144 protein-coding genes and 1 pseudogene (1 of these 145 only partly in view) are annotated in these 163,551 nt (G+C 68.1%); 59 read left to right on the top strand and 86 right to left on the bottom strand.

Features of this window, described 5'->3' with window-relative positions:
- Positions 1–33 precede the first annotated feature (33 nt).
- Positions 34–519, bottom strand: a complete 486-nt coding sequence (locus NI1_RS30685) for a hypothetical protein (protein WP_067827633.1) — start codon at positions 517–519, stop codon at positions 34–36.
- Positions 516–1,256 carry a 4-hydroxy-tetrahydrodipicolinate reductase gene (gene dapB, locus NI1_RS30680; protein ID WP_439957324.1) on the bottom strand — a complete coding sequence of 247 codons (741 nt, stop codon included), beginning with the start codon at positions 1,254–1,256 and terminating at the stop codon, positions 516–518. Before dapB ends, NI1_RS30685 begins: the two co-directional genes overlap by 4 nt.
- 193 nt (positions 1,257–1,449) lie before the next feature.
- Here dapB and NI1_RS30675 point away from each other — a divergent pair, with 193 nt between their 5' ends.
- The gene (locus NI1_RS30675; RefSeq protein ID WP_084523967.1) at positions 1,450–3,012 is read left to right on the top strand and encodes an esterase-like activity of phytase family protein; all 1,563 of its coding nucleotides are present in this window, start codon (positions 1,450–1,452) and stop codon (positions 3,010–3,012) included.
- Here NI1_RS30675 and NI1_RS30670 read toward each other — a convergent pair whose 3' ends face one another.
- From NI1_RS30670 to NI1_RS30655, 4 genes are all read right to left on the bottom strand, one after another.
- Positions 3,013–4,140, bottom strand: coding sequence for an alcohol dehydrogenase catalytic domain-containing protein (locus NI1_RS30670; protein WP_067827631.1), 1,128 nt, complete (start codon positions 4,138–4,140; stop codon positions 3,013–3,015).
- Between the two features lie 45 nt (positions 4,141–4,185).
- The gene (locus NI1_RS30665) at positions 4,186–4,935 is read right to left on the bottom strand and encodes a hypothetical protein (protein WP_067827628.1); all 750 of its coding nucleotides are present in this window, start codon (positions 4,933–4,935) and stop codon (positions 4,186–4,188) included.
- An 88-nt stretch (positions 4,936–5,023) separates the two neighbouring features.
- Positions 5,024–6,361 carry a pentapeptide repeat-containing protein gene (locus NI1_RS30660; protein ID WP_067827625.1) on the bottom strand — a complete coding sequence of 446 codons (1,338 nt, stop codon included), beginning with the start codon at positions 6,359–6,361 and terminating at the stop codon, positions 5,024–5,026.
- A gap of 160 nt (positions 6,362–6,521) precedes the next feature.
- Positions 6,522–7,727 carry an MFS transporter gene (locus NI1_RS30655; protein ID WP_067827891.1) on the bottom strand — a complete coding sequence of 402 codons (1,206 nt, stop codon included), beginning with the start codon at positions 7,725–7,727 and terminating at the stop codon, positions 6,522–6,524.
- Between the two features lie 92 nt (positions 7,728–7,819).
- Between NI1_RS30655 and NI1_RS30650 the strand changes: the two genes are divergently transcribed.
- Together NI1_RS30650 and NI1_RS30645 are read left to right on the top strand one after the other, a co-directional pair.
- Positions 7,820–8,161 (top strand): ArsR/SmtB family transcription factor, encoded by a 342-nt coding sequence (locus NI1_RS30650; protein WP_084523965.1) that lies wholly within the window; start codon positions 7,820–7,822, stop codon positions 8,159–8,161.
- A gap of 59 nt (positions 8,162–8,220) precedes the next feature.
- Positions 8,221–8,727, top strand: coding sequence for a GNAT family N-acetyltransferase (locus NI1_RS30645; protein WP_067827622.1), 507 nt, complete (start codon positions 8,221–8,223; stop codon positions 8,725–8,727).
- Between the two features lies 1 nt (position 8,728).
- Here NI1_RS30645 and NI1_RS30640 read toward each other — a convergent pair whose 3' ends face one another.
- The 6 genes from NI1_RS30640 to NI1_RS30615 all read right to left on the bottom strand — a co-directional run bounded on the left by NI1_RS30640 (position 8,729) and on the right by NI1_RS30615 (position 17,621).
- Positions 8,729–10,183, bottom strand: coding sequence for a VWA domain-containing protein (locus NI1_RS30640; RefSeq protein WP_245663477.1), 1,455 nt, complete (start codon positions 10,181–10,183; stop codon positions 8,729–8,731).
- 50 nt (positions 10,184–10,233) lie between these two features.
- Positions 10,234–12,177 carry a serine/threonine protein kinase gene (locus tag NI1_RS39620; protein ID WP_067827618.1) on the bottom strand — a complete coding sequence of 648 codons (1,944 nt, stop codon included), beginning with the start codon at positions 12,175–12,177 and terminating at the stop codon, positions 10,234–10,236.
- 76 nt (positions 12,178–12,253) lie between these two features.
- The gene (locus tag NI1_RS30630) at positions 12,254–13,594 is read right to left on the bottom strand and encodes a M16 family metallopeptidase (RefSeq protein ID WP_067827615.1); all 1,341 of its coding nucleotides are present in this window, start codon (positions 13,592–13,594) and stop codon (positions 12,254–12,256) included.
- Positions 13,595–13,644: 50 nt separating this feature from the next.
- Positions 13,645–15,903 carry a polyribonucleotide nucleotidyltransferase gene (locus tag NI1_RS30625; RefSeq protein ID WP_067827613.1) on the bottom strand — a complete coding sequence of 753 codons (2,259 nt, stop codon included), beginning with the start codon at positions 15,901–15,903 and terminating at the stop codon, positions 13,645–13,647.
- A gap of 398 nt (positions 15,904–16,301) precedes the next feature.
- Positions 16,302–16,571, bottom strand: coding sequence for a 30S ribosomal protein S15 (gene rpsO / locus NI1_RS30620; protein WP_067827610.1), 270 nt, complete (start codon positions 16,569–16,571; stop codon positions 16,302–16,304).
- A gap of 93 nt (positions 16,572–16,664) precedes the next feature.
- A complete protein-coding gene (locus NI1_RS30615; protein ID WP_067827607.1) occupies positions 16,665–17,621 on the bottom strand; it encodes a bifunctional riboflavin kinase/FAD synthetase in 957 nt (318 codons plus the stop codon).
- Positions 17,622–17,869: 248 nt separating this feature from the next.
- Here NI1_RS30615 and NI1_RS30610 point away from each other — a divergent pair, with 248 nt between their 5' ends.
- The gene (locus NI1_RS30610) at positions 17,870–18,535 is read left to right on the top strand and encodes a metal-dependent transcriptional regulator (protein ID WP_067827882.1); all 666 of its coding nucleotides are present in this window, start codon (positions 17,870–17,872) and stop codon (positions 18,533–18,535) included.
- On the opposite strand, the gene NI1_RS30605 is transcribed toward NI1_RS30610, so the two are convergent.
- From NI1_RS30605 to npt, 4 genes are all read right to left on the bottom strand, one after another.
- Positions 18,532–19,266, bottom strand: a complete 735-nt coding sequence (locus NI1_RS30605) for an SDR family oxidoreductase (protein WP_067827605.1) — start codon at positions 19,264–19,266, stop codon at positions 18,532–18,534. The two genes, NI1_RS30610 and NI1_RS30605, sit on opposite strands and share 4 nt — an antisense overlap.
- Before the next feature lie 138 nt (positions 19,267–19,404).
- Positions 19,405–20,277 carry a LysR family transcriptional regulator gene (locus NI1_RS30600; protein WP_067827602.1) on the bottom strand — a complete coding sequence of 291 codons (873 nt, stop codon included), beginning with the start codon at positions 20,275–20,277 and terminating at the stop codon, positions 19,405–19,407.
- An 87-nt stretch (positions 20,278–20,364) separates the two neighbouring features.
- Complete coding sequence (truB, locus tag NI1_RS30595; protein ID WP_067827879.1) at positions 20,365–21,300, bottom strand: tRNA pseudouridine(55) synthase TruB; 936 nt, start codon at positions 21,298–21,300, stop codon at positions 20,365–20,367.
- Positions 21,300–21,977 carry a 4'-phosphopantetheinyl transferase Npt gene (gene npt / locus NI1_RS30590; protein ID WP_067827599.1) on the bottom strand — a complete coding sequence of 226 codons (678 nt, stop codon included), beginning with the start codon at positions 21,975–21,977 and terminating at the stop codon, positions 21,300–21,302. The genes truB and npt overlap by 1 nt, the downstream gene beginning before the upstream one ends.
- A 237-nt stretch (positions 21,978–22,214) precedes the next feature.
- Here npt and NI1_RS30585 point away from each other — a divergent pair, with 237 nt between their 5' ends.
- Genes NI1_RS30585 through NI1_RS30575 form a run of 3 tightly spaced genes read left to right on the top strand, consistent with a single transcriptional unit; the run spans position 22,215 to position 26,013 of the window.
- Entirely contained in the window at positions 22,215–22,763 is a 549-nt protein-coding gene (locus NI1_RS30585) for a (2Fe-2S)-binding protein (protein WP_439957320.1), read from the top strand.
- The gene (locus tag NI1_RS30580) at positions 22,760–23,770 is read left to right on the top strand and encodes an FAD binding domain-containing protein (protein WP_067827593.1); all 1,011 of its coding nucleotides are present in this window, start codon (positions 22,760–22,762) and stop codon (positions 23,768–23,770) included. Before NI1_RS30585 ends, NI1_RS30580 begins: the two co-directional genes overlap by 4 nt.
- A complete protein-coding gene (locus NI1_RS30575) occupies positions 23,767–26,013 on the top strand; it encodes a xanthine dehydrogenase family protein molybdopterin-binding subunit (protein WP_067827590.1) in 2,247 nt (748 codons plus the stop codon). Before NI1_RS30580 ends, NI1_RS30575 begins: the two co-directional genes overlap by 4 nt.
- A 5-nt stretch (positions 26,014–26,018) precedes the next feature.
- Here the strand turns inward: NI1_RS30575 and NI1_RS30570 are convergent, their stop codons facing one another.
- The 4 genes from NI1_RS30570 to NI1_RS30555 form a co-directional block, all read right to left on the bottom strand.
- Positions 26,019–27,107, bottom strand: coding sequence for an XdhC family protein (locus NI1_RS30570; protein WP_067827586.1), 1,089 nt, complete (start codon positions 27,105–27,107; stop codon positions 26,019–26,021).
- Positions 27,108–27,182: 75 nt separating this feature from the next.
- On the bottom strand, positions 27,183–28,139 hold the full coding sequence (locus tag NI1_RS30565; protein ID WP_067827584.1) for a metallophosphoesterase family protein: 957 nt from the start codon (positions 28,137–28,139) through the stop codon (positions 27,183–27,185).
- A gap of 300 nt (positions 28,140–28,439) precedes the next feature.
- Entirely contained in the window at positions 28,440–30,983 is a 2,544-nt protein-coding gene (locus NI1_RS30560; RefSeq protein WP_067827582.1) for a SaeA-related protein, read from the bottom strand.
- A gap of 16 nt (positions 30,984–30,999) precedes the next feature.
- Positions 31,000–32,682: an Hsp70 family protein gene (locus NI1_RS30555; protein WP_067827579.1), complete on the bottom strand. Its 1,683-nt coding sequence runs from the start codon at positions 32,680–32,682 to the stop codon at positions 31,000–31,002.
- Between the two features lie 50 nt (positions 32,683–32,732).
- Here NI1_RS30555 and grpE point away from each other — a divergent pair, with 50 nt between their 5' ends.
- Entirely contained in the window at positions 32,733–33,224 is a 492-nt protein-coding gene (gene grpE / locus NI1_RS30550; protein ID WP_067827576.1) for a nucleotide exchange factor GrpE, read from the top strand.
- Between the two features lie 100 nt (positions 33,225–33,324).
- Positions 33,325–34,467: a 3-ketosteroid-9-alpha-monooxygenase, oxygenase component gene (locus tag NI1_RS30545; protein WP_067827573.1), complete on the top strand. Its 1,143-nt coding sequence runs from the start codon at positions 33,325–33,327 to the stop codon at positions 34,465–34,467.
- An 8-nt stretch (positions 34,468–34,475) separates the two neighbouring features.
- On the opposite strand, the gene NI1_RS30540 is transcribed toward NI1_RS30545, so the two are convergent.
- Positions 34,476–35,837, bottom strand: coding sequence for an MATE family efflux transporter (locus tag NI1_RS30540; RefSeq protein ID WP_067827570.1), 1,362 nt, complete (start codon positions 35,835–35,837; stop codon positions 34,476–34,478).
- 314 nt (positions 35,838–36,151) lie between these two features.
- Here NI1_RS30540 and NI1_RS30535 point away from each other — a divergent pair, with 314 nt between their 5' ends.
- Positions 36,152–36,835, top strand: a complete 684-nt coding sequence (locus tag NI1_RS30535; protein ID WP_067827568.1) for a nucleotide exchange factor GrpE — start codon at positions 36,152–36,154, stop codon at positions 36,833–36,835.
- Positions 36,836–36,842: 7 nt separating this feature from the next.
- Here NI1_RS30535 and NI1_RS30530 read toward each other — a convergent pair whose 3' ends face one another.
- The 7 genes from NI1_RS30530 to rimP form a co-directional block, all read right to left on the bottom strand.
- The gene (locus NI1_RS30530; RefSeq protein WP_067827876.1) at positions 36,843–37,847 is read right to left on the bottom strand and encodes a DHH family phosphoesterase; all 1,005 of its coding nucleotides are present in this window, start codon (positions 37,845–37,847) and stop codon (positions 36,843–36,845) included.
- 54 nt (positions 37,848–37,901) lie between these two features.
- Positions 37,902–38,351 (bottom strand): 30S ribosome-binding factor RbfA, encoded by a 450-nt coding sequence (gene rbfA / locus NI1_RS30525; RefSeq protein ID WP_067827565.1) that lies wholly within the window; start codon positions 38,349–38,351, stop codon positions 37,902–37,904.
- 26 nt (positions 38,352–38,377) lie between these two features.
- Positions 38,378–38,668: a DUF503 domain-containing protein gene (locus NI1_RS30520; protein ID WP_067827873.1), complete on the bottom strand. Its 291-nt coding sequence runs from the start codon at positions 38,666–38,668 to the stop codon at positions 38,378–38,380.
- A gap of 124 nt (positions 38,669–38,792) precedes the next feature.
- Positions 38,793–41,897, bottom strand: coding sequence for a translation initiation factor IF-2 (gene infB, locus NI1_RS30515; RefSeq protein WP_067827562.1), 3,105 nt, complete (start codon positions 41,895–41,897; stop codon positions 38,793–38,795).
- 106 nt (positions 41,898–42,003) lie between these two features.
- On the bottom strand, positions 42,004–42,309 hold the full coding sequence (locus tag NI1_RS37540) for a YlxR family protein (protein WP_245663485.1): 306 nt from the start codon (positions 42,307–42,309) through the stop codon (positions 42,004–42,006).
- Between the two features lie 171 nt (positions 42,310–42,480).
- Positions 42,481–43,509: a transcription termination factor NusA gene (gene nusA / locus NI1_RS30510; RefSeq protein WP_067827559.1), complete on the bottom strand. Its 1,029-nt coding sequence runs from the start codon at positions 43,507–43,509 to the stop codon at positions 42,481–42,483.
- Positions 43,506–44,126, bottom strand: a complete 621-nt coding sequence (gene rimP / locus NI1_RS30505) for a ribosome maturation factor RimP (RefSeq protein ID WP_067827557.1) — start codon at positions 44,124–44,126, stop codon at positions 43,506–43,508. The genes nusA and rimP overlap by 4 nt, the downstream gene beginning before the upstream one ends.
- A 313-nt stretch (positions 44,127–44,439) precedes the next feature.
- Here rimP and NI1_RS30500 point away from each other — a divergent pair, with 313 nt between their 5' ends.
- The 3 genes from NI1_RS30500 (at position 44,440) to NI1_RS30490 (ending at position 47,073) form a co-directional block, all read left to right on the top strand.
- Complete coding sequence (locus NI1_RS30500) at positions 44,440–45,084, top strand: hypothetical protein (RefSeq protein ID WP_245663475.1); 645 nt, start codon at positions 44,440–44,442, stop codon at positions 45,082–45,084.
- A complete protein-coding gene (locus NI1_RS30495) occupies positions 45,081–45,515 on the top strand; it encodes a ferritin-like domain-containing protein (RefSeq protein WP_067827554.1) in 435 nt (144 codons plus the stop codon). The genes NI1_RS30500 and NI1_RS30495 overlap by 4 nt, the downstream gene beginning before the upstream one ends.
- A 106-nt stretch (positions 45,516–45,621) precedes the next feature.
- Entirely contained in the window at positions 45,622–47,073 is a 1,452-nt protein-coding gene (locus NI1_RS30490) for a three-helix bundle dimerization domain-containing protein (RefSeq protein WP_218026844.1), read from the top strand.
- Here the strand turns inward: NI1_RS30490 and NI1_RS30485 are convergent.
- A complete protein-coding gene (locus NI1_RS30485) occupies positions 47,066–48,613 on the bottom strand; it encodes an MFS transporter (protein ID WP_067827551.1) in 1,548 nt (515 codons plus the stop codon). The genes NI1_RS30490 and NI1_RS30485 overlap by 8 nt on opposite strands.
- A gap of 92 nt (positions 48,614–48,705) precedes the next feature.
- On the opposite strand from NI1_RS30485, the gene NI1_RS30480 reads away from it, so the two are divergent.
- Positions 48,706–49,155, top strand: coding sequence for a MarR family winged helix-turn-helix transcriptional regulator (locus tag NI1_RS30480; RefSeq protein ID WP_067827548.1), 450 nt, complete (start codon positions 48,706–48,708; stop codon positions 49,153–49,155).
- Here the strand turns inward: NI1_RS30480 and NI1_RS30475 are convergent.
- The 3 genes from NI1_RS30475 to NI1_RS30465 form a co-directional block, all read right to left on the bottom strand.
- Positions 49,138–50,103: a sigma-70 family RNA polymerase sigma factor gene (locus tag NI1_RS30475; protein ID WP_067827863.1), complete on the bottom strand. Its 966-nt coding sequence runs from the start codon at positions 50,101–50,103 to the stop codon at positions 49,138–49,140. The two genes, NI1_RS30480 and NI1_RS30475, sit on opposite strands and share 18 nt — an antisense overlap.
- 83 nt (positions 50,104–50,186) lie before the next feature.
- On the bottom strand, positions 50,187–51,611 hold the full coding sequence (locus NI1_RS30470; RefSeq protein ID WP_157535409.1) for a DHA2 family efflux MFS transporter permease subunit: 1,425 nt from the start codon (positions 51,609–51,611) through the stop codon (positions 50,187–50,189).
- Between the two features lie 272 nt (positions 51,612–51,883).
- On the bottom strand, positions 51,884–53,632 hold the full coding sequence (locus NI1_RS30465) for a proline--tRNA ligase (RefSeq protein ID WP_067827544.1): 1,749 nt from the start codon (positions 53,630–53,632) through the stop codon (positions 51,884–51,886).
- A gap of 58 nt (positions 53,633–53,690) precedes the next feature.
- Between NI1_RS30465 and yaaA the strand changes: the two genes are divergently transcribed.
- The 3 genes from yaaA to NI1_RS30450 all read left to right on the top strand — a co-directional run bounded on the left by yaaA (position 53,691) and on the right by NI1_RS30450 (position 55,837).
- On the top strand, positions 53,691–54,434 hold the full coding sequence (yaaA, locus tag NI1_RS30460; protein ID WP_067827543.1) for a peroxide stress protein YaaA: 744 nt from the start codon (positions 53,691–53,693) through the stop codon (positions 54,432–54,434).
- A 27-nt stretch (positions 54,435–54,461) separates the two neighbouring features.
- On the top strand, positions 54,462–54,839 hold the full coding sequence (locus NI1_RS30455) for an ankyrin repeat domain-containing protein (RefSeq protein ID WP_067827540.1): 378 nt from the start codon (positions 54,462–54,464) through the stop codon (positions 54,837–54,839).
- 92 nt (positions 54,840–54,931) lie between these two features.
- Positions 54,932–55,837 (top strand): hypothetical protein, encoded by a 906-nt coding sequence (locus NI1_RS30450; protein ID WP_067827536.1) that lies wholly within the window; start codon positions 54,932–54,934, stop codon positions 55,835–55,837.
- A 4-nt stretch (positions 55,838–55,841) separates the two neighbouring features.
- On the opposite strand, the gene NI1_RS30445 is transcribed toward NI1_RS30450, so the two are convergent.
- The 3 genes from NI1_RS30445 to NI1_RS30435 form a co-directional block, all read right to left on the bottom strand.
- Positions 55,842–56,333 (bottom strand): carboxymuconolactone decarboxylase family protein, encoded by a 492-nt coding sequence (locus NI1_RS30445; RefSeq protein ID WP_067827534.1) that lies wholly within the window; start codon positions 56,331–56,333, stop codon positions 55,842–55,844.
- Positions 56,334–56,341: 8 nt separating this feature from the next.
- On the bottom strand, positions 56,342–57,403 hold the full coding sequence (locus NI1_RS30440) for an NAD(P)H-dependent amine dehydrogenase family protein (RefSeq protein ID WP_067827531.1): 1,062 nt from the start codon (positions 57,401–57,403) through the stop codon (positions 56,342–56,344).
- A 71-nt stretch (positions 57,404–57,474) separates the two neighbouring features.
- Positions 57,475–58,227: a sporulation protein gene (locus tag NI1_RS30435; RefSeq protein WP_067827529.1), complete on the bottom strand. Its 753-nt coding sequence runs from the start codon at positions 58,225–58,227 to the stop codon at positions 57,475–57,477.
- 70 nt (positions 58,228–58,297) lie between these two features.
- Here NI1_RS30435 and NI1_RS30430 point away from each other — a divergent pair, with 70 nt between their 5' ends.
- Complete coding sequence (locus NI1_RS30430; RefSeq protein ID WP_067827860.1) at positions 58,298–58,783, top strand: nuclear transport factor 2 family protein; 486 nt, start codon at positions 58,298–58,300, stop codon at positions 58,781–58,783.
- Positions 58,784–58,786: 3 nt separating this feature from the next.
- Here the strand turns inward: NI1_RS30430 and NI1_RS30425 are convergent, their stop codons facing one another.
- Together NI1_RS30425 and NI1_RS30420 are read right to left on the bottom strand one after the other, a co-directional pair.
- Positions 58,787–59,464: an NADPH-dependent F420 reductase gene (locus NI1_RS30425; RefSeq protein ID WP_067827527.1), complete on the bottom strand. Its 678-nt coding sequence runs from the start codon at positions 59,462–59,464 to the stop codon at positions 58,787–58,789.
- Between the two features lie 20 nt (positions 59,465–59,484).
- Positions 59,485–59,802: an ArsR/SmtB family transcription factor gene (locus NI1_RS30420; RefSeq protein WP_067827524.1), complete on the bottom strand. Its 318-nt coding sequence runs from the start codon at positions 59,800–59,802 to the stop codon at positions 59,485–59,487.
- Between the two features lie 107 nt (positions 59,803–59,909).
- Between NI1_RS30420 and NI1_RS30415 the strand changes: the two genes are divergently transcribed.
- Entirely contained in the window at positions 59,910–61,085 is a 1,176-nt protein-coding gene (locus NI1_RS30415) for an MFS transporter (RefSeq protein ID WP_084523949.1), read from the top strand.
- 29 nt (positions 61,086–61,114) lie between these two features.
- On the opposite strand, the gene NI1_RS30410 is transcribed toward NI1_RS30415, so the two are convergent.
- From NI1_RS30410 to NI1_RS30400, 3 genes are all read right to left on the bottom strand, one after another.
- Positions 61,115–61,564, bottom strand: coding sequence for a nucleoside deaminase (locus NI1_RS30410; protein WP_245663474.1), 450 nt, complete (start codon positions 61,562–61,564; stop codon positions 61,115–61,117).
- A gap of 36 nt (positions 61,565–61,600) precedes the next feature.
- Positions 61,601–63,115 carry an APC family permease gene (locus tag NI1_RS30405; protein WP_067827507.1) on the bottom strand — a complete coding sequence of 505 codons (1,515 nt, stop codon included), beginning with the start codon at positions 63,113–63,115 and terminating at the stop codon, positions 61,601–61,603.
- Positions 63,116–63,262: 147 nt separating this feature from the next.
- The gene (locus NI1_RS30400; protein ID WP_218026843.1) at positions 63,263–63,853 is read right to left on the bottom strand and encodes a TetR/AcrR family transcriptional regulator; all 591 of its coding nucleotides are present in this window, start codon (positions 63,851–63,853) and stop codon (positions 63,263–63,265) included.
- Between the two features lie 73 nt (positions 63,854–63,926).
- Between NI1_RS30400 and NI1_RS30395 the strand changes: the two genes are divergently transcribed.
- On the top strand, positions 63,927–64,385 hold the full coding sequence (locus NI1_RS30395) for a cupin domain-containing protein (RefSeq protein WP_067827504.1): 459 nt from the start codon (positions 63,927–63,929) through the stop codon (positions 64,383–64,385).
- 6 nt (positions 64,386–64,391) lie between these two features.
- Here NI1_RS30395 and NI1_RS30390 read toward each other — a convergent pair whose 3' ends face one another.
- From NI1_RS30390 to NI1_RS30370, 5 genes are all read right to left on the bottom strand, one after another.
- Positions 64,392–64,589, bottom strand: a complete 198-nt coding sequence (locus tag NI1_RS30390; protein WP_067827501.1) for a hypothetical protein — start codon at positions 64,587–64,589, stop codon at positions 64,392–64,394.
- A gap of 127 nt (positions 64,590–64,716) precedes the next feature.
- Positions 64,717–65,949 (bottom strand): FAD-dependent monooxygenase, encoded by a 1,233-nt coding sequence (locus NI1_RS30385; RefSeq protein WP_067827855.1) that lies wholly within the window; start codon positions 65,947–65,949, stop codon positions 64,717–64,719.
- Between the two features lie 55 nt (positions 65,950–66,004).
- The gene (locus NI1_RS30380; protein WP_067827498.1) at positions 66,005–69,073 is read right to left on the bottom strand and encodes an AfsR/SARP family transcriptional regulator; all 3,069 of its coding nucleotides are present in this window, start codon (positions 69,071–69,073) and stop codon (positions 66,005–66,007) included.
- A 27-nt stretch (positions 69,074–69,100) separates the two neighbouring features.
- Positions 69,101–69,874 carry an SDR family oxidoreductase gene (locus NI1_RS30375; protein WP_067827495.1) on the bottom strand — a complete coding sequence of 258 codons (774 nt, stop codon included), beginning with the start codon at positions 69,872–69,874 and terminating at the stop codon, positions 69,101–69,103.
- 88 nt (positions 69,875–69,962) lie between these two features.
- Positions 69,963–71,561 carry a PucR family transcriptional regulator gene (locus tag NI1_RS30370; protein WP_067827491.1) on the bottom strand — a complete coding sequence of 533 codons (1,599 nt, stop codon included), beginning with the start codon at positions 71,559–71,561 and terminating at the stop codon, positions 69,963–69,965.
- Positions 71,562–71,908: 347 nt separating this feature from the next.
- Here NI1_RS30370 and NI1_RS30365 point away from each other — a divergent pair, with 347 nt between their 5' ends.
- The 8 genes from NI1_RS30365 to NI1_RS30330 all read left to right on the top strand — a co-directional run bounded on the left by NI1_RS30365 (position 71,909) and on the right by NI1_RS30330 (position 82,037).
- A complete protein-coding gene (locus tag NI1_RS30365; RefSeq protein ID WP_067827488.1) occupies positions 71,909–73,399 on the top strand; it encodes a CoA-acylating methylmalonate-semialdehyde dehydrogenase in 1,491 nt (496 codons plus the stop codon).
- An 11-nt stretch (positions 73,400–73,410) separates the two neighbouring features.
- Positions 73,411–74,772: an aspartate aminotransferase family protein gene (locus tag NI1_RS30360; RefSeq protein ID WP_067827485.1), complete on the top strand. Its 1,362-nt coding sequence runs from the start codon at positions 73,411–73,413 to the stop codon at positions 74,770–74,772.
- Complete coding sequence (locus NI1_RS30355; protein ID WP_067827481.1) at positions 74,769–76,256, top strand: gamma-aminobutyraldehyde dehydrogenase; 1,488 nt, start codon at positions 74,769–74,771, stop codon at positions 76,254–76,256. Before NI1_RS30360 ends, NI1_RS30355 begins: the two co-directional genes overlap by 4 nt.
- Before the next feature lie 154 nt (positions 76,257–76,410).
- Positions 76,411–77,598, top strand: coding sequence for an ABC transporter substrate-binding protein (locus tag NI1_RS30350; RefSeq protein WP_067827478.1), 1,188 nt, complete (start codon positions 76,411–76,413; stop codon positions 77,596–77,598).
- A gap of 1 nt (position 77,599) precedes the next feature.
- The gene (locus NI1_RS30345; RefSeq protein ID WP_067827475.1) at positions 77,600–78,685 is read left to right on the top strand and encodes an ABC transporter ATP-binding protein; all 1,086 of its coding nucleotides are present in this window, start codon (positions 77,600–77,602) and stop codon (positions 78,683–78,685) included.
- Positions 78,685–79,584, top strand: coding sequence for an ABC transporter permease (locus NI1_RS30340; RefSeq protein ID WP_067827472.1), 900 nt, complete (start codon positions 78,685–78,687; stop codon positions 79,582–79,584). Before NI1_RS30345 ends, NI1_RS30340 begins: the two co-directional genes overlap by 1 nt.
- Before the next feature lie 67 nt (positions 79,585–79,651).
- Complete coding sequence (locus NI1_RS30335) at positions 79,652–80,458, top strand: ABC transporter permease (protein ID WP_218026842.1); 807 nt, start codon at positions 79,652–79,654, stop codon at positions 80,456–80,458.
- Positions 80,459–80,621: 163 nt separating this feature from the next.
- The gene (locus NI1_RS30330) at positions 80,622–82,037 is read left to right on the top strand and encodes an NAD(P)/FAD-dependent oxidoreductase (protein WP_067827466.1); all 1,416 of its coding nucleotides are present in this window, start codon (positions 80,622–80,624) and stop codon (positions 82,035–82,037) included.
- 39 nt (positions 82,038–82,076) lie between these two features.
- Here NI1_RS30330 and NI1_RS30325 read toward each other — a convergent pair whose 3' ends face one another.
- Complete coding sequence (locus tag NI1_RS30325) at positions 82,077–82,490, bottom strand: winged helix-turn-helix transcriptional regulator (RefSeq protein ID WP_067827463.1); 414 nt, start codon at positions 82,488–82,490, stop codon at positions 82,077–82,079.
- Between the two features lie 270 nt (positions 82,491–82,760).
- On the opposite strand from NI1_RS30325, the gene NI1_RS30320 reads away from it, so the two are divergent.
- A complete protein-coding gene (locus tag NI1_RS30320; RefSeq protein WP_067827461.1) occupies positions 82,761–83,693 on the top strand; it encodes an NADP-dependent oxidoreductase in 933 nt (310 codons plus the stop codon).
- Positions 83,694–83,727: 34 nt separating this feature from the next.
- Here the strand turns inward: NI1_RS30320 and NI1_RS30315 are convergent, their stop codons facing one another.
- The gene (locus tag NI1_RS30315; protein WP_067827457.1) at positions 83,728–84,852 is read right to left on the bottom strand and encodes a metallophosphoesterase; all 1,125 of its coding nucleotides are present in this window, start codon (positions 84,850–84,852) and stop codon (positions 83,728–83,730) included.
- A gap of 251 nt (positions 84,853–85,103) precedes the next feature.
- Between NI1_RS30315 and NI1_RS30310 the strand changes: the two genes are divergently transcribed.
- Positions 85,104–85,580: an Lrp/AsnC family transcriptional regulator gene (locus NI1_RS30310; protein ID WP_067827454.1), complete on the top strand. Its 477-nt coding sequence runs from the start codon at positions 85,104–85,106 to the stop codon at positions 85,578–85,580.
- Positions 85,581–85,608: 28 nt separating this feature from the next.
- Here NI1_RS30310 and NI1_RS30305 read toward each other — a convergent pair whose 3' ends face one another.
- A complete protein-coding gene (locus NI1_RS30305; protein WP_067827852.1) occupies positions 85,609–86,244 on the bottom strand; it encodes an HD domain-containing protein in 636 nt (211 codons plus the stop codon).
- 22 nt (positions 86,245–86,266) lie between these two features.
- Between NI1_RS30305 and NI1_RS30300 the strand changes: the two genes are divergently transcribed.
- Positions 86,267–87,259, top strand: coding sequence for an SMP-30/gluconolactonase/LRE family protein (locus NI1_RS30300; RefSeq protein ID WP_245663472.1), 993 nt, complete (start codon positions 86,267–86,269; stop codon positions 87,257–87,259).
- Here NI1_RS30300 and NI1_RS30295 read toward each other — a convergent pair.
- Both NI1_RS30295 and cobA read right to left on the bottom strand, forming a co-directional pair.
- Positions 87,256–88,713, bottom strand: a complete 1,458-nt coding sequence (locus NI1_RS30295) for an MFS transporter (protein WP_067827849.1) — start codon at positions 88,711–88,713, stop codon at positions 87,256–87,258. The two genes, NI1_RS30300 and NI1_RS30295, sit on opposite strands and share 4 nt — an antisense overlap.
- Before the next feature lie 132 nt (positions 88,714–88,845).
- The gene (gene cobA / locus NI1_RS30290) at positions 88,846–90,102 is read right to left on the bottom strand and encodes a uroporphyrinogen-III C-methyltransferase (RefSeq protein ID WP_067827449.1); all 1,257 of its coding nucleotides are present in this window, start codon (positions 90,100–90,102) and stop codon (positions 88,846–88,848) included.
- 197 nt (positions 90,103–90,299) lie between these two features.
- On the opposite strand from cobA, the gene NI1_RS30285 reads away from it, so the two are divergent.
- A complete protein-coding gene (locus NI1_RS30285) occupies positions 90,300–91,265 on the top strand; it encodes a poly(ethylene terephthalate) hydrolase family protein (protein WP_067827446.1) in 966 nt (321 codons plus the stop codon).
- Between the two features lie 15 nt (positions 91,266–91,280).
- On the opposite strand, the gene NI1_RS30280 is transcribed toward NI1_RS30285, so the two are convergent.
- A complete protein-coding gene (locus NI1_RS30280) occupies positions 91,281–92,633 on the bottom strand; it encodes a DoxX family protein (protein ID WP_067827443.1) in 1,353 nt (450 codons plus the stop codon).
- 331 nt (positions 92,634–92,964) lie between these two features.
- Here NI1_RS30280 and NI1_RS30275 point away from each other — a divergent pair, with 331 nt between their 5' ends.
- Together NI1_RS30275 and NI1_RS30270 are read left to right on the top strand one after the other, a co-directional pair.
- Positions 92,965–94,092, top strand: a complete 1,128-nt coding sequence (locus NI1_RS30275) for a phosphotransferase family protein (RefSeq protein WP_067827440.1) — start codon at positions 92,965–92,967, stop codon at positions 94,090–94,092.
- 5 nt (positions 94,093–94,097) lie between these two features.
- Positions 94,098–95,207 (top strand): Rv3169 family protein, encoded by a 1,110-nt coding sequence (locus NI1_RS30270; protein WP_067827437.1) that lies wholly within the window; start codon positions 94,098–94,100, stop codon positions 95,205–95,207.
- A 98-nt stretch (positions 95,208–95,305) separates the two neighbouring features.
- Here NI1_RS30270 and NI1_RS30265 read toward each other — a convergent pair whose 3' ends face one another.
- The 7 genes from NI1_RS30265 to mqo all read right to left on the bottom strand — a co-directional run bounded on the left by NI1_RS30265 (position 95,306) and on the right by mqo (position 102,461).
- A complete protein-coding gene (locus tag NI1_RS30265; protein ID WP_067827435.1) occupies positions 95,306–95,701 on the bottom strand; it encodes a cobalamin biosynthesis protein in 396 nt (131 codons plus the stop codon).
- The gene (locus NI1_RS30260) at positions 95,698–97,170 is read right to left on the bottom strand and encodes a cobyrinic acid a,c-diamide synthase CobB (protein ID WP_067827432.1); all 1,473 of its coding nucleotides are present in this window, start codon (positions 97,168–97,170) and stop codon (positions 95,698–95,700) included. The genes NI1_RS30265 and NI1_RS30260 overlap by 4 nt, the downstream gene beginning before the upstream one ends.
- On the bottom strand, positions 97,164–97,784 hold the full coding sequence (gene cobO, locus NI1_RS30255) for a cob(I)yrinic acid a,c-diamide adenosyltransferase (RefSeq protein ID WP_067827429.1): 621 nt from the start codon (positions 97,782–97,784) through the stop codon (positions 97,164–97,166). The genes NI1_RS30260 and cobO overlap by 7 nt, the downstream gene beginning before the upstream one ends.
- 98 nt (positions 97,785–97,882) lie before the next feature.
- Positions 97,883–98,038, bottom strand: coding sequence for a hypothetical protein (locus tag NI1_RS38245; protein ID WP_157535408.1), 156 nt, complete (start codon positions 98,036–98,038; stop codon positions 97,883–97,885).
- 131 nt (positions 98,039–98,169) lie between these two features.
- Positions 98,170–100,332 (bottom strand): magnesium chelatase subunit D family protein, encoded by a 2,163-nt coding sequence (locus NI1_RS30250; protein ID WP_084523947.1) that lies wholly within the window; start codon positions 100,330–100,332, stop codon positions 98,170–98,172.
- Positions 100,333–100,469: 137 nt separating this feature from the next.
- The gene (locus NI1_RS30245) at positions 100,470–100,919 is read right to left on the bottom strand and encodes a GNAT family N-acetyltransferase (protein ID WP_067827426.1); all 450 of its coding nucleotides are present in this window, start codon (positions 100,917–100,919) and stop codon (positions 100,470–100,472) included.
- Positions 100,920–100,937: 18 nt separating this feature from the next.
- A complete protein-coding gene (mqo, locus tag NI1_RS30240) occupies positions 100,938–102,461 on the bottom strand; it encodes a malate dehydrogenase (quinone) (RefSeq protein WP_084523945.1) in 1,524 nt (507 codons plus the stop codon).
- A gap of 173 nt (positions 102,462–102,634) precedes the next feature.
- Between mqo and NI1_RS30235 the strand changes: the two genes are divergently transcribed.
- Positions 102,635–103,687, top strand: a complete 1,053-nt coding sequence (locus tag NI1_RS30235; RefSeq protein ID WP_067827423.1) for an alpha/beta hydrolase — start codon at positions 102,635–102,637, stop codon at positions 103,685–103,687.
- Here NI1_RS30235 and NI1_RS30230 read toward each other — a convergent pair.
- From NI1_RS30230 to map, 3 genes are all read right to left on the bottom strand, one after another.
- Positions 103,667–104,230: an alpha/beta fold hydrolase gene (locus tag NI1_RS30230; protein ID WP_067827421.1), complete on the bottom strand. Its 564-nt coding sequence runs from the start codon at positions 104,228–104,230 to the stop codon at positions 103,667–103,669. The two genes, NI1_RS30235 and NI1_RS30230, sit on opposite strands and share 21 nt — an antisense overlap.
- A gap of 91 nt (positions 104,231–104,321) precedes the next feature.
- Positions 104,322–105,839 (bottom strand): cobyric acid synthase, encoded by a 1,518-nt coding sequence (locus NI1_RS30225; RefSeq protein WP_067827841.1) that lies wholly within the window; start codon positions 105,837–105,839, stop codon positions 104,322–104,324.
- A 91-nt stretch (positions 105,840–105,930) separates the two neighbouring features.
- Positions 105,931–106,794 carry a type I methionyl aminopeptidase gene (gene map, locus NI1_RS30220; protein ID WP_067827418.1) on the bottom strand — a complete coding sequence of 288 codons (864 nt, stop codon included), beginning with the start codon at positions 106,792–106,794 and terminating at the stop codon, positions 105,931–105,933.
- Positions 106,795–106,992: 198 nt separating this feature from the next.
- Here map and NI1_RS30215 point away from each other — a divergent pair, with 198 nt between their 5' ends.
- Positions 106,993–108,006 carry an LLM class flavin-dependent oxidoreductase gene (locus NI1_RS30215; protein WP_067827839.1) on the top strand — a complete coding sequence of 338 codons (1,014 nt, stop codon included), beginning with the start codon at positions 106,993–106,995 and terminating at the stop codon, positions 108,004–108,006.
- A 92-nt stretch (positions 108,007–108,098) separates the two neighbouring features.
- On the opposite strand, the gene NI1_RS30210 is transcribed toward NI1_RS30215, so the two are convergent.
- Complete coding sequence (locus tag NI1_RS30210) at positions 108,099–108,818, bottom strand: GntR family transcriptional regulator (RefSeq protein ID WP_067827836.1); 720 nt, start codon at positions 108,816–108,818, stop codon at positions 108,099–108,101.
- A gap of 160 nt (positions 108,819–108,978) precedes the next feature.
- Here NI1_RS30210 and NI1_RS30205 point away from each other — a divergent pair, with 160 nt between their 5' ends.
- The 6 genes from NI1_RS30205 (at position 108,979) to NI1_RS30180 (ending at position 114,877) form a co-directional block, all read left to right on the top strand.
- Entirely contained in the window at positions 108,979–110,091 is a 1,113-nt protein-coding gene (locus NI1_RS30205; RefSeq protein WP_067827834.1) for a TIGR03364 family FAD-dependent oxidoreductase, read from the top strand.
- 25 nt (positions 110,092–110,116) lie between these two features.
- On the top strand, positions 110,117–110,806 hold the full coding sequence (locus NI1_RS30200) for a phosphonatase-like hydrolase (RefSeq protein ID WP_084523941.1): 690 nt from the start codon (positions 110,117–110,119) through the stop codon (positions 110,804–110,806).
- Positions 110,807–110,894: 88 nt separating this feature from the next.
- The gene (locus tag NI1_RS30195) at positions 110,895–111,962 is read left to right on the top strand and encodes a 2-aminoethylphosphonate ABC transporter substrate-binding protein (protein WP_067827415.1); all 1,068 of its coding nucleotides are present in this window, start codon (positions 110,895–110,897) and stop codon (positions 111,960–111,962) included.
- Between the two features lie 40 nt (positions 111,963–112,002).
- Positions 112,003–113,187 carry an ABC transporter ATP-binding protein gene (locus tag NI1_RS30190; protein ID WP_067827412.1) on the top strand — a complete coding sequence of 395 codons (1,185 nt, stop codon included), beginning with the start codon at positions 112,003–112,005 and terminating at the stop codon, positions 113,185–113,187.
- Complete coding sequence (locus NI1_RS30185) at positions 113,184–114,077, top strand: 2-aminoethylphosphonate ABC transporter permease subunit (protein WP_067827409.1); 894 nt, start codon at positions 113,184–113,186, stop codon at positions 114,075–114,077. Before NI1_RS30190 ends, NI1_RS30185 begins: the two co-directional genes overlap by 4 nt.
- A gap of 2 nt (positions 114,078–114,079) precedes the next feature.
- Positions 114,080–114,877: an ABC transporter permease gene (locus NI1_RS30180; RefSeq protein WP_067827406.1), complete on the top strand. Its 798-nt coding sequence runs from the start codon at positions 114,080–114,082 to the stop codon at positions 114,875–114,877.
- A gap of 75 nt (positions 114,878–114,952) precedes the next feature.
- Here NI1_RS30180 and NI1_RS30175 read toward each other — a convergent pair whose 3' ends face one another.
- Positions 114,953–115,312, bottom strand: a complete 360-nt coding sequence (locus tag NI1_RS30175; protein WP_067827403.1) for a hypothetical protein — start codon at positions 115,310–115,312, stop codon at positions 114,953–114,955.
- A 279-nt stretch (positions 115,313–115,591) separates the two neighbouring features.
- Positions 115,592–116,035: a DUF4254 domain-containing protein gene (locus tag NI1_RS30170; protein WP_067827400.1), complete on the bottom strand. Its 444-nt coding sequence runs from the start codon at positions 116,033–116,035 to the stop codon at positions 115,592–115,594.
- Positions 116,036–116,213: 178 nt separating this feature from the next.
- On the opposite strand from NI1_RS30170, the gene NI1_RS30165 reads away from it, so the two are divergent.
- The 8 genes from NI1_RS30165 (at position 116,214) to NI1_RS38240 (ending at position 135,666) form a co-directional block, all read left to right on the top strand.
- Positions 116,214–117,077, top strand: a complete 864-nt coding sequence (locus tag NI1_RS30165; protein WP_067827397.1) for a helix-turn-helix domain-containing protein — start codon at positions 116,214–116,216, stop codon at positions 117,075–117,077.
- Positions 117,078–117,226: 149 nt separating this feature from the next.
- Entirely contained in the window at positions 117,227–117,685 is a 459-nt protein-coding gene (locus NI1_RS30160; RefSeq protein ID WP_067827394.1) for an AMP-binding protein, read from the top strand.
- 33 nt (positions 117,686–117,718) lie between these two features.
- A complete protein-coding gene (locus NI1_RS30155) occupies positions 117,719–131,971 on the top strand; it encodes a non-ribosomal peptide synthetase (RefSeq protein ID WP_067827391.1) in 14,253 nt (4,750 codons plus the stop codon).
- Positions 131,968–132,957: an ATP-binding cassette domain-containing protein gene (locus NI1_RS30150; RefSeq protein ID WP_084523937.1), complete on the top strand. Its 990-nt coding sequence runs from the start codon at positions 131,968–131,970 to the stop codon at positions 132,955–132,957. Before NI1_RS30155 ends, NI1_RS30150 begins: the two co-directional genes overlap by 4 nt.
- A complete protein-coding gene (locus NI1_RS30145; protein WP_245663471.1) occupies positions 132,954–133,784 on the top strand; it encodes an ABC-2 transporter permease in 831 nt (276 codons plus the stop codon). Before NI1_RS30150 ends, NI1_RS30145 begins: the two co-directional genes overlap by 4 nt.
- A gap of 1 nt (position 133,785) precedes the next feature.
- Positions 133,786–134,607 (top strand): ABC transporter permease, encoded by an 822-nt coding sequence (locus NI1_RS30140; protein ID WP_067827388.1) that lies wholly within the window; start codon positions 133,786–133,788, stop codon positions 134,605–134,607.
- Positions 134,608–134,724: 117 nt separating this feature from the next.
- Entirely contained in the window at positions 134,725–135,237 is a 513-nt protein-coding gene (locus tag NI1_RS30135) for a peroxynitrite isomerase (protein WP_067827385.1), read from the top strand.
- A 213-nt stretch (positions 135,238–135,450) separates the two neighbouring features.
- Positions 135,451–135,666 (top strand): hypothetical protein, encoded by a 216-nt coding sequence (locus NI1_RS38240; RefSeq protein WP_157535407.1) that lies wholly within the window; start codon positions 135,451–135,453, stop codon positions 135,664–135,666.
- Between the two features lie 9 nt (positions 135,667–135,675).
- Here NI1_RS38240 and NI1_RS30130 read toward each other — a convergent pair whose 3' ends face one another.
- From NI1_RS30130 to ispG, 3 genes are all read right to left on the bottom strand, one after another.
- Positions 135,676–137,463, bottom strand: a complete 1,788-nt coding sequence (locus NI1_RS30130; protein ID WP_084523935.1) for a penicillin-binding transpeptidase domain-containing protein — start codon at positions 137,461–137,463, stop codon at positions 135,676–135,678.
- Positions 137,464–137,549: 86 nt separating this feature from the next.
- Complete coding sequence (locus NI1_RS30125) at positions 137,550–138,413, bottom strand: GNAT family N-acetyltransferase (protein ID WP_245663470.1); 864 nt, start codon at positions 138,411–138,413, stop codon at positions 137,550–137,552.
- Between the two features lie 70 nt (positions 138,414–138,483).
- Complete coding sequence (ispG, locus tag NI1_RS30120) at positions 138,484–139,617, bottom strand: flavodoxin-dependent (E)-4-hydroxy-3-methylbut-2-enyl-diphosphate synthase (RefSeq protein WP_439957323.1); 1,134 nt, start codon at positions 139,615–139,617, stop codon at positions 138,484–138,486.
- A gap of 205 nt (positions 139,618–139,822) precedes the next feature.
- On the opposite strand from ispG, the gene NI1_RS30115 reads away from it, so the two are divergent.
- Positions 139,823–140,500, top strand: a complete 678-nt coding sequence (locus NI1_RS30115; protein WP_245663469.1) for an endonuclease V — start codon at positions 139,823–139,825, stop codon at positions 140,498–140,500.
- A gap of 3 nt (positions 140,501–140,503) precedes the next feature.
- Here the strand turns inward: NI1_RS30115 and NI1_RS30110 are convergent, their stop codons facing one another.
- The 3 genes from NI1_RS30110 to dxr all read right to left on the bottom strand — a co-directional run bounded on the left by NI1_RS30110 (position 140,504) and on the right by dxr (position 144,789).
- Positions 140,504–142,222, bottom strand: coding sequence for a TerD family protein (locus NI1_RS30110; RefSeq protein WP_067827374.1), 1,719 nt, complete (start codon positions 142,220–142,222; stop codon positions 140,504–140,506).
- Between the two features lie 201 nt (positions 142,223–142,423).
- Positions 142,424–143,626, bottom strand: coding sequence for a M50 family metallopeptidase (locus tag NI1_RS30105; RefSeq protein ID WP_067827371.1), 1,203 nt, complete (start codon positions 143,624–143,626; stop codon positions 142,424–142,426).
- Positions 143,627–143,649: 23 nt separating this feature from the next.
- On the bottom strand, positions 143,650–144,789 hold the full coding sequence (gene dxr / locus NI1_RS30100; protein ID WP_067827369.1) for a 1-deoxy-D-xylulose-5-phosphate reductoisomerase: 1,140 nt from the start codon (positions 144,787–144,789) through the stop codon (positions 143,650–143,652).
- 198 nt (positions 144,790–144,987) lie between these two features.
- On the opposite strand from dxr, the gene NI1_RS30095 reads away from it, so the two are divergent.
- A complete protein-coding gene (locus tag NI1_RS30095) occupies positions 144,988–145,272 on the top strand; it encodes a DUF2631 domain-containing protein (RefSeq protein WP_067827366.1) in 285 nt (94 codons plus the stop codon).
- A gap of 75 nt (positions 145,273–145,347) precedes the next feature.
- On the opposite strand, the gene NI1_RS30090 is transcribed toward NI1_RS30095, so the two are convergent.
- The 4 genes from NI1_RS30090 to NI1_RS30075 all read right to left on the bottom strand — a co-directional run bounded on the left by NI1_RS30090 (position 145,348) and on the right by NI1_RS30075 (position 149,442).
- Positions 145,348–146,022, bottom strand: coding sequence for a DUF8020 domain-containing protein (locus NI1_RS30090; protein ID WP_084523933.1), 675 nt, complete (start codon positions 146,020–146,022; stop codon positions 145,348–145,350).
- Between the two features lie 268 nt (positions 146,023–146,290).
- Positions 146,291–147,025 (bottom strand): DUF8020 domain-containing protein, encoded by a 735-nt coding sequence (locus NI1_RS30085; RefSeq protein ID WP_067827364.1) that lies wholly within the window; start codon positions 147,023–147,025, stop codon positions 146,291–146,293.
- Between the two features lie 243 nt (positions 147,026–147,268).
- Entirely contained in the window at positions 147,269–148,231 is a 963-nt protein-coding gene (locus NI1_RS30080) for an SMP-30/gluconolactonase/LRE family protein (protein WP_218026841.1), read from the bottom strand.
- A gap of 47 nt (positions 148,232–148,278) precedes the next feature.
- Entirely contained in the window at positions 148,279–149,442 is a 1,164-nt protein-coding gene (locus tag NI1_RS30075) for a low temperature requirement protein A (RefSeq protein WP_067827358.1), read from the bottom strand.
- A 132-nt stretch (positions 149,443–149,574) separates the two neighbouring features.
- Here NI1_RS30075 and NI1_RS30070 point away from each other — a divergent pair, with 132 nt between their 5' ends.
- Positions 149,575–150,012 carry a DUF8021 domain-containing protein gene (locus NI1_RS30070; RefSeq protein ID WP_067827356.1) on the top strand — a complete coding sequence of 146 codons (438 nt, stop codon included), beginning with the start codon at positions 149,575–149,577 and terminating at the stop codon, positions 150,010–150,012.
- A 7-nt stretch (positions 150,013–150,019) separates the two neighbouring features.
- On the opposite strand, the gene NI1_RS30065 is transcribed toward NI1_RS30070, so the two are convergent.
- Both NI1_RS30065 and rlmN read right to left on the bottom strand, forming a co-directional pair.
- A complete protein-coding gene (locus NI1_RS30065; RefSeq protein WP_157535405.1) occupies positions 150,020–150,601 on the bottom strand; it encodes a DUF7691 family protein in 582 nt (193 codons plus the stop codon).
- 55 nt (positions 150,602–150,656) lie between these two features.
- Entirely contained in the window at positions 150,657–151,769 is a 1,113-nt protein-coding gene (gene rlmN, locus NI1_RS30060) for a dual-specificity RNA methyltransferase RlmN (RefSeq protein ID WP_067827350.1), read from the bottom strand.
- Between the two features lie 113 nt (positions 151,770–151,882).
- Here rlmN and NI1_RS30055 point away from each other — a divergent pair, with 113 nt between their 5' ends.
- Complete coding sequence (locus NI1_RS30055) at positions 151,883–152,248, top strand: LapA family protein (RefSeq protein WP_245663468.1); 366 nt, start codon at positions 151,883–151,885, stop codon at positions 152,246–152,248.
- A 66-nt stretch (positions 152,249–152,314) separates the two neighbouring features.
- On the opposite strand, the gene NI1_RS30050 is transcribed toward NI1_RS30055, so the two are convergent.
- From NI1_RS30050 to NI1_RS30035, 4 genes are all read right to left on the bottom strand, one after another.
- Positions 152,315–153,250 (bottom strand): phosphatidate cytidylyltransferase, encoded by a 936-nt coding sequence (locus NI1_RS30050; RefSeq protein ID WP_245663467.1) that lies wholly within the window; start codon positions 153,248–153,250, stop codon positions 152,315–152,317.
- Between the two features lie 44 nt (positions 153,251–153,294).
- The gene (gene frr / locus NI1_RS30045; protein WP_067827347.1) at positions 153,295–153,852 is read right to left on the bottom strand and encodes a ribosome recycling factor; all 558 of its coding nucleotides are present in this window, start codon (positions 153,850–153,852) and stop codon (positions 153,295–153,297) included.
- Between the two features lie 36 nt (positions 153,853–153,888).
- A complete protein-coding gene (pyrH, locus tag NI1_RS30040) occupies positions 153,889–154,623 on the bottom strand; it encodes a UMP kinase (RefSeq protein ID WP_067827345.1) in 735 nt (244 codons plus the stop codon).
- Between the two features lie 159 nt (positions 154,624–154,782).
- Positions 154,783–155,652: a helix-turn-helix transcriptional regulator gene (locus NI1_RS30035; RefSeq protein WP_067827342.1), complete on the bottom strand. Its 870-nt coding sequence runs from the start codon at positions 155,650–155,652 to the stop codon at positions 154,783–154,785.
- A gap of 107 nt (positions 155,653–155,759) precedes the next feature.
- On the opposite strand from NI1_RS30035, the gene NI1_RS30030 reads away from it, so the two are divergent.
- The 3 genes from NI1_RS30030 (at position 155,760) to NI1_RS30020 (ending at position 157,545) form a co-directional block, all read left to right on the top strand.
- On the top strand, positions 155,760–156,641 hold the full coding sequence (locus tag NI1_RS30030; RefSeq protein WP_067827339.1) for an NmrA/HSCARG family protein: 882 nt from the start codon (positions 155,760–155,762) through the stop codon (positions 156,639–156,641).
- Between the two features lie 10 nt (positions 156,642–156,651).
- A complete protein-coding gene (locus tag NI1_RS30025; protein ID WP_218026840.1) occupies positions 156,652–157,179 on the top strand; it encodes a cupin domain-containing protein in 528 nt (175 codons plus the stop codon).
- Between the two features lie 87 nt (positions 157,180–157,266).
- Positions 157,267–157,545 carry a hypothetical protein gene (locus tag NI1_RS30020; protein WP_157535404.1) on the top strand — a complete coding sequence of 93 codons (279 nt, stop codon included), beginning with the start codon at positions 157,267–157,269 and terminating at the stop codon, positions 157,543–157,545.
- Positions 157,546–157,616: 71 nt separating this feature from the next.
- On the opposite strand, the gene tsf is transcribed toward NI1_RS30020, so the two are convergent.
- Both tsf and rpsB read right to left on the bottom strand, forming a co-directional pair.
- Positions 157,617–158,444, bottom strand: a complete 828-nt coding sequence (tsf, locus tag NI1_RS30015; RefSeq protein ID WP_067827333.1) for a translation elongation factor Ts — start codon at positions 158,442–158,444, stop codon at positions 157,617–157,619.
- Positions 158,445–158,552: 108 nt separating this feature from the next.
- Complete coding sequence (gene rpsB / locus NI1_RS30010; protein WP_067827328.1) at positions 158,553–159,416, bottom strand: 30S ribosomal protein S2; 864 nt, start codon at positions 159,414–159,416, stop codon at positions 158,553–158,555.
- Between the two features lie 397 nt (positions 159,417–159,813).
- On the opposite strand from rpsB, the pseudogene NI1_RS39615 reads away from it, so the two are divergent.
- Positions 159,814–160,239 (top strand): annotated as a pseudogene (locus NI1_RS39615) (M23 family metallopeptidase); the annotation flags it as partial.
- Positions 160,240–160,372: 133 nt separating this feature from the next.
- Complete coding sequence (locus NI1_RS30000; RefSeq protein ID WP_067827326.1) at positions 160,373–160,891, top strand: DUF1990 domain-containing protein; 519 nt, start codon at positions 160,373–160,375, stop codon at positions 160,889–160,891.
- A 56-nt stretch (positions 160,892–160,947) separates the two neighbouring features.
- Here NI1_RS30000 and NI1_RS29995 read toward each other — a convergent pair whose 3' ends face one another.
- The 4 genes from NI1_RS29995 to NI1_RS29980 form a co-directional block, all read right to left on the bottom strand.
- Positions 160,948–161,322 (bottom strand): GatB/YqeY domain-containing protein, encoded by a 375-nt coding sequence (locus NI1_RS29995; protein WP_067827811.1) that lies wholly within the window; start codon positions 161,320–161,322, stop codon positions 160,948–160,950.
- A 125-nt stretch (positions 161,323–161,447) separates the two neighbouring features.
- Positions 161,448–162,227 carry a siderophore-interacting protein gene (locus NI1_RS29990; protein ID WP_067827316.1) on the bottom strand — a complete coding sequence of 260 codons (780 nt, stop codon included), beginning with the start codon at positions 162,225–162,227 and terminating at the stop codon, positions 161,448–161,450.
- 253 nt (positions 162,228–162,480) lie between these two features.
- Positions 162,481–163,266, bottom strand: a complete 786-nt coding sequence (locus NI1_RS29985; protein WP_067827314.1) for an N-formylglutamate amidohydrolase — start codon at positions 163,264–163,266, stop codon at positions 162,481–162,483.
- Positions 163,259–163,551, bottom strand: partial view of a tyrosine recombinase XerC gene (locus tag NI1_RS29980; RefSeq protein WP_067827808.1) — the final stretch only. It continues 631 nt past the right edge of the window; only the last 293 of its 924 coding nucleotides appear in the window; the start codon falls outside the window, past its right edge; the stop codon is at positions 163,259–163,261. The genes NI1_RS29985 and NI1_RS29980 overlap by 8 nt, the downstream gene beginning before the upstream one ends.

The raw sequence follows: 163,551 nt of genomic DNA, 5'->3' as shown, positions 1-163,551 counted from the left end.
TTTAATCTTTTGATCTTTGAAACCTCCAGAGCGTCACCCCCGCTCCCGACGCTCCAATTCCACTGCCCGCTTCATCATTTCGCGCGCACGGGTGCGATCACCCGCATAGTCGTACGCCCGAGCAGCCCGATACGAAGACCGCCAATTCTCCGGATCAGCCTCGAACTCCAGCTTCACCTTCTCGAAAAGCTCATCCGCAGCAGCCTTTTCGATCCGCCCGGAAGGACGCCGCGGCAAATCCGAGATGTCGAGCTCCAGCCCCTCCTCATGCATACGCCGAGCGAGATGCTGATGAGCGAACGCGGCGCGAAGGCTGCTGTACACCACCCAAACACCCACCAGCGGCAAAATCAGGATGCCGATGCCGAGGACAACGGCGGGGATGGAGCCGTCAGCGATGAGGCTGAAGGCCATGCGGCCGAGGATTACGAAATAGAAGCCCAGAACGACCACCAGGGCCGCGATGAAGGCTACTCGTTTCGCTACCTCGCGGCCGTTGTTCTCGGCGGGCGTGCTCACAGGTCCAGAAGCGCGTCGATGCCGACCGTGAGGCCGGGGCGATGGGGGGTCTTACGGACGCCGAGGACCACACCGGGGACGAACGAGGTGCGGTCGATGGAGTCATGGCGGATGGTGAGCGTTTCACCCTGGGTGCCGAACAGGACTTCCTGGTGGGCGACCAGACCGGCCAGGCGAACCGAGTGCACGCGGACGCCGTCGACGTCGGCACCGCGCGCGCCTTCGAGTTCGGTGGTGGTGGCGTCGGGGCTGCGGCCGACTCCGGCCTTGTCACGGGCGGCGGCGATGATCCCCGCGGTGCGGTAGGCGGTGCCGGAGGGGGCGTCGGCCTTGTTGGGGTGGTGCAGCTCGATGACCTCGACGGATTCGAACCAGCGGGCGGCCTGCTCGGCGAAGCGCATGGACAGCACCGCGCCGATGGCGAAGTTGGGGGCGATCAGGACGCCGGTCGAAGGCGACGCGGCGAGCCAGCCGCGGACTTGGTCCAGGCGTTCGGCGTCGAAGCCGGTGGTGCCGACGACGGCGTGAATGCCGTTCTCCACCAGCCACTTCAGGTTCGGCATGACGACATCGGGGTGGGTGAAGTCGACTACGACCTCGGCACCGGCCTCGGTGAAGGCGTCCAGCGCGTCACCCTTGTCGACCTGGGCCACCAGTTCGAGATCCGGCGCGGCTTCGACACCCGCGCAGATCGCCTGCCCGACCTTGCCGCGCGCTCCGAGCACACCCACCCGGATCCGGTTCGTGGTCACCTGGTCTCCTCACCTACTTCGTCACGGATACCAGCAGAGCCTATCCGGTCGGCCCGGAGCCCCGTTCGAGCCCGCTGACCTGGCCTCGGCAAACCCGGGTGAGCTGGTTCATAGTGTGGCGCGCGATTGTTCAGCTGCCGGACAACTGAGCGACGGATCGGGGCGGTAGGCATCGCTGGTGAGAATTCGTCGTACCACCACCTGCGCACTCGCCGTCGCCGCCGCGTGCGCTGCGGTCCTGTCCGCCTGCTCTTCCGACCCTGCCGCCGATTTCACCGCGACCAAGGACCAGCCGCTGGTGATCTCGCTGGACGAGCTGCTGGCCAAGACGGGCGGCAGTGCGGCGGTGGCCATCGCCGATCCGCGGCACGGCAGCATCACCCGGCGCACCGACGGCTCCGTGGTCTACACCCCGGCGGCCGGATACAGCGGCTCCGACAGCATCACCGTCACCACCACCGACGCGGTGCGGCTGGTCACCACCGATATCGAACCGCTGGGTGAGTTCGGTGGAGTCACCGTGCAGGGCAGTGCGTTCGGGTCGGCGTTCACGGCGGTGCCGGGTAGCAAGGACGAGTTCTACGGGACGACCGATCGCGGTCCGAACGTGGACGGCAAGGGCAAGAACGAGAAGCTCGCCGTCGTACCGGATTTCACGCCGGCCATCGCCAAGTTCAAGATCGTGGGCAATAAGGCGGTGGTGGAATCGACCATCACGCTGAAGAATCCGGCGGGGCAGCCGTTCAACGGTCTGGTCGACAGCTCCGCGCCGACCGGTGAGACCATCAAGGGTCTCGACGGCAAGGTGCTGCCGCCGACCGATCACGGCATCGACAGTGAAGGGCTGGTCGCGCTGGCGGACGGCTCGTTCTGGGTGTCGGACGAATACGGGCCGTTCCTGGTGCATTTCGATGCCAAGGGCACCGAACTGGAGCGGCTCGCGCCGGGGCGGGGACTGCCGAAGGAGCTCGGCGCTCGCACCCCGAACCAGGGCATGGAGGGGCTGACCGTCACGCCGGACGGGAGCACGCTGGTCGGGGTCGTGCAGAGCGGGCTGAATCTGCCGGGGGTCAGCTCGGCGCGCGAAGTGCCGATGACTCGCATCGTGACCGTGGATCTGAAGACCCGCGCGGTGCAGGAATTCGTTTACCCGCTCGAAAATCCGAAGGAGAAGCTTGCGGTCTCCGAGATCACGGCGTTGAGCAACACCACCTTCGTGGTCGATGAGCGCGACGGCAACAAGGCGCCGAAGGCGAACAAGAAGCTGTGGACCATCGATATCTCGGGCGCGACCGATATCGGGCCGCAGGCGCAGGTCCCGGGTGCCGCCTATGACGCGGACAAGGGTCTGCTGATCGACGGCAAGCCGGTCGAAGCGTTCGTGGGCACCGTGCCGACCGCCGACGGCATCGCCGCGTTGAAGAAGGCCGGGATCACGCCGGTCGCCAAGAAGTCCGATCTCGATCTGGGCGCACTGGTTACGAGCCTGAACCCGGACGGCAAGTTCTTCGGGCACGACAAGGTCGAGGGCGTGGCGACGGTGGACGGCGGCAAGACGCTGTACATCTCCAACGACTCCGACTTCGGGCTCGAGGGCGCGAACGGCGATCAGCCGCCGTTCACCCTCAAGGCCAAGACGCTGCCGAACGGCGTCCAGGACTCCGGGGAGATCCTGGTCGTCGACACCACCAAGCTGCCCGCGAAGACGGCCACCAAGACCGTCTCGTTGCAGGTGAAGTAGTCAGTCGAACATGATGACCTGCCGCAGGGCATGACCTGCGGCCAGTTCATCCATGGCGGTATTGATGTCCTCCAGGCGAATTCGCGAGGACACCAGCCGCTCCACGGGCAGGCGGCCCTCACGCCACATCTCCACGTACTGCGGAATATCGCGGGCGGGGACCGCCGAACCCAGGTAGCTGCCGACGATGGAACGGCCCTGCGCCACCAAGCCCAGCGGAGAGATGCTGGCGCGGGCGTCGGGGGCGGGCAGGCCGACGGTGACCGTGGTACCGCCGGGAGCGGTTGCGGCCACGGCGGTTTCGAAGGCGCGGACATTGCCGGCGGCTTCGATCACTACTTCGGCGAGAATGCCCTGTTCGGCGACTTCGGCGGGGGTGTAGGCGGAGGTCGCGCCCAGTTCGAGGGCGGCTTTGATCTTTTCGGGGACGGTGTCGACGGCGATCACCTCGCGGCCGGTGCCCGCGCGCAGCGCCGCCGCCACCAGGACGGCCGCCATGCCGACGCCGCCGAGACCGACCACCATGATGCGATCGGCGGGGCCGGGCTTCGCCGAATTCAGCAGTGCGCCACCGCCGGTCAGCACCGCGCAGCCCAGCACGGCGGCCACATCGGGCGGTACGTCGGAGTCCACCGGCACCACCGAACGACGGTCCACCACGGCGTGCGTGGCGAAGCCGGAGACGCCGAGATGATGGTGCACTTCCGAGCCGTCGCGCAGCAATCGCCTACCGCCGCTGAGCAATTCGCCCGCATTGTTGGCCAGGCTGCCGGGCAGGCAGGGGGTGCGGCCCTCGCTCATACAACCGGCGCATTCGCCGCAGCGCGGCAGGAACGTCATCACCACGCGCTGGCCGACGGCGATCTCGTTGTCGGCTTCGCTGTCGCTCTCCCCCACCGCTTCGACGATGCCGGCCGCCTCGTGACCGAGCAGCATGGGCACCGGGCGCACCCGATTGCCGTCCACCACGGACAGATCCGAATGGCAGAGTCCGGCGGCTTCGATCCGGACGAGCAGTTCGCCGGGGCCGGGATCACCCAGATCCAGTTCGCTCACCGTGATCGGCTTCGACGTCGCGAAGGGGGTTTCGGCCCCGATTCGTTCCAGGACAGCACCACGAATCCTCATGCGCCCGACGCTACTCCATCGACCCGGGGGCGGGCTCGGTACCGGTCAGCGGCCCGGATCGTCGCCGCCACGGAAACACACGGTCATACGGCGTTTATCCCAGACCACCCAGACCGCGCCGCGGCCGTCGCGCGGGCAGCGGCTGCCATCGACGGTGTCGAGCAGGACCGCGGTCGCCTGAACATGGTGGGCGCCGGGGGTGGCGCAGTCGACCTTGGAGGGTTCGTCCATGTGCGTGGTGTCGTAGCAGACGCCGACGCGCCAATCGAAGGCCATGCACAGGTGATAGACGAGCTTGCCGCTGCGGTCCTTGCGGCTGGATTCCAGTTTGTACAGGTTGCCGGTGCAGGCGGCGGGGCCGGTCTGTTCGATGCGGTAATTGGCTTCCAGGGCATCGCAATCGGCGGGTTCGGGGGTGCCGGCTTTCCAGGTGGGGGCACCGGTGGCGTCGGTGGTGCGCTCCATCGGGACCGATACGCAGTCACCCACCTGCAATAGCGACAGCGGGTCGGGCGGAGCGGGTTTGGCGCTGGTCGAAGTGACCGGCAGACCGGCTTTGACCAGGCCGGGTGCGGGCGGGACCGCGGTACCGGCAATGGTGTCGCCCGCGATGCCCTCCACCGCCGGCAGCAGCCCACCGGCCAATCCGAGCCAGCCCGGGACGGCGAGAACGGCCACCAGCACGGTCCAGATCCGCTGTTTGCGCAGCACGGCTCCGCCCGCCGCCAGCACGGCCGAGATGAGCAATGCGATCGCCACCCCGACGACGCCCCAGTGCACGTACTGCCACCCCACCGACGAACCCCTACCTCGTTACCTTCGCAAGCTATCGCACGCACATTAACCGCCGAAGACGACCACGGGGCGAATCCCAGCCGTCGATTCAGCCGGTCAGTTCGGGGGCGGATTCGGCGGGGGCGGGCGGCCAGGCGGTGGGCTCGATATTGGCGGGCTTGGTGGAAGGCGAACCGTCCCAGTCGAATTGGATGCCCACCCAGGAGCGCGGGCGTTCGAAGCTGACCGTGCGGGCGTCGAAGGACGCGCGGCGGAAGGAGATGTCGCCGAAGAAGTCGCTGCCGGTGAAGCTCACCGAACGGCCGCTGAAGACGACGTCGGCGAAGGAGACCCGGCCGTGGTATTCGGCGCGGGAGAAGTTGGCCTCCAGGGTGCGGCCCGCACGCCAGCGGGCGGGCGCGCCCAGGTGCGCGCAGTCGAAGGAGCTGGAGCCGGCGTGGAAGCGGGAACCGGTGAAGGTGATTCGGATGCCCAGGAATTCGGCGCCGGTGAAGGTGACGCGCGCACCGTCGAAGCACGCGCCTTCGAAGGAGGTCAGGTCGGCGGTGAGTCTGGCATTGGCGAAGGTGGTGCGTTCGCCGGTGAAGACGGTGCGCAGGAATTCGGTGCGGGCGCCCGCGAACTCGGCGGCCTCGAAGGTGACGGTATTGCGGAATATCGCGCCCTGGAAGCTGATCCGTTCGCCCAGGAAGCGGGTCCGTTCGAAACCGGTGCCGCGTGCGCCGATGAACTGGGCGTTGGTGAAGCGAGTGTCGTGGCCGGTGAAGACGGCTTCGCGGAAGTCGGCGTCTTCGAACAGCACGTCGGAGAAGTCGAAATCGCAATCGGACCACGGTATTTCGGCGGCGGGACGCAAGCGGCTCGCGATCACCCGCACGATGGTGTCGCGTACCTGCCGGTCGTTCTGCCGGTAGTGGTAGATGCGTTCGACGGCGGTGCCGGAGTCCTCCACCCGCTGCGATTTGGAGGCCAGGTGACTGGCGCCCTCCTCGGGTAGGTAGGGCAGGCGCAGGTAACCGCAGAGCACGTCCACGCACTGCTGGCGGCGCGCACGAACGGAGAACTCGTCCGCCACACCGGCCATGGCGTAGACCCCGGCCACGCGCACCGCCACATCCGGGTCGCCCAGCTGCCGGGCGGCCGCGCCGAACAGTTCGGCGAACCGCCCGCGCTCGGCATCGCGCTGCCGCCGATACGCCACCACCAGCGCCACCGCGCCGCCGATACCGGCGGTCACCCACAGCGCGATCTTGGTGAGGTCCAGTTGATTCGGCGTCTCCGCCCGCGCCCCCAGCAGCCGCCACAACCCCCACCAGGTGAGCGCCCCGACAACCAATCCACCGAGCACCGCCGCCACCACCGAAAGCAACAGCGCCGACCGCTCGAGCCTACGGTTCAGCGTCGAGCCGAACCTCCCCAACCGCATAGCGGAAGGATAGCGACAGTGCGGCCGCACCGCACCGCATGCGCGTACTTTCCCTGCGGACAAGGACTTTCACTGCAACTCGCCGGTCGGCACGCCGAAATGACGCCGGAAGATGAGAACGTCCGCCCGGTGTGATCACCGGGCGGCGTCGGCTCGCGCGCTACGCGGCGGCGTTGCGGCGCAGGCCCAGTCCGGCCGCGACGAGGCAGGCCAGGGCGACTGCGACCACGAACCAGGGGAAGACCGTGGTGAGGCCCCAGGTGGTCGCCGCCCAGCCCGCGACGACGGTGGGCAGGGCCAAGGCCGTGTAGGCGAGCAGGTAGTAGGCCGACATGGTTTCGCCGCGCTTGTGTTGCGGGACAACGTTGGACAGGTGGCGGATGGAGCCGCCGAAGCCGAGGCCGAAGGTCGCGCCCAGGAACAGGCCGGCGGCGAGCACCACGACCCAGTTGCCGGTGGCGAGGGCGGGCAGGGTCAGCACCAGGGCGGCGGCCATGCCGATATCGCCGATGATGGCGGCGCGGCGGGCCGGGATGCCGCCGGCGAAGGCTTGCGAGAGCGCACCGGCGGTCGCGGTCGAGGCCACCACGGCGCCGCCGAAGACCAGGTTGTGGATGCCGGTCTCCTGCTGGGCCAGCGACGGGTACAGCGACAGCAGCACGCCCAGTACCGACCAGGCCGCCATCACGCCCAGCGCCGCGAACCAGAAGTCGCTGCGGATCTCCTGCGGCACCGCCGGTTTGGCGATGGTGATGCGGCGCTCGACGCGGGCGGTGTGCGGTTCGCGCAGCAGCAGCACCCCGGCGGCGATGGCCAGGCAGGCGATGGTGATCACCAGGTACGGCGTGCGCAGCGGATGCGGCGCGTACTGCGCCAGCACCGCCGAGCCCAGAATCGCCACGGCCATACCGATATTGAAGGCCACGCCCGAGAGCTGGCCGGAGCGCGCGCCGTGCTGCGGGCGCAGGTCCAGCAGCGCGGCCGCACCGGAGACCACGATCGCGCCGACCGCCGCGCCGTGCAGTGCGCGAGCCAGCAGCAGCATGGCGACATTGTCGGCGAACAGGAAGACGATCAGCCCGGCGATCATGATCGCGAAAGCGCCGAGCAGCACCGGCTTTCGGCCCACCACATCGGAGATGCGGCCGGAGACCAGCACCGCGCCCAGCGCCGCCACCGCATAGACGGCGAAGACGAAAGTCGTGGTGAGCGGTGAGAAGTGCCACGCCTGCTGATAGAGCCCGTAGAGCGGAGCGGGCGCGCCCGAGACGCCCAGCGCCACGCCGCTGGCGACCAGGACCAGCGCGTACGCCCAGCTCTGGGTGCCCGGCTCGGATCGAGTCGCAACCGTCACGGTCGCTGCCATCCCATCCTCCATCAGGTAAGTTTGACTGTTGTCGAACCTGACCCTACGCCAGGTTCGATGGTCGTCAAACCACTATCCGAGTGAGGTAAGTCATGACCGATACGGCCGCCACCCAGGTCGCCACCGGGGATGCCCTACCCGAAGTCGCTCCCCTGCCCGCCGTCCTGGCCGCCTTGCAGGACCCCGTCCGGCTGGAAATGGTGCGCAGGCTCGGCGCCGCCGACGGACCGCAGCGCTGCTCGCTGCTCTACGACTCGGTGAGCAAGTCGACGGCCGCGCATCACTTCAAGATCCTGCGCGAGGCCGGGATCACCGCGCGCGACACCACCGACGGCAATACCTATGTGTCGCTGCGCGCCGACGATATGCGCCGGGCACTGCCGGGCCTGCTCGACGCCGTGCTCGAGGCCGCCAACCGCGCCCACACCGGCTGAGGCGAATCGCGCGGCAAAATAGGCAGCGACGACGGGCGGATGCGCGCTACCGTCACCACATGCGCATTCGTGCTGCCACCATCGACGATCTGCCCGTTCTGCAAGACATCGAGGATGCCGCCGGCGAACCGTTCCGGGCCATCGGCATGATCGAGATCGCCGACGACGAACCACCCACGCTGGAACGGCTCGAAGAGTACCGTCGCGCCGGCCGGGCGTGGGTCAGCGTCGACGAGAACGACACGCCCGTGGCGTATCTGGTGAGCGAACCGGCCGACGACACCGAACACATCGCACAGGTTTCGGTGCACCCCGCGGCCGCCCATCGCGGACTGGGCCGGGGACTGATCGAGCATCTCGCCGCCCAGGCCCGCGCGGCCGGAGTGCCCGCGCTCTCGCTCACCACGTTCCTCGAAGTGCCTTGGAACGCACCGTATTACACGCGCCTGGGCTTCCGGCGGCTGGCCGACGACGAACTCACCCCGGACCTGCACAAGATCCGCGTGCACGAGGGCGAACTCGGATTGGATCGCTGGCCGCGGATCGCCATGCGGCGCGAGCTGTGAGTCAGCGCAGGATGCCCGCCCGCGTGGCGGCGGTGACGTAGGACGGGAACTCCGAGAGCAAGCGGTCGTAGAGCTCGGCATCGCTGACCGTGTCCACATCGTCGACGGCGAAGAAGCCGACATTGTCGACACGGCGGCCCGCCATGGTGTCGAGCTGCTCCAGCACGCCGTACCCGTTGCGGCTGCCGAGGCCGATGAACTGCCAGAAGATGGGTTCCTCCACAGCGCCCCGCAACTGCTGTTCGATCTCGCGGTTCTTGTAAACGCCCCCATCGGAGAAGAACAGCACGAGCGTCGGCACCCGCTGCGGAGTCGCGTGCACATACCCGCGCACCTCCGCGATCACCTTCTGCTCCTCGTTCTGGATGCCCACCTTGCGCATATCCACCTGCCCCGGTTGCAGATTCCGCGCCCCGCGCCCCGGCAGCAGCTTCAACTGACCGCAGCGCACATGCAGCTGCATCCATTGCGGCAGTTCGGCAATGGTGAGATCCGGTAGCCGAGCCGGATTGCTGGCGAAGGTCCACGCCGGCATGGCACCGTTCTCGTCCAGCTGAGCGGCGACAGCGGCCATCCGCTCCACCACCCGATGGATGACGCCCTTCTCGTACAGCATCGTCATCGACCCGGATGCATCGAGCACCAGGATCACCCGAGCACTCAGCCCCTGCGCCCCGTGCTTGGCCAGACTGACCGCGACCTGTTCCTTGCGCAGCGACAACCGCTTTCGCATATCGATGGGCAGGCGCTCTTCACCCTTGGTGAGGCGGATATTGCCGCCGGGCGCGGAAGCCGGGGTGGATGGCGCCGAGGGCGGCGGTGCGTACTGCTGCGCAGGCTGTCCCAGAGGCGGCGGGCTGTACGCGGGAGACGGCGGGCTGTACGCCGGAGGCGGAGCGCTGTGGCTGGAGGGAGCGAACGGCTGCTGCGGTGTGACGGGCGGGGGCGCGTCGTCGACGGTGATGCCGAAATCTGTTGCCAGGCCCGCCAATCCGCTCGACCAGCCTTGGCCGACGGCACGGAACTTCCAGGCGCCGGCGCGGCGGTAGAGTTCGCCGCCCAGCATGGCGGTTTCCGGGCCGGCGGCGATATCGAAGCGGGCCAGTTGCGTCCCGGCCGCATCGAGCAGCAGCAGATGCAAGCCGGGGACCTGACCGAAGGTGCCGCCGTCGGCCGACGCACACAGGGCGACGCGGTCGATATCCGCTTCCAGGGCAGCCAGATTCACGTCCAGGGCATCGGCTGCGCCCTGTTTGCCCGCGTACCGAACCGCCCCGCTGGGATGCGCGGGCTGGTTGTAGAACACGAAGTCGGTATCCGATCGGACCTTGCCGGAGGCGGTCAGCAGCAGCGCGGAGGCATCGATCGCGGGTACGCCGGGACCCCCGGACCACGCGAGCACCGCCCGGACGGCGGAGGCGGCGACTGGCACATTGGCACCCTTGCTCAGGTTCACGGGTGCCAGTCTGCCGCACTTCGGGGCAACCCGGCGGACTACGGCGGGGCCTATCCGGTGGTGAGGGGCAAGGTTTTCCACCAGTCGATGACGCCGCTGGGGGTGGCCGGGTCGCCGCGGGTGAAGAGGAGGAACTTCTCGCGTTTGGGGTCGTCGAAGAAGGAGGTGACGAAGACGGTGGAGGGTTTGTCCTGGGAGCGGTCGAAGCGGCGGTTGGTGTAGGACTTGCCGCCGTTGATTTCGGTGAAGGTGGGCTCGTCGACGGTGGAGGAGGTGAGGCGGGCCTGGCTGGCGGCCCATTGGGCGGCGGCGACATTGCGGTAGGCGAACAGGGCGTACTCCTGGACGTCGTGCCCCGCGGTGTAGGTGCACTGCCAGGCGGAGATCCAGCCGTCGAAGGCGACGCGCGCTTGGAAATCGGTGGTTTCGGGGTCCACGACGCGGCAGGTGGCGCCCGAGAAGCCGGTGCCGGCGGTACCGTCGCGCGGCACCACGTTCTTGAAGGCGGCGCTGATCTCGGCTATCTCCGGGGGCGCGCTCTTCGTCTTGGCCGACTGGCTGGACGGCGAGGTCAGCAGGATGGTGAGCCCCAGCACCGCGGCCAGGCAGGCGACGGCGACACCGATGGCCCACATGCGGGCCCGCCGGGCCCGTTCCGGTTCCGCGACTGTCGTTTTCAGGTGCCGGCCGGTGCGCGGCGCGAACAGCTGCGCGATATTCACCATGCCGGGGCGGCCGGAGGACGATCGCCGCCGCGCACCGTTCGCCGCGCCGACGCGTTCGGCGGTCTCGGCCCGCCGCCGGTTGTCGGCGCCCGAGTCGCTGCCGTGCCGGCCCGGACCGGTGGCCCGGCCGGGTCTTCGCTGCGCCTGGCTGTCGGAGCCGGTGACGGTGCGGCCACTCGGCCCGCCGCCGTGCCGAGGCCCGGTGCCGGGATCGGTTCCGCGCCTTTCCCGCTGGGCCGGGAGACCGGCGGCCGCGGTCGCACCGCTGCGCAACGCACCGGTTCCGGCGGATCGGGGCCGGGCCGCGTCCGCACGCCGTTCCGCGCCCGTGCCGCCGGATCGCTGCCGAGCCGGTTCGGCCCGCCGTTCGCTCCCGGAACCGCCGGAGCGGGAAGCGGTTTCGGCGGGGCGTTGCGGCGGGCGGGCTACCCCGGCGGCCTCCTCCATGGCGCGCCACGCGGCGGCCGCGAACTCCGCGCAGGACCGATACCGCTCCTCGGGCTTTTTCGCCAGACCGCGCGCCAGCACCGGATCCAACCCCATGGGCAGCCCCGGGCGCAGGCTGGCTATCGGCAGCGGACTGTCGTACAGGTGCGCTTTGACGATCGCCGCCGGATCGGTGGCCGGGAAGGGCATATATCCGGTCAGCAACCGGAACAGCGTGCACGCCAAGGCGTATTGGTCGGATCGATGATCGACCGGCAGGTTCGACAGCTGTTCGGGTGAGGCGTAGGAGAGGGTCGCCATCACCGCGCCGGAGTCGGTCAGCTGGGCATTGTCCTCTTGCAGGCGGGCGATGCCGAAGTCGGTGAGCAGCACCCCGGGCTGTTGTTCCCGGGTCTCGCGGGCGAGCAGGATATTGGCGGGCTTCACATCTCGGTGCAGTACGCCCACCCGGTGCGCGTAATCGAGGGCTTCGGCGGTGGCGGTGACGATCTCCACGGCCCGCGCCGGCGGCAACTCCTCCACCGGAACCGATTCGGCCTCAACACCATCCACGTACTGCATGGCGATCCACAGGCGCCCGTTCTCGACGCCGCGGTCGTAGACGGTCACGATGCCGGGGTGGTTCAGGCGCGCGGCGAGATCCGCTTCGCGTTCGAAGCGCGCGTGAGTCTCGCTGTCTCCGTGGAATTCCGCGTTGAGCAGCTTCAATGCGATCCAACGCGGTAGTCGCGGGTGACGGGCGAGGTAGACCGCACCCATCCCGCCACGACCCAACTCGCGTTCGATCACATACCCGGCGAACTTCGCACCTGGTTCGAGCACATCCCCTCCAACAACCGGCCACGGCGATCATAGCCATGACCGGCCGGAGGGTGGCGGTCAGCACACGAGTGTGCGCTCAATCCACCAGATGTCGAACCGCTGCGGGCAGGTCACGCGTGCGCCGGTACGGTCCGGCGACCGCCACCCCGTAGGGGCGGGAAAGCAGCGAGGCCGCGATCTTCGAGACCTCCGCGGTGGTGACCTCGTCTATCCGGGCCAGGGTTTCGGAGACGCTGCGATGGTTGCCGTAGCTGAGTTCGCTGCGCCCGATCCGGTTCATCCGCGAACCGGAATCCTCGAGCCCGAGCACCAGCCCGCCACGCAACGAGCCCTTGGCACGTGCGCATTCGGCATCGGTGATGCCGTCGGCCGCCACCTCTTCCAGCACGCCGCGCGCCAAAGTCGCCACCCGCCCGAGGTTTTCGGGCTGGCAGCCGATGTAGACCGAGAACGCGCCGGTATCGGCGAAGGTGTCGACGCTGGAGTACACCGAGTACGCCAGGCCGCGTTCTTCCCGAATGCGCTGGAACAACCGTGAACTCAGCCCACCGCCGAGCACGGTGTTGAGCACCGACAGCGGCCAGCGCTTCTCGCCTTCGTGACGGCCGAAGGCACGGGTGCCGAACACCAGGTGCGCCTGTTCACTGTCGCGATGGATGCGCAGCAGTTCCGGATTGCCGCGCGGGCGGAACTTGCCCTCGCGCCGGGGCGCCGGTTCCTGCCCGGCCTCCAGGCGATCGGCGAAGGCCCGGTACACCAGCTCGACCACATGATCGTGTTCGATATTGCCCGCCACCGCGACCACCATCCGGTCGGGGCGGTAGCGGCGCAGATGGAACGAGCGCAGCTGGTGCGCCTGCATCGATTCGATGGTCTCGACGCTGCCGATCACCGGACGCCCGATCGGATGGTCACCGAAGAGCGCGGTCAGGAACGCGTCCCCGACCATGTCCTCGGCGTCGTCGTCGCGCATGGAGATCTCCTCCAGCACCACCTGACGCTCCACCGACACGTCCTCGGCCCGGCACAGCCCGCGCAGCACCACATCCGAGACCAGGTCCACCGCCAAGGGCAGGTCCTCGTCGATGACGTGGGCGTAGTAGCAGGTCTGTTCCTTGGCCGTGAAAGCGTTCAGTTCGCCGCCCACGGCATCCATGGCTTCGGCGATGTCGAGCGCGGATCGGGTCGGCGTCGCCTTGAACAACAGGTGTTCCAGGAAGTGCGCGGCCCCGGCCACGGTCGGGCCTTCGTCGCGCGAGCCGACGCCCACCCACACGCCGACGGAGGCCGAGCGCACGCCCGGCACATGTTCGGTCACTACCCGTAGTCCGCCGGGTAGCACGGTTTTCCGCACGCCGGTGTCGGCGGACGGGAGGTCGGCGGAATGCTGGACAAGAGAGGAACCCCCCTGCTCCACAGCGCGGAGCGAGGGGGATTCCGACTTCTTCTTCGTCACACAGACAGTTTCTACTCGGCAGCGGCCTCGACCGCAGCTGCGGCGTCGGAGTTGTCCGCATCGTCGTCGACGGGGACGAGGGAGATCTTGCCGCGGTTGTCGATATCGGCGATCTCGACGCGGAGCTTGTCACCCACGTTGACCACATCCTCGACCTTGGCGACGCGCTTGCCGTTGCCCAGCTTCGAGATGTGCACCAGGCCATCGCGTCCCGGCAGCAGGGACACGAACGCGCCGAAGGCGGTGGTCTTGACGACCGTGCCCAGGAAGCGCTCGCCGACCTTCGGCAGCTGCGGGTTGGCGATGGCGTTGATCAGATCGATGGCCGCCTGCGCGGACGGGCCGTCGGTCGCACCGACGAACACGGTGCCGTCATCTTCGATGGAGATGTTGGCGCCGGTGTCCTCGGTGATCTGGTTGATCACCTTGCCCTTGGGCCCGATCACCTCGCCGATCTTGTCGACCGGGATCTTGATGGCGGTGACGCGCGGAGCGTACGGGCTCATCTCGTCCGGGGTGTTGATGGCCTCGGCCATCACATCCAGGATGGTGTAGCGGGCATCCTTGGCCTGGTTCAGCGCACCTGCCAGGACCTGCGACGGGATGCCGTCGAGCTTGGTGTCGAGCTGGAGCGCGGTCACGAACTCGCGGGTGCCGGCGACCTTGAAGTCCATGTCGCCGAAGGCATCCTCGGCGCCCAGGATGTCGGTGAGGGCCACGTAGCGGACCTCGTCCTCACCCTTGTCGTTCTTCACGGTGTCGGACACCAGGCCCATGGCGATACCGGCGACGGGGGCCTTCAGCGGCACACCGGCGTTCAGCAGCGACAGGGTCGAGGCGCAGACCGAGCCCATCGAGGTGGAACCGTTGGAGGACAACGCTTCCGACACCTGACGGATGGCGTACGGGAACTCTTCCTGCGACGGCAGCACCGGCATCAGGGCGCGCTCGGCGAGGGCGCCGTGGCCGATCTCGCGACGCTTGGGCGAGCCCACGCGGCCGGTCTCACCGGTGGAGTAGGGCGGGAAGTTGTAGTGGTGCATGTAGCGCTTGGAGGTTTCCGGGCCGAGCGAGTCGACCTGCTGCGCCATCTTGACCATATCGAGGGTGGTGACGCCCAGGATCTGGGTCTCGCCACGCTCGAACAGCGCCGAACCGTGGGCGCGCGGGACGACCGCGACCTCGGCCGAGAGCGCGCGGATGTCCGCCAGGCCACGGCCGTCGATGCGGAAGCTGTCGGTCAGGATGCGCTGGCGCACAAGCTTCTTGGTGAGCGAACGGAAAGCCGCGCCCAGTTCCTTCTCGCGGCCTTCGAAGGACTCGGCGAGCGCGGACAGCACCGACAGCTTGATCTCGTCGATGCGCTCTTCGCGCTCGTGCTTGCCCGCGATGGACAGCGCCTCGTTCAGCTCCGCCTTCGCGGTGCCCTCGACGGCCTCGAACGCGTCGGGCTGGTAGGGCAGGAAGACCGGGAACTCCTCGGTCGGCTTGGACGCCAGGGCGGCCAGATCCGACTGCGCCTTGCACAGGCGGGCGATGAACGGCTTGGCGGCCTCGAGGCCCTCGGCCACAACGGCTTCCGTCGGCGCGGTGGCGCCGTCGGCGATCAGCGCCAGCACATTGTCGGTGGCCTCGGCCTCGACCATCATGATGGCGACGTCACCCTCGACCACGCGGCCGGCGACGACCATGTCGAACACGGCGCCTTCCAGCTGCTCGACGGTCGGGAAGGCGACCCACTGGCCCTCGATCAGGGCGACGCGCACGCCGCCGACCGGGCCGGAGAACGGCAGGCCCGCGATCTGGGTGGAGGCCGACGCCGCGTTGATGGCGACCACGTCGTACAGATCCTTCGGATCCAGCGACATGACGGTCACCACGACCTGGATCTCGTTGCGCAGGCCGTCGACGAAGGACGGGCGCAGCGGCCGGTCGATCAGGCGGCAGGTCAGGATCGCGTCGGTGGAGGGGCGGCCCTCACGACGGAAGAACGAGCCCGGGATGCGGCCCGCGGCGTACATGCGCTCTTCGACATCCACCGTCAGCGGGAAGAAATCGAACTGGTCCTTGGGGTGCTTGCCGGCGGTGGTCGCCGACAGCAGCATGGTCTCGTCGTCGAGGTAGGCGACCACGGAACCCGCGGCCTGCTTGGCCAGCCGGCCGGTCTCGAAACGGATGGTGCGGGTGCCGTAGCTGCCGTTGTCGATCAGGGCCACGGACTCGAAAACGCCGGGTTCGACCTCGATGGCCGACGTCACTGTGTCAGACATTTTTCTCTTCTCAACCTCTCGTCTTCGCCGGATGCGCACGTACCGTGCGCGCTTCCCGGCTCGTCAAGCCGTACCCGGCATGGGCGAACGGCGACCCTCGTGGTCGCTGTCAGCACACCCGGCCATATCCCCTTGGATACGGCGACGAGGAGGCGGTCATCGATCGAAGCCCTCCGGCAGCGCAAACATCCTCTTTACTGCGCGCTCGCCGAAAAGCCACTACCGAAGACCGACGCCACGCGGCGGGTGCATACGGCTTGTTCGTTGCCGCGTACCTGGCGAAACCCCCTCGATAGGGGCTTGCGGCCGGATACGCGAAAAAGCCAACGGGGAGATTCTAAGCCTCCTCGTTGGCTGGTTCGTCAACTACCTATGGCAGTCGGTGTGTGTCGCCGCGATCAGCGACGCAGGCCCAGACGCTCGATGAGCGAACGGTAACGCGCGATGTCGTTGGCCTGGAGGTACTTCGAGAGGCGCTTGCGACGACCGATCAGCGCCATCAGACCGTGGCGGGTGTGGTGGTCGTGCTTGTGCTTCTTGAGGTGCTCGGTGATGTCGGCGATCCGCTTCGACAGCATCGCGATCTGGGCCTCCGGGGAACCGGTGTCCGTCTCGTGCAGGCCGTACTCGGCGAGGATCGCCTTCTTCTGCTCAGTGGTGAGAGCCACAGATATCTCCTGTTTTTCAGTCCGCGCTCGAGGAACCGGGAGAATCCCGGAGGTGGGCGCCGCCGCGGACCGCAGCAAACCCGAGGAGCCAGCTTACACGTCGTCCGGCGCGAGAACTTTCCGGGCCTGATCGACGTCCCGGGCGATGGCTTGCACCAGCTCGTCGATGGATTCGAACTTGCGCATGCCGCGCAACTGGTCGACGAAGTCGACCGCCACCCGCTTGCCGTAGAGGTCGGCGTCGAAGTCGAGCAAATGCGGTTCGACGGTGCGGTTGCGGCCGTCGAAGGTGGGGTTGGTGCCGACCGAGATGGCGGCCATGAACTGCCGGCCGCGCAGCGGGTCGTCCGCGTCCAGGACGGTGAACCAGCCCGCGTAGACGCCGTCGGCCGGGATGGCCGCGTGCATGGTCGGGGCCACGTTCGCGGTGGGGAAGCCGAGGCCCTTGCCGCGCCCGTCGCCGTGCACGACCACGCCCTCCAGGCGATGCGGCCGCCCGAGCGCCTCGGCCGCGGCGGCGATATCCCCGTCGGCCAGGCAGCGGCGAATGTAGCTGGAGGAGAAGGTGACCGCGTGCTCGCCGAGCAGCTGCACGCCATCGACCTCGAAGCCGAACTCCTGGCCCAGCTCGCGCATGGTGTCCAGGGTGCCCGCGGCCTGCTTGCCGAAGGTGAAGTTGTCCCCCACCACGACCTCGGCCACATGCAGCCGGTTCACCAGCAGCTCTTCGACGTACTCCTGCGGCGTCAGCTTCATGAAGTCGCGGGTGAACGGCATCACCACGAACACGTCGATGCCGAGCTCTTCGACCAGTTCCGCGCGCCGGTCCAGGGTGGACAGCTGCGCCGGATGCGAGCCCGGCCGCACCACATCCAGGGGATGCGGATCGAATGTCATGAGCACCGACGGAACGCCCCGCACCGCAGCGGATTTCACCGCACGGCTGATGAGCTGCGCGTGACCGCGGTGTACGCCATCGAACACGCCGATGGTGAGCACACACCGGCCCCACTCCGCGGGCATCTCATCGAGACTTCGCCATCTCTGCACAGTGGGAAGCCTACGCAAAGCGCGTCACACACAATATTCGGCGGTGCGGATCTTGCGCAGAAGAAGCACACCCGACACCCCTTGTTCACCTGCCCCCACCAGCGAGCGCGCCGATGTGGGAAACCGGCTCGGGTGTGCCTAAGCTCGGGTATGTGCCCGGAAAACGAGACATCGCCACGCGCCGCGAGCTGGCCGATCCGTCCGCCGCTTCCGCACCCGGCGGAGACTCCGCGACCGACGGTGTGAGCATGGCGCCGGTGCTGTCCTCGGTGGCCCAGGACTACCTGAAGGTGATCTGGACCGCACAGGAATGGTCACCGGAGAAGGTGTCCACCAAGCTGCTCGCCGAGAAGATCGGCGTCTCGGCCTCCACGGTGTCCGAGGCGGTTCGCAAGCTCGCCGACCAGGGTCTGGTCGAGCACGCCCGGTACGGGTCCATCACGCTCACCGCGGACGGCCGCCGCGCCGCCGTCGCCATGGTGCGCCGGCATCGGCTCATCGAGACCTTCCTCGTCAACGAGCTCGGTTACGGCTGGGACGAGGTGCACGACGAAGCGGAAGTCCTCGAACACGCCGTCTCCGAGACGTTGATGGCGCGCATCGACGCCAAACTCGGCTACCCGGACCGGGATCCGCACGGCGATCCGATCCCGTCGGTGGACGGCGCGGTGCCCACTCCCCCGGCCAAGCAGCTCAGCGATTTCAACGACGGCCAGACCGGCCGGGTGGCACGGATCTCCGATTCGGATCCGGCCATGCTGCGGTACTTCGATTCGCTCGGCATCGCACTCGATACGCCGATCACGGTGGAGGAGCGGCGGGACTTCGCCGGCACCATCGCGATTCGGCTCGACGAGCGAACCGTGGACCTCGGCAGCATTGCCGCCGAGGCGATCTGGCTCACCGACGTCTAGACCAGGCGGTGCCCGCCGTCCACGTGCAGGACGGTGCCGGTGATGAAGGGATTGCGCACCAGCGAAAGCACCGCCGCGGCAATATCTTCCGGATTGCCGAGGCGGCCCGCCGGAAGCTTTTCACCCATCTGCCGCAACCGCTCGTCCTTGTCCGCCCAGGGCATCTGATCCCAGACGCCGGTGCGCACCCAGCCCGGTGAAACCGCATTGACCCGCTGCGGCGCGAGCTCGATCGCCAGCGCGCGAGCCAGGCCCTCCAGCGCGGCATTGATCGAGGCCACCATCGCGCCGCCCGCCGCGGGGCGGTACGCGGCGATGCCGGAGGTGAAGGTGAGCGATCCGTGTGCCGTGAGCCGGGCATGTTTGGCCAGCAGCATGGAGCCGACCAGCTTGGTCTCGAGAAACCCTCTCCCCGTGGTGAAGTCGAGGTCCCTGACCAGCCCGTAAGCGCCGTCGAGAGCAGCGGCGGTGGTGATCACGTGATCGACCTCCCCCACCGTCTCGAACAATCGAACCACCTGCTGCTCATCACTCACATCGGCGGCCATGGCGCTCAGCTTGCCGTCACCCAGCTCCCGCACCGCGTCCGCGAGCCGCTCCTGCGAGCGCCCCACGATCGTCACCTCCGCACCAGCCGCCAGCAGTGCATCGGCAATGGCCTGCCCCATCCCCGAGCCCCCGCCCACCACCACCGCGCGACCGATGCCGTCCTGAATTCCGTTGTCCGTCATGCCTTTCAGCCAACCGCCGGACCCGCGCCCCGTCCACGACGCGCCGCCTAACCCGCATGTGCCCACACCTAACACTCCTGGCCCCAAGCTTCCCCTCGTCGGGGTTTCAGGGGCTTGCCCCTGAGAGTCCGGGAGTCGCTATCCCTCCAGTACTTGAACGACCGCGCGCAGGATCGGGTTGCGGGCGGTGGCGCGCCAGGCGGCGATATAGGTGACAAGCAGTGGAGCGGGAAGCAGGGGCCGCCAAACCAGTCCTGGGGCGGTGGCGGTGCGGGCCGAGCCGAGGCCGATGGCGGCGGGGCGGAGCGGGAGGAGCGAGAGCATTTGGGCGTGGCTCATGGCGCTGTCGCTCAACGAGATCGCCGCGCCGCGGTCGCGCAGCTGGGTGAGCAGCGAGTCGTGGAGGTCGGGGGCGGCATCGCGGGCGAACATGATGAGTTCGCGGCCCTTCAGGTGCGCGGGGGTGATCGCTTCGAGGGCGGCGAGGTCGTGTTCGCGGGACATCACCACGCCGAGTTCCTCTTCCGCCACCGGCGCGTGGGTGAGGTGGTCGGGCAGGCGCACCGGCATGCGGAGCACGGCGAGGTCCACGTCCTCGCGGTCGAGCAGCCGCACCTGGTCGGCGCTCGGCCCGCCGGTGAGGATCACGCGCGCGCCGGGCTGCCGGGACTTCAGCAGGGCTTCGATGCGCGCGGGCAGCCAGGACGGCGCACCGTTCACCACGCCGAGCCGGAACACGGCCCGGCCCGGTTGCGCGATGGCGCGGGTCTCGCGCAGGGCGGTGTCCGCGGCGTCGAGCACCGTGCGCGCGTTCTTCAGCAGAACCTCACCGGCAGCGGTCAATTCGACCCCCTGGGTGCCGCGGATGAGCAGCGGCCCGCCCACTTCGCGTTCGACGGCCCGGATCTGCTGGCTCAGCGTCGGCGTCGAGATGAACAAGCGTTCCGCGGCGCGCCGGAAGTGCAACTCTTCCGCCACCGCCACGAAGTACCGCAACTGCCGCAATTCCACTCTCGAACTGTAGGCGGGTCGGCGGCCGCGGTCACTCGATCGTATTTGAAAGGCGCATATTTCGATCCGGAGTCGCGCGTCCGGGGTTCAGAGGTTGGCGGGGCGAACCACCATGACCGAAGCGGCGCGCTTGCCGCTCTCCTGAAGCAACGCGATGGTGTGCCCCTCGGAATCGATTGCGGCATAGACGCCCTTGATGCCGACGGGATCCAGCCAGCGGCCGTTGCGCAGATCCTCGGCCTGCTGATCGGTGATGTCGCGGGTCGGGAAAGCGGCCCGGGCGGCCTCGTCGATATCCAGGCTGAGCAGCGGGTCACCGGACTCGGCGGCCTTGCTCAGCTGCTCGAGGGTACGGGCATGCTCGAGGGTGAACGGGCCGACCGCGGTACGGCGCAACGCCGTGAGATGCCCGCCGACGCCGAGCTTTTCGCCGAGATCGCGAGCCAGCGCGCGGATGTAGGTGCCGGAGGAGCACTCCACCTCGACATCGAGATCGACGAAAGTGGTTGCGCCGGTGTCGATATCGCGCCGCGCCAGGATATCGAAGCGGCTCACGGTGACGGGCCGGGCGGCGAGTTCCACCTCTTCCCCGGCGCGGGCGCGGGCGTAGGCGCGTTCACCGTTGATCTTGATAGCGCTGACCGTGGCGGGCACCTGCATGATGTCGCCGGTCAATTCGGCTACCCGCGAAGCGATTTCGGCATCGGTCAGATGCCCGGCGGCCGTGGTCGCGGTGACCTCGCCCTCGGCGTCATCGGTGATGGTGGCCTGCCCGAGCCGGATGGTCGCCGAGTACGCCTTGGTGGTGAGGATCAGCTGCCCGAGCATCTTGGTGGCGCGCTCCACGCCCAGCACGAGCACGCCGGTCGCCATCGGGTCGAGGGTGCCCGCGTGGCCGATCTTCTTGGTGCGCACGATGCCCCGGCATTTGGCCACCACATCGTGGCTGGTCCAGCCGCCGTCCTTGTCGACGATCAGCAGACCGCCGAGCGCATCGACCAGCGGGGTTCGCTTCTCGCGCATCACGCCTCCACGATCGCGGTCAGGATGATGCCGTCGGTGATCACCCAGCGGCCGTCGAACGAGGTCAGCGCGGGGCCGCCGTCGGTGGTGTGGCCGGGCACCAGCAACCGGCTGTGGAAGGTGCCCGAGCCGTTCGCACCGGACTCCTCGTCCACGGTGAAGGTGATGTGCGCTTCCTCGAAACCCAGCCAGCGACCGGTCAGCGGGAACCAGGTCTTGTAGGTGGCCTCTTTGGCGCAGAACAGCAGTTTGTCCAGGTGCAGGCCGGTTTCGGGAAGGACCGCGGCCAGCCAGTCGCGCTCCTCCGGCAGGCTGGTCGCTTCCAGCACGCCCTCGTTGGGCAGCGCTTCGTGCGGTTCGGCATCGATGCCGATGGACCGGAACCGCAGCCGATGCCCGAGCACCGCGGCCTGATAGCCGGCGGTATGGGTGAGGCTGCCGACGATGCCGCGCGGGAACAACGGCTCCCCGGTGCCGCCCTTGCCGATGGCGACCGGCGGCTCCCCCAGCTGGGCCAGGGCCTGCCGGGCGCAATGCCGCGCGCCGATGAAATCGCGCCGCCGCTTCTCCACCGCGCGTTCGATCAGATGCGCTTCACCCGGGTGCGGCTTCAACTCCTCCGGGTAGGCGACCAGTTCGGCCGCGGCCACACCCTCGGGAAGAATTCTGCCGATCATGCGCGCCGACTCCGTCGCCGCGACTGCCCGCTCCTCGATGACCGCCTCCTGATCGCACCGCCACTTGCCGGAACGAGCCTACCGGCCGGGCGCGGGCCGGTTCGCCGGTGCGTTCGGGTCCGGCTCTCGCCGCGCGCACCCCCGCCATGGTTGCTAGTCTTTTGCTGGTTCATATCCGAACGCAGTCCAGCACACATATCGCGGCCCAGCGCGGGTCAGCGAGGCAGGAGGCGAGGTATGACAGTCGAACGCTCGACGGGACGCGGCAGTGCGCCACCCGCCGATTTCATCGGGCCGTCGAAGATCATGGCCACCCTGCGGGTCAACGGCCACGACCATTTCACGGTGCTGGAACCACGCACCAGCCTGCTGGACGCACTACGCGAACACCTGCACCTGACCGGCACCAAGAAGGGGTGCGATCAAGGCGGATGCGGGGCGTGCACGGTGTGGGTCGACAATCGGCGGGTGCTGTCCTGCCTCACCTTGGCGCTGTCCGCGGAGGGGCGCGAGGTCACCACCATCGAAGGCGTGGCGGACGGGGACGAACTGCATCCGGTGCAGCGAGAGTTCTTGGCGGCGGACGGATTCCAGTGCGGGTACTGCACGCCCGGGCAGATCATGTCGGCCATCAAATGCGTCGAGGAGGGGCACGCGGGGTCGGAGGCGGAGATCGCGGAGTGGATGAGCGGCAATATCTGCCGGTGCGCGGCGTATCAGAACATTCGCGACGCGGTCCGCAACGGCCGGGATGCCATGGCGCGCAAGGACGGTGAGCGGTCGTGAAACCCATCTCCTATGCCCGGCCGCACACCGTCGAACAGGCCGTACGCACCGTGACCGCCAGGCCGCGAACGGTTTTCCTGGCCGGCGGGACGACGCTGGTGGACATGCTGCGGACCGGGGCGATGGAACCGGACAATGTCGTGGACATCACCTGGCTGCCGCTGGGCGGGCTGGAACATACGCCCGGTGGCGGATTGCGGATCGGCGCGCTGGCCACCATGAGCGAGGTGGCGGCGGAAGCCGGTGTGCGGGAACGGTATCCGTTCCTGGCGGTCGCGCTCGAGAAGGGCGCATCCCCGCAATTGCGGAATATGGCGACCATGGGCGGCAACCTCATGCAGCGGGTGCGGTGCGCGTACTTCCGGGAACCCGGAAACGCTTGCAACAAGCGCGATCCGGGATCCGGGTGCGCGGCGGTGGACGGAATGCACCGGGGGCACGCGATTCTCGGCACCGGTCCGGACTGCTTCGCCACCCACCCCTCCGATGTGGCGATTCCACTGGTGGCGCTGGACGCCACGGTAACCGTCTGGGGGCCGCGCGGGGAACGGACCATTCCCTTCGACGAGTTCTTCCTGCTGCCGGGGAACACTCCGCAGCTCGAGCATCCGATCGCCGAGGACGAGCTGATCACGCGAATCGATGTGCCCGCCTTGCCGTTCGCCAAGAATTCGCACTACCTGAAGGTGCGGGATCGTGAATCGTACGAGTTCGCGTTGACTTCGGCGGCGGTGGCATTGAATGTCGCCGACGGCACGGTGGTGGATGTGCGAATCGGGCTCGGCGGGGTCGGCACCAAGCCGTGGCGGGCACGGACCGCCGAGGGTCAGCTCATCGGCAAGGCCGCCACCGCGGCGAACTTCGCCGCGGCCGCGGCGGCCGAAATGGCGGCTGCCGACGCATCGCATCCGATGAACGCCTTCAAGGTGGTGCTGGCCCAGCGCACGCTGGTGCGGGCCTTGGAAAGCGTTCGGCCGCAGGTGAATCCGCTCGGAGGTGCGCAATGACCGCCACCGCTTCCGGACCGCTGGTCGGGCGGGGATTCGATCGGGTCGACGGACGAGCGAAGATCACCGGGGCGGCGCGGTACACGGCGGAGGTGCCATTGCAGGGCATCGCGCACGCGGTACTGGTCGGCGCCCGGATCGGCAGCGGGACAGTGCGTTCCATCGATGCCGATGCGGCACTGGCAGCCGGGGCGGTCGCGGTGTACACCCACGAGAACCTGCCCCGGCTCGCGAACCTGCCGCCGACGCTGCCCTCCGCGTACGGCGGACCGGCGCCGGGCCAGACCTTCTTCCCCATGCAGGACAACGTCGTTCACTACTACGGGCAGCCGATCGCGGTGGTCCTCGCCGACACCTTCGAAGCGGCTCAGCAGGCGGCCGAGCTGGTCACCGCACAATACGATCGGAAGGACGCGCTGATTCGGCTGGACGACGGCCGGGACGCGCAATACCAGCCCGAAACGGTGTTCTGCGGCCTGGTTCCGGCGGTGCAATCGCGTGGCGATTTCGAGGCGGCGGCGCGGGCGGCGGCCCACACCGTCGACGCCACTTTCCATTTCGCGGCCAACCACCACAATCCGATCGAATGCTCGGCCACGGCGGCCGAGTGGAACGGGGACACCGTCGCCGTGTACGACGCCACCCAGGGCGTCACCGCCACCCAGGCCACCGTGGCCGCCTGCCTGGGCATGTCGCCCAGCCAGGTGCGGGTGGTAGCGAATTTCGTGGGCGGCGGGTTCGGCGGCAAGGCCATGATGTGGCCGCACGTCACCCTCGCACCCATGCTGGCGCGGGAGCTCGGACGGCCGGTGAAGGTGGTGCTGAATCGGGAACAGATGTTCTACGGCACCGGATTACGCGAGGAACAGGAGCAGCGGGTCACCCTCGTCGCGGACAGCGCCGGGACGTTCACCGGGCTGCGGCACCACAAGCTCTCGGTCACTTCACCTTTCGACGATTGGGCGGAGCTGTCGCTGAGCGTCGCCGGGCAGGCGTACGCGATTCCCAGCTGGGACGGTCGGTATCGGCTGATCCGGGGTAACACCATGACGCCGACCTTCATGCGCGGGCCGGGCGAGGCATCCGGCATGGTGGCGATGGAGTGCGCGGTCGAGGAGATGGCCGACGAACTCGGCATCGATCCGGTCGAGTTGCGGCTGCGCAATCATGCTGCCATCGATCCGGAGAGCGGGCATCCGTGGAGTTCGGACGGGTACGCCGAATGTGTGCGGCAGGCGGCGCAGCGGTTCGGATGGTCGGCCGAACAGCGGCGGGCCGGGCCCGGGCGCTCCGGGAACTGGCTGATCGGGTGGGGTATGGGGACGGCCGGATATCCGGTGTACCAGCCCGGGCAGCCGCAGCGGGCGCATGTGCGGCTACTGGCCGACGGGTCGCTGATCGTGCAGGCGGGCACCCAGGATTTCGGGACCGGGGTGGCGACCACCATGGCGCAGGTGGCCGGGGATGCGCTGGGGATACCGTTCGATCGGATCCGGGTGGATATCGGGGACACCGATTACCCGAATATCGCTGCGGCCGTCGGGTCCATGGGAGCGGGCATCATCAGTGCCGCGGTACAGATCGCCTGCACTGATCTGCGCGATCAGCTGATCGGGCTGGCGGTCACCGACTCCGGGTCGCCGCTGCACAATCGCCCCGCCGGCCGGATCGAAGCGGTGAACGGGGCGTTGCGGTCGCGGGTCGAACCCTTTGTGAGCGAGGAGTATTCGGAGCTGTTGCGCCGGAATCACCTCACCGATCTGGAGGCCATCGGGGCCTGGCAGCCGCCGGCGCAGGATATACCGTACGGGCGCATGAGTTTCGGAGCGCAGTTCGCGGAGGTCGCGGTCGACGCCGATCTCGGGATCGTGCGGGTGCGGCGGATGGTCGGCGCGTTCGCGCCGGGACGGGTGCTCAATGCCAAGCTGGCGCGCAGTCAGGTGCTGGGCGGGTTGAATTGGGGCCTGTCGCAGGCATTGATGGAAGGGACCATTGCCGATCCGCGGGACGGGCGGTGGTCGAATGCCTCACTGCTGGAGTACCTGCTGCCGGTCAACGCGGATGCGCCCGCCGTGGACATCTCCTTCGTCGAAGTCGACGATCCGGTGGTCAATCCCTTGGGCGTCAAGGGACTCGGCGAACTCGGGATGGTGGGTGCGGCGGCGGCGATCATCAATGCCATCCGCCATGCCACCGGTAAGACGCTGCGGGAGATTCCGGTGCGGATCGAACACCTGCTCTGAGCGTTTCAGCGATGGATCGGGCCGTCCGTGGCGTCGAGTGGGCGGCCCGAAGCCTGCCCGGACTCCGCGATGATCTGTGCCGCAATGGAAACCGCGGTCTCGTCCGGCGTCGAAGCGTTCAGGTCCAAACCCACCGGGCTGCGCAGTCGCCGCAGCTGCTCCGGACCGATTCCGCTCGCGCGCAACCGTTCTCGGCGATCGGCATCGGTGCGGCGGGAGCCCATCGCACCGACGAAGCCGATCTCCTCGATACTCAGCGCCACCGCCAGGGTGGGCACATCGAACTTGGTGTCGTGGGTGAGCACGCACACCACCGTGCGAGCATCGACCCGGCCCGCCTCGTGTTCGTTGCGCAGATAGCGGTCCGGCCAATCCACCACCACCTGGTCGGCGGCTGGGAAACGCGCTGCGGTGGTGAAGGTTTCGCGGGCATCGACCACCGTGACGTGGTAGCCGAGCTGCGCGCCCAGACGGCTCAGCGCCCGCACGAAGTCGTTCGCACCCGCGAGGATCATCCGAGCGGGCGGTCCGAAACTCTGCACGAACGCCCGTGCCGGGAAGGCGGTGGCCTCGCACTCGTCGGAGCCGATGAGGCCGCTGCGGCCGGCGCGAGCCATATGCTCCGCGTCCCTGCTGACAGCCGGAACCTGTTTCGCTACAAGGGATTCGGACTGCGTCCGGTCGACCAACCGCCATTCCGGCGCGGCGGCCAGCGTCGTGATCAGGGCGGTCGGGCGCGCGGCGGCGATATCGTGTGCGAGCGCTTCGAGCTCGGGCAGCCGCGCGTGATCCACCCGCTCGATGAAGACCTCCAGCTCACCGCCGCAGGTCAAGCCGATCGCCAGGCCGTCCGGGTCGGCGATGCCGTAATGCTCGAGCACGGCCTCGCCGGTGGTCAGCACGGTCGTCGCGGCATCGACCACGGCCGATTCGACGCATCCGCCGGACAGCGATCCGATGACCTCGTGTGCCGCGGTGACCACCATGGCCGCGCCCACCTCGCGAGGTCCGGCCCCGCTCACCGCGACAATGCGCGCCAGCGCGACCGGGCCCCGCCGGACCCGATCGATCAGCTGCGGCAGCACATCACGCACGACCCCATGATCACAGGTCGGTGCCCGATATGCACGTTTCGCGCCAGTTTGGCAATCTGGCAGCAATCAGCCGCGTTACTCGACCCCGCGCCGCTTCTGAATCTGCGCCTTCATCTGCGCGGCCGCCTCCGCCATCTCCGGCGTGATCTTGAAGTGCCCGCCCCACTCGTTCAGCTCATCACCGTAATCCGGCACCGGGAGGATCTGCCGCAGCAACTGCTCCGGCAGCCCGCGCCGCTGCCACTCGCGCGGATAGCCGAGCGACACCTCCTCGAACCGCACCCCGTCATACCAGGTGGTGCGCGGGATATGCAGGTGCCCGTAAACCATGCAGACCACGTTGTAGCTGGTGTGCCAATCCGAAGTCAGATCGGTCCCGCACCACAGCGAGAATTCCGGATACCACATCATGTCGACCGGCTTGCGTACCAGCGGCCAATGATTGATCAGCACCACCGGCGTCTCCGGGGCGAGCGCATCCAACCGGCGCTGCGTGTACTGCACCCGCGCGTGACACCAGGCATCCCGGGTCGCATAGGGGTCCGCCGACAGCAGGAATTCGTCGGTAGCGACCACATTGCGATCCTTCGCGATCGCCAGGCCTTCGGCCTTGGTCCGCGCTCCCTCGGGCAGCCACGAGTAGTCGTACAGCGTGAACATCGGCACCAAGGTCACCGCCCCGCCGAACGCCTCGGATCCAGCGCCCGTCCACACCGGAAACGGGTCCTCCGGCGTCAGCACATCCAGGTCTCGGCAGATCGACACCAGGTAGTCGTACCGGGCGGCCCCGAACATCTGCACGGGATCCTTTGCGGTAGTCCACAACTCGTGGTTTCCCGGTACCCAGATGACCTTCGCGAACCGTCCGCGCAAGGTCTCCAGCGCCCAGCGGAAGTCGTCGGTCTTCTCCCCGACGTCTCCGGCCAGAATCAGCCAGTCCTCCGGCGAATCCGCACGAATGGCCTCCACCACCGGTTTATTGCCCTGATGCCCGACATGAATGTCGCTCACCGCCACCAGTTTCGCTACCACCCAGCTCCGCCTTCCTACTCGAGCCCCGGACTACGCACCAACAGGCCCGGCCGCTCCCAGATTCCCACGCCGGATTCCCGGTGTTCCCACCACCCCGTTCTTCCTCTTCCCCACCAGCAGCTTTTCAGCCTCCTTCCGGAGGACGAGATTCCTAGGGCAAAGCGAAAAATCGAACCAATTCGCCGAGTCTTCGAACAGACCCAGTGGTCAGTGGCACATGGCGGAGGGGACTATCGGCGGGTCGCCTCCACCATGTGCCACTGATCATGAAAATTGGGCGGCAGCGGCCGGGGTGGGGCGTCAGCCGAGGCAGCGGATGCGGGCGGAGGGGGCGAAACCGGCTGCGACGGTGAGGGTTCCGGAGGGGTCGCGGCGGCAGGAGGCGATCGCCACGTGGCAGGGGTGGGGGAGGTCGGCGGGGAGTTTTACGCCGCCGTCGATTTGGTAGCGGGTGTTGGTGACTTTCCAGCTGCGGGCCTGGGAGTCTTTCGGATCGATGGGAGGGGCGTCGGGGCGGGCTACGACCATGACTTCGGTTATGCCGGTGGGCCATTCGAAGGTAAGGAGGCCGGCGCGTTCGACCAGGTTGCGGATTGTCGGCATGCCGCTGGGTTCGGAGGTGTCGGTGGGGTGGCCGGCAGCGGGTCCGGATCGGTCTGCGCCGGCCGGGGCGTATGCGCTGGTAGGTGAGGTGGGTGCGCTGTGCGCCCCGGTCGGGGCCGGGCCGGACGTGCGCGGTGAAGGGCTCGTGGCGCTGTCGCTGGGCGGGCGGCCGGAGCCGGTGGTCGTGCGGCCGGGATGCGTGTAGCCGGAGGGGTTCGGGGCGGGCGCGTCCGAGCGGCTGACTTCCGAGGCGCGGCCGGAGACCGAGGCGACTACGCCGTAGACGGGGAGGGGGCCGGTGGTGGCGCCACCGTCTTCGAGGGCGGTGCCTCTGGTGCGGCCTACGACTCGCCAGGAGCCGTCGGGTTGGAGGCGGGTTACCCGGTATTCGGGGGCTTCGGTGGCGGACGGGGTCCAGGTGATCACGACTGTGCCGTCGGGTTTGCGGCTGGCGGTGACGCGGCCCGGCGGGTCTACCGCGAGGGTGGACAGGGCAGCTGCGGTACCGGCGTGGTCGGCGCAGATTTCGAGGACCGCGAGCAGCGCGCGCATGCGGACAGCCGGTGGGGTGGGCGGGGCGGCGGCCAGTTGGCGGTCGGCTTCGGTGAGGGCGGCGCGGGCCTCGGCCAGGAGCTGGTCCAGGGTCGGGCCGTGGGTGGCGGGGTTGGGGACGTCGGAGGCGGTGCGCTGGAGATGTTCCAGGGCTTCGATGGCCTCCATGTAGCGCTTGCCCGCGCAGGCCGCGGTGGCGGTGCGCCAGCGGAGGGCGGCATCCTTCAGGACCTGGTCGACTTGGTCGGAGACCGAGCGGACCGAGGTCAGGCCGGCGCTGTCGCCGTAGAGGTTTCGCTGGGCGCGATCCACGTGCTGGGCGGCCTCGTTGGGGCGGCCGCGACGCAACGCCGCGCGCGCGGCTTTCAGGGGTTCTTCCCATTCGCGGGCCGAGCCGCCGGACCCCGGACCGCCGTGGGTACTCGGACCACCGTGACCCGATGACCCACCACTGGACGCGCCGGGGCCCCGACTCGATCCACCGGATGGTCCGCGACCACCCTGCGAAGTGTTCGCACCCCATCCTGATTCACCTGCGGCGCCGGCTCTCGAACCACCGCCGGTTCGGCCCGGTGCGCCGCCGGTCGATCCGCCGGCGGCCCGATTCGTTCCGCTGGACGGTCCGAAGCCGCCCGGCGAAGTGCCTGCGCCCCAACCGGATCCGCCCGTCGCGCGCACGGGAACCGGTGGGCCCGCCAGGTGTTCGCGGCCTTCGACGGTGGTGCCGAGTTCGTTGGCGAGGTTGATGATGATCGCTTCGACGGTGGTGCGGTCCAGGCCGGCGGCAATGCCTTCGCCGATCAGGAAGTCGAAATCTGGTGCTACCAGGCGGTCTTCGACGAGGACGGCGGCGCGGAGCTGGGGTCGGAGCAGGTCGGTGGCGTCGTCGATGACGGCTTGCCGGTAGTCGTCGACGGTTGCGCCGCCGGATTCGAGGAGGTCGCTGATGTGGACGAGCAGTTCGTCGAGGACCACTCGGATGCGGCCGGGTGGGAGTTCGCGGGTGCGGGCGCGCAGAGCGTCGGCGCGGAGGCGGATTTCGCTGGTCTGGTGGGCCTTGGTGTAGTCGAGGCCGAGCAGGACCAGGAGGGTGGGGACCGGGTCGCCGGGGATCAGGCGCTCGTATTCGGCCAGGAGTTTGCGGATCTGCTGGCGGCGTTGCGGACTCACGCCCTCGGGGACGGGAGCGGCCTCGGACGCCGCGGGCTCGTCGAGGATGCGGTGGCGGCGGACGCGGGCGGCGATATCGGCGGGGCTCAGGCCGCTCATCTTGCCGATGTCCTCGAGGCCGGGAAGCTTGCCGGCCGGTACCCCGCCGTAGCGGGCGACGAGGCGCTCGATGGCGGTGTCCAGCATTTCGAAGCGTTCCGAATCACGCCGGGCGCGTAGCTGTTTCACGCGTTCGGCCTCGATACGCCGCGACGAGGCGTGCAGCAGCGGCGCGGACAGGTCGTCGTGTTCGTCTACCAGCAGGCCGACCAGTACCCGGTATTTGGGGTGGTCGCGCTGCTTCTGCCAGAACGCCCACACCTCGTCCACGCGAGTGCGGACCTCACCATCGGCGACCCGTTCGGCCTCTTCCAGGGGAATGTCGTACAGCTCGAACGCATCCGAATGTTCGATACCGCCCCGCTTCTCGACGGCGGCGAGCACCCGCTTGCGATAGTCGTTGGGGTCGAAGGCGCGCATGGGTTCTCGCGGCGACTCAGGCGGACCGGCGGCGCGTGCGCTGCAATTGATCCAGCTCCCGCGCCACATCGGCCTGAGACAGGGTGGCCCCGGTCTGCACCGACAAGGTCAGCGGAATATCGGCGTCCACGTGGTAGGCGGTCACGTGCAGCACGCCGTCGAATCCCATTTCGAAGGTCACCCGCACTTCACTGCCCGCCGCATAGCCTGGCGGAATATCCCGAATCTTCCCTTCCACCAGGACTTTCGTATCCTCGGGCCGGGTCGAGGCGGCCTGCCCCTGCTGTTCGACGATGGTCAGCTCGATCTGATCCTGATCGGCGCGCACCGTCCCGTAGGACCGTCGCACCTTGATCGGCAGCGTCTGATTGCGATGCACCAGCCAGCTCGCCGCCAGCCCGTTGTACGGATCCAGCGCCAGCACCCCGAACCCGCGCGACACCACGGTGTCCACCTGGATCTCCAGCATCCGCCGCACCAGGCCGACCGGCTGCCCGAACGAGGCCGCCACCCGCGCCAGGGACTGTTCCAGTTCCCGCGGATCGGCTTCCTTCAGGTCGGCGCCGTCGCGCAGGCGACCGCGGGTCACCAGGTCGGCGACGACCAGGCGCTCCATTTCCAGCTTCTCGCCGTAGAGCGCGGCCCCGCGCGCCACCGACAGGTCCGGGTCGCGCAGCTCCCCGGTGAGGCCCAGTTCCCGATGCAGTTCCCGCGCCACCATCGGCATCCGGGAGGACCCGCCGACCAGCAGTACCCGATCCACCTGATGCACGCCGCGCTCCCCCGCCGCGGCCAGGCACGACTTGGTCAGGTCGATGGTGCGGCGCATGAGCGAGGCCGTCATGGCCTCCAGTTCGGCCCGGGTGAGCGTGACGACGGCGCGCGCACCGTCGTGCGCGACAACCACTTCGGCGCTCTCGGCCTCGCTGAGTTCCCGCTTGGCGCGTTCGGCGGCGAGCACCAGCATCTGCGAGCCGGCGGAGTCGTCCAGGGGGTCTTCGGCGTCCGGGTTGGCCGCGCAGAACTGCTGCGAGAGATGCAGTGCGATGCGCTCGTCCCAGTCCGCGCCGCCCAGCTGATGGTCGCCTTCGACCGAGAGCACCGCGATGCGCCGATCCGAGAGTTCGATGACGGTGGCGTCGAAGGTGCCGCCGCCGAGGTCGTAGACGAGCACGGTCTCCCGCGCGCCGCCCTTACCGATCTCGATGCTGCCGTCGAGCCGCCCGAACCCGTAGGACAGCGCCGCCGCGATGGGTTCGGACAGCACGCCCGCCACATCGAACCCGGCATAGGTTCCGGCTTGGATGGTGGCCCGGCGTTCCTCGTCGCCGAAGTACGCGGGCACGGTGATGACGACCCGCCGCACCGTCCCGCCGCCGCCGAACTCCGCGTCGGCGGCCAAGCTCTTCAAGATCAAGGACGAGACCGCGGGCGCCGACCAGCGCTGTCCGTGCGCGCCGAAGCGCCACTCCGCGTCACCCATCCGGCGTTTCACCAGCGCACACACGTGTTCCGGGTCGAGCCGGGCCTGCCGCCGCGCACCCTCCCCGACCACATGATCATCAGCGGAGGCGAACAGCACCACCGACGGCACCGTCGGTTCACCGTTCATACCGACCAATACTTCCGGGCGGCCGTCCGCGTCGATCCGCGCGATAGCCGAATTCGTTGTGCCCAGGTCGATTCCGTAGACCCCCATGGCGGCGATCGTAGCAGCCGGAACCGACACCCGGGACTATGGTTCGGAGCATGACCGAACCAGCCGCGGCCACCGGGAATTTCGACCCCATCACCGAGCGTATCGACGATCTGGCGCGGGTGATCGCCCGCCAGGCCGCCACCATCGAGCGCCTCGCCGACGATGCCAAGGCCCGCGCGCAACGCGAACGCGCCGGAGCGGATGTGCCCCTGGTCGTGGAACTGTTCGCACTCTTCGACGAGGCCCGCACGCTGGCCGCGACCGCCGGATCCGATACCGAGCGCGCGGCTTTCGAGACCTTCGCGAACCGGCTGGAACGCCTCCTGGTCGGCCGGGGCGGACAGCTGGTCGAGCCGAAGCCGGGCAGCGCCTTCGACGCGATCACCATGGAGGCCGCCGACGTCCTGCCCACCGGCGATCCGGCGGCGGACCGCACCGTGCACAGCGTCGTTCAGTCCGGCCTCACCATTGCCGACCGGTCGGTGCGCCCCGCCAAGGTCGTGGTGCACCGCCACAAACCGGCCCCGAAATCCGACGAATAAGAACAAACGCTTGTCGACTTAAGCGTCAATGCTTAATCTCGGGCATGACGGTCATCGTGCCGAATGGGATGGCTCCGATCAGCAATCGTGGAGGACGCAAATGAGTCAGCAGATCCGGACCATCGATGTCGGCGAACCGATGACGCGGTTCGCGCGGGGCTGGCACTGCCTCGGTCTCGCGGAATCGTTCCGGGACGGGGAGCCGCACTCCATCCAGGCCTTCGGCACCAAGCTGGTGATCTGGTCCGACAGCGCGGGCGAACTGCACGCCCTGGACGGGTATTGCCGGCACATGGGCGCGGACCTGTCCTACGGCAGCGTCAAGGACGACAATATCGCCTGCCCCTTCCACGATTGGCGCTGGCGCGGCGACGGGCGTTGCGCGGCAATCCCTTACGCCAAACGGGTACCGCCGCTGGCGCGGACCCGGTCCTGGATCACCTGCGAGGAGAACGGTCAGTTCTTCGTCTGGAACGATCCGGAGGGCAATCCGCCGCCGCCGGAGGTCGCCATCCCGCACATCGAGGGCATCGAGACCGACGAGTGGAGCGAGTGGAACTGGAACTCGCTGCTCATCGAGGGCGCGCACTGCCGCGAGATCATCGACAACAACGTCGATATGGCGCACTTCTTCTACATTCACTTCGCGTACCCGGTGTACTTCAAGAACGTCTTCGAAGGGCATGTGGCGACCCAGTTCCTGCACTCCAAGGGGCGGCCGGACGTGCACACCAAGTCCAACTACTCGACCGAGATGCAGCTGTTGCGTTCGGAGGCTTCGTATTTCGGGCCGTCCTACATGATCAACTACCTGCACAACGACTTCGGTGAGCACACGGTCGAGGTGGCGCTGATCAACTGCCACTACCCGGTCACACACAACTCGTTCATGTTGCAGTGGGGCGTGAGCGTGCAGCGCATTCCCGGGCTCCCGCCGGAGAAGTCGGCCAAGCTGGCGGCGGCGTTCGGCAAGAGCTTCGGGGTCGGGTTCCTGCAAGACGTGGAGATCTGGAAGCACAAGACGCGCATCGACAATCCGCTGCTCACCCAGGAAGACGGGCCGGTGTATCAGCACCGGCGGTGGTACGAGCAGTTCTATGTGGACGTCGCCGACATCACCCCGGATATGACGCGGCGCTTCGAATTCGAGGTCGATACCACGCACGCCAACGAGAACTGGCAGGCGGAGGTGGCGGCCAACCTCGAAAAGCAGGCGGCGGCACGGGATTCCGAGACGGCCTGAGCGCCGGGTCAGGCGGCGCGGCGGGGCACCTCCGCGCCGACCGTGGCCCACCGCCCGGACAGGGCGCGCCAGCAGACGGCGATCAGGCGCAGCACCAGGAAGGCGACCAAGCCGGTCCAGATGCCGCCGATACCCCAGTCGTTGGCCAGCGACAGCCAGATCATCGGCAGGAAGCCGAGCAGGGCCGAACCGAGCGTGGCATTGCGCAGGAATGCGGCATCGCCCGCGCCGAGCAGCACTCCGTCGAGCGCGAACACCACACCGCCGATGGGAATGATGGCGATGAAGAACCACCACACCACGTGGGTGCGATCCAGCACCGCCGGGTCATCGGTGAACAGGCGCGGAATCACCGAGTAGCCGGCCGCGAAGACCGCCGCCAAGACCACCGAGAACGCGGTCGACCAGGCGGTGATGCGCCGCGCCAGTCCCGCTGCGCCCCGGGCGTTCCCGGCTCCGAGTGCCGCGCCCACCAGGGTCTGCGCGGCGATCGCGAGGGCATCCAGCGCCAGGGTGAGGAAATTCCACAGCTGGAGCACCAGCTGATGCGCCGCCACCGACGCGGCCCCGAACCGGGCGGCTACCGCGGCCGCCGATACGAAGCACGCCTGGAAAGCGAAGCTGCGCACGATCAAGTCCCGGCCCAGCACCAACTGCGCCTTCATGATCTCCACGTGCGGCGCCAGCGGCACCCGCGCGCGCACCAGTGCACCGAGAAACAACATGCCCGTCAGCGACTGCCCCACCAGGTTGGCGATCGCCGAGCCCTCCAGCTCCAAGCGCGGCGCACCCAGCAGCCCATGAACCAGAACCGGGCAGATCGCGCCCGAAACCAGCAGCCCCGCAACCACATACAGCAGCGGTCGCCGAGTCTGCTGCACCCCGCGCATCCACCCGTTGCCGGCCATCGACAACAGGATCAACGGCACCCCGAACAGCGCGATCCGCACCCACGACTCCGCCGCATCCGCGATATCGGCTCCGCCGGAAATGGCTCGCACGATCGGCCCCGCACAGGCTTGCACCACCGCCACGATGGCCAGCCCGATCCCGATCGCGATCCAACTCGCCTGCACCCCTTCCCCGATGGCCCCGCGCTCATCCCCCGCGCCGTGCCGCCGGGCCGCCCGCGCCGTCGTCCCGTAACTCAAGAACGTCAACTGCGTACTCACCTGCGCCAGCATCAATCCGCCCACCGCGAGCCCGGCCAGCGCCAGCGCCCCCAACCGCCCCACGACGGCCATATCGAACAGCAGATAGATCGGCTCCGCGACCAGCACCCCCAACGTCGGCACCGCGATCCCCAGAATCCGCCGCGGCCCCGCCGCCGCCGGATCCTCGACCGTTCCCACCGCCGAACCGTTGACCATCCGCCCACGATCGCACACGCGCCCGACATTCCCGGTAATGCTCAACGAGACATGGCGGCGGTAGGGCCAACGCACCGTGTGGCTTCCGGCCGAAAGCACGCCGGAATGACGGCGGCTGGGGCGAAGCCGCACAGTTCGAGTTCGGCAATCCCGACTGGGCAGACTGTTCGGACATTCAGTCCCGACCAGTCGGGTTGTGAGGTGTGGTCCGGCGAACAGAACGTTCCCAGGTCCGCGGCATTGCGCGGCGATCCAGCAATCGCGAGCGGCGATAGCGGCGACTCGGGTGCCGACCGGGATCTATGGTTTCATCCATGACCGAATCTCCCACCGTCGAGCAACCCGCTGAGCGCGCACCCGACGATCCCGCGGTGCTCAGTGCGGCAGTGGACCGGATGAGCGAGCGCATCGACGATCTCACGCGTCTGCTATCCCGCCAGGCCGCCACCGTCGAACGCCTCGCCGAGGCTTACCTCACCAGGGCGGAAGCCGCCGCACCCGGTGAAAACGCCACGCCCGCAACGCTGCTCGAACCGCGAACGGCGACCGCCACCGCCGGGCTGTCATCGGCCACCGAAGGCACGCCGAGCGTGACACCCCTCGGGTCGGCCGCGGCGGCCGCGAACCTCGCCGCCGCACCCACCGACGATCCGGACGAACCACTCATCCGGGACCTGTTCGCGCTGCACGCGCTGGCCCAGACCTTCGTCACCACAACCGAATCCGATGCCGACCGGCCGGGTTTCGAGGCCATCACGCGGCGGGTGGAGCGCATGCTGACCGATCGCGGCGGGCAGCTGGTCACGCCGTTCCGCGGCGCGCCTTTCGATCCGGAGACCATGCAGGCCGTCGAGCTCTCCGACACCGACGATCCGGAGGCCGATCGCACCGTGGGTTCGGTCATTCAGCCGGGGCTCACCGTGGGGGCGCTGTCGCTGCGCCCGGCGAAGGTCGTCATCCGGCGCTACCGCCGGCCGATGACCCGCTACTCCGCGTAGCGACGGCTCAAGAGCGGGCGAGCTCGGCGGTCAGGGCGGCGACGAGTTGTTCGGGGGTGCCGGTGGTGGAATAGCCTGCGGCATAACGGTGTCCGCCGCCGCCCAGCGCCATCGCCACCCGCGCCACATCCACGCCGGGCGTGCCGTCGGCATTGTCGTGCGAGCGCAGTGAGACCGTCCAGTGGCCGGGCTGGTAGCGGGATTCCTTGAAGACGGCCGCCACCTGCGCCTCGGCGGTGGTGCGGATCAGATCGATCACGCTCTCGACCTCCTCCGAACGCACCCGGGCCAGATCCTCCTGCCGCACGAAGACGTGCACCAGGCCCGCGCCGCCGGCCGCCGCCGGATCCAGTCGCGCCGAACCCAATACCCGCGAAAGCATGGGCAGCCAGGCGAACGGGTGGGTGTCCATCAGCATGCGGGTGATGCCCGCGCCGTCGATCCCGGTGGCCAGCAGCCGCTCGGCCAGCGCGTGCGAACCGGGCCGGGCCCATTTGAACGAACCGGTATCGGTCACCAGCCCGGCGTAAAGACAGTGCGCCACACCGCGATCCAGCGGCTCACCCCAGGCGTCCAGCACCCGGGCGACCAAGGCCGCGGTGGAGTCGGAGTTCTCGTCGACCACGTTCACCACCCCGAACCGGGTATTGGAGCGATGATGGTCGAGCACCAAACTGATTCGCGCACCGGCCAATCGGCCGCGCAGCCCGCCGAGCCGCCCGGCGCTGCCGCAGTCCACGGCCACCAGTACATCCACTTCGGCGGGCACCCGATCCGCGGGCACCAGGAATTCGGTCCCCGGCAGCGCGCGCATCGAAACCGGCAGTTCGGCCGGTTCGGCGAAGGACACCGTCACCGGCACCCCGCGCCGGTGCAGCACCTGAGCCAAAGCCAGCCCGCTGCCGATGGTGTCGGCGTCGGGCTGGACATGGCAGAGAATCGTCACCGACCGCGCGGCGTCGAGAATCTCGACCGCGGGGGTGACGTCGACCTGAGTCCCGGCAGGCGTCACCGAGCCCCCTTCGTGCTCGGGTTCCGCCCGCCGGTGCTCGGTGGTCACGGTATTTCAGTCGTCTTCGTCTTCGTCTTCGTCCGACTTGTACGGATCGGCGTCGCCGGCGTAGTTGGCGCCGACCGACACCTGCGCCACCCGGGCGTCGGAGGCGCGGGCCTTGGCCAGCAGCTCCTCCATCTCCTTCGCGGCGGTCGGAACGGTATCGAGCACGAAGGCCAGGGTCGGGGTGAACTTCACCCCGGTGCCCGCGCCGACCTTGGAGCGCAGAATGCCGGCGGCCTTCTTCAGTCCGGCCGCGGCCTCCGCGTAATCGGGTTCGGCGTCGATGGTTTCACCCATGACGGTGTAATAGACGGTCGCCTCGCGTAGGTCGCCGGTCACCTTGGCATCGGTGATGGTGACGAACCGCAGTCGCGGATCCTTGATCTCGTATTCGATGGCGGTTGCCACGATCGACGAGATGCGCTTGGCGAGTCGGCGTGCTCGGGCTTGATCGACCATTGCCCTGCCCTCCTCACTTATCGAATTCAGTCTTCCGGTCCGAAGACGCGACGGCGTACCGCCAGCAACTCTAACTCCGGACGTGCCGCGACGTGCCGTTCACACTTGTCGAGCACCTGTGTCAAATGCCCCATACCGGAACTGACCGCTGCCACACCGAGCAACGTACGCCGGTAACGGTCCTGTTCCCCGCCTTCTACAGCACACACGCCGAACCGCTGGAGTTCGGCGATGACGGGACGGATGACGGAGCGCTTCTCCTTGAGCGAATGAACGTCGCCCAGCAAGATATCGAATTCGAGCGCTCCGAAGAACATCTTTTCAGTCATATGAACGCGCCCCGGGAAATGCGCGTCTGTTACCCGGATGGGATTGGGCCACACGACCATTGCCGGGTCCGAGTCACCCCGGACCCGGCAGGTCGTGCGTACTACGGGACTACTAGTCGCGCGGCTTCTCGCGCAGCTCGTAGGCCTCGACGATGTCGCCTTCCTTGATGTCGTTGAAGGTGACGGTCATACCGCACTCGTACCCTTCACGCACCTCGGTGGCGTCATCCTTCTCGCGCCGCAGCGACGCGATGGTCATGGTCTCGGCGATCACGACATTGTCGCGGATCAAGCGCGCCTTGGCGTTGCGCTTGACCGAGCCCGAGAGCACCCAGCAACCCGCGATATTGCCGAACTTGGACGAACGGAAGATCTGACGGATCTCCGCGCGGCCCAGCTCGTGCTCTTCGTAGATCGGCTTGAGCAGACCCTTGAGGGCCTTCTCGATCTCGTCGATCGCCTGGTAGATGACCGAGTAGTACCGGATGTCGACGCCCTCGCGGTTGGCCAGCTCGGTGGCCTTGCCCTCCGCACGGACGTTGAAGCCGATGATGATCGCGTTGGAGGCCGACGCCAGGTTGACGTTGGTCTCGGTGACGCCACCGACACCTCGGTCGATGACGCGCAGACGCACCTCGTCGCCGACATCGATACCGAGCAGCGCCTCTTCGAGGGCCTCGACGGTACCGGAGTTGTCGCCCTTGAGGATCAGGTTCAGCTCCGAAGTCTCCTTCAGGGCGGCATCCAGATCTTCCAGGGAGATCCGCTTGCGGCTGCGCGCGGCCAGGGCGTTGCGCTTGCGAGCGTTACGACGGTCCGCGATCTGACGCGCGATCCGGTCTTCCTCGACCACGAGCAGGTTGTCGCCTGCACCCGGCACCGAGGTGAAACCGATGACCTGGACGGGCCGCGACGGCAGCGCCGCCTCGACGTCGTCGCCGTGCTCGTCGACCATGCGGCGGACGCGGCCGTAGGCGTCACCCGCCACGATCGAGTCGCCGACCCGCAGGGTGCCGCGCTGGATGAGCACGGTGGCGACCGGACCACGACCGCGGTCGAGGTGGGCTTCGATGGCCACACCCTGCGCGTCCATGTCCGGGTTCGCCCGCAGATCCAGCGAGGCGTCCGCGGTCAGGACGACAGCCTCGAGCAGCGACTCGATGTTGGTGCCCTGCTTCGCGGAGATGTCGACGAACATGGTGTCGCCACCGTATTCCTCGGCCACCAGACCGTATTCGGTCAGCTGCTGGCGAATCTTCTGCGGATTCGCGCCTTCCTTATCGATCTTGTTGACCGCCACCACGATCGGCACGTCAGCGGCCTGCGCGTGGTTGATGGCCTCCACCGTCTGCGGCATGACGCCGTCGTCGGCCGCGACCACGAGGATCGCGATATCGGTGGCCTTGGCACCACGGGCACGCATGGCGGTGAACGCCTCGTGACCCGGGGTGTCGATGAAGGTGATGAGGCGGTCTTCCTCGTTCACGTGCGAGAGCACCTGGTAGGCGCCGATGTGCTGGGTGATGCCGCCGGCCTCGCCCTCACGGACGTTCGCCTTACGGATGGTGTCCAGCAGTCGGGTCTTACCGTGGTCGACGTGACCCATGACGGTCACGACCGGCGGACGGATCTGGAGATCGTCCTCGCCGCCCTCGTCCTCGCCGTAGGTGAGGTCGAAGTTGGCCAGCAGCTCGCGGTCCTCGTCCTCCGGAGAGACCACGTTCACGACGTAGTTCATCTCCTGGCCCAGCAGCTCGAGGGTCTCCTCGTTCACCGACTGGGTGGCGGTGACCATCTCACCGAGGTTGAACAGCGCCTGGACCAGCGAGGCCGGGTTGGCGCCGATCTTCTCGGCGAAGTCGGACAGCGAGGCGCCACGGGCGAGGCGAACGACCTCGCCGTTACCGCGCGGCAGGCGGATGCCACCGGCGATCGGAGCCTGCTGGTTCTCGTACTCGGCGCGCTTCGCCCGCTTCGACTTACGACCCTTACGGGGAGCGCCACCCGGACGTCCGAAGGCACCCGCGGCACCGCCGCGACCGCCACCCGAACCCGGACGACCGCCACCGCCGCCACCGGGACGACCGCGGAAACCACCGGGAGCACCGGCACCGGCGCCTGCACCCGCACCGGCGCCGGGAGCGCCACCGGGAGCACCGCCACCGCGGTAGCCACCGCCACCGCCGCCGGGACGACCGCCGCCACCGGCGCCCGGACCACCCGGACGCGCCGGACGGCCTGCGCCACCCGGACCGGCCGGACGCTGAGCGCGCGCGGGCATGGCACCCGGGTTGGGACGAGGCGGCATGGAGCCGGGGCTGGGACGCGGGCCACCGGGACGGGGACCGCCCTGACCGGCGGCTGCCGGACGCGGACCACCCTGGCCCGGGCCGGGACGCGGACCGCCCTGGCCGGGAGCCGGACGCGGACCACGGTCACCGCCGGGACGGGGACCGCCCTGCGGACCCGGACGCGGACCACCCTGGCCGGGAGCCGGACGGGGACCGCCCTGCTGCTGGCCGGGACGGGGAGCCGGACGCGGAGCGGGGCGCTCCGGAGCCGACGAGAAGGGGTTGTTGCCGACACGCGGCGGCTTCGGACCCGGCTTCGGGCCACCCGGACGCGCAGCGCCCTGAGCGGGAGCGCCGCCCTGGGCCGGAGCGCCACCCTGTGCAGCCGCCGGACGCGGGGCCTGCGAACCCGGACGCGGAGCGTCGGGACGCGGGGCCGGAGCCGGGGTGGACGGGGCCGCCGGAGCGGAAGCCGCTGCGGGAGCGGCGGTTTCGCGAGCGACAGCGGGCTTCGGCGCGGGGCCGGGGCGAGCTGCGGACGCGGGGCTGGAAGGGACTTCGGTGCGAGCGGCCGGAGCCGCCTGCGGGGCCGGAGCCGGGGTAGCCGCGGCCGGAGCCTGCGGCGCGGGGGCCGGGGCCGGAGCCGCCGGACGGGGGCCCGGACGCGGACCGGCACCCGGGGTCGCCGGCTTGGCGGCCGGACGGGGGGTGCTGTCACCGCTGGGCTTGGGGGTTGCCGGCTTGCCGGCACCACTCGGGGCGCTCTTGGGTGCGAGCGACTCCCGCAGACGACGCGCGACGGGTGCTTCCACCGTCGAGCTCGCCGACTTCACGAACTCGCCCTGCTCCTTGAGCCTTGCGAGTAGTTCCTTGCTCGTAACACCGAGTTCTTTTGCCAACTCGTGCACGCGGGCCTTGCCTGCCACTGCTCTCCTCACTCAGAGGTCGAGCGTGGCAGCCCCTGAGGAAGGGTTACCCGCACGACCTCGACTAATTCCGATGGCCGATCATCGCTTGGACTTCACGGTTTGCTCATGAGTGCTCGTGCCTGTTCTCTACGTAATGCTCCAGGGCTGAGATATCCAGATGTCCGGACACTCGTAGTGCTCTGCCGAATGCTCGGCGCCGAACTGCTTGGCTCAGACAAGACGAAGTGGGGTGCAACCAGGCACCCCTTCCGGGAAGTCTGTGCCGCGGATCCGGAACGACCGCAATGCTCTGCCCTTCGGCTTCACCTTGCGCCACGACCCGCATCAGATCGGCGGTCAGCTCGCGTTTCCGACATCCTATGCAGGTCCGGACGGGTTCTGATCTTGTTTTCACCCGTTCGGAGCGCAGAGAATCCGGAGACTCGCGCTGAGCCTGCGTCCACTCTACCGCTCTCACGTCCCGATCTCCGCATCCGTACCCATTGGAAGTTACCAAGCTGTCATCCGAAGGGTCTGTTTCACAAATTTCGGGACCGACCGGGGCGGACCTTTTCGGCAGGTTCAGCCCCGGATCGCGGTATCAGCTGCGATGCGCTTCGGTACGCACCGAACCCGCCACATCGGGGGCCGCATCACTGCGAATGTCGATTCGCCAGCCCGTGAGCCGGGCCGCCAGCCGGGCGTTCTGCCCTTCCTTGCCGATCGCCAGCGAGAGCTGGAAGTCCGGCACCACGACGCGCGCGGCGCGCGCCTCGGGGTCGACGATCGTGACCGATACAACTTTCGACGGGGACAGCGCATTCCCGACGAAGGCGGCCGGATCCTCGGCGTAATCGATGATGTCGATCTTCTCGCCGGCGAGTTCGCTCATCACGTTGCGCACGCGCTGCCCCATCGGGCCGATGCAGGCGCCCTTGGCGTTCACGCCCGGCACCGTGGAGCGCACCGCGATCTTGGAGCGGTGCCCGGCCTCGCGCGCCACCGCCACGATCTCGACCGAACCGTCGGCGATCTCGGGGACCTCCAGCGCGAACAGCCGGCGCACCAGGTTGGGGTGCGTGCGCGAGAGGGTGATCTGCGGGCCGCGCGGACCGCGACTGACCCCGACGACGTAGCACTTGATGCGATCGCCGTGCTCGTAGGTCTCACCCGGCACCTGTTCGGCGGGCGGGATGACGCCTTCGGTGCCGTTGGCCTCCGAGCCGATGCGGACCACGATGGTGCCGCGGGCGTTCATCCGGGCATCGCGCTGGATGACGCCGCCGACGATATCGCCCTCGTGGGTGGCGAATTCGCCGAAGCTCTTCTCGTTCTCCGCGTCCCGCAGCCGCTGGAGCACGACCTGGCGGGCGGTGGTGGCGGCGATGCGGCCGAAACCCTCAGGGGTGTCGTCCCATTCGGAGATGACATTGCCGTCGGCGTCGACCTCGCGGGCCATCACGCGCACGGTGCCGGTCTTCTGGTTGATGTCGATGCGCGCGTTGGGCTGATGCCCCTCGGTGTGCCGGTACGCGGTCAACAGGGCGGACTCGATCGCGGAGATCACGGTCTCCATCGAGATCCCCTTGTCGGCGACGATCGCGCGCAGGGCTTCGATTTCGATGTTCATTCCACGATCCCTTCGGTCGGTGAATCGGACGCTTCTTCTTCTTCTGCGGAAACCTCCTGAGCACCCGGCTGGGGCCGGCCCGGTGCTACTCCCCCCGCCAGTTCCAGTTCGGCGGCGCCGGCGGGATTGAACTCCACCTGCACCACCGCGGACTGGATATCGGCCAGCGGCACCGTCACCCGGTGTGGCTTCCGCTTGCCGCCCAGGACCAGCGCCACCTCCGTCTCGGAGAGGACGCCCACCCGGGCCTCGAAGGTGGATTTGCCCTTCTCCTCCGGTGATTCGGCGCCGGGGCGTAGGACGATCTTCACCTTGCGGCCCTGGGCGCGTAGCCAGTGCCGGGGCAGGGTGAGGGGTCGATCGATGCCGGGGGTGGTGACCTCCAGGAGGTAGGCGGTCTCACCGAAATCACCGGCCTCGTCGAGGGCTTCGGAGATGTCCGAACTCAGATCGGCGACGGCGTCCAGACTCGAGGAGCCATCGCTGTCGACCGTCACCTTCACCTTGGCATGCTCGGTCCCCGCAGCCGAAATCGCGACGCCTTCGAGGTCGAATCCTCGGCGTTCGACGAGCTCAGCAACTAGCTGGCTCACCCTTTCCTCGGTCGGCATCGGCATGTGGGGCGGCTCCTGGTTCAGTTGTGACGGGTTGAGTTGTCGGTGTCGCGTTCCTGGTGGGGCACGGTCGGCGGGCCGGCGGGCACTCGCTGTCGAGTGCCATCGGCGAAATACCGTCCCGAAGGTCTAGCGTAACGCGCTGAAAGAGTGTAAAGGACCAGCCAACCCGCTCGAGTTCGGCATGGTCGGCCCGGTGGCCCCGGCGGCGTGTCCGGTGGCGACGCGCCCAGAGCCGGGTGCATCGACCGAGATCACAGCGTATCGGACGGCCCTGACGCGGCGAACCGGTCGCGGCGGCTGGCACGATGTAGCCGTGTCCAGCGTTCAGAGCGGCCGTCGCGCCGGAATCGGGGTCCCCGGGGACCGAACAGGGGTGGGCGGGACGCTCACCGTGGATCGTGGCGTAACCCGGGTCGGCGGGCGGGCCGCCGATCATGCCCGCGGCGGTGCGCGGATGGCCGAAATCACTTCTCGCACGGTCGATCGCCGCGGCATGTTCCGGCTGGCGGGCACCGGCGCGCTCGCGGTGGCGGCGGCCGGAACGCTCGCCGCCTGCTCCGAGGACCACACGCCCAGCACGCCGGATCCGCTGCTCGCGCAAGAGGAGTCGGCCCGTTACGACGCCGCCGCAGCAGCCGCCGCCATCGCCGCCACCCCGGACCGGGCGGGCGCGTTGCAGACCATCGCGACTCAGCGCACCGCGCACGCCGATGCGCTGCGCACCGAAATCGACCGCGCCATCGGCGTTTACGGTGACGGCACCACGCCCAGCTATCGCGTGGCCCCCACCACCCCGGTGATCTCCGCGCCCCCGTCGGTCCCCGATCTGCGCACCCGCCTGACCAACGCCCAGCGCTCGGCCGCCGACCTGTCCACCCAGCTCTCCGGCTACCGCGCCGGCCTGCTCGGTTCGATCAGCGCCGCGTGCGCCACCCACGCGGGGGTCCTGCTCGCATGACCGATACCGATCAGCAGGCGCTCACCGACGCGTTGAGCGCCGAGTACTCCGCGGTCTACGCCTACGGCGTGATCGCCGCCTACGCCAACCACAGCCGCGACCAACTGGTAGCCGAATACACCGCGGCTCACCGCGCCCGCCGCGACGCCACCATCGACGCCCTCAAAGCCCTCGGCGCCCCCGTCCCGGCTCCGGCCGCCGCCTACACCACCCCGTTCGTCATCGACGAGTCCATCCCCGCCGCCAAACTCGCCGCCGTCGTCGAATCCGATACCGCCGTCGCCTGGCATTCGGTCCTCGAGCGCGCCGGCTCCTCCGACCTTCGCCGCACCGCCGTCGAAGCCCTCACCGAATGCGCTGTCCGCCTGGCTACTTGGCAATCCGCCCTCGGCACGAATCCGGCTACGGTCACATTTCCCGGCAAGGCATAGTTCGCCGAAGTCACATCTCCCGATCACTTGAATACCGGTAGGGTTGTCGAAATGTCGGCAGCCCTATTCTGCTGTCGGGCAATCAATTCCGGTGTGAGTCGAGGAGATGCTGGTGGCTGTCGATGCGGCCCGGGAGGAAAAAGCGCTGTCACAGGCGAAGGAACGCCTGGTGGGGGCCTATGCGGAGGAACATACGGCGGAGCAGGTGGAGGCCGTTTTCGGGGCGGCTCGGAAGCAGTTCGAGGGACACAAGATTCGGGAATTCATTCCGATTCTGGTGGAGCGGATCGTGCGCCGGGAACTCGAACCGAGCGGTACGGATAACGATGTGACGGTGGCGAATTCCGGTAATTCGGCGACAGTTTCATCGGGAGATAATAAGAATTCGGATTCCGGTCACCTGGGCGCAACCTTCGGGCGGGTGGGGTTGGCTGCGCGGCAGTATCTTCCGGAGGCGCTGACCGGGCGGAAGTGGGCGTTACCGGCACTGGCGGCGGGGGTCGTGGTGCTGGTGGTGGCGGGCGTGGTGATCGCGAGCGGCGGGTCGGATTCGACACCGGTTCCGGTTGCCGGGCCGGCGGCGCTGACCACTGTCAAGGGGGTGGTGGGGTCGGAGAAGATGGCCTTCTTCAGCGATCCGAAGGTGAGCGAGGCGCTGGCCGAGCACGGGGTGAAGGTGGAGGTGGAGCCGGCGGGATCGCGGCAGATCGCCACCACCGTGGATCTGGGCAAGTACGACTTCGCGTTTCCGTCGAGTGCGTCGGCCGCGGAGCGGATTCAGCGGCAGCGCAATGTGAGCGGCAAGTACACGCCGTTCTCCTCACCGATGGCCATCGCCACCTTCAAGCCGATCGTGGAGCTGCTGACGGCGGCGGGTGTGGTGAAGCCCGGCGCGACACCGACTCTGGACGTCGAGAAGTATCTGGCGCTGGCGGAGAAGGGCGTGCAGTGGGATCAGCTGGAGGGCAATGCCAGCTATCCGGTGAAGAAGAACGTGCTGGTCTCCACCACCGATCCGCGCACTTCCAACTCGGCCGCCATGTATCTGGCGGTGGCGGCGTATGTCGCCAATGACAATGCCATGGTGCGTGGTACGGCCGCGGAAGACCATGCGATAGCCCGCGTTTCGCGGCTGTTCACCCGCCAGGGCTACACCGAGAACAGCACCGACGGCCCGTTCAAGGAGTACCTGGCCAACGGCATGGGCCCGACGCCGATGGTGTGGATCTACGAGGCGCAGTACGTGGATGCCGCGGCGCACGGTCAGCTGAAGCCGGACATGGTGCTCATGTATCCGTCGCCGACCGTGCTGTCGCAGCACACGGTGGTGCCGTTGAACGACAAGGGTGATCGCATCGGCAAGCTGCTGGCCACCGATGCGGATCTGCAACGGCTGGCCGCCGAGCACGGGTTCCGCCCGAACGACGCGAGCCTGTTCACCAAGGTCGCCACCCAGGCGCAGGTGCCGGTGGTGCCGAATCTGATCGACGTGGTGGACGCGCCGAACTACGACACCCTCGAGCATCTCCTGGACGGGGTGGCGAAGGCGTTCAACTGACCGGTTGCAGTTCGGATTCCGGTGCGGCGGTGACTCGTTCGGGGCGCAGCGCCACGGCGAGCACGGCCGCACCGGCGAGTGCGAAGGACATGGTCCAGATCGCGCCGACGTGCATGGCGTGGATGAAGGCGGTGTTGGCGGTGTCGATCAGGTCGGGCCGGTTGCCGGTCGCGGCCGCGTGCCGGGCCAGTTCCGCGGAGGTCGCGGCCTGATCGCGGATGGCGGGCGGCAGTTCGGGCAGCGCCGGTTCGATGGCGCGGCGGTAGACGATCGACATGACGGTGCCGCCGATCGCGATGCCGAGCACGCTGCCGGTCTGCCGCACGGTGTTGGTGACCGCCGAGCCCGCACCCGCGCGTTCGAGCGGGAGGGTGCCCATCAGCGCGGCCATGAGCGAGCCGATCACCATGCCGACCGCCGAACCCTGCACCGACATGGTGATCTCGATCCAGACCAGCGGGGTGTGCAGGCCGAAGAGGCTGAAGCTGCCCATGGCCAGCGCCGCCACGGTGAGCGCGGTCGCGGTGACCGAGCGGAGCGAGTAGCGGCGCACCAGCCGGATGCCGAGCGGCCCGGCCACCAGCACGCCGAGAGCGGCCGGGGAGCTGGCGAGTCCGGCTTGCAGGGCCGAGAATCCGCGTGCGCCCTGGAAATAGAACGCGCCGTAGAACCCGACGGCGGTCATCGCCAGGAACAGCAGCCCGAGGGCCGCGCTGCCGCCGCCGAAGATCCGCCCGGCGAGCAGGCGCGGGTCGAAACTCGGCTGGGCGCTGCGCAGTTCGACGATCACGAACGCACCCAGCAGGATCAGTCCGGCGAAAATCGGCGCCCAGACATCGGTACGCCCCCAGGCCGCCACCTGTCCGGCCCGGATCAGACCGTAGGCCAGCGCGCCGAGGCCGGTGATGGACAGCGCCAGTCCGGCCGGATCCAGGGGTCGCCGGATCGGGCTGCGGAAGTTCGGCACCAGTGCGGCGATACCGGCCAGCGCGACCGCGACCACCGGGATGTTCACCAGAAACACCGAGCCCCACCAGAAATGGTCGAGCAGCACACCGGCCAGCAGCGGCCCGGCGGCCAGCCCGACACCGGCGGAAGTGGAGAAGAGCCCGATGGCGGTGGCCCGCGCCGGACCGGTGAAGGTCCAGGTGAGGATGGCCATGGTGGGCGGCATGATGAGCGCGCTGCCCGCGCCCATCACCGCGCGGGCGGCGATCAATTGCCCCGGATCAGCCGAGTAGGCGGCCCATACCGAGGCCACGGCGAAGACGATCAGACCGGTGACGAGCACGGTGCGATGGCCGAAGCGGTCGCCCAGTGCGCCCGCCGTGAACATGAGCGCGGCGAAGACCAGCGTGTATGAGCCTGTCGCCCATTGCAATTGGGCGGGATCGGCGCCGAGTCCGCGGGCCGGGTCGGCGAGGGTTTCCAGGGCGGTGCCGAGGATGGTGTTGTCGAGCCAGATGAGCAGCGAGGAGAGCAGGAGCACGGCGAGAATGAGCTGCTGCCGGGACTTGGGCAGCGTCGCGGGCGAAGTCATGAACAACCTTCGACTAAGATTGGTAAGAACCTGACAATCAACAGAATGGGTGATTGTCAGGAACCTGTCAATCTCGGAGAGGGGTGTGCGCGTTGGGGTCCTACGGCGGCGAGATCGGTTCGCTGACCTTCCTGGTCCGCAGTGTCTGGTTGGGGATGCGCGCGTCGATCGCGGAGTCGCTCACCGAATTCGGGCTCTCCACCTCACAATTCGCCACCCTGATGATGGTGACCAAGCACCCGGGCATGTCGGTCTCGGAGATCGCGCGCGAGGTGGGCAGCACCCGGCAGGCGGCCAACGAGATGCTCGGCGGCCTGGAGGCGGAGGGGCTGATCGAGCGGCGGCCCAACCCCACCGACAAGCGCAGCCATCAGATCCATCTCACCGATGCGGGCCGCCAGCGCTTCGCGGCGGCGCAGGTGTCGGTGGCGCGCCGCGAAGCCGAACTGGAGGCCGATCTGACGCCCGAGCAGCAGGCCGCCGTCCGCTCCTGGATGACCGGTATCGCGGCGGCCTGCGCGGGGTCAGAAGACCGGCGGTAAACCGAAGGGGCGGAACAGGTCCGGGCCGCCGAGGAACACCGTGACCTTGTCGATGGCGGAGCCGTCGAGCGTCAGCACGTGGATGGAGTGCGGGCGATGCACGCCGTCCTCACCCCGCAGGTAGAAGGCCACGGCCGGTTGGGTATTCGCGGCCGTCGGCACACTGCGCCAGCGGTCGGGATCGAAGCAGATCTTGGCGGCGAAGAAGGCCAGCACATCGTCGCGGCCCGCGAACCAGATCAGGGCGGGCGGCATTTCGAGCACGGCGTCATCGCGGAGCAGGGCGGCGAGCTCGTCCATATCGGCCTTGCCGAAGACGTCCATGTAGCGGTCGACGACCGTCCGCTCGGCCGGGCTCAGGGTTTCGGTCATGCGGTCGAGCATCGGCGCCGCCTTGTCGAGTTGCGCGTGCGCGCGTTGCAGGGCGCTGTTCACGGCGGCGGGTGTGGTTTCCAGGAGGTCGGCGACCTCGGCGGCCGACCAGGCGAGCACATCGCGCAGGATGAGCACCGCGCGCTGGCGGGCCGGGAGCAGTTGCAGCGCGGCCACGAAGGCGAGCCGCACGCCGCTGCGCGCCGCCACCACCGCCGCCGGATCGGCCGAATTGCCCAGCAGCGCATCGGGAATCGGTTGCAGCCAGGAGATCTCCGGATGCTTCTGCGGGCTCTCCACCATGGTTTCGCTCGGTCCCACCAATCCGGTGGGCAGTGCCCGCCTGCCGCGCTGTTCGAGCGCGGTCAGGCAGGCATTGGTGGCGATGCGGTAGAGCCAGGTGCGCAGCGACGCGCGGCTCTCGTCGTAGCGGTCGGCGGCGCGCCAGGCGCGCACCATGGTCTCCTGGACCAGATCCTCGGCATCGTGAATCGACCCGAGCATGCGATAGCAGTGCGCGAGCAGCTCGGGGCGATAGTCCGCTGTGCGGGCCGCGAACTCGGTACCAGCGGTCATGGTTCGCCAATTTACCGACTGCTCGGTGCGATGGGCATCGTGATCGGGGCGGGCGGGGCGGTCCGAGGCGTATTCGCCGGCGGTCATGCGATCGTCTCCTGCGGAACGAAGGCGGTCGCGGACGGCTCCGGTGCCGCCGAAACCGGTGCGCCGGCGGGAATCAGTGCGCCGATCAGCGCGCCCGCGAGTGCGAGCAGGGCGGCTGTGGTGACGGCCGCGGTGAATCCGTCGGTGAATTCCGCGGGGGTGGTCATTCCGCCGACGGCCGCGAAAACCGCTGCGGGGACCGCGATTCCGAAGGCGCCGCCGAGCTGGCGGAGGGCATTGTAGGTACCGGACGCGGCTCCCACGGCGGGCATGGGGACCGCGCGCAGGACCGCGCTCTGGGCCGCCGGGATAGCCATGGAGACACCGATGCCGGAGACCACGAAGGGGGCGATGAGCGCCGGATAGGGCAGGTCGGGCCGGGCGATGAGCGCGATCCAGCCGTAACCGATCGCGTGCATGAGCAGGCCGGTCACCACGACCGGGCGTTCGCCGAAACGGTTGAGCTGCTTGCCCGCGATGGGGGCGACCAGGAACAGCGTCACTGTCCACGGGGCCAGGCAGAGGCCGGTGCCGAGTGGGCCGTAGCCCAGCACCGTCTGGAGGTACTGGGCGAAGAAGAACGCGCCCGCGAAAATGGATGCGGCGAGCAGGAATCCGGCCGCATTGCCCGCCGAGAAGGCGCGGGAGGCGAAGAATCGCATGGGGATCAGCGGTGTGCGAGTGCGCAGTTCCCAGCGCACGAAGCCGAGCAACGCCACCGCGCCGAGGGCGAAGGCGAGTACGACTTCCGCACTCCCCCAGCCGGATTCGTTCCCGCGAATCAGCCCCCACACCACGCCGAACGCCGCGAGGCTGACCAGACCGATCCCGGCATAGTCCAATCGCCTTGCCTCACCGAAGCTTTCCCCGAGCCGCGTCAGCACCAACGGCACCAGCACCGCCCCGATCGGCACGTTCAACCAGAAGATCCACTGCCAAGCCAGCCCCTGCGTGATCGCCCCGCCCACCAACGGCCCACCCAGGGTGGCCAATCCGGTGATGGCCGCGAAGATGCCGAGCGCCCGCGCCCGCTGCTCCGGCGGGAACGCCGCCGAAAGCACGGCCACGGCCACCGGCATCACCGCGGCCGCACCCACGCCCTGCACTGCCCGCGCGGTAATCAGCCAGCCCAAGCTCGGCGCCAGCGCACAACCCGCCGAAGCGAGCGCGAACAAGGTCAATCCGGCAGCCAGTGTTCGCCTGCGCCCATACCGATCCCCGAGCGCGGCGCCCGCCATCAGCAGCACCGCGAAACTCAGGTTGTAGGCGTTGACGGTCCATTCCAGCGCGCCGAGCGAGGCGTGCAGATCGACTTGAATAGCGTGCGTAGCCGTGGTGACGACCAGTGCGTCGAGCACGATCATCAATCCGGCGACTGAAGTCAGCGCCAATACCCAGCGCTGCATAGCGGTCATGGTCATGTCGGAAGTCCTCCTCCGAAGTGGTGTCGCGAGTACTTACCGGCGACCCCACCGCGATTCATCGGAGGCAGCGAAACTTCCTTCCCCGTCATCCCGGCACACTCCGCACCCGGTCATCCCGGCATGCCACATACCCCGTCATCCCGGCATGCTTTTGGCCGGGATCTCACCTATAGGAGTGAGATTCCGGCCAAAAGCGCGCCGGAATGACGAGAGCAGGACGCGGACGGGCCGGTCACCCAATGGTGACCGGCCCGTCCGGGGTTCGATGCCTAGCCGCGGATCTTGGCTACCACGTCGGCTACGGCGGTTTCGGCGGGAAGTTCCTCGGCGGTGCCGGCGAAGCGGTCGCGGAGTTCGATCTTGCCGTCGGCCCAGCCGCGGCCGACGACCACGACGTAGGGCATGCCGAGCAGTTCGGCGTCCTTGAACTTGACGCCCGGGGAGGCGGTGCGGTCGTCGAGGAGGACCTCGAGGCCCATCGCATCCAGTTCGGCGGCAACCTGTTCGGCGCCGGCGCGCGCGCCCTCGTCCTTGTTGGCGATGACGACGTGCACGTCGAAGGGGGCGACCTCGCGGGGCCAGCGCAGGCCCTTCTCGTCGTGCATCTGCTCGGCGAGGACGGCGACCATACGGGAGACGCCGACGCCGTAGGAGCCCATGGTGAGGCGGACCGGCTTGCCGTTCTCGCCGAGCACGTCCACCTCGAAGGCGTCGGTGTACTTCTGGCCGAGCTGGAAGATGTGCCCGATCTCGATGCCGCGGGCGGCTTCCAGGACGCCGCGGCCGTCGGGCGAGGGATCGCCGTCGCGGACCTCGGCGGCTTCGATGGTGCCGTCGGGGGTGAAGTCGCGGCCGGCGACCAGGCCGACGTAATGCTTGCCGGGCTCGTCGGCGCCGGTGATCCAGGCGGAGCCGGTGACCACGCGCGGGTCGACCAGGTAGCGGATGCCGTTGGCCTGCAATGCCTTCGGGCCGATGTAGCCCTTCACCAGGAACGGGTTGGCCTTGAAGTCGGCTTCGTCGAGGAGTTCGACCTCGGCGGGTTCGACGGAGGCGCCGAGGCGCTTGTCGTCGACCTCGCGGTCACCGGGGATGCCGACGCCGAGGATCTCGGTCTTGCCGTCGGGGTGGCGCAGCTTGACCATCACGTTCTTGAGGGTGTCGGCGGCGGTGACCTCGCGGCCCAGTACGCCCGCGCCATTGGCCCATTCGACGAGGGTGGCGATGGTGGGGGTGTTCGGGGTGTCGTGGGCGACGGCGTCGGCCTGACCCTCGATGGGGATCTCCGGCGGCGCGGCGGTGACCACGGCCTCCACGTTCGCGGCGTAACCGGATTCGCGGCAGATCACGTAGGTGTCCTCGCCGACGGGGCTGTCGGCCAGGAACTCCTCGGAAGCCGAACCGCCCATGGCGCCGGAGGTGGCGGCCACGATCACGTACTTGACGCCCAGGCGATCGAAGATCTTCTGGTACGCCTCGCGGTGCGCGTTGTAGCTCTTCTTCAGGCCGTCTTCGTCGAGATCGAAGGAGTAGGAGTCCTTCATGACGAATTCGCGCCCGCGCAGGATGCCCGCGCGCGGACGGCCTTCGTCGCGGTACTTGGTCTGGATCTGGTACAGGGTGACCGGCAGGTCCTTGTACGAGTTGTATTCACCCTTCACGGTGAGCGCGAACAGCTCCTCGTGGGTGGGGCCGAGCAGGTAGTCCTGGCCCTTGCGGTCCTTGAGGCGGAACAGCGCGTCGCCGTATTCGGTCCAGCGGTTGGTGGACTCGTACGGTTCGCGCGGCAGCAGCGCCGGCAGCGAGATCTCCTGCGCGCCGATGGCGTTCATCTCGGCGCGAACGACGTCCTCGACCTTGCGCAGCGTGCGCAGGCCGAGCGGCAGCCACGAGTACACACCCGGGGCGATACGGCGGACATAACCGGCGCGAACGAGCAGCTTGTGGCTGGGCACCTCGGCGTCTGCGGGGTCGTCACGCAGGGTGCGCAGGAACAGGTGCGAGAGACGGGTGATCACGGCTGAACAGCGTAGCCGCTGTTCGCGGCATATCCGAAAGGCATTACTGTTTCGCCTCGTGCTGGTGCTGCTGCCTCCTTCCGAAACCAAGTCCGACGGTGGCTCGGGCGGTCCCCTGGATCTGGATTCCCTCGCGATGCCGCAGCTCACGGCGGTGCGCGAGAGACTCGTCACGCAGTTGACGAAACTCGCCGCCGATCCGGATGCCTCGCGCGCCGCGCTGGGTCTGGGCAAGGGGGCTGACGCGGAGATCGCGCGCAATGCCGCGCTGCGCTCCTCCCCCACCCGGCCCGCACTGGACCGATATACCGGCGTCCTCTACGACGCCCTCGACGCGGCATCGTTCACGAAGGCGCAGCGCGCCAAGGCCGAAGCCCGCCTCGGCATCGGCTCGGCCCTGTTCGGTGTGGTCCGCGCCGGTGACCCGATCCCGGCCTACCGCCTGTCCGGCGGATCCAAACTGCCGGGTCTGCCCACCCTGCAAGCGGTCTGGAAGGAAGTCCTCCCCGACGCGCTGAAAGTCGAATCCGGCGACGAGTTGACCGTCGACCTGCGCTCCGGCACCTACCAGAATCTGGGCCGCATCCCCGGCGCGGTCACCGCGACCGTCCTCACCGAACGTCCCGACGGTTCACGAACCGTGGTGAGCCACTTCAACAAACACCACAAGGGCCTGCTGGCCCGCGCCCTGGTCCTCTCCCGCTCCGAGCCCTCCGACATCAAGGGCCTGGCCAAGCTCGCCGAAAAATCCGGCCTCCGCACCGAGATCGCTTCCCCCACCGAGCTCCTCATCCTCACCTGAGCCTGGTAGAAGTGAACCGTGGAACCCATGGATCCTGAACTGATCGAGCTGGCGAGCAAGATCTTCGACCTGGCCCGCAGCGGTGACGCCGTCACCCTGGCCCAGTACCTCGACGCCGGCGTCCCGGTGAACCTGACCAACGAAAACGGCGACACCCTCCTCATGCTCGCCGCCTACTACGCCCACCCCGCAGCCGTAACCGTGCTCCTCGAGCACCAAGCCGACCCCAACTTCGGCAACGACAAGGGCCAAACCCCCTTGTCCGGCGCCGTCTTCAAGGGCGAAGACGACATCGTCAACGCCCTCCTCGCCGCAGGCGCCGACCCCGACGCCGGCAGCCCCTCCGCCCGCGACGCCGCCGAAATGTTCGGCCAAACCAAGTACCTGAAACTCTTCCAGAAGTAGCGCAGCAACAAAGCCAACCGGACGCCTTGGGACACGCAGCTTTTCAGTGATTATCTGCGTGTCGCAAAAATCGCGGTCCTAGCCTGACCGCCGTGGCCAACACCCTCAAACACGAATTCCTGATCCACCTATTCCGGTGCAATCCGGATCTGGCGGCCACCGTACTGCGCCGGTATCTGAACGTAGCGGTACCGGAATACGCTGTGGCACTTGCCGCTTCGGAGGACGCCACCGAAGTCGCACGCCAACCGCAGGTGTGCAAGAGCGATGTGGTGATCATCTACCTGCACGCGCAGGTAGATCGGCCGCCGGTTTGGGCGGTCATCGTGGAAGTGCAACGGGGCCGAGATCCTGACAAGCCGTGGGTGTGGCCGCTCTATCACGCACGGATACGGCATCGGCATCGGTGCCCGACCACGCTGTTGGTTGTCTGTCCGGATGATGCGATGGCACGGTGGTGCCGGACGCCGATAAACACCGGGCAGCCCAACTGCACTTGGCTCCCATTGGTCACAACTCCACGAGAACTGGCTGTCAATTATCACGACGCCGAAGGCATTCCTGAATTGCTCGCACTCGCTACACTCGGCGACATCAAAGACCACGACCACAGCTCTGATGAGACAATGGAAGCGCTGCTGGCAGCGCTCGCGGCCATGGAAGACCAGCATCGGGCCCGCGAGTACGCGGACGGGGTGCTCGATGCATTGACCGGCCCCGCCAAAGAACTTTGGAGGACGAAGTTGACAACGAGTGTGTACCGCTACCAAACCGACTTCGCCAAGGGTTACTACGCCGAAGGCGAAGCCGTGGGCAGGGCCGAAGGCGAAGCCGTCGGTGAGACCAAGGCCATCTTCATCATCCTGCGGCAACGGGGCATTGCGGTACCGGACGCCGTGCGCGATCGAATCGCAGCCTGTACCGACCTCGAACTGATCGAAGGATGGGTTGCGCGGGCGCTGACCGTGACCAGCGCCGAGGAGCTGTTCGGCGAGTAGCTGGTTACTTTCCGGCGGCGTGGCTGGGTAGGACGCAGACGGCGTCCAGGCCGAGGACGTGGTTGAGGCGGCCGAAGGCCAGCCAGGAGCCTAGGCACATGGAGAGTTCTACTACTTCAGCCTGCGAGTAGTGCGCGAACATGCGCTCGAAGAAGACGTCGTCGAGGGAATGGTGGTCGGTGGCGTAGAGCTCGGCGTATTCGGCGGCCAGGCGGGTGCGGGCGTCGAAGTTTTCGGTTGTGCGCCAGTTGGTTACGTCTTGTTCGAAGGATTCTTCTACCTTTTCGCCGTTGCGGTCGGTGCGCCAGTCGAGGCAGAAGAGGCAGCCGTTTATTTGGGCTATGCGGAGGCGGGCGGCTTCGAATTCGCGGAGGCCGAGGGTGGTGTGTTCGTAGACGGCCAGGGAGAAGCCGGCTGCTGCGGTGCCTATGCCGGGGACCATTTCGGCCCAGACGTAGCCGATGGGGTCTTTGCCTTCGGGGATGTCGATGATCATGGGGACTCCTAGTCGAGGGTGCCGAAGGGCAAGGGGATGTCCAGGGCGTCGTAGAGGCCCGGGGTGGCGGTGGTGAGCCAGGGGATCGCGCCGACCAATCTGCCTACGGCGGTGGCGTTTCCACCCGCGGAGTGGTTGCCGTCCTCCGCGGTGGCTTGGATGGTGACCTCGATGCGCGGGGAGCCTTCGATGATGACGCGGTGTGCCCCGGCGCCGGAGTGCGGGAGGGGCCAGTCGGTGGCGCAGGAGGCGTGGATGCGGGTGACGTGTTCGATGACAATGCGGGGGCGGCCGCCGATGATGCCCTGCACTTCGAAGCGGATCGCGCCTTGGCCACCGGCTTCGAATTTGCCCATGAGCTCGGTTTCGACGGTGGATTCCAGGGGGCGGCGTTCCACCACTTCGCGAATCTCGTCGACCTCGACGCCGAGGCCGCGCGCGATGAGCCGAATCTGCCCGCCCCACACCATGGTTGGGATGCCGGGTGCGAGCATGGGCGGCTCGTAGTCCATGGGCTGGCCCATGCCGACCAGCCAGCGCACCGAATCGGGCTGATCGTAGGTGGTGTAGTCGAAGATCTCCTGGCAGCGCACCACGTCGACGGTGCTGCCCAGCCCGGTCAGCAGCAGCGGCAGCACATCATTGCCCCAGCCCGGGTCGACGCCGGACACGAAGAGCGAACCCTGGCCCGCCGCAATGGCTTTCAGCACCGGATCACGCATTTCGGCGGGGGCGTTGCGCTGGTCGTAGAGCGGGTAGAGCGCGGGCGTCACCACGACCGCGCCCGCACCGACGGCGCGCACGATATCGGCGAGCGCGTCGTCGGGCCGGATGTCACCGGAGGCCGCGTACATCACGGCGCCGGGTCCGGCGGCGAGGACGGCGTCGATATCGCTGGTCGCCGCCACCCCGAGCGCGGTGTCGAGCCCGGCCAGTTCACCGGCGTCGCGGCCGACCTTGGCGGGATTGCTGACCAGGACGCCGGTGAGTTCGAGCCCGGGATGAGCCGCGACGGCACGGATGGCGGCCCGGCCGACATTGCCGGTACCCCACACCACGGTGGAAATCATGGCCGGAGGGTAGCAAGTGCTTGGTAGGTTTCGGGCGAGATTCGGATACTCGCCCAGACACCGTTCCAGCGTCAGTGCGGGAGCAAACCCAGCAGCGTTCGATGCAGCACGTCGACCCAGTCGACCTGATCCACGTCGCCGTGTCCGACGGTCAGCACCTGGTAGGCGTCGCTCCCCCGCTTCTTGTCGATCTCGAGCAGCACCTCCACGCCCTGCGCGTGCGCGACAAAAGTGATCTCGACGGAATCGAATTGCGGATAGATGCGGGAACGCCCGAACTCGATCTCCTGATAGAACGGCAGCTCGTGCTCGATGCCGCGCAACTTGCCCCATTCGCAATCCGCGGCGTGCAGCGGGAAACCGAGCTCCTCCATGGCCGCCAGGATCACGTGCTGGGCCGGCAGCGCGCCGATGCCGAGCGGATCGCTGTCCCCGGCGTCGACCGCGCCCGCGATCTCGACCACCGTGCGAATGGCGACATGCATGCCGGGCAGCTGCCGCCCATTGTAGAAAGTGATCGGCGCTTCCAGCGGCGTGTACAGCGCGAACGGAATGTCGTACCGGGCCTGCGCGGGCAATTGGAACGGTCCGTGAAGCTCGGTGAAGTAGAAGCCGCGGTCGCGCTGATACTCGTCCTCGGTGTGCTCGAACTCGACCCGGGTCACGAACTCGAGGGCCACGCGGGAGATGTCCTGCGGCACGTCGCCGCCGCGCAGCCGGATCACACCGTGCACCGTGCCGCCGGGCTGCACGCCCGGCGTGTGAAGTTCGGTGTCGACCTCGGCCCCGCCCACCCCGACGGCTGCCAGCAATTTTCTGAACATCCCCACAGTGTGGCCGCTGAGCGGTGGATGTGATTCCGGATTATTCCGGGCTGTGGTCCAATTCATCGGTATGGACGTCGTTGCATCAGAACAGATCCGCGCACTCAAGCACCGCTACCTGCGCTCCCTCGATTTGAAGCGGTGGGAGGAGTTCGCGGACACGCTGACCGCGGATGTGGTCGCGGAGTACGGATCGCCCTCGGGTGATCTGCCCGCCCGATTCGAGGGCCGCGAGGCGGTCGCCGAGTACATGCGAAACGCCTTGAGCGGCAACATCATCACCGTGCACGTCGCCAACCATCCCGAGATCGAGGTGGACGGCGATACCGCGACCGGCAGCTGGCTGCTGGAGGACACGGTGATGATTCCCGACTACCACCGGGTGATCCGCGGGGCGGCCTACTACAACGACACCTATCGCCGCGAGAACGGTGTCTGGCGCATCGCGAGCACCGGTTACGAGCGCATTTTCGAGGCCGTGATGGGCACCGATGCCCTCCCCGGCTTCACCCTGACCGCGAACCGCTGGGCCGAGCGCGCGGTGCAGCAGAGCTGACCGTCACCGCTCGGCGGAATCGACTGCCTTGCGGATGGTTTCGCTGTCGGCCGGCGTCGCCGGATGGTCCCAGAAGGGCTGTTCGGCGGCGTATGGCGTGCCGTAGACGGGGGTGCCGGGCTGGGTGCGCCAGCTCTCGGCGAGCGGCCCGATATCGACGATGTCGTAGCCGAGCTGATCGAGCAATTGCGCCACAGCGGTTTTCGCGTCGGTGTCGTCACCGGCGATGGGCAGCGCGGTCCGATCCGTAGCTCCCGCAGGGCGATTCAGCACCCCGAGGTGTTTGAACAGAATGTTGTTGAACGCCTTGACCACTCGCGAGCGCGGCAGATGGCGTTGCAGCAGTTCACTGCTGGTCGCCACCCCGGCATCGAGATCGGCGAACGCGCCATCGCGTTCCGGATAGTAGTTGTTGGTGTCGATGACGACCTTGCCGACCAGCGCATCCCCGGGCACCTGCTGATACGCCTTCATCGGCACCGTCACCACCACGAGGTCCCCGGCGGCAGCCGCCTCTTCCGGCGTGCCCGCCCGCGCCTTGTCGCCCAGTTCTTTCACCAGCTCTGCCAGGGTTTCCGGACCGCGCGAGTTGCTGACCACCACATCCAGCCCGGCGGCCACCGCGAGACGAGCCAGCGTGCCGCCGATGTTTCCGGCACCGATCAATCCGAGCGTTGTCATGCGAGAGTCGAACAGCGGTTTCAGCGCGAATGTTCCCCGGCGGCCAGCGCCGCGTCCAGCACCCCCGGGAAGCGCTGGTCCAGCTCCGCGCGCCGCAGCCTGACGAACCGGTGCCGGCCGTCCTGCCGAGTGGAGATCAACCCCGCTTCGCGCAGCACCCGAAAGTGGTGCGACATGGTCGATTTGTGCACCTCGATGCCTTCGGCCGCCGCACTGCACGAATGTTCGCCGTCATCCGCCAGCGCCGCGAGCAGGCGCAGGCGCGCTTGATCGGAGAGCGCGTGCATGACGGATACGAATTCGATGTCGTCCACGGCGGGCTGGGGCAGGTTCCGCATGAGCCGAGCCTACAACAGTTCGATTGTTTGACATCTATCAAACCATCTTCATAGTATGACGAACGTCCAACCATTGCGGAATCCCGCACTCTCCCTAGGAGCATCGCGTGAATACACGCCTCCTCACTTTGGCGCTGGGGACGTTCGCCATCGGCATCGACGCGTTCGTCACCGCGGGTCTGGTCGCTCCGATAGCTACCGACCTGCACGTCTCGACCGCGGCGGCCGGGCAGCTGGTCACCGTCTTCGCGTTCTCGTACGCAGTGCTCTCACCACTGCTGGCGACGGTGACCGCACGTTTCTCCCGCCGGACGGTGCTGCTCGCGGCGCTGACGTTGTTCGTGCTCGGCAATGCGGTGACCGCGCTGGCCGGAACCTTCGCACTGGTGCTGGCCTCGCGGGTGATCGCGGCGGCCGGCGCCTCCATGTACACCCCGAACGCCACGGCGGTCGCGGCCGCCCTCTCCGCGCCCGAACGACGAGGCCGGGCGATCGCGGTGGTGATCGGCGGGCTCACCGCCGCAACGGCTTTGGGTGTGCCGATCGGGTCGTGGATCGGTGGGGCGCTGAGCTGGCGGGCCACGCTGTGGCTGGTGGTGGCGCTCGGACTGACGGCGCTCGCGGGCGTCGCCGCGATGATCCCCGAAGTGCGCCTGCCCGCGCCGTCGGGTTTGCGGGAACGCCTACTGCCACTGCGTGATCCGGTGGTGGCGACCACTCTGCTGCACGCGGTGGCCCTGTTCGCCGGCACTTTCACCGTCTACACCTACCTGGCCTCGGTGCTCGAACCGGCGACCGGCGGCAGTTCCGGGCGGCTGGCGGTGCTGCTGTGGGTGTACGGCTTGATTGCGTTGGTGGCGAGCACGACGGGCGGGCAGCTGGTGGACCGGCTGGGCTCGCGGCGCATCATTCCCGCGACGCTGGTCGCGGTGATCGCGATCCTGGCGCTGGTACAGCTCGCGGGCCAGTCGTTCGGGACCGCACTGGTGTGGGCGGCCGCGTTCGGCTTCCCGGGCTGGGTTTGGGCTGTGGCGCAACAACATCGGTTGATGGAGCTGGCGCCGCAGGGGTCTCCGCTGCTCCTGGGGCTCAATGCCTCGGCGCAGTACCTGGGCATCGGATTGGGCGGTGCGATCGGCGGAATCGGGTTGCGGCAGTGGGGATCCGGCGCTCTGGGCTGGATCGGTGCGGGCGCGGCGGCCTTGTCGCTGGCGCTGCTGACGATCAGCTACCGGACCGGGCGGAACCCGAGTCGTGAGTTCGTCCCCGCGACCGCCGGTTGATCGACGGCCGCGGGAACCCGCCAGTTGGTCTACTCCGGCACCCCGATGTCCTCGTTCCACAGCTCCGGGCGTTCGGCGATGAACTTCGTCATCATCGCCACGCACTTTTGGTTGTCGAGCACGGTGATCGAAACACCGTGCGCGGCAAGCCATTCGTGGCCACCTTGGAAGGTGCGCGCCTCGCCCACCAGGACCGTGCCGATCCCGAACTGGCGCACCAGCCCGCTGCAATACCAGCACGGGGACAGGGTGGTCACCATGATGGTGTCGCGATAGTCGCGGCGGCGGCCGGCATTGCGGAAGGCGTCGGTCTCCGCGTGCAGGCTGGGGTCACCGGCCTGCACGCGGCGGTTGTGCCCGCGGCCGAGCAGGTTGCCGTCGCTGTCGAACAGGGCCGCGCCGATGGGGATGCCGCCTTCGGCGAGGCCCAGCTGGGCCTCCTCGTAGGCGATGGTCAGCATGTCCTCCGCAGTGATCATGGTGATCATGCTGGCACCGCCTCTCGGATATTCGCCTCAGCGCTCGTGGGTTTCTTCCAGGACCGTGCGGCCGAGCAAGGCGTAACGAGACGGGTCAGTCTTCTTCAGATATGTCGCATACCCCAATCCGGCCAAGGCAACCGCGGCCACCAGCCACGGGGTGGCCTTGAGGACCAGCGATCCGGCTTCGGTTCCGGCCGCGGTATCCATGTTCACGACCAGCAGCAGCACCACGCCCAGCATGGCGACGCCGCCGATCAGCGGCGCCAGGAAGGTTTTGAACCAGTGCCGGGATTCGGGGTGGTTATGGCGGAAGTAGTTCATCACCGCGAACGAGGTGACGGCCTGCACCACCAGGATCGCCATGGTGCCGAGCACCGCCAGCAGCGTGTACAGCCCGGCGTAGGGGTCCTTGCCCGCGAGCGCGAAGGCCAGCACCAGCACCGCCGCCACACCGGTCTGCACCAGGCCCGCGATGTGCGGGGAGCCGTTCTTGGGGTGCGTCCGGCCGATGGTGCGTTGCAGCGCCGGCACCACGCCTTCCCGTCCGAGCGCGTACAGGTAGCGGGCGGCGCAGTTGTGGAAGGCCATGCCGCAGGCGAGGGATCCGGTGATCATCAGCCACTGCATGGTGCTGACCGCCCAGTGCCCGACATAGGTTTCGGTGGGCGCGAAGAACACGTCCATCGGATTGGCCGAGCCGGCGTATTCGAGGGCCTTGTCCTCCCCGCTGCCGGAGATGGCCATCCACGAGACGAACAGGTAGAACACACCCACGCCGAGTACCGCGATCATGGTGGCGCGCGGGATGATTCGCTTGGGATCCTTGGATTCCTCGCCGTACATGGCGGTCGATTCGAAGCCGACCCAGGACCAGAAGGCGAAGAACAGCCCGAGCCCGGCGGAGGCGCCGTGGAAGGCGTTGACCGGGTTGATCGGCGCGAGCGAGATGCCCTCGGGTCCGCCGCCGTGGAACAGCACCGACACCGCCATGATGAACAGCACGGTGACCTCGGTGGCCAGCAGCGCCACCAGCAGTCGTTCGGCGACGGCCACGCCGAACCAGGTGCCCAGTCCGTTGATCACCAGCATCAGAATGGCGAAAAGCCACCAGGGCACGTCGATTCCGAGCTGATCGGAGATCGTATTGTGCGCGAAGCTGGAGAAGATGCCGATCAGCGACGGCTCGAACACCATGTACGCGAAGGCCGCCAGCAGTCCGGCCGCCAGGCCCGCGGTGCGGCCGAGCCCGAACGAGATGAACCCGTAGAACGCGCCGGTGGCGGTGATGTGCTTGGACATGGTGGTGAAGCCGACCGAGAAGATGGCCAGTACCACCATGGCGATCAAAAACGCCGCGGGCGTGCCGATTCCGCTGCCCGAGGACATCATGAACGGCACGTTCCCGGTCATGGCGGTGATCGGGGCGGCCGTGGCGACGGCCATGAAAACCACACCGAGCAAGCCGATGACATTGGGTTTGAGTCGCGAGACTTCGTGCCCCGCAGGCTGGGATCCCCCTGAAACTACCGTCGACGTACCCGGTTCCATATGCAACTCCTCATCTCGGTCCAATGACCTGTGAGGGATTGTGCGGTTCGATTTGTTGCCTGGATATGAAACGGGGTTACCAGCGGAAGTTTGAATTGTGACTCAAGTCACTATTCTTACAATCGCCATCGAACCGGCTGTCCACCTTTACGATTCGTCGCCCCGCTGCGGGCCGCTCACACCGGTACGGACGAGCTCGAGCAGCCGCCGCCAGTCCCCGCTGCCGGTGCGGACGGTTGCCGAGATGGCGCCGACCAGCATGTAGACATCACCCGGTGTGAGATCGGGACGGAGAGCCCCTGCGGCACGGTCGGATTCGATCAGCTCGGCGATGGCATCGGTGAGCCGGGACAGGGATGCGCCACGCGGCGCGCTGGAGGTCGAATCGCGGACGGCTTCGATGGCGGCGGAGAGTCCGCGATCGGCGGACAGGAGTTCACCGACATGGGCGAGATAGGTGAGCACCGCCTGGCCGGGCGCGGCCCGCAGGCAGTCGCCGCGCGCGAAGCTCTCGATCTCGGCGAACCGCTGTTCGGCGGCGGCCTCGATGAGATCGGACTGTGCCGGAAAGTGCCGGTACACGGTGCCGATGCCGACCCCGGCGGCCCGGGCCACCTCCGGCAACTGCACCTGACTTCCCCTCTCCGCGAAGAGAATTCGCGCCGCCTCGAGAATGCGGTCCCGGTTACGGGAGGCGTCGGCGCGCGCCCTGCGGGGCGCCGGATCCGGGCTTGACACTGCGATCACCTTTCGTCCTACACTCTAAACGGAGTCGGATTCCGGTTCCGTTTCTTTCGAAAGGATATCAGCGATGACCCACGATCGCTTCCTGTTCCTCTCCCCCGGCGAAGTCCGCCCCGGCCGCATCCCGCTGCCGCCCGCTTTCGCCGTCAAAGCCACCACCGCCGATACCGACGGCCGCTTCTCCGTGCTCGAGGTGACCCTCGCCCGCGACATCCCGCGCCACACCCACCAGGTGGCCGACGAATGCGTCTACGTGCTCGACGGCACCCTCGAGGTCGAGTTCGACGATCGGATCGAGCAGGCCACGGCGGGCATGTTCGTCCTACTCCCCCAAGGCATTCCGCACGCCCTGCGCTGCGCCTCCACCCCGCCGCCCCGGGTCTTGCAGATCTCCTCGCCGGGCGGCTGGGAGTGCTATCTGGAGGATCTGTTCGAGGCCGGGCCGACCGTGCTCACCGGCGGCGCACTGGATCCGGCCAAGATCAACCCGATCGCGGCGAAGTACGACATCCGCTACGAGGAGTAAGGCCGGTCAGGCGGTCTGCGGCTGTCCGGCGAACAAGCCCTCGCGAATCCGGTCGATGAGCCCGTTCACCGCTCCGAGCGAAGACCAATGATCGTGGTGCACGACGCCGGGATATTGCTCGGAGCGCGCGACGAAGGCGCCATCCAGATCGGACCAGTGCACATGCACGGCGGACAGCCGGACCTCGCGTTCGAAGTCGTTCATCGCCAGCCTCTTCTCGACGGGAATCGGCGGTGAGCCGATCGCTCGCCGCCGAACTGATTACTACATAGAGTAGTTTCCCTACCCCGCCGGTCGGGAGTGACTTTGGACAAGGTCCGTGTGAAATTCGTCAAGATCGGGCGGGGACTTCGTACTCCGGCAGTTCGATCGCATTGGCGGCCTGCGCCAGCGGCTTGATGATCGGACGCAGCGCCAGGCCCCGCCACGGCAGATACCGCAGCAGCTTCAGCATGGTGGTCTGCATGCGGATGGCGCGGTTGCCGGTGGCCACCATCCGGGTGGCATTGGACCAGCCGAGGCTGAGGTTCAGCTCGACGTACTCGCGCAGGCGGGCCTGGTAATTCGGGAAGGCGACGGTGTGATCGCCCGCGGCGGCGAGCAGTTCACCGGCGAGCAGATACGCACCGACCAGCGCCATGCTGGTGCCCTGGCCGGAGAGCGGTGACGGGCAGTACGCGGCATCGCCGACCAGGGCGACCCGGCCCGAGGACCAGTGGTCGAGGTGGATCTGGCTGACGGTGTCGAAGTAGAAGTCCGGAGACTGCGGCATGGCGCGCAACAGGTTCGCGGTCTCCCAGCCGCCGCCGGCGAAGGCCGCCGCGACCAGGCGCTGCTGGGCGGCGCGGTCACGGCGATCGGGCAGCTCCGCCGGGACCGGGAAGATGAACTGGGCTTTGGCGGCGGAGCTTTCGGTGCTGTACAGCTGCACCACCTTGCCCGGGGTGGGGTGCACGAGCTCCCAGTGATCCAGGCCCAGATCGTTCGGGACGGTGATCACGCAGGCCGCCATGCCGGTGTGCCGGGCGAACTGCTCCTCCGGTCCGAAGACGGTGCGGCGCACGGTGGAATGCATGCCGTCGGCTCCGATCACCAGGTCGAAGATGCGCGGCGCGGCATGCTGGAAGTGCACCTCGACGCCGTCCGGGTGCCGGCGGGCCTCGGTGATCGAATCACCGAACCGGTACTCCACCCCGGATTTGGTGGCGTCGAACAGGATTCGCGCCAGATCACCGCGCAATACCTCGTCGTCGCCGGGGGAACGCAAGCCGATCAGGTCCGGGCCGAGGGTGGCGAGCGCCTTGCCCGATTCGTCGACCCACGCGCCGCCGCGCATAGCGGTGGAGGCTTCCCGGATCCGCGGCAGCAGACCCATGCGCTCGACGACTTCCATTGCCACGCCGCGAATATCGACCTTGTAGCCGCCTTCGCGCAGCGCCGGGGCCTGCTCCACGACGGTGACGGAGAAGCCGTACCGGTGCAGCCAATAGGCGAGGGCCGGACCGGCCACGCTCGCGCCGGAGATCAGGACGGTCTTGTTGGTGAACTGCTGTGCCGAAGTCATGGGAAGAGCATCGGCGGAGGGGCTCACCAAGCCCTCACCGCCAGCTCACCGCCGCTCACCGATCAGGTTGGGCCTGGGCACCATCAGCCTCTTCCGCCCGGTTCAGACCCTCTTCGGCCTGCGCCGCGACGGGCTGCAATCCGCTGCTCCGGGCCACTCCCAGGGCCGACCGGTACCACGAAACCGCCGCTGCCGGATTGCCTTCCGAGAGGGCGAGACGGCCGAGGCCGAGCAACACCCGGCTGCGCGCTTCGACCGCACCGATCGCCGCGTCCGATGCCAGCTCGAGGGCCTCCGCGTAATGCGCTCGCGCGGTGCCGGTGTCGGCCGCTACCGCGAGATCACCCAGCCCGCGTAATGCGTTGGCGCACAGATCCTTCAAACCGAGCGAGCGTGATATCTCGGCGGCACGCCGGTAATCCGCTCGCGCGGCCTCGAGGTCGGGTTCCGCTCCGCCGGAGCGGATATCACCGCGCCGGATGAGCAGATCCGCGATATCGGGCAGCGCGCCCAGCGCGGTATCGAGTTCGATCGCCTCGTCGATGAGGGTGGCCCCCGCCGCGCGATCACCCCGCCGCTCCGCGAGCGCCGCGAGCTTGTCCAGGGTTGTCGCGATCGCCCAGCGATCGCCGATGCGCCGGAAGTCACCGAGTGCCGCAGTGAGTTCCGGCTCGGCATCGCCGGGTTCGCCGGTCATGAACAGCCGCAATCCCTCCCCCAGCCGTGCGAATGCCCGCGACCACGCGTCCCCCTCGAACAGCACCCGCAGCGCCGCCGGCTCACCCGGCAACAGCCCGCCCGCCAACGCCAGCAGGAACACCAATTGCGGTCTTGCCAGCGGCCTGCCCAGCCCGGCCACCGCCGCCCCGGCGCGCGCCTCCTCGGCCGCGAACTCGGGACGCCCGCGACCGGCCACCGCCACGCACAGCGCGTAATCCTCGACCACGTTCCGGTTCGGGCCGCTCCGGTCCGCAAGCGGCGGGTCTCCGGGGCGAACGAGCTGTGCCGCGCTGCCCGATTCCTCGCATTTCCATTGGGCGACAATATGTTTCGCGAGCTCGGCGGCGTCGCCTGGACGACCGCTGAGCCACCAGTACCAGGCTTGGGCGGCAATCAGTCGGATTGCCACGGCCGGGTCGTTGCGGGTCGCCCAATGCAGGGCGGCCTGGAGGTTGTCGTGGTGGGCGGCGAGGCGGGCCAGCCAGTCGAGTTGATTCCGGCCGCGGAGTTCGGGGTCGGCTCGTTCGGCCAGGGCGGTGAAGTATTCGGCGTGGGCGCGGGCCAGCTCGTCGTATTCCCCGGCTTCGATGGCGCGGTGGCGGGCGAACTCGCGGATGGTTTCGAGCATCCGGTAGCGGCCGCCGGCTACTTCCACCAGGGATTTGTCGGCCAGCTCGGCGAGCAGGTCGTCGGCGTCGGGGATATCGCAGACCTGGCGGACGTCGTCCTCGGTGGCGCCGCCCGCGAAGACGGTGAAGCGTTGTGCCAGTCGCTGTTCGGCGTGGTCGAGGAGGTCCCAGCTCCAGGCGACGACGGCTTCCAGGGTGCGGTGGCGGGGTTCGGCGGTGCGGTCGCCGCGCGCGAGCAGGCGGAAGCGGTCGCCGAGACGGTGGTCGATCTGGTCGGGGTTCAGGGTGCGCAGGCGGGCCGCGGCGAGTTCGATGGCGAGGGGGAGACCGTCGAGGCGTTCGCAAATACGCTGGAGGACAGTGATATTCCCGGCGTCGACCGTGAATCCGGGCCGCACGGCGGCCGCCCGGTCACTGAAGAGGCGGATCGCGGGGGCGGAGAGTTGTTCGGGCAGCGGCGCTTCGGGTGCGGCGAGCGGTAGGCGGCCGACCGGGAACACGGTTTCTCCGGTGATGCGCAAGGCTTCCCGGCTGGTCGCGAGTACCCGCAATCCGGGACAGGCGACGAGCAGCCGATGGGTCAGGCGGGCCACGTCCAGGATCACCTGTTCGCAATTGTCCAGGACCAGCAGCATCGGCCGATCGCCGAGCATGGCCAGCACGCGGGCTTCGGTATCGCGGGATCCGTTGTGCGCGGCGGGCTCCCGGCCGCCGAGTGCGCTCGCGACCGCCGCCGCCACCTGCGTGCCGTCGACGAGCGGGGCAAGATCCACGAAACACACCGCGCCACGCGAACGCGCGGCCGCCTCCAGCGCCAGCCGCGTCTTCCCGGTCCCGCCCGGGCCCGCCAGGGTCACCAGCCGCGATTGCGCGAGCAGCGGCAGCAAGCCCGCCAACTCGTCTTCCCGCCCGACGAACGTGGTGAACGGTGTCGGCAATCGCCGGTCCGGCTGCCCCGCGACCTCGTCCGCGCGCAGGATCGCCAGGTGCGCGTCGAGCAACTCCGCCGACGGATCCGCTCCCAGCTCATCGGCAAGCAGTCGCCGCCCCTGCTCGAAGGTTTCCAATGCCTCGGCCTGCCGCCCCACCGCGTACAGCCCGCGCATCAGCAGGGCCCGTGCTCGCTCCCGAAGCGGGTGCGCCGCAACAATTTCCGTCAAACGGGTGACCACGGCGTGCTGCTCCCCCAGCGCCAGCGCCGCCTCGGCCCGATCCTCCTCGACCGCGAGCCGGGCCGCGTCGAGCCGATCCGCCTGCGCCCCCGCGAACGGTGCGTCCAGCACATCGGCCAGGGCCGCCCCGCGCCACCACCCGATCGCCTGGTCCAGCAGCACGGCCGCCGCCCCGGGATCCCTGTCCCGCAACGCTTTGCGGCCCGACTCCGCCGCCGCCGCGAACTTGTGCACGTCCAACGATTCCGGGTCGACCAGCAGCCGGTATCCCGCGGCGGTCGATTCGATCAGCTCACCCGGGGCGGACACCGGTGGCCCGGAACGATCATCGACGGCCGACTTCGACTCTGCCGCAACGCCGTTCCCGTTCTGGGCGGCGCGGAGCGCACGACGCAGACGCGATACCTGCGATTGCAGCGCGTGGCCCGCGTCGGCGGGCGGCTCCGCACCCCAGAGCCCGTCGATCAAGCGATCCCGGCTGACGATCCGCCCGGCATCCAGCAGCAGCAAGGCGAGCAGGGCGCGCACCTGCGGGCCGCCGATCGGCACCGGGGTCCCGTCGGCGCGCTCCAGCTGGATTGGCCCGAGGATCCCGAATCGCACGTCGGCCAGTATGCCGGGCCGGACCGGTCACCCGCCGATCGCGGGGCTGATGGCGGTGCCGCCGCTGACATCGATCACGTTGGCGGTGATCCAGCGCGCGTCATCGGCCGCGAGGAACGCGACCACATCCGCGACGTCGGCGGGCTGCCCCACCCGCCCGAGCGCGCTCATGGCGCTCATGGCGGCACGCATCTGCGGATTGCTGTCGAGGAAAGCGGCCATGCCTTCGGTCTCGGTGGTGCCGGGCGCTACCGCATTGACGGTGATGGCGCGCGGACCGAGCTCCACCGCAAGGGTTTTGGTGAGGACATCGATCGCACCCTTGGTCATGGCGTACGCGATCTGCGAAGGAGCGGCGACCCGGGGCGCGCAGGAGGAGATATTGACGACGCGCCCGCCGTCGCGCAGCAGCGGGATGGCGCGCTGGGTGATGAACAGCGGCGCGGAGACGTTCACCGCGAACAGGCGATCCACGTCGGCGGGCAGCAAATCGCCGATCGCACCGCCGTTGCCGCCGCCGCCCGCATTGTTGACCAGGATGTCGAGCCGCCCGTCCGGCAGCTCCGCCGCGAGACCTTCGAAGAGAGCGTCGATTCCGGCGGCGGTGCCGAGTTCGGCGCCGACCGCGAAAGCCCGGCCGCCCCGGGCGCGGATCTCCGCGACGGTCCGGTCCGCGGCCTCCGCATTGCTGCCGTAATGCACGGCCACGGTCGCGCCGTCGGCGGCCAGCCGTTGCGCGATGGCCCGGCCGATGCCGCGGGAGGAGCCGGTGACGAGTGCGTTCTTGCCGGTGAGCGCCATGATGAATGCCTTTGCCGAGTGGGATCTTGCGAACGAGAACCACTCTGGCCCGGTGCGCTCACCGCGCACTCACCATGCGCTCACCGGGTCAGAGGTCGGCGGGGACGGTGAGGTCGCGGATGAGCAGGGCGGTGTGCAGGGAGGTGCGGGTTTCGCCGTCGTCGAGGTCCACATCGAGGATGCGTTCGATGCGGGCGAGGCGGTCGTAGAGCGTGGGGCGGCTGATGTTCAACCGTTTGGCGAGTTCGGTTTTGTTGCCCGCCAGGTCCAGGAATTGGCGCAGGGTGCGGGTCAGGTCGGCGGCCTGGCGGATGTCGTGGCGGAGCAGGGCGCTCAGTTCGGTTTCCGCGAAGCGCTGGACGCCGGGCTCGTCGCGGATCAGGGCGAGCAGCCCGCGCAGGCGGACGTCGCCGCTGCGGTAGAAGGGGCGGGGGTAGGAAGTGCCCAGCGCGAGAGCGACTTCCGCGACGTGGGCGGCTTGGGCGAGCTCACGGGCGGTGTCCAGCAGCGAGTCCGAGTCCGCGCCGACACCGATGACGGCGCGGTCCACGCCGGCGACGCGGCGGATTTCACCGAGCATGGCGGTGCAGACGACGGCCAGGGTCTCGTCCACCTCACCGGTGCGAGAGACGGCGAGGATGAGGTTGACGCGGTTGCCATGATCGGGGGCGGCCAGCGCGGTGACGCGGGCCAGGTTCACACCGTGCATGGCGGCGTCGAGGATGGCGGCGGTACGGCGTTGGTGGGCAACCGGATCGGATTCGATGGGGGCGCGCACATCGATCGCCAATGGGATGTAGCGGGAGCGGCGGGCCAGGCCGAGGGTGGCGGCGAGGGCGACCGCGTCGCGTTCGTCGGTGAGGCGGCCGGTGATCATGTCGTCGATGAGGCCGGTCTGGGCTTGGCGGTGCAGGCCGAAGCGGTCGCGTTCGATCATGCGGTGCAGGGTCAGGGTTTGGGCGGCGCGTTCGAGCACCATGCGGGCGCGCGCGTTCGGGACGCGGCTGGAGCGCAGGATGAGCCGGCCCCAGCGTTGCGTATGCGGGCCCACCGGAACGACATTCGCGTCGTGATCGGCGAGCAGGCGGGAGGTGTGCTCCCAGTGTTCGAGCAGGGTGGAGGTGGCGGTGTGCCGGGCGGTGGAGGCCAGTACGCGGTGGGTGAGGTCCTCCAGCACCACCGAGGCGTCGAGCATGCCCGCGGCGGTCTTCACGATTTCGGCGAGCGAGGCGCGGCGCACACTGAGCGCGGTGAAGGTTTCGTGCACGGTCCGCGCGAACTCGAGCTCGGCGTACTGGTCGGCCACGATGACCCGGTGCACGGCCTCGGTCACCTCGACGAACCGCACCACGCGATGCAGCGCGATCACCGGCAACCCGAGCCGGTCGGCGGTCTGGCCCACCACGGGCGGCAGTTCCCGGACATAGGTGCCCAATTCGACGACCAGCCCGGAGACCCCGGCGACGGCCAGCGATTCCAGATACTCGACGGTCGCGTCGGACTCGAAGGACAACGCCTGCCCGGTGGTGAGGATCAATTCCCTACCGACCAGCAGTTTCGCGACGTCCGCCAGCTCGCTCACGTGCACCCACCGCACCGGCCGATCCAAGGATCCGCCGCCGACGACTTCCGGCTGCCCGGCGCGCACCACGGGCATCGCCAGGATTTCGGCGACGGACAGGATCACCGACGAATCGTAATACGAAATCCGGAATCGCGTACAGATCGTCGGGATGCGAACAGACTTGAAGGGTGCAGAGTAGTAGCCGGGCCACCGCAGTCCCGCCCGCGACCCCGATAGCACCGGCCACCCCGGTCCCGACCGCCGCCCTCGTTGCCGCGATCGGTCCCGGCGCCGTGATCCGATGCCGCCGGACGGGTTCCGCACCACGCCCTCCAGGGTCCGTCCCCTTCGTGCCGGCGAAGGGGCGGACCCACTCGGCGTATGCGTGGAACCACCGGGCGGCTCGGCTACGAATCCGGTGCTGGACAAATGAATCCGCGGCACCCACCCATCCATCGAATCGAGGACAAATGCGGACAATTGCACACTGGCTCGACGGCAAGTCCTTCGCCGGTTCCAGCGCGGCCACCGCGCCCGTCACCAATCCGGCCACGGGTGAGGTGACCGGTCAGGTCGCGCTCGCGAACGTGGCCGACGTGCGAACGGTCGTCGAGGCGGCCGCCGCGGCCTTCCCGGCCTGGCGGGACGCCTCGCTCGCCAAGCGCACCCAGGTGCTGTTCAAGTTCCGCGAGCTGCTCAACGAGCGCAAACAGGAGCTGGCCGCGATCATCACCGCCGAGCACGGCAAGGTGCTCGCCGATGCCCTCGGCGAGGTGACGCGCGGGCTGGAGGTCGTCGAATTCGCGTGCGGCATACCGCATCTGCTCAAGGGCGGGTACACCGAGAACGCCTCCACCAAGGTGGACATCTTCTCGGTGCGACAGCCATTGGGACCGGTCGCGATCATCTCGCCGTTCAATTTCCCGGCCATGGTGCCCATGTGGTTCTTCCCGGTGGCCATCGCCTCGGGAAACACGGTGGTGCTCAAGCCGAGTGAGAAGGACCCGTCGGCGTCGCTGTGGATCGCCGAACTGTGGGCCGAGGCCGGACTGCCGGACGGCGTCTTCAATGTGGTGCAGGGCGACAAGGTCGCGGTCGACGAACTGCTGGAGAACCCGGCCATCAAGTCGGTCTCGTTCGTCGGGTCCACGCCGATCGCCAAGTACGTGTACGAGAACGGCACCAAGCACGGCAAGCGCGTGCAGGCCCTCGGCGGGGCCAAGAACCATATGGTGGTGCTCCCGGACGCCGACCTGGATCTGGCCGCCGACGCGGCGGTGAACGCGGGCTTCGGCTCGGCGGGCGAACGCTGCATGGCGATCAGCGCGCTGGTCGCGGTCGGCACCGTCGCCGACGACCTGGTGGCGCGAATCGCCGAGCGCGCCAAGACCATTCGCACCGGCGACGGCACCAAGGGCACCGATATGGGACCCCTGGTCACCAAGCAGCATCGCGACAAGGTGGCGTCCTACATCGACGCGGGCGAGGCGGCGGGCGCGAGCGTGGTGCTCGACGGGCGCACCGTGGACGCCGACGGGGCGGCGGACGGATTCTGGCTCGGCCCCACCATTCTCGATCACGTCACCACCGATATGACCGTCTACACCGACGAGATCTTCGGCCCGGTGCTCTCGGTGGTGCGCGTGGAGACCTACGACGACGCCCTCGCACTCATCAACTCCAACCAGTACGGCAACGGCACCGCGCTGTTCACCAATGACGGCGGCGCGGCCCGGCGCTTCCACAACGAGGTCGAGGTCGGCATGGTCGGCATCAATGTGCCGATCCCGGTACCCATGGCCTACTACAGTTTCGGCGGCTGGAAGAACTCGCTGTTCGGCGATTCACACGCGCACGGCATGGACGGCGTGCACTTCTTCACCCGCACCAAGGCCGTCACCACCCGCTGGCTCGACCCCAGCCACGGCGGCCTGAATCTCGGCTTCCCGCAGAACAACTGATCGGAGCGGTGATGACCCTGCCCAATGGTTTGACCCCCGAGGTGGCGCGCGACGAAGCGGCCCGCGCCTACGAACTGGATCGCAAACACGTCTTCCACTCCTGGTCCGCCCAGGCGGCATTGAAACCGATGGTGGTGACCGCCGCGCAGGGCTCGTACCTGTGGGACGGGGACGGCAACCGGCTGCTGGACTTCTCCTCGCAGATGGTGAACACCAATATCGGACACCAGCATCCGAAGGTGGTGGCCGCCATTCAGGCGCAGGCCGCCAAGTTGTGCACCGTCGCTCCCCCGCACGCCAATGACGCGCGGTCGGAGGCGGCGCGGCTGATCGCCGAGCGCACGCCCGGTGAGCTGGACAAGATCTTCTTCACCAATGGCGGCGCGGACGCCGTCGAGCACGCGGTGCGGATGGCGCGGCTGCACACCGGGCGGTACAAGGTGCTGTCGCGGTACCGGTCGTATCACGGCGGCACCGAGACCGCGGTCAATCTGACCGGTGATCCCCGGCGCTGGCCGAACGACCACGGCAATGCGGGGATCGTGCACTTCTTCGGGCCGTTCCTGTACCGGTCGCGGTTCTATGCCGAGAACGAAGAGCAGGAATCCCAGCGCGCCCTGGAGCATCTCGAGCAGACGATCCAGTTCGAGGGGCCGAGCACCATCGCGGCCGTCATCCTGGAATCGGTGCCGGGCACCGCCGGAATCATGGTGCCGCCGCCGGGATACCTGGCCGGGGTGCGGGAGCTGTGCGACAAGTACGGGATCGTGTTCATCGCCGACGAGGTGATGGCCGGGTTCGGGCGGACCGGAAAGTGGTTCGCCATCGACAATTTCGGGGTGGTGCCCGATCTCATCACCTTCGCCAAGGGCGTGAACTCCGGGTATGTGCCCCTGGGCGGCGTCGCCATCGCGCCCCATATCGCCGCCACTTTCGATGACCGCGCCTACCCGGGCGGGCTCACCTACTCCGGGCATCCCCTGGCCACGGCCGCCGCGGTCGCGACCATCAACGCGATGGCCGAGGAAGGCATCGTCGAGAACGCGGCCGAAATCGGCGCGAAGGTGATCGGTCCGGGCCTGCGGGAACTGGCCGACCACCATCCCAGCATCGGTGAGGTGCGCGGGCTGGGCGTCTTCTGGGCGGTGGAGCTGGTCAAGGATCGCGCCACCCGGGAACCCCTCGCCCCGTACGGCGGGACCAGTCCGGCGATGATCGAGACCGTGGCTGCCGCCAAGGCCGCCGGATTGCTACTGTTCGTCAATTTCAATCGGCTGCATGTCGTTCCACCGTGCACGATCAGCGAGGCCGAGGCGAAGGAGGGCCTGGCCATTCTGGATCAGGCGCTGACCGTGGCGGACGGAGCGTTGTGAGTTTCGAGGATCTGCAATTCATCGGGGGCGAACGGCGCGGCGGGTCCGGTGACCCGCTGGAGATCGTCGCCCCCGCGACCGGGGAGGTGATCGCCGCCGGAGCGGGGGCGAATGCCGCCGATGTGGCGACCGCCGTGGCCGCGGCCCGGGCGGCCTTCCCGGAGTGGGCGGGTATGACGCCGGGTGCGCGATCGGACATCATGCACCGCTGGGCGCAGCTGCTGCGGGAACGGGCCGAGGAGTTCGCGGCCGTCGAAAGCCTCAACGCGGGCAAGCCGATTCGGCTCGCCAGTGATTTCGACGTGCCGGGCACCATCGACAACACCGCGTTCTTCGCCGGCGCGGCCCGGAACCTGGAGGGCAAGGCGGCGGCGGAGTACTCCGGCGATCACACCTCCTCGATTCGCCGGGAGCCGCTCGGCGTCATCGGATCCATCGCGCCGTGGAACTATCCCTTGCAGATGGCGGCGTGGAAGATCCTGCCCGCCGTGGCGGCCGGAAACACCGTGGTAATCAAGCCTTCCGAGCTCACGCCGCTCAGCTCGCTGCTGTTCGCCGAGACCGCCACCGAAGCCGGGGTGCCGGCGGGGGTGATCAATGTGCTCACCGGAGTGGGCGCGGAGGCGGGTCAGGCGCTGGTCGAGCATCCGGATGTGGCGATGGTGTCGTTCACCGGGTCCACGGTGGTCGGCCGCCGAGTCGCCGCCACCGCAGCGGGTTCGGTGAAACGGGTGCACCTGGAGCTGGGCGGCAAAGCGCCGTTCGTGGTCTTCGACGACGCCGATCTCGAAGCCGCCGCGCGCGGTGCCGTGGCCGGTGCGCTGATCAATGCCGGACAGGATTGCACCGCCGCCACCCGCGCCTACGTGCAGCGCCCGCTCTTCGACGAATTCGTCGGCCGGGTGGCCGATCTCATGGATCAGGTCACGCTCGGCCCGGTGGAAGACCCGGAGACCGATATGGGCCCGCTGATCTCCCTGCACCATCGCGACAAGGTCGCCAATATGGTCGACCGGGCCCGCGATGGCGGCGCGAAAATCGTTCGCGGCGGCCGCGTTCCGGCGCACACCCACCCCGGCGGCGCGTACTTCGAGCCGACGCTCGTCATCGGCGCGGCCCAGGATTCGGAGATCGTGCAGCAGGAGGTCTTCGGACCCGTCCTGGTGGCGCTGCCCTTCGACACCGACGACGAGGCCATCATCCTGGCCAATGACACCGCGTACGGCCTGGCCGCCTCGGCCTGGTCCCGCGACGTGTACCGGACCGGCCGCGCCAGCCGCGAAATCCAGGCCGGTTGCGTGTGGATCAACGACCACATTCCGATCATCAGCGAAATGCCGCACGGCGGCTATAAAGCCTCCGGATTCGGAAAGGACATGTCCACCTACGCATTCGACGAGTACACCAACGTCAAGCACGTCATGTTCGATATCACCGCCGCCGCGCACAAGCCGTGGCACGACGTGATCTTCCGAGCGCAGTAGTCGATCGTCCCGTGCGGGCGGATGCCACCGGCATTCGCCCGCTTCGGCATGCCCATTTACCGATCCCGCTTGTGAAACAACTAAATCCGTCGCGTAACACGGATTTTTCAATGGAATCCCTTGCCCGAAAAGAAGTTTGTGGGAATATCGGTGCATGCCTCCCCCCGCTCTACCCACCCCGACTTCCAGCCGCCGCGGCTTCCTCAGAGCCGGCGCGGTGCTCGCCCTCGGCGGCGCGCTGGCCGCCTGCGGCACCAAAGGCTCCACCAAGTCCGGTGAGCCGGCTTGCAGTGTCCCGGCCGACATCTCGGCCACCGACAAGACGCTGAACTTCTCCAACTGGCCCGGCTATCTCGACGAAGCGCCCGGCAATGCCGAACTGCATCCGACCATGGCCGCATTCACCGCCAAGACCGGCATCAAGGTCGACTATGTCGCGGATATCAACGACAACAACGAATTCTGGGGCAAGGTCGGCGCGCAGCTGAGCTCCTGCAAGAGCATCGACCGCGATATCACCGTCTTCTCCGACTCCACCGCGGTGCGGATCTTCCGGCAGGGCTACTTCCAGAAATTGGATGTGGCCGAGATGCCGAACTTCGTGAAGAACCTGCATCCCATGTTGCGCGGCAGCGATATCGACCCCGCCAACGACCACATGGTGCCGTGGCAGTCGGGCCTGGTCGGCATCGGGGTGAATACCGAGGTCACCGGCGAGGTGCGCAGTATCGACGAATTGCTCACCCGCGCCGATCTGAAAGGCAAGGTCACCTGCCTGACCGAGATGCCCGACACCATGGGGCTGATGCTGCACGCCACCGGCAAGAGCGCCGCCAAGTTCACCGACGACGAATTCGACACCGCCATGGAGAAACTGCGGAAAGCGGTCTCCTCCGGGCATGTTCGCAAATTCACCGGCAACGACTACGTGCAGGATCTGGCCAAGGGCGATATCGCCGCCTGTATGGCGTGGTCCGGCGATGTCATCCAGTTGACCAACGAGAATCCGAAGATCAAGTTCATCAGCCCGGCCGAGGGCGCGGTGCTCTACTCCGACAATGCCATGATTCCGGTGACCTCCGCCAAAGCCACCAATGCCATGGCGCTGCTGGACTATTACTACGATCCCGCCGTCGCCGCCAAGCTGGCCGCCTTCGTCAACTATGTGTGCCCGGTCGCCGGCGCCCAGGAGGAAATGGCGAAGTTCGATCCGCGGCTCGCCCAGAACCCGCTCATCTTCCCGACCGCCGAGATGCAGAAGAAACTCGAGATCTTCATGTCGCTGACCGAGGCCCAGGAGAAGGATTACCAGAGCAAGTTCCAGGCCCTGACGGGGGCGTGATATGTCGGCACAGGACTTGCGCCTGGAAGGCGTGACCAAGAGTTTCGGTGCGTTCACCGCGGTCGACGACCTCGAATTGACCATTCCCGACGGATCCTTCTTCGCCGTGCTCGGCGCCTCCGGCTGCGGGAAGACCACCACCCTGCGCATGATCGCCGGATTGGACGAGCCGACCGGCGGGCGGATCATGCTCGGCGACAAGGACATCACGCATCTGCGGCCGTATCGGCGGCCGATCAATACGGTGTTCCAGAGTTACGCGCTGTTCCCGCATCTGACCGTCGCGGACAATGTGGGATACGGATTGCGGCGCAAGGGAATCGGCAAGAACGACGCCCGCGCGCAAGCCACGCACATGCTGAAGCTGGTGCAGCTGGAGGGGTTCGGCGAACGCAAGCCCGCACAGCTCTCCGGCGGCCAGCAGCAGCGGGTGGCGCTGGCCCGCGCGCTGGTGAACCATCCCGAGGTGCTGCTGCTCGACGAGCCTTTGGGCGCACTGGATCTCAAGCTGCGGCGGCAGATGCAGTTGGAGCTCAAGCGTTTGCAGACCGAGGTCGGCATCACCTTCGTGCACATCACCCACGATCAGGAGGAGGCCATGAGCATGGCCGACACCGTGGCGGTGATGAACGGGGGCAAGCTGGAGCAATCCGGTGCGCCACAGGACATCTACGACTTTCCGGCCAGTGCGTTCGTGGCGAACTTCCTCGGGCAGACGAACCTGATCGAAGCCACCGTCACCGGCGGCGGGGAATTGGTGAGCATCGAGGCGCAGGGACACCGGCTGGCGCTGCCCGCGCACCGGTGCCGGGTCACCGAGGGTGCGGCGCTGCTCGGCATCCGGCCCGAAAAACTGGGCATCGCAAGCGATTCCGAACAGGTGCCGGACGGGCGGCCGAGTGTGAGCGGGGTGGTCACCGACGCCATCTTCCTGGGCGTCTCCACCCAGTACCTGGTGCAGGCCGCCTGGGGCCAGGAGTTGACGGCGCACGTACCCAATGCCGGGCACAGCGAAATCATCAGCCCGGGTTCGCAGGTCGCGCTGCACTGGAATCCCGACCACGCCTTCCTGCTCGGGAGGTCGTGATGCCCGCGCTCCTACCGGCCGCCGCCACCGGCGCGCCGGCCGCCGAACCGGGCCGCGCACGCGGCCTCGCCCCGTACCTGCTGCTCGCGCCCGGCATGCTGTTCCTGCTGGTGTTCTTCGCGGTGCCGACCGTGCAATTGCTGGCGGCCAGCATGTACGACCGCGGCGGATCCATCGAAAGCGGGTATTCCCAGGCCTTTTCGCTGGACAACTTCGGCTACGCGTGGGAGACCTATCATCCGCAGATTCTGCGGTCGCTGGGGTATTCGCTGATCTGCACCGTGCTGTGCGTGCTGATCGGGTATCCGCTCGCCTACGCCATCGCATTGAAGGGCGGGCGGTGGAAGAACCTGATGCTGGTGGCGGTGATCGCGCCGTTCTTCACCAGTTTCCTGGTGCGGACCTTCGCGTGGAAAGCGATTCTGGCCGATTCCGGTGAGCTGGTGGGGTTCTTGCGCGCCATCCATCTGCTCGGACCGGACGGGCGTTTGCTGGCTACGCCGTTCGCGGTGATCGCGGGATTGGTCTACAACTTCCTGCCGTTCATGGTGCTGCCGTTGTTCACCAGCCTGGACAAGTTGGATCCGCGGTTGCTGGAGGCTTCGGCGGATCTGGCGCACGGGCCGGTGCGCACGTTCCTGCGAGTGACATTGCCGCTCACCCTGCCCGGCATCGTGGCCGGAACACTGCTCACTTTCGTGCCCGCGACCGGCGATTACGTCAACGCACAACTCTTGGGCAACACCAATACGACCATGATCGGCAATGTGATTCAGTCCCGGCTGCTGGTCGTGAAGGACATCCCCACCGGGTCGGCGCTTTCCGTGGTGCTGATGGCGGCCATCCTGATTCTGGTCCTGCTTTACCTGCGCAAGACCGATACGGACGAGGTGGTCTGAGATGGACCGACTCTCGGGACGCTCGGGGGCCTCGCCCCGGAAACCCCAACCGCGGATTGTTCGGTGGTTGCGCACCAATTGGGTGCTGCTGCTGGGCTACCTCGTGCTGGCCTACATGCTCGCGCCGATCGCCGTGGTACTGCTGCTGTCCTTCAACCAACCCGGCAGCCGCAACACCACCTACGTCCTGGATTTCGACGACTTCCACTTCACCTGGCACAACTGGACCGATATGTTCGGCCCGGCCGGTCTGCGCGACGCCCTCGGCATGAGCCTGCTCATCGGCGCGCTCGCCGCCCTGATCGCCACCGTCCTCGGCACCGGAATCGCCTTCGCGCTGGCACGTTATCGCTTCCGCGGCCGCTCCACCGTGCAGGCGCTGATCTTCCTGCCCATGGCCACCCCCGAGATCGTGATGGGTTCGTCCCTGCTGACACTCTTCATCGGATTCGGTATCCCGCTCGGTTTCTGGGCTATCCTCATCGCACACGTGATGTTCTGCCTCTCGTTCGTGGTCGTGACCGTCAAGGCCCGGCTGGCAGGACTCGACCCCCGGCTCCAGGAGGCCGCGATGGACCTCTACGCCACGCCGTTCCAGGCGTTCCGGTCCGTTGTGCTCCCCCTGGTCCGGCCCGGCATCATGGCCGCGGCGCTGCTCGCGTTCTCGCTGTCCTTCGATGATTTCGTGGTCACCAATTTCACCGCCGGCCAGGCGCAGACCTTCCCCATGTACGTCTGGGGCATCAATCTGCGCGGTATCCCGCCGCAGGTGAACGCGGTCGCCGCCGCGACCTTCCTCATCTCGCTGGTCTTCGTCATCGCCGGACAGCTGCGCATGCGCCGCCGCTCCGACGACCGCGCCGCCACCAGCTGACTCTGCCCGTAACCGCCGGTCGTCGCCCCATGCGCGGATCGACCGGCGGTTTTTCGGCATTCCCATTCGGGGCTTTCGCGTATCCGCGCACCCATATACCAACGCATCAGTAGTTGGGCCGTCCGGCGGGACCGGGCGGCAAGAGAGAAGGAGGAGATCGGCCATGCAGGCTAAAGGAAGCAAACTGTGGGCGTCGGCCCTGAATGACGCAGCGCCGACGCCTTTCTGGACCGACCGGCCGGAGCGGCCGGCCCCCACCGACCCCTTGACCACCGCCACCCAGGCCGACCTCGCCGTCATCGGCGGCGGCTACAGCGGACTCTGGACGGCGCTGCTGGCCAAGGAACGCAATCCCGGAACCGATGTGGTGCTGGTCGAATCGGCCCTGTGCGGGCACGCGGCCTCGGGGCGCAACGGCGGTTTCTGCGCCGCCAGCCTCACCCACGGCCTGTCCAACGGCATGGAACGGTTCCCGGACGAGATCGCCCAGCTCGAACGCATGGGCCGGGACAACCTCGACGCCATCGAGGCCGCGATCCGCCGCTACGGCATCGACTGCGATTTCGAGCTGACCGGTGAGATGGAGGTCGCCACCGCGCCGCACGAGCTCGAATGGTTGCGGGAGAGCCATGATGAGGCGGCCGAACTCGGCTATCGCAGTGAGCTGTTCGATGCCGCGCAGGTGCAGAACCTGGTGCACTCGCCCACCTATCTGGGCGGCTGGTGGGATCGCGACGGCGTGGCGATGCTCGACCCCGCCCGGCTGGCCTGGGGATTACGGCGGGCCTGCCTGGAGCTGGGGGTGCGGATCTTCGAAGGCACTCCGGTGCAGCGCATCTCGAAGTCGGGCGGTGGGCTCACCCTGCACACCCCGCACGGTGAGGTCCGCGCGCCCCGGGTCGCCCTGTGCACCAGCGCTTTCCAAGGTCCCCTCGCCAAAGTGGCCCGGCACGTGGTCCCCGTCTACGACTACGCGCTGATGACCGAACCGCTCACCCCCGAGCAGCTCGACTCGATCGGCTGGGGTCGCCATCGCATGGGCTTGGGCGACGCCTCGTACCGCTTCCACTACTACCGGCTGACCGGCGACAACCGCATCCTCTTCGGCGGGTACGACGCGATCTACCACTTCGGCGGCCGGGTCTCTCCGAGTCTGGAGTACAACGAAGCCACCTTCGAAACCCTGTGCCAGCACTTCTTCCAGACCTTCCCGCAATTGGACGGCCTGCGCTTCACCCACCGCTGGGGCGGCATCATCGACACCTGCGGCCGATTCTGCGCCTTCTTCGGCTCCGCCTACAAAGGCCGCCTGGTCTACGCCGCCGGCTATACCGGATTAGGTGTCGGCGCAACACGTTTCGGCGCCGAGGTGATGCTGGACCAGCTCTTCGGCCTGGACACCGAGCGCACCCGCCTGCGCCTGGTCCGCTCCCGCCCGCTGCCGCTGCCCCCGGAGCCGCTGCGCTCGGCCGGCATCCAGCTGACCCGATGGTCCCTGGCCCGCGCCGACAGCCACCAGGGCCGCCGCAACCTCTGGCTGAAGGCAATGGACGCAACAGGTCTCGGCTTCGACAGCTGACCGCGACCGCCCGCGCGTGCTCCGGCACGCGCGGGCGAGTCAGTTACCGGCCTGCGCCTCGTCATACGCCCGGCGGGCGACCGCGATGTACTCCCGATGCCCCTCGGCCCAGTCGATGAGCGCATTGACCTGGCCGGAAAGCGTTGCGCCGACGGCGGTCAGGCGATAGTCGACGCGCGGCGGCGAGGTCGGGGTGACGGTGCGCTCGATCAATCCGTCGCGTTCCAGGCTGCGCAGGGTGAGGGTCAGCATGCGCTGTGAGATCCCGTCGATGGCGCGCTGCAATTCCGAATAGCGCTTGGAGCCGTCGGTCAGCAGGGACATGACGAGCACGCTCCATTTGTCCCCCACCCGGTCGAGCACATCTCGCAATTGGCAGACCGCGTGACCCGCCCCCACCTGGTAACGCACATCGGTGTTCGGTACGCGGGTCGAAGTGCCTTCTTCCGTCATGCCCCCATCCTGTTCGAAACTCGGTACACGCACAAGAAGTACCCAACGAACAGAAAGTGCGGTGCAGCAATGGAAGTCGATGCGATCGTGCTGCCGGTGCGGACCGGCGCCCCGATCAGCCGGCGGCCGGAGTGGCCGGACGGGGCATCGTCATGTTCTACGCACCGCGCGATACGGCCGACTGGCGGTGGCGCAGACCGTGCTGCGGGCTTCGTGGGCGCAGGCCGCCGGTAACTGAAATCCCTTCCGACAGAAAGAAGTACATCTCTCATGCGTGCAATCGCGTTCGATGCGTTCGGCGCCGAGCCGGCAGCCCTCGACCTGCCCGTGCCCGAGGCCGGTCCGGGTGAGGTGCTGGTGCGGGTGCGGAACTCCTCGGTCAACGGGTTCGATCTGGGGGCGCTCGGCGGGTATCTGCGGGGCGTCTACGAATACGAGTTCCCGGTGGTGCCGGGCAAGGATTTCGCGGGCACCATCGCCGCGATCGGGCCCGGGGCCGAGGGGTTCGGCGTCGGTGACGAGGTGTTCGGCGTGGTGATGCGGCCGACGCTCGGGCAGGGCGGATGGTCCGAATACGTGGCGGTACCGGCCGGATACGGGGTGGCGGCACTGCCGGTCGGCGTGGATCACGCCACCGCGGGAGCGCTGGGGCTGGCGGGTACGGCCGCGCTGAACTCCGTCGACGCGGTCGCGGTGCTGCCCGGTGAGACGGTGCTGATCTCGGGGGCGACCGGCGGCGTGGGCGCCATCGCCGTGCAACTGGCCGCGGCCCGGGGTGCGACGGTCCTCGCCACCGCGCGGCCCGGAGCGGAGGCCGAATTCGTGACCCGGTTGGGCGCGACACATGTGGTCGATCGCACGGCGGGATTGGACGCGCAGGTTCGCGCGATCGCCCCGGACGGCGTGCACGCCGCACTGCACTTCGCCGGTGACGGTGCGGCGGTGGCCGAAACGGTCCGGGCCGGAGGCAGATTCGCCTCGACCGTGCATTTCGCCCCGGACGATGCGGCGGAACGCGATATCAAGGCGACCGTGATCATGTCGGATCCGAGCCGCGACACGCTGACCCGGCTCGCGGGCCAGGTGGCCGAAGGTCTGCTCGTCGTTCCGATCGCGGCCCGCTACCCGCTCGCCGAAACGCCCCGGGCGGTGGCCGATTTCACCGCCGGGACCTTGGGCAAACTGGGCATCGACATCGACTGAGAGACTCGCCGCCCTTCGTCAGGACTGCTTCCTCCTACGGCGTGCGGAGGATCAGGACGGTGATCTCGCTGGGTGCGAAGAGGCGCAGTTGCGGGCCCCAGAAGCCGGTGCCGCGGCTGGCGTAGAGCTGGGTGCGGTCGCCGTGGCGGCTCAGGCCCGCGACCACCGGTTGTTCCAGGCGGACCAGGTAGTGGAAGGGCCAGATCTGGCCGCCGTGGGTGTGGCCCGAGATCTGAAGGGCCACACCGGCTTTCACGGCGTCTTCGACCTGGCGGGGCTGGTGGGCCAGCAGCACGATGGGGTGGGCGGGGTCGGCGCCGGTGAGGGCGGCGGGCAAGTCGGGGCCGTGGCCGGGGAGGGCGATGCCGGTGGGGTCGTCGATGCCGGCGATGACGAGGCTGTCGCCGTTGCGGGTGACGACCTCGTGCTGATTGCGCAGCGTCTGCCAGCCCAGGCCGGACATGTGGCCGATCCAGCCGGGTGCGTCGCCGAAGTATTCGTGGTTGCCGGTGATGTAGAAGCGGCCGAGCGGGGCGTCCACCTTGCCCAGCGGATCGACCTGGGCGGAGCGGGCGGCGACCGAGCCGTCGGCGAGATCGCCCGCGTGACAGGCGATATCGGGCTGCTGGGCGTTCACCAGGTCCACCACGCGCTCCGACCAGCGCTGCCGGTCCAGGGCCGCGAAGTGGGTGTCGGTGACCACCACCAGGCGTAGTCCGTCCAAGCCGCGGCCCAGACCGGGGATGGTCACCTCGCGCGTGCGGACTCGCGGCAGGCGGCGGGCTTCGAAGACCGCCCACGCCACCAGGACGGCGGTGACGGCCAGCACGCTCGCGGCCACGATGCGCGAACGCGCCGGATCATCGACGCCCGCGATACCCAGCGCCGCACGCGCCACGGTGCCGATGGCAGACCAGGTGAACAGCACCCACAGCACGCCCAGCAGGGTGTCACCGACGATCGACGCCGCATCCGACTGCCGGGGGCCGTGACCCAGCAGCATCCCCGCCGGGAGCGCGGCATAACCGATCAGGAACGCCGCCGTCCCGAGCCAGAACGCCGGGCCGTCGAGGGCGGTGTAGACCAGCAGCCACCAGGGCAGGCCGAACAGCAGGGCGGGGACGGCCAGGAAGAACACCAGGCGGGGTACACGATTCACGAATCGATCCTTCGGGGGTGCGCGACAGCGGTGACCGGCGCGGCGAAACGCACCCGAAGGCACGCGGACTACGGGTGCAACGCCGGGACGGGCCCGCTAGTTCCGGATGGTCCGGACAATCGCGACACAGCACGCGTCGCGGCGGCCCCCGGTCGATCGCATACCTCGGCCGATCCACTCGATGACGACACGCCTGCCCCGCCCGGCACGTCCGGTTGGCCGGAGCGCGACGGGTCGGGAAGGATGGCCGCGTGACCGACGTGACTTCCGGCCGGGGCGGCCCGGTGCTCGACGACATCTCCAAGCGGATCATCGCGCAGTTGCAGGAGGACGGGCGGCGGGCCTACGCGACCATCGGGAAGGCGGTGGGTTTGTCGGAGGCCGCGGTACGGCAGCGGGTGCAGAAGCTCTCCGATGCCGGGGTGATTCAGATTGTGGCCGTGACCGATCCGCTGCAAGTCGGCCTGTTCCGGCAGGCCATGATCGCGATCACGGTGGACGGGCCGGTGCAGCCGGTGGCCGATGCGCTCGCCGCCATCGAGGAGATCAATTACGTGGTGGTGGCGGCCGGGCGGTACGACGTGCTGTGCGAGGCCGTCTGCCCGGACGACGAAGCGCTGCTGGAGCTGGTCTCCACCCGGATCCGTGCGCTCGCGGGCGTGCGGCACGCGGAGATCATGGTGTATCTGAAGCTGCGCAAGCAGACCTACAGGTGGGGTACGCGCTGAGTGCTGTTCGGCGGGTGCGGGATTCGGATCAGTCGACCGGGTCCTGGAGATCGGCCAGTTCGGCGGCGAGATTGACGCGCGCCGCCGCTTCGTAGCGGGCGCGGGCGGCCGGGGTGCGGAACAGGTGCTCCTGTGCCGCGAGCCCCTCCAGCACCGCCGCGCGGCCGGGGCGGAAGAACTCGTCGGGCACGTGCGCGTATTCGGCCCGGACCGCCGCGGTGTAGGCGGCGTAGATCGGTTCGTCCGCGGCGAGAACAGCCAGATCCGCATCGCACAGCACCGCGCCGTTCGCGTCGGCCGGATCGGGATGATGCCCCGCGGTCAGCCGCACCAGCCGGGCCACCTCGGCCACCGTCTCCGCATCCACACCCAGCCCGGGCAGCACGGTTTCGGCCAATTGCGCACTGCGCTCCTCGTTCTCACCGCGATCCACCGCGTACACGGCATCGTGGAAGAACGCGGCGTAGCGCACCGCGGCCGGATCCTTCGCGTCGGCGGCCAGATCGTCGATGACGGTCAGCATGTACGCCAGATGGTCGACCGTGTGATAGCGACGATGCGGTTCCTGATACCGATGGATCAGGTCCTCCCCCACCTCGCGAGCGGACGGGCCGGCCAATTCGATCCAGCGGTCCAGCAGTTCCGCGGCGGTATTTCTCCCCATCCAGGCAGGATACTGTGCATCCATGTCGATGCAGCCTCGTCGGTGGAAGCCGCCACCCGCCACCCCGCGCGCACGCCGAAAGCGCAGTGCCCCGGTGATGCCGGAGTTGCGGCGGATCGAACTGCCCGGGCAGGGGCCCGAGGATGTGGTGGTGGCGGCCGACGGACGCGTGCTGACCGGCATCGACGACGGTGTGATCCTGGCGATCGACCCGCGACTGGGCACCATGGAAACGATCGCGCGCACGCCCGGACGCCCCTTGGGCCTGCACGCGAATCCCGATGGCTCCGTACTGATCTGCGACACCGTCGGCGGGCTGCTGCGCCTCGAACGGCCCGGCGGGCAGTTGGAAACGCTGGTGCACAAGGTGGACGGGGAGCCGCTGAACTTCCCGAGCAATGTGGTGCGAGCCGCCGACGGGACGATCTACTTCACCGAATCGTCACGCCGCTGGCCGCTGGAAGCGTGGATGGGCGACATCCTCGAACATTCGGGTACCGGCCGGCTGATGCGGGTGACCACCGGCGGTGAGGTCGAAATCCTCTTGGACGGACTGGATTTCGCGAACGGTGTGGTGCTCGCGCCCGACGGGTCGAGTGTGCTGGTCGCCGAGACCGGCGGCTATCGCATCACCAGATACCGGCTGACCGGCGACGGGGCGGGCACTCACGACCGCCTCACCGAGAACCTTCCCGGCTTCCCCGACAATATGTATCTCGGCAGTGACGGGCTGATCTGGGTCTCCCTCACCTCGCCGCGAAACCCGTTGCTGGACAGCCTGCTTCCGCTCCCCGGCCTGCTGCGCAAACTCGTCTGGTCGATTCCCGAAGCGCTGCAACCGAAACCGGAGCGCACCGTCTGGGCCATGGCCTTCGATTTCGACGGCAACCTCGTCCACGACCTGCAACGCGAGGGCACCGACTACGCCATGGTGACCGCGGCCGCCGAACACGAAGGCGTCCTGTATCTGGGCAGCATCAGCGAATCCGCGATCGCGGTCACCCGCGTGCCCTAGGACTTCTGCGCCTCGTCCTGCGCATGCTGGGCCTGGGCCAGCTGTGCGGGCGTGTAGCGCAGGGTGAGCGCGATCAAGCCCATGACGGCGGTGCCGATCGCGCAGACGAACAGCACCAGGGTGTAGCCGTTGCTCAGGGCATCGATCTGGAGCGGCGACATATCGGTCACCTTGGTGCTGCCGCCGACCGCCAGCGTCCGCGAGGCCGCGACGGGGCTGAGCAGGCCGACCGCGAACGGCGTGCCCATGCTCATGAACATCTGGCCGACCGCCGACAGCGGACCGATATGCGCCATGTCCACCCCGACCAGCACGCACAGCGGCAAAATGCAGATGCCGACGCCCACCGCGAAGCCGACCAGCGACAGCAGGATGAGCAGGGTCGGGAAGTACTCGGCCGAACTGTCCAGCGTGGAGCCGAAGAACAGGCCGCCCGCCAGCAGCAGCGCCGCACCGAGCAGCAGCCAGCGCGCCTTCACGAACATGGCCAGCTTGGACGCCACCGCCGTGCCCACGCCCGCGCCGAGCGTGAACGGAATGCTGGCCAGACCCGCCGACAGCGGGCTGTAGCCGAGCACGTTCTGGAGGAACTGCGCGACGAAGAAGGTGGTCGCGCCCAGCACGCCCGATAGCAGGAAGATCGCCGCGAAGGTGATCACCCGGTCCCGGCTGTCGAACAGCGACCACGGCAGCAGCGGATTCTCCACATCGCGCTCGGCGAAGACGAACACCACCAGCAGCACCAGGCCGCCGATCACCGAACCGAGAATGATCGGGTTGTCCCAACCCATTTCGGGGCCCTCGGTGGCGCCGAACACGATGGCCACGCACGCGAGCGTGCCCAGTACCGCGCCGCGGATATCGAGGCTGATGCGGTGGTGTTCGGTATCGCGCAGCTGGTAGATCGCCCCGAGGACGATGAGAATGCCGATCGGCACATTGATCCAGAAGATCCAGCGCCAATCCACCTCGGTGAGCGCGCCGCCGAGCACCAGACCGCCGACCGATCCCACGCCGACCATCGACCCGAAGATCGCGACCGCCTGATTGCGGGCGGGCCCGGGCGCGTAAGTGCTTGCCACCAAAGCGAATGCGGTCGGTGCGGCGATCGCCGCCCCCGTCCCCTGCAACGCGCGCGCCGCGATCAGCCAGGCTTCGTTCTGCGCGGTCCCGCAGAACGCGGACGCGAGCGTGAACAGCCCGACACCGTAGATCAGCATCTTCTTACGGCCGAACGAGTCACCGAGCCGCCCACCCAGCAGCATGAGCCCCGCGAACGGCAGCCCGTAGGCCGTCACCGTCCACGCACTGCCCGCACTGGAGAGTCCCAGCTGCTCCTGCAATCGCGGCAGAGCCAGAATCATGACGGTGCCGTCCAGCACCACCATCAACTGCAACCCGCTCAAAACGAGAATCGCGAGCCCGAACGCCCGCTTGGTCACCGGATACTGCATCGTCGCAGCGGGGTTCTCGAGCACCCCGCCACTGTAATAGATCCCCCCGCCGAACCCCCTGTCGGCGAAAGCGGGAACCGGCTGCGGCACGCACTCACGCGATGCCGCAGCCGTTTCCCGGTTACCACTCGGTCAGGAGAGATCGGGGGCGCCGGCGGTGAATCCGGCGGTGGGGCCGATGACGATGATCGCGGGCGGGCGGATGCCTTCGGTGCGCACGCGCTCGGCGATGGTGGCCAGGTCGGCGCGCAGGATGCGCTGGGTGCGCAGGCTGCCCTCCTGGATGACGGTGGCGGGGGTATCGGCCGAGCGGCCGCCGGCCATCAGCGCGTCGGCGAACTTCTCGATCCGCTCGACCGCCATCAGCAGCACGATCGTGCCGCGCAGCTTGGCCAGGGCGGGCCAGTCGACGAGGGAGTCCGGGTGGTCGGGGGCCACATGGCCGCTGACCACCACGAATTCGTGGGTGACGCCGCGATGGGTGACCGGGATGCCCGCCAGGGCGGGCACCGAGATGGCGCTGGTGACGCCGGGGACGACGGTCACGGGGATGCCCGCGTCGACGCAGGCTTCCAGTTCTTCGTAGCCGCGGCCGAACACGTAGTTGTCGCCGCCCTTGAGGCGGACCACGAACTTGCCCGCCTTCGCGCCCTCGATGAGCGCGGCGTTGATGTGCTCCTGGGCCATGGCGCGGCCGTACGGGATCTTGGCGGCGTCGACGACCTCGACATCCGGGCCGAGTTCGGCGAGCAGCTCCGGCGGGGCGAGCCGGTCGGCGACAACGAGATTCGCCCGGGCCAGCAGGCGGCGGCCGCGCACGGTGATCAGATCCGGATCGCCGGGGCCGCCGCCGACCAGCGCCACGCCGGGGGTCACAGGGGCCGAATCATCGGTCACCACACCGGATTGCAGCGCCTCCAGCAGTGCGTTGCGCACCGCCGCGGACCGCCGGTGCTGGCCGCCCGCCAGCACGCCCAGGCTCATGCCGTCGTAGCGGGCGGTGGCGGGGGTGACGGCGGTGCCGAGGCGGGCGGTATCGGCGCGCACGCAGAACACGCGGCGACGGGTGGCCTCGGCGACCACGGCCTCGTTGGTGGCGGGTTCGTCGGTGCAGGCCATGGCGTACCAGGCGCCGTCCAGATCACCGTCGGCGTAGTCCCGCAATTCCAGGGTGAGCTGCCCGGAGGTGGCCATGCCCTCGACGGCGGGGGTGGCCTCGCGGGCGATCACATGGACATCAGCACCGGAGGAGATGAGCAGTCCGAGCCGCCGCTGGGCGACGGTACCGCCGCCTACCACGACGACGCGACGGCCGTTCAGATCCAGGCCGACCAGGTAGTTCGGGTCGCCGGCGGGCTGTTCCTCGGAGGGGACTGACGTGTGCTGCACAAGGTTCGACACTACGGCGTGCGCTCGCGTGCGCTGCAATCGACCGGCGTCCGTTCAGCAACCGATATCCAGCTCACGGTCGCGTGCGGGCCGCTGCGCACGGCCGGAAACACGGGAGTGGCGGTCGCGCGCGGGTTCTCGCCGTGCGGGCGCGGGTTACCGGACATACCGGCCGCGACTTCTTATGCTTCTCGGCTATGGCCCGCCGTGTCGCCGTCCTGCTCGCCGTTGTCTTCGCGATGCTGCTCTCGATCACCGTGACACCGGCGGCGCACGCCGAGTCCTATCTCGCGGCGGCCGGGGTGGAGTCGAAGTATGCGCGGCCGGGACCGTGGACCGTCACCGCGCAGCACGCCTTCACCTGCTGCGATTCGACGGGCGCGGCCTTCGACATCTGGTATCCGGCGGAGCTGGGCGCGGGCGGGTTCCGGCATCCGATCATCAGCTGGGGTGACGGGACCAACGCGCATCCGGAGCAGTACGACTATCTGCTCCGGCAGCTGGCGTCGTGGGGATTCGTGGTGATCGCGACCGAGAGCAGCCAGACCGGATCCGGGGCGGACATCGTGGGGGCGGTGGAGAGGCTGGTGGCACTGGCCGCCGATCCGGGGAGCGTGTTCCACGGCAGGCTGGATGCGGAAAAGGTTGGCGCGGTGGGGCATTCGCAGGGTGCGAGCGGCGCGCTCAATGCCATGCTGCGGCCGGGCAGCCGGATCAGCACGGTGGTGCCGATCGAGTTGCCGATGCAGGTGTTGTGCGGGACCGGGTCGTGGTGCCCGGACACCGGCCGCCTCACCGCCGGATCGGTGTTCCTGATCAACGGTTCCGAGGATGTGTTCATCTCACCCTCCGAGCAGGGGTTGCCGGCGCAGGTCGTCGGATTGCAGTCGGTGCGGGCGTATTACGAGGCGATTCCGGCGGGGATACCGAAGGTGTGGGGCACGCTGGTCGGGCCGAATCACAATGACGTGCAAGGGCAGCCGGATTGTGCGCGAGCGTCGTTCCCGTGCACCACCGGGGTCTACGGATACCTCGGCTATCCCACCGCCTGGCTGGCGGCGCGGCTGCTGGATGCGGCCGACGCCCGGCAAGCCTTCGAACCGGGCGGGGAGTTCTATGCGCCGAATCCGCAGTGGGTCAACCAGATCGGTTCGCTCGGCTGACCCGCCGCGATTCGGCTAGCTCACTCCGCGCGGATAATCCTGGACGAGGTGCAGTCCGCCCTGCCGCACCGGCATCTTGCCGATATCGACCGCGGTCATGGTGATGGCCACCGGGTGCCCCTCCAGCTCACCGGTGAGGATCAGCCGATCCTCCGACGGCTGCTCGAAGGTGAACGCGCCCAAGGTTTCCCGGCCCTCCGGCGGCGATTTCAAGGTGATGCGGTGCGCACTGCCGTCGATTTCAGCGAGCACCGGCACCAGGGCGCCGTCCATCCGCTGATAGGTGGCGTACTTCGCATCGTCGAACACCAGCCGCTGCCAACGGGTCTCATCGGTGAGCAGCGGCGGCACCGGCTGGCCGTCGCGGGTGAATTCGCCGACCGCCCAGATCCCGTACAGCTCGGACTTCTCCCGGCCCGGGCCCCACTTGTGCCAGCCTTCCCAGCATTCGGCCGCCTGGGCGATCACGAACCACACCGCCAGGGCCACCCCGGCGATCGCCACCATCCGCTTCCCGCGCGGGGTGCGGCCCACCTCCGGCGCGGTGGACGGACCGGTCGCCCGCCCGGCGAGCATGGTGAACAGTCGCCGCGCATCCGGAGCCAGCAGCACCAGGCACAGCAGCAGCAGATGGAACGACAGCAGCTTCACCGGCACATCGAAGGTCATGTTCAGCACCCACACCTGCGCCATGCTCACCAAGCTCAGCAACACGCCCGCGAGCGCGGTACGCGGCAGCAACAACAGCAGGCCGCCCAGGACTTCGGCCGCGCCGAGCAGGATCTCGTACACCGGCGAGGTGCCGACCTGATTCCACAGCACCGCCATATGGGTCAAGTCGCCGTACGGGGTGAGCAGCGTGTTCAACGCCGGTTCCGGCATCTGCAACGGAATCAGTTTGGCGAAGCCGTAACCCAGCATTTGCCCGGCCAGGACGAACCGGATGAACAGCAGGAACCAGGCGGACAGTCGACGGTATTCGGTGCGCCGCCGATCGAGTGCGGTCCACACCACGGTGATGGATACGGCGGCGAGCAGAATGCAGAAGCACAGCACCCACAGGTAGGTCTGATCGCCACTGCCGGAATCCCAGCGCAGGGTGGCGTCGGCGTCGAATACGGTGCGGCCCACCCATTCCACCAGGGCGTGCGGCCAGCTCACCAACCTCAGTTTGAAATCGTCGGGCAGCCATTGGCCGAAGATGCCGAGGAAGGCGAAGATCGGCTGCGGGTAGATGACGCAGAACAAGGTCAGATAGGCGACGACGAAGCGGAACCCGATGCGTGCCAGCGGATTCCAGTCACGGGCCGGTTCGGCCTCCGGTACGCCGACGGCGCCGCCCGGATCAGTGATCACCTGTGTACTCATCCACATCCTCTCGCCAACCGATTCGCTGTTCCGAGGCTAGGGAGCGGGCCCGCGCGGCACATCAGGCCGTGGCCCTGGTTTTTCCGGCGCGATATACCTCCGCAGGACTACGTGGCAGCACTACCCCGGTGCTGTTCCTATTCGACATACCCCGGAAAAAACCACGTCTCGGTCACCGGTACTGAAAGTCCGATTCACTGCACATTCGAATTGCAACAAGTTACATTTCTGGAACCCGTGTAACCGGGGTCACAGTGGGCCGAGCCGGTCCGACGCGGCTGTGCCCTCGCCGCTACACGCTCGACTCATCAGCGCGCAGGAGGCAATCGAGATGTCGGCCGACGACCCCAACCAGAGATGGGAACTCACCGTCTCCGACGGCGACGACGACGAGCTGGCGACCAAACTCGCCGGATGGCTGGCGGGCCGGGTCGACGCCGATACCCCGCCGCGGGTCACCTCGCTGACCAAACCGCAGACCGGGGGCATGTCCAGCACCACCCTGCTCTTCGACGCCGAATGGACCGAGAACGGGGAGCCCGCGGGCGGCTCGTTCGTGGCGCGCATGCCACCGACCGAGAGCTCCTTCCCGGTCTTCGAAAAGTACGATCTGGCAACGCAATACGCGATCATGGCGGGCGTCGCCGAACACACCGATCTGCCGGTGCCGCCGCTGTGCTGGCTGGAGGAGGACGCGTCCGTGCTGGGCGCGCCGTTCATCGTCATGCGGCGGGTGAACGGCATCGTCTGCGAGGACAATCCGCCGTACGTGTTCTTCGGCTGGGTGTTCGACGCCACGCCCGAGCAGCGGCTGGAGATCACCCGGCACACCGTGGACGCCATCGCCAAGGTGCACGGGATCGACAAGCCGGCCGAGCGTTTCCCCATGCTGGACGGGGAAGGGCCGGGGCTGCGCCGGCATTTCCAGGCGCAGAAGGACTGGTACGACTGGGCACTGGCGCGCGACGGATTCCGGATTCCCCTGCTGGAGCGCACCTTCGAGTACCTGGAGCAGAACTGGCCCGCCGATTCCGGGCCCGACGTGCTCAACTGGGGTGACGCCCGCCCCGGCAACATCATGTTCGAGGACGGCAAGCCCGCGGCCGTACTGGACTGGGAGATGGCCGCGCTCGGCCCGCGCGAGATGGATGTGGCCTGGCCGATCCTGATCCACCGGTTCTTCCAGGACATCGCCACCACCTTCGACCAGGCCGGACTGCCGGACTTCCTGCGCCGCAGCGACGTCGAGAAGCTGTACGAGGAAGCCACCGGGCACGCCGTGCGCGACCTGGACTGGTATCTGATCTACGCGGCGCTGCGCCACGGCATCGTGATGGCCCGCATCCGCCGCCGCATGATCCACTTCGGCGAGGCCACCGACGCCGAGGACCGCGACGACTACGTGATGCACCGCAAGCTCCTCGAGGCCCTGCTCGACGGCACCTACGCTTGGGATTGAGAGATATGAACTCGCTTATCGGACCGCTGGACGAATACCCCATCCACCAGGCCCCGCTGCCGGTGAACCGGGTCGTGCACAGCGACAAGAACTTCTACGACCGCAGCTACTTCAATGCCATCGACACCACCGGTGAGCTGATGCTCATCACCGGCTTCGGCGTGTACCCGAACCTGGGCGTCACCGATGCCTTCGCCACCGTGCGCCGCGGCGATACCCAACGCGCCGTGCACTTCTCGGACGCCCTCGAACAGCGCACCCTGGACCTGGCGGTCGGCGGCTACCGCATCGAGGTCGTCGAACCGCTCCAGAAGCTGCGCGTGATCTGCGAGCACCCGGACCTGTCCTTCGACATGACCTGGGAGGGCTCCTTCCCCGTCGTCGAGGAGGAACCGCACACCATCATCACCGGCATGAAGAAGGCGCTCATCGACGCGCAGCGCTTCGCCCAGGTCGGAACCTGGTCGGGCACACTGCATGTCGACGGCACCGACTTCACCGTCGATCCCGCCACCTGGTGCGGCACCCGCGACCGCTCCTGGGGCATCCGGCCCGTCGGCGACGGCGACCCGGCCGGCCGCGTGGCCGACGAGCCCTCCGAAGGCTTCTGGTGGCTCTACCTCCCGCTGAAGTTCGACGACTACTCCATCATCGTCATCCTCCAGGAAGAGCCCAACGGCTACCGCACCCTGAACGACGCGACCCGCATCTGGAACGACGGCCGCATCGAACAATTGGGTTGGCCCCGAGCCCATTTCACCTACAAATCCGGCACCCGCATCCCCACCGCCGTGCGCGTGGAACTCACCACCCCCGACGGCAAGCCCCTGGAACTGGAAGTAGAAGCCGGCACCTGCATAGCCCTGAACGTAGGCTGCGGCTACGGCGGCGACCCCGACTGGCTGCACGGCCAATGGAAGGGCCGCAACTGGTCGGAGAGCAAACTCTACGACCTCACCGACCCCGCCATCGCCGGCCGCATCCCCTTCGGCGTAATCGACCACGTGGGCAAAGCCCGCTGCGGCGACGCCCTCGGCTGGGGCCTCTTCGAACACGGCTCCCTCGGCCGCCACGACCCCACCGGCTTCGCCGACTGGGGCTCGGTAGCCCCCTGATCCAGCGGATCTCCAACCCACGCACCGGAGACCCGCCTGCACCGCACCCGGCCACACCCCAACCAGTGGCCGGGTGCGGTGTCCTCGTTCGACCACCGTTACGACGGCGGGTGCGCGAATGATGCTGCGGCGATGGTTATTCCGCGCGCGATCTGCTTCGGGAGGGTGAGGTCGGCGCTTTCGGCGGCCAGGAGGGCCGCCGCTTCCGCGACGCTCGGGGTTCCCAGTGCCGTGGCGGTGCGCATCGAGGGGTTGGGCACCGCCACGTCCGCGAGTTGCTCGGCGGTGAAGACGCGCACGGGCACTCCGAGGCGCGCGGCAGCGGTCCGCAATCCGGGCTCGTCAGCACGGCGATCGACCGTTGCGAGGCAGCGGATCACGCTCTCGCCCACCAGCTCCCGGACGGCGGCCTCGATGGCGTCCGCGGGAGTCCCGGGGCGCAGGCCGACGCCGACAGCCAGTCCGGCTGTGCGGGCGCGCGGATCGGGGGTCATGCGGGGGCGTGGTCGCGGCTGAAATCTGCTGCGGCGGTGATGAAGCGAGCGATGGCGGCGGGGTTTCCGGCGGGGTGGGTGTGGAGGTAGGAAGCGTGGACGCGGCGGGTGATCGCGCCTTCGCGGACCGTTTCACCCGACGGGGAGCGCCAAGCCCAGGCGTGGGGGGAGGATCCCTGGACGGTGAGACGCGTCCGGTGGAATTCGTGGCCGCGTACCCGTTCGCCTGTCGACCACAGCGGGGAATCGGTGAGGGCCACCGCGTCTCGGTAGCCGAGGGTGAGGCGGGGGCCGAATTCGGCTTCCGCGTCGATCACTCCGGCCATACGGTGGCCGTCGAGGGAGCGGGTGAGGTAGAGCAAGCCCGCGCATTCGGCGTGGATGGGCAGACCTCGATCCGCGTGTTCTGCGATCGCACGCAGGAGGGCGGTGTTGGCGGCCAGGGCGGCGGCATGCTCCTCGGGGAATCCGCCGGGCAGCACCAGAGCGGCTGTGCCCGTGGGGAGTTCGTCACGGAGCGGGTCGAAGACGGCCACCTGAGCTCCGGCGGCTTCGAGGAGTTCGCGATGCTCGGCATAGCCGAAGGTGAAGGCAGCACCGCCCGCCATCGCGACTACCGGGCCGTCGCCCGCGAGGATGGTCGCGCCGGAATTGTCCGGCAGGCCGGAACCCCCTCCGGCAGCAGGCGATTGGCCACGACGGAGGTCCGTGACACCGGGTCGGGCGATCTCGGCGAGTGGGTCCCAGGGGGCGGCGGCGGTGCTCGGGGCGGCTAGGGCGGCGACGGCGGCCAGGTCGATGTGGGCGGCGGCCAGGTCGGTCATGGCGTCCACGGCGGCGTGGGCGGCGGAGCCGTGTTCGACCGCGGGGATGAGGCCGAGGTGACGGGAGGGGACCTCCAGTTCGGCCAGGCGGGGCAGGGCTCCCAGGACGGGCAGGCCCACTCGGGCGCAGGCGGCGCGGAGGACCTGCTCGTGGCGTTCGCTGCCGACTCGGTTGAGAATCACTCCGCCCAAACGGATTCCGGTGTCGAAGGTGGCGAAACCGTGCAGCAGGGCGGCCAGGGACTGGCTGTGGCCTCGGGCGTCCACGACGAGGATGACCGGTGCGCCCAGCATCGCGGCGATCTGGGCGGTGGAGCCTTCGGCCACGGGGGCGGTGTTGTGTTCGTCGATGCGGCCGTCGAACAGGCCCATTACGCCTTCGACCACGGCGAGGTCGCAGCCGCGGCTGCCGTGGTGGAAGAGCGGCACCACACGTTCGGCGCCGACCAGGACGGGGTCGAGGTTGCGGCCGGGGCGACCGGCGGCGAGACCGTGGTAGCCGGGGTCGATGTAGTCGGGGCCGACCTTGAAGGGGGCCACGCGGTGACCGGCGCGACGCAGCGCGCCGATCAAACCGGTTGCGACAGTGGTCTTTCCGCTGCCCGAGGCGGGAGCGGCGATCACCACGGCGGGGGTGGTCACCATTCGATGCCGCGCTGGCCCTTGCGGCCGGCGTCCATGGGATGCTTCAGCTTGGTCATTTCGGTGACCAGGTCGGCGGCGTCGATCAAAGCCTGCGGGGCGTCGCGGCCGGTGATCACCACGTGCTGGTTGCCGGGGCGGTTGCGCAGGGTGTCGACGACCTCGTCGACGTCGACCCAACCCCATTTCAGCGGGTAGGTGAATTCGTCCAGCACATAGAAGCGATGCTGTTCGGCGGCGAGCCGGCGCGAGATCTCCTGCCAGCCGGCGAGCGCAGCGGCGGCATGATCCTCATCGCTCCCCTGCTTACGGGTCCACGACCACCCTTCCCCCATCTTGTGCCATTCGACGGCACCCCCCAGCCCCTTCTCCTCGTGCAACGCACCGAGCGTACGGAAAGCGGCCTCCTCCCCCACCTTCCATTTGGCGCTCTTCACGAACTGGAACACCGCCACATCGAACCCCTGATTCCAGGCCCGCAAAGCCATCCCGAACGCCGCGGTCGACTTCCCTTTACCCGGCCCGGTGTGCACCGCCAGCACCGGCTGATTCCGCCGCTGCCGAGTAGTCAACCCGTCGTCCGGAATACTCTCCGGCAACGGAACACCCTGAGGCATCGATGAGCTCCTTTCACACCCGGCCGATCAGCCGTCCGCCCCACGGTGCCACACGCCCCCACCGGCCCCGAAGCCGGGCACGACTCAGCGAGGACCACTCACGTCAACGCGTGCGCCACCGCCGAGATCACCTTCCGCGCCCCACCGAAAATCAGCCACAGCACGCCCTCGGTGGCGGCTTCGGTACCGGCCTCCGCGGCGAGACTCGGATCACCGCCACGACGCCCGGACTTCTTACGACGAAATATCCCCATACGCCCTCAACGACCGTGCGGCACGCCCGGTTCCGCAGACATGCCGGCCGGCCACGTCATGAACACATCCGCCCGACCGCATCACGGACCGTGCTCGCTCGACCGACGGACTGGCTGGGCCGCGCGGCCGGCTAGGCGGCGCGAACTCCCGCGCGCACCACGCCCGCGACCGATTCCCCGGTGAGTTCGCCGAGTTGCAGGTAGCCGCCGCGTAATTCGCGGGCGATGTCGCGGGCGAGGCCGAGGCGGATCATGCCGCGTTCGCAGTCGACGACCATGGAGGTGACGGAGTCGCGGGCCAGGAGGCGGGCGGCGGCGCGGGCGCGCGGGACCGGATCGGTGCCGCCGGTGGCGCGGCCGTCGGTGAGCAGGACGACCATCGGGCGGCGGTGGGGGTCGCGCACGTGCTCACGCTGGATGATCTCGCGCGCCTTCAGAAGTCCTTGCGCCAGTGGGGTTTTGCCGCCGGTGCGCAGATCGGTGAGGCGGCGGACGGCGATGTCGATGGAGTTGGTGGGCGGGAGGGCCAGGGTGGCTTCCGCGCCTCGCATGGTGATGACGGCTACCTTGTCGCGGCGCTGGTAGGCGTCGCGGAGGAGGGCGGTGATCGCGCCGGTGACGGCGGAGAGCCGGTCTCGGGCGGCCATGGAGCCGGAGGCGTCGACGACGAAGACGATCAGATTGCCTTCGCGGCCTTCGCGATACGCGCCGCGCAGGTCGTCCGGTTCGAAGGCGAGTGGGCCGGTGAGGCGGCCGCGGGCGAACTGGTGCGGGGCGGCGGCGAAGATGGTGCCGAGCAGGTGCAGGCCGGTGCCGGTGTCGTCGGTCGCGCGGACCACGCGGCCCTGGCGGGTGCGGGCGCGCGAACGGCGGCCGGGTGCGCCCTCGCCGACGCCGGGAACTTCCCAGCGTGGGGGTTTGGGCAGGATGCCGGCCGGTGCCGCGGCTCGGCTTTCGCGGGCTGCGCCTCGGCCGTCCTCGGGGCCCGAGGACTCCCGCTGCGATCCACACAGCAGGTCCTGGTCTCGTTTCGGGTCGAGGGGATCCGCACCGGGATCGGAGGCCTCCGGTGCGGCCTCGAGATCGGGGAAATCCGGTCCCGTGGGGCCGTCCTGCCGGTCGGCCGTGCCCGCATCACCGGACTCCTGCGGCGCGGCGGAATCCTGGCCTCCGCCAGGCGAATCCGGCCCGCCGTCAGGATCGTCGTCGCCGTCCTCGGTCTCGTTCAGCGGTCCCGCAGTCTCGTCCTGCGGAACCGCATCACCTTTTCCCGAGTCGTCACCACCCTGGCGCGCCTGCTCGTCGGCCTGAGCCATGGCGTCGTCCAGCTGTTCCTGGCTGATGCCGGGTTCATCGAACGGATCACGTCGCCGCCGATGCGGCAGGGCGAGTTCCGCGGCGATCCGCACATCGTCCTCGGTCACCGCTGTCGCCCCACGCCAAGCGGCGTGCGCGGTCGCGGTGCGCGCCACCACCAGATCGGCGCGCATGCCGTCCACGTCGAAAGCCGCACAGAGAGCGGCGATCCGGCGCAACTCGACATTGTCGAGCGCGACGTCGGGCAGCCGGTCGCGCGCGGTGAGAATCCGTTCGGCGACTTCACGATCCGCCGCCGCGTACTCGGCGGCGAAGGCGGCGGGATCGGCTTCGTAGTCGAGCCGGCGCCGCACCACCGCCATCCGCACATCCACATTCCGCGAAGCCACCACATCCACGGTGAGCCCGAACCGGTCCAGCAACTGCGGCCGCAACTCCCCTTCCTCCGGATTCATGGTGCCCACGAGCACGAATCGCGCCGGATGCGAATGCGATACCCCGTCCCGCTCGATATGCACCCGGCCCATAGCGGCCGCATCGAGCAGCACATCCACCAAATGGTCGTGCAGCAAGTTCACTTCGTCGACGTAAAGCACCCCGTGATGCGCGGCGGCCAGCAGCCCCGGCTTGAACGCCTGCTCGCCATCGCGTAGCACCCGCTCCAAGTCCAGCGACCCGACTACCCGGTCTTCGGTGGCCCCCACCGGCAGCTCGACCAATCGGGCAGGCCGAGCCCCACTCTCATCGACCACGGGCGGCAGCAACTGAGCCAGTGCGCGCACCACGGTCGACTTGGCGGTCCCCTTCTCGCCGCGCACCAGCACCCCGCCGATCCCGGGATGCACCGCGCTCAGCACCAGGGCCAGCTGCAATCGCTCCTGCCCGACAACAGCCGAGAACGGAAACCCGGCCTCCTCCCCCGAGGAACCGGCCAGCTGTGCGGATTCGGAATACGCAGTCGCAGAGGAAACGGACACGCCCCAACTCTAGGCTCGCCCTCCCGGACCCCGGGATCGGCCCCCGGCGAGCACAGGCGGCCCCCGGCGGGGCAAACGAAGCCCGCGAACACAACGCAGCCCCCGCGAATCTCGCGGGGGCTGCGGGACAACAGTTTTCAGCCGCGGCGCATCGGGATGTGCGGAATCCCGTCCTCGATGTACTCGGGCCCATCCAACTTGAAGCCGTGCTTGGTGTACATATCGACCAGATACGTCTGAGCGTTCAAACGCACTGTGGCCGAACCGGCTTCGGCCAGCGCCGCCTGGAGCAAGCGGGTGGTGTAGCCATGCCCGCGCGCCTCCGGAGCCGTGCAGAGCCGACCGATACGGAAGGACTTCACGCCGTCGTTGTGCTCTTCCAGCAGACGCAGGGTGCAGATCACCTCACCCTCGTCGTCGAGCCAGAAGTGCCGGGTTTCCGGGAGCAGGTCGAGACCGTCGAGCTCGGGGTATGCGCACTTCTGTTCGACGACGAACACCTCGACACGAAGTTTCAACAGCTTGTACAGCGTCGCGGTATCGAGATCCTCGGCCCACGACCGTTTGAGAGCAACCGTTGACATCATCGAGTCTTGCTATCACACCTAGGCGTGAGAAGCGACCCCCGAATGCTTCGGCGTGTTGACGTCGTCGAGCCGGAGGGCCTGCTGCGACCAGTCCCAGACCTCCTTGAACAGGGCCTGGTTCTCGGAGAGCTTGACGCCGAGCGAGGGCACCATCTCCTTGAGTTTCGGCTCCCAGGAAGCGAATTCGCGCGGGAAGCAGCGCTGCATCACATCGACCATGGCGCTCACACAGGTCGAGGCGCCCGGGGAGGCGCCGAGCAGACCGGCGATCGAACCGTCCTCGGCCGCGATGACCGCGGTGCCCAGCTCGAGCACGCCACCCGCGCCCTTGCGGCGGATGATCTGCACGCGCTGGCCGGCGATGATCAGCTCCCAATCCTTGCCGTCGGCACGCGGAATGAACTCCTCCATGGAGTCCACGCGCCCGGCCTGCGACTTGAGCAGCTCCTCGACCAGGTACTTGACCAGGCCCATCTCGGTGACGCCCACGCCGAGCATGGAGAACACATTGTTCGGCTTCACCGACTTGAGCAGGTCGCTGTACTTGCCGTCCTTGAGGAACTTCGGCGTCCAGCCGGCGTACGGGCCGAACAGCAGGCCGCGCTCGCCGTCGATGACGCGAGTGTCCAAGTGCGGCACCGACATCGGCGGCGCGCCGACCGAAGCCTGGCCGTAGACCTTGGCCTCGTGCTGGGCGATCAGCTCCGGGTTGGTGGCGCGCAGGAACAGGCCCGACACCGGGAAGCCGCCGAATCCGGCGATCTCCTTGATGCCCGACTTCTGGAGCAGCGGCAGCGCCCCGCCGCCCGCGCCGACGAAGACGAACTTGGCGTTGATCACGCGAACCTTGCGGGTGCGCAGGTTGCGGACCTTCACCAGCCAGGAGCCGTCGGACTGCTTGGTCAGGTTCAGCACCTGGTGACCGAAGGCGATATCCGCACCGGTGGCGCCCAGGTAGGCCAGGAGTTCCTTGGTGAGCTCACCGAAGTCGATATCGGTGCCGTAGTCGGTCCAGTTCAGGGCGACCGGATCGGAGAAGTCGCGGCCCTTGGCCATCAGCGGTAGTCGCCGCTCGAACTCGGCCGGATCGTCGATGAACTCCATGCCCTCGAACAGCGGGTGCCGCGACAACGCCGCATGGCGCTTGCGCAGGTAGTCGACGCCGTTCGCACCGTGCGTGAAGCTCACGTGCGGGATCGGGTTGATGAAGTTCGAGGGCGCGGCCAGCACGCCGTTCTCGACCGCGTACGACCAGAACTGGCGCGACACCTGGAAGCGCTCGTTGATGTCGACGGCCTTGGTGATCTCCACCGAACCGTCGGCGTTCTGCGGCGTGTAGTTGAGCTCGCACAGCGCGGAATGGCCGGTACCGGCGTTGTTCCACGGGTCGGAGGATTCGGCGGCGGCGGCCTCGAGCCGCTCGAAGACAGTGATCGACCAATCCGGCTGCACCTGACGCAGCAGGGCACCGAGCGTGGCGCTCATGATGCCGGCTCCGATGAGGACTACATCGGTCTTTTCAATCGTGGCAGCATTCGACACGGCGTTGATCGACTTCCTTGTCTATGTATGGCAACCCAGCAGCGGTTAGGTTACCCGTCGTTCACCTAGATCCGATTGTGCCCCTGGACACGCCGATTCTCCGCAACGAAAAGCCCGAATGTGAGAGATGCCTCCCGGTTTCCAAGCACGGTGGCGGCGTTTAGATTGAGCATGTGACCTCTGATACGTCATCCGCAGCCGTCTCACCCACCTCGAATCCGGCCGTCGGGACCTGGCAGCCCGATGTGCTCGGGGCCGACTATCAGCAGTTGACCCTCCCGCTCGGCCCGGACCCGGACGGCGAAGGCGAGGTGGTGGGCACGCTGGTCCGCTACCAGCCGGCCGAGGCCCCCGCCGCGACGCACGCGGTGCTGTACGTGCACGGGTTCACCGACTACTTCTTCCAGGAGCACGTGGCCGAGCACATGGCCGCGCAGGGGTACGCCTTCTTCGCCTTGGACCTGCGCAAGTGCGGCCGTTCCACGCGGGCCGGGCAGACCCCGCACTACGTGAGCGATCTGGCGCTCTACGACGCGGAATTGAATCGCGCGCTGGAGATCATCCGGGAGGAGACCGGTCTTCCCGTTCTGGTGATGGCGCACTCCACCGGCGGTCTGGTCACCGCGCTGTGGCTGCATCGGGTCAATGCCGCGGGAGGCGCCGCCACCCAGGGCATTACCGGCCTGATCCTCAACAGCCCGTGGTTCGACCTGCAAGGCCCCGCCTACTACCGCTCGATCGGCACCCCGCTGCTGGAGGGCCTGGGCCGGCTGCGCGCCTTCGCGAAGCTCCCGATGGGTGTCTCCACCGCCTACGGAGACAGCCTGCACCGCACCGTTTCCGGCGAATGGGATTACAACCTGGATTGGAAGCCGCTGACCGGTTTCCCGGTGCACGCGGGTTGGATCCGGGCGGTCCGGCGCGGGCATTTCCAGCTGCACAAGGGCCTGGATATCGGTGTGCCCGCGCTCATCCTGCGCTCCAAGGTCACCAAGTTCATGCGCGAATACGGCCCGGCCGCCGACGTGGCGGATCTGGTGCTGGATGTGCGGCAGATTCAGAAGTGGGCGGGCTCCCTGGGCGATCGCACCAATATCGTGCCCATCTCAGGCGCCCGCCACGATGTCTTCCTGTCCTCGGAAACGCCTCGCGCACAGGCGTTCTCCGAGCTCGATTCCTGGTTGAAGTGGCTGGCGGCGGCCGGTTCACCAGAAGCTGGTGCGTAGCACTACTTCCGTGGCGAGTTCGTGGCCGGCTTCCCCGGCCACGTCCGCGACATCCACCGGGACCAGGCGGAATTCGCCGTAGACGAACCGGCCCGAACCCTCCGCGACGGCGCGCGGCAGGTTCTTGGTGGCCAGCAGGGTGGTGGGGATCTCCACCGGCGGGCAGCCCGCGTCCGCGACCTGGCCGTCGACGCCCGCGGCGGCCGGGTGGCCGTGGCCCGCGGCGATCAGGCTCATGAAGCGGCCGAACCCGCGCGCGGCCAGCTGCCAGGCCAGTTGCGCGCCGCTGCCGCAGCCGACCAGGTTGGCCCACGGCACTTTGAGTTCGTCGAGGATGGCCAGCACCGTCGCGCTGTCGAGCCCGTCGCCGGGTTCGATGACGATGGTGTGCAGGTCAGAGGTCTGCAAACGGGTGCAGACCTGGTCGTATACGTCGGCCGGATCGCCCGCGTCTGGGAGTAGGAGCACGTGGTGTCGCGATTCGGGTCCTCCGACTCGCACGGTCCACACGCGGTCACCGACCGTGATCCGCCGAGATTCCATAGCGATCACGCTACAGGGCGCTGGAAACTCCCGGCTGGGTCTCGGTCAGATTGCTGTGACAAGGGTCACTTGTTCACCGCGAGTTCACTGTTCATCGGGCGTTCACGGACAGGACCGGGAGATTTCCCGGAGCGCCGCCGTTGATTAGGCGCTCCAGGGCGTCTGTGTCGAGGTGCTTCTCCAGCAGGTCGGCGAGCAGATCCAGTTGGGCGGCGCGGACCTCGGCGACCGAAACATCCTCGGCGACATGGAATCCGGCGCGCCCGGCGCGAATCGCGACCTCCCGCAGCCAGGTCCGGCGGAATTCGTCGGATTCCAGCGCGCCGTGCAGATGCGTGCCCCAGATCGCGCCGCGCACACTGCCTTCCGGGACGCCGTCCAGCTCCAGCCAGGAGTGATCGGAATTACGGGTGACGCGGCCGTGATGAATCTCGTAGCCGTGCACGGGGACGGGGCCGGCGTGACCCGACGAGCGGCGCAGGACCTTCGGGTCGGCGAATTCGATATCGAGATCGAGCAGGCCGAGACCGGGGACGGTGCCCGCGGTGGATTCGATGCGATCGGTGATGGTGCGGGCGAGCATCTGGTAGCCGCCGCAGATGGCCAGGATGGGGCCGCCGTCGGCCGCGCGGGCGGTGAGGGCGTCGGCGATTCCGGTGCGGCGCAGCCATTCCAGATCGCTGACGGTGGATTTACTGCCCGGGACGACGACCAGGTCAGCGCCGGTGAGGCGGGACGGGTCGCGCACCCAGCGCACCGAAACACCGGGTTCGCAGGCGAGGGCTTCGACGTCGGTCGAGTTGGAGATGCGGGGCAGGCGGATGGCGGCGACGGTCAGCCATTCGGTGCCGCGCGGGGGTTGCGGGCGACCGACAGGGGCGTCGGCGACGGTGCCCAGGGAATCCTCGGCATCGATCCAGAGCTCCTCGGCGAAGGGGATCACGCCGAGGGTAGGGCGGCCGGTGAGCGCGGTCAGCTGGTCGAGGCCGGGCTTCAGCAGGTCCACATCGCCACGGAACTTGTTGATGATGAAGCCCGAGATCAGTTGCTGGTCTTCGGGTTCCAGAATGGCGACGGTGCCGAACAGGTGGGCCAGCACGCCGCCGCGATCGATGTCACCGACCACGACGACCGGCAGGTCGGCCTCCCGGGCCAAGCCCATATTCGCTAGATCGGTTGCGCGCAGGTTGATTTCGGCGGGTGATCCGGCACCTTCGCAGATCACCACATCGAATTCCGCACGCAGCGAGGCCAATTCCTCGGCGACGATGCCGCGCAGCTGCTGCCGGTGCCGGAAGTAGTCCTTGGCCCCGACCGTATCGATGGCTTTGCCGCGTACGACCAGCTGCGAGCGGCGGTCGCTGCCGGGCTTGAGCAAGATGGGATTGAATCGCACGCTGGGTTCGAGTCCCGCCGCCCGCGCTTGCAGTGCCTGCGCACGCCCGATCTCCCCGCCGTCGAGGGTGACCACGGAGTTGTTGGACATGTTCTGCGCCTTGAACGGCGCGACGCGGACCCCGCGTCGCGCCAGCAGCCGGCAGAGCCCGGCTACGACAACGCTTTTGCCCGCATCGGAGGTAGTTCCGGCGACGAGCAGCGCGCCCTTCATCGGGACCACCCCTCGTCATCCCGCCGTGCTTGTGGCCGGGATCCACCGGTAGATTCCGGCCACAAGCACGCCGGAATGACGGGGTGAGGTTTCACGGAAGCGTGAGGATTTCCGCGCCGTCTTCGGTAACCACCAGGGTGTGTTCGAACTGGGCGGTCCACTTCTTGTCCTTGGTGACAACCGTCCAGCCGTCGTCCCAGATCTCGTAGTCGATGCCGCCGAGGTTGATCATCGGCTCGATGGTGAAGGTCATGCCCGGCTCGATCACCGACTCCACGGCGGGGTTGTCGTAATGCAGGATGACCAAGCCGCTGTGGAAGGTCGGGCCGACACCGTGCCCGGTGAAGTCGCGCACCACGCCGTACCCGAAGCGGTTGGCGTAGGACTCGATCACGCGGCCGATGACATTCAGCGCCCGGCCCGGCTTCACGGCCTTGATGGACCGCATGGTCGCCTCGTGCGTGCGCTCGACCAGCAGCTTGACCTCTTCATCGACATCGCCCGCGAGATACGTCTTGTTCGTATCCCCGTGCACGCCATTGATGTACGCGGTCACGTCGATATTCACGATGTCCCCGTCCTCGATCACCGTCGAGTCCGGGATGCCGTGGCAGATGACCTCGTTCATCGAGGTGCAGCAGGATTTCGGGAACCCCTTGTAGCCCAGCGTCGACGGGTACGCGCCGTTGTCGATCAGGTACTCGTGCACGATCGCGTCGAGCTGATCGGTCGTATTGCCGGGCACGACCGCCTTGCCCGCCTCTTCCATCGCCTGCGCCGCGAGCTTGCTCGCCAACCGCATCTTCTCGATGGTCTCCGGGGTCTGCACCCACGGCTCGTGGCCCTCGTTGGCGGTCTTCTTCCACGCGTATTCGGGCCGCTCGATGGATTTCGGCACCTCACGGATGGGCGACTGCGTGCCGGGAACGAGGGGTTTGCGGGTGCGCACTGACATGCGAACAAGACTATCCGCCCGTGCGATGGGCTTCGCGCTCTCGGGGGCTTCGCCCCCGAACCATCGACAGAGAAGGGTGTAAGGACAGACCCCCGCAGCCCCCGGACAGGGGGCCGGATCGCAGGGAATGTTTCCGGACCACGGTCCGTTTAGCCGTGTAGTTGACTTGGAAACAACGTGGAAGAAGGGGCGCGAGCCGTGGAACTGGGACTGACGACATTCGCCGAGACGCATCCCGTCGGCGGCGACGGGCCGGTGCCGACGGCCGGTGAACGCCTGCGGCAGGTGGTCGAGGAAGCCGTGACGACCGAGCAGGCCGGGCTGGACGTGTACGGCGTGGGCGAGCATCACCGCAAGGACTTCGCGGCCTCCTCTCCCGCCGTGGTGCTGGCGGCCATCGCCTCGCGCACCGAGCGCATCCAGCTGACCAGCGCGGTCACCGTACTGAGCTCGGCCGATCCGGTGCGGGCGTACCAGGACTTCGCGACCCTCGACGGATTGTCCGGCGGCCGTGCCGAACTCATGGCCGGGCGCGGATCGTTCATCGAATCGTTCCCGCTGTTCGGGTACGACCTCGCCGATTACGACGAACTGTTCGAGGAGAAGCTGGCGCTGCTGCTGAAGCTGCGCGAGGACGAGCCGGTGACCTGGTCCGGGAAGTTCCGGGCGCCGCTTCAGGACGCGATCGTCTACCCGCGCACCGAGCACCGGCCGCTGCCGGTGTGGATCGCGGTGGGCGGATCGCCGGAGTCGGTGGTGCGCGCGGGGCTGCTCGGCCTGCCCCTGGCCATCGCGATCATCGGCGGGCAGCCGGCTCGGTTCAAGCCGCTGGTGGACCTGTACCACCGCGCGCTGGAACAGGGCGGGCACGACCCGCAGCCGGTGGCGGTGCACGCGCACGGCTATGTGGCCGAGACGGATTCACAGGCCGTGAACGACTTCTACCAGCCGTACGCGGCGGCCATGTCCGGCATCGGGCGTGAGCGCGGCTGGGGTCCGATGACGCGTGAGCAGTTCGACGCGTTGCGCTCGCAGAGCGGATCGCTGTTCGTCGGCACACCCGATTACGTGGCGGGCAAGATCGCCGATATTCGCGACACCCTCGGCCTGGACCGGTTCATGCTGCACACCAGCGTGGGCACGCTGCCGCACGAGAAGGTGCTGCGCAATATCGAACTGCTGGGTGAGAAGGTGGCCCCGCAGGTCCGCTGACCTCACCTTGTCATCCCGGCATGCTTTCAGCCGGGATCTATGGTGGGCGTGTGGATTCCGGCTAAGAACACGCCGGAATGACGAGTGGTGGATCAGTCGTGCAGCGTCGCCTGGAAAGCGATGCGATCGCCGCGGTAGAGGGATCGGACGCGTTCGATGGGAACGCCGTCCGGCCCGACACTGCGGCGATGCAACAGCAGCATCGGAAGGGCCGTGGTGCATTCCAGCAGTGCGGCCTCACGCGGCGAGGCGAGCACGGTTTCGACGCGTTCGGTGGCGTTCGCGTAGACCACACCCATGGCGCGGGTCGCCGCGTACAGCGAGGTCTCGGGATTGTAGGTCGCACGCAGGGCGGCGAAGCGCGGCAAGGGCATGAAAGTGCTTTCCAGGCCGATCCTTTCGCCGTCCGCCAGCAGGATGCGCTCCAGATGCATGACCGGCGTGCCCGGCTGGACACCGAGATCGCGTGCGGTGTCCGGGTCGGCCGACTCGTCGGGCCAGCGCACCAGCAGCCGCCCCGGCACCCGGCCGAACTTGAGCGCGCCCTCGGTGTAGGACCGTAAAGTCATGGGCTGCACCATCTTCGGGCGCGAGACCACCGTTCCGCGCCCCTGCCGCCGGATGCGGCCCTCCACCAACAGCTCGCGCATGGCTTGCCGCACGGTTTCGCGCGCCACCCCGCAGCGCAGCGCGAGGTCGCGCTCGGAGGGCAGCGGATCGCCCTCCGACAATTCGCCGAGCAGCGACTCCAGTTCCGTGCGCACCCGGTAAGACTTGGGCATCCGAGCGGGATCCGTTCCGGCGCCGGACATTTCGTCCAGCCCGGCATCCCCCTCGCGCCGGGTTCCCACCCCGGCAACGTCCGTTGTGTCCATGCCCCCAATGTACACAAGATTGGTCTATACCAATTGTTAACCTAGCGTTAGCGTACGAAACACTCGTAGGTCTAGACCATTGGCCACCATGTTGGACATGCGATTGGTCATCATTGGAGGCGGCATCCTGGGCACCGCCCACGCCCTGGCCGCCATCGGACGCGGACACGAAGTAGTCCACCTGGAACGCGAGGTGGAGGCGCGCGGCGCGACCGTCCGCAATTTCGGGCTGGTGTGGGTATCGGGCCGCAGCGCCAATGAACTCGACCTGACCCTGAAATCGCGGCAACTGTGGGAGGAGATCGGCGGCAAGGTGCCGGGCGTCGGCTTCCGGCCCGCCGGATCGATCACCCTGGTGCGCACCGAGAACGAGCTCGCCGTGGCTGAAGCCGCCGTCCGCGACGCCGATGCCGCGCGGGGCTTCGAACTGCTCGACGCCGACCGGGTACGGGAGGTCAACCCGGCGCTGCGCGGCAAATTCCTTGCCGGACTGCACTGTTCGACCGATGCGGCGGTGGAGTCGCGGCAGGCGCTGCCCGCGCTGCGGCGATACCTGGAGGCCAGCGGGCGCTACTCCTTCTTCGGCGGCACCGAGGCGCGCACCATCACCGGTTCCACCGTCGTCGATGATCGCGGCCGCCGCCACGAAGGCGATCTGGTGCTGTTCTGCCCGGGCGCCGCGCACAGCGGTCTGACTCGGGAACTCGTCGGCGATATTCCGGTGCGCCGGGTGCGGTTGCAGATGATGCAGACCGCCCCGCTGGGCGAGCCGCTCACCACCGCCATCGCCGACGGCGACAGCTTCCGCTACTACCCGAACTTCGCCGGACCCGAGCTGGACCGGCTGAATGCCGAAGAGGCGCAACCGTTCACGGCCGCCCAGCACAAGATGCAGCTGCTCGCGGTGCAGCGTCTGCACGGCGGGCTGACCATCGGCGACACCCACGAATACGACGAGCCGTTCAACTTCGACGTGGACGAGGCGCCGTACGAGCACCTGGTCGGGGTGATGGAGGAGCTGCTCGGGCGCAAGCTGCCGCCGGTGGTGCGGCGCTGGGCGGGCGTATACAGCCAGAGCATCGATCCGGGGACGATCGTGACCCGCGCACAGGCATCGGAGAACGTCTGGGTGATCACCGGGCCGGGTGGGCGCGGCATGACCCTGGGCCCCGCGATCGGCGCGGAGACCGCCGATCTGCTCAACCTCTGATCCGACCGACCGAGAAGGAAACGCAGTGTCCGACAAGCAGATCGACCTCGCCGTCCTCGATATGGCCGGTACCACCGTCGCCGACGACGGGCTCGTCCTGAAAGCCTTCGAGGTGGCCGCCACCGCCGCCGGGATGCCCGCCGAAGGGCCGGAGCGCGACGCGGCCCGGCAGTACGTCATCGACACCATGGGGCAGTCCAAGATCGTCGTCTTCCGCGCGTTGACCGGTGGGGACGAGGAGCGCGCCGTAGCCGGCAATGCCGCGTTCGAGGCCGCCTACGCCGAATTCGCCGATGCCGGGGTGACGCCGATTCCCGGTGCCGCCGAAGCCATTACGGCGCTGCGCGCGGCCGGCATCAAGGTGGCGCTGACCACCGGATTCAGCCGCGAGACCCAGGACAAGTTGCTGAACGCGCTGGGCTGGAACGAGATCGCCGATCTGACCCTGGCCCCGTCCGACGCCGGGCGCGGCCGGCCCTACCCGGACATGGTCCTGGCCGCCGTGCTGCGGCTGGGCATCGATGCCGTGGATCGCGTTGCCGTGCTGGGTGATACGGCCAGCGATATCGGCACCGGGCTCGCCGCGGGCGCACGCATCGTGGCCGGAACCCTGACCGGCGCGCACGACGAAGAACAGCTGCGCGCCGCCGGGGCCACCCACGTGGTGCCGACCGTCACCGAGTTCGCGCGACTGCTGCTGGCCGAGCGCGCCTAGAGAATTCCGCCGGACCGGCCCACTGCCGGGCCGGCGGATCCCCCATCCCTTCGACGACACGTCCTACGAACTGAAAGTTGCTTGCACCGTGCGTAATCCGAACAACCGCCTCGCACGCACCATCGCCCGCACCGCCTTGATCCTCACCTCCGCCACCGCGGTCGCGTTCAGCCTGACCGCGTGCGGCGGCACCGGCAGCGATTCCGCCGACGGCAAAACGGTCACCGTCTACTCCGCCGACGGGGTCGGCGAGTGGTACAAGACCCAGTTCGCGAAATTCAAGGACCAGACCGGGATTTCGGTCAACCTGGTCGAGGCCGGCTCCGCCGAGGTGGTCAACCGCGTCGACAAGGAACAGTCCAACGCGCAGGCCGACGTGATCGTCACGCTGCCGCCGTTCATGCAGAAGGCCGACAAGCAGGGCCTGTTGCAGTCCAGCGGAGTCGATTTCGGCGCCGTCGCCGCCGCGGACAAGGACGCGAAGGGCAACTGGGTGACCCTGGCCGGCAACTACCTGTGCTTCATCGCCAACCCGTCGGTCGATGCCACCAAGCTGACCTGGGACGACATGCTGAAGCCGGAGTACAAGAGCAAGCTTCAGTACTCGACCCCCGGCCAGGCCGGTGACGGCACCGCCGTGCTGATCCTGCTCCAGTCGCTGTACGGCAAGCAGGGTGCGCTCGACTACCTGACCAAGTTGCAGGCCAACAATGTCGGCCCGTCCTCCTCCACCGGCAAGCTCCAGGCCAAGGTCGACAAGGGCGAGATCGTCATCGCCAATGGCGATATCCAGATGAACCTGGCCAATATCAAGGAGAAGGGGTCCAAGTTCAGCGTCTTCTTCCCCGCCGGCAACGACGGCAAGCAGTCGACCGTGGCGCTGCCGTACCTGATGGGCCTGGCCAAGGGCGCGCCGCACTCCGACGCCGGTAAGAAGCTGATGACCTTCCTGCTCTCGGCCGAGGCGCAGAAGACGCTGCCCGAGTCCATGGCCGTGCCGGCTCGCACCGACCTCGCGGGTGCGCCCGCCGCGGCCGGGTCGGTGTCCCCGGCCGCGCTGATCAAGAACGTCGAGATCGTGCATCCCGACTGGAACAAGGTGCTCGACGAGCTGGACGCCGATGTGGCCGCCTACAACAAGGCCACCGGCAGCTAGTTCACGGCGTAATCCTTCACCGATCCCAGGAGCAGCAACCATGTCTTCCGCGTTGACGACGAACACGGTGGCGGAACCCGCCACCACCGAACCGGCCATCGTGTTCGACCGGGTCGGTGTCACCTACGGCCGCGGCCGTAAGACCACCGTGGCCCTGGCCGATTTCAATCTGCGGGTCGCCGCGGGGGAAACGGTCGCGCTCCTGGGACCCAGCGGGTCCGGCAAGTCCACCGCGCTCAAGGCTCTGGCCGGATTCGTGCAGCCGACCTCGGGGACGGTGCGGCTGGCCGGGAAGGATGTCACGCACCTGTCGCCCGCCAAGCGCGGGATCGGGGTGGTGGTGCAGTCCTATGCGCTCTTCCCGCACATGCGGGTGTTCGACAATGTGGCGTTCGGGTTGAAGGCGCATCGGGTGCCGCGCAACGAGATCGGGGATCGGGTCACCGAGGCGCTGGAGATGGTCGGCATGGGGGCATATGCCAAGCGGCTGCCCCGGGAATTGTCCGGCGGGCAGCAGCAGCGTGTCGCGATCGCGCGGGCGCTGGCCATCCGGCCCAAGGTGCTGTTGCTCGACGAGCCGCTGGCCGCGCTGGACGCGCAGTTGCGGCAGAACATGCTCGGGGAGTTGCAGCAGTTGCGGAAGGCGTTGCCGGACACGGCGATGCTGTATGTGACGCATGATCAGTCCGAGGCGCTGGCGCTGGCGGATCGGATCGCGGTGATGCGGGATGCGCGGCTGGTGGATATCGATACCGCCCGGCAGTTGTGGCAGCAGCCGTCCACCGATTTCACGGCGTCGTTCCTGGGTGGGGCGAACCTGTTGCCCTGCAAGGTGAATCGGGTTTCGGGGACCACCGCGCTGGTCAGCGTCGGCGAGCACACGCTGCGCGCGGAGGCGCCCCGGCCCGGGGTGGGGCGTCCCGAATGGGCCGTGAATGCCGAAGCGCAGCTGGTGGTTCGGCCGCACACCATTCAGATCGCGGCGCTCACCGACCGGGATGTGCTGCGCGGCAGCGTGGTTACCGCGGTGTGGAAGGGCGCTTCCACGCGCCTGCATCTCACCGTGGCCGGGATTCCCGGCGAATTCACCGCCGATGTGCCCGGTCACAGTGAGCTCGTCACCGGCGATAACATCGGGGTGCGATTCCCCGATCCGGCCGGCGTGCTGATTCCGCCCGCTCCCGGAACCGACTCCGCCGCAGATGATTCCGAGGTGCGCGCGTGACCGCTCTGCTCGAATCACCCGCCGAGGGGGCCGCCCCCGCGCCGCCCGCGCCCGGCCGCCGCCTGCGTCCCGTGCTCTGGACCTTGCCGCCGGTCCTGGTGGTCCTGCTCATCGCCGTCTATCCGATCGTGCGGGTGCTGCTGGAGTCCACCGAGACCAAATCCGGGCGCGGCGCCGGCACCTGGACCAAGGTGCTCGCCGAGGAATCGTTCCGAAATGCCCTGTGGCGCACCATCACCATCGCCGTCAGTTCCACCGTCGGCTGCCTGGTCCTGGGTACGTTCCTGGCGATCGTGCTGGCCTTCATCCCCTTCCCCGGATCCCAGCTGGTCGGCCGTCTCATCGACACCATTCTGACGCTGCCGTCCTTCCTGGTGACCCTCGCCTTCACCTTCCTCTACGGAACCGCGGGCGCGGTAAACGCTTTCATCACCCAGCTCACCGGCGACAAAGAGCCGGCCCTGAACTTCCTCTCCACCCCGTGGGGCGTGATCCTCGCCGAAATCACCTTCTTCACCCCCTTCGTCGTCCGCCCCCTCCTGGCCGCCTTCGCCCAACTCCCCCGCGAACAACTCGACGTGGCTTCGAGTCTCGGCGCGTCGCCCTGGCGTGTCCTGCGCCAGGTGGTCCTTCCCGAAGCCGGGCCGGCCTTGGCGGCGGGCGGCAGCCTCGTACTCCTGCTGACGCTCAACGAATTCGGCATCGTGCTGTTCACCGGCGCCAAGGGCGTGATCACCCTCCCCGCCCTCATCTACACCCGCGGCATCGTCACCTTCGACCTCCCCGGAGCCGCCGTCCTGGCCTCCATCCAGGTCCTGCTCTCCCTCACCCTCTACCTCGCCTACCGCCTGCTGTTCGCCCGCCTCACCAGCACCCGCGAGGAGTCCTGACCATGCTGATCTGGACCCGCCGCGGCCGCCTGGCCGTCCTCTCCGTCTTCGCCCTGGTAGTAGCGGTCGTCTTCATAGCTCCCCTCGCCACCGTGATCGCGGCGGCCCTGGCCGGCCGCTGGACCGGCCCCCTCCCCTCCGACCTGGGCTTCACCAACTTCGACCACGCCCTCTCCGGCGAACAATCCGCCAGCCTCTCGGTGAGCCTCCAAACCGCCCTGCTGGCCGGCCTGATCGCTCTCCTCCTGGGAACCTGGGCAGCCCTGGCCTCCCGAGAAACCCCCACCTGGCTCCGCCGCACCACCGACGCCCTCTTCCACATCCCGGTAGCCGTCCCCTCGGTAGCCATCGGCCTGGGCATCCTCATCACCTTCAACGAACGCCCCCTACTCCTGGGCGGCACCAAGTGGATAGTCATCCTGGCCCACACCGTCCTGGTCCTCGCCTACGCCTTCTCCGGCGTCTCCGCAGCCCTGGACCGCCTGGACCCCGGCTACCAGCAAGCCGCCGAATCCCTGGGTGCAAGCCCCCTCCGAGTCCTCACCCGCATAACCCTCCCCCTCCTACTCCCCGCCCTGGGCGCAGCCGCAGGCCTCGCAATCGCCCTCTCCATGGGCGAACTGGGCGCCACCATCATGGTCTACCCCGCCACCTGGAAAACCCTGCCCGTCAGCATCTTCGCCGCCACCGACCGCGGCGAAGTCTTCGACGCCGCCGCCAGCACCACCCTCCTCGTCCTGGTAACCCTCATAGCCCTGGTAATCCTCGGCCGCCTCCGAGGCAAAGCCGCCCTCCGCTGAGCTGCGGCATGACGAAATGACAGTTGGGCCGGTACCCGGGTGGGTAGCGGCCCAACTGGTTTCTCCGAGGAGGGATCAGCTCGGAGAGTCTTGGGTGGCGGCGGAGAGGATCAGGCGGGAGGTTGAGTCGTCGGTGGCTTCGATGAGGCCGGCGGCCAGGAGGTGGGCGGCGGCCAGGTCGAGGGCGGCGCGTTGGAGGGCGGTGAGGGTGGCGGTCAGGTGGTGGCCTTTGCGCTCGAAGCCGGTTCGGAGTTGGTGGGCCGAGTCGAAGCCGCCGAAGCCGGAGAGGGCGTGAGTTGTTGTGCTGTGGTGGATTTGGGGGGCTAGGGAGTCCGCGAATCGCAGGTAGGTTGCGGCGCACTTGCGGGCGGCCTCGGGGTCCATGCGGAAGGTGCCGGAACGGGCTTGGTCGTACAGGCCGGGGGCCGAGGTCATGGACAGCGCTCCATCGTCGGATTGTGAAATGCTGTTTTACGCGTGCAATTTCGCGAAAGGGTGATCGGGCGAACGCAGCGGGAGATCAGGGGCGGGCGTGCCGCGCCAGTCGACCACGCGGCACGCCGGGCGGGGCGCCCCGTTGCGCCCGCCGTCTTGTGGCGGGCGACGTCCTGCGGTTCGGGCGGGCTACTGGTCCGATAGCCGCGCTACGAATGACGTCACCGCTGGCGACAATGACACTGTAGCAATGCATCAATTGTGTCAATGCATTTCGAATCATTGTTCCGGTAAACGGCGGCGGCCTCCGGCCACGTCGATTACGAGATCAGTGTAGCCGTCAACTAGTTCGGCCAGATGGTACCAGTGTTTATGGGTATTATCGCTGGCCGCACCTTCATGATCTATCACCTGATTCGCTTCCACCCAGCTCCGGGCCATGCGGTCGACCACGGCCCCCAGACTTTCGGTGTGTAGCGCAGCGCCGTTGCGGTGTTGTGGCAGTTCCTGTTCCACCCAGTCGTTGATATCGTCAACGAGTTCGTCGCGGCGGCAATCGATCTCGGTGATCAACATCGGATCGCGGACCTGCCCCCGGCGTTCGTGCAACTCCGCCAGCGCATGTGCCGAGCGCAGTAAAACTCGATCTTGAAATCGACGTCCCTGGAAGGCGCAGAGCAATTGCGGAGCGGTCGGCAGCACGCCGGCGATCGACATGGTCATCGCGACTCCCCAAACGCACCCGACAGCATCACTAATCGCACCAACATGATTGGTCTCCGGATTCAGCTATACCGCTCTATGGATCGGTTCAACACGAATAGGCTAGCTGGATCATGCTCTTACAAATGCAAGAACGCAATACTGCGTTCTAGCAAGTGCGCCAAGCGAAAGGGTTGTCATGGCAGGCAAGCGCACCGTGCTCACCGTCCGTTTGCGCCGCCTCGCGGCGATGCTGCACGAGATGCGGGAAAGCGCCAACCTCAGCAAAGAGGTGGTCAGCGCGAAGACCGGCATCAACGTCACCACGCTGTACCGCATCGAGACGGCCCAGGCCAGGCCACAACGCCGAACCCTCACCGCCATGCTGGATCTCTACGGCATCGGCGAGCCGCAACGTTCAGATGCCTTGCAGTTGCTGGTGGATGCGCTCCGCCCCGGCATGGCGCGCTCCTTCGAGGACGCCGTGTCGGAGGTCTACGGCGCGTACATCAACTTCGAAGCCGAAGCGCTCTCGGCGCGATTCTTCCAGTCCACCTTCATCCCCGGCCTGCTACAGACCGAGGCGTACGCCAACGCGGTCTACGAGACCACCATGCCCAAAATCTCGGAACAGGTTCGCGAGCAACGGATTCAGGCCCGCGTGCAGCGCGCCAAGGTGCTCACCAAGGAGGACGCCCTGGAGCTGTGGGTGGTGCTCGACGAGGCCGTCATCCGAAGACTGGTGGGCGGCAGAGAGATCATGCGAGAACAGTTGCAGCGATTGCGCGACGAGACCGACAAGCGGAACGTGATCTTGCAGATCCTGCCCTTCGACGCCGGCGCGCACCCGGGCATGCTGGGCTCCTTCACTCTGCTCGACTTCCCCGACCCCGCCGACCCGGAACTGGTCTATGTCGAAGGCATCGCCAACGACGAACTCATCGAGGGCCACCCCGAGGTCCGCCGATACGGCGTCATGTTCGATCAACTCCGCGCCATGGCGCTCAGCCCCCGCGACTCGCTCAACATGATCGACGCGACCATGATCGATCTGGACAAATGATCAACCAGTCACCCTAGGTGGGCAAAACCTCACCCTCGGATCGGAGATCGGCAGCACTGAGGTTGCTGTCAGCGTGAACCGAATGCGGCGACAGTGGAATACATCCCGAACAGCACCACATAGCCGCAGTTCCGAGAGGATGATGTTCGATGTGCAAGCCGGTTACTTCCACCGTCGCCACCCTGGTTCCCATGCGGGGCGCGATGCCCGCCGCACAGACCGACCCGGCCGACGTGGCGGCGACCGCCGCGGGCTGCGAACTGACCTACGCCGAACTCGACCGCTGGAGCAACCGCCTGGCCCGCATGCTGCTGACGCTCGGAGCCCGCCCCGGCACCCGTGTCGCGATCGCCGAAACGCCCCAACTGGAGACCGTCGTCTCCCGGCTGGCGATCACCAAGACCGGCGCCACCCCCGTGCAGTTGCTGACCGAAACCATCTCCGCGCGAGTCGATTTCGGTATCACCACCAAAGCGGGCCGGGACCGGTTGGACGATGCGAGCCGCTGGCTGGTGCTGGACGAGCGCTCCACCCTGTTGCAGTACCTCACCGGCTCCGACGCACCGCTCACCGACGCGGAGCTCCATACGGCGCGGAAGGCCTCCTGACCCGCCCGAGATACTCAGCACGCAGGACGTTAAATGGCTTCCAGCTCCCCCACGTCGCCCTTCGCCCTGTCCGCGGCCCAGCGCGGCATCTGGTTCGCACAGCATCTGGCCGGTGACACCCCGATCTCCATCGCCCAATACGTCGAATTCGACGGGGCGGTGGATATCGAGCTGCTCGCCGACGCCGCCCGGCAGGCCGGACGCGAGTTCGGGACCGGATATCTGCGGCTGCTCGAAATCGACGAGCTGCCTTGGCAACTCGTCGACACCAGCCTCGACGATCGCATCGACACCGTGGACTTCCGGGACGAGGCGGATCCGGCGGCGGCCGCGCGGGCCTGGATGCGGGCCGAGTACACCGCGCCGCTGGATATGACGCGGGACCGGTTGTGCAAGGTCGCCATGCTGCGGCTGGCCGAGGACCGGTGGTGGTGGTATTCGCGGTTCCACCACATCCTGCTCGACGGGGTGGGCGCGCTGACCATGTTGCAGCGCACCGGGGAGATCTACAACGCGGCCGCCCGGGGTGAGCAGATCCCGGAAGGCAAGGCGCAGCCGCTTCAGCACATTGTGGAAGCCGATGCGGCATACCGGGATTCGGACAAGCTGGCGGCGGACCGGCAGTACTGGCGAGAGCATCTGACGGGGATGGCCGAGCCCGCCTTCCTGGGCCGGCGCACCGGCGCCGTGGACGCGCACCCCCGGCTGCTGTCGGGCGCGCTGCCCGACGCGACCGCCACCCTGCTGGACGCCGTCGCCGCCGAACTCTCCACCAGCGCCGCCCCGATCGTCGTGGCCGCGTTCGCCGCGTTCGTCGGCGCGATGACCGGCAGCGGCGAGATCGTGCTCAGCCTGCCGGTGTCCGGGCGCACCACCGCCCACCTGCGCCGCTCCGGCGGAATGGTGGCCAATGTGGTGCCGTTGCGGCTGCACCCCATGCCCACCGCCACCGTCGGCATGCTGATCCGGGCCACCCAGAACGAGCTGACCGCGGCGCTGCGCCGGCAGCGGTACCGGCAGGAAGACATCATCCGCGATCTCGGCTGGGCGATGGACGAGATGGCCGGCTTCGGGCCGACCGTCAACCTCATGCTGGCCGATACCCGCATCCGCCTGAGCGGGGTGACCGGGCGGCTGCATGTGCTGACCTCGGGGCTGATCGACGATCTGTTCGTCAATGTGTATCCCGGGACCGGCGGGGAACGCACGCACATCGACTTCCAGGCCAACCCGAACCGGTACGGGGACGCCGAGCTGACCGGACTGCACGCGCGATTCCTCGACTTCCTGCACCGCTTCCTCGCGGCCGGGCTCGACGGACCGCTGACCGGGGTCGCGGCGGTTTCGGAGCGCGAGCGGGCAGAGCTCGTCCCCGCCTACGGCCGAACGCCGGCGCAGCCTCGTACGCTGCCCGAAATCCTCACGGCCGGAGCGCATCACGCGCCCTCGGCCATCGCCATGCGGGTGGACGGGTCGGCTTACACGTACCAGGAATTGAGCGAGTACTGCGCGCGGCTCGCGCGAGTGCTGATCGCGGCGGGAGCGGGACCCGAACGGCCGGTGGCGATTTCGATCCCGCGTTCGGCGGAGTCGGTGCTGGCGACCTGGGCGGTGGCGCAGACCGGCGCGGCCTTCGTGCCGATCGATCCGGGGTATCCGAAGGACCGGATCGAGCACATGGTCACCGACAGCGGGGTGGTGGCGGGCGTGACGGTCGCGGCCGCGCGCACGGCGCTGCCGGACCGGGTGCGGTGGCTGGTACTCGACGATCCCGAAACCGAGCGGCAGCTCGAGTCGGCCAGCTCCGCGCCGATCACCGATGCCGACCGCAGCACCCCGGTCCACCTCGACCAGCTCGCCTATCTCATCTACACCTCCGGCTCCACCGGTCTGCCCAAGGGCGTCGGCGTCACCCATCGCGGCCTGGCGAACCTGGCGAGCGGATCCGGTGCGGCCTTCGGCGTCGCCGCCGATGCGGTCGTGGCGCACGCGGTCTCCCCGAGCTTCGACATCTCGGTGGAAGAACTGCTGATCGCCTTCGCGGTCGGCGCGACCGTCGCCGTGGTCCCGCCCGCCGCCTACGCGGGCGACGACCTGGCGCGCGTGCTCCGCGCCCTCGAAGTCACGCATTTGAACGTGACGCCTGCCGTAGCGGGTTCCCTCGACCCCGACACCCTGCCCCGCCTGCGCACCGTCGTGGTCGGCGGCGACGCCTGCCCACCCGAACTCCCCGTCCGCTGGGCCGGCCGCACCGTGCTCAACGGCTACGGCCCCACCGAAACCACGGTCACCGCCACCCTCAGCGCCCCGCTCGCCCCCGGTGACGCGATCACCATCGGCGGACCGTCACGCGGCGCGCGGGCGGTCGTCCTCGACCCCTGGCTCCGCCCGGTCCCGCACGGCGTCACCGGTGAGCTGTACCTCGGCGGCGACGGCCTGGCGCGCGGATACCACCAGCGCATCGGATTCACCGCCGAACGCTTCGTCGCGAACCCTTTCGCGGCAGGTGAACGGCTCTACCGCACCGGCGACCTGGTGCGCTGGGTACGTCGCAAAGGCCAATGGGAGCTGGAGTTCGGCGGCCGCAGCGACACCCAGGTCAAGGTGCGCGGCTTCCGCATCGAACTCGGCGAGATCGATGCGGCGGTCGCGCGGCATCCGGGGGTGCAGGTGGCGATCACCGTCGGCGCGACCACGCCGGGTGGCGCGACGGCCCTGGTGACTTACGTGCTGCCCGGACCGGCCCCGACCGGCGATGCCGATGTCATGCGGGTCTCGGCCGCTCCGGTTTCACCGGAACGCGCGGCGGACTCCGTCGAGCCTTCGGCGGCGGTCACCGTCGACCCCGAAGCAGTGAAAGCAACCGTGGCACAGCAGCTTCCGGCACATATGGTGCCCGCTGTCGTCATGGTGCTGGATGCGCTGCCGTTGACCCCTGCGGGAAAGGTCGACCGGCGGGCGCTGCCCGAGCCCGACTTCACCACCCGCGCTACGGCCGGGCGGGCGCCGGTGACGGAGCGGGAACAGGTGCTGGCGGGCGTGTTCGCCGCGGTGCTGGGCGTGGAGTCGGTCGGCGCGGATGACAACTTCTTCGCACTCGGCGGAGACAGCATCGTCGCGATTCAGCTGGTGGCGCGCGCCAAGTCGGCCGGGCTCGGCTTGCGGGCCCGGGATGTGTTCGAGCACAAGACTGTTGCGGCCCTGGCGGCAGTGGCGACGGATGCGACCGCACCGCAGGTGCACGAGCTGCCCGGGGGCGGGATCGGGCCGATTCCGCTGACACCGGTCGTGCACGCGATGCTGGAGCACGGGCCGACCTGGCGGCGGTACGCACAGGCCGCGTTGATCCCGCTGCCGCAGGAAGTGGATCGCGACCGGTTGGTTCCGGCGGTGCAGGCGCTGCTCGACCGGCACGATGTCTTGCGCAGCAAGCTGGTCCGAGCCTCGGGTACCGGAGATTCCAGCCGACGCCCGCGGTCCGAGAGCGCAGAGGCGGGTTTCGACTCGGACCGGGAATGGGAATGGACCGTCGGGGCGGTGGGGTCGGTGCGGGCCGAGGATCTGGTCGATGTCGTACGGGCGGGCGGTGATTCCGATGTGGAGGCGGAATTGCAGTGGGCCGCGGATCGGCTGGATCCGGCGGGGCGGGTGATGGCGCGGTTCGTATTGATCGAGCGGGGTGGGGCGGGGCCGCTGTTGTGGGTGGTGCTGCATCATCTGGTGACGGATGGGATCACCTGGCGGGTGCTGCTGCCGGATCTGGCGACCGCTTGGGCCGGGGGTGAGCTGCAACCGGTGGGGACTTCGTTCCGGCGGTGGGCGCACGGGCAGTTGGAGCAGGTGGAGCTGCGGCGAGGCGAAACAGCTTTGTGGCAGCGGGTTCTGGAGACGCCGGATCCGCCGCTGGATACGCACGCGTTCGATCCGCGCAGGGACACCGTCGCCACCATGGGGCAGACGCGGACCGTGGTCGACGCCGAGATCGCTTCGGCGGCATTGGAACTCGTTCCGGAGCGTTTCCACTGCGGCGTGGATGACGCGCTGCTGACCGCGCTCGCCATGGCAGCGGCGCGGGTACGGACCACCCCGCGCACCCTGCTCACGCTGGAAGGACATGGGCGTGAGGAAGCTTTGCTGCCCGGGGCCGATGTCTCGCGTACCGCCGGCTGGTTCACCAGTGTGTATCCGGTGGCCTTGGACCTCACCGGCATCGATCTCGAGGATGCGTTCCGGGGTGGAGCGGCGGCGGGGGCGGCGTTGAAGGCCGTCAAGGAACAGTTGCGCGCGATACCGGACAAGGGTGTCGGGTACGGGATGCTGCGGTATCTCGATGCTGATGCCGGACTGGGTCATGCGCCGGTTCCACAGCTGAGCTTCAACTATCTGGGCCGCACCGGTACCGGCGGCGAGGGCGTCGAAACACCTTGGCTGCCCGCACGATTCACCGCCACCAACGATGACCGCGCGCCACTCGCCGCGGCCGTCGACATCAATGCCTTCCTCACCGACGCCGGCCTCGAGGTCACCTGGGCGTACGCCTCGCGACTGTTCACCGAGGCGCGCGTGCGGGAGTTCGCCGCGCTGTGGGCGCAGGCGCTCACCGCGCTCACCACTCATGCCCGGCAGGTCGAGGCGGGCGGGCATACGCCCTCCGACTTCCCGCTGGTCGCGGTGCGTCAGTCGCAGATCGACGACTGGGAACAGGCTTACCCCGGGCTCACCGACGTCTGGCCGCTGTCGCCATTGCAGTACGGACTGCTGTTCCATGCCAAGTACGACAACGACACCGCCGACGGGTACACCGTGCAGACCCGCTTGTCGCTGGCCGGGCGGGTGGAAGCGCCGCGTTTGCGGGCCGCCGCCCAGGCATTGCTGGACCGGCACGAGGTGCTGCGGGTCGCGTTCACCGAGACCTCGGACGGGCCCCGGCAGCTGGTGGTCGACGCCGCCGAGATCCCTTGGCAGGAGGTGGATTTGAGCCATATCCCGGAGGCGGCCGAACGGCAACGGGAGCTGGAGCGACTGGTCGCGGTGGATGGCGGGACCAGGTTCGATCTGGCGCGGCCGCCGCTGCTGCGGTTCACCTTGATTCGCACGGGCGCCGAGACCTACACGCTGCTGATGACGAATCACCATCTGGTGCTTGATGGTTGGTCCACGCCGCTGGTGGTGCGGGAACTGCTGTCCGGGTATCTGTCCGCCGTCACCGGGCACGAGATCGGCGGCGCGCCCGCGCATTCGTATCGCGAATTCCTGGCCTGGCTGGACGAGCAGGACGATGCCGCATCGATCGCCGCGTGGCGCGAGGCCCTCGCCGGAGTCGATGCGCCAACCCGCGCGATTCCCACCCTCGCCGGGCTCACCTCCACCGAATCCGGCATGGTGACAGTCGATTTCAGCACCGCGCACCTGACGCGACTGGAGGCCGCCGTCCGCGCGGCGGGCGCCACGGTGAACACCGGCGTACAGGCCGCGTGGGCACTGCTGCTGACCATGCTCACCGGACGCACCGATGTCATCTTCGGCGGCACCGTCTCCGGCCGCCCGCCCCAGCTGACCGGCGTCGAGGAGATGGTCGGCCTGTTCATCAACACCCTGCCGGTGCGGGTGCGGCTGGATCCCGGTGAGCGGGTGGCCGCACTGCTGGCGCGGGTGCAGGGTGAGCAGGCGCGGCTGCTGGATCATCAGCATGTCGGGCTGGCCGCCATCCACCAGGCGGTGGGGTTGCCCGAACTGTTCGACACCCTGACCGTCTTCGAGTCGTATCCGATCGACCGCGAAACCCTCTCGCGGGCAATGGATATCGCGGGCATGCGGATCCTGGATGTGAGCGGCACCGATGCCACGCCGTACCCGCTGAACCTGATGGTGATCCCGCAACGCGACGCCGACGGGGCCGAGAGCCTCCAGATCACCGTCAAATTCATGGCCGACCAGCTGCCCGAAGCGGCGGCGCGGCGGCTGCTGGAACGGTTCGTCCTGCTGCTCGACCAGATCGCCGAACACCCGAATCGCCGGGTCGCGCAACTACAGCACTGCGAACCCTCCGAACGGCGCTCGCTGCTGCCGGTGCGCGGCGGCGAACCGATGCCGATGCGCACCCTGCCGCAGATCCTGGCCGCCGGCGCGAGCGTGAACCCGGATGCCATCGCGATCAGCTCCGGCGCGCACAGCATGAGCTATCGCGATCTCGACACCTGGTCCAACCGCTTCGCCCGGCTGCTGCTGAGCCGCGGGGTCGGCCGCGAGGTGTTCGTGGTGCTGGCGCTGACCCGGTCGGTGGAGTCGGTGGTGGCGGTGTGGGCGCTGGCCAAGACCGGTGCGGCGTTCCTGCCCCTGGACCCCAACTATCCGGTGGAGCGAATCGAGCACATTCTCACCGATTCGCAGGCCCCGATCGGGGTGACGGTGTGCGCGGTCGGCGAATCGCTGCCGGGCACCATCGACTGGCTGCTGCTGGACGACCTCAACACCATCCGGCGCGTGATGACCGTGTCGGACGCACCGATCACCGACGCCGAACGCGGCGGGCCGATCGATCTGAGCCAGACCGCGTATCTCATCTACACCTCCGGATCCACCGGCAAACCCAAGGCCGTCCTGCTCAGCCATCGCGGCATCGCCAATCTCATCGCCCAGCAGGAGACCGCGCTCGACCTGAACGAGACCTCCAGCCCCTTGCAGGTGGCCTCGCCCAGCTTCGACGCCTCCGTGCACGAGCTGCTGATGGCGCATGCCATGGGCGGGCGGCTGGTCATCTCGCCACCGGATGTGTACGGCGGCAGCGAACTCGAGGCGCTGCTGCGGGAGCAGCGGGTGACGCACGCGGTGATCACGCCGTCGGTGCTGGCCACCATGAACCCGGCCGGGCTCACGCATCTGCAAAACCTGGCGGTCGCGGGCGAGGCGGCCGGGCCGGAGCTGGTCGCGGCCTGGTCGCCCGGGCGGCGGATGGTGAACCTGTACGGGCCAACGGAATTCAGCATCTGGGCGACCGGTCCGGGTGAGCTGCGACCAGGTGAGCCGATCACCATCGGCGAACCGATTCGCGGCGCGCAGGCCATGGTGCTCGACACCTGGCTGCGGCCGGTGCCGGTGGGCATCACCGGTGAGCTGTACCTGGCCGGACCGGCCTTGGCGCGCGGGTACTTCAACCGGTTCGCGCTCACCGCAGCGCGTTTCGTGACGAACCCGTACGGCGCACCCGGCACCCGCATGTATCGCACCGGCGATATGGTGCGCTGGGTCGAGGCCAAGAGCGCCGACGAAACCCGGCTGGAACTGGAATACCAGGGGCGCAGCGACTTCCAGGTCAAGATCCGCGGCCTGCGCATCGAACTCGGGGAGATCGACGCGGTGCTGTCCGCCGACGATCAAGTCGAATACGCGGCAACGCTGGGCTGTCCGGGGCCGGGCGGGCAGACCGTGCTGGTGTCCTACGTGGTTCCCGTCGAAGGCGAACGCCTCGACACCGAACTCTTGCGCACCCGCGTGGCCGGTGCGCTGCCCGGCTACATGGTGCCCAGTTACATCATCGAACTCGACGACGTCCCTTTGACACCGGTCGGCAAACTCGATCGAAACGCCCTCACCCCACCGGACTTCACCAGTCTGCAAGAACGCTATCTCGCGCCCCGGAGCGCGGTGGAGACCGCTGTCTCGAAGGTCTTCGCCGAAATCCTCGGCACCGACCAGGTCAGCATCGACCGCTCTTTCTTCGAACTCGGCGGCAATTCACTCAGCGCCACCCGGGTCGTCGCTCGCGTGAACGCCGCTCTCGGTGCGACGATCGCGCTGCGCGACCTGTTCGACGCACCGACCGTCGCGCAGCTGTCCGCCCGCATCACTCCCGCGGGCGAGCTGCCCTTCGGCGGGTTCATCGGCCGTCCCGCCCTGGCCCCGCGCATCCGGCCGGATCGCGTCCCCCTCTCCCCCGCCCAGCAGCGCATGTGGGTGCTCAACCGCATGGATCCCAGCTCGGCGGCGTACAACATCACCGCGGCGCTACGGCTCACCGGCGCACTGGATCTCGATGCCCTCCGCCTCGCGATCGCCGATGTGGTGGCGCGGCACGAGACGCTGCGCACGATCTACCCTGCCGATACCGAGGGCCCGCGCCAGATCGTGGTGAACGCCGAAGCCGCCACCCCCGAACTGCTGGTCGTCGACACCGAAGACGGCGCGCCCCTGCGCGATCGCATCGACGAGCTCACCGGCGCCGGCTTCGACCTCACCCGCGAATCCCCCCTCCGCGTCGGCCTGCTCCGGATCGTCGAAGCGGCCGATGCTGCCGCGCCGGATGTTTCGACAGCGGACCCCGACGAAACCTTGCAGCCCGGGTACTTCCTGGACGCGGATTCGGCGGCGCGCGCGCAGGTCCCGCCGCCCCCGCCCGGCCCCGGCGAAAGCCCGGCCGCTCCGCAGGAGACACCGGGCGGCCAGGTCCGCCCGCTCACCGTGACCGAGTCGTCCACCGTGAAGCTGGCGCTCAGCGAGGCGGATCGCGCCGCCGCGACGGCGTCGTTCGCACGCACCGAACTGGAACGGGCGGGCGCGCCCCGGTCCGGCCGGCGAACCGATCCCGACGAGACGACGGCCGCGCCGGATCGAGCGAACGCCGGGCGATTCGGCAAGTCGGCACCGGCATCCGCGGAACACACCGCCGTGCCCGCCGACGCGGCCGACTTCGGCCGGTACCGGCAGCACGAGCAGCGTCCCGCAACTCCGGGGACGGCGGCGACAAGGCGACCGACGACAACCGAGTCGGCAGGGCCGGCCGCCGAAACCAGTAGCCGGGCAGCATCTGTGCCGGGCGATCCGGCCCGGCCAGGTGCGGGCGGCGCGACGACCGATCCGGTGATTTCCGCCGAGTCCGGGGAGCGCGGGCCGAGTCCCACGGCCGTGGGCGCGGATTCGCGAAGCGATGATGTGCACGTCGTGGTGCTGGTCGTGCATCACATCAGTGCGGACGGCGCGTCCATGGCCCCGTTGGCCGCGGATCTGGTGGGCGCGTATCTGGCGCGGTGCGCCGGGGCGGAGGACGTGCGACCGGAGTTGCGGGTGCAGTACTCCGATTACTCGTTGTGGCAACGGGAATTGCTGGGCGACGATCGGGATCCGGAATCCGTTGCGGCTCAGCAGGTTCGGTACTGGAGTGAGCGGCTGGCGGGGACTCCGGATGTACTGGAGTTGCCGACGGACCGGCCGCGGCCGGCGGTGCAGAGTATGCGGAGCGCGGATCTGGCGTTCGGCATCGAGAGCGAGATGCACGGGGCGCTGGGGGAATTGGCGGCACGGACCGAGAGCAGTTTGTTCATGGTCGTGCATGCCGCGCTGGCCGTGCTGCTGTCGCGGCTGGCGGGGACGCCGGATGTGCTGGTGGGCACCGCCATGTCCGGGCGGGGTGAGGCGGCGCTCGACGATATGGTCGGGATGTTCGTCAATACGCTCGCCTTGCGGACGCCGGTCGATCCGAGCCTGGGGTTCCGGGAGTTCCTGGCCCAGGTGCGGACGGCCGATCTGGATGCGTTCGCCAATGCGGACGTGCCGTTCGAGCGGCTGGTGCAGGTGCTGGATCCGGCGCGATCGACCGCGCATCATCCGTTGTTCCAGGTGTCGCTGTCCTTGCAGAACTTCACCGCCCCGGTGCTCGAATTCCCCGGTCTGCGAGTGGAAGTCGAGCCGATCGTCCGCGACGCCTCGCAGTTCGATCTCACCTTCGACCTGCGTGAACCCGCCCCCGGCGCGACGACCGGACTGGACGGCACGCTCACCTACGCCGTGGATCTGTTCGACGAGGCCACGGCCGCACTGCTGCTCACCCGCTGGCGGCGCGTGCTCGACGCGATCACCGCCGACCCGGATATCCGGATCTCCGATATCGACCTGCTCGACGACTCAGAACGCGCCGCGCTGGTGCCCCGCCGCGGACCGCGCACCACCGGCACCCGCACCCTCGCCGAGGTATTGCAGGACGCCGCCGCGACGCGTCCGGATCACACCGCCGTCATCGCCGCGGGCCGCAGCCTGTCCTACCGGCGTTTGGATGCCGACTCCGCACGGCTGGCCAGGCACCTCACCGCGGCCGGTGCGGGACCGGAAACGGTTGTCGCCCTGGCGCTCTCGCGCGGCGTGGAACTGCTCACCGCCATCTGGGCCACCGCCAAGGTCGGCGCGGCCTTCGTCCCCGTCGACCCCCGGTATCCGCTCGACCGCATCGAACACATGCTCTCCGATTCCGGCGCCCTGCTGGGCCTGACGATCTCCGCCCACCGCGAGGTGCTGCCGGACACCGTCACCTGGCTCGTCCTCGACGACAGGCAATCGCTCACCCCCGCGCCGGCGCTCCGGGCGCAGCAGCGGGAATCCACGGACCCCGAACCGCGGCCGATGCGGCCGCACCCGGGAGCGCCGCGCCCCGGACTCCGCCCCTCGGGGTCCGGTGCACGGCCACCGCATTTCGAACCGCGCGCCGGACAACGGGGATTCCGCTGGGCACAGCCCGAGCCGCGTTCGGCGCCGGGCGGACCGCGCGTACCGCAGTCGGGTCCGCGCCCGCCGCAGGCGGCGCCGCGGGCTCAGGGCGGCGCGCGGCCGCCGCAGTTCTTCGCGCGCACCGGGCAATCGGCGATCCGGCCCGGTGGTTCGCGACTGCGGCCACCGACGGCGTCGGCTGATCATCCGGCATGGCTGATCTACACCTCCGGATCCACCGGCATGCCGAAGGGCGTTTCGGTATCGCACGGCGGAATCGCGGATCTGGTTGCGGCGCAGCGGGAATTGCTGGGGCTGGACGAGAATTCGCGGGTATTGCAGGTCGCGTCGCCGAGTTTCGACGCCTCCGCGTTCGAGGCGCTGATGGCGTTCGGGGCCGGGGGCACGGCGGTGATCTCGCCGCCGGATGTGTTCGGTGGCGAGGCCCTGTCGGATCTCATTGCCGCGCATCAGGTCACACACTTGGTGATCACCCCGTCGGCGCTGGCGACCATGGATCCGGCGGTGGTCACCAGCGTGCGGGTGCTCGCGGTGGCCGGTGAGGCGATCGGGCCGGAGCTGGTGGAGAAGTGGGCTCCCGGCCGGATGCTGGTCAACCTGTACGGACCGACCGAATTCACCATCTGGGCAACGGCTTCCACGCCTTTGCGCCCTGGGCAGCCGGTCACCATCGGGCGGCCGATCCGGGGCGCCGAGACACTGGTGCTCGATGATCGGCTGCGTCCGGTGCCGATGGGGGTGGCCGGGGAGCTGTACCTCGCCGGTCCGGCCTTGGCACGCGGGTATCACGCACGGCCCGCGCTGACGGCGGGCCGCTTCGTCACCAATCCCTACGGCGGCCCCGGTGCGCGGATGTATCGCACCGGCGACCTGGTGCGCTGGACCGGCGATCTGCACCTGCCGACGCTGGAGTACCTGGGGCGCACCGACTTCCAGGTGAAGGTGCGTGGTCAGCGCATCGAACTCGGTGAGATCGACGCGGTGCTGGCGCGCGCCGAGGGCGTGGAATTCGCTGTCACCCTGGGCGTTTCCGGGCCCGGCGGGGCGACCGCGCTGGCGGCCTACCTGCTGCCGGAGGGCGGCCGCGAGCTGGATCTCACGGCGATCCGCGCGCATGCCGCCGACAGCCTGCCGGGGTATATGGTCCCGTCGGCGTTCGTCGTGCTCGATGCGGTCCCACTCAACGCGGTGGGCAAACTGGATCGGAAAGCCTTGCCGGAACCGGTTTTCGAAGCCGAAACCGAGTACCGGGCCCCGTCCACGGCGACCGAGAAGGCCCTGGCCGCCATTGTCGCCGAACTGCTCGGGCGCGATCGCGTCGGGGTGCACGATTCGTTCTTCGCGCTCGGCGGCGACAGCATCCTGGCCATCCAGCTGGTGTCGCGGGCACGGCTGCACGGCCTCGAACTGAGCCCCTTGCAGGTGTTCGAGCATCGCACCGTCGCCGCGCTGGCCGCCCTCGCCGAGGAGGCCGGCGAGGCCATCGTGCTGGAGGAGCTGCCGGGCGGCGGGGTCGGCGACATCCCGTTGACGCCCATCGTGTCCTGGATGCTGGAGCGCGGCGGCGACTTCGGCCGCTTCGCCCAGACCGCCGTACTGGAGATGCCGCGCGGCATCACCCGCGAGCAGATCGTCGCCACCGTCACCGCCGTGGTCGATCGGCACGACATGCTGCGGGCCCGGTTGCGGCAGCAGGACGGGCAGTGGCGGCTGAGCACCGGCGAACCCGGCACGGTCGAGGTGGACAAGGTGCTGCATCGCATCGAATTCAGCACCGCCAGCGCCGTGGAGCTGCGCGAATACGCCGCCACCGAATTGGATTCCGCGTTCGAGCGCCTCGATCCCGCCGAGGGCGTCATGCTGCAACTGGTGTGGCTGGATCCGGTCGACCCCCAGCACGCCGGCCGCCTCATTCTGGTGGCCCATCACCTGGTCATCGACGGCGTCTCCTGGCGCATCCTGGTGCCCGATCTGATCGCGGCCTGGGCGCAGCTCTCCGGCGGCGCCGATCCGGTGCTCGCCGAACCCGGGACCTCGGTGCGGCGCTGGGCGCACGCCCTGCACGAGGAGGCGCGGCGCCCGTCCCGCACCGCCGAACTCGAGTACTGGCGCGCTGTCGCCGCCACCGCCGACCCGGCCATCGGCCCGCGCGAACTCGATCCGGGCATCGACACCGCCGCGCGGGTGCGGGCCATCGACATCACGGTGCCCGAGGAGGTCACCACCGCGCTGCTCACCACCTTGCCGGGCCTGTTCGACGGCACCGTCGAGGATGCCCTGCTCGCGGCCCTGGCGCTGGCCGTGCAGCGCTGGCGCGGATCGAACGGAAACGAACCCGATTCGGTGCTGATCCGTATGGAAGGACATGGACGACAGCAGGAGATCGTTCCGGGCGCGGACCTGTCCCGCACCATCGGCTGGTTCACCACCGTGTACCCGGTCCGGCTGGACCTGCCGGGCATCGATCTCGAGGCGGCGCGCACCGGCGGCCCGGGAATGGGTGAGGTGATCCGCGCGGTCAAGCATCAGCTGCTCGATGTCCCGGACAAGGGCATCGGGTACGGGCTGCTGCGCTATCTGAACGACGAAACCGGATCGCAGCTGCCGCGGCGGGTACCCGGGCGGATCGGGTTCAACTATCTGGGCCGCTACGCCGCCGCCGATATCCCGGCCGGACTGGAAGGGCTGGGCTGGCTGCCGACCGACGAACTCGGCGACCTGCACGCCCCCGAGAGCCCGGACGTCCCGGTGACCGCCGAGGTCGAGATCAATGCCGTGGTGGTCGGTGACCGCATGCAGGCCACCTTCACCTATCCGGGCACGCTGCTGGGGCGCGGCGATGTGGCGGCGCTGGCCTGGCTGTGGGTGGAAACCCTGACTGCGGCAGCCGATTTCGCCGCCTCACCCGCCGCGCAGGAAGCCGCCGCCGCAGAAGTGCGGTTCATGACCGACCGGGCGCGAGCCGCGGCCGAAGCCGAACTCGCCGCCGCACAGGCGGATTCGTCGCCCGGCCTCGGCCTCGACGTGGTGCTGCCGATTCGCCTCGGCGGCGAACGCCCCGCCCTGTTCTGCATCCACCCCTCCTCCGGAATCGCCTGGACCTACCTCGGTTTCGCCGAGCAGCTGGCGCCCGGCCGTCCCATCTACGGCCTGCAAGCCCCCGACCTGTCCGGCGACGCCCACGCCGACAGCATCGAGGACTTCGCCGAGCGTTACGCCCGCGAAATCCGCCGCCTGCAACCCGAAGGCCCCTACCACGTGCTCGGCTGGTCCTTCGGCGGGCTGATCGCGCACGCGGTCGCGGTGCAGCTGAAGGAGCAGGGCGCCGAGATGGGCGCACTGGTGCTACTGGACGCCGACAGCACCGATATCGACGGCCACAGCATCGAAAAGCTCACCGCCGGTTCGTTCGTCGCCGCCTTCGGATCGGTCTTCGGCATCACCGATATGCCCGCCGACGCCACCGCGCAGGAGGCCGCGGACCTGATCCGCGATCGCATGGGCGGCGTATCCCTGGTGGACGCAACGACTTTGGAGCGCATGGCCGCCTCCTACAACGCGTCCGCCCGCACCCGTACCGGCTATCAGCGGCCGGTATATCACGGTGACGCACTGTATTTCAGCGCCACCGTGGACCGTCAGGAGATCTTCGGACCGCAGGGCTGGCATCCCTGGATCACGGGCGAGATCACCAGCCACGACATCGAGGCCACCCACGAGGAACTCACCGCGCCGGATGCGCTGGCGGCCATCGCCGCACTCCTCGACGAATATCTCGGAGGAACCCAGTGAAACCCGGCAGCGGCGTGGACGGCGTGGTCGTCGAAGGCGTCGAGAAATCCTTCGGTGCGGTGCGAGCGTTGCGCGGCATCACCTTCAAGGCCGCACCCGGCGAGGTGCTCGGCATTCTCGGACCCAACGGCGCGGGCAAGACCACCACCGTCAATATTCTGTCCACCCTCATCTCCCCCGATGCCGGGCGCGCACTGGTGGCCGGGCACGACGTCACCGGCGATGCGGCGGCGGTGCGGCGCAGCATCATGCTGACCGGTCAGTTCGCCGCGCTGGACGATGCTTTGAGCGGTTACGAGAACCTGGTCATGTTCGGGCGGCTGATGGGTCTGCGCAAGCGTGCCGCCAAGGTCCGCGCCGACGAACTGATCGCCGAATTCGATCTGGACGCGGCGGCCGGGCGACGGGTCGGCACCTACTCCGGCGGTATGCGGCGGCGCATCGATATCGCCTGCGGGCTGGTGGTGCGGCCGGAGGTGGTGTTCCTGGACGAACCCACCACCGGTTTGGATCCCCGTAGCCGCCAAGGGGTTTGGGATCTGGTGGGCGGATTCCGCAAGCACGGCATCACCACGCTGCTGACCACCCAGTACCTGGAGGAGGCAGACGCGTTGTGCGACCGGATCATCGTCATCGACCACGGCGTGGTGATCGCCGACGGCACCGCCGACGAACTCAAGGCGCGCACCGGCGGCAGCTATTGCGAGGTGGTGCCCTTGCGGCTGGAGGAGCTGCCGGAGATCGTCCGCGCACTCGGCGATCTGCTGCCCGCCGCCAACCGGGAAGCGCTGTCCGGGGATTCGGACCGGCTCGCCATCCCGGCGCCGGAGGGCGCGAAGACCCTCGCCGAGGCGCTGCGCCGACTCGACAGCGCCGGACTGGAACTGGTCGACATCGCGCTGCGCCGCCCCTCCCTCGACGACGTATTCCTCACGCTCACCGGCTATCCGACCGACAGAGATCCACTCGAGGGAGCGGACTCGTGACCGCCACCGCCGCCCCGAGCGCGTGGCTGACCGCCGCCCGCGCCACCCCGGGGACCTTGCAGCAGTGGTGGGTGCTGACGCTGCGGCTCATCGTCCCGGCCGTCACCACCGGCGAGATCCTCACCTCGATCCTCGCGCCCGCCTCCTTCACCGTGAGCTTCTACATTCCGCTCAATCGCGTGATGTCGTTCTCCGGCACCGGATTCAGCAGCTACGCCCAGTTCATGGCGCCCATCGTGATCCTGCAAGCCGCCGCCTTCACCGCCATCTCCGCGGCCTTCCGCGCGGCCACCGATATGGTCTCGGGCCTGGATCGCCGCTTCGACGCCATGCCCATGCATCCGCTGATCCCGACCGCGGCGCGGATGGCCGCCAACGTCTTCCGGCTCACCGTGGCCATGATCACCGCGCTGATCTGCGTGCACGTCATCGGCTTCCGGTTCTACGGACCCTGGTCGCACACCATCGGTTTCGTGGCGCTGGGCATGCTCATCGGCATCGCTTTCTGTCTGGGCGCGGATGTCATCGGCACCGTCACCAAGAGCCCCGAGGCCACCACCCAGATGCTGGTGCTGCCGCCACTCATCCTCGGTATGCTCTCCACCGGCCTGGCTCCCGCCACCCAATTCCCGCACTGGGTCCAGGCTTTCGTGCGCAATCAGCCGGTCTCGCAGTTCGCGTACGGGTTGCGAGCGCTCGGCGGCGACAAACCACCGCGCTTCACCGTGGTCACCGACGCGGTGCTGACCCCGCCGCTGCTGTGGTGCGCCGCCATCATCGCGCTGTCGCTGTACTTCACCGTCCGGCTGAACATGAAGAGGTCGTGACATGGCCACCCTCGACGCCACCGCACCCGACGACACCATCAGCGTTCCCGAAGCGTCCGCGCCGGCGCTGCTGCGGCACACCTGGATTCAGACCCAGCGGCTGCTGCTGCGCTGGGGCCGCGATCCCATCACGCTGCTGGAGACGCTGATCGTCCCGTGCCTGCTGCTGCTCATGCTGGACATCGTGGTGGGCAATCAGATCGAGAAGTTCTCCCATCACAGCGCCCTCTACGGTTCGGTCCCGATGGTCACCCTGGTCGGCGCGCTGTCGGGGACCGTCGCCAGCGGGGTCATGCTGGGCCGGGAACGGGATGCCGGATTGCTCGCCCGGTTCTGGGTGCTGCCGGTGCATCGCGGCTCCGGATTGGCCGCCCGCATCTTCGCCGAGGGTTGCCGGATATTCGCCGGAACGCTGATCATCGTCGCCTTCGGGACGGCGCTCGGCTTCCGCTTCCGGCAGGGGCCCCTCGCCGCGTTCGCCTTCCTCTGGCTGCCGGTGCTGTTCGGGCTGGCCTTCGCGACCATCGTCACCGCCATCGCCGTCTTCACCGCCAAATCCACGCTGGTCGAGGCGATCGCCATCCTGACCTCGCTGCTCATGTTCTTCAGCACCGGATTCGTGCCGCTGGGCGCGTATCCGGACTGGATTCAGCCGGTGGTCCGCAATCAGCCCATGTCGGTGGCGGTCGACACCATGCGCGCGCTCGCCGAGGGCGGACCATTGGCCGGGCCGCTATTGCAGACGGTGGCCTGGTCGGTCGGCGCGATCATTCTTTTCGCCCTGCCCGCCGCCTACGGCTACCGCCGGGCAAGCCGCCGCTGACCATCGGACCGCCGTTTTGCCCCCGACTTTCGATCACAAACCCCCGATCCAGCCCCCTTTCCGGAAATACCGGGACAAGGGCGCGTCGTCCGACCGCCGGAACTCGGGGGGCGAACTATGCTGGCCGCCGTGCTCGAACCCGAAACCGCTGTCGCACCCCATCCGGATATCGCCCATCTGGCCCCGCTGCTGGGCACCTGGAAGGGGCGCGGGCAGGGTGAATACCCGACCATCGATTCCTTCGAATACCTGGAGGAAGTGCACTTCGGTCATGTCGGCCGGCCCTTCCTGACCTACCGGCAGCGCACCCGCGCCGCCGACGGCAGCCGGCCCATGCACAGCGAGACCGGGTATCTGCGGGCCATCGGCGGGGACCGGATCGAACTGATCCTGGCGCATCCGACCGGCATCACCGAGATCTGCGAGGGCCGTCTGGTCTCCGATGACGACGGCTTGCGCCTGGAGCTGGACTCGACCTCGATCGGCCGCAGCTCCACCGCGAAATCGGTTACGGCACTGGGCCGCACCTTCGACCTGTCCGGCGACACGCTCGGGTACACGCTGCGCATGGCCGCGGTGGAGCAGCCTTTGCAGCATCACTTGGCCGCCACCCTGCATCGCTCAAACTGATCGGTTTCTTTTTTTCGGGCGCGAATTTCGCCGTGACCTGCACCACTCTCGTCGAGCGAGTGTGCAGGATCACACTCGGGTCTTGCCTGCGCATATGGGCCCGGATTACCGTTTGTTTCCGGCGGCAAACAGTCAGCCAACCCCAAGCGCACACGGTTCTCCGAAACAGACCTTTCGGGTCTCCTGAGTCATCCCCGAACAAGGGAGCAGGATATGAAGCGTTCGGCCCTACTGCTACTCACCACAGCCGGCATGATCCTCGCGGGTGCGGGAGTCACCGAGATCCTGGGAGACGCCTCCACCGCCGGACCGCCCGCCCGAACCCTGGCCCAGCAGCGATACGTCCCCGAAGCCCTCACCGGCGGTATCCATCCCGCGGCCTGCGTACGCGAATCGACCGGCGTCCCGCAGTTTCCCGCCGACCGCTGACCCAGGACTTCAGTACCCCGGCGGTAACGCCGTGACCATATCCCGCGTCACCGCCACCGCGTTGTCGGAACTCCCGCCGCGCACCACCAAAGTCGCCCAGGCCATATCGCCGCGGTAACCCACGAACCACGAGTGCGAGCCGCCGTCCACCTCGGCCTCCCCCGTCTTGCCGTACACCTCGCCCTGATCGGCGATGCGTTCGGCGGTGCCGCCCAGCACCACCTTGCGCATCATCAGACGCAGGCCGTTCACCACATCCGGGGCGAGCGCCGGATGATCGCCGTCGACCTTGGTGGGGTGGCCCGAGATCAGATACGGCACCGGCACAGCGCCATTGGCGACGGTCGCGGCCACCATCGCCAGCCCGAACGGGCTCACCAGCACCTTGCCCTGACCGATTCCGTCCTCGGCGCGCTGCACCAGATCGTCGTCCTCCGGCACCGATCCCGACACCGTCGGCAGGCCCACGATGGTGTAATCCGGGCCGATGCCCAGCGCCGCCGCGGTCTTGCGCAGATCCTCCCCGCCCAGTTCCGAGGCGATCTTGGCGAAGGCGGTATTGCAGGACCGCTCGTAGGCGGTCGCCATCGGCACATCGCCGACGGAGAAGAGGTTGTAGTTGGGAATCGTGCGCTCCCCCACCACGATCCGGCTGGGGCACGGCACCACGGTGTCGGGCGTGGCCACGCCATTGGCCATGGCGGCCGCGGCGGTGACGGTCTTGAAGGTCGAGCCTGGCGGGTACATGCCCGAGGCCGCCACCGGACCGTCCCTGTCCGCCTCCGAGTTCTGCGCGATGGCCAGGATGGCGCCGGTGGACGGCTGGATCACCACCATCATGGCCTGCTCCTGGCGCAGGTCCACGGCCCGCTGCGCGGCATTCTGCACGAAGCGGTCGATGCTCAGCGAGAACGACGGGGACGCCTGCGGCTCAACCTCTTTCAGCACGTCGGTATCGGCGCCGTTGGAGTTGACGGTGACCACGCTCCAGCCGGCCTTGCCGTCGACCTCGTCGATCACCGTCTTGCGAACCTGGGTGAGCAGGTCGGGCGCGAAGTGGCGATCGGTGGGGACCATGTCCCATTCCTTGTTGTAACTGACCCCGGCCAGCCCCACCAGGTCCGAGCCGACCTGTTCGAACTCCCATTCCGAGAGCTGGACGACGGTGACCGGGCCGTCGGCCTGGCGGACCGCGGACCAGATGGCATCCGCGGTGAGCTTCTCGTCGATGGGTTGCAGCGCCGCCGACAGCGCCCGCGCCACCGCGCCGGTATCGGCCCCTGCGACGCGTTTGAAGGTCACCCGGTACATGGGTCCCGGCACCAGCACATCACTGCCGGAGCGCTCGTTCACGCGGGCGCGCGGGGCGGGATTGGAGCGCAATTGCAGGGTCTGCGTATTACCCAGCTGCGGATGGATATTCGCCGAGTTCCAGCGCACCGTCCACTTGCCGTCAGTGCGGCCCATCTGCAATTGACCCTTGTAGTTCCACACCCGCTCCTTGGGCAGATGCCATTCGTAGCTGTAGTCGACGATGGCGGTGTCGCCGGTGACGCGGGCGTCGCCGGTGTGCGCGACGAGCTTCTCGGCTTGCAGGTTCTCCCAGGCGGAACTCAATGCGGGAGCGGCCTTTTCGGGCTGATTGGTGAAGTCGGCGGCGGCCTGCGCGTCATGGTCGGCGAAGGCGGTGACGAAGGCGTCGGCGGCCTGCGCCGGGCCCTGTGGGCCGGAGGCGCATCCGGCTGCGGCTATCGTGACCGCGACGGCGATCAGCAAGGTCATACCCCGTGTGGACATCGGCACACATGGTAGAGCCAACTATGGGCAAACCCCGGCGACACACTGTGCCGTAACGGATTTCACGGCGATCTCACAGACGAGCGTCAGTCCAGCAGCACGGTCGCGAAGGTCGCCACCTGCTGGAACCCGACTTTGTCGTAAGCGCGGCGGGCGACTTCGTTGTAGCAGTTCACATAGAGACTGGCCGTGCGGCCCGAGGCCACCACCACGTTCGCGACGGCCGCCGTGCCCGCCGTGCCGTAGCCCCGGCCGCGGAATTCCGGATGCACCCACACGCCCTGGATCTGGCCGGTCCGCCGCGACAGCGCGCCGACCTCGGCCTTGAACACCACTTCGCCGTCTTCGAAACGCGCCCAGGCCCGGCCGGATTCGATCAGGCTGGAGACGCGGCGACGGTAGCTGCGACCGCCGTCCCCCGCGCGCGGATCGACGCCGATCTCCTCGGTGAACATGGCGATGGCCGCCACCAGATAGCGGTCGATCTCCTCCGGCCGCACCCGGCGCACCTTCAGATCGGGTGCGATGGCCGCGGTCTTCTCCAACGCCAGCAGCGGTTGATCGTCGCGTAGCTCGCGCGGCTGACCCCAATGCTCGCTCAGCAATTCCCACAGCGGCAGCGCGAGTTCACGGCGGCCCACCACCGAGGAGCACACCCGGGCGCCGCGCACGGCCCGATCGGCGAAGGCGCGCAGATCTTCCGGACCGCCGCGCAGCGGCACCAGATTCGCGCCGGAGAAGCAGAGCGAATCCTCCGGACCACCCCGGCTCCACAGCTCACCGTAGACTCCGCGCGCGTCCAGCCCGTACTCCTGGAGGCGCGCGGACACCATGCAGCTCGCCACCGGATCGGTGTCGAGCACGCGCAAAACCTGTGTCAGATCGCGGTTCGCGAGCTGACGGGCTCCGGACTGCTTGGCCCGGCGAGTCGGCTCCAGCACACTCCGCACGTTCACAGCCTGCCAGAAAGTGTGAAAACGCGCCGCACTATTGCACCGGACCGCACGCCGATCCGGATTTCTAACTCGCGGTGACGACGGGAGCGCCGCTGCCGGCCTCCTCGCCCATCTCCTCGGCGAGGCGCATGGCCTCCTCGATCAGGGTCTCCACGATCAGGTGCTCGGGGACGGTCTTGATGACCTCGCCCTTGACGAAGATCTGGCCCTTGCCGTTGCCGGAAGCCACACCCAGATCGGCCTCGCGGGCCTCGCCGGGGCCGTTCACGACGCAGCCCATCACGGCCACCCGCAACGGCACTTCCATGCCTTCCAGACCGGCGGTGACCTCGTTGGCCAGGGTGTAGACGTCCACCTGGGCGCGACCGCAGGACGGGCAGGAGACGATCTCGAGCTTGCGCGGGCGCAGGTTCAGCGATTGCAGGATCTGACCGCCGACCTTGACCTCCTCGGCCGGAGGCGCGGAGAGCGAGACGCGAATGGTGTCGCCGATGCCCTGCGATAGCAGCGCGCCGAAGGCGGTCGCGGACTTGATGGTGCCCTGGAAGGCGGGACCGGCCTCGGTCACGCCCAGGTGCAGCGGGTAATCGCACTTCGCGGCCAGCTGCCGGTACGCCTCGACCATGATCACCGGGTCGTTGTGCTTGACCGAGATCTTGATATCGCCGAAGCCGTGCTCCTCGAACAGGCTCGCCTCCCACAGCGCCGACTCGACGAGGGCCTCCGGGGTGGCCTTGCCGTACTTCTCCATCATGCGCTTGTCGAGCGAACCCGCGTTCACGCCGATGCGGATCGGGATGCCCGCCGCGCCGGCCGCCTTGGCGACCTCTTTGACGCGGCCGTCGAATTCCTTGATATTGCCCGGATTCACCCGCACCGCAGCGCATCCCGCGTCGATGGCCGCGAAAATGTAGCGGGGCTGGAAGTGGATATCGGCGATGACCGGGATACCGGACTTCTTGGCAATGATCGGCAGCGCGTCCGCGTCCTCCTGCCGCGGGCAGGCCACCCGGACGATATCGCAGCCGGAGGCGGTCAGCTCGGCGATCTGCTGCAAGGTCGCGTTCACGTCATGGGTCTTGGTGGTCGTCATCGACTGCACCGACACCGGGAAATCACTACCCACGCCCACATTGCCCACCATCAGCTGACGGGTCTTACGACGCGGGGCGAGCACAGCCGCCGGTGCGGACGGCATGCCCAATGTGATGGCACTGCTCACGATCGGTTGCCTTCTTTCATCGAGTCCTCACCCATCCGGTCCCGAGCTTACCGACGCTCGTATCCCGGTCGCCCTGTGACGGCGGCGACAAGGGTACCCGTGCTGGGTGTTCAGCCCCGAACCGGCCGGGGCCTACAGTTCTTATTCGTTGCAGATGGCGCGAAGGTATACGGAGCGAAATGTGAAGGTAGCGAATCCCGATCCGTGGCCGGACAGCCCCGAGCAGGCTATCGCGCTACAGGATCGGCTCCGCTCGCAGGTGGTCACCGCGAACCCGCGGCCGCCGAGCTTCCGCACGGTAGCGGGGCTTGACTCCGCGTACGACGACGACGGCAATGTGGTGGCGGCCATCGTGGTGCTCGATACCGAGACCCTGGAGACCGTCGAGACCGCCACCGCGCGGGGGCATACCGATTTCCCTTACGTACCGGGCCTGCTGAGCTTCCGGGAACTGCCGACGACGATCAAGGCGCTCGAAAAGCTCACTGTCACACCCGATCTGTTCATCTGCGACAGCCAGGGGCTGGCGCATCCGCGGCGGTTCGGGTTCGCCTGTCACTTCGGGCTCGTCACCGAGACGCCGACGCTGGGGGTGGCGAAGAACGCGTGGGGGCGGTTCGAGATGCCGGGCGCGGAGCGCGGGTCGTATTCGGAGATCACCATCGACGGCGATCCGGTGGGGCGCGCACTGCGCACCCGCACCGGGGTCAAACCGGTGTTCGTGTCGGTGGGGCATCTCATCGATCTGGAAACCGCATGCGCCCAGGTGCTTTCGCTGACGCCGGAGTTCCGGCAGCCGGAGACCACGCGGCGGGCGGATCGGCTGTGCCGGCAACTGCTCGAGGAACTCGCGGTCTAGGTTTCAGATCCGCGCGCCCTTCTCCAGATTGCAACGGCGGCACAGGATCTGGAGATTGTCGACGCTGGTGGCGCCGCCGCGGCTCCAGGGGATGATGTGATCGAACTCCAGGTACTCCGCGGCCCCGCACTGGGTGCACTTGCCGCCGTCACGCTGCCACACCTGCGATTTCACATCCTGGGGAATCGCCCGGGAATCCCGTTGACCAGGGGCGAGGACCAGGCGTTTGGCCACTCGGAGCGCGCCTTCCAGTACGGCGGCGACGTATTCGGCGTCGGGCACCCGATAGGTGCCGCCGCCCCGGGCGGTGGTGGCGGAGATGACGACGGTGTCGTACTCGTGGCGGACCGAGACGATCTTCGTCCAGGTCAGTTCGGTGCCCGCGCCGGTGCCGACGAAGCGCAGCTTCTTGCTGCTGCCGATCAATCGGCCGCCGGTGTGCTTGGGGCCGCTGGCCAGATACCTGATCTGGGTCGAGTTGACGTCCACGTAGAGCAGTTCGTCCGCCTCCAGGTGCAGGTCCGGACGGTCGATCCGAGGTAGGTCGCCGACCTTCACCTGGGTCAGCGCGCGACCACGCAGCATGCGCCGGCGCAGACCGTCGATATGCCGGTCGGCCGCCGACAAGTCGGTCGCCGCACCCAAGGCCGCGACGGTGCGCTCGAAGTGATCCAGCTCCTGCTGTTCGATCTCGCCGTCGGCGAAGGCGAAGGCCACGACCCGTTCCAGGTGGGAAACGGCCAAGGACTGCAACGCTTCCCGCCCGGTGGATTCACTGATCATGTGGAACCGCAGCATGACCCACAGCTCGTCCCAGCGCGGGCCGTCCGGACCGGTGCTGCCCAGCACCTGCCAGGCTTGCTGCCGCCAGGTCTCCAGCAGTTCGGCGACTTCGTTCTCGCACCAGCGGCAGGCGTGCGCCGCGCCGAAACCCCCGAAACGAGGCACGCTCTTCGGGCGGCCGCAGCGCGCGCAGTGGGCGGGATCGTCGGCGGGGAACGCCTTTCGATAGTCGTCGGACCAGCCGGTCCCGCTCCACCACCGCAGGCGGGCCGGATCGGCCGGGGCGGGATACCACCCCGCGGGCTGGACCGGCGTGGCGGGCGGATCGAGATGCGAGCCGCGAGCGGGCGAGCTGACGGTGACATCCGGGGCCGGCACCGGCGAACCGACAGGCGGCGGAGTCCGGCCCGGTTCGGGCAGCGGGTGGGGCGCATCCGGCTCGTCATCCACTTCGACGCCGAATTCCTCTGCCAGGCCGCGCAATCCGCTGTCCCAGCCCTGTCCGACGGCGCGGAACTTCCACTCCACGCCGCGCCGGTAGAACTCGCCCAGCACCATGGCCGTCACGGCTTCGGAGCGCTGCACCACGTAGCGGAGCAATTCCCGGCTGCCGTCGCGCACCGAGACGGTCAGCCCAGGCACATCGCGGAAGGAGCCCGTCTCGACCGATCCGGCGATGACCACGCGGTCGACGCCGGTCTCGATTGCGTTGAGCCCCAGGCGAATCGTGGCCCGCCCGCTCCCGGCGTCCTCCAATTGCACCGCGCCCGAAGGATGCCGGGGCGCATTGAAGAACACGAAATCGTCGTTGGACCGGATCTTCCCCGTCTCAGCCAGCAGCAGCGCCTGCGGGTCGACCTCCCGCCCCGATTCCCACTCCACCACCAACGACACTGCCGAAGCCGCTACCGGCGCGTTCGCGCCCCGCGTCAATTCCACGACGCAAACACCGTTCCTTCTCACGCGAGTGATCGTGAGAGCGCCACCGCGCCAGGAACATTGGATCCGAAATCCCCACCCGCGCCGAGCAACGCCCCCGTGCGAGGCACATTACCCAGCGGCACCGACACTCAGCGAGCCCCGGTTCGATCGCGGCACGCATTGTCGGTCAACGCGGTTCGGTTTGTCGGATCCGGGATTTCAGGGGAAGAGTTTGACGGGGTTGACGATATCGGCGACGAGGGTCAGCACCATGTACGCGCCGCCGAGTACCACCACCACGTAGGTGGCGGGCAGCAGCTTGAGGTAGTCGACCGGTGCGCCCGGCGGCAGGCCCTTGCGCCCGCGCAGGGTGTTGCGGATCTTCTCGTACATCACCACCGCCATGTGCCCGCCGTCCAGGGGCAGCAGCGGCAGCAGGTTGAAGGCGCCGAGGAAGAAGTTCAGGCTGGCCAGGGTCAGGATGAAGATCGGCCAGGCGCCGTGCTCGGCGGTCTCGCCGCCGATGCGGCTGGCGCCGTAGACCGAGACGGGGGTCTCCGGGTCGCGCTCGCCGCCGGTGATGGCGTGCCACAGGTCGGCGACCTTGGCGGGCATCTGGGCCAGGGACTGCACGGTGCGGACCGCGATATCGCCGGTGAAGGCGGCCGAGGCCGGGATGGCGGCCAGTACGTTGTACTGCACCGGGCCGTAGACGTCATGTCCGACACCGACTTTGGAGACGGTCTTGGGGGTGCCGTTCTTCTCGGTGTAGACCGTCGCCTGCTGCGGGGTGACCGGAACGGTGAGGGTCTGGCCGTCGCGATCGACGGTGTAGGTGAAGGTGCCGGTCTGCTTCTCGGTCTGCTCACGGAACTGCGCCCAGGTGGTGATCTTGGTGCCGTTGACCGCGGTCACGATGTCACCGCGCTTCAGGCCCGCCTTGGCGGCGGGTCCCTCACCGGTGCACGGGATTCCCTTCAGGTCCGGACCCTGATCCGACACGCAGGTCGGCGCGCTCAGCTGGGTCTCCGGCGGCTGATCGAAACGCGGCAGCCCCCACGCCACCGCCAGAATCATGATGAGGATGAAGCCGAGCACGAAGTTCATCAGGATGCCGCCGGACATGACCAGCATGCGCTTCCAGGTGGCCTGCCGGTACATGGCGCGATCGATGTCCTCGGGGTCGAGTTCGTCGAGCGCGGTCATGCCCGCGATATCGCAGAAACCGCCCAGCGGCAGCGCCTTCAACCCGTATTCGGTCTCACCGCGCGTCCACGAGAACACCTTCGGGCCGAAGCCGATGAAGTAACGCCGCACCTTCATGCCGGTCGCCTGGGCCGTCCACATATGGCCGCATTCGTGCAGAGCCACCGAGAACGTGATGCCGAGGGCGAACAGGATGAAACCGATCGCGTACACCATGCCGGTTACGAACCCTCCTGGAATCAGCCGCGCACGATCGTGGCGGCGGTCTCGCGCGCCCACGCATCGGCCGCGAGCACCTCGTCCAAGCTACCGGGTTCGGCGGTCCAGCGGTCGGCTGACTCCACCACCCGGGTCACGGTGCGCACGATATCGGGGAACTTGATGATCCCGTCGAGAAACGCCTGCACCGCGATCTCATTCGCGGCGTTGTAGACCGCGGTCACGCAACCGCCCGCCTTACCGGCCCGGCGCGCCAGCTCCACCGCCGGGAACACCTTGTTGTCGACCGGTTCGAAGGTCCAGGTGGAGGCGGTCGAGAAATCGCAGGCCGCCGCCGCGCCCGGCACCCGGTCCGGCCAGCCCAGCGCGAGCGCGATCGGGAGCTTCATATCCGGCGGACTGGCTTGGGCCAGGGTGGAGCCGTCGGTGAAGGTGACCATGGAATGCACGATGGACTGCGGATGCACCGTCACGTCGATGCGGTCGTAGGGCACCCCGAACAGCAGATGCGTCTCGATCAACTCCAGGCCCTTGTTCACCAGCGAGGCCGAATTCAGGGTGTTCATCAAACCCATCGACCAGGTCGGATGTGCCTTGGCCTCAGCCGGATTCACCGATTCCAGCATCTCCGCGGTCCACCCCCGGAACGGTCCACCCGACGCGGTCAGCACCAGCTTGTCGACCTCCTCGGCGCGCCCACCCCGCAGGCACTGCGCCAGCGCCGAATGCTCGGAATCGACCGGGACGATCTGCCCCGGCTTGGCCGCCCGGGTGACCAGCGAGCCGCCCGCCACCAGAGATTCCTTGTTGGCCAGCGCAAGTCGCCGCCCCGATTCCAGCGTCGCGAGCGTCGGCTCCAATCCGAGACTGCCGACCAGCGCGTTCAACACCACATCCGCATCGGTCCGCCGCACCAATTCGGTAGCCGCATCCGGACCGGCAAGCGCCACACCCAGTTTCGCGGCCGCAGCCGGATCCGCGACAGCCACGTTGCTCGTCCCGGTCGCCGCGATCTGCTGCGCGAGTAGCTCGGTATTCCCGCCCCGCGCGGCCAGCCCGACCACCTCGAAACGATCCGGATTCGCGGCGATCACCTCGAGCGCCTGGGTGCCAATGGAACCGGTGCTGCCCAGCAGCAGAACTTTCACAACGTCGGACACGAATTCATTCTCTCCTGCGCGGCCGCCCGGGATTGCCAGCGGGGTTTAGCCAGTCGAGTTCGGGCTCCGTTCCGGTCGGGGTTTCAGGGGCTTGCCCCTGAGAGCACCCGAGAGTTGGGCGTGCCCCTGCTGGCTACGACAGGCAGTCGTATGCCACGATATGGTCCAGTAATCGAATCGAGCCATCAAGGAGCGAAAGTGGCCGCCACGGAACTGGAACCCGCACACCCCGCGGACGTCGTCACCAAGGTCGACACTGCCGAGGTTCCGTCCGCCGCTTGGGGGTGGAGCGGTGAATCCCGTCGTACCGCCCGTACCGCCGGCTGGGTCGTCGTCGTCATCCTGCTCGCCATGCTCTTCGAGAACCAGCAGGGCAGCTCGTCCGGTTCGGGCAATGTCGGCTACGTCTTCCTGATCCTCTTCGCGGCGGGCCTGGCGCTCATCCTGATCCGCGACTCCATCCTCCAGCGCAAGCCGCGCTAGTCCGGATGTAGCTCCGAGACAACGAGAATCGGGCCAGGTCACCTCCGCTGACCTGGCCCGATTTGTTGTTTCCGGCTACTGGTTCTCGGGCAGGTTGATGCGGTTGGCGAAGCCGATCGCGACCACGATCGCGGCCGGGACACCGGTCAGGATCAGACCCGCGGCAGCACCCAGCGGGATGCCGATACCCGCACCGGCCAAGCAACCCAAGATCGGGCCCAGACCGGCCGCCTCGAGCACCGGCAGGCTCAGCGTCGCACCGCCGATGATGCCGAGCACGCAGCCCGCACCCGCGCCGACGATGGTGCCGACCAGCGTGCCGATCGAAGTGATGATGCCGAACTGGGTGGCCGCGGCGGAGACCGCGTCATCGAAGGCGTCCTGGCGCACCACATCGTGCAGCAGCGCGGTGGGGCGCGCGGCGGCCGGATCCAGGTTCGGGGTCAGGGTCGCGGTATTGCCGTCGATCTGCGCCGCGACCGGCACCGCCATGCCATCGGACTTGACGAAATTCAGCGGGAACGCGGTGAGCACATTGCCCTGGCCGTCACGCACCTGGAACTGATCGCCCTCGGTGGTGAGCGAACCGGCATCGGTGTGCAGCACGACGGAATTGCCCGCCAGTTCGGTGTTCCAGTGGATGCCCGACGACTCGGCGGGGGCGGCCGGGGCCGCGTTGACCGTGGCGGTGGAGATGCCCAGCGCCGCGATGACCAGGGCCGAGGTGGCGGCGAACTTCTTGATACGCATGACTTCTCGTCGCTTTCTTCAGCGGATGCGTCCTCTGCGGGGATCGCAGGTCCTCATCGAGCACCCGAGACAAGAGTCGCCAGCGGATGTTGCCGAAGTGTTGCCAATTTATAGCCAAAACGAGTCATCAAGCATGATTTCGTTACAGTTCATGTTCTTGAAGTCTGTTTCAATCGATCAAAGCAAACTTTTGGTTCATGTCTATTGAACCGCAAGAGCCCGCTTCCGGCGACCGGAAGCGGGCACTGACCTTGCGAACGCGCGCGGCCTACTGGTTCTCGGGCGCGTTGATCCGCTGGGCGAAACCGATGCCGACGATGATCGCGGCCGGGATGCCGGTCAGGATCAGACCTGCGGCAGCACCCAGCGGGATGCCGATACCCGCACCGGCCAAGCAACCCAGAATCGGACCGAGACCGGCCGCCTCGAGCACCGGCAGGCTCAGCGTCGCACCGCCGATGATGCCGAGCACGCACCCCGCACCCGCGCCGACAATCGTGCCGACCAGCGTGCCGATGGCGGTGATGATGCCGAACTGGGTGGCCGCGGCGGAGACCGCGTCATCGAACGCGTCCTGGCGCACCACGTCGTGCCGGAAGGCATCGGTCGGGCGCGCATCGGCCTGATTGGTGCTCGGGGTCAGTACCGCGCGCAGACCCTGCACACCGGCCTGGATCGGGTACTCGAGATCCCCGAGCGAGTAGCTGAGCGGGAAGCCGACGAGCACATTGCCCGCATCGTCGCGCACCTGAAGCAGCCCGTCATCGGTGGTCATCGAACCATGGTCGGTGGTGACCACGACCGAGTCGCCTTCCTGGGCGACATTCCAGTGAATGCTCGGCAGCACCTGGCCGACACCCTGATTGACGCCGTCGAGCAGCGAGGGGATGACACCGGGAGCCGGAGCGGGCGCGGGGGCCGGCTGGGCGTGAGCGGTGCCGCTGGCGATTCCGAGAGCCGCGATGACCAAAGCCGAGGTCGCGGCAGCCTTCTTCAACTTCATAGCTACTTCTTTGCTGTTCCGTGAGGGCACTCCGGGGATCAGAGTGGGAGGCTTCTCAAGCGCCCTAGTCAAGTGTCCAGCAAAGGCGTTACTGAATGGTAGCTAAGAATGCCTATTCATAGCGCATCTCACTTACCGGCCGGTAAATGTCGCACAGCACACTGTGTATGCGTGGGACGTATGACTCTTGCGAAGTTACCCGCCGGGCAACTCGGAAGGAAGCCGGGCACCACCGGCAGCTGGTCAGCCCAGGTGCACGCGGCGCAGATCGCCCACCTCGGAGGTCAAATAGAGCTCATTCGGCGATCCCGGAGCAAATGTCACGCTGGTGATCGGTTCTCCGGTCAGCACCGTGCAACCGACACCGGTGCCGGGATCGACTCGAACCAGCTGGCCGGTGACGGTCCCGACGTACAACCGGCCGTCCGGGCCCACCGCCAGATCGTCGGGCAGTGCGGGCGCGGCGAACAGGGCGGGCGACAGATCCGCCGCCACCACCGGATGCGCCGGATCATTCAGCGGAATCCGCATGATCCGCCCGGTGAGACTCTGCAACAAGGTCACGTACACCGAATCCCCGTGCACGACAACGCCGTTCGCGCCGAGATTGTCGAAAGCCAAAGCGCCGCGCACCGCCGCCGTCCACGCGGTGTCGACGCTGCCATCCGGGCGCACCCGCATCGGCCCCGCATAGGTCACCCCGACGTAGAGGTTTCCTTCCGCATCGAAATCCGCCCCGTTGGCCATTCCCAGGCCGCCGACGAAGGTCTCCGGAATCGGTTGCGCGGCAGCGGGATCGAAGCGAACCACGCCACCGTTGCCCAGCAGCGCACTGGTCGGGAAATCACCGGTCGTGACATAGAGCAGACCGTCGGGCCCCAACCGGATCGCACCGGGCAGGGCGACCGGTACCGACGCGGTCGAAACGCCGGAACGGTCGTAGCGCTCCACCACACCCCGCGCGGTACGCGAGACCCACAGCGCGCCGGTGCCATCGAACGCGGCGTTCTCCGCCCAATCCAGCAGCGGCACGCGCGCTCCGGCCACCGTTTCGACCGTCGCCTGCGAACACCCGGCGGCTTCGGCTCCGGCACCGGCCGGTGCCAGTACGCCCAACATGGTCAGCGCCGCAACGGCTCCCAGCCGGCTCCACGACGAAACAGCCATCACAACCCCCGAAATCGACCACGCCCCGGTAGCGGGCACCGAACGTACAGTACGTACCTGATCACCGTTCGGGCCAGATCCGAATTTCAGGCGCGGGACGGCAGGCGGACCAGCAGCAGCGGCCGGCCCGTCGAGACCGACCAGTGTTCGTAGCCGTTCAGGGCGATGAGAATGGCGGCCACCAGCGTCAGCATCGCGATCGCTGGAATGTGCGGCGCGAAGAGAATCGAGACCGCCAGCACCGAGGCTCCCGTGAGACGGCCGACCGTGGGGGCGCCGAACATGCGCCAGCGCGTGAAGCAGAAGGCCGAGACGAACAGCGCGGCGCCCATCGGCAGGAGGTAGCCGTTGACGCCGTGCGGGACCTCGGCCGGATGCTCGACCAGGCTGCGCGCACCGACCGCGACCAGCACCAGCCCGACCACCAGCAGGAAATGGCCGTAGCTCAGCACATCCCGGACCACCGCGCCGCGAACCTGGTTGGTGCGCAACGAATGCTCGATGGCCGAGAAGCCGAAGGCGAAGTACAGCCACCACAACCCGCAGCCCAGCGTGAAGATCAGGGCGACAGCGATCCAGGACAGCACCCCCAGATGCGCCGCGGCAGCCTCGGATCCGACCGATGCCACCATCTCCCCCAGCGCGATGATCACGAACAACGCGAACCGCTCCGGCAGATGCGTCGCACCGAACTGCACGCTGCGCAGCCGCGGCGCCAGCAGAGCCGGACCACCGAAAGCCAAGAACACCGCGACCATCCAGAGCCCATGACGCACCACGCCCTCGGGCCCCAGCGCGGCGCCGACCAACAGCACCGCGGCCACCAGTGTCACCGTGAACGGGTTGACCCAGCTACCGAACGTCCCCGCCTCCGCGAACGCCCGCTTCCGCATCATCTCGCCCCACAGCAGGGTCCGTAAAACCAAATGCGCCACCGCGAAGATCAAAGGCTGCCCCAGCCCCGCGAAAGCATGCGCCGCCGTAATCGCCATAACGAACATGCACAATCCGCAAGCGAACAGAAATATCCGCTGCCGATTCGAATCCTCCACCCCGTGCACCGCCAGCGTGGTCCCCACCCACGACCACCACATGATGGCCAGCAACAACACCGTCTGCCCGACCGCACCCCACCCCTCGTGCGACACCGGCAGATGCGCCGCCTGCGTCACCGCGAAAACCAGCACCAGATCGAAGAACAACTCGGCCCAACTGGCCCGCTCATGCGCCTCGTGAAGAGGTTCCGTCACACCCGTAAATCCCTGCCTAGCCCGCCAACTGCGGCGTTCACTGTAACCGCAACCCCCGCCCCGCACCCGTCCAGCACCACCCGCTACCGGATTCCGCTGCGCGCCAGCCCCGTTCACGCGAATATTCACCCCATGAGAATCGAACAAGCCGTAATCGTCGCGGCAGCATCGGCCGCGGCGATCGGCCTCGGCTCGGCGACCGCCACGGCGGCCCCGACCCCGGCGGACACCCCGCGCACGGCCATCGCCCGCGCCTACATCGACGCCCTCGTCACCCACGACGCCTCCGCCGTCCCCTTCGCCCCCGATGCCACCCGCGTCGAAGCCGGCCTCAAAACCGGCCATTCCGGCCCCCAACTGGCCTCCGACCTCGAGCACGGAGTGCAGTACTCCGTCATCCAAAACATCCGCGACCTGCAAATGTCGGAATCCGGCGACCTGGTCAGCACCCGCTACCTACTCGACTCCGGTTTCGCGGGCGTCAAATTGATGACCGTCGAGATCACCGAAACCTTCGTCATCCGGGAGGGTTTGATCCAGACCATCGAAGCCACCATCATCCCGGTCTGACCCCCGGCTAGCCCGCCCAGAAGCCGATGAGATCCTTGTCGGCTTCTTTGGCGGCGCGGAACCACTCGGCGATCGGCCCCGCATAGCCGCCACGATCATCGGGCCCCGCGGCGATGGCCTCCCATTCGGCCAGCCCTCGCGCGCAGCTCTCCTTGTCGATATGACCCCACCCGTTCCATTCGGTGCACGGAAGCGGGCCCTCGCCGTTCATGCCGCCGGCCAGATCCAGGATCTCGTCCGGAAGTCCCTCGTAACCGAACCAGAAATTCACGTCGCCGATGGAGGGGCCCAGCTCGTCGCAGATTGATTCCAGTGCGTCCACATAAGCTTCGGCATTGTTTTCATCGAACGGCCCGCCTTCGAACACAGCGCGCAAAGCCTGCGGATAACGAGCATCCTCACAGAGCTCGCATTCCTCACACTCCGGATCCTGGCAATCGGGCACATCGCACCGCTCGCAGCAGCCGTCTTCCGGATCATGTTGGGACACTTCGGCAAGCAGCCGGTTCAGGAACTTCTCGTCTTTCGAGCCGATCACCGACTCGAGCTCGGCCAGATCGACGAGATACACGTGCAGGATATGAGACACAGCCGAAAGCCTATGGGACACATACGACATCGAGAATCGACGCCGGATGCGGGAATCAGCCTTCGGCGGCGAGCTGGCCGCAGGCGGCGGCGATTTCCTGGCCTCGGGTATCGCGGACGGTGCAGGGGACGCCTTGGGCCTCGACGCGGCGGACGAATTCGCGTTCGACGGGTTTCGGGGAGGCGTCCCATTTGCTGCCGGGGGTGGGGTTGAGGGGGATGAGGTTTACGTGGACTCGGGAACCGAGGGCTTTGTGGAGTTTCTTGCCGAGCATGTCGGCGCGCCAGGGCTGATCGTTGATGTCGCGGATCAGGGCGTATTCGATGGAGACTCGGCGGCCGGACTTGTCGGCGTAATACCTTGCGGCGTCGAGGACTTCGGCGACCGGCCAGCGGTTGTTGACCGGGACCAGGGTGTCGCGGAGTTCGTCGTCGGGGGTGTGGAGGGAGACGGCGAGGGTGACCGAGAGGTCTTCGTCGGCCAGTTTGCGAATGGCGGGGGCCAGGCCGACGGTCGAGACCACGACGTTGCGCTGGGAGATGCCGAGACCGTCGGGGGCGGGAGAGGTGATGCGGCGGACGGCGTTCACCACTCGCTTGTAGTTGGCGAGCGGCTCACCCATGCCCATGAAGACGATGTTGGAGAGGCGGCCGGGTCCACCGGAGACTTCGCCGTCGCGCAGGGACGCGGCTGCCGCGCGGACCTGGTCGACGATTTCGGCGGTGGAGAGGTTGCGGTTCAGGCCCGCTTGGCCGGTGGCGCAGAACGGGCAGGCCATGCCGCAGCCGGCCTGGCTGGAGATGCACAGGGTGTTGCGGTCGGTGTAGCGCATGAGGACGCTCTCGAGGAGCGTGCCGTCGTTGGCTTTCCAGAGGGTTTTGCGGGTGGTGCCGTCGTCGCAGACCACGTGGCGGACTTCGGTGAGCAGCTTCGGGAACAGCGCTTCGGCGACCTTCGAGCGCATCGCTTCGGGGAGGTCGGTCATCTGATCCGGGTCGGCGACCAGGCGGGCGTAGTACTGCCGGGCGATCTGGTCGGCGCGGAACTTGGGCAGGCCGAGCTCCTCGACCACCTTGCGTCGTTCGGCCGAATCGAGGTCGGCTAGATGCCGGGGCGGCAGACCACGGCGGGGGGCATCGAAAACGAGGGGCAAGGGGGTGGCAGTCATAACCCCTCCAGTTTTCCATCCGGAAGCGAGTCGCGGGGCGGCGGGGTGCGAGCCGCTCGTCACATTCGAGGCAAACGCGCAGCTGAAGCGACATACCGGAGATAAGGGGCGATATGCGTGCACCGGTCATAGCGATCAGCAATGATCAAGCCATGACCACCGCCGATATGCCCACCTCGGGCGCAGAGCCGACGCCGAGCAAGGGATCCTCGAAGCAAAAAGGCCAGGGCGTGCTGAAGACTCGCGCCGGTTACGCCTGGGTCGGGCTGGTACTCGCCGCGATCCTGGGCATCGTGGTACTGGTATTCATCCTCCAGAACCTGGAACAGGCCCGGGTCGAACTCTTCATGTGGACCTGGAACCTGCCCATCGGAGTGCTGGTGCTGCTCGCCGTCATCGTCGGTGCGCTCGGCACCGCGCTGGTCGGCGGCTACCGGATTCTCCAGCTACGCAGGGCTGCCAAGAAGGCCACGAAGTAGCGCGATCCCGTGAATCGAAAGGGGGCCCGGGGCGAAATCCCCGGGCCCCCTTTCGAAGAAAAGGCGCTAGAGCAGCGCGGTCAGCACCAGCCAGGCCACGAAGGCCGACGGCAGCATCGAATCCAGTCGATCCATGATGCCGCCGTGGCCGGGCAGCAGCGTGCCCATGTCCTTGATGCCCAGCTCCCGCTTGATCTGCGATTCGATCAGATCACCGCTGGTCGCCACCAGCACCAGCCCGACACCCAGCAGCACGCCGATCATCGAATTGGCTTGCAGCAGCAGCGTTACCGTCAGCAGCCCGCCGATGACGCTGAACACCAGCGACCCGGCGAAACCCTCCCAGGACTTTTTGGGGCTGATGTGCGGCACCATCGGATGCTTGCCGAACAGCACCCCCGCCACGTACCCGCCGACATCCGAGCACACCACCAGGATCATGAAGGTCAGCACCCGCAGATTGCCGTCGTGCTGATCCAGCAGCAGCACCGCGAACGACGCCAGAAGCGGCACCCAGGCCAGCACGAAAACACTGATCGCGGTGTCGCGCAGATAGTTTCGGGGCGTAGCGGTCAGCCCGTGGTCGAACAACCGCCACACCATCATCGTCAATGCCGTGGCCCCGAACGCGCCCAGCACGCCCTGCGGACCGGCCGGCCAGGCCAGCCAGATGATCGCCTGCCCGCCCAGCAACAGCGGAATCCGCGGCACCAGCACATCGGCCTCGCGCAGCCGCTTGGCGACCTCCCAGGTCGCCACCGCCATCGCCACCGCGATCACGCCGACGAGCACCTTGGGCGCCCACAGCAGGATCGCGATGAGAGACAACCCCAGTCCGAGCCCGACCGCCAGCGCCGCCGGCAGATTACGTCCGGCCTTGGACTTGGGCGCCGGAGTGGATTCGGCCGCGGGCGCCGGAGTCGCCTCGGCAGCCCCCTCGTCCCGCGGGGTCGCCGCGTCGGTGGCGGCAGTATCTTCGGCCACGATTGTCCCGTCGCTCACTTGTCGTCCGTTCGTCCCTACCCCCGGCCGGATCCTCCGGCCGTCTAGACCTCGAGCAGTTCGGCTTCCTTGTGCTTCACCAGCTCGTCGATGCTCGCGACGTACTTCTGAGTGGTCTTGTCGAGTTCCTTCTCGGCGCGCCCGACCTCGTCCTCGCCGGCCTCGCCGTCCTTCTGGATGCGACCCAGCTCGTCCATGGTCTTGCGGCGCACATTGCGGATCGCGACCTTGGCGTCCTCGCCCTTGGACTTGGCCTGCTTGACCATTTCGCGGCGGCGTTCCTCGGTCAGCTGCGGCACCTGCACGCGAATGATGTGGCCGTCGTTGGTCGGGTTCACCCCCAGATCCGAATTGCGGATGGCGGTCTCGATCTCACGCAGCTGCGCCTGCTCGTACGGCTTGATGACGAGCATGCGCGGCTCGGGCACGGTGATCGACGACATCTGGGTGATGGGGGTCGGCGAGCCGTAGTAGTCGATGACGATCCGGGAGAACATGCCCGGATTCGCCCGCCCGGTCCGGATGGAACCCAGATCGTCCCTCGCCACCGAGACGGCTTTCTCCATCTTTTCTTCGGCGTCGAAGAGCGCTTCTTCAATCACGGCGATTCCTCCACAGCGTCAACGTGTCTTTTGCGGTCACGAACGGACCAGCGTGCCGATTTTCTCACCGGCGACCGCACGGGCGATATTTCCCTTGGTCAGAAGATTGAACACCAGCATCGGCATCTGGTTGTCCATGCACAGGCTGAACGCGGTGGCGTCGGCCACCTTCAGACCCTGTTCCAGGACTTCCTTATGGGTGATCTCGGTGAACATGGTGGCGTCCGGGTCCTCGCGGGGGTCCGCGGAGAACACGCCGTCGACCGCCTTGGCCATCAACACCACTTCCGCGCCGATTTCCAGCGCGCGCTGGGCGGCGGTGGTGTCGGTGGAGAAGTAGGGCATGCCCATGCCGGCGCCGAAGATGACCACGCGGCCCTTCTCCAGGTGCCGCTTGGCCCGCAGCGGCAGGTACGGTTCGGCGACCTGGCCCATCGTGATGGCGGTCTGCACCCGGGTGTCGATGCCCTGCTTTTGCAGGAAGTCCTGCAACGCAAGGGAATTCATGACCGTGCCGAGCATGCCCATGTAGTCCGAGCGGGCGCGTTCCATGCCGCGCTCCTCGAGCTCGGCGCCGCGGAAGAAATTGCCGCCGCCGATCACGACCGCGACCTGTACACCGTCCTCGACAACTTCCGCGATCTGTTCGGCGACCGTCTGAACCACATCGGGATCGAGGCCGACCCCGCCACCGCCGAACATCTCTCCACCCAGCTTGAGGAGCACTCGGCGATAGCCCTTGCGGTCGGGCGCCGTATCCGGGTCCGTCATCGGTCTCCTTATCCTCGGCAGACGCGCGTGGTGCACGCACATGAAAAGACCATCCCGGCGCAAGCGAATCGCACGGGACGGCAACAAGCTTTGTCTATCCTGCCTCACGAGTGGGCGAGTTGGTGAGGCGACCCTCGTTCCAGGCGGGAATTCGCGCGATCACGGCCCGGTTTCGGGAGTCGCCAGCAGTGCGACGAGACGCTGCTCGGCTTCCGGCGTGGCGGGTATCTGGGTCACCAGCAGCAGATTGGGATCCTCGACCGGGCGCATTTGGAATACCTCCAGTTCGATTGTCCCGGCGCGCGGATGGTCGATGCGGATACCGGCCGGACGGAATCTGCGGACGCGGTAATCCGACCACCACTCCCGGAATTCCGGACTCGCCTCGCTCAGACCGGCGACCAGCGCGGCCAGCCGCGGATCCGCCGGGCGGCGGCCCAGCGTCTCACGCAGCTGCGCGATCACCGCCTGGGCCGCATGCTCCCAATGCGGCATCATGGCGCGATTCACGCTGTCGGTGAACATCATCCAGAGCAGATTGCGGCGGCCGGCGGGCATCTCAAGGGGGTCGCGGCGGGCCACGGCGTAGGCGCGGTTCCAGACCAGGAAATCGAAGACCGGATCGTAGATGGCGGCGATGCTCGGCAGCATCGAATCCACCAGCCATTGCAGCCGGGCCCGGTCGGCCGCCGAGTACTCCTCGTAGGGCGCGGCCAGCCCCGCCAGCAGCCGCAGATAGCGATGCTGATCCGGATCCAGGCGCAGGGTGCGGGCCAGCGCGTCGATGACCTGACGGCTGGCCTCCACCTCGCGACCCTGTTCCAGCCAGGTGTACCAGGTCAGTCCGACACCGGAGAGTTCGGCGACCTCCTCGCGGCGCAGTCCGGGGGTGCGGCGGCGGGCCGGGTCGCCGTACGGCGTGATCCCGACATCGGCGGGTTGCAGCCGTTCCCGCTGCGCGCGCAGGAACCGGCCGAGCTCGACGTGCCGTTCGGTGCCGGTGGCGGGATTGCCGTTGCCGCTTACCATTTCGACCTCCCCCGTACTGATCGTTTGGGTAGCAGTATCGCCACCAGGACAGGTCGGCGCGCGGGTTCCTACCGTGATCATCAGATCGGAAACGGCGGGAGCAAGACATGACGAACGACAAGGGACCGGTGCTGGTCATCGGCGCAACCGGGCGGCAAGGCGGGGCGACCGCGCGGGCACTGCTCGAAAAAGGCTGGGCGGTAAGAGCATTCGTACGCAACCCGGAATCGGATGCGGCGCGGGCACTGGCGGCGGCGGGGGCGGAGCTTTTCCGGGGCGATCTCGACGACGAGGATTCGCTGCGCGCCGCCATGGACGGGGCCTACGGAATCTTCCTGATGCTGACCATGATGCGCGGGCACAACATCAGCCTGGAGGCGGTCGCGGAGGAGGAACGGCACGGGAAGAGGGTCGCCGAGCTGGCGGCCAAAGCCGGGATCACGCACCTGGTGTACAGCTCGCTCAACGGGGTCGATTCCGGGTCCGGGATCGAGTACTACGACGCCAAGAAGCACATCGAGGAGCACATTCGCGCGCTCGGATTGCCCGCGACCATGCTGCGGCCGGTGTCGTTCATGGACAATTTCGCCACCTACAGCAAGCCCGCGCGGGTCGGCGACGAGCTGGTGCTGTCGCTGGCGGTCGGGCCGGATACACCCATGCCGCTCATCGCGATCGACGATATCGGGCGGTTCGCGGCGCTGGCGTTCGAGCGGCCGGCGCAGTACATCGGACAGGCCATCGGACTTGCCGGTGATGTGCTGACGCCCCGGCAGATCGCCGAAACCTTCGGCCACGCGGCTGGATTGCCATCCAAGACGGTGACGGTGCCGATCGCGGCGATCAGCGCCTTCGACCCGCAGGTGGGAAAGATGTTCGCCTACTTCAACGAACACCCCGAATCGATCGACGTGACGCCGCTGCGCGCGGCCCTGCCCGAACTGCAAACCCTCGAGGCGTGGATCAGCGCCACCGACTGGAAACTCTGAGGAGCCCGCCGTGACCGATGGATTGCTGGCCAGTAACGGCCTTCTCCTGCCGCCCGGCGCGGGCGAAAAAGTCCAGCCCACCATGACCCTCAAGGTCGGCGCCGAGAGCTCCGACGCCTGGTCCGCCTTCGAAGCCGAAGTCCCACCGGGTTTCGACGTCGGCGCGCACTGGCACGGGCATGCCGAGGAGATCTTCTACGTGGTCGAGGGTGAGCTGGAGTTGCTCGCCTTTCATCCCGCCGCCGAGGCGATCGGCGACTGGACCACCTGGGAGGCAGCGGATGGGACGACCGTGTTCCGCGGCGGCCCGGGCGCTTTCATGTATGTGCCCGCCGGGTGCCCGCACGCCTTCTACAACCCCGGAACCAGCACGGCCAAAATGCTTTTCATGGTCACGCCGTCCGGGCACGAGAAGTACCTGGCCGAACTGAGCGAACTCCTGCTCTCCGGCGAAGCCACCCCGGACTTGATCGGAGAACTGCGTTTGAAGCACGACATCCACCAGCTGACGGCCTTGCAGAATCGCCCGGTCGCCTGATCGACCGGGCGACACAGTTTGGGGTGCCGCGGCTCCCGGGGTGCCGAAACACTGTGAAACACTAATGCTTCGGATATTTTCCTCGGCATGAACCACCCACGTCACGCCGATCGGATGATCTCGATGAGCAAATCCCGCGGCACCTTGCGCGCCGGAATCGCCGGCATCGCCATCAGCGCCGCGCTCGTCGCCGCCACCGGAACGTCGGCAGCGGATACCACCGTGCCCTCGACCGGCAGCAGCTCCCAGAGCGCCCAACTCGCATGGTCGGCGGCCTACCCCTTCATGCGCATCCTCGCGGTCGTGTTCGACATCGGCTGCGCGCTCGGATCCAACGCCTGCGTCCAGACCTCAGCCCTAGGATAGGCCGACAAAGAAAAGGCCCTCCGGGCATCGGAAAACGATGCGCGGAGGGCCTTTTCGGGCTTGTCAGGCGATTACGCCTGGCCGACCTCGAAACGAGCGAAGCGGGTGATGGTCACGCCGGCCTCGTCGAGAAGAGCCTTGACGGTCTTCTTGGAGTCGGTGACGGACGCCTGCTCCAGCAGGACGACGTCCTTGTAGAAGCCGTTGACGCGACCCTCGGTGATCTTCGGCAGGGCGGCTTCGGGCTTGCCCTCTTCGCGGGCGGTCGCCTCGGCGATGGAGCGCTCCTTCTCGACCAGGTCGGCCGGAACCTCATCGCGGGTGACGTACTTGGCCTTGAGCGCGGCGACCTGCATCGCGGCGGCACGAGCGACCTCGGCGGCGGCATCGCCTTCGCCGGTGAACTCGACCAGCACACCCACGGCGGGGGGCAGGTCGGTGGCGCGCTTGTGCAGGTAGACGGTGGTGTTGCCGTCGAAGGTGGCGACGCGGCGCAGCTCGAGCTTCTCACCGATCTTGGCGGCCAGCTCCTGGAGGGCGGCGTCGGCGGTCTTGCCGTTGTCCAGCTCGACAGCCTTCAGGGCGTCCAGGTCAGCCGGGCGAGCCTTGGCGGCAGCCGCGACGATGGCGTTCGCCAGCTCCTGGAACTCCGCGTTCTTGGCGACGAAGTCGGTCTCGGAGTTGATCTCCACGAGGACGCCGTCCTGCGCGGTGACCAGGCCCTCGGCGGTGGAGCGCTCGGCACGCTTGCCAACGTCCTTGGCGCCCTTGATGCGCAGGAACTCGACGGCCTTGTCGAAGTCGCCGCCGTTCTCCTCGAGCGCCTTCTTGCAGTCCATCATGCCGGAGCCGGTGAGCTCGCGGAGCCGCTTCACATCGGCGGCGGTGTAGTTCGCCATCTCGGGCGAGCCTCCCTTTGTGAGTGAAAGTCTGTGGGTGTCACACCTTGCCGACCGCGACCTAACGTCAGCGGTCGGCAAGGTGAACAGATGCCTTGTAGGCGTGGATCAGAAGTCGGCCGGGGTCTTGGTGGCCGGATCTTCCTTCAGCTCCGCCTCGGCGGCGGTCTCGACGGCCGGGGCAGCGTCGGCGGCGGGGGCGGCCTGCGACAGCAGCTCCTGCTCCCACTCGGCGAGCGGCTCGCCGGCGCCGGCCTCGGGCTTCGAATCGCCACCGGCGCGCGAGGCACGAGCCTGCACACCCTCGGCGACCGCGGAAGCCACGACCTTGGTCAGCAGCGCGGCGGAACGGATCGCGTCGTCGTTACCCGGGATCGGGTAGTCGACCAGGTCGGGATCGCAGTTGGTGTCCAGGATCGCGATGACCGGGATGTTCAGCTTGCGAGCCTCACCGACGGCGATGTGCTCCTTGTTGGTGTCGACCACCCAGATGGCCGAAGGCACCTTGGCCATGTCCCGGATGCCGCCGAGGGTGCGCTCCAGCTTGGTCTTCTCACGCGTCAGCATGAGGATTTCCTTCTTGGTGCGACCTTCGAAGCCACCGGTCTGCTCCATGGCCTCGAGCTCCTTCAGGCGCTGCAAGCGCTTGTGGACGGTCGAGAAGTTGGTGAGCATGCCGCCCAGCCAGCGCTGGTTCACGTAGGGCATGCCGACGCGGGTCGCCTCAGCGGCGATCGACTCCTGGGCCTGCTTCTTGGTGCCGACGAAGAGGACGGTGCCGCCGTGGGCAACGGTCTCCTTGACGAACTCGTAGGCCTTGTCGATGTAGGTCAGCGTCTGCTGCAAATCGATGATGTAGATGCCGTTGCGGTCGGTGAAGATGAACCGCTTCATCTTCGGGTTCCAACGGCGGGTCTGATGCCCGAAGTGCGCGCCGCTGTCGAGCAGCTGCTTCATAGTTACGACAGCCATAGCTCCCGTTACTCCTTTTTTGCTGGTTGACACAGGAATCGGCGATCCCTGCCCTGGCGCCCACAGCCACCGGAACCCTCCGAAAGATTTCAGGGGACCAGCCGACGGCCTTCGATGTAGGCGCGCGAAGTCGGTCTGCACGCAACGCAAACCGCTGGACCAGTCTACGCAGGGGTTACGGAGAGGCGAAATCGGGCCCTCGGCCAGCGCGAACGTGCCGGTTGCGGGGTCGATGAGTCCGACCAGGCGGGTATTCACAAACGTACGTGTCGTCCACACTCGCCGAGGATCGTGTTCCCTTCGATGCCGTGGGGCGGAGCCTTGTCACATGCGCCCGAAATGGATTGCCTTCGGCCTCCTCCCGCTGTTGTGGCTGGTGTCGTCGCTCGCCGCGCCGATGTGTGCGGCAGCCCCGGGCGAACGGTTCGAATGGCCGCTACGGCCGAAGCCGGCGGTGGTGCGGGCGTTCGACAAACCCGCGCAGAACTGGCTGCCCGGCCATCGTGGCGTGGACTTGGCCGGCAGCCCGGGAGATCCGGTGCGCGCCGCGGGCGACGGCATCGTGGTGTTCGCGGGGACGGTTGCGGGCAAGCCGGTGGTCTCGGTCGATCACGCCGGTGGGCTGCGCACCACGTACGAACCGGTCACCGCATCGGTCGCGGTGGGGCGCCGGGTGCTTCACGGCGAAACGATCGGGACGCTGGCAGCCGGGCACGAAGGGTGCCCGGTCGTGGCCTGCCTGCATTGGGGATTACGACGCGACGACGACTACCTCGATCCCCTCGGCCTCCTGCGCGCGATCCCGATTCGCCTGAAACCGATTGCGGCGCAGCAATCGAGCCTGCACGTCCTCCATAGGGGCGAACGATTCGAAGCAGCGTCGCCACGCCGTAGCGAGACGCGGTTCACGAGCGACAGCCCTGTTCAGACTGTCTGCGCGAGTTCAGGATGGGGGTATGACGAAGCGGTCGGGCACGGTTGCGTTCACCTATCCGGATGTCGGCGCGACGGCAGGTGAGTTTCCGGCGGGGTACGACCATTTCCGGCTGCGGTTGCGAATCGGCTCGGGGCGGGAGTTGTTCGACAGCGCGGGTGAGCAGATCCTCGCGTATCGAATGCAGCGGGGCACCAATATCTTCCGAGAGGCAAGTACGCCCACCGCCGAGCCCGGTACCGAACTGACGGTTCGACTGGGCCTCGGGCCGATCGGGATCATCGCGCCGTGCCGGGTGGTGTACGTACTGGACGAACCCGACCGGCGAGGGTTCGCCTACGGCACCTTGCCCGGCCATCCGGAGAGCGGCGAGGAGGTGTTCACGGTCGAATACGACCCCGCCGACGGGTCGGTGTACGGAGTGGTCGCGGCATTCTCACGGCCCGCAACCTGGTATGTGCGGGCAGGCGGGCCGGTGGTGCGGCTCATCCAACGATGGTTCGCCGCACGCTACATCCGCACCCTCGCTCCCCCGCACTGATCCACCCGCGATCTCCAGACCACGCCGATGCGTGGTCCTCCCCGCCGTGTTCTTCGTCAGGCTTCGAGGAGAGATGTGAGGGCGGCGGCTTCGGCGCGCAAGGAGGCGGCGCGATCGACGCCGCCGTTCAGGCCCTCGTATTCGGTTGCGGCAGTGAGCCGGTCGGTGATCTCGGCGCGCACGATGGCTTCGATGTCGGCTTCGGTGAGGATACGGCGATCGCGTTCGGCGGTGCCGGGGCCGACCGCGCTGTCTTCGATCGCGCCCGCTTTCACGTCGGAACCGTCCACTGCCTCTGCATTGTCGATCGCGCCCAGGGCCGAACGGATGGCGGCCGTCGCGGTGCGGTCGCGGGCCTTCATCGCCACGGGGAGGGCGGCACGCAGGCGGTCACGCAGGGGCTGGGTCGCGGTGGAGCGGTCGGCGGTCATGAATCGCACGGTACGGTCGAAATCCGGTCGCGTCGAGCACATTCCGGGCTACCGCCGTGGTTCGCGATCCACCGCGAGCCGATGCGGCGGTTCGGTGACCACCACATCGCCCGGGGCACAACGGCTCAGACGCCGGCGGTGGCGGCCTTCTCCCGCTCCGCCAGTTCGGACTTCCAGGTGCGGAAGCCCTCTTCGGTGCGGCCGCGCCGCCAATACCCGGAAATGGAGGACGCCCACTCGGCGGACACCCCACGCTCCTTGCGGATGTAGGGACGCAGCTCGTGCATGACCGCCTGGGCTTCACCGTGGATGAAGACCTGGACCTGGCCGTCCCGCCACGGGGCGGCCTTGACCGCCGCCGCGAGCAGCGCACCGGGCTCGGCATCGCCGCGGTGAATCCAGGTGCGCTGCACGCCTTCCGGATAGGGGAAGAAGACTTCGTCGGCGGGACCGGCGATCTCCAGGAAGACCGAACCGACGGCGTCGGACGGCAGCGCGGCACAGGCGGCGGCGATCGCGGGCAGGGCGCTCTCGTCGCCCGCGAACAGGTGCCAGTCCGCGTCCGGGCGCGGAGCGTAGGCCCCGCCGGGACCCATCAGCTCGATGGTGTCGCCGGGTTCGGCGGTCGCCGCCCAGGGCCCGGCCACACCCTCGTCACCGTGGTAGACGAAGTCGATGACGATCTCCTCCGCGGCGGCGTCGACCTCGCGCACGGTGTAGGTCCGCACGGTCTCACCGTCGGCGCCCGGGAACACGAGCTTGACGTAGGCATCGGTGAAGGCGTTCGGCTGGAAGGCGGCGAACCCGGGGCCGCCGAGCCGGACACGAATCAGATGGTCGGAGAGCCGGACCGTGTTCTGCACTACGAAGGTCGTACGCGAGCGAGCCACAACCAATACCTCCATAAATTAGGATTACCTAAGTAAACCTAGCACGACTTCCGATAGCTCGTCGATACAGTCGCGATAGTGCGCCGGTGTGATAATGGTCGGCAGCCCACATGCACCCGTCAGACATAAAGCTCTGACCAGCACGTACCACCCGCCGGCGCTCCGATGAAGACCGCAATCTGCTTGGTCAACCGCATACCGCGCGGATTGATTCCGGCGTGCCCGCTGCCTCGCGGGTTTCGGTCGCATCCATGCGATCCAGGGCCGGTCAGGCGAGCTCATCTACCAATGCGGCCAGAGCTGCTGCGACCCGGGCGAACTCGGGAGTGGGTGGACCGCCGGGCTCGAGCATGTAGGTATCGCGGCGAATCTCGATCATGAGCGCGGCGACGCGGGCGTCGGTGCCGTAGTGGGCCAGGGGAACGTAGGTGCCCGCGAATGGAGTGTCGATGTCGGTCTTACCGATGACGCCGAAGATCTCGGTGGCGCGGGCAAGCACCGCGGATGGGGTGTGAAATACGTCGGTGCCCAGGCAGATCGGCGGTCGGGGGCCGTCGCCGTGCAGTTCGTACGGCAGCGGGTGGGTCGGATACGAGTGCACATCGAGGATCACGGCGCGCCCGGCGGCGGCCAGGCGATCGGCGACAAGGGCGGTCATGGCCTCGGCATAGGGATGGAAATAGCTGTCCAGCAAGGGTTTCGCGTCGAAATCGGCGGGGCGCAGTGGGGTGCCGGTGGTTGTTCGGGTGTAGACCGCGCCCATGCCTACCGCGAGCATCTCCTCGCGGTCGTCCGGGAAACGCTCGGGATCGACGACCAGGCGGGACATCCGGTTCACGAACTGCCAGGGACGGATTCGGGCGCGATCGGCGGCGGTGGCGGCGAGGTGTTCGGTGTGGGCATCGGTGAGGTGGTCGAGTTCGAGTTCCAGGGCGAGGTCGTCGAGCAGAGTGGCCGCGCGGACTTCGGATGGGATGACCCGGGACGAGTGGGGGACGTGGAGGATGATCGGCGAGTCCGGGTGTCCCGCAACGAGTTCGAACGAATCAGGCACGGGGGTGGGCCTGGTCGTGGACCTTCTTCAGGCGGTCGATGGAGACGTGGGTGTAGAGCTGGGTGGTGGCGAGGCTGGTGTGACCGAGGATCTCCTGCACCACCCGCAGGTCGGCGCCACCTTCCAACAGGTGGGTGGCGGCGGTGTGCCGGAAGCCGTGCGGGCCCATATCGGGTGCGCCCGGGATAGCGGAAATCACTTCGTGCACAACCGTTCTCGCCTGACGCGGATCGATGCGCTTACCCCGGCGGCCGAGCAACAGCGCCCGCCCCGAATCCGGCGTTG

Source organism: Nocardia inohanensis NBRC 100128 (genome assembly GCF_001612945.1).
GTDB classification, from domain to species: Bacteria; Actinomycetota; Actinomycetes; order Mycobacteriales; family Mycobacteriaceae; genus Nocardia; species Nocardia inohanensis.
This window is presented reverse-complemented; position numbering and strand designations above follow the sequence as displayed.

Bases quoted from the DNA above. Each gene is read 5' to 3' on its own strand.
- NI1_RS30670 (WP_067827631.1), bottom strand. From the start codon at position 4,140: ATGAGGATTCGTGGTGCTGTCCTGGAACGAATCGGGGCCGAAACCCCC.
- NI1_RS30660 (WP_067827625.1), bottom strand. From the start codon at position 6,361: ATGCGGTTGGGGAGGTTCGGCTCGACGCTGAACCGTAGGCTCGAGCGG.
- NI1_RS30655 (WP_067827891.1), bottom strand. From the start codon at position 7,727: ATGGCAGCGACCGTGACGGTTGCGACTCGATCCGAGCCGGGCACCCAG.
- NI1_RS30650 (WP_084523965.1), top strand. From the start codon at position 7,820: ATGACCGATACGGCCGCCACCCAGGTCGCCACCGGGGATGCCCTACCC.
- NI1_RS30645 (WP_067827622.1), top strand. From the start codon at position 8,221: ATGCGCATTCGTGCTGCCACCATCGACGATCTGCCCGTTCTGCAAGAC.
- NI1_RS30625 (WP_067827613.1), bottom strand. From the start codon at position 15,903: ATGTCTGACACAGTGACGTCGGCCATCGAGGTCGAACCCGGCGTTTTC.
- NI1_RS30610 (WP_067827882.1), top strand. From the start codon at position 17,870: ATGGCGCCGGTGCTGTCCTCGGTGGCCCAGGACTACCTGAAGGTGATC.
- NI1_RS30605 (WP_067827605.1), bottom strand. From the start codon at position 19,266: ATGACGGACAACGGAATTCAGGACGGCATCGGTCGCGCGGTGGTGGTG.
- truB (WP_067827879.1), bottom strand. From the start codon at position 21,300: ATGCGCGAGAAGCGAACCCCGCTGGTCGATGCGCTCGGCGGTCTGCTG.
- npt (WP_067827599.1), bottom strand. From the start codon at position 21,977: ATGATCGGCAGAATTCTTCCCGAGGGTGTGGCCGCGGCCGAACTGGTC.
- NI1_RS30585 (WP_439957320.1), top strand. From the start codon at position 22,215: ATGACAGTCGAACGCTCGACGGGACGCGGCAGTGCGCCACCCGCCGAT.
- NI1_RS30575 (WP_067827590.1), top strand. From the start codon at position 23,767: ATGACCGCCACCGCTTCCGGACCGCTGGTCGGGCGGGGATTCGATCGG.
- NI1_RS30560 (WP_067827582.1), bottom strand. From the start codon at position 30,983: ATGCGCGCCTTCGACCCCAACGACTATCGCAAGCGGGTGCTCGCCGCC.
- NI1_RS30555 (WP_067827579.1), bottom strand. From the start codon at position 32,682: ATGGGGGTCTACGGAATCGACCTGGGCACAACGAATTCGGCTATCGCG.
- grpE (WP_067827576.1), top strand. From the start codon at position 32,733: ATGACCGAACCAGCCGCGGCCACCGGGAATTTCGACCCCATCACCGAG.
- NI1_RS30545 (WP_067827573.1), top strand. From the start codon at position 33,325: ATGAGTCAGCAGATCCGGACCATCGATGTCGGCGAACCGATGACGCGG.
- NI1_RS30540 (WP_067827570.1), bottom strand. From the start codon at position 35,837: ATGGTCAACGGTTCGGCGGTGGGAACGGTCGAGGATCCGGCGGCGGCG.
- NI1_RS30535 (WP_067827568.1), top strand. From the start codon at position 36,152: ATGACCGAATCTCCCACCGTCGAGCAACCCGCTGAGCGCGCACCCGAC.
- rbfA (WP_067827565.1), bottom strand. From the start codon at position 38,351: ATGGTCGATCAAGCCCGAGCACGCCGACTCGCCAAGCGCATCTCGTCG.
- NI1_RS30520 (WP_067827873.1), bottom strand. From the start codon at position 38,668: ATGTTCTTCGGAGCGCTCGAATTCGATATCTTGCTGGGCGACGTTCAT.
- nusA (WP_067827559.1), bottom strand. From the start codon at position 43,509: ATGAACATCGAAATCGAAGCCCTGCGCGCGATCGTCGCCGACAAGGGG.
- rimP (WP_067827557.1), bottom strand. From the start codon at position 44,126: ATGCCGATGCCGACCGAGGAAAGGGTGAGCCAGCTAGTTGCTGAGCTC.
- NI1_RS30495 (WP_067827554.1), top strand. From the start codon at position 45,081: ATGACCGATACCGATCAGCAGGCGCTCACCGACGCGTTGAGCGCCGAG.
- NI1_RS30490 (WP_218026844.1), top strand. From the start codon at position 45,622: ATGCTGGTGGCTGTCGATGCGGCCCGGGAGGAAAAAGCGCTGTCACAG.
- NI1_RS30485 (WP_067827551.1), bottom strand. From the start codon at position 48,613: ATGACTTCGCCCGCGACGCTGCCCAAGTCCCGGCAGCAGCTCATTCTC.
- NI1_RS30475 (WP_067827863.1), bottom strand. From the start codon at position 50,103: ATGACCGCTGGTACCGAGTTCGCGGCCCGCACAGCGGACTATCGCCCC.
- NI1_RS30470 (WP_157535409.1), bottom strand. From the start codon at position 51,611: ATGACCATGACCGCTATGCAGCGCTGGGTATTGGCGCTGACTTCAGTC.
- NI1_RS30455 (WP_067827540.1), top strand. From the start codon at position 54,462: ATGGATCCTGAACTGATCGAGCTGGCGAGCAAGATCTTCGACCTGGCC.
- NI1_RS30445 (WP_067827534.1), bottom strand. From the start codon at position 56,333: ATGATCATCGACATCCCCGAAGGCAAAGACCCCATCGGCTACGTCTGG.
- NI1_RS30440 (WP_067827531.1), bottom strand. From the start codon at position 57,403: ATGATTTCCACCGTGGTGTGGGGTACCGGCAATGTCGGCCGGGCCGCC.
- NI1_RS30435 (WP_067827529.1), bottom strand. From the start codon at position 58,227: ATGTTCAGAAAATTGCTGGCAGCCGTCGGGGTGGGCGGGGCCGAGGTC.
- NI1_RS30430 (WP_067827860.1), top strand. From the start codon at position 58,298: ATGGACGTCGTTGCATCAGAACAGATCCGCGCACTCAAGCACCGCTAC.
- NI1_RS30425 (WP_067827527.1), bottom strand. From the start codon at position 59,464: ATGACAACGCTCGGATTGATCGGTGCCGGAAACATCGGCGGCACGCTG.
- NI1_RS30420 (WP_067827524.1), bottom strand. From the start codon at position 59,802: ATGCGGAACCTGCCCCAGCCCGCCGTGGACGACATCGAATTCGTATCC.
- NI1_RS30410 (WP_245663474.1), bottom strand. From the start codon at position 61,564: ATGATCACTGCGGAGGACATGCTGACCATCGCCTACGAGGAGGCCCAG.
- NI1_RS30405 (WP_067827507.1), bottom strand. From the start codon at position 63,115: ATGGAACCGGGTACGTCGACGGTAGTTTCAGGGGGATCCCAGCCTGCG.
- NI1_RS30395 (WP_067827504.1), top strand. From the start codon at position 63,927: ATGACCCACGATCGCTTCCTGTTCCTCTCCCCCGGCGAAGTCCGCCCC.
- NI1_RS30390 (WP_067827501.1), bottom strand. From the start codon at position 64,589: ATGAACGACTTCGAACGCGAGGTCCGGCTGTCCGCCGTGCATGTGCAC.
- NI1_RS30385 (WP_067827855.1), bottom strand. From the start codon at position 65,949: ATGACTTCGGCACAGCAGTTCACCAACAAGACCGTCCTGATCTCCGGC.
- NI1_RS30375 (WP_067827495.1), bottom strand. From the start codon at position 69,874: ATGGCGCTCACCGGCAAGAACGCACTCGTCACCGGCTCCTCCCGCGGC.
- NI1_RS30365 (WP_067827488.1), top strand. From the start codon at position 71,909: ATGCGGACAATTGCACACTGGCTCGACGGCAAGTCCTTCGCCGGTTCC.
- NI1_RS30360 (WP_067827485.1), top strand. From the start codon at position 73,411: ATGACCCTGCCCAATGGTTTGACCCCCGAGGTGGCGCGCGACGAAGCG.
- NI1_RS30350 (WP_067827478.1), top strand. From the start codon at position 76,411: ATGCCTCCCCCCGCTCTACCCACCCCGACTTCCAGCCGCCGCGGCTTC.
- NI1_RS30345 (WP_067827475.1), top strand. From the start codon at position 77,600: ATGTCGGCACAGGACTTGCGCCTGGAAGGCGTGACCAAGAGTTTCGGT.
- NI1_RS30340 (WP_067827472.1), top strand. From the start codon at position 78,685: ATGCCCGCGCTCCTACCGGCCGCCGCCACCGGCGCGCCGGCCGCCGAA.
- NI1_RS30330 (WP_067827466.1), top strand. From the start codon at position 80,622: ATGCAGGCTAAAGGAAGCAAACTGTGGGCGTCGGCCCTGAATGACGCA.
- NI1_RS30325 (WP_067827463.1), bottom strand. From the start codon at position 82,490: ATGACGGAAGAAGGCACTTCGACCCGCGTACCGAACACCGATGTGCGT.
- NI1_RS30320 (WP_067827461.1), top strand. From the start codon at position 82,761: ATGCGTGCAATCGCGTTCGATGCGTTCGGCGCCGAGCCGGCAGCCCTC.
- NI1_RS30305 (WP_067827852.1), bottom strand. From the start codon at position 86,244: ATGGGGAGAAATACCGCCGCGGAACTGCTGGACCGCTGGATCGAATTG.
- NI1_RS30300 (WP_245663472.1), top strand. From the start codon at position 86,267: ATGTCGATGCAGCCTCGTCGGTGGAAGCCGCCACCCGCCACCCCGCGC.
- NI1_RS30295 (WP_067827849.1), bottom strand. From the start codon at position 88,713: ATGCAGTATCCGGTGACCAAGCGGGCGTTCGGGCTCGCGATTCTCGTT.
- NI1_RS30285 (WP_067827446.1), top strand. From the start codon at position 90,300: ATGGCCCGCCGTGTCGCCGTCCTGCTCGCCGTTGTCTTCGCGATGCTG.
- NI1_RS30280 (WP_067827443.1), bottom strand. From the start codon at position 92,633: ATGAGTACACAGGTGATCACTGATCCGGGCGGCGCCGTCGGCGTACCG.
- NI1_RS30275 (WP_067827440.1), top strand. From the start codon at position 92,965: ATGTCGGCCGACGACCCCAACCAGAGATGGGAACTCACCGTCTCCGAC.
- NI1_RS30270 (WP_067827437.1), top strand. From the start codon at position 94,098: ATGAACTCGCTTATCGGACCGCTGGACGAATACCCCATCCACCAGGCC.
- NI1_RS30265 (WP_067827435.1), bottom strand. From the start codon at position 95,701: ATGACCCCCGATCCGCGCGCCCGCACAGCCGGACTGGCTGTCGGCGTC.
- NI1_RS30260 (WP_067827432.1), bottom strand. From the start codon at position 97,170: ATGGTGACCACCCCCGCCGTGGTGATCGCCGCTCCCGCCTCGGGCAGC.
- cobO (WP_067827429.1), bottom strand. From the start codon at position 97,784: ATGCCTCAGGGTGTTCCGTTGCCGGAGAGTATTCCGGACGACGGGTTG.
- NI1_RS38245 (WP_157535408.1), bottom strand. From the start codon at position 98,038: ATGGGGATATTTCGTCGTAAGAAGTCCGGGCGTCGTGGCGGTGATCCG.
- NI1_RS30245 (WP_067827426.1), bottom strand. From the start codon at position 100,919: ATGATGTCAACGGTTGCTCTCAAACGGTCGTGGGCCGAGGATCTCGAT.
- NI1_RS30230 (WP_067827421.1), bottom strand. From the start codon at position 104,230: ATGGAATCTCGGCGGATCACGGTCGGTGACCGCGTGTGGACCGTGCGA.
- NI1_RS30225 (WP_067827841.1), bottom strand. From the start codon at position 105,839: ATGAAGGGCGCGCTGCTCGTCGCCGGAACTACCTCCGATGCGGGCAAA.
- map (WP_067827418.1), bottom strand. From the start codon at position 106,794: ATGTCAGTGCGCACCCGCAAACCCCTCGTTCCCGGCACGCAGTCGCCC.
- NI1_RS30210 (WP_067827836.1), bottom strand. From the start codon at position 108,818: ATGTCCGGCGCCGGAACGGATCCCGCTCGGATGCCCAAGTCTTACCGG.
- NI1_RS30205 (WP_067827834.1), top strand. From the start codon at position 108,979: ATGCGATTGGTCATCATTGGAGGCGGCATCCTGGGCACCGCCCACGCC.
- NI1_RS30190 (WP_067827412.1), top strand. From the start codon at position 112,003: ATGTCTTCCGCGTTGACGACGAACACGGTGGCGGAACCCGCCACCACC.
- NI1_RS30180 (WP_067827406.1), top strand. From the start codon at position 114,080: ATGCTGATCTGGACCCGCCGCGGCCGCCTGGCCGTCCTCTCCGTCTTC.
- NI1_RS30175 (WP_067827403.1), bottom strand. From the start codon at position 115,312: ATGACCTCGGCCCCCGGCCTGTACGACCAAGCCCGTTCCGGCACCTTC.
- NI1_RS30170 (WP_067827400.1), bottom strand. From the start codon at position 116,035: ATGACCATGTCGATCGCCGGCGTGCTGCCGACCGCTCCGCAATTGCTC.
- NI1_RS30165 (WP_067827397.1), top strand. From the start codon at position 116,214: ATGGCAGGCAAGCGCACCGTGCTCACCGTCCGTTTGCGCCGCCTCGCG.
- NI1_RS30160 (WP_067827394.1), top strand. From the start codon at position 117,227: ATGTGCAAGCCGGTTACTTCCACCGTCGCCACCCTGGTTCCCATGCGG.
- NI1_RS30155 (WP_067827391.1), top strand. From the start codon at position 117,719: ATGGCTTCCAGCTCCCCCACGTCGCCCTTCGCCCTGTCCGCGGCCCAG.
- NI1_RS30140 (WP_067827388.1), top strand. From the start codon at position 133,786: ATGGCCACCCTCGACGCCACCGCACCCGACGACACCATCAGCGTTCCC.
- NI1_RS30135 (WP_067827385.1), top strand. From the start codon at position 134,725: ATGCTGGCCGCCGTGCTCGAACCCGAAACCGCTGTCGCACCCCATCCG.
- NI1_RS38240 (WP_157535407.1), top strand. From the start codon at position 135,451: ATGAAGCGTTCGGCCCTACTGCTACTCACCACAGCCGGCATGATCCTC.
- NI1_RS30130 (WP_084523935.1), bottom strand. From the start codon at position 137,463: ATGTCCACACGGGGTATGACCTTGCTGATCGCCGTCGCGGTCACGATA.
- ispG (WP_439957323.1), bottom strand. From the start codon at position 139,617: ATGCCGTCCGCACCGGCGGCTGTGCTCGCCCCGCGTCGTAAGACCCGT.
- NI1_RS30105 (WP_067827371.1), bottom strand. From the start codon at position 143,626: ATGGTGTACGCGATCGGTTTCATCCTGTTCGCCCTCGGCATCACGTTC.
- NI1_RS30090 (WP_084523933.1), bottom strand. From the start codon at position 146,022: ATGCGTATCAAGAAGTTCGCCGCCACCTCGGCCCTGGTCATCGCGGCG.
- NI1_RS30085 (WP_067827364.1), bottom strand. From the start codon at position 147,025: ATGAAGTTGAAGAAGGCTGCCGCGACCTCGGCTTTGGTCATCGCGGCT.
- NI1_RS30070 (WP_067827356.1), top strand. From the start codon at position 149,575: ATGAGAATCGAACAAGCCGTAATCGTCGCGGCAGCATCGGCCGCGGCG.
- rlmN (WP_067827350.1), bottom strand. From the start codon at position 151,769: ATGACTGCCACCCCCTTGCCCCTCGTTTTCGATGCCCCCCGCCGTGGT.
- NI1_RS30055 (WP_245663468.1), top strand. From the start codon at position 151,883: ATGCGTGCACCGGTCATAGCGATCAGCAATGATCAAGCCATGACCACC.
- pyrH (WP_067827345.1), bottom strand. From the start codon at position 154,623: ATGACGGACCCGGATACGGCGCCCGACCGCAAGGGCTATCGCCGAGTG.
- NI1_RS30035 (WP_067827342.1), bottom strand. From the start codon at position 155,652: ATGGTAAGCGGCAACGGCAATCCCGCCACCGGCACCGAACGGCACGTC.
- NI1_RS30030 (WP_067827339.1), top strand. From the start codon at position 155,760: ATGACGAACGACAAGGGACCGGTGCTGGTCATCGGCGCAACCGGGCGG.
- NI1_RS30020 (WP_157535404.1), top strand. From the start codon at position 157,267: ATGAACCACCCACGTCACGCCGATCGGATGATCTCGATGAGCAAATCC.
- tsf (WP_067827333.1), bottom strand. From the start codon at position 158,444: ATGGCGAACTACACCGCCGCCGATGTGAAGCGGCTCCGCGAGCTCACC.
- rpsB (WP_067827328.1), bottom strand. From the start codon at position 159,416: ATGGCTGTCGTAACTATGAAGCAGCTGCTCGACAGCGGCGCGCACTTC.
- NI1_RS30000 (WP_067827326.1), top strand. From the start codon at position 160,373: ATGACGAAGCGGTCGGGCACGGTTGCGTTCACCTATCCGGATGTCGGC.
- NI1_RS29995 (WP_067827811.1), bottom strand. From the start codon at position 161,322: ATGACCGCCGACCGCTCCACCGCGACCCAGCCCCTGCGTGACCGCCTG.
- NI1_RS29990 (WP_067827316.1), bottom strand. From the start codon at position 162,227: ATGGAGGTATTGGTTGTGGCTCGCTCGCGTACGACCTTCGTAGTGCAG.